Source organism: Maribacter sp. (assembly GCF_039974175.1).
Taxonomy (GTDB): domain Bacteria; phylum Bacteroidota; class Bacteroidia; order Flavobacteriales; family Flavobacteriaceae; genus Maribacter_C.
The window spans coordinates 634,385-865,070 of sequence record NZ_JBDWJN010000003.1 but is presented as its reverse complement, the minus strand read 5'-3'; the positions used below and the strand labels follow the sequence as shown (position 1 = coordinate 865,070).

General features: G+C 39.7%; 207 protein-coding genes (1 of these 207 only partly in view). 136 read left to right on the top strand and 71 right to left on the bottom strand.

All coding sequences use genetic code 11. The features are described from left to right. Positions 1–7: 7 nt before the first annotated feature. Positions 8–1,516 carry a glutamate--tRNA ligase gene (gltX, locus tag ABJN95_RS04885; protein WP_348368878.1) on the bottom strand — a complete coding sequence of 503 codons (1,509 nt, stop codon included), beginning with the start codon at positions 1,514–1,516 and terminating at the stop codon, positions 8–10. A gap of 64 nt (positions 1,517–1,580) precedes the next feature. Then, positions 1,581–2,630 carry an alkane 1-monooxygenase gene (locus ABJN95_RS04880; RefSeq protein WP_348368895.1) on the bottom strand — a complete coding sequence of 350 codons (1,050 nt, stop codon included), beginning with the start codon at positions 2,628–2,630 and terminating at the stop codon, positions 1,581–1,583. 51 nt (positions 2,631–2,681) lie between these two features. Here ABJN95_RS04880 and ABJN95_RS04875 point away from each other — a divergent pair, with 51 nt between their 5' ends. From ABJN95_RS04875 to ABJN95_RS04845, 7 genes are all read left to right on the top strand, one after another. Beyond that, on the top strand, positions 2,682–6,209 hold the full coding sequence (locus ABJN95_RS04875; RefSeq protein ID WP_348368877.1) for a hypothetical protein: 3,528 nt from the start codon (positions 2,682–2,684) through the stop codon (positions 6,207–6,209). Next, positions 6,202–6,624 carry an rRNA maturation RNase YbeY gene (gene ybeY, locus ABJN95_RS04870; RefSeq protein WP_348368876.1) on the top strand — a complete coding sequence of 141 codons (423 nt, stop codon included), beginning with the start codon at positions 6,202–6,204 and terminating at the stop codon, positions 6,622–6,624. The genes ABJN95_RS04875 and ybeY overlap by 8 nt, the downstream gene beginning before the upstream one ends. A 14-nt stretch (positions 6,625–6,638) precedes the next feature. Next, complete coding sequence (mnmG, locus tag ABJN95_RS04865; protein WP_348368875.1) at positions 6,639–8,507, top strand: tRNA uridine-5-carboxymethylaminomethyl(34) synthesis enzyme MnmG; 1,869 nt, start codon at positions 6,639–6,641, stop codon at positions 8,505–8,507. Continuing rightward, positions 8,504–8,980, top strand: coding sequence for a hypothetical protein (locus ABJN95_RS04860; RefSeq protein WP_348368874.1), 477 nt, complete (start codon positions 8,504–8,506; stop codon positions 8,978–8,980). The genes mnmG and ABJN95_RS04860 overlap by 4 nt, the downstream gene beginning before the upstream one ends. Before the next feature lie 98 nt (positions 8,981–9,078). Beyond that, positions 9,079–9,639, top strand: a complete 561-nt coding sequence (locus ABJN95_RS04855; RefSeq protein WP_348368873.1) for a hypothetical protein — start codon at positions 9,079–9,081, stop codon at positions 9,637–9,639. Further along, positions 9,617–10,444, top strand: a complete 828-nt coding sequence (locus ABJN95_RS04850) for a class I SAM-dependent methyltransferase (protein WP_348368872.1) — start codon at positions 9,617–9,619, stop codon at positions 10,442–10,444. Before ABJN95_RS04855 ends, ABJN95_RS04850 begins: the two co-directional genes overlap by 23 nt. 354 nt (positions 10,445–10,798) lie before the next feature. Beyond that, positions 10,799–11,308 (top strand): OmpH family outer membrane protein, encoded by a 510-nt coding sequence (locus tag ABJN95_RS04845; RefSeq protein WP_348368871.1) that lies wholly within the window; start codon positions 10,799–10,801, stop codon positions 11,306–11,308. Positions 11,309–11,421: 113 nt separating this feature from the next. Here the strand turns inward: ABJN95_RS04845 and ABJN95_RS04840 are convergent, their stop codons facing one another. Continuing rightward, entirely contained in the window at positions 11,422–11,820 is a 399-nt protein-coding gene (locus ABJN95_RS04840) for a DoxX family membrane protein (RefSeq protein ID WP_348368870.1), read from the bottom strand. Between the two features lie 15 nt (positions 11,821–11,835). After that, a complete protein-coding gene (locus ABJN95_RS04835) occupies positions 11,836–13,014 on the bottom strand; it encodes a DNA polymerase III subunit delta' (protein WP_348368869.1) in 1,179 nt (392 codons plus the stop codon). A 437-nt stretch (positions 13,015–13,451) separates the two neighbouring features. Here ABJN95_RS04835 and ABJN95_RS04830 point away from each other — a divergent pair, with 437 nt between their 5' ends. The 3 genes from ABJN95_RS04830 (at position 13,452) to ABJN95_RS04820 (ending at position 17,420) form a co-directional block, all read left to right on the top strand. Continuing rightward, positions 13,452–14,645, top strand: coding sequence for a phosphoglycerate kinase (locus ABJN95_RS04830; RefSeq protein ID WP_348368868.1), 1,194 nt, complete (start codon positions 13,452–13,454; stop codon positions 14,643–14,645). A 117-nt stretch (positions 14,646–14,762) separates the two neighbouring features. Next, entirely contained in the window at positions 14,763–16,418 is a 1,656-nt protein-coding gene (locus tag ABJN95_RS04825; protein ID WP_348368867.1) for a LysM peptidoglycan-binding domain-containing protein, read from the top strand. A 12-nt stretch (positions 16,419–16,430) separates the two neighbouring features. Continuing rightward, complete coding sequence (locus tag ABJN95_RS04820; RefSeq protein ID WP_348368866.1) at positions 16,431–17,420, top strand: DUF4837 family protein; 990 nt, start codon at positions 16,431–16,433, stop codon at positions 17,418–17,420. A 73-nt stretch (positions 17,421–17,493) separates the two neighbouring features. Here the strand turns inward: ABJN95_RS04820 and ABJN95_RS04815 are convergent, their stop codons facing one another. From ABJN95_RS04815 to ABJN95_RS04800, 4 genes are all read right to left on the bottom strand, one after another. Continuing rightward, positions 17,494–17,661: a DUF6747 family protein gene (locus ABJN95_RS04815; RefSeq protein ID WP_348368865.1), complete on the bottom strand. Its 168-nt coding sequence runs from the start codon at positions 17,659–17,661 to the stop codon at positions 17,494–17,496. Between the two features lie 329 nt (positions 17,662–17,990). Further along, positions 17,991–18,161 (bottom strand): DUF6747 family protein, encoded by a 171-nt coding sequence (locus ABJN95_RS04810; protein WP_317129239.1) that lies wholly within the window; start codon positions 18,159–18,161, stop codon positions 17,991–17,993. Positions 18,162–18,408: 247 nt separating this feature from the next. Continuing rightward, positions 18,409–20,910: an OmpA family protein gene (locus ABJN95_RS04805; RefSeq protein WP_348368864.1), complete on the bottom strand. Its 2,502-nt coding sequence runs from the start codon at positions 20,908–20,910 to the stop codon at positions 18,409–18,411. 590 nt (positions 20,911–21,500) lie between these two features. After that, positions 21,501–21,683: a twin-arginine translocase TatA/TatE family subunit gene (locus ABJN95_RS04800; RefSeq protein WP_348368863.1), complete on the bottom strand. Its 183-nt coding sequence runs from the start codon at positions 21,681–21,683 to the stop codon at positions 21,501–21,503. 201 nt (positions 21,684–21,884) lie between these two features. Here ABJN95_RS04800 and ABJN95_RS04795 point away from each other — a divergent pair, with 201 nt between their 5' ends. From ABJN95_RS04795 to purD, 30 genes are all read left to right on the top strand, one after another. After that, entirely contained in the window at positions 21,885–22,754 is an 870-nt protein-coding gene (locus ABJN95_RS04795; protein WP_348368862.1) for a M23 family metallopeptidase, read from the top strand. A 5-nt stretch (positions 22,755–22,759) separates the two neighbouring features. Beyond that, the gene (locus ABJN95_RS04790; RefSeq protein WP_348368861.1) at positions 22,760–24,271 is read left to right on the top strand and encodes a GH3 auxin-responsive promoter family protein; all 1,512 of its coding nucleotides are present in this window, start codon (positions 22,760–22,762) and stop codon (positions 24,269–24,271) included. Positions 24,272–24,313: 42 nt separating this feature from the next. After that, on the top strand, positions 24,314–25,999 hold the full coding sequence (locus tag ABJN95_RS04785; RefSeq protein WP_348368860.1) for a hypothetical protein: 1,686 nt from the start codon (positions 24,314–24,316) through the stop codon (positions 25,997–25,999). Positions 26,000–26,002: 3 nt separating this feature from the next. Beyond that, entirely contained in the window at positions 26,003–27,010 is a 1,008-nt protein-coding gene (locus ABJN95_RS04780; protein ID WP_348368859.1) for a hypothetical protein, read from the top strand. A 4-nt stretch (positions 27,011–27,014) separates the two neighbouring features. After that, positions 27,015–28,049, top strand: a complete 1,035-nt coding sequence (rfbB, locus tag ABJN95_RS04775; protein ID WP_348368858.1) for a dTDP-glucose 4,6-dehydratase — start codon at positions 27,015–27,017, stop codon at positions 28,047–28,049. 1 nt (position 28,050) lies between these two features. Beyond that, positions 28,051–28,905, top strand: coding sequence for a glucose-1-phosphate thymidylyltransferase RfbA (rfbA, locus tag ABJN95_RS04770; protein WP_348368857.1), 855 nt, complete (start codon positions 28,051–28,053; stop codon positions 28,903–28,905). Between the two features lie 12 nt (positions 28,906–28,917). After that, on the top strand, positions 28,918–29,463 hold the full coding sequence (rfbC, locus tag ABJN95_RS04765) for a dTDP-4-dehydrorhamnose 3,5-epimerase (RefSeq protein WP_348368856.1): 546 nt from the start codon (positions 28,918–28,920) through the stop codon (positions 29,461–29,463). After that, positions 29,460–30,254 (top strand): dTDP-4-dehydrorhamnose reductase, encoded by a 795-nt coding sequence (gene rfbD, locus ABJN95_RS04760; protein WP_348368855.1) that lies wholly within the window; start codon positions 29,460–29,462, stop codon positions 30,252–30,254. The genes rfbC and rfbD overlap by 4 nt, the downstream gene beginning before the upstream one ends. Positions 30,255–30,316: 62 nt before the next feature. After that, a complete protein-coding gene (locus ABJN95_RS04755; RefSeq protein ID WP_348368854.1) occupies positions 30,317–30,808 on the top strand; it encodes a hypothetical protein in 492 nt (163 codons plus the stop codon). Positions 30,809–30,857: 49 nt separating this feature from the next. Beyond that, positions 30,858–32,975: a bi-domain-containing oxidoreductase gene (locus tag ABJN95_RS04750; RefSeq protein ID WP_348368853.1), complete on the top strand. Its 2,118-nt coding sequence runs from the start codon at positions 30,858–30,860 to the stop codon at positions 32,973–32,975. A gap of 22 nt (positions 32,976–32,997) precedes the next feature. Then, positions 32,998–34,956 carry an alginate lyase family protein gene (locus ABJN95_RS04745; protein WP_348368852.1) on the top strand — a complete coding sequence of 653 codons (1,959 nt, stop codon included), beginning with the start codon at positions 32,998–33,000 and terminating at the stop codon, positions 34,954–34,956. Next, entirely contained in the window at positions 34,943–36,415 is a 1,473-nt protein-coding gene (locus tag ABJN95_RS04740) for a hypothetical protein (RefSeq protein WP_348368851.1), read from the top strand. Before ABJN95_RS04745 ends, ABJN95_RS04740 begins: the two co-directional genes overlap by 14 nt. Before the next feature lie 7 nt (positions 36,416–36,422). Continuing rightward, a complete protein-coding gene (locus ABJN95_RS04735) occupies positions 36,423–37,613 on the top strand; it encodes a fibronectin type III domain-containing protein (RefSeq protein WP_348368850.1) in 1,191 nt (396 codons plus the stop codon). 55 nt (positions 37,614–37,668) lie between these two features. Beyond that, positions 37,669–38,478, top strand: coding sequence for a class I SAM-dependent methyltransferase (locus ABJN95_RS04730; RefSeq protein WP_348368849.1), 810 nt, complete (start codon positions 37,669–37,671; stop codon positions 38,476–38,478). A gap of 67 nt (positions 38,479–38,545) precedes the next feature. Beyond that, on the top strand, positions 38,546–40,372 hold the full coding sequence (asnB, locus tag ABJN95_RS04725) for an asparagine synthase (glutamine-hydrolyzing) (protein WP_348368848.1): 1,827 nt from the start codon (positions 38,546–38,548) through the stop codon (positions 40,370–40,372). A 4-nt stretch (positions 40,373–40,376) separates the two neighbouring features. Then, positions 40,377–41,504, top strand: a complete 1,128-nt coding sequence (locus tag ABJN95_RS04720; protein ID WP_348368847.1) for a hypothetical protein — start codon at positions 40,377–40,379, stop codon at positions 41,502–41,504. Beyond that, the gene (locus ABJN95_RS04715) at positions 41,505–42,728 is read left to right on the top strand and encodes an O-antigen ligase family protein (RefSeq protein ID WP_348368846.1); all 1,224 of its coding nucleotides are present in this window, start codon (positions 41,505–41,507) and stop codon (positions 42,726–42,728) included. Beyond that, the gene (locus tag ABJN95_RS04710) at positions 42,729–44,093 is read left to right on the top strand and encodes a hypothetical protein (RefSeq protein WP_348368845.1); all 1,365 of its coding nucleotides are present in this window, start codon (positions 42,729–42,731) and stop codon (positions 44,091–44,093) included. 132 nt (positions 44,094–44,225) lie between these two features. Next, positions 44,226–46,823, top strand: a complete 2,598-nt coding sequence (locus ABJN95_RS04705) for a hypothetical protein (protein ID WP_348368844.1) — start codon at positions 44,226–44,228, stop codon at positions 46,821–46,823. Beyond that, entirely contained in the window at positions 46,820–47,542 is a 723-nt protein-coding gene (locus tag ABJN95_RS04700; RefSeq protein ID WP_348368843.1) for a polyphosphate polymerase domain-containing protein, read from the top strand. The genes ABJN95_RS04705 and ABJN95_RS04700 overlap by 4 nt, the downstream gene beginning before the upstream one ends. A 27-nt stretch (positions 47,543–47,569) precedes the next feature. Continuing rightward, the gene (locus ABJN95_RS04695; RefSeq protein WP_348368842.1) at positions 47,570–48,235 is read left to right on the top strand and encodes a DUF4956 domain-containing protein; all 666 of its coding nucleotides are present in this window, start codon (positions 47,570–47,572) and stop codon (positions 48,233–48,235) included. A gap of 7 nt (positions 48,236–48,242) precedes the next feature. Next, positions 48,243–49,511: a hypothetical protein gene (locus ABJN95_RS04690; protein ID WP_348368841.1), complete on the top strand. Its 1,269-nt coding sequence runs from the start codon at positions 48,243–48,245 to the stop codon at positions 49,509–49,511. Between the two features lie 2 nt (positions 49,512–49,513). Next, positions 49,514–50,119, top strand: a complete 606-nt coding sequence (locus tag ABJN95_RS04685; protein ID WP_348368840.1) for an inorganic diphosphatase — start codon at positions 49,514–49,516, stop codon at positions 50,117–50,119. Positions 50,120–50,254: 135 nt separating this feature from the next. Continuing rightward, positions 50,255–51,244: a metallophosphoesterase gene (locus ABJN95_RS04680; protein WP_348368839.1), complete on the top strand. Its 990-nt coding sequence runs from the start codon at positions 50,255–50,257 to the stop codon at positions 51,242–51,244. A gap of 115 nt (positions 51,245–51,359) precedes the next feature. Beyond that, entirely contained in the window at positions 51,360–53,480 is a 2,121-nt protein-coding gene (locus tag ABJN95_RS04675; RefSeq protein ID WP_348368838.1) for a bi-domain-containing oxidoreductase, read from the top strand. Positions 53,481–53,596: 116 nt separating this feature from the next. Next, positions 53,597–55,042 carry an alginate lyase family protein gene (locus ABJN95_RS04670; RefSeq protein ID WP_348368837.1) on the top strand — a complete coding sequence of 482 codons (1,446 nt, stop codon included), beginning with the start codon at positions 53,597–53,599 and terminating at the stop codon, positions 55,040–55,042. Next, complete coding sequence (locus ABJN95_RS04665; protein ID WP_348368836.1) at positions 55,039–56,250, top strand: glycosyltransferase family 4 protein; 1,212 nt, start codon at positions 55,039–55,041, stop codon at positions 56,248–56,250. The genes ABJN95_RS04670 and ABJN95_RS04665 overlap by 4 nt, the downstream gene beginning before the upstream one ends. 33 nt (positions 56,251–56,283) lie before the next feature. Next, positions 56,284–57,501, top strand: a complete 1,218-nt coding sequence (locus ABJN95_RS04660) for an MraY family glycosyltransferase (protein ID WP_348368835.1) — start codon at positions 56,284–56,286, stop codon at positions 57,499–57,501. Positions 57,502–57,635: 134 nt separating this feature from the next. Next, positions 57,636–58,622 (top strand): UDP-glucuronic acid decarboxylase family protein, encoded by a 987-nt coding sequence (locus ABJN95_RS04655; protein ID WP_348368834.1) that lies wholly within the window; start codon positions 57,636–57,638, stop codon positions 58,620–58,622. A 445-nt stretch (positions 58,623–59,067) separates the two neighbouring features. Next, positions 59,068–60,339 (top strand): phosphoribosylamine--glycine ligase, encoded by a 1,272-nt coding sequence (purD, locus tag ABJN95_RS04650; protein WP_348368833.1) that lies wholly within the window; start codon positions 59,068–59,070, stop codon positions 60,337–60,339. Between the two features lie 66 nt (positions 60,340–60,405). Here the strand turns inward: purD and ABJN95_RS04645 are convergent, their stop codons facing one another. After that, entirely contained in the window at positions 60,406–60,627 is a 222-nt protein-coding gene (locus ABJN95_RS04645) for a uracil phosphoribosyltransferase (protein ID WP_348368832.1), read from the bottom strand. A 133-nt stretch (positions 60,628–60,760) separates the two neighbouring features. Between ABJN95_RS04645 and ABJN95_RS04640 the strand changes: the two genes are divergently transcribed. The 3 genes from ABJN95_RS04640 to ABJN95_RS04630 are packed head-to-tail and all read left to right on the top strand — an operon-like array spanning position 60,761 to position 63,381. Then, positions 60,761–61,699, top strand: a complete 939-nt coding sequence (locus ABJN95_RS04640) for a DUF6427 family protein (protein WP_348368831.1) — start codon at positions 60,761–60,763, stop codon at positions 61,697–61,699. A gap of 24 nt (positions 61,700–61,723) precedes the next feature. Next, on the top strand, positions 61,724–62,326 hold the full coding sequence (locus tag ABJN95_RS04635; RefSeq protein WP_348368830.1) for a DUF4254 domain-containing protein: 603 nt from the start codon (positions 61,724–61,726) through the stop codon (positions 62,324–62,326). A gap of 11 nt (positions 62,327–62,337) precedes the next feature. Beyond that, on the top strand, positions 62,338–63,381 hold the full coding sequence (locus ABJN95_RS04630) for a glycosyltransferase family 9 protein (RefSeq protein ID WP_348368829.1): 1,044 nt from the start codon (positions 62,338–62,340) through the stop codon (positions 63,379–63,381). 8 nt (positions 63,382–63,389) lie between these two features. On the opposite strand, the gene ABJN95_RS04625 is transcribed toward ABJN95_RS04630, so the two are convergent. The 4 genes from ABJN95_RS04625 to ABJN95_RS04610 all read right to left on the bottom strand — a co-directional run bounded on the left by ABJN95_RS04625 (position 63,390) and on the right by ABJN95_RS04610 (position 66,548). Then, entirely contained in the window at positions 63,390–64,007 is a 618-nt protein-coding gene (locus ABJN95_RS04625; protein WP_348368828.1) for a TetR/AcrR family transcriptional regulator, read from the bottom strand. A 222-nt stretch (positions 64,008–64,229) separates the two neighbouring features. Then, positions 64,230–65,285 carry an arsenosugar biosynthesis radical SAM (seleno)protein ArsS gene (gene arsS / locus ABJN95_RS04620; RefSeq protein ID WP_348368827.1) on the bottom strand — a complete coding sequence of 352 codons (1,056 nt, stop codon included), beginning with the start codon at positions 65,283–65,285 and terminating at the stop codon, positions 64,230–64,232. Between the two features lie 84 nt (positions 65,286–65,369). Then, entirely contained in the window at positions 65,370–65,705 is a 336-nt protein-coding gene (locus ABJN95_RS04615; protein WP_348368826.1) for an arsenosugar biosynthesis-associated peroxidase-like protein, read from the bottom strand. 147 nt (positions 65,706–65,852) lie between these two features. Continuing rightward, positions 65,853–66,548: a DUF2064 domain-containing protein gene (locus ABJN95_RS04610; protein ID WP_348368825.1), complete on the bottom strand. Its 696-nt coding sequence runs from the start codon at positions 66,546–66,548 to the stop codon at positions 65,853–65,855. A 193-nt stretch (positions 66,549–66,741) separates the two neighbouring features. Between ABJN95_RS04610 and ABJN95_RS04605 the strand changes: the two genes are divergently transcribed. Beyond that, positions 66,742–67,512, top strand: a complete 771-nt coding sequence (locus ABJN95_RS04605; protein ID WP_348368824.1) for a patatin-like phospholipase family protein — start codon at positions 66,742–66,744, stop codon at positions 67,510–67,512. Between the two features lie 38 nt (positions 67,513–67,550). On the opposite strand, the gene ABJN95_RS04600 is transcribed toward ABJN95_RS04605, so the two are convergent. Next, the gene (locus ABJN95_RS04600) at positions 67,551–68,600 is read right to left on the bottom strand and encodes a ferredoxin--NADP reductase (protein WP_348368823.1); all 1,050 of its coding nucleotides are present in this window, start codon (positions 68,598–68,600) and stop codon (positions 67,551–67,553) included. A gap of 214 nt (positions 68,601–68,814) precedes the next feature. Here ABJN95_RS04600 and ABJN95_RS04595 point away from each other — a divergent pair, with 214 nt between their 5' ends. From ABJN95_RS04595 to ABJN95_RS04485, 23 genes are all read left to right on the top strand, one after another. Then, on the top strand, positions 68,815–69,162 hold the full coding sequence (locus ABJN95_RS04595) for a YciI family protein (protein ID WP_348368822.1): 348 nt from the start codon (positions 68,815–68,817) through the stop codon (positions 69,160–69,162). Positions 69,163–69,166: 4 nt separating this feature from the next. Then, positions 69,167–70,417 (top strand): sigma-70 family RNA polymerase sigma factor, encoded by a 1,251-nt coding sequence (locus ABJN95_RS04590; protein WP_348368821.1) that lies wholly within the window; start codon positions 69,167–69,169, stop codon positions 70,415–70,417. A 270-nt stretch (positions 70,418–70,687) separates the two neighbouring features. Next, entirely contained in the window at positions 70,688–73,243 is a 2,556-nt protein-coding gene (locus tag ABJN95_RS04585) for a hypothetical protein (protein ID WP_348368820.1), read from the top strand. A gap of 7 nt (positions 73,244–73,250) precedes the next feature. Next, positions 73,251–73,733 carry a polymer-forming cytoskeletal protein gene (locus ABJN95_RS04580; protein WP_348368819.1) on the top strand — a complete coding sequence of 161 codons (483 nt, stop codon included), beginning with the start codon at positions 73,251–73,253 and terminating at the stop codon, positions 73,731–73,733. A 149-nt stretch (positions 73,734–73,882) separates the two neighbouring features. Beyond that, entirely contained in the window at positions 73,883–74,098 is a 216-nt protein-coding gene (locus tag ABJN95_RS04575; RefSeq protein ID WP_348368818.1) for an AtpZ/AtpI family protein, read from the top strand. Between the two features lies 1 nt (position 74,099). Continuing rightward, positions 74,100–74,486 carry a hypothetical protein gene (locus ABJN95_RS04570; RefSeq protein WP_348368817.1) on the top strand — a complete coding sequence of 129 codons (387 nt, stop codon included), beginning with the start codon at positions 74,100–74,102 and terminating at the stop codon, positions 74,484–74,486. A gap of 138 nt (positions 74,487–74,624) precedes the next feature. Continuing rightward, positions 74,625–75,734 (top strand): F0F1 ATP synthase subunit A, encoded by a 1,110-nt coding sequence (atpB, locus tag ABJN95_RS04565; RefSeq protein WP_348368894.1) that lies wholly within the window; start codon positions 74,625–74,627, stop codon positions 75,732–75,734. 30 nt (positions 75,735–75,764) lie between these two features. Beyond that, positions 75,765–75,971, top strand: a complete 207-nt coding sequence (gene atpE / locus ABJN95_RS04560; RefSeq protein WP_348368816.1) for an ATP synthase F0 subunit C — start codon at positions 75,765–75,767, stop codon at positions 75,969–75,971. Between the two features lie 79 nt (positions 75,972–76,050). Beyond that, positions 76,051–76,551 carry a F0F1 ATP synthase subunit B gene (locus ABJN95_RS04555; RefSeq protein ID WP_348368815.1) on the top strand — a complete coding sequence of 167 codons (501 nt, stop codon included), beginning with the start codon at positions 76,051–76,053 and terminating at the stop codon, positions 76,549–76,551. A 6-nt stretch (positions 76,552–76,557) separates the two neighbouring features. Further along, positions 76,558–77,097, top strand: coding sequence for an ATP synthase F1 subunit delta (gene atpH / locus ABJN95_RS04550; RefSeq protein ID WP_348368814.1), 540 nt, complete (start codon positions 76,558–76,560; stop codon positions 77,095–77,097). Positions 77,098–77,191: 94 nt separating this feature from the next. Continuing rightward, the gene (gene atpA, locus ABJN95_RS04545) at positions 77,192–78,772 is read left to right on the top strand and encodes a F0F1 ATP synthase subunit alpha (RefSeq protein WP_348368813.1); all 1,581 of its coding nucleotides are present in this window, start codon (positions 77,192–77,194) and stop codon (positions 78,770–78,772) included. A gap of 24 nt (positions 78,773–78,796) precedes the next feature. Beyond that, positions 78,797–79,657: an ATP synthase F1 subunit gamma gene (gene atpG / locus ABJN95_RS04540; RefSeq protein WP_348368812.1), complete on the top strand. Its 861-nt coding sequence runs from the start codon at positions 78,797–78,799 to the stop codon at positions 79,655–79,657. A 141-nt stretch (positions 79,658–79,798) separates the two neighbouring features. Further along, positions 79,799–81,049, top strand: coding sequence for a TCR/Tet family MFS transporter (locus ABJN95_RS04535; RefSeq protein WP_348368811.1), 1,251 nt, complete (start codon positions 79,799–79,801; stop codon positions 81,047–81,049). A gap of 80 nt (positions 81,050–81,129) precedes the next feature. Further along, complete coding sequence (locus ABJN95_RS04530) at positions 81,130–81,969, top strand: alpha/beta hydrolase (RefSeq protein WP_348368810.1); 840 nt, start codon at positions 81,130–81,132, stop codon at positions 81,967–81,969. Between the two features lie 2 nt (positions 81,970–81,971). Then, positions 81,972–82,466: a sigma-70 family RNA polymerase sigma factor gene (locus ABJN95_RS04525; protein WP_348368809.1), complete on the top strand. Its 495-nt coding sequence runs from the start codon at positions 81,972–81,974 to the stop codon at positions 82,464–82,466. After that, positions 82,453–83,007, top strand: a complete 555-nt coding sequence (locus ABJN95_RS04520) for a hypothetical protein (RefSeq protein WP_348368808.1) — start codon at positions 82,453–82,455, stop codon at positions 83,005–83,007. The genes ABJN95_RS04525 and ABJN95_RS04520 overlap by 14 nt, the downstream gene beginning before the upstream one ends. Positions 83,008–83,058: 51 nt before the next feature. Beyond that, positions 83,059–83,559 (top strand): hypothetical protein, encoded by a 501-nt coding sequence (locus ABJN95_RS04515; protein WP_348368807.1) that lies wholly within the window; start codon positions 83,059–83,061, stop codon positions 83,557–83,559. A gap of 65 nt (positions 83,560–83,624) precedes the next feature. Continuing rightward, positions 83,625–85,109, top strand: coding sequence for a polysaccharide biosynthesis C-terminal domain-containing protein (locus tag ABJN95_RS04510; RefSeq protein ID WP_348368806.1), 1,485 nt, complete (start codon positions 83,625–83,627; stop codon positions 85,107–85,109). A 72-nt stretch (positions 85,110–85,181) separates the two neighbouring features. After that, positions 85,182–85,616 carry a dUTP diphosphatase gene (gene dut / locus ABJN95_RS04505; RefSeq protein ID WP_348368805.1) on the top strand — a complete coding sequence of 145 codons (435 nt, stop codon included), beginning with the start codon at positions 85,182–85,184 and terminating at the stop codon, positions 85,614–85,616. Between the two features lie 86 nt (positions 85,617–85,702). Then, complete coding sequence (locus tag ABJN95_RS04500) at positions 85,703–86,719, top strand: sugar phosphate nucleotidyltransferase (protein ID WP_348368804.1); 1,017 nt, start codon at positions 85,703–85,705, stop codon at positions 86,717–86,719. A 78-nt stretch (positions 86,720–86,797) separates the two neighbouring features. Further along, positions 86,798–87,745 (top strand): hypothetical protein, encoded by a 948-nt coding sequence (locus tag ABJN95_RS04495; protein WP_348368803.1) that lies wholly within the window; start codon positions 86,798–86,800, stop codon positions 87,743–87,745. Next, positions 87,746–88,543: a DUF4292 domain-containing protein gene (locus ABJN95_RS04490; protein WP_348368802.1), complete on the top strand. Its 798-nt coding sequence runs from the start codon at positions 87,746–87,748 to the stop codon at positions 88,541–88,543. Beyond that, positions 88,533–89,765: a peptidoglycan DD-metalloendopeptidase family protein gene (locus ABJN95_RS04485; protein ID WP_348368801.1), complete on the top strand. Its 1,233-nt coding sequence runs from the start codon at positions 88,533–88,535 to the stop codon at positions 89,763–89,765. The genes ABJN95_RS04490 and ABJN95_RS04485 overlap by 11 nt, the downstream gene beginning before the upstream one ends. Before the next feature lie 82 nt (positions 89,766–89,847). Here the strand turns inward: ABJN95_RS04485 and ABJN95_RS04480 are convergent, their stop codons facing one another. Next, positions 89,848–90,369 carry an acyl-CoA thioesterase gene (locus ABJN95_RS04480; RefSeq protein WP_348368800.1) on the bottom strand — a complete coding sequence of 174 codons (522 nt, stop codon included), beginning with the start codon at positions 90,367–90,369 and terminating at the stop codon, positions 89,848–89,850. 58 nt (positions 90,370–90,427) lie between these two features. After that, positions 90,428–91,396 (bottom strand): SPOR domain-containing protein, encoded by a 969-nt coding sequence (locus ABJN95_RS04475; RefSeq protein ID WP_348368799.1) that lies wholly within the window; start codon positions 91,394–91,396, stop codon positions 90,428–90,430. Between the two features lie 107 nt (positions 91,397–91,503). On the opposite strand from ABJN95_RS04475, the gene dprA reads away from it, so the two are divergent. Continuing rightward, entirely contained in the window at positions 91,504–92,607 is a 1,104-nt protein-coding gene (gene dprA / locus ABJN95_RS04470; protein ID WP_348368893.1) for a DNA-processing protein DprA, read from the top strand. 345 nt (positions 92,608–92,952) lie between these two features. Continuing rightward, complete coding sequence (locus ABJN95_RS04465; protein ID WP_348368798.1) at positions 92,953–93,711, top strand: FKBP-type peptidyl-prolyl cis-trans isomerase; 759 nt, start codon at positions 92,953–92,955, stop codon at positions 93,709–93,711. 5 nt (positions 93,712–93,716) lie between these two features. On the opposite strand, the gene trpS is transcribed toward ABJN95_RS04465, so the two are convergent. Beyond that, complete coding sequence (gene trpS, locus ABJN95_RS04460) at positions 93,717–94,685, bottom strand: tryptophan--tRNA ligase (protein ID WP_348368797.1); 969 nt, start codon at positions 94,683–94,685, stop codon at positions 93,717–93,719. Positions 94,686–94,750: 65 nt separating this feature from the next. On the opposite strand from trpS, the gene ABJN95_RS04455 reads away from it, so the two are divergent. Then, positions 94,751–95,488 carry a lysophospholipid acyltransferase family protein gene (locus tag ABJN95_RS04455; RefSeq protein ID WP_348368796.1) on the top strand — a complete coding sequence of 246 codons (738 nt, stop codon included), beginning with the start codon at positions 94,751–94,753 and terminating at the stop codon, positions 95,486–95,488. 147 nt (positions 95,489–95,635) lie between these two features. On the opposite strand, the gene ABJN95_RS04450 is transcribed toward ABJN95_RS04455, so the two are convergent. The 4 genes from ABJN95_RS04450 to recA form a co-directional block, all read right to left on the bottom strand. Then, positions 95,636–97,192 carry a hypothetical protein gene (locus ABJN95_RS04450; RefSeq protein ID WP_348368795.1) on the bottom strand — a complete coding sequence of 519 codons (1,557 nt, stop codon included), beginning with the start codon at positions 97,190–97,192 and terminating at the stop codon, positions 95,636–95,638. 37 nt (positions 97,193–97,229) lie between these two features. Further along, positions 97,230–97,796, bottom strand: a complete 567-nt coding sequence (locus ABJN95_RS04445; RefSeq protein WP_348368794.1) for a sigma-70 family RNA polymerase sigma factor — start codon at positions 97,794–97,796, stop codon at positions 97,230–97,232. Positions 97,797–97,825: 29 nt separating this feature from the next. Continuing rightward, positions 97,826–98,242 carry a hypothetical protein gene (locus tag ABJN95_RS04440; RefSeq protein ID WP_348368793.1) on the bottom strand — a complete coding sequence of 139 codons (417 nt, stop codon included), beginning with the start codon at positions 98,240–98,242 and terminating at the stop codon, positions 97,826–97,828. 85 nt (positions 98,243–98,327) lie between these two features. After that, positions 98,328–99,332 carry a recombinase RecA gene (gene recA / locus ABJN95_RS04435; protein ID WP_348368792.1) on the bottom strand — a complete coding sequence of 335 codons (1,005 nt, stop codon included), beginning with the start codon at positions 99,330–99,332 and terminating at the stop codon, positions 98,328–98,330. A gap of 477 nt (positions 99,333–99,809) precedes the next feature. On the opposite strand from recA, the gene ABJN95_RS04430 reads away from it, so the two are divergent. The 7 genes from ABJN95_RS04430 (at position 99,810) to ABJN95_RS04400 (ending at position 107,723) form a co-directional block, all read left to right on the top strand. Next, the gene (locus ABJN95_RS04430) at positions 99,810–100,841 is read left to right on the top strand and encodes a rhodanese-related sulfurtransferase (protein WP_348368791.1); all 1,032 of its coding nucleotides are present in this window, start codon (positions 99,810–99,812) and stop codon (positions 100,839–100,841) included. Positions 100,842–101,074: 233 nt separating this feature from the next. Then, positions 101,075–102,364: a regulatory iron-sulfur-containing complex subunit RicT gene (gene ricT / locus ABJN95_RS04425; protein WP_348368790.1), complete on the top strand. Its 1,290-nt coding sequence runs from the start codon at positions 101,075–101,077 to the stop codon at positions 102,362–102,364. Continuing rightward, positions 102,357–102,842 (top strand): gliding motility lipoprotein GldH, encoded by a 486-nt coding sequence (locus ABJN95_RS04420; protein WP_348368789.1) that lies wholly within the window; start codon positions 102,357–102,359, stop codon positions 102,840–102,842. The genes ricT and ABJN95_RS04420 overlap by 8 nt, the downstream gene beginning before the upstream one ends. Positions 102,843–102,846: 4 nt before the next feature. Then, on the top strand, positions 102,847–105,210 hold the full coding sequence (locus ABJN95_RS04415) for a transglycosylase domain-containing protein (protein WP_348368788.1): 2,364 nt from the start codon (positions 102,847–102,849) through the stop codon (positions 105,208–105,210). Between the two features lie 145 nt (positions 105,211–105,355). After that, positions 105,356–106,057, top strand: coding sequence for a CoA transferase subunit A (locus tag ABJN95_RS04410; protein WP_348368787.1), 702 nt, complete (start codon positions 105,356–105,358; stop codon positions 106,055–106,057). Next, entirely contained in the window at positions 106,057–106,710 is a 654-nt protein-coding gene (locus ABJN95_RS04405) for a CoA transferase subunit B (RefSeq protein ID WP_348368786.1), read from the top strand. Before ABJN95_RS04410 ends, ABJN95_RS04405 begins: the two co-directional genes overlap by 1 nt. Before the next feature lie 482 nt (positions 106,711–107,192). Continuing rightward, positions 107,193–107,723: a GNAT family N-acetyltransferase gene (locus ABJN95_RS04400; RefSeq protein ID WP_348368785.1), complete on the top strand. Its 531-nt coding sequence runs from the start codon at positions 107,193–107,195 to the stop codon at positions 107,721–107,723. A gap of 32 nt (positions 107,724–107,755) precedes the next feature. On the opposite strand, the gene ABJN95_RS04395 is transcribed toward ABJN95_RS04400, so the two are convergent. After that, positions 107,756–110,899 (bottom strand): Ig-like domain-containing protein, encoded by a 3,144-nt coding sequence (locus ABJN95_RS04395; protein ID WP_348368784.1) that lies wholly within the window; start codon positions 110,897–110,899, stop codon positions 107,756–107,758. A gap of 404 nt (positions 110,900–111,303) precedes the next feature. Continuing rightward, positions 111,304–112,026 (bottom strand): AraC family transcriptional regulator, encoded by a 723-nt coding sequence (locus ABJN95_RS04390; protein ID WP_348368783.1) that lies wholly within the window; start codon positions 112,024–112,026, stop codon positions 111,304–111,306. A gap of 523 nt (positions 112,027–112,549) precedes the next feature. Here ABJN95_RS04390 and ABJN95_RS04385 point away from each other — a divergent pair. Next, positions 112,550–113,698 (top strand): serine hydrolase, encoded by a 1,149-nt coding sequence (locus tag ABJN95_RS04385; RefSeq protein WP_348368782.1) that lies wholly within the window; start codon positions 112,550–112,552, stop codon positions 113,696–113,698. Here the strand turns inward: ABJN95_RS04385 and ABJN95_RS04380 are convergent. From ABJN95_RS04380 to ABJN95_RS04350, 7 genes are all read right to left on the bottom strand, one after another. Further along, positions 113,695–114,849 carry a methionine aminotransferase gene (locus ABJN95_RS04380; RefSeq protein WP_348368781.1) on the bottom strand — a complete coding sequence of 385 codons (1,155 nt, stop codon included), beginning with the start codon at positions 114,847–114,849 and terminating at the stop codon, positions 113,695–113,697. The two genes, ABJN95_RS04385 and ABJN95_RS04380, sit on opposite strands and share 4 nt — an antisense overlap. Positions 114,850–115,114: 265 nt before the next feature. Beyond that, positions 115,115–115,861 carry a succinate dehydrogenase/fumarate reductase iron-sulfur subunit gene (locus ABJN95_RS04375; RefSeq protein WP_348368780.1) on the bottom strand — a complete coding sequence of 249 codons (747 nt, stop codon included), beginning with the start codon at positions 115,859–115,861 and terminating at the stop codon, positions 115,115–115,117. A 6-nt stretch (positions 115,862–115,867) separates the two neighbouring features. Next, positions 115,868–117,871: a fumarate reductase/succinate dehydrogenase flavoprotein subunit gene (locus ABJN95_RS04370; protein WP_348368779.1), complete on the bottom strand. Its 2,004-nt coding sequence runs from the start codon at positions 117,869–117,871 to the stop codon at positions 115,868–115,870. A 2-nt stretch (positions 117,872–117,873) separates the two neighbouring features. Continuing rightward, positions 117,874–118,545 (bottom strand): succinate dehydrogenase cytochrome b subunit, encoded by a 672-nt coding sequence (locus tag ABJN95_RS04365; RefSeq protein ID WP_348368778.1) that lies wholly within the window; start codon positions 118,543–118,545, stop codon positions 117,874–117,876. Positions 118,546–118,786: 241 nt separating this feature from the next. Then, a complete protein-coding gene (locus ABJN95_RS04360; protein ID WP_348368777.1) occupies positions 118,787–119,503 on the bottom strand; it encodes a hypothetical protein in 717 nt (238 codons plus the stop codon). A gap of 69 nt (positions 119,504–119,572) precedes the next feature. Beyond that, complete coding sequence (locus ABJN95_RS04355) at positions 119,573–120,130, bottom strand: hypothetical protein (RefSeq protein WP_348368776.1); 558 nt, start codon at positions 120,128–120,130, stop codon at positions 119,573–119,575. Positions 120,131–120,537: 407 nt separating this feature from the next. Then, entirely contained in the window at positions 120,538–122,223 is a 1,686-nt protein-coding gene (locus tag ABJN95_RS04350; protein ID WP_348368775.1) for a helix-turn-helix domain-containing protein, read from the bottom strand. Between the two features lie 303 nt (positions 122,224–122,526). On the opposite strand from ABJN95_RS04350, the gene ABJN95_RS04345 reads away from it, so the two are divergent. Both ABJN95_RS04345 and ABJN95_RS04340 read left to right on the top strand, forming a co-directional pair. Beyond that, entirely contained in the window at positions 122,527–123,417 is an 891-nt protein-coding gene (locus ABJN95_RS04345; RefSeq protein ID WP_348368774.1) for a RimK family alpha-L-glutamate ligase, read from the top strand. After that, positions 123,383–124,363 carry a succinylglutamate desuccinylase/aspartoacylase family protein gene (locus ABJN95_RS04340; protein ID WP_348368773.1) on the top strand — a complete coding sequence of 327 codons (981 nt, stop codon included), beginning with the start codon at positions 123,383–123,385 and terminating at the stop codon, positions 124,361–124,363. The genes ABJN95_RS04345 and ABJN95_RS04340 overlap by 35 nt, the downstream gene beginning before the upstream one ends. A 296-nt stretch (positions 124,364–124,659) precedes the next feature. Here ABJN95_RS04340 and ABJN95_RS04335 read toward each other — a convergent pair whose 3' ends face one another. The 4 genes from ABJN95_RS04335 to ABJN95_RS04320 form a co-directional block, all read right to left on the bottom strand. Then, complete coding sequence (locus tag ABJN95_RS04335) at positions 124,660–125,085, bottom strand: hypothetical protein (protein WP_348368772.1); 426 nt, start codon at positions 125,083–125,085, stop codon at positions 124,660–124,662. Between the two features lie 79 nt (positions 125,086–125,164). Beyond that, on the bottom strand, positions 125,165–126,127 hold the full coding sequence (locus ABJN95_RS04330) for a ThuA domain-containing protein (RefSeq protein WP_348368771.1): 963 nt from the start codon (positions 126,125–126,127) through the stop codon (positions 125,165–125,167). Between the two features lie 50 nt (positions 126,128–126,177). Further along, complete coding sequence (locus tag ABJN95_RS04325) at positions 126,178–126,663, bottom strand: GyrI-like domain-containing protein (protein WP_348368770.1); 486 nt, start codon at positions 126,661–126,663, stop codon at positions 126,178–126,180. A 1-nt stretch (position 126,664) separates the two neighbouring features. Continuing rightward, positions 126,665–129,511 carry a glycosyl hydrolase gene (locus ABJN95_RS04320; RefSeq protein WP_348368892.1) on the bottom strand — a complete coding sequence of 949 codons (2,847 nt, stop codon included), beginning with the start codon at positions 129,509–129,511 and terminating at the stop codon, positions 126,665–126,667. Positions 129,512–129,719: 208 nt separating this feature from the next. Here ABJN95_RS04320 and ABJN95_RS04315 point away from each other — a divergent pair, with 208 nt between their 5' ends. Together ABJN95_RS04315 and ABJN95_RS04310 are read left to right on the top strand one after the other, a co-directional pair. Beyond that, a complete protein-coding gene (locus ABJN95_RS04315) occupies positions 129,720–130,043 on the top strand; it encodes a hypothetical protein (RefSeq protein ID WP_348368769.1) in 324 nt (107 codons plus the stop codon). Positions 130,044–130,167: 124 nt separating this feature from the next. Next, entirely contained in the window at positions 130,168–130,740 is a 573-nt protein-coding gene (locus ABJN95_RS04310) for a peptidylprolyl isomerase (RefSeq protein ID WP_348368768.1), read from the top strand. 111 nt (positions 130,741–130,851) lie between these two features. On the opposite strand, the gene ABJN95_RS04305 is transcribed toward ABJN95_RS04310, so the two are convergent. Beyond that, positions 130,852–134,013 carry a glycosyl hydrolase gene (locus ABJN95_RS04305; protein ID WP_348368767.1) on the bottom strand — a complete coding sequence of 1,054 codons (3,162 nt, stop codon included), beginning with the start codon at positions 134,011–134,013 and terminating at the stop codon, positions 130,852–130,854. A gap of 109 nt (positions 134,014–134,122) precedes the next feature. Between ABJN95_RS04305 and ABJN95_RS04300 the strand changes: the two genes are divergently transcribed. Then, positions 134,123–135,418, top strand: coding sequence for an aminopeptidase P family protein (locus tag ABJN95_RS04300; RefSeq protein WP_348368766.1), 1,296 nt, complete (start codon positions 134,123–134,125; stop codon positions 135,416–135,418). 20 nt (positions 135,419–135,438) lie between these two features. Here the strand turns inward: ABJN95_RS04300 and ABJN95_RS04295 are convergent, their stop codons facing one another. Together ABJN95_RS04295 and ABJN95_RS04290 are read right to left on the bottom strand one after the other, a co-directional pair. After that, positions 135,439–136,137, bottom strand: a complete 699-nt coding sequence (locus ABJN95_RS04295) for a response regulator transcription factor (protein ID WP_348368765.1) — start codon at positions 136,135–136,137, stop codon at positions 135,439–135,441. Then, positions 136,134–136,955 (bottom strand): sensor histidine kinase, encoded by an 822-nt coding sequence (locus tag ABJN95_RS04290; RefSeq protein ID WP_348368764.1) that lies wholly within the window; start codon positions 136,953–136,955, stop codon positions 136,134–136,136. Before ABJN95_RS04290 ends, ABJN95_RS04295 begins: the two co-directional genes overlap by 4 nt. 226 nt (positions 136,956–137,181) lie before the next feature. Between ABJN95_RS04290 and ABJN95_RS04285 the strand changes: the two genes are divergently transcribed. Continuing rightward, positions 137,182–138,354 (top strand): metallophosphoesterase, encoded by a 1,173-nt coding sequence (locus ABJN95_RS04285; RefSeq protein ID WP_348368763.1) that lies wholly within the window; start codon positions 137,182–137,184, stop codon positions 138,352–138,354. 69 nt (positions 138,355–138,423) lie between these two features. Here the strand turns inward: ABJN95_RS04285 and brnQ are convergent, their stop codons facing one another. After that, complete coding sequence (gene brnQ / locus ABJN95_RS04280) at positions 138,424–139,719, bottom strand: branched-chain amino acid transport system II carrier protein (RefSeq protein ID WP_348368762.1); 1,296 nt, start codon at positions 139,717–139,719, stop codon at positions 138,424–138,426. Positions 139,720–140,068: 349 nt separating this feature from the next. On the opposite strand from brnQ, the gene ABJN95_RS04275 reads away from it, so the two are divergent. After that, positions 140,069–140,287, top strand: coding sequence for a hypothetical protein (locus tag ABJN95_RS04275; protein ID WP_348368761.1), 219 nt, complete (start codon positions 140,069–140,071; stop codon positions 140,285–140,287). Positions 140,288–140,526: 239 nt separating this feature from the next. Here the strand turns inward: ABJN95_RS04275 and ABJN95_RS04270 are convergent, their stop codons facing one another. The 5 genes from ABJN95_RS04270 to thiL form a co-directional block, all read right to left on the bottom strand. Continuing rightward, positions 140,527–141,315, bottom strand: a complete 789-nt coding sequence (locus tag ABJN95_RS04270) for an alpha/beta hydrolase (protein WP_348368760.1) — start codon at positions 141,313–141,315, stop codon at positions 140,527–140,529. Between the two features lie 2 nt (positions 141,316–141,317). Next, positions 141,318–141,569 carry a hypothetical protein gene (locus ABJN95_RS04265; RefSeq protein WP_348368759.1) on the bottom strand — a complete coding sequence of 84 codons (252 nt, stop codon included), beginning with the start codon at positions 141,567–141,569 and terminating at the stop codon, positions 141,318–141,320. Further along, a complete protein-coding gene (locus ABJN95_RS04260; RefSeq protein WP_348368758.1) occupies positions 141,544–142,218 on the bottom strand; it encodes a hypothetical protein in 675 nt (224 codons plus the stop codon). The genes ABJN95_RS04265 and ABJN95_RS04260 overlap by 26 nt, the downstream gene beginning before the upstream one ends. Before the next feature lie 67 nt (positions 142,219–142,285). Continuing rightward, positions 142,286–143,410 (bottom strand): helix-turn-helix domain-containing protein, encoded by a 1,125-nt coding sequence (locus ABJN95_RS04255; protein ID WP_348368757.1) that lies wholly within the window; start codon positions 143,408–143,410, stop codon positions 142,286–142,288. Positions 143,411–143,466: 56 nt separating this feature from the next. Then, entirely contained in the window at positions 143,467–144,516 is a 1,050-nt protein-coding gene (gene thiL, locus ABJN95_RS04250) for a thiamine-phosphate kinase (protein WP_348368756.1), read from the bottom strand. 149 nt (positions 144,517–144,665) lie between these two features. On the opposite strand from thiL, the gene ABJN95_RS04245 reads away from it, so the two are divergent. From ABJN95_RS04245 to ABJN95_RS04160, 18 genes are all read left to right on the top strand, one after another. Beyond that, positions 144,666–145,904: a choice-of-anchor B family protein gene (locus ABJN95_RS04245; RefSeq protein WP_348368755.1), complete on the top strand. Its 1,239-nt coding sequence runs from the start codon at positions 144,666–144,668 to the stop codon at positions 145,902–145,904. 2 nt (positions 145,905–145,906) lie between these two features. Then, positions 145,907–147,253 carry a hypothetical protein gene (locus tag ABJN95_RS04240; protein WP_348368754.1) on the top strand — a complete coding sequence of 449 codons (1,347 nt, stop codon included), beginning with the start codon at positions 145,907–145,909 and terminating at the stop codon, positions 147,251–147,253. Positions 147,254–147,483: 230 nt separating this feature from the next. Then, positions 147,484–147,813 carry an iron-sulfur cluster assembly accessory protein gene (locus tag ABJN95_RS04235; RefSeq protein ID WP_348368753.1) on the top strand — a complete coding sequence of 110 codons (330 nt, stop codon included), beginning with the start codon at positions 147,484–147,486 and terminating at the stop codon, positions 147,811–147,813. 17 nt (positions 147,814–147,830) lie between these two features. Continuing rightward, complete coding sequence (gene sufB / locus ABJN95_RS04230) at positions 147,831–149,276, top strand: Fe-S cluster assembly protein SufB (RefSeq protein ID WP_348368752.1); 1,446 nt, start codon at positions 147,831–147,833, stop codon at positions 149,274–149,276. Positions 149,277–149,287: 11 nt separating this feature from the next. Next, on the top strand, positions 149,288–150,166 hold the full coding sequence (locus ABJN95_RS04225) for an N-acyl homoserine lactonase family protein (protein WP_348368751.1): 879 nt from the start codon (positions 149,288–149,290) through the stop codon (positions 150,164–150,166). Positions 150,167–150,171: 5 nt separating this feature from the next. Then, positions 150,172–150,924, top strand: coding sequence for a Fe-S cluster assembly ATPase SufC (gene sufC, locus ABJN95_RS04220; RefSeq protein ID WP_348368750.1), 753 nt, complete (start codon positions 150,172–150,174; stop codon positions 150,922–150,924). Positions 150,925–151,004: 80 nt separating this feature from the next. Beyond that, positions 151,005–152,321, top strand: coding sequence for a Fe-S cluster assembly protein SufD (gene sufD, locus ABJN95_RS04215; protein WP_348368749.1), 1,317 nt, complete (start codon positions 151,005–151,007; stop codon positions 152,319–152,321). Beyond that, positions 152,311–152,994 carry a porin family protein gene (locus ABJN95_RS04210; protein ID WP_348368748.1) on the top strand — a complete coding sequence of 228 codons (684 nt, stop codon included), beginning with the start codon at positions 152,311–152,313 and terminating at the stop codon, positions 152,992–152,994. Before sufD ends, ABJN95_RS04210 begins: the two co-directional genes overlap by 11 nt. A gap of 83 nt (positions 152,995–153,077) precedes the next feature. After that, on the top strand, positions 153,078–154,292 hold the full coding sequence (locus ABJN95_RS04205; protein ID WP_348368891.1) for a cysteine desulfurase: 1,215 nt from the start codon (positions 153,078–153,080) through the stop codon (positions 154,290–154,292). Positions 154,293–154,401: 109 nt separating this feature from the next. Further along, positions 154,402–154,824: a SufE family protein gene (locus ABJN95_RS04200; RefSeq protein ID WP_348368747.1), complete on the top strand. Its 423-nt coding sequence runs from the start codon at positions 154,402–154,404 to the stop codon at positions 154,822–154,824. A 7-nt stretch (positions 154,825–154,831) separates the two neighbouring features. Next, on the top strand, positions 154,832–155,161 hold the full coding sequence (locus tag ABJN95_RS04195) for a DUF59 domain-containing protein (protein WP_348368746.1): 330 nt from the start codon (positions 154,832–154,834) through the stop codon (positions 155,159–155,161). A 75-nt stretch (positions 155,162–155,236) separates the two neighbouring features. Next, positions 155,237–155,743 (top strand): DUF2480 family protein, encoded by a 507-nt coding sequence (locus ABJN95_RS04190; protein ID WP_348368745.1) that lies wholly within the window; start codon positions 155,237–155,239, stop codon positions 155,741–155,743. 78 nt (positions 155,744–155,821) lie between these two features. After that, positions 155,822–156,766 carry a DUF3078 domain-containing protein gene (locus ABJN95_RS04185; protein WP_348368744.1) on the top strand — a complete coding sequence of 315 codons (945 nt, stop codon included), beginning with the start codon at positions 155,822–155,824 and terminating at the stop codon, positions 156,764–156,766. Between the two features lie 873 nt (positions 156,767–157,639). Beyond that, positions 157,640–159,028 (top strand): HAMP domain-containing sensor histidine kinase, encoded by a 1,389-nt coding sequence (locus ABJN95_RS04180; protein WP_348368743.1) that lies wholly within the window; start codon positions 157,640–157,642, stop codon positions 159,026–159,028. A gap of 5 nt (positions 159,029–159,033) precedes the next feature. Then, on the top strand, positions 159,034–159,717 hold the full coding sequence (locus ABJN95_RS04175; protein WP_348368742.1) for a response regulator transcription factor: 684 nt from the start codon (positions 159,034–159,036) through the stop codon (positions 159,715–159,717). A 58-nt stretch (positions 159,718–159,775) separates the two neighbouring features. Continuing rightward, on the top strand, positions 159,776–160,990 hold the full coding sequence (locus tag ABJN95_RS04170) for a serine hydrolase domain-containing protein (RefSeq protein WP_348368741.1): 1,215 nt from the start codon (positions 159,776–159,778) through the stop codon (positions 160,988–160,990). A gap of 47 nt (positions 160,991–161,037) precedes the next feature. Then, the gene (locus ABJN95_RS04165; RefSeq protein ID WP_348368740.1) at positions 161,038–161,496 is read left to right on the top strand and encodes a hypothetical protein; all 459 of its coding nucleotides are present in this window, start codon (positions 161,038–161,040) and stop codon (positions 161,494–161,496) included. 11 nt (positions 161,497–161,507) lie between these two features. Further along, complete coding sequence (locus ABJN95_RS04160; protein ID WP_348368739.1) at positions 161,508–162,113, top strand: hypothetical protein; 606 nt, start codon at positions 161,508–161,510, stop codon at positions 162,111–162,113. Between the two features lie 390 nt (positions 162,114–162,503). Here the strand turns inward: ABJN95_RS04160 and hflX are convergent, their stop codons facing one another. Then, entirely contained in the window at positions 162,504–163,715 is a 1,212-nt protein-coding gene (hflX, locus tag ABJN95_RS04155) for a GTPase HflX (protein ID WP_348368738.1), read from the bottom strand. Between the two features lie 67 nt (positions 163,716–163,782). On the opposite strand from hflX, the gene ABJN95_RS04150 reads away from it, so the two are divergent. Then, entirely contained in the window at positions 163,783–164,757 is a 975-nt protein-coding gene (locus ABJN95_RS04150; protein WP_348368737.1) for an endonuclease/exonuclease/phosphatase family protein, read from the top strand. 16 nt (positions 164,758–164,773) lie between these two features. On the opposite strand, the gene ABJN95_RS04145 is transcribed toward ABJN95_RS04150, so the two are convergent. From ABJN95_RS04145 to hemA, 13 genes are all read right to left on the bottom strand, one after another. Continuing rightward, positions 164,774–165,235: an FKBP-type peptidyl-prolyl cis-trans isomerase gene (locus ABJN95_RS04145; RefSeq protein ID WP_348368736.1), complete on the bottom strand. Its 462-nt coding sequence runs from the start codon at positions 165,233–165,235 to the stop codon at positions 164,774–164,776. A gap of 54 nt (positions 165,236–165,289) precedes the next feature. Then, on the bottom strand, positions 165,290–166,003 hold the full coding sequence (locus ABJN95_RS04140) for a 3'-5' exonuclease (protein ID WP_348368735.1): 714 nt from the start codon (positions 166,001–166,003) through the stop codon (positions 165,290–165,292). A 241-nt stretch (positions 166,004–166,244) separates the two neighbouring features. Continuing rightward, positions 166,245–166,718, bottom strand: coding sequence for a methylated-DNA--[protein]-cysteine S-methyltransferase (locus ABJN95_RS04135; protein WP_348368734.1), 474 nt, complete (start codon positions 166,716–166,718; stop codon positions 166,245–166,247). Between the two features lie 4 nt (positions 166,719–166,722). Further along, positions 166,723–167,844, bottom strand: coding sequence for a hemolysin family protein (locus tag ABJN95_RS04130; protein ID WP_348368733.1), 1,122 nt, complete (start codon positions 167,842–167,844; stop codon positions 166,723–166,725). A 53-nt stretch (positions 167,845–167,897) separates the two neighbouring features. Then, on the bottom strand, positions 167,898–169,229 hold the full coding sequence (locus ABJN95_RS04125) for a serine hydrolase (RefSeq protein ID WP_348368732.1): 1,332 nt from the start codon (positions 169,227–169,229) through the stop codon (positions 167,898–167,900). 110 nt (positions 169,230–169,339) lie between these two features. Continuing rightward, positions 169,340–170,326: a porphobilinogen synthase gene (gene hemB, locus ABJN95_RS04120; protein WP_348368731.1), complete on the bottom strand. Its 987-nt coding sequence runs from the start codon at positions 170,324–170,326 to the stop codon at positions 169,340–169,342. Positions 170,327–170,380: 54 nt separating this feature from the next. Further along, positions 170,381–170,995: a hypothetical protein gene (locus ABJN95_RS04115; protein ID WP_348368730.1), complete on the bottom strand. Its 615-nt coding sequence runs from the start codon at positions 170,993–170,995 to the stop codon at positions 170,381–170,383. 9 nt (positions 170,996–171,004) lie between these two features. Further along, complete coding sequence (locus ABJN95_RS04110) at positions 171,005–171,955, bottom strand: DUF4421 family protein (RefSeq protein ID WP_348368729.1); 951 nt, start codon at positions 171,953–171,955, stop codon at positions 171,005–171,007. A gap of 74 nt (positions 171,956–172,029) precedes the next feature. Further along, a complete protein-coding gene (gene hemF / locus ABJN95_RS04105; RefSeq protein ID WP_348368728.1) occupies positions 172,030–172,932 on the bottom strand; it encodes an oxygen-dependent coproporphyrinogen oxidase in 903 nt (300 codons plus the stop codon). Then, positions 172,922–173,461: a GNAT family N-acetyltransferase gene (locus ABJN95_RS04100; protein ID WP_348368727.1), complete on the bottom strand. Its 540-nt coding sequence runs from the start codon at positions 173,459–173,461 to the stop codon at positions 172,922–172,924. The genes hemF and ABJN95_RS04100 overlap by 11 nt, the downstream gene beginning before the upstream one ends. 19 nt (positions 173,462–173,480) lie before the next feature. Next, positions 173,481–174,515 carry a uroporphyrinogen decarboxylase gene (gene hemE, locus ABJN95_RS04095; protein WP_348368726.1) on the bottom strand — a complete coding sequence of 345 codons (1,035 nt, stop codon included), beginning with the start codon at positions 174,513–174,515 and terminating at the stop codon, positions 173,481–173,483. 138 nt (positions 174,516–174,653) lie between these two features. Continuing rightward, on the bottom strand, positions 174,654–176,237 hold the full coding sequence (gene hemC / locus ABJN95_RS04090; protein WP_348368725.1) for a hydroxymethylbilane synthase: 1,584 nt from the start codon (positions 176,235–176,237) through the stop codon (positions 174,654–174,656). After that, entirely contained in the window at positions 176,234–177,493 is a 1,260-nt protein-coding gene (gene hemA, locus ABJN95_RS04085) for a glutamyl-tRNA reductase (protein WP_348368724.1), read from the bottom strand. Before hemA ends, hemC begins: the two co-directional genes overlap by 4 nt. A 203-nt stretch (positions 177,494–177,696) precedes the next feature. On the opposite strand from hemA, the gene ABJN95_RS04080 reads away from it, so the two are divergent. The 3 genes from ABJN95_RS04080 (at position 177,697) to ABJN95_RS04070 (ending at position 180,457) form a co-directional block, all read left to right on the top strand. Beyond that, positions 177,697–178,581 carry an AraC family transcriptional regulator gene (locus ABJN95_RS04080; protein ID WP_348368723.1) on the top strand — a complete coding sequence of 295 codons (885 nt, stop codon included), beginning with the start codon at positions 177,697–177,699 and terminating at the stop codon, positions 178,579–178,581. Between the two features lie 12 nt (positions 178,582–178,593). Beyond that, positions 178,594–178,968, top strand: a complete 375-nt coding sequence (locus ABJN95_RS04075) for a VOC family protein (protein ID WP_348368722.1) — start codon at positions 178,594–178,596, stop codon at positions 178,966–178,968. Between the two features lie 595 nt (positions 178,969–179,563). Next, complete coding sequence (locus ABJN95_RS04070; RefSeq protein WP_348368721.1) at positions 179,564–180,457, top strand: hypothetical protein; 894 nt, start codon at positions 179,564–179,566, stop codon at positions 180,455–180,457. Between the two features lie 26 nt (positions 180,458–180,483). Here ABJN95_RS04070 and ABJN95_RS04065 read toward each other — a convergent pair whose 3' ends face one another. Then, entirely contained in the window at positions 180,484–181,326 is an 843-nt protein-coding gene (locus ABJN95_RS04065; protein ID WP_348368720.1) for an N-acetylmuramoyl-L-alanine amidase-like domain-containing protein, read from the bottom strand. A gap of 226 nt (positions 181,327–181,552) precedes the next feature. On the opposite strand from ABJN95_RS04065, the gene ABJN95_RS04060 reads away from it, so the two are divergent. From ABJN95_RS04060 to ABJN95_RS04035, 6 genes are all read left to right on the top strand, one after another. Beyond that, positions 181,553–182,893 carry a microtubule-binding protein gene (locus ABJN95_RS04060; RefSeq protein ID WP_348368719.1) on the top strand — a complete coding sequence of 447 codons (1,341 nt, stop codon included), beginning with the start codon at positions 181,553–181,555 and terminating at the stop codon, positions 182,891–182,893. Between the two features lie 124 nt (positions 182,894–183,017). Next, complete coding sequence (locus tag ABJN95_RS04055) at positions 183,018–184,070, top strand: hypothetical protein (RefSeq protein WP_348368718.1); 1,053 nt, start codon at positions 183,018–183,020, stop codon at positions 184,068–184,070. Positions 184,071–184,075: 5 nt separating this feature from the next. Beyond that, the gene (locus ABJN95_RS04050; protein WP_348368717.1) at positions 184,076–186,037 is read left to right on the top strand and encodes an AAA family ATPase; all 1,962 of its coding nucleotides are present in this window, start codon (positions 184,076–184,078) and stop codon (positions 186,035–186,037) included. Continuing rightward, on the top strand, positions 186,037–187,287 hold the full coding sequence (locus ABJN95_RS04045; RefSeq protein WP_348368716.1) for a DUF6638 family protein: 1,251 nt from the start codon (positions 186,037–186,039) through the stop codon (positions 187,285–187,287). Before ABJN95_RS04050 ends, ABJN95_RS04045 begins: the two co-directional genes overlap by 1 nt. Then, on the top strand, positions 187,284–187,796 hold the full coding sequence (locus ABJN95_RS04040) for a hypothetical protein (protein WP_348368715.1): 513 nt from the start codon (positions 187,284–187,286) through the stop codon (positions 187,794–187,796). Before ABJN95_RS04045 ends, ABJN95_RS04040 begins: the two co-directional genes overlap by 4 nt. Positions 187,797–187,875: 79 nt before the next feature. Continuing rightward, positions 187,876–189,552 carry a hypothetical protein gene (locus ABJN95_RS04035; RefSeq protein ID WP_348368714.1) on the top strand — a complete coding sequence of 559 codons (1,677 nt, stop codon included), beginning with the start codon at positions 187,876–187,878 and terminating at the stop codon, positions 189,550–189,552. A gap of 75 nt (positions 189,553–189,627) precedes the next feature. Here ABJN95_RS04035 and ABJN95_RS04030 read toward each other — a convergent pair whose 3' ends face one another. Then, the gene (locus ABJN95_RS04030; protein ID WP_348368713.1) at positions 189,628–193,170 is read right to left on the bottom strand and encodes a TraB/GumN family protein; all 3,543 of its coding nucleotides are present in this window, start codon (positions 193,168–193,170) and stop codon (positions 189,628–189,630) included. Positions 193,171–193,580: 410 nt separating this feature from the next. Between ABJN95_RS04030 and hemH the strand changes: the two genes are divergently transcribed. Both hemH and ABJN95_RS04020 read left to right on the top strand, forming a co-directional pair. After that, complete coding sequence (gene hemH, locus ABJN95_RS04025; RefSeq protein WP_348368712.1) at positions 193,581–194,612, top strand: ferrochelatase; 1,032 nt, start codon at positions 193,581–193,583, stop codon at positions 194,610–194,612. Positions 194,613–194,688: 76 nt separating this feature from the next. Continuing rightward, positions 194,689–196,065, top strand: coding sequence for an MATE family efflux transporter (locus ABJN95_RS04020; RefSeq protein ID WP_348368711.1), 1,377 nt, complete (start codon positions 194,689–194,691; stop codon positions 196,063–196,065). 9 nt (positions 196,066–196,074) lie between these two features. On the opposite strand, the gene ABJN95_RS04015 is transcribed toward ABJN95_RS04020, so the two are convergent. The 4 genes from ABJN95_RS04015 to ABJN95_RS04000 form a co-directional block, all read right to left on the bottom strand. Then, complete coding sequence (locus ABJN95_RS04015; protein ID WP_348368710.1) at positions 196,075–196,506, bottom strand: nuclear transport factor 2 family protein; 432 nt, start codon at positions 196,504–196,506, stop codon at positions 196,075–196,077. Positions 196,507–196,522: 16 nt separating this feature from the next. Beyond that, positions 196,523–197,731, bottom strand: coding sequence for a PQQ-dependent sugar dehydrogenase (locus ABJN95_RS04010; protein ID WP_348368709.1), 1,209 nt, complete (start codon positions 197,729–197,731; stop codon positions 196,523–196,525). Between the two features lie 11 nt (positions 197,732–197,742). Then, on the bottom strand, positions 197,743–199,005 hold the full coding sequence (locus ABJN95_RS04005; protein WP_348368708.1) for a hypothetical protein: 1,263 nt from the start codon (positions 199,003–199,005) through the stop codon (positions 197,743–197,745). Between the two features lie 96 nt (positions 199,006–199,101). After that, positions 199,102–200,115 carry an AraC family transcriptional regulator gene (locus ABJN95_RS04000; protein WP_348368707.1) on the bottom strand — a complete coding sequence of 338 codons (1,014 nt, stop codon included), beginning with the start codon at positions 200,113–200,115 and terminating at the stop codon, positions 199,102–199,104. Between the two features lie 341 nt (positions 200,116–200,456). Here ABJN95_RS04000 and ABJN95_RS03995 point away from each other — a divergent pair, with 341 nt between their 5' ends. Beyond that, positions 200,457–202,136, top strand: a complete 1,680-nt coding sequence (locus ABJN95_RS03995; RefSeq protein ID WP_348368706.1) for a serine hydrolase domain-containing protein — start codon at positions 200,457–200,459, stop codon at positions 202,134–202,136. Here ABJN95_RS03995 and ABJN95_RS03990 read toward each other — a convergent pair. Next, positions 202,133–204,976, bottom strand: a complete 2,844-nt coding sequence (locus tag ABJN95_RS03990; protein WP_348368705.1) for an ATP-binding protein — start codon at positions 204,974–204,976, stop codon at positions 202,133–202,135. The genes ABJN95_RS03995 and ABJN95_RS03990 overlap by 4 nt on opposite strands. 238 nt (positions 204,977–205,214) lie before the next feature. Between ABJN95_RS03990 and ABJN95_RS03985 the strand changes: the two genes are divergently transcribed. Together ABJN95_RS03985 and ABJN95_RS03980 are read left to right on the top strand one after the other, a co-directional pair. Beyond that, entirely contained in the window at positions 205,215–205,760 is a 546-nt protein-coding gene (locus ABJN95_RS03985; RefSeq protein ID WP_348368704.1) for a cupin domain-containing protein, read from the top strand. A 34-nt stretch (positions 205,761–205,794) separates the two neighbouring features. Next, positions 205,795–206,301, top strand: coding sequence for a hypothetical protein (locus ABJN95_RS03980; RefSeq protein WP_348368703.1), 507 nt, complete (start codon positions 205,795–205,797; stop codon positions 206,299–206,301). A 229-nt stretch (positions 206,302–206,530) separates the two neighbouring features. Here the strand turns inward: ABJN95_RS03980 and ABJN95_RS03975 are convergent, their stop codons facing one another. Then, on the bottom strand, positions 206,531–207,142 hold the full coding sequence (locus ABJN95_RS03975; RefSeq protein ID WP_348368702.1) for a TetR/AcrR family transcriptional regulator: 612 nt from the start codon (positions 207,140–207,142) through the stop codon (positions 206,531–206,533). Positions 207,143–207,202: 60 nt separating this feature from the next. Between ABJN95_RS03975 and ABJN95_RS03970 the strand changes: the two genes are divergently transcribed. After that, positions 207,203–208,606, top strand: a complete 1,404-nt coding sequence (locus ABJN95_RS03970; RefSeq protein ID WP_348368701.1) for an amidohydrolase family protein — start codon at positions 207,203–207,205, stop codon at positions 208,604–208,606. Between the two features lie 328 nt (positions 208,607–208,934). On the opposite strand, the gene ABJN95_RS03965 is transcribed toward ABJN95_RS03970, so the two are convergent. Continuing rightward, on the bottom strand, positions 208,935–209,882 hold the full coding sequence (locus ABJN95_RS03965; RefSeq protein ID WP_348368700.1) for an aldo/keto reductase: 948 nt from the start codon (positions 209,880–209,882) through the stop codon (positions 208,935–208,937). A 185-nt stretch (positions 209,883–210,067) separates the two neighbouring features. Beyond that, a complete protein-coding gene (locus ABJN95_RS03960) occupies positions 210,068–210,484 on the bottom strand; it encodes a hypothetical protein (protein WP_348368699.1) in 417 nt (138 codons plus the stop codon). A gap of 225 nt (positions 210,485–210,709) precedes the next feature. Between ABJN95_RS03960 and ABJN95_RS03955 the strand changes: the two genes are divergently transcribed. Further along, positions 210,710–210,898, top strand: coding sequence for a hypothetical protein (locus tag ABJN95_RS03955; protein WP_348368698.1), 189 nt, complete (start codon positions 210,710–210,712; stop codon positions 210,896–210,898). Between the two features lie 245 nt (positions 210,899–211,143). Here ABJN95_RS03955 and ABJN95_RS03950 read toward each other — a convergent pair whose 3' ends face one another. The 4 genes from ABJN95_RS03950 to ABJN95_RS03935 all read right to left on the bottom strand — a co-directional run bounded on the left by ABJN95_RS03950 (position 211,144) and on the right by ABJN95_RS03935 (position 214,120). After that, complete coding sequence (locus tag ABJN95_RS03950; protein ID WP_348368697.1) at positions 211,144–211,749, bottom strand: hypothetical protein; 606 nt, start codon at positions 211,747–211,749, stop codon at positions 211,144–211,146. Positions 211,750–211,873: 124 nt separating this feature from the next. Beyond that, positions 211,874–212,557 (bottom strand): DsbA family oxidoreductase, encoded by a 684-nt coding sequence (locus tag ABJN95_RS03945; RefSeq protein WP_348368696.1) that lies wholly within the window; start codon positions 212,555–212,557, stop codon positions 211,874–211,876. 281 nt (positions 212,558–212,838) lie between these two features. Then, positions 212,839–213,750, bottom strand: a complete 912-nt coding sequence (locus tag ABJN95_RS03940; RefSeq protein ID WP_348368695.1) for a slipin family protein — start codon at positions 213,748–213,750, stop codon at positions 212,839–212,841. Position 213,751: 1 nt separating this feature from the next. Continuing rightward, the gene (locus tag ABJN95_RS03935) at positions 213,752–214,120 is read right to left on the bottom strand and encodes a GntR family transcriptional regulator (protein WP_348368694.1); all 369 of its coding nucleotides are present in this window, start codon (positions 214,118–214,120) and stop codon (positions 213,752–213,754) included. A gap of 250 nt (positions 214,121–214,370) precedes the next feature. Here ABJN95_RS03935 and ABJN95_RS03930 point away from each other — a divergent pair, with 250 nt between their 5' ends. The 16 genes from ABJN95_RS03930 to ABJN95_RS03855 form a co-directional block, all read left to right on the top strand. After that, positions 214,371–214,691 (top strand): hypothetical protein, encoded by a 321-nt coding sequence (locus tag ABJN95_RS03930; protein WP_348368693.1) that lies wholly within the window; start codon positions 214,371–214,373, stop codon positions 214,689–214,691. Positions 214,692–214,935: 244 nt separating this feature from the next. Next, complete coding sequence (locus ABJN95_RS03925; protein WP_348368692.1) at positions 214,936–215,751, top strand: polysaccharide deacetylase family protein; 816 nt, start codon at positions 214,936–214,938, stop codon at positions 215,749–215,751. Between the two features lie 11 nt (positions 215,752–215,762). Beyond that, positions 215,763–216,104 carry a hypothetical protein gene (locus ABJN95_RS03920; protein ID WP_348368691.1) on the top strand — a complete coding sequence of 114 codons (342 nt, stop codon included), beginning with the start codon at positions 215,763–215,765 and terminating at the stop codon, positions 216,102–216,104. A 7-nt stretch (positions 216,105–216,111) separates the two neighbouring features. Continuing rightward, positions 216,112–216,507 carry a hypothetical protein gene (locus ABJN95_RS03915; RefSeq protein ID WP_348368690.1) on the top strand — a complete coding sequence of 132 codons (396 nt, stop codon included), beginning with the start codon at positions 216,112–216,114 and terminating at the stop codon, positions 216,505–216,507. A gap of 7 nt (positions 216,508–216,514) precedes the next feature. Next, on the top strand, positions 216,515–216,961 hold the full coding sequence (locus ABJN95_RS03910; RefSeq protein WP_348368689.1) for a nuclear transport factor 2 family protein: 447 nt from the start codon (positions 216,515–216,517) through the stop codon (positions 216,959–216,961). Between the two features lie 506 nt (positions 216,962–217,467). Beyond that, positions 217,468–220,605 (top strand): glycosyl hydrolase, encoded by a 3,138-nt coding sequence (locus ABJN95_RS03905; protein WP_348368688.1) that lies wholly within the window; start codon positions 217,468–217,470, stop codon positions 220,603–220,605. 204 nt (positions 220,606–220,809) lie between these two features. Continuing rightward, positions 220,810–221,175, top strand: a complete 366-nt coding sequence (locus ABJN95_RS03900) for a DUF559 domain-containing protein (RefSeq protein WP_348368687.1) — start codon at positions 220,810–220,812, stop codon at positions 221,173–221,175. A 315-nt stretch (positions 221,176–221,490) separates the two neighbouring features. Continuing rightward, a complete protein-coding gene (locus tag ABJN95_RS03895) occupies positions 221,491–224,619 on the top strand; it encodes a glycosyl hydrolase (protein WP_348368686.1) in 3,129 nt (1,042 codons plus the stop codon). Positions 224,620–224,752: 133 nt separating this feature from the next. Then, positions 224,753–225,301 (top strand): CopD family protein, encoded by a 549-nt coding sequence (locus ABJN95_RS03890; protein WP_348368890.1) that lies wholly within the window; start codon positions 224,753–224,755, stop codon positions 225,299–225,301. A 198-nt stretch (positions 225,302–225,499) separates the two neighbouring features. After that, positions 225,500–226,924 carry an ATP-binding protein gene (locus tag ABJN95_RS03885; RefSeq protein ID WP_348368889.1) on the top strand — a complete coding sequence of 475 codons (1,425 nt, stop codon included), beginning with the start codon at positions 225,500–225,502 and terminating at the stop codon, positions 226,922–226,924. A gap of 1 nt (position 226,925) precedes the next feature. Beyond that, complete coding sequence (locus ABJN95_RS03880; RefSeq protein WP_348368685.1) at positions 226,926–227,843, top strand: PhzF family phenazine biosynthesis protein; 918 nt, start codon at positions 226,926–226,928, stop codon at positions 227,841–227,843. A gap of 99 nt (positions 227,844–227,942) precedes the next feature. Then, positions 227,943–228,515, top strand: coding sequence for a hypothetical protein (locus ABJN95_RS03875; protein WP_348368684.1), 573 nt, complete (start codon positions 227,943–227,945; stop codon positions 228,513–228,515). A gap of 50 nt (positions 228,516–228,565) precedes the next feature. Continuing rightward, the gene (locus ABJN95_RS03870; protein WP_348368683.1) at positions 228,566–228,976 is read left to right on the top strand and encodes an SRPBCC domain-containing protein; all 411 of its coding nucleotides are present in this window, start codon (positions 228,566–228,568) and stop codon (positions 228,974–228,976) included. Beyond that, positions 228,976–229,272, top strand: coding sequence for a metalloregulator ArsR/SmtB family transcription factor (locus ABJN95_RS03865; protein ID WP_348368682.1), 297 nt, complete (start codon positions 228,976–228,978; stop codon positions 229,270–229,272). Before ABJN95_RS03870 ends, ABJN95_RS03865 begins: the two co-directional genes overlap by 1 nt. A 25-nt stretch (positions 229,273–229,297) precedes the next feature. Beyond that, entirely contained in the window at positions 229,298–230,080 is a 783-nt protein-coding gene (locus tag ABJN95_RS03860) for an enoyl-CoA hydratase-related protein (protein WP_348368681.1), read from the top strand. Positions 230,081–230,101: 21 nt separating this feature from the next. Continuing rightward, positions 230,102–230,686, top strand: partial view of a hypothetical protein gene (locus ABJN95_RS03855; RefSeq protein WP_348368680.1) — the start only. It continues 1,047 nt past the right edge of the window; 585 of the gene's 1,632 nt are visible here — the first part of the coding sequence; the start codon lies at positions 230,102–230,104; its stop codon lies beyond the right edge, outside the window.

Here is a 230,686-nt window from a genome sequence, read left to right as displayed (position 1 = left end):
CCCTAATTTAGGCAAAATGGGCTATTGCACGTTGAATTCGATCGATACTTTCCTTCCTGCCGATCATCTCGAGAATATCAAAAATATGAGGACCTTTCATATCACCTACGATCACTAATCGAAGTGGGGGCATCACTTTTCCAAAAGACAGTTCTTTTTCGGAAATCCATGATTTTACTGAGGTTTCAACATTTTCAGATGAGAAATCCTGAACACCCTCAAGTACAGATACCAGTTGGTTCAAAATTTCAGCAGTATCTACCTTCCATTGCTTTTTAGAAGCCTTTTCATTGTATGAACTAGGAGCGATAAAGAAGTAATTGGCAAGTTCCCAAAAGTCGGAAACGAAAACAGCACGCTCTTTAACTAGAGAAACTATTCTTTCAATTGAACTTCGGTCAGCTTGATCAGAATCTAATACTTTTTCTCGTATAATAGGAAGGAAGAGGTCGGTCAATTCTGAAACGCTCCTTTCTTGCAAATAATGTTGATTATACCATTTGGTCTTGCCAGGATCAAATCGCGCACCCGACTTGTTTACCCTTTCTAGGTCAAAGGCCTCAACAAGTTCAGATAGACTAAAAATTTCTTGTTCCGTCCCTGGATTCCATCCAAGTAAGGCTAAGAAGTTGATAACAGCTTCTGGAAAATACCCTTCCTCGCGGTACCCTGTTGATTCTCCCCATGACAAAGGAAATACAGGAAAACCTAATTTCTCTCCGTCGCGCTTGCTAAGCTTTCCTTTGCCAACAGGTTTCATAATTAAAGGAAGGTGTGCAAATTCGGGAGCATCCCATCCGAAGGCATCATATAGTTGTTGATGAAGTGCCAAAGAGGGTAACCATTCTTCTCCGCGAATGACATGACTGATCTCCATTAAGTGATCATCGACGATATTCGCCAAGTGATAGGTTGGCATTCCGTCACTTTTAAAAAGGACTTTGTCGTCTAGAATATTGGTGTCAATATGTATTTCTCCACGTACGATGTCGGTCAACACCAATTTTTTGTCTTGTGGAGATTTGAAACGAACTACGTAGTCTTCTCCAGCGTCTAACTTGGCTTGTACCTCTTCTTTAGAAAGCGACAATGAATTTGTAAGCTTTAGTCGGTTGTGCCAATTATAAATGAAGGTCTTTCCCTTTGCCTCATGATCTTTTCGGTGAAAGTCTAGTTTTTCAGAAGTATCAAAAGCATAATAGGCCTTTCCATTAGTAAGGAGCTCATCGGCATATTGCTTATAGAGATGTTTGCGTTCGCTCTGTCTATATGGGCCATAACCACCATCTTTTCCCACACCTTCGTCAAAAGGAATTCCGCACCAATTCAAGGCATCGATGATATATTGCTCTGCGCCTTCCACATAGCGATTCTGATCGGTATCTTCAATTCTCAGCACAAAATCACCTCCGTGCTTTTTGGCAAATAGGTAGTTGAAGAGGGCCGTACGCACTCCCCCAATATGTAACGGACCAGTGGGGCTAGGGGCAAAACGAACACGGACTTTCTCACTCATAACTTCTCAATTTTGAGCTGCAAAGATAGGAAATCCGATAGCCTAAAAAATGTAGAAATTTGAATTAAGCCTTGAGGGGTTTCATTGCATCAGGAATTCTTGGGTTCATGATTTTAAACCAAAGCGGTGGAAGAAATGACATTACCATTGAAGTGGGATAGCCGAATGGCATTTGGGGCGAAATGTCATGATAGTCAAGAATCTGATATTTCTTAGAAGATTTATAATGATGGTCGCTATGGCGGGTCAATTCATAAAGTACTATTCGCCCCATAACATGATTGCTGTTCCAGGAATGCACTTCACGCACACGCTCATATCTTCCTGAAGGTAGTTTGGTGCGCATAAGTCCGTAGTGTTCAATATAGTTTACGGTTTCTAGCATTAGAAAACCTACAATGCCGCTTGAAACGGCAAATACCAATCCGATCTCGCCAAAGAAATACAGTATAATACTTATATAAAGAACTTGGAACAATGTATACCAGAGCATATCATTCTTCAAAGAGAAAAATCCCCGTTGCTGAGACGTTAAAAGCTTCAACTGCAGTTTCCAGGCACTAAAATATTGCCGAGTCACCGAGCTAAACCAGAAAGAATATACGGTTTGGTTATATTGTGCGGTGGCTGGGTCTTCCTTGGTCGCTGCATGGGCATGATGCCCGAAATTATGTTCAATATAAAAGTGCATATAGAAGGACGGTAAAAGCAATAATTTGCCTAAATGACGTTCATTGGTAGTTTGGCGATGACCCAATTCATGGGCCACATTAATGCCGTTAGTGCCAAGTACAATACCCATTGTCAAGACCAAACCAACGAGTTCGTAGGCAGCATAGCTTGTGCTGCTAATGTCCCAAAGTAAAAATATCAGAAGGCTGAATATAATGGGCGCATTCAGGTAAAGCATCCAATCGAAAAGCTTGCTCTTTCTCTTTTCTTCTCGTTCATCACCCTCGTAATTGGAAGGGTCATGCGGCAAAAGCAATTCCAAAATGGGAATTAATACAAAAGCGTAGAAGGGTGTAAAATAGCTAAAATAACCTTTAAAATAGATACTGATTACAGCAGAAATAGGCAAGGTCATGGCGGCAAGGTACTTTAGGTCTTTAATCATTTGTCTTTTATCTAATAAAGGATTGCAACAGGGTTTAACACGAATTTGATGTTTAAATTTGTGAGAACGAGTATCTTGGTACTAAATATAGTGAATTTGAATAGTTACAATAACATACTTGAAAAACTCAGCGATTTTTCTAAAAAGTTCTACACAAAGCTATTGCTCAAGGGGGTCTTGCTTTTTTTGGCGTTCGGCCTACTGTTCTTTTTTGCGACTTTAGGGGTTGAATACTTGTTATGGCTTAACCCTACAGGACGTTTGATTCTGCTGGTACTTTTTGTGGCTATTGAATTGTTTCTATTGTTCAAGTACATCTTGACTCCTCTCTTTTATCTATTTAAACTCAAAAAGGGTATCAGCAACAAACAGGCCTCGCTTTTGATTGGGAAGCATTTTCCAGATGTAGACGATAAGCTGTATAACTTGTTGGACCTGGTAGAGGACACCAATGAGTCAGAACTTTTGTTGGCCAGTATTGAACAGCGTTCAGAAACGTTAAAACCTATTCCTTTTGCGAAGGCAGTTGATTTAGGGGAGAATCTGAAATACGTAAAGTATTTGGCGATTCCGCTCTTGTTGTTCGGTTTGATTTGGTTGAGTGGTAATTTGAGTGATTTCTTTGGATCGTACAATCGCGTAGTAAATTATGATGTAGCCTATGAGCCACCGGCGCCCTTTTCGTTTCGCCTGCTGTCTAATGATTTGGAGGTGTTGGATTCGGAAACGTTTACGGTTCAGGTGACTACGGAAGGAGAAATTCGCCCAGACCAGGTTTTTATTTCGATAAATGGAAAGGACCTCTTATTACAACAGCAAAATGGCAACTATCAATATACGTTTACGCCCCCTTTGGTTTCAACGAACTTCTTTTTTAAGGCAAACGGTATATTTTCTAGAGAATACCAGCTTCATGCATTAAAAACACCTTCAATTCAAAATTTTGAACTGGTTTTGAACTATCCAAAGTATACAAACCGCAAGTTCGAAACATTAAAAAGCACCGGAAACGCTACGTTTCCGGAAGGAACAGAGGTTACTTGGCTAATAAGAGGCAAGAACACCGATAAAATTGAGCTAGTGACCAAAGATACCGCTATGGCATTTTCAAAAGACCTAGATGCATTTGAAATGTCGAGACAAGTGTTCTCCAGTTTAACCTATGAACTCAGTACCTCAAACGATAACATTTCAAATTACGAGAAGCTGGCGTATCGATTTGATGTCGTAAAGGATGCTTATCCGACCATAAAGGCAAAACGAGTTTTAGATTCTCTAAATCCGAACACCTCCTATTATATTGGTGAGGCTTCCGATGACTATAAGTTGAAACATATTCGTTTGGTCTGTTATCCTGATGAAGAGATTGACAACCAACAAATCTTAGATTTGGTAGAGCCAGAGTCTAATTTCAATCAATTCTATTATACATTTCCCTCCGGCCTTCGATTAGAAGCGGGCAAAAATTATAGTTTCTATTTTGAAGCTACCGACAATGACGGGGTTCACAATGGCAAGACTTCCAAAAGCCAGGTTTTCCGAACCGTTTTGCTCGATGAGAACCAATTAAAAAACAAGGCACTTGAATCGCAACAGTCGATCATCAACAATTTGGACAAATCGTTGGAGAAGTTCAAGGAACAAAAGGAAACCCTAAGAGAAATCAATCAAGATCAGAAAGAGAAAAAACAGCTCAATTTTAACGACCAAAACCAGGTCAAGGATTTCTTGAAAAAGCAGCAACAACAGGAACAGATGATGCAGAAGTTCAGCAAGCAGCTTAAAGATAACCTGAACAAAAGCGACAAAAAAGATGAGATGAATGAGTTGCTCAAGGAGCGCTTAGAGCGCCAAGAAATGCAGGCCAAAAAGAATGAAAAGTTGCTAGAAGAATTGAATAAGATTGCCGATAAAATAGACAAAGAGGAACTGTCTAAGCGTTTGGAAGAGTTGGGAAAGAAACAACAAAATAGCGAGCGAAGTTTGGAACAACTACTAGAGTTGACTAAGCGGTATTATGTGACCGAAAAGGCGGCGCAATTGGCGCATGAATTAGAAAAACTGGCTGAAAGGCAAGAATTGGAGTCTGAAAAAGACACTTTGAAGGGCAAGAGGGAGGAACAAGAAAGGCTCAACAAGGAGTTTGAAAATCTTGCGCAGGATATGAATGGGCTTAGGAAAGACAATCAAGATTTAAGGAAACCGTTGGATTTAAATTTAGAAAAGCAGAAGGAACAAGACGTGAAGAGTGACCAACAGCAAGCTTCAGAGGAACTTCAGAAAGAAGAAACCAAATTGCAAAATGGTCAGAAGAAGCAAGAAACGAGCAATAAGGCTGCTCAAAAGCAGAAATCCGCAGCGCAAAAAATGAAGGAGATGAGCGAGCAGTTGCAGCAGTCAGCAGCAGGTGGAGGAGGAGGTTCCTCCATTACAGAGGATGCGGAAATGCTACGCCAGATTTTAGACAACTTGGTGATCTTTTCCTTTAAGCAGGAAAGTTTGCATGAAGAGTTGGAAGATGTCGATGTAGATGCACCGCAGTTTTCCAGTGCTATTCGTCAGCAACAGGAGTTGCGCAAACTATTTGAACATGTTGATGATAGCCTGTTTTCACTTTCGCTTCGACGTGCTGAACTTGCAGAATTTGTCAATGAACAAATCACAGAGGTGTATTACAATACAGATAAAGCGCTTGAGGCTATTGCAGAAAGTCAAATATACCAAGGTGTATCTTATCAAAAGTATGTGCTTAATGCGGCTAATAGCCTGTCTGATTTTCTAGCCAATACCTTGGATAATATGCAGCAAAGTATGCAACCCGGACAGGGTCAAGGGGAAGGAGAAGGATTTCAGCTTCCTGATATAATTAAGCAACAGGGATCGCTGCAAGAAAAGATGCAAGGCCAAGGAAAATCTGGGAAAGGGCAGCCACAGAAGGGAGAAGGAAAAGGCCAGCAAGGTGAAGGTCAAGAAGGAGATGGAGATGGTGAATCTGGTGAAGGTGGTAAAAAAGGTAAGGGGAAGGAAGGCGATTCTGGTGAGGATGGCGAGGGAAATAGTGGAACTGGAAAGGGGAAAGGGAGTGAAAACGGAAAAAATGGTGAAGGTGGAGCGAGTGGTACAGATGGCAACGGAGAGGGCGGTGGACCAAGTGAGGAAGAACTTAAGGAAATATATGAGATTTATAAGGAACAACAAATGATTCGTTCCCGCTTGGAGAATCAGCTTCAAGACATGATTAATTCAAGTGATAGAAAGTTAGGACAGAAGCTACTGCGACAAATGGAAGATTTTGAAAATGAGTTGCTTGAGAATGGGTTTACGCAACGCGCCATGAATAAGATGAATACTATTCAGTACGAGCTCTTAAAATTGGAAAACGCGACGATGAAACAGGGGAAGAAACCAGAACGCGAGAGTATTACAAATAGAAACCGGTTCACCAACCCAATACTTACTAAGCCCTCGTTGTTAGAGGATTATCGAGATGAAATTGAAATTTTAAACAGACAAGCACTACCTTTGCGCCAAAATTACCAAAACAAGGTCAAAGAGTATTTCCAAAGTAATGATTAGTTTTAATTATGTATCTGATTATCAATTAGTTAATAGTGAGTCCTATGTAGATTGGCTTGCTAAGGTTGTGGCTTCAGAAGCTAAATTGTTGGGTGATATAGCCTATATCTTTTGTGATGATACGTATTTATTAAAAGTGAATCAGGAGTTCTTACAGCACGATACCTTTACAGATATTATTACGTTCGATTATAGCAATGGAAATACGATTGCAGGAGATATATTCATTTCTACGGATCGTGTAGATGAGAATGCCAAGCATTATAATGTTTCGTTTCATGAGGAATTGCTTAGGGTGATGGCTCATGGTATTCTGCATTTGGTTGGCTATGGAGATAAGGAGGAAGGAGAAGTAATAGTGATGCGCAGCAAGGAAGAAGAGAAGATGAAATTGTTCCACGTGGAACAAAAATAGCTTAGGTATACGATATGTTTGAGAAAGAATATGATGTCATAGTTGTTGGTGGCGGGCATGCCGGTGCAGAAGCTGCCGCTGCCGCTGCGAATATGGGTTCAAAAACCTTGTTGGTTACCATGAATTTGCAGACGATCGGTCAGATGTCGTGCAACCCTGCCATGGGAGGTATTGCTAAGGGACAAATTGTGCGGGAAATTGATGCGCTTGGTGGGTATAGTGGTATTGTTACAGACAAGTCTGCTATTCAGTTTAAGATGCTCAATAAATCAAAGGGTCCTGCGATGTGGAGCCCGCGTGCCCAAAATGACAGAATGCGCTTTGCGGAAGAATGGCGGCTCATGTTAGAGAATACGCCCAATTGTGATTTCTATCAAGAGATGGTTAATGGGCTGTTGGTTGAAAACGCAAAGGTGTGTGGGGTAAGAACTTCTTTGGGAATTGAAGTCCGAGGTAGGGCTGTCGTACTAACCAATGGTACTTTTCTAAACGGATTAATTCATATTGGGGAGAAACAATTTGGTGGTGGTAGGGCAGGTGAAAAAGCCGCTACTGGAATTACAGAACAGCTTTTGGAGTTTGGTTTTGAAAGTGGGCGTATGAAAACTGGAACACCGCCAAGAGTTGACGGTCGCTCTCTAGATTATTCCAAAATGATACTGCAGCCAGGGGATGAGAATCCAGAAAAATTCTCTTATACGAGTACTAGATCTTTAGAGTCGCAGCGAGATTGTCATATGACACATACTAGTCAATTGGTGCATGATTTGTTAAAGGAAGGCTTTGATCGTTCTCCAATGTTCAACGGAAGAATTAAAAGTATTGGACCAAGATATTGCCCATCAATAGAAGATAAAATAAATCGTTTTGCAGACAAGGATAGGCACCAGTTGTTTGTTGAGCCTGAGGGGTGGAATACGGTTGAGGTATACGTAAATGGCTTTTCTACCTCCTTGCCTGAGGATGTTCAGTTTAAGGCATTGCGCTCGGTTGTGGGGTTTGAACATGTTAAGTTTTTCAGACCGGGTTATGCTATAGAATACGACTATTTTCCACCAACACAATTAAAACATACGCTAGAGACGAAGCTTGTTGAAAACTTGTACTTCGCAGGGCAAATTAATGGAACTACGGGTTATGAGGAGGCCGCTTCTCAAGGGCTTATGGCTGGAGTAAATGCTCATCTTAAGCTTAACGAAAAGGAGGAGTTTATTCTAAAAAGAGATGAAGCCTATATCGGAGTTTTGATAGATGATTTGATCACAAAGGGCACAGAGGAACCTTACCGAATGTTTACTTCACGAGCGGAATATAGAACTTTGTTGCGACAAGATAATGCGGATTTGAGATTGACCCCAAAAGGCTATGAAATTGGTTTGGCTGGAAAGGAACGCCTAAGAAGAATGAAAGAAAAACAGCAAAAGTCTGACGCGTTTATAAGGTTTTTTCAAAAAACCAGTGTACTTCCGGAGGATATCAATCCAATTTTGGAGAGTGTTGATTCTGCTTTGGTAAAGCAATCGGATAAAATGGTAAAGGCATTTTCAAGACCAAAGGTTACCATGAAACACATGCTTCAATTGTCATCAGTTGCTACTTTCGTAAAGGAAAACGAGCTGGATAGGGAAGTGCTTGAGCAGACCGAAGTACAAGTAAAATACTCTGGTTATATTGCCAAAGAAAAGAATAATGCCGACAAACTTCATCGATTGGAAGATGTCAAAATCCCTGAAGGTTTTGACTATTCCAAATTAAAATCGCTATCGTACGAGGCGAGGGAAAAACTGAATGCGATCCGCCCAGTAACCATTGCCCAAGCTTCAAGAATTAGTGGTGTTTCTCCTTCCGATATTAGTGTACTTTTAGTCTTTATGGGAAGATGAAACAATCCATTTTTTTAAAGCAGGCCAAACCGCTGATAGCAACTATATTGGGTATCGCTTTTTTGGTTTTGATATTGTTTTTATTGTACGACGGAGTCGCTGAATATGGGCAAATTGTGACCATGCTAATGGCAAGCATACTGCTGTTGGGCTATTCTGTTTCTTTTGAAATAGACAGCAGGAGGAATCATAAAAAGCATTTTAAACTGTTTGGTTATACCCTTTTCAAAAAGCGGTTAACTTGTATTTCGCCTGATTATATTTCTGTTTTTTCGGCGGTATTCAAGAAGGATTCTGAATGGGGTCCGGTGGCCGCCATGGGAAGTCAAACGCGCAAGGGAACCTATGTTATTCGCTTCTTCAAGGGGAATGAGTATTTTACCATTTGGCAATGTGATTCATTACCTCTCGCCAATGCCAAAGCAAGTGCGTTGGGGCGGCTTTTAAATATAGAGGTTCGGCTTAGCGGCTAAAGATTGTTCCACGTGGAACAATCTTTAGTTTTTTCGAGTAAATAACCTTTTGGTTCAATTCTTGATGCGCTTTCCAGAGAACATCTAAGCCAACCAGAATGCGGCAATTCCTACTCTTATTAGCTATTCTTTTTTTGGTGCAATCCTGTTTTCCTTTACAGATAGCTCCTAAGATTGATGATTATAAAATCACCAAAGGCAAGAAGTTTAAACGCAATCTCTCGAAACGTCAAATGTTCATTTTTGAGGATGCCAAGGCAGCGGAACAGTTTTACAATTTTGTCAATCTTAAGTTTCAATTAGAGCACAGCAAGGTGTATGATGACGTTCCATTTGAGATTGATGCAAAGCAATATTTCTTCGCATGGTACGAGCTTGAAATTCCAGATAAATCAATCAATTTGCTGCCTGTATTTTTTGATCTTTTCCTAAATGTAGCCCTGGGCAATGAAGACATGGAATCTTATGTTTCAGATGATGACAATACGTATTCAAGAAAAGGAAATTGGTATTTGGCCTTGGAAGTTTATAGTGATTCTGAACCAGACTGTTTGGCAGAAACTTCACTTTCAAGAGAAGCTGTTTTAAAGTATCTTCGCGCTTTGAAGAAAGAATATCTGGCCACACACAATTACAATGAAACCGTTTTTAAAAACTAAGGATTTTTCTATTTCGCAAGAAGCGTTTGAACTGTTTTACGATGCCGATCTAGATATGCTTATCACCAAACCACAACCGAAAAATCTTGACCCATATTACGAAAGCGCAACCTATATTTCACATACCGACGCCAACACTACTTTTGTAGACAAAATATATCAGCGGGTAAAAAAATACAGCCTTTCTAGAAAGGTTAAGCTTATAGATTCGTATGCTTGGAAAAAGAAAACGCTCTTGGATGTTGGGGCCGGAACCGGAGATTTTCTTAAAACTGCAATACGAAATGGTTGGAGCGCTGATGGTATTGAGCCGAATCATCATGCAAGAGCAAGGGCGCTAGAAAAAGGCATTAGCCTGATCGATAGACTGGAGGCAGTTCCTGGTAAAAAATATAGTGTTATCACCCTGTGGCATGTATTAGAACACCTACCCGATTTGGAGAATCAAATCTTAAAACTGGTTTGGCATTTGGAAGATAAGGGTACTTTGCTAATTGCGGTACCTAATTTCAATTCCTATGATGCCAACTTTTATAAGGAATTTTGGGCGGCTTATGATGTACCTAGACATCTTTGGCATTTTTCTAGAACCTCAATAGCCAAACTTTTTCTAAAACACGGTTTAGAATTGATCAAAGTCAAACCAATGCTATTTGATTCTTTTTATGTTTCCTTGCTTTCGGAAAAATACAAGACTGGAAAACAGAATGTTTTCAAAGCCTTCGCTTTAGGATTATACTCTAACCTAGCCGCAATGCGCACCAAAGAGTACTCTTCTCATATTTACATACTCAAAAGGCTCTAAACTTAATTTAAGGCGATTTGCCGCCTTATCTCCATATGAGCAGTACTTGGCGCTACGAATTAAAAATTTCTGTAAAATCACTTGGTCTTAGAGCCTTATTTTTGATAGAGGTTTTCGATTTCAATACGGATTTTCAATCAATTTTGCTTATGGTCTGATGTAGTAGGTTTTTAAGTACAATTCAAAAGTTTGAAATTATTGGGCTGTTATTGATTTTGGTATTCGGAGAGTTTTTTAGAAAATTCAAAAAAGCTTTCCTATTTTTGCGCGTCTTTAAAAAGCAGCAAAATAGATTTTCGTAATTACTGAAACGAGTTCAGCACATTTTCGGAAATTAAAATAAATGTAGTTCTCATGAAAAAATTAGCAGTAGCACTAACAGGATTGATTTTACTAGTATCCTGTGACCAAGCAAAAATCGGTTATGTCGATAACGTAAAATTAATGGATGCCTATCAAGAAAAAATTGATGTAGAGGCTAAGTTTAAAACAAAAACCGATGCTTTGACCAAGAAGAGAGATAGCATTTCTCAAGCCTTTCAATTAGAAGCACAGGCTTTTCAAGCCAAAGCTCAAAAAATGTCGCAGAAAAAGGCACAAGAGGAATACGGACTTATGCAACAGAGAGGTCAGTTTATCGGGCAGCAACTGCAACAAGAAGAGCAGTCTTTAATAGCCGCGGGTCAGGTTGAAATGGACAGCGTGGTGAGCAAAGTGAAGAATGAAATCAAAGCCTATGGCGAAGCGAATAAGTTCACCTATATTTTAGGAGGTGGAGACGGAGGTAGTGTGCTCTATGGTCAAGAGGTTAACGACCTTACCGATGAAGTGGTAAAACTACTTAACGACAAGTACAAGCAGTAGTTTCAAAACACCATAATATTTGAATCCGTAGCCCAACTGGCTGCGGATTTTTTGTTTTAAAATAAATGTTTTGGTAGTGTTGACCGTTGTCTAGACGTCTTAAGATTTTAGGTTTATGGCTGTAATAAGAACACCAAAAAGATTGCGGGAATAAAGTACACCGCAATGGTCATAGCCCCGGCATAATCCTTGGCCATGCGTTGGCCGAACAAGAGCATCAGCAGTGAAATACATGAGAGTATTGCTCCGTACAAGGCCATGTTACTTTCGCCAGCTGTCGCCAATTGATATGTGCCGATTAAGCATAAGATACCCGCCACAACCTCAGCCACCAAAACAGTGCCTAACATCATAGGAACGATACCCCTCATAGGAGTATCTTTAAAATGACCTTTTAGCCAAGATAGGTTGCCATTCCAGTCTGTTAGTTTGTCAATACCACTTTGCAAAAATGTAATAACAAGAAACAGCAAAAGTAAAATTTCAGCGGAGTGTACTAGTATAGTTTTCATAAAGTGAAATTTAAGTTATTGTAATGTCTCCTTGGAGACTAAAGGGCTGGCTTTCCTATGTAGTAATCTAGTAAGCTTGATAGATAAATCAGTAAGAATTATTTTCGAATTACCATTGCGTTCGATGTGGTACATAGCATCTTCAAGCTCTTCAACAATACTTAAAATGTTGTTTTCATGTACAAATGGGGCAAATTTTTCAAGACTAAAGCCGTCAATATGAATCTGCATAAAGGCCAATTCTTTGACATTGAAATTGACCAATAACGCTTGTCGCATAACTGCTATGGAATAGTGTAGAAACTTCTTTTGGGTTTCTCTACCGGTTTTGGCAATTTCTTCGCTCCATAAAATCAATTCGTGAATGGCTGCCTTGTTTCCCTTAGCTTTGAACGCACTGCGAACCCATTGCACAAACCACTTTTCAAAGACCAAATCTTCCGAATCGTTGTTCATCAAGTCTAAGGCTTTGTTGAAATTTCCATTGGCTTCATGTGCCAAACGAAGGGCTTCTTCGCGAGCCAATCCCCTTGCTTCAAGGGCTTTTGCGATATCATTTTCGGCCAAAGGAGGAAAATGAAGAATTTGACATCTAGAACGTATGGTTTGGATGATTTGTTCCTCATCTTCGGCTATGAGTATAAAAACGGTCTTTTCTGGCGGTTCTTCAATAAGTTTCAACAATTTGTTGGCCGCCGAAGTATTCATTTTCTCCGCCATCCATATCAACATCACCTTATAACCACCTTCATATGATTTTAGCGCAAGTTTTTTTACTACATCTAGCGCTTCATCAACGCCGATTTGGCCTTGTTTCTTTTCAATGCCTATTAGGCGATACCAGTCAAAAAGATTTCCATAGGGCTGTTCTTTTAGAAATTGACGCCATTCTTCCATGTAATGATTACTCACCGCATGGCTTTTTATCTTGTTGGAATTTGAAACGGGAAACGCAAAATGCATATCAGGATGCGACAAGGAGTCAAACTTTAAATTACAAGCTTGATCGCCTCCTGAATTTTCTCCATTTTGATTTCCACAAACTATATACTGCATATAGGCGAGTGCCATTGGAAGTGTGCCAGATCCTTCTGGGCCGACGAACATTTGCGCATGCGGAATACGCCCAGCATCCGCACTCAAAGCCAAATGATTTTTGATGTGCGAGAGCCCTAATATGTCCTTAAACTGCATAGGTCAAATATAAGGGTTTTTGGGGTATAATTGACTTGCGCAAATTCGCCTAAGTAACCTGCTCTCGAAGCGGAAGAATAGCTCCACTTTTCTAGGGACAGTTGTGTAATTGAGTATGTCAAGCCTCTTTCTAGAGGAGTCAGGCGTGGGTTTTTTACGGAGAGCGCATTTGCCCAAAATTAGACCTAACAAAAAACAGACCCATCAGTCGGTAATTCGTTGTTTTTCTTTGAAAAATACTATAAACAATGGGTTTTGTGAATTTATATCGTAGAAGGAAATCTTATAGTTTCAAATTGCCATAGAATGTTAAATAAGCCAAAACCAACCGATGAGTCGGTTTTTATTGCAACAATTTCCAACGAACTTGTTTCAATAGACCTTTATCTAACGCACATAAATCTTTACATTTGCGAATCTCTAAAAAACGAACGATAATGAAGACGCTAGAAGATTTTAATTTTGAAAACAAAAAGGCATTGATACGGGTAGATTTTAATGTGCCTTTAGATGAAGATTTTAAGGTTACAGATACCAATAGAATTGAAGCCGCAAAACCTTCCATTATCAAAGTTTTGGAAGACGGTGGAAGCGCAGTTTTGATGAGTCATTTGGGAAGACCAAAAGGGCAGCGCAATCCTGATTTTTCTCTAGAGCATATTTGCCAAACCGTATCTGAGATTATAGGTGTGCAGCTAAAGTTTGTATCGGATTGTGTCGGTGATGTAGCCGAGCAGGCCGTAGCCGATTTACAGGCTGGAGAGGTTTTGCTTTTAGAGAATTTGAGATTCCATTCTTCTGAGACAAGTGGAGATGCCACTTTTGCCCAACAACTTTCAAAGTTAGGCGATATCTATATCAATGATGCTTTTGGTACTGCGCACAGGGCACACGCTTCAACAACCGTTGTTGCCCAGTATTTTGGACCAAACAAATGTTTTGGTTATTTATTGGCGAAAGAGATTGATGCCATTAAAAAAGTTATGCAAACAGGTGAAAAACCGGTTTTGGCAATTTTAGGGGGCGCCAAGGTTTCTTCGAAAATCACCATTATTGAAAATATTCTCGATAAAGTTGACCATTTGATTATTGGTGGAGGAATGACGTATACCTTCATAAAAGCTCAAGGGGGTAAGGTAGGCGATTCTATCTGTGAAGATGATAAGATGAATTTGGCTATGGATATTTTAAAGCAAGCTAAAGAAAAGGGAGTGCAAGTACATATTCCAGTCGATGTACTGGCTGCTGATGATTTTAGCAATGATGCCAATACGCAGATCGTAGATGTTGATAAAATACCCGACGGATGGCAAGGGCTTGATGCAGGGCCAAAAACGCTAGACAACTTTAAGGAAGTTATATTGCAAAGCAAAACTATCTTATGGAATGGCCCTATAGGTGTTTTTGAAATGGAAAACTTTGCAAAGGGAACAATTGCCCTTGGGAATTTTATTGACGAATCTACACAAAGCGGGGCATTTTCTTTGGTTGGAGGAGGAGACTCCGTAGCTGCAGTAAAGCAATTTGGTTTTCAAGATAAGGTAAGTTATGTATCTACAGGCGGCGGGGCGATGTTAGAGAGCTTGGAGGGAAAAACCTTGCCTGGAATCGCGGCAATAATAGAAGAATAAGGGCGTTATCGATAAACAGGCCTATGCCTATTTAAGTGGGTTTTAACGAACTAAAATTTTATTCTTTCGGAAAAAAATCGGATTTTCGTTAGCCCTCCATTAACGATAGAACTGTTTATGATAGCGAAAAGAACATCTTTTCTCCCATTTTTTGCTCTTCTGATTTTTACCTTTTCGGGTCTAGCTCAACAAAAAGATTCTATTTCCGAAAAGAAAGAGGTCAAGATTATTCAATCAAAAGACATTCCTATAGATACCACCGCTATGGATATGAAGGGTGTTGAGCAGATGGAACAAATGGAGGCTGGGTCACCTTTAAAAGATAATCCCTTAGTTCTAATCAAGGAAGGAGATCAAGGCGCATACAATCTACAAGACCATCCTGAAGCTGCCAAATATGATAGCCTATGGATGAAGGAGTTGCACGAAAGTGCCGCTTTGTTTGATGATATGTACAAAGAGGTTTCCACCCTAGACCCAGACAAGTCCTACAATGTAGAGCTGAATACCGATACGCTGAAAATGCGTTTGAAACTACTCAATCAGAAGACTCCTTTTAACGTCGTCTATAACCCATCTTTGGAAAATGTTATCAAATCTTTTTTGACCCGTAAGCGCGAATTAATGAATCGAATGCTGACGGTGAGCCAATTTTACTTTCCACTTTTTGAACAAGAATTTGATAATCACAACATCCCGGTTGAGATGAAATATTTGGCGATTGTCGAATCCGCTTTGAACCCCAAAGCACGATCTCGTGTTGGAGCAACCGGACTTTGGCAATTCATGTACGGTACAGGAAAAGAGCATGGTCTCGATGTGAATAGTTACGTTGATGAGCGAAGCGACCCAATAAAATCTACACGAGCGGCCTGTGAGTATCTGAATAGGGTTTATAAGATTTTCAATGATTGGGATTTGGCGCTAGCGGCGTATAATTCTGGTCCTGGTAACGTCAATAAGGCGATAAGGAGGTCAGGCGGATATAAAAACTATTGGAACATACGCAGAAATCTTCCACGAGAAACAGCGGGCTACGTTCCTGCGTTTTTGGCTACGATGTATTTATTCGAATATGCCGATGAACATGGCTTGCAAGGTAAAAAGGTGGAACGGCCTTATTTTGAAACTGATACCATTCACGTAAAGAATATTATAACTTTTGACCAGATTTCTGAATTGGTTGGCGTCAGTAAGGAAGAATTGGAAGTTTTGAACCCGTCTTACAAGCTCAAAGTTATTCCTTATGTAAAAGGAAAAAATTATGCGCTGAGGTTGCCTAGAAAAGATTTAGGCAAGTTCGTAAATAATGAAGCAGCGATATATGCCCATGTCGAAAAGGAAATGAAAAGTAAGGAGAGTCCCTTACCCGCATTGGTCAAGGCTGCCCAGCAAAATAGAGTACGGTATAGAGTTCGCAGTGGCGATTATCTTGGAAGAATCGCCGAACGCTATGGAGTACGCGTAAGTCAGATTAAAAACTGGAATGGACTTCGCAGTAATAATTTACGAATTGGGCAACGTTTGACTATTTATCCAAGAGGTTCGCGTGGCGTTGCAGTTGCACCGCAAAAAAAGACAGTAACAAAACAAGTTAGTTTAGCCAACGTGCCGGGAAGCAAAATACATGTGGTCAAAAGCGGAGACTCACTTTGGACGATATCTAGAAAATATCCTGGAATTAGTATCGAAAATTTACGACAATGGAACGGTATTAGTGGTAAAAACCTAAAACCGGGTATGAAGCTAAAATTATGCGACTGCTCCTCGTAATATTGCAACGATATGAACAACACACTTAGAATACTATTATTTCTCTCCTTTATTGGCCTTGTTTCATGCAACAATGGAAAATCACAAAATTATTTGCCGCGCTCTATCGGTCCCGTTAATCATGTTACCGTGGTGATGGACAATGAGCTTTGGAAGGGTCGGGTTGGTGATAAGGTTCGAGAACATTTTGCAGCGACCGCGGTGGGATTGACCTGGGAGGAATCGATATTAACGCTCAATCAAGTGCCCCCAAAAGTGTTTTCTGGTTCATTATTGAATACCAAGTCTATTCTTCTAGTGAAAAAAGACACCCTTGATGTGGCAGCGTTAAAACAAGATGTCTATGCTACCCCACAGCGAATGGCTGTATTTAAAGGTCAGACAGATGAAGAAATAATGGATGATATTGATGCTAAGGCAAATGAGATTATAGCTTCTTTCAAGGCGATGGAACTTAAAGAAACGCAAACGCGCTTACTGAAATCGTTAAACAAGGAAGGTGTCTTGGAAGAAAAGTTTAATATAACGATGAGCGTTCCCTCTATTTACAAAGTGGGTAGGCAAGAAGATACATTTGTCTGGATGGATCGGGAGATTCAAAAAGGTCATATGAACATTATTGCCTACGAGATGCCAGCGAATAGTTTTACGACAGATTCAACCTTGGTACGAGATATCGTTCAAATGCGTGATTCTATTGGAGCTTTGTTCATTCCTGGTCCTGATGTGCCCAATAAAAAAACACATATGCGCACCGAGCCGGCCTTTTCACCATCTATATTTCAAGCAGAAATCGCTGGCCGAAAAGCAATTGAAGTAAGGGGTATCTGGGATATTAAAAATTATCCTATGGCGGGGCCATTTATAACTTATATTATTGATGATGCAGTAAATAACCGCAAAATGGTAGTTGAGGGCTTCACTTTTGCCCCGGCTACGAATAAGCGCGATGATATGTTTCGCTTAGAGGCCATTATGAAAACCACACGCTTTATGAACTAATTAGAACTGCCGTATCGCTATAAAAAAACGCCCTCTTAAAGGGCGTTTTTCATTTATATAGTGTTCTCCGTTTTTAGAATGCGAAACCGGTAGAGAGTCTAAATACAAAGGCGTATACAGTTATGGCCCATAAGAAAAGGCAAATCCATGTAAAGGTCTTAAAATACTTTATTAAGAACTCCTTTGTCCAATCTCTAAATGCTTCGATGTAAATCTCTTTAACAAGTAATAGTTTCTTCATATTCATATGGGGGTTTAAAATTACCAATGGGCCAAAGGTCTATGTTTTCGCAAGCGCAGGGGGAATTTATTGGTTGTAATGACCTAAATTTCCGCTGAACAAATAGTTTATTGTAATTGTTCGATTAAAGGAAGTTTAAGGGGGGTAAACGGAAAGGTAAATGTATAGGAATAGGTTTACAAAATCTTATTTTTTGTACTTCAACCTTTTATAATTGTAGGAAGAATCATCGAGTCAACCGCTTGATGACTAGAACGACCCGTAGGTATCAGAAATAAAAAAAACGCCCTAAATAGGACGCTTTTAATAGTTAGGTTGGTTAATTTGTACTAGTCGAATGCAAACCCGGTAACGAGCCTGAAAACGAATGCATAAAGCACGATCAAGAAACTGGCAAAGCAGAACCAAGAAAAAGCTTTGAAATAAGATTTCACGAATTTAGTGCCTAGATTTCTAAAGGCCTCTAAATAAATTTCTTTGATGAGTAGGACGTTTTTCATGTATTTTAAGATTTGGGTTAAATATCGATTTGGTCTATATATAACTTCAAACCGTTGAATTCCGTATTTTATCAGATGTATTTTGTTGTGAACAGTATTCCTTATGTTGTGAAATCAGATATGGGACTCCAGGGAGCATTTAAATTCGTATGAGATTTGCTTCGAAATAGCAGTAGGAGTGTTCCCTATCATAAAAAAACCGTTGTCCTTTCGAGCAACGGTTTTTTTAGTTCTAAATAATTTTGTGCTAATTGCTTACGATAATAAACTCCGAACGCCTATTCAAGAAGTGTTGTTTCTCAGTGCAAGCCACGCTGCCATCACATTCATTTAGCAACCTTTCTTCACCATATCCAATGGCACTTGCAATTCGCTCAGGAGCGATACCCTGCGCTATAAGGTATTCACGGGTAGATTTTGCCCTTCTATCCGATAGGTACTTATTATACGCTTTCTTACCCCTAGAATCGGTGTGAGATTCTATTTTAATGACCATATTTGGATATTCGGTCATCACCTCCACCAATTTGTCAAGCTCTTCCGAGGCATCCTTACGTATATACGACTTGTCAAAGTCGAAATGAATCATATCGGTTTTCAACTTCTTAATACCATCTTCTACCGCAATCATCTCCTTCAATTTTCGCATAACAGCATCAACTTGTAGGGTATCGTTTTCAAGGGCGGTAACTTCCTGAATATTTTCGAAATAGGTATCATTCGTAGCCTTTATTGTATATTTTTTATCAGCCTCGAGGTCTTCAAATATGAAACTTCCATCGTCGTCGGCTACCATTTCCTTGAGTTTAATGCCGTTTTCGTCAAGTAATTCAACCAAAGTCTGAGGCATAACATCTCCGGTAATCAGCTCGGTGATCACACCGGCTATGGCATTAGAACTGGCAGGTACTTCCTCAACAACAAGACGTTTGAACGAGTAAATGTCGTCATCTCCTTTTCCGTTAGGTCTGTTAGAAGCGAAAAACCCTTGTTGATTTTCTTCATTAATGATATATGAAAAATCATCTTTGTTACTGTTCACAGGCCTACCAAGGTTTTTTGCTTTTTCAAAACCTTCCTCGGTATACGCTGCACCATAGATGTCGAGCCCACCCAAACCGGTATGTCCATCTGAAGAAAAATACAACTTCTTCTCATTGATAAAAGGAAACATTTCCTTGCGTTCAGTATTGATTTCAGGGCCTAAATTTCTTGGCTCGGAAAATGAGTTCGGGCCATTTACGTCTACAACGAAAATATCAGTTTGCCCTATACTACCTGGCATATCGGAAACAAAATACAACTGCTTACCATCTGGGCTTAAAGCCGGATGACCTGTAGAGTAGTTGTCACTATTGAATGGTACTTCCACCGCTTCTGTCCATTCACCATCTACTTTTTTAGACATGTAAATCTTCAAGTGGTTGATGCCATTTTTATCGCGCTTTAGCTTTTTACCATAATTGTTACGGGTAAAATACATCGTAGTATTATCTGGCGAAAAAGCAGCAGAAGCTTCGTGGTACTTGGTATTAATTTTTTTAGAGAACTTGATCGCGTCTTTAAGGTCTTGTGATTCTTCATTTATCTTGGCTACATAGAGATCAAGGTAGGGTTGGTTGTTCCATTTATACCGTCTGGTATTTAAAAATGAAGAATCTTTAGCGGAAGCGAACACCACCTCATTAGACTCAAGAAATATGGGTGAGAATTCTGAATATTCGGTATTGATGGCCAAATTCTTCAGCTCATAATCGCCTTCATTGTTCAAAATTTCATCCAAAACTACCTCGTTGGGGAGCGTAATTTTTTCATCTAGCCCAGCTGTCTCCCCATTTTTCATTTTCTTGTTATACAAGCGCATCAATCGCTTGGATCTAGCGTAATTTCCTGTACCCTTTAAAGAATGTGCATATTTGAAGACATTGTCTGCAGACATGTCTTTTCCGTATTTGTCATAGAGTACATTGTACCATTCATAGGCCTTCTCCATATTTGTGTTGAAGTAATATGAATCAGCTGTTTTTTGTATGATTTCATAGGAATAGTTAGCACCCCCTTGCGTCAAAGCCTCTTCGTACAGCTTAGCAGCTTCGGCGTACCACATTTTATCAAAATAGTAATCGGCGCGTTGAATAAGCTTACTTTTATTTGGAGTTTCCTTGATTTGCTGAGCTTGATCACTTAGGTGACTGGTCTCATTAAGCATCGTATAGGTAACTTCATTTACTGAAACGGCTTTGGAATCACTATTGCCGTTATTTTGATCGGAAAAAGAAGCTTCTTGTACTGGAAAACTGTTTTCTAGGCTTAGTATCCAAATGTCATCTTTATAAGCTCCGTCAAATTTACTAGCGACTGCATCCACAGCTTCTAAGCCAAAAGGGAAGTGCTGTAGGTAAACATAGTTTAGATTGTTTTCAGGGTTTAAGATAAAGCCCGCGTCAAACCCTTTTTTCTTTAGTTTCTTAACAGCTCTTTTCAGGTTTTTCCCCTCATTGAAAACACCGATGATGGCATAGTAGCCATCTTCTACACCCTGAAGACCTTCAAAAGAGCGATATGGAATATCATTCTTTTTGGCAGCCTCCTCAAAAGTTTCCGAGATGGAAATGACACCTGCAGGGTCTTCTTCCGAACTGCCGAAATCAATCGAACCTGTGGCTTGAGAGATAGCTGTCTCCTGAATATTTTGAGCACCTATCCCAAGGGACAGTAATAAAAGGCAGGTGGTAATTAGTTGTTTCATGATTTGGGGTATTAAAAAAATCTAGAGGACTTCAATCTCTTTTCTCGTGATATCCGCTAGTGTGGCAAGATGCGTATGTAAATTCCGCCAGTATAAATGCTTGGTTGTGGCAAAAATCTTGTTGTGCTTCATCTTGCGTTTTGTCGATAGTTGTACGCCCTACAAGGTATGTACAGAATCATACTGTTTGTATTTAACGCCCAATTCTAGAGTTTCGTATACCGTGTAATTTCTATTGTGGCCATGAACTTGGGCACATTTGATAGCAGTTTTGGGAAAATAGAGCGGCTTACCTAAAAATTAGGCTTCAAATCTAGGGTTTTGATACCCGGTAGCATGAGCCGTAAATACTATAAAACCTAGGTTTACCCCTATATTTGTGTAGAAAATATTGCTTGTCAAACAGAAAGGCTATACGTTGAGATGTCGTGTTGTCACTATTTTGCAGCAGTCACTTTGTTCTGCGAATTTGTTGTGAGCTCTAGTAAATATGTTGTCAAGAGGTAATTTTATAGCGTATAATCGTAAGGAAATGAAAAAGCCTTCAATAATCATTGAAGGCTTTTCTAATATAACATATTATAATTTTTCTACTCTTTGTTTTCCTCTAATTTCTCGTCGTCTTTAGAAGCATCTTTGAACTCTTTGATACCACTACCTAATCCACGCATAAGTTCAGGAATCTTTTTCCCTCCGAACAAAAGAAGTACAACCACGACCACTAAGATAATTTGAGGTGCACCAATGGCTAAAAATGTTTGTTGAGCTATCATAATTGAAAATTTAATGGATATCAAAGGTAGTAAAAAGTATTTAGTTTGTTGTTAATACTAACGTTTAGCAACGTATTTTAATTGTGATGACCAAAAGGAATATCTTACTCGTATGTAAAATGGAAGATTCTATTTTTTCGATGGGTATAAAATTTATGCGAACTCATGTGTAATTCATTTCTAAGTTTATCTTTGTAGGCTATGGCGAAGGGTGTAAAAAAAAGAAAGGAAATTAAAAGAAAGTTGCTTCATAAGTACCGCTTGGTCATTTTAAATGAAAGTACTTTTGAAGAAAAAATATCTTTTAAACTAAGTCGACTCAACGTTTTTGTCACGGGCTCACTCTGGATTATAGGCCTTATAGGGTTGACCACTTTACTTATTGCTTTCACTCCCCTACGCGAATATATACCAGGATATTCTTCTACCAAACTGAAAAAACAGGCAACAGACCTTACCTATCAGACCGATTCACTCGTTAGAGTATTAAATAATACCAATAGGTATTTAGATAACATCAGAATGGTACTAAAGGGCGACATAGAAAACAACGAGATCAATAGAGATTCGCTTTTGGAACAGTTTAAGTTAGACCCGTCTACTATAGACCTTACTCCAATAAGACAAGATTCCCTGCTGCGGGCTGAAGTTGCTTTAGAAGATAAATACAATCTCTTTGAAAGAAACACTACGAAAACCGAGATTGTTCTATTTCCACCCGTTGGTGGCACCGTAACCCAAAGCTACGATGCCAAAAAGAAACATTATGCAGTTGATGTGGTTGCGCCTCGTGAAACCCCGGTAAAGGCAACTGCAGATGGAATGGTCATTTTTGCGGAATGGACTGCAGATACAGGCCATGTAATAATTCTAGAACATAAAGATGGTCTTCTAAGTGTATATAAACACAACGGATCTCTTAACAAAAGTCAAGGAGATATTGTCAAGTCAGGCGAAGTTATCGCCTCTGTTGGAAATACGGGTAAACTGACCACTGGTCCTCATCTTCACTTTGAACTTTGGGACAAAGGCACCCCTTTGAATCCGCAAGATTTCATTGATTTCAAATAGCCAGTATGTCTTTAAAATCCATCGCAGCCAAGATTTTTGCTAGAGTCATCACCAAAAAAACCGAACGATGGGCACAGCATCCTATAGTAACCCAAGATCGAGTTTTTAAGCAGCTGATTGAAAAGGCCTCTGGCACCCAATTTGGAAAAGATCACAAATTTTCTGCAATCGACTCGCACGATGATTTCGTGAAAAATGTTCCCATTCGCGACTATGAGCAGCTAAAACCCTATGTTGAACAAATAGTCAAGGGGAAAAAGAATATACTTTGGCCTGGAAAACCTCTCTATTTTGCAAAAACGTCGGGCACCACATCTGGAGCAAAATATATTCCTATTACAAAGGAATCTATTAAACACCAGATTGAAGCCTCTCGGAACGCAATTTTGAATTATATCCACGAAACAGGGAACATTAGCTTTGTTAACGGGAAAATGATTTTTTTACAAGGAAGTCCTGTTATGCAGGAAAAGAACGGAATCAAATTGGGGCGTTTGTCGGGAATATCAGCACATTATGTTCCCAATTATCTTCAAAAAAACCGATTACCCAGTTGGAACACAAACTGCATTGAAGACTGGGAAACCAAGGTGAATGCCATTGTAGAGGAAACTATGAATGAAGATATGACGGTAATTGCTGGTATACCATCATGGGTGCAAATGTATTTTGAAAAGTTATATGACAAAGCCGAAAAGCCCATAGGTGAACTTTTTAAGAATTTTCAATTGTTTATTTATGGAGGTGTCAATTATGAACCTTACCGTTCAAAATTCGAAGATTTAATCGGCAGAAAGGTAGATAGCATTGAACTCTTTCCAGCAAGCGAGGGTTTTTTTGCCTATCAAGATTCTCAAAAGGAAAAGGGGATGCTTTTGCTTTTAAATTCTGGGATATTCTATGAATTTGTCAAGGCTGATGAATTTTTTGACCAAAACCGAAAGCGCATTACCTTAAAGGATGTTGAGTTACATGTAAACTACGTCATGATTATCTCAACGAATGCCGGCTTGTGGGGGTACAACCTAGGAGATACCATTCAGTTTATTTCTATTAAGCCCTATAAGGTGATCGTTTCCGGCAGAATAAAGCATTTCATTTCTGCCTTTGGCGAACATGTAATTGCCAAAGAAGTCGAGGAAGCAATGCAAGAAGCGATTTCACAAACTGACGCTCAAGTAAATGAATTTACGGTAGCGCCTCAGATAACGCCAGAAGGAGAACAGCTGCCTTTTCATGAATGGTTGGTTGAATTTGAAAAAGAGCCATCCGATGTGTCAAGATTTATAGAACTCCTTGATGCTTCTTTGCAACGACAAAACAGTTATTATTTTGATTTAATTGATGGCAAAATTCTCCAAACCTTAAAAGTAACCTCCATTAAAAAAGGGGGTTTTAAAGCCTATATGAAATCAATCGGAAAACTAGGGGGTCAAAACAAAGTACAAAGACTGGCCAATGACAGGAAAGTAGCTGATGTGCTTTCACTTCAAAAAGTTGGCCGTCAACAGGCTTGACAAAACCTGATTTTTATTCGTAATTTTGCATGAAATTCTTTCATGGGGAAAACAACCAATACCACACGCGCACAAGAATCGACCAATGCCATTGAGCGTTTGTATATCACCATGCGTCACCTATTTAACCGTGGTTTTTACAAACCAACGGGAGTTTCAGGAGAATCGCTTAAAAACGCACTCTTGCAACTGCGGCCTGAAATATATGGTACTGTAGCCGAGGAGAAGGCAGAATTCAACGGTCTTGTTTACGTTTTAGAGCGTTTGCCTGAGGGCATTGAGCAATGCCGGTTTATCAATCTTACTTCTGATGAAGGTTACGGAAAATCACATTTCAAACCTATCGTACCTCCTAAAAGAAGACGAAACTGCTATCGTATTGACGAGGAGCAGATGAACATAGAAATTACCAGAGGGCGCTCTGATATTTACGATATTCTTACGCACCTTACCTTCCTTTTTATCGAATCGGAAAAAATTTGTAAACGTGTTTTGATAGAAGACACCGATAAGACAATTCGCGACTGGACCAAACTAGAAGTGTCGGTTAAAAAGGAAGAGTTAAGTCAAGCAGAACGCGAAGTAGCCTTGATTCATACTGCCAATATTTTGGGTAGAAGCTTTGATGAAGTATTGTGGATTTACGAAAAGTTCTCCACAAAAGACAATCCTGAACGTTTTCTGAAAATCATTTGGTGGCTTGGTAAGCTGGCCATTGAAGAAGAAGTCACAGGAGAGAAAAGAGTCATAACCTTCAGCGCCCAACTGCGCGAACGTCTCGGGCATCATATTCATGGCGAACGGTGGGCCGATACGATCAAGGGAATTTTAAAGAAAAACGGACTTCTTGAACGGCCTATACATATCATTAGTGCTAATATGCATAGCGTAATGAATTCATTGTTCGCGAGAAAAGCACTGACAAAAGAGTTTCCAAATTCAGATTCCTTGGAAATCTATGAAGCACTTAGTTCTTCGGGTAACAAGGCTTTACGGACTAAGGTAGAAAACCTTGCCATGAAAAATGGGATGATATCCATTGATGATCTTTCGGGTACGAACATCGATGTTCAAATATTCGATATGGCCAAAATTGGAAAAGATGCTTGCTGTTATGAACTTGAAAAGGGACTCCCCGATACTAAAAAACCCGTTATCTTTGTGATGGATTATGCCTTTGGTGAACAGGCTTATGAAACTATCGATGAATTACTTAGGCCTTTTGGAGATCAGAAAAAGAACGCTACATATTTAAATATTGCTTCTGTTTCTATAATGGGAAAAGCCGGTATTTTGGAGGGAGGAAAGGGAGATTTAATGATTCCGTCAGCACATATTTTTGAGGGTACCGCCGACAACTATCCTTTTAAAAATGAACTATGCGCGGCTGATTTCGAAGGATACGGTTTACAGGTTTTCGAGGGAACCATGGTAACCGTTTTGGGAACTTCACTGCAGAATAGAGATATTTTGAAATTTTTCCACCAATCAACGTGGAATGTTATTGGATTGGAAATGGAAGGGGTTCATTATCAAAAAGCAATTCAATCGGCTTCTAAGATTCGAAAAAGTATTCGTGAAGACGTAAAAGTAAGATATGCCTATTACGCCTCTGATAACCCCTTGGAAACTGGAAGCACCTTGGCCTCAGGAGGTTTAGGCACTACCGGGGTAAAACCAACCTATCTAATAACGGATAAGATTCTAACGCAACTTTTCAATTCATAACACATGGCAGAACAATTACAACCCAATAATTCGAGTACTCCTGACGAGATTGATCTAAGTCAGTTGATGCAACTATTAAGAAAGGGATTCGATAATCTAGGTAATTTTTTGCTTCGGGTTTTCATCTATTTAAGGAAGAACATTTTAAAACTGATCGGCCTTGTAGTTTTGGGCTTGGCGATTAGTTTCGGACTTAGTCAAATCATTTCTAAAAAGTTGAAGACCGATGTTATTGTTCATCCAAACTTTGAGAGTAAAAACTACTTGTATGATGTTGTCGATGAATTAGCGGCCAATATAAAGGCAAGAAACGAAACCTTTTTCGAGTCCTTGGGGGTAGCAGTCAAAGATCTTGAAGGCTTTGCGGTTAAAGTTGAAGCTATTGAAGATGATGAAGTTATAACCGATGATGGTATGCTCAATGAAATGAGATACTTAGAAGTACTTGAAAATTTCAAAGATGAAAGTTTTGTAATCGATATTTTGCGTTCAGAACTCTCTGAAAAGAGCGTAATAGATTATAAAATCACCTTTACCTATAAGGATGCAGCAAAAGGACCCGTCGTAGTGGAGAAGCTGATGTCCTACATAAATACCAATAAGTATTTTGACGATTTAAAACAGGTTTATACTAACAATGCCAAATCTCGAATAGAAAAAAATACCCAACTCATTGCCCAGGTAGATGAACTAGTAGAGAATTATTCCAAAGCCCTGTTGGCCGAAAAGCAGAAGTCAGGTAGTGGAGTGGTATACATGGAAAAGGAAAATACATTAAATGTTCCTGCGCTGTTAACTATGAAAGATAGGCTTTTAAAAGAAATTGAAGTGAAAAAGCTCGAAGTGGCTCAGCAAACGGGAGTATTAACGATCTTAAATTTCGGAAAGACGCAAGAGGTTAGGAAATCATTTTTCAATCAAACATATTTCTTTATTCCAACCTTGCTGGTCGTTGGGTTTTTGTTACTGTCCTTTTTCCAATACTTGAATCGCAAGGCAAAAGAAATATAATAAGATGGGCATTGAAATCACAAATCAATGTGTTTTGGTGACCGGAGGCGCTGGCTTTATCGGCAGTAATTTCATCCCCTATTTCTTAGAAAAGAATCCGAATGTGCAAGTAGTCAATTTAGATAAGTTGACCTACGCGGGCAATCTTCAAAATCTGAATGAAATAGCTCAAAACAACCGATATCACTTTGCTGAAGGAGATATTTGTGATCGGGTTTTAGTTGAAGCACTATTTAAAAAATATCATATTGATGGGGTAATTCATTTTGCAGCTGAATCTCATGTTGATAATTCCATAGCCAGCCCTGATAACTTTATCAAAACCAATATTGAAGGAACTTTTGTGTTATTGGAGGCTGCAAAGAAGTCTTGGATGGAGTCACCAAATAACCCAAAACAAGGGTTCAAGAAGGCACGTTTTCATCATATATCAACAGATGAGGTATATGGTAGTTTAGGCAGTGAAGGGTTTTTTACAGAGCAAACGGCATATGCACCCAATAGTCCGTATAGCGCTTCAAAAGCTTCTTCTGATTTTTTGGTGCGCAGTTATTACCACACCTACGGCTTAAATGTGGTCACCAGCAACTGTTCGAATAATTACGGTCCAAAACAACACGATGAAAAGTTGATACCGACTATTATCAGAAAGGCATTGGATGCCCATCAGATTCCGATATACGGTGATGGTTCAAATGTGCGCGATTGGTTGTATGTTTTAGATCACTGCAGGGGAATTGAATTGGTTTTCGCAAATGGAAAAGTTGGCGAAACCTATGCTATTGGGGGTAACAACGAGCATAACAATCTGTTTATAGCCCAAAAAATATGTAGTTTGTTAGATCGCTTGCAGCCCAAGCAGACCGGTAGTTATTCCGAGCAAATTACCTTTGTGAACGATCGTCTTGGGCATGACTACCGCTACGCTATAGATGCTAGCAAAATTGAAAACGAACTCGGGTGGAAAGCCGATGAGAATTTTGATACCGGAATAGCGAAAACAATTGCTTGGTATATTCATAAATATCAAACAGCATAAAATGAAAGGAATCATATTGGCAGGAGGCTCAGGAACACGTTTGCACCCAATAACAATTGCGGTGAGCAAACAATTGATGCCGGTATATGATAAACCCATGATCTACTACCCATTGGCAACCTTGATGTCAGCAGGAATTCATGAAATCTTATTCATTACTACACCTCAAGATGCCCCCCTGTTTAAAAGCTTGCTGGGAGATGGCTCGCAGCTGGGTTGTAGTTTTCAGTTTGCTATTCAGGAAAAGCCAAATGGACTGGCGGAGGCTTTCATAATAGGAGAAGAATTTATTGGTAAAGATAAGGTCGCCCTTATTTTAGGAGATAATATTTTCTACGGGTCTGGATTGGCAAAACTGCTTCAGACCAACAATGATCCGGAGGGCGGAATCATCTATGGGTATCACGTTCAAGACCCTGAACGTTATGGGGTAGTTGAATTTGACACTAGTGGTACGGCCATCTCAATAGAAGAAAAACCTGAAAACCCAAAATCGAACTTTGCCGTTCCGGGCATTTATTTCTACGACAATTCTGTTGTCGATATTGCCAAAAAAATCAAACCCAGCAAACGTGGCGAATTAGAAATCACAGATGTGAATCGGGCTTATTTGGAAAAAGGCAACTTACAAGTAAGTATTTTGGATAGGGGAACTGCTTGGCTAGATACGGGTACATTTAGTTCCTTAATGCAGGCTTCTCAATTGGTAGAAGTTATTCAGGAAAGGCAAGGCCTTAAGGTTGGAGCTATTGAAGAAGTAGCGTATGCTATGGGCTATATTGATAAAGAACAGCTACATCGTTTGGCAAAACCCTTGTTAAAAAGCGGCTATGGCCAATACTTAATGCACCTTTAATACTACCTATTCGTGAATCGTATTGATACAAACATAAATGGCTGTTTTGTAGTAGAACCTCGAGTTTTTGAAGATGAAAGAGGACTTTTCTTTGAATCGTACAACCAAAGAAGATTTGAAGAAGTACTTGGAAAAAAAATTGATTTTGTGCAAGACAATCAATCCAATTCGAAAAAGGGAGTGCTTCGAGGGCTACACTTTCAGACAGGTGAACACGCGCAGTCAAAACTGGTACGGGTATTACTAGGCGAAGTATTAGACGTGGTGGTTGATCTTCGTCAAAATAGCAAGACGTTTGGCCAGCATTTCACAATCAAACTTTCCGGCGATAATAAAAAAATGCTTTTTATACCAAAAGGTATGGCGCATGGATTTTTAACACTTTCTAAGGAGGCAATATTTGCTTATAAATGTGATGACTACTACCACAAAGCGTCTGAAAATGGCGTTTTATACGATGACCAGACCTTGGGTATTGATTGGAAGTACCCCACCAATGAGATGATACTTTCACCGAAAGACATGCAACTTTCCACCTTTAAAGAGCTCTTTCCATGACTAAAATATTGGTAACAGGTTCAGAAGGTCAATTGGGAAAATGTATTCAGAAAATAGCAGGTAATTATCCAGATTTTGAATTTGTTTTTCATAGCTCAACTACCTTAGACATTACAAATCGTAAGAAAATTGCTGAAGTATTTTCAAGAGAACATTTCGATTATTGTATGAATTGCGCAGCATATACCAATGTTGAACAGGCGGAAAAAACACCAGAACCTGCTTTTGCAGTAAATGCCGAAGCAGTTTGCCATCTTGCGCAGGCTTGTTTAAAACACCAGGTAACCCTAGTTCACATTTCTACTGATTATGTGTTTGATGGAACGAAAGAAACGGCATATGCTACCTTCGATAAAGCGCACCCAATAAATGAATACGGAAAGTCTAAATTGGAAGGTGAAAAGTGCATCCAGAAAAATCTAATTGAATATTTCATTGTTCGTACCTCTTGGCTGTATTCAGAATTTGGCAAGAATTTTTATAAGACTATTCTAGAAAGGGCCCAAACGCAATCGGTTTTACAAATCACTGATGAACAAATAGGCTGCCCAACAAACGCTAATAACCTAGCAACCTATATTTTAAATTTGGTTGCCAATAACAACAGTGACTATGGCATTCATCACTTTACAGATGGCGAGGCGATGACTTGGTACGAATTCGCAAAAAAAATTCTTAAAGAAAACGGCTTACAAGATAAGGTTCGGCTTGACAGGGCTAAGAATTATCGTACTTTTGCGAGGAGACCGAAAAACAGTGTTTTAGAAACTATTTCCCCAAATAAAAACTAAATCTTTCAATAATTATCAGCTAGAATCAAGTGGATAAAAATACCATGCACTTAAAAAAAACAATGCTCATCTTACTTTTGATAGTTGCTTTTAGCTGTGGTGCTGAAAATTCAGAAAACTCCGCTTTGAAAGCGAAGATTCCCGAAATAGAAGATATCTCAAAGAAGCTCGATTATAAATTTACCAACGGGTTTTATTTTACCGAAAACATTAGGGTAGATAAAATAGGGGTGCTACAATTGGATGAAAACAGGTTTAAGATTTTCTACTTTTTAAGTGATCGAAAGAATTTGGAAGAGGTGCAGCTTTTGAATATTGCTTTTCGATTCTATCCGAAAGATCCCATGCAGTTTAAAACCACGGCAGATCAAAAGGCCAAAGCAAGAACCATTGCTGCAGAATGTAAGCTAAATAGAATGGGAGATGCCTTTGTGGTAAGTACAGACATATTTTTTATGCAGCCAAAAACATTCAAAGAAAGTAAAATTTATCTCTATGACCCAGACTCAGGGGTAGTCGGAAAAACAATGACTATTCTTGATTTGAAACTCTAGAAAAACCAAGGCTCTAATAACAAAGAATTACTAAAAGAAAAAGATAATAATGCTACAAGCAATCATAAAGAAAGGGAAGGTACTAGCAGAGGAAGTACCGTCTCCCATATTATCTGAAGGAGAAGTCTTAATTGCCGTCTCCTTTAGCTGTATATCAGCAGGTACTGAACTGAAAAGTGTTGGAAACAGCGGTGAAAATTTGCTGGTAAGGGCAATGAAGCAACCGGAAAACCTCAAGAAGGTCATTGATCTTGCCAAAGCCCAAGGCATAGCGAAAGCTTTTTCTAAAGTACAGCAAAAGGTAAAATACGGTACGCCAACCGGATATTCTAATGCGGGTGTGGTAATCGCCGTGGGTAGTGGAGTTAAGAATTTTCAAATTGGTGATAAGGTCGCTGCTGCTGGAGCAGGTATTGCCAACCATGCGGAGTACGCTGTAGTACCTCAAAATTTGGTAATGAAAGTTCCTGACGGGCTTGATTTACAGTTGGCTTCAACGGTAACCCTGGGTGGAATTGCCCTGCAGGGGGTGCGCAGGGCAGATTTGAGAATGGGTGAATACGGGGTAGTAATCGGAGCTGGAATATTAGGTTTGCTAACGGTACAATTCTTAAAAAATTCAGGCGTACGTACCATTGTAAGCGATATCAACGAAGAGCGTTTGAAAATAGCGAAAGAGCTTGGGGCCGATATGGTCATCAACCCTTCTAAAGCTGATTTGGTAAAAACGGTGTCTGATTTTACTGGTGGTTATGGAGCCGACGCAATTATTTTCACCGCGGCAACAGCAAGTAGTGAACCCTTATCAGATGCCTTTCAAGCCTGCAAGAAGAAAGGCCGTGTTATCCTTGTTGGGGTATCTGGAATGGAAATCAAACGTGCTGACATTTACCAGAAAGAACTCGATTTCAAAATATCTACTTCCTATGGTCCTGGGCGTTATGACCGTCAATATGAGGATTTGGGCAATGACTATCCGTACGCCTATGTTCGCTGGACCGAAAACAGAAACATGACGGAGTATCTAAGGTTACTTCAAGAAGGTAAAGTGAAGCTCGACCTACTCATAAACAAAGTCTACCCCATAGCGCAAGCTGAAGAGGCATATGCATCACTTCAGGGTCCTGAAAAGCCAATAATCGTTCTATTGAGCTACGAAACGAAGGCCGAAAACAAACCTGAATCAAAAGTTATGGTAAACGCTGCGTATAGCAGCAAGGATGTTTTGAATGTTGCCTTAGTAGGAGCTGGAAGTTTTGCAACCGCCATGCACTTACCCAACATGGAAAAGATGAAAGACAAGTACGCCCTGTATGCCGTGGTCAATAGAACGGGGCATAAAGGTAAATCTGTCGCCACACACTTCAATGCAAAATATGCCACTTCAAATATTGACGATGTATTAAGTGACCCTGAAGTTGATTTGGTTTTCATTACTACACAGCACAAAGACCATGCGGTCTTAGTACTTCAATCTTTACAAGCAGGCAAACATGTTTTTGTTGAAAAACCACTGGCAACCAACCAAGAAGATTTAGATAAGATAGTGGCCTTCTATAGCGATAGTCAAGAAGAGAAAAAACCCATTTTGTTAACCGGTTTTAACCGTAGGTTCAGTAAATATGCCCGCGAGATAAACGAACACACCAAAGACCGTATTAACCCACTATTTGTCAGCTATCGTATCAATGCAGGTTTCAAGGCTTCCGATGAAGGTATACATGATCATGGCGGCAGGGTTGTTGGAGAGGTATGCCATTTTATTGATTTGATTTCCTATTTAACGGGGGCATCAATTGCTTCGGTAAGTGTTGAAAAAATAAGTCCGGCTAACAATCAAATTCGCAAAGACGACAATGTGGCAATCGTTTTAAAATATAAAGACGGGTCGGTGGGTAACCTCCAATATTTTGCAACTGGAAATAAAGGGTATCAAAAGGAAAATTTAGAAGTTCATTTTGACGGAAAGACCATCGTAATGGACGATTTCAAGAAATTAACTGGCTATGGCGTTAAGCTGAAAGAAATGGTTGGGAAAATTCCTGAAAAGGGTCAGTATGAAGAATTGCTCTATATGCATGAGTCCATAACCCAGGGAAAATGGGCCATTGATTTGGAAGATATGATTCAGACCACTCAGGCAACATTTCTGATCCAGAACGACTAAATGAGTTCAAAAATTAAGTGGAGTGAATATTAAGACCATTTTATCTAAGCCGTTGCCTGTTGTTTGGTTTAGGTTGGTGCAGCTTGTCCGCTTAAAATTCTACCATAGCACAGCTTTTTGGAAGACCATTGAATTGAAGGTTTCCGGCAAAGTAAGCAGTTCTAAATCTACATGGAAGGAGAGGAGCTTATTATTTTGTAAGAAGTTCCAGAATTATGATGACGCTTTCCTAAAATCAATTCAAACACACATAAGACAGAATTCCGATAGGGTTTTACAAGGAGATATTTCCATTTTTGATGTGCCTTACCAATTTGATCAGCCCTTTAATTGGCATGCCGACTGGCGCATTAAGCACCAATGGAAGAACCGCTATTTCAAGGAGTATAGTTTCTACGAAACAGAAAAGCTATTGGAATACGATGTGAAATTTCCCTGGGAGTTTTCTAGGCTTAGCTTCTTGATTCCAATTGCTAGGCGCTATTTGCTTGATAATGAAACTGAACATCTCGAATATGTTCATGGTGTTTTGCAAGACTGGAAGCAAAAAAACCCAATAGCACATTCCATAAACTGGTACCCTATGGAGGTATCGGTTCGAAGTATTAATCTAATACAACTTCGAGAGCTTTTGCTTTTAAGGAGCACCACTGAAAAAACCCTGGACTTGCTTAATGAAATATTAATACTACACGGTATATTTTTGTGGCGCAATATTGAATATACCGATGTTCGAGGAAATCACTATGCGGCTAACCTCACGGCCTTGCTGCTTTTGGGAACTACGTTTAAAGGATTTTATAGTGAGGCAAAACAATGGCAAAAATATGCCCTGGCAAATATAGAACCAGAATTTCATTTGCAATTTATTGATGACGGGGTAAATTTTGAAAAATCTATAGCCTATCACCGATTGGTCGTTGAATTTTATTTCATCGGTTTTCTTACCATGCAGCGTTTGGGAATAGAAGTACAGCCCAAAACCAAAGAAGTATTCAAAGAATCATGTCTATTTATAAAAAGCGTTACAAAACCCAATTTCTTAACACCAATTATTGGCGATAATGATAGTGCCTCGGTATTTCAAAATGATGATTTGCCTTTGAATGATCATACGAACCTATTACAACTGAACAGTATTTTTCTTGATGTTCCAGTGCTGAATAGTGTTTCAAAGACCTTTGTTTCGGCTTTGGAAGTTTTTGGTTTGGAAAAGGTTCGCACTTTGAAACACAGCCTGAATCATAAAACGCAGTTGCTCTCCTATTCTAAAGGGGGCTTTGTTATTGTAAAGAATAACAGCAATTATTTTATTGCCGATATCGGCGAAGTAGGTATGAAAGGAAGAGGAGGTCACGGTCATAACGATTTGTATAGCTTTGAACTCATGCTTGAAGGATGCGACTTCATTGTCGATGCAGGCTGTTATACATATACTGGAGACTTAGTCTTAAAAAATCAAATGAAATCTTCAGCCTACCACAACATTTTGACGGTTGATGAAAAAGAAATTGCTCCCTTAATTGGTAACTGGGGTATTGCAGATATCGCGAAACCTTATGAGGTGTTGATCACGGAAGATGAAGAAAGTATTAATGTAAGTGGCAAGCATGATGGTTATAAGAGATTGCCAGATACTGTGGTGCACCAACGAACCTTCAAACTCCAAAAGCAGGCGTTTGAACTTTCTTGTTTTGATACGGTTTCATGTAGTTCATCACATCACATACAAAGGCATTTACATTTTTCTGAACATGTAGGGCTAGCGTTAAAGGAGAATGTGCTTTTGGCTTCGCTAGGAGCAGATACGTATACTATCATTTGCGATGAGCATTCTAAACCTAGATTAGGCACCTACTATTTAAGTTACAACTACGGCCACAAAATAACTTCGAAAAAGGTGATCTTTGAATCCAAGATAGAAGGCACAAGTGAACTTCACTTTAGCATAATTAAAGATACCAGCAATGAACAAAATTAGTTTAGATGTACTGTTTAGTTCCCTTTTTGCTGTTTTGGCAGTGCTTTTTAATTTTTGGTTAATTAAAGAGGCAGAATTTTATCTTTCCGCTGCCTTATTGGGTACGTTTATGTTGATTAGAAGGCTGGCACCTACCTTTTCCAATTTGAGCCAATTGGGTTGTTCACAAGCCCTTATTCGTTTTACAAGCTTACATAAAGAGGATACTGAAAAAATCAAAAGCTACTTCTTTTTATCCATTGCGCTTTGGGTGGCCAGTACATTGGTTTTATTGTTATTGTACACCTTCTTCAGCGAAACCATTGGCAAATTAATATTGCCTGAAGTGGCAGATAGAAACAGTTATCTGGCCTTGACTTTCGTCTATATTTCGGTTTTACATTTAAGTTATCTGATTCTACCTTACTTCCTGAATCTGAGGAAAATTTTAATATATAATATCATCAATATCATGAATGCCAGCTTGGTGATACTGGCTGTATTTTTACTGGTTGCCAATTCTGATAATTTGATTGAAGTCTTAAGGATATCGCTCTCCATATTGGCTGCGATGCAGTTGCTGATTTTGGGATATATTATTTTGAAATTGAAGTTGTACTACTTCCCAACTAGAAAAGTGCTCCGTAATGAAAGCAGCTCTTTTTTTAAATACGGGTTGCCAAGAGCGGCAATGACATTTTTAGAAATGTTTATGTTGACCGTAGGTTCTTTGCTAGTAAAGAAGGACTATGAGATCGTAGGTTCTTTTTTGATAGCAATTACCTTGGCAAGAGTAGTATTAATTATTCTTCAACCGATATCCTTATTGTCCTCCGTCATTGTAGGGCATAACAACGATACCGATAAGCCCAAGAAAACACTCAACCTGTTGTTTGGCGGCATCATATATTCGAGTGTACTGGTTATTATTCTTATGTATAATTGGATTGATGTATTGATTCGCTTTTGGCTGACGAAGGAAGAAACCATTGTCGATGTGGTTTTGGTCTTTAAAATTCTGGTTTTTGGTTTGGTTCCTTACTGTATTTTTCAAGGCTTAAAGGGCTATATTGAAATCAGGTTTTTCAAACCCTTGAATTTATTTTCGATTGCCATTGCTACGGTTGTTCATGTGCTTCTGTTTTTTGGGTTGATGCCGTTTTATGGCACCTTGCAGTCGCTTTCGCTTTCATTAATGATCGCTTTTATAGCAATGGGTTTGTGGTCTTATTTTTGGTGCCGTAAAGACCTTAATAATCAATCCTATTTCAGGTTTAGATACTTCTTTATTATTTCGCTCGTTCTTTTTAGTATAAACCATTTTATCAATTTACATTTCCCTGATATTTTTGGTTTGACCATTGCATTGTTACTCACAGTAGTTGGTTTTTTGGCTTTTGTACTTTTTGGTAAAATTGAATTTGTAAAAGATGTCTTAGGCACCTTCAATTTTAGATTTTTAGATCGTTTTATGAAGTAGGTTGACTATGAAAAGGTGTATCTTACTATTAATTTTATTGGCTTTTTCCTGCTCTAATGATAAAGAAGTTACGGAGAACAACCCATTAACTGCCGTTCGTTTGATTCCAGGAACTGGAGAAACAGGAGGTTGCTCAGGCGTCTTAGCCTATAGTGGATTTCAAGACTACATATGTATTGATTGGGAGGATGAAAACGAATTTGCAGAAAAGTATATCATTTACTATTCCGATGCCGAGGACGGTGAGTATTCGGAAATAGCAAGTACTACTGAAAAATCCTACCAGATACGAGGCTTACAATATGGCCAACCCTACTTCTTTTATGTGGTTCCGTTTAATTCAACATTTGGCAATGGCCCTCAGTCTGAAGTCTTTAAAACTTATATTTCTCAAAAAACGAACACCGATGAATTTTTAGAAATAAGTGATGGAAGAATTACTTCTTTTGATGTAAGTAGTACAAAAATATATGTGCTAACCAGCTTGGGTATAGAGAAGGTTTTAGAAATTTTTGACCTCACTACAGGTGCTGCAATTTCTACCTTTACAAATATGGCTTTTAATACTTCCAATCGAATACTTGTAAATTCGAACGAGGATATTTATTTGGTAGGCAATCTTGGAAAATCAATATCAAAATTCGACATCGCCTCTAACCAAGTGATAAATCAACTGACCAGTGAGGTCATTATTGACAATGTTGATATTAATAAATCGGAGAACCAAATATACCTTACCAAAGAAGATGGTACTGAAATCGAAGTATATGGTGCTAACTTTGAACCGGAATTTAAGGTCCCATTAAGTCAAGGTTATCAGGAAAGTAGAAAGTTTATAGTAGGAGATAATGGTAATATATATGTTTCCGTAGCGAAGGAGGGAACAAATTCAAGTGTTTTGGAAGTTATTACGAAAGAAGGTACGGTTTTGAATTCTATTACTTCCAATCCTTGGAGTATAAATGAATATCCAATTATAGATAGTTCAGGAAGTCTATATGCTGCGTTTTATAGCGGCCTTAACGATGAAGTTTTTTTATACATGTATCAATTGGCGAATGATATATGGGAGTTTTACACTAATTATGGCGATTTGCCGCTATCTGATTCCGTTTTTGAAATCGATGCGGGGGGCAATGTTTACAGAGCTAGAACCGACATAGGTATAACCATCGAAAGAATAGTGACCACGGATTAATTTCGAACACCTTAGAATTCAATAATAACAGCTAATTTTATAGGAAAACCTTAGTATGCGCGGTGAAACCAGCAATCTACATGCAAAAAAAAGATGGAACGAAAGAGCCGTAGGTTCGCAACGTTCATCTGCCACTAAGGGTAGTAAAGTCTATTTTGAAGATATCCGAAGCTACAGGTTTAGTTATGAAACTCCATTTTTGCCAAGGTTGTTACATCAAAATGTTGTGGGCAAAGAAATATTGGAAATAGGTGTTGGCCATGGTATTGACGCCATTGAAATGGTTCGCGGTGGGGCAAAATATACAGGTTTAGATATTACCGAGAACCACATTGAACTTACAAAGAAAAATTTTGCATTAAATCAACTGCCCTATGAGGAAATTATCAACGGAGATTTGCAAACCGTACCGGTAAAAAAGAAGTATGATATTGTTTATAGTTTTGGCGTATTGCATCATATTGCCCATGAGGATGCCTACCTTAAGACTATACGAAAAATAATTAAAGAGGACGGAGAATTGCGAATTGCAGTCTATTCCAAGCACAGTTTTTTTAACTACTATATGTATTTCACTTGGTTGGTCAAAAATCGATGTAAGGTAGCTTTCAACACTTGGCAGGGTTATGTCAGTGATGGCGCGAGTTTCGACTATCCGATAACGATTAAGGTGCGCTCTAAAAAGGAAATTTTAAAATTGTACACCGCTAGTGGTTTTAAGGTCAAAAACTATTACAAAAGAGGTTTTGTACGGAAATATATACCCTTGCTAGGGCGTTTTCTAAGACCCGATGGCAGGGCTTTAAATTTTTTAGGATCTGTCTTGGGGTGGTACCACATATTTATTTTTGAACCTAGTTCTTGATAAGATATCTTGAAATAGTAACTTTGTCGTGGTAAACCAACCCAACCATCCTTAGCCAAAATATCCTATGTGCGGAATTTCAGGAATCATTACGTATAAGAACATTACCTCATCTGACGAAGCCTCACTGATTGCCATGCGCAACGCTATTTTGCATAGGGGACCAGACTATCAAGGTGTTTGGAAAGATGAATCCGTAATTTTTGGACACAACCGACTTTCTATTATTGATTTATCTGATCAAGCAAACCAACCCATGGTTGCCGCAGATGAAGATGTCATTATTTGCTTTAACGGAGAAATTTACAATCATGCTGAAATAAAGGAGGATCTTGTGGGCTCGCAACAGTTTCGCACTGATCATTCCGATACCGAGGTAATTATCAATGCCTACAAAGAATGGGGCCTTGAAAAGGCCCTCTTAAAGTTCAAGGGTATGTTTGCCTTTGCCCTCTACGACATAAAAAAGCAAACTACCTATTTGGTGAGAGATCGAATGGGAAAGAAACCCTTATATTTTTCTCAGGTAAAGGAAAAACTGTATTTCTCTTCTGAGATAAAAGCACTTTTAGAATCGGAAGATATTGATAGAACAATTAATGAGGAAGCAATTTACCATTACTTGTCTTTTTTAACGGTAAATGCTCCAAGTACCTTCTATGCGAATATTTCGAAACTAGAGGCAGGTAGCTACTTAAAGGTTTCAAAAGAGGGGCTTAAAAAACATGTCTATTGGAACGTTGCAGATGCGATCAACACCAGATGTGAAGATAATTATGAAACTGCTTTGGAAACCATTAAGGAAAAACTGATGCTTTCCATGAAATACAGAAACGTGTCTGATGTACCAATAGCAGTAGCCTTAAGTGGCGGCGTGGATAGCTCTTTAAATCTTTTATACAGCTCAAAAGACAACCCGAATATCAATGCCATTAATCTGAAATATGAAACATCGCATGAGTTCAACGAATCAGAAAATGCGAGGCGCTTTTCCGAAGAATTAGGTGTTGATTATACCCAAATGGAAATCAATCAAGAAAAATTTGAGTCAGAGTTGTTAAGGCTTTGCGACGTTTTAAAAGATATGCCCTTTGGCGATCCGAACTCGGTATTGCTCTATTACATTTCAAAGCAAGCTCGAGATACAAAATCAAAGATTTTATTAGTCGGTGAAGGAGGTGATGAACTCGGTGGATATCCGGTGTATCAAAGTATGCTGAAAGAGTACCGCTTCATACAAAAAGTGCCGAATTTCCTTAGAAGCATGTTAAAGTATATTCCCCTAAAAAAGCGATTCGACTTCTTTTATAAGGGGAAGGTCGTTTCCCGTAGACAGGTTCATGGGTTTACTGAATTTGAAAAGAAAAAATTTTGGAAAGGAAAACCCTATAATTCCTATGCCGTTTTGCACCGGTTGATGCAAGAAGTGCAAGGGAATGATTTTTTAAGGAAAGTATTGAATGTGGAATATAAGCTGCGCTTGCCGGAGCTAATTTTGGCACGTGTTGATTACCCAACCATGGCAGCCAGCGTTGAGGCGCGGTCACCCTATATGGACTATCAGCTTATTGAGTACTGCGCTAGCCTACCCTATGAATTGAAAATGAAAAATGGAGCTAAGTCCATGATTAAAGATGTGGCAAGAACATACCTCCCTGATTATATAACCAATGGTAAAAAAGTGGGTTTTGGAATGCTGTTGCATCCTTTCTTGACTGAATCCTTACCAAAAATGTTTCGTGAAGAGGTGGTTGAGGTAGCTGATGCTCCGGTAAAAAAATACATTAAGGCGTCTTTTCTAAAAAAAATGATTGACTCTAAAGTTGACCCAAAAATAGGCTATCGGCTTTGGATAGTTTATTCATTGAACAAATGGTTGCTGAATCAGAAATAGAGCAATGAAGAAAAAAATTCTTTTTTTTATATCACATCAACCCAACCCTAGATTTGTCAAGCAAATCAATTTTCTAGCCAAAAACAATACGGTTTCACTAGCATATTTTCAACGTAAAACCTTAGCTGATTTGGATAGCTCCATAGATGCACGGGTAATTCGTCAAAATTTTGGGCCGATACCCAATGCTTCCAGTCCGGTAAAGCGAATTTGGACCTACCTAACAACTATTCGAAGCATAAAGAAACTCATCAGCACAAATTCCTTCGATGTGGTCTTGGTGAATAATCTAGATGTGCTTTTGCTGTATGTATTTTCGCGGTTCAAGTTCTTTGGAAAACGGGAGCGTGCGAAAGTAGCCATAGAGATTTCCGACCTTCGTGAATATGTTTTTGGCGCTAGTTTTATGGCAAAAAGATTGCGAGCTTTAGAAAAACGCCTCTATCGAAAACATATTGATAAGCTTATCGTTACCTCCGAAAAATACTACAGCTACCATTTTGAAAAATTCTTTTCCAAAGATGTTTTTATTTTGGAGAATAAACTGCTTTCACAAGAAATTAAAATCACTGATACGAATTTAGAAAGTGAAAAATCAGATAAAACAATCATTGGTATTGTAGGTTTATTACTTCGTAAAGATGAGTACGTCAAACTCTTTGAAACCTATAAGAATCATTCTGATGTTGAAATTCATATACACGGTAAAGGTCAGTATCAGCATGTTGTAGAAGACTATGCGGCAAGATACGAGAACATAAAATACTTCGGCCCGTATAATGCCTTTACCGATACACAACGAATTTACGCGTCTTTAGATATCATCTACCTGATTTATGATATTCACCAAGTATCCTTAAACAACCGTTTGGCATTGCCCAACAAGCTGTATGAATGCATGTATTATAAGGTTCCGTTATTGTGTAGTAAGAACACCTATTTGGAGGAAAAAGTGAAGGAATATGGTGTAGGCACTTCAATTGACTATAAAGTGGATGGGGAGATTGAAGACGGAGTTACTTTTCTTACGGACAATGCGGTTGCCATGAAAGCCCATTTTAAAACCTTGCCCAAAAACCTATATCTTGGAGATAACGATTATATTGAACTGGAATCTTTTTTAATTAATTAAATGAATATTGCTGGGCAGGTAGCGGCTAAACTCAAAAGTCTTGACGTAGTTTTTGTACTACTTTTAGGGGTGGTGGGCACGTTTGGAGTTGGTAAAGTGAATGCCCCTTTAATACTTATGCTATTCGCTGCCCAGTTGGTTATAGTAGTTAAAAACAAAAAAGCGAATTTTAAAACCGACACCTATTTTTGGATATTAATCTGCCTGTTTTCCTTGAACGTATTAGGGCTTTTGTATACAGATAATATTCCAAGAGGCTTTGATATGATGGGAAGACAGATTAGCTTTCTACTTTTCCCAGTTTTTTATAGCCTATATCGGGTTAAGAACATCAACCTGCTTTTTAAGGTTTTTTGCTCCGGTATTTTTTTGCTGATTCTACTATTTGAAATCGATGCACTCTACCGGTTCTTTTATAAAAGCGATACCTTTCCATTGTCGTTAGATCTCTTTTTATCTTATCGCTATACCGGAGCTGAACTCACCAAACTTATTGATATTCACAATGCTTATTTTGGCATGTTCATCTTAGTCTCTAACGTATTCATTTTAGATTATCTCCGCAAGGTTGCAAGTACACGTATTTTTGCACTTCTATTTCTAGTGATTTGCCTACAGTCATTGTTTCTACTGCAGATGGTTGCGAAAACCGCAATTATTTTAAATACAATCCTGGTACTAGGTTCTCTTATCTATATTTTAGTCAAACAGGGAAGAATTCGACTGCTACTTTTTACCGGAGTACTAATTGCCCTAATTACTATCTTCTCTTTTTCCTATTTGAAATTGCCGCTAGAACGCATAACCGAAAGATTTGAAGAATTGAATCAAGGGCAGGATACTAACCGCGAAACCCGTGTAAAACTTTGGAGTGCGGCTCTTCCTATTATAAAAAACAATCCTATAATAGGGGTAGGAACTGGAGACGTTGAAGACCAATTGCATTTAGCATACCTTGAAAACAATGTGGTTTCAAAAAGTAATGTACACAATCAGTATCTAGATTATTTGATGCGTTATGGTACCTTTGGCCTACTTTTATTTTTGACAGCGCTAGGGTACGCGTTATTTCATGCCATTAGAACAGGTAATTATATCTATTTTTGCTTCACATTGGTTATAGCTGGTTGTTGTTTTACGGAGAATATTTTTAGTCGTCAATGGGGAATCACTTTTTACGCCTGCTTCAACTATCTATTATATTTAAATGCCAAAAAAGAGTAAATGGCAATTACCTACGTCTTAGTAGCTATACTTCTGCTGCATCTATTTCTATTTCGAAAATTGATTTTCAAATGGAATGTTTTCGGCGTCTTTTTTATTGCGACACTTTTGTTCTCCATTACCGGTATATTGGCTTTCCCCTTCTTCAAGCCGCATTTTTTAAACAGCTTCTCATCTTTTAAGCTAGGTATGATCACAGATGGCCAAATCATAAAAACACAGCTCATAGCGGTCACGGGGTTTTTGTTAACACTTTATGCCTATATTTTTGGAGTCTCTTTCGTGTACAAAAGAATAAAGTGTATCAACCATTTCAGTATTCAAGGAGAAATCAAGGACAACCTTAGCAGAGCCAATTTCCGCCTAATGACTTTGGGAGTATGTCTGTTTATTTTGATTTATCTTTTTATAAAAAGAGATGTGTTATTGTTAGGCATATTTGAGGGGCTATTGGGCAGACAACCAGATGCAATTTTGCAATCAAGAGGGGCAATCACCTCTAGTTATCTGTATACCATAATCGTTTATAATATTTTACCCTTTTTGACCATTGTATCGCTATATCTATCCATAAAAAAGAAGACGCTGCTCAATAAAGTGTTGTTTCTAGGGTTATTTTCGCTTTCCTTTTTTCTCATTTTGTCATTATTTCAAAAAAGGCCCTTGATTATATTCTTGCTTTCGTTGTTTATCGCCGGATTTGTTTTCAGAGAAAACCTTTTTCCTAAAAAGAAAAAAATTAAGGCAAGGTCTAAAAATGGGAAGAAGCGGAAATATGTTGTTTACCTCAGTTTTCTATTTGCACTGCTTTTAGTGCTCTATTATTCAGCCACTACCTATGAGTTTAAAAGTGTTTTCGAGGCCGTAGGAAAATTATCTGAAATTGCACTTACCCGTGTATTTGGCAGATTGTCGGTTCCTGCGTTTTGCTATGTTCACTACTTTCCTGAAGTGAACAATTACTATGGTCTTACCAACATAGGTATGCTCAGTAAATTATTTCGTTTTGAACACTTTCCAGATACTCAGATGGTTTTTGAATATTTTCATACGGTAAAAAGATTGGAACACGGGTCTTTGGCAATCAATAGCGTTATGGGGTTTTATGGTGCTTTTGGTTATTTCGGACTCATTTTTGGAAATCTGTTTTTAGGACTATTACTTTCGCTCATTGATACCTTTCTAGATAAGCTCGAAAAAAACAATATCAATTTGATTTTTACTGTTTTTTGCTTTGTATTTGCCTACTATCTTTCACAGGCAAGTCTTCCGAGGGCTTTAATGGGGTATGGTTTTGTCTTCTTTCTGATGACTTGGTTCTTTCTACAAAAAGGATTTAAGATTAAACTTCGGAGATTGACATAAACGATATAGTATGTATAGCAGGCAACAGAGAAAATGAAAAACGCGTAAAACAATATTTTCGATAAATTTGCACGGCGAGAGATAAATGATCTTTGAAAACAATGGGGATGTATGTATCCCAACAGTATTAGAATGACTTCGAAAACAAAAAATAACACTACCATACTATTGCGTTTTGCGCTATGTCTTTTATTGATTGGTAGACTTGTTTCGGCAGACTACTTTCTTAGCAACGAAGATGGAGCTGCACCTCTAGATAGGGAAAATTTTAACGGTGCCTATGAGGAAATGCCGAGGGAATATATTGACTTCATTAATGAAAAACCCTTAGATAGCATTGTTGACCCCAATGAACAGCGGGCGTCAAAAAATAGGGTCTTAAAGTATGACGCTTACATGCAGCAAAATGCCTATTCTCGCGAACTGGTTGTTATTAAGAAATTAGAAGAAGGTGATACGACTCAGTTAAGATCAATTAGCTTTAATATATATCCCAAAGACAAAAGTATACTCCCAAACGGGCAGAAGTTCTTTAGACTTACTACCAATGCGGTTAATTACCGCTATAAGTCTCATAACTTCCGAGTTGCGAAACAGGTGCTTCCTAATATAGGTATCCATAAGATTGAACCCTATTCTAGATACTGGAAAACCACCATTAGCTATGTGGATGACACTGACCTGTTGGCATCCAATGGAGGTAAGGTTGTTGACAAATCTAAACTAACAGATATCTATAATTTTTTATTCGAAAAACAACTTGAACGGCGTGCAATTGGGTTTTTACCAGAATCTCAAAAAACCAAATTTTCTGCGCATCCAGATACTTCTGGTGTGTTTGTTAAGTACGCTACGGAGAATGATTTACAACTAATCAAAATACAAAATGACCTCCAATTCTGGAAAAAAGTAACACAAAACAAAGCGGCTGTAGCCCTGAATTATATCAATGGAGATCTTGCTCCGGCCGCTACAAAATTAGGTTCGTATTTGAAGGGAGAACTTCCGTTTTCAGCGGTTTTTGACGAAGAGAAAATAGCCTCGTATTACGCAATCTTAAATTTGTATGGCAATAGAACAGCTGGAGTGTTGTACTTACAATCCAACGAAGATACAGGGCTTCTGGAACCATTTTCAGTGTCTGAAGAATTGGGCACCTTGAATAATTATGTGCAAAATTTATCTATAGCCGAACCCTCTTTTTCAAAAATATATGCAGAGGAATTGGGTGCCATAGCAAGTTTAGCAGAAATACATGATTTGATTGATGATTCTGACGATGAAATTTGTGATAGGCTAAACGCCTTACATCGCCTGGCTCCGACCAAAATTTTTGACAAAGCACTATTTTATCATAACAAATTGATCATCGAAAAGACACTAAACCCTTCAACTTCTACCAAAATAGCTTTGATTGAGCATGACGAAAATCACATTAAGGTAGCGATAGAGAATCTGAGCAACTTTCCTATTGAAGTAGCGGAACTATCGTATAAAAAAAATAGGTTCGTTACCGGCCCGCGAGAGGAGCGCATGGTCATTATGCCCTTAGAAAAAAGAAGTGTCGCCTTCGATTTACCAGATAGCTACAACAATTTATTCGTACAAAAGAAAAAGAAAACTACCGGGTTCGTGTTTGAAAAGGACATTTTTAACTTATTTATCGGATATAGATTATTAGGAACTCCCAAAACAATATACAATACGATAACACCCTTTAAAGATTTGGATGAGCTGACCCAAGCCGATGATATGTTCCGTGCTGAAAGCAGTTTGTCTACCTTTGATTTTTTAACTGTCGATGAACTCAATAAAAGCATTAGGTTCGCTTCAGACTCCATTATATTGGAAGAACCTTTGGTACTTCCGGCAGGCTATGTTGTGCATGCTGATTCTGGATTACAAATTGACATTAAGACCGGAGGAAAAGTTATTTCCAAATCACCTTTGAACTTTGTGGGCTCAGCCGAAGAGCCGATTAAGATTTATTCTTCCGATGGCAATGGTCAGGGCGTATTTGTAGTTGGCGCCAAGGCATCCTCGAAATTAAAATATGTTGAATTTGATAGGCTTACCAACCCAACACATGGCCTATGGGATTTAACAGGAGCTGTGGTTTTTTATGAGAGTCCTGTAAATTTAGATTATGTAGTAATTGCCAATAATAGCTGTGAAGATGGCTTGAATATTATTCGCACGCATTTCGAAATGAAGAATACCACGTTCAAGAACACCCAGTCAGATGCTTTTGACGGCGACTTTGTACAAGGAACATTGACGAACTGTACTTTTGAAAATTTAGGAAACGATGCCATAGATGTTTCTGGATCCCTATTAGAAATGTATGGGGTGAAGATTACTAATGCAGGGGATAAAGCGTTAAGTGCCGGCGAGGACAGTCAGATGAAAGCTGAAAATATTCACATTGACCAATGTGAAATTGCCATTGCTGGGAAGGATTTATCTATAGTGAACATCAATAACGCTAGAATAACAAACTCCAAACTAGGCTTTACAGCTTTTCAGAAAAAACCAGAGTTCGGTGCCTCTGATATTGAGGCTAAAAATGTGGTAATGACGGGAGTCGAAACGCCTCACCTTATCGAAAATCGTTCCTCTTTGCTTTTGAACGGTGAACAAGCAGAAACGATTGACCAGGTGAAAGAGCAGATGTATGGTGTTGAATTCGGAGTGGATAGTAAAGAAACTCGAGTAAAAAAGAAACAATGATGGAACTGCAGTCAGATCACGTTTTGGAGATTGCCAACAACTTTCGGTACGAACGTAAATATATCGTTCCCAAGTCGATGCCAATACCCGAGTTGGTGGCTATTGTCAAGGCTAACCCGGCCTTTTTTAGAGAGGTTTTTTACGAACGGCAGGTAAATAATATTTATTTTGACACCAACGGGTACAAGTTCTATTTCGATAATGTAGATGGAGTCGCTGATCGCCAAAAAGTACGCATTCGATGGTATGGTGATACTTTGGGTACTATTCAAAGTCCGAAGTTGGAGATCAAGATCAAGAATGGCTTAGTGGGCGACAAGTGGACGTTTGACCTGAATTCGTTTACGCTAGACGCTGCGATTACGACTAAGGGTTTACAAAGCTTATTTGCCGACTCCAAGCTTCCAAGACCTATTTTTGAAATGGTTCGAGCTTTGAATCCAACGTTAGTAAATTCTTATACCAGGCGGTATTTTGTTTCTGCTGACCAGAGATTTCGAATTACCTTAGACTATGAGGTGTATTATAGAAACATAAGATCGCGCATGAACAATTTTAGCAAAATGCCGCAAGCAGACCCGTTCAATGTAGTCGAATTAAAATACAATTTAGAAAACGATCGCATAGCGAATAGCATATCTAATCAGTTTCCGTTTCGATTGAGTAAAAATTCGAAATATGTAAACGGAGTTAACCAGTTTCAAGCATTTCCTGAATAATTAACCAAGAACAACAACGCAACTATTATGAACCAATTTAACGATTTACTATCCCAATTCAATACCGAGAACATTTCTTTGGTCGACTTTCTCATCAATTTGTTATTGACACTTATTACCTCTTATACATTGAGTTTTGTCTATTCTCGCTTTGGCGCATCCTTATCAAACCGAAATAAGTTGGCGCAGACATTGGTTTTATTAAGTATTACTACGATGATCATCATAACCATCGTAAAATCATCATTGGCACTTTCCCTTGGGTTAGTTGGGGCATTGTCTATTGTGCGTTTCCGTACCGCTATTAAAGAACCAGAAGAATTGGCCTATTTCTTTATTGCTATTTCTATAGGACTTGGCTTTGGGGCGGACCAAAAGATCATTACCCTAGTTGGAGTATTGTTTGTGCTACTATTTGTTATACTAACTGGTGCTGCCAACAAGAAAAAGCATGCGCAACAGAATTTGATTTTATCCATTGTAGGCGGAAGTGAAAAAGTAGATGAAACCCTTGTTATTGCAACACTTCAAGATTTCTGTTCACAAGTTGATATAAAAAGAATTGACCAATCGAAGGAGATAGCCGAACTTTCTTTGAACGTAGAGTTTAATACGGTGGAAGACTTGATACAGGCAAAGGAAGCCTTGTCCAAACTTGGTGAAATGGAATTTAGCTTTATCGAAAGACACTAAAGAGCATATGCTTGTAAAGAAAAAAAAATCGAACGCCTACCTCATCGTAACTTTAGGGGGTTTTCTGCTATTGCTCATTTTGCTTTCCGTAAAAAATGGAAATTCCAAAACGGCGAAAGTAATACCTGAGATTTCACCAAAGACCAATTACAACTCCCTGCAGGTAATTCTTAGTGAAAAGAACTTTGGCACACTAAAGGCCAAGCGAGATGAGGCGATGCGTATTGGCGTTTTACAAACGTCTGATGATGATTATGTTCCCGCAACAATTCGGTATAACAAAGAAGATTATAAAGCCAGTCTGAGGTTAAAAGGAGATTGGACCGACCACCTCGAAGGGCTCAAATGGAGTTACCGCATCAAATTGAATGATGACCGAACCATTCAAGGAATGCGCAAATTTTCAGTGCATCACCCAGCTTCCCGTGGCTATTTGAATGAATGGCTATATCATAAGGCGATAAAACAAGAAGGACTTATAGGCTTGCGCTATGGTTTTTTAGAGGGGTTTCTGCAAGTGAAGGTGCAAAGTAAAGATACAGCACAAAGTAAAAACGTGGGAATTTATGCCATTGAAGAAACCTTTGACAAACGACTAATTGAAAACAATGGACGCAAAGTTGGCATCATTTTAAAACTGACCGAGGCCGATATGTGGCGTGAAAGTGCTAAGGTTTTTGAGATCAGTAAGCGCACAGGAACGAAAACCGATGGGAAATACAATCCACGGTATGGTAACAACAATGACATGACCATCACGGCCTATTCTTTAAGTACCATATTTGCCGATACCACCTTAACCAAACAATTTGTGCTGGCAAAAAACCTGCTAAACCGATATAAACGTGGAGAATTGCCTATTTCAAGCGTTTTTGACGTGGAGAAAACAGCAAAGTTTACGGCTATCACCAATCTATTCGGAGGCACCCATGGCTTGACCGCTCATAATCTACGATGGTTCTATAACCCTATTACTTCGCTTATCGAACCTATAGCATTTGATGGCAATTCTGGGTACAAACTTCCTGCCTATAAGCCCTACTGGAAATCTGAGAACGATACCGTTTTTAAGAAGGCCTTGATTCAGGCATTGGAAGAAGTAACCCAGCCGCAATACTTAGAAAATCTAGAGGCCACCTATAAAGAAGATCTAGACCGTTTGATTAAAGATCAAAAAGAAGAGTTCAAAGGAAAATCTATTTTGTCTTTAGATGTCTTAGCTGGAAACCAAGAAGTTCTTCGCGAAAAGCTTTCTAACCTGAAACAACCCGAATGATAATGACTAAGAATTGTGTCGTTTTTCTTTTCGTGGGTATCGTTTTTGGTTTGAACAGCTGTACTTCTAAGGTAGCGTATTACAAGCTCCCTAGCTTTGCAGAAAATGGGGCGGTAAATGCTGTCATAGAGATACCCGCTGGCACCAATACAAAGTATGAATATAACAACACTTCCAAAGAGTTCATCATCGATCAAGAAGCGGGTGTCGACCGCATTATTGATTTTCTCCCTTACCCAGCGAACTATGGTTTTATTCCTTCTACTATTTCCGATAAAAAAACCGGGGGAGACGGTGACGCCCTTGATATTTTGGTGCTTTCAGAAAGTGTAGACACAGGAACAGTTACCAAAGTTCTGCCCATTGCGGTGCTAAAATTGATCGATAAGGGGGAGCAAGATTTCAAGATTATTGCGGTGCCCTACGAAAATCAGCATAGAGTAGTCAAAGCTTCTACCCTTTCTGAACTAAAGAAGAACTATCCGAAAGTTGTGGAAATAATAGAATTGTGGTTTCTAAACTATAATAAAAAAGACAAAGCTGTTGTGGAAGGATGGGGTGATGAAGCAGAAGCCCTAGCGGAAATAAAAGACGCAGCTAAAAAATAACATTTTAACGCAGTGGCAATAGGTGTTTTTGTTTAGCTATCGTCGATTTCAACTGGACATTAGAAACTTAGAAATTTTGAGAGAGAATCGCTTTTTACGATTAAAGCCACTAGATTTGTAGAGCAACAAAAAACTATGGCCTTAAGAATCAAATTCTCCTACTGCGTCCCTGTATTCATAGCAATCATTTTAACTTCCTGCAGCTCTCATAAAACACTTCAAGCAGAATTGTCCTCGAACAAGACAGAACAAAAGCCATACGCCTTTTTTGTAGCTGGTCATGTTTATGGCTTTCCTGGGGAATCTAAGAATAATATTGGAGTTCACCCCCCATTCAAGAAAAGACTTGATCTTATTCGAAATAATTCACTAATAGAATTTGGCGTATTCACCGGAGACATTGTTGAGGATGGAACCAAAGAAACAGAATGGGATGAACTAGATGCAGACATTGCATACATAAATAAAAAGGTCTATTTCGCCCCGGGAAATCACGATATTGGCAATTCAAAAGGAAGAGCCATTTTTAAAAAAAGATATGGCAATTCTTATAGGAGTTTCGTGCATAAAAATGATTTAATTATCATTTTGGACCCAAATTTGGATAAATGGAATATTTCAGAGGATCAACTGAGTTGGTTAAAAAATGTTATTGAACGGAATGCGCATGAAGTGGATAATATTTTTGTCTTTTTTCATCAGTTACTATGGTGGACGAAAGACGGTGTTTTCAAAAACTACCCAATAAATTCCACTTCGGGCAGGGCAGAAAACGTCAATTTTTGGTCTGAAATATACCCACTATTTGAAAACACAAACAAACCAACCTTTATGTTTGCCGGAGATACAGGTGTTTATAAAAATGGAGTATTGTACTTCAAATTCTCCAAAAATATCAGCTTTATTGCTAGCGGTATGGGCGGTCGTAAGCAAGACAACTTTATTATAGCTAAAATAACTGAAAATAAATCTGTTGAATTCGAACTTGTTTCTTTGAATAGTGAAAGTTTAAACGCTCTTGGTAAGCTCGAACAAGTATCTCCTTGGGTATATTTCGATGTATTGAATTTTGATTTTAAAAGCTATAAATTGATTACGTGCAAAAAAGTAGGCGGATTTTTTTAAATAGTAGAACATTAATGCGTTTAGATATCCAAGACGGTTTTTTAGGGCTGAATTAGGTTACAGAACTTTATCACTTATCCATAAATTTGCATAATCTTATAACCGACAATACTTAATGAAACAAATCATCCAAGACCTTAAGAACGGAGAAACTATTTTAGAAGAAGTACCAGTGCCTATGGTAAAATCGGGCTGTGTACTCATTAAAACCTCTAGAACCTTGGTTTCACTAGGTACGGAGCGTATGTTGGTGGAGTTTGGCAAGGCCAATTTTATTCAAAAGGCCAAGCAACAACCCGACAAGGTAAAAATGGTATTGAACAAGGTGAAGACCGACGGTCTAAAACCCACTATGGATGCTGTACTAAATAAGCTCAACCAGCCACTACCTTTAGGCTACTGTAATGTTGGTGAGGTAGTGGGCGTGGGCAGAGGAGTTACCGAGTTTCAAGTGGGCGATCGTGTGGCGTCAAATGGCAATCATGCGGAATACGTAAATCTTCCAAAGAATTTGGTAGCGAAGATTCCAGATAATGTAAGCGACGAAGAAGCGGCATTTACCGTAATCGGTTCTATTGGTCTGCAAGGCATTCGATTGTTAAATCCAACTTTTGGAGAAACCATGGTCGTTGTTGGCCTGGGCCTTATTGGGTTGGTAACTGCTGAATTGCTGCTCGCGAATGGCTGCAATGTCATTGGCTTTGATTTTGACCCAGAGAAGGTACGTATTGCCAACGAAAAAGGCATTGTTGCCATCAACCCGGGCGAAGGTACCGACCAGGTAAAATTCGTGGAATCTTATACCAATGGAATTGGCGCAGATGGCGTAATCATTACGGCTTCCAACAAAAGTAATGAGATTATAGCCCAATCCGCTCAGATGTGTAGAAAGCGTGGCCGAGTGATTTTGGTAGGGGTTATCGGCTTGGATATCAGTCGGGCAGATTTCTACGAAAAAGAGATTTCTTTTCAGGTTTCCTGTTCCTACGGCCCTGGAAGATATGATGAAGAATACGAACAAAAGGGCAATGATTATCCGATTGGCTATGTTCGATGGACCGAAAAACGCAATTTCGAAGCCATTCTCAATGCGATTTCCAAAGGAACCTTAGACGTCAAACCGTTGATTACCGAGCGTATTCCGCTAAAAGATTTTGATAAAATCTATGGTGATATGGGCAATTCGAAGTCCATAGCCTCTATATTGGAATACGATCAAACCGAAACCCCGGTAAATACGGTAAGCATTGCCGAGAAGTCTTTTGAAGGCAAAAAAGGAGTTATTGGAATTGTCGGTTCAGGGAATTTCACGAGTTCCACCATACTTCCGAATTTAAAGAAGTTGAATGCCGATATCAAATACATTGCAAGCTCTGGCGGATTGTCTTCTACCATTATGGCGAAGCGGCATGCGATTGGCAATTCCACATCCAATTACAAAGAGATTTTAACCGACACGGATGTAGACTTGGTTTTTATAACCACCCAACACCATATGCACGCCCCTATGGTTTTGGAAAGCTTGCAAGCGGGTAAAAGTGTTTTTGTGGAAAAACCTTTGGCCTTGACGGAAACGGAATTAGAGGCTATAATCGCGGAATACAACAATCAAAATGTAAGCCTAAGCGTTGGTTTTAATAGACGTTTCGCTCCTTTGGCGAAAAATATGAAAAAGCTTTTGGGTAATGACAATACCCCCATAAACATTGTGGCTACAATGAACGCTGGCTTTATTCCTGCTGATGTTTGGGTGCACGATATGGAAGTCGGGGGTGGCCGAATCATCGGCGAAGCTTGCCACTATATTGATTTGTGTACCTATTTTGCTGGAAGTCGGGTAAAGGCAGTTTGTATGAATGCCATGGGCGTCAACCCAGAAGAGAATACAGACAATGCGAGTATTTTGTTGCAATATGAAAACGGTTCGAACGCCGTCATCAACTATTTTGCTAATGGTAGCAAGGCGTATTCCAAAGAACGGGTTGAAGTATATTCGCAAGAGCGCACTTTAGTGATGGACAATTGGCGGAAATTAAAGTCTTACGGATTTAAAGGGGGTGGAAATGCATCTTCAAAACAAGATAAAGGCCATTTCAATCAATTTCAAGAGCTGATTCAACAACAACAAAAAGGGGGCAGCTCTATAATCCCCTTTGATGAAATCGTAAATACGACCAAAGCATCTTTTGCGGCTATTGAATCGTTGAAACAAGGCAAATGGATTTCCGTAAACTAGGATTGTTATTCCATACCATAAAATACCTTCGATTCAGGCAGCTATATTACCGCGGGTACTATTTTCTTCGCAATCGGTTTTTTAAAAAACAGTACAGCAAAACTTTGACAAGTCAAATGGAACCGCTGACTTGGAAGGATTCTTTTTTATATACCGATAGTTATAAAAAAAATAGTAGCTTCAATTTTTTAAACCGCTCGCATAGCTTTAACGCTGATATAGATTGGAATTACAACGCTTTCGGCAAGCTTTGGACCTACAATCTTAACTACTTTGATTTTTTAAATCAACAAAATTGTTCAGCCGAGGAAGGATTAGCTCTACTTCAAGACTATATCGAGAAAGATGCTATTTTGAAAGATGGGAAAGAACCGTATCCCATTTCTTTAAGAGGCATCAACTGGGTCAAGTTCCTCTCCAAACATGCGATTTCAAATCAAGAGATTAACCAATTCCTGTACAATCACTACCAAACACTACTTCGCAATTTGGAGTATCACCTGCTTGGAAATCATCTTTTGGAAAATAGTTTCTCCTTGTTCTTCGGAGCCTACTATTTCAAAGACGAAACCCTGTATACCAAGGCAAAACATATTTTAAAGGAAGAACTGACCGAGCAACTACTGAAAGATGGAGCGCATTTTGAGCTTTCGCCCATGTATCATCAGATACTTTTACACCGTTTGTTGGACTGTATTAACCTTTTACAGCTAAATTCTTGGAAAGAAGACACACTTGGTCCGTTTTTGAAAGAAAAGGCCCTAAAAATGCTCTCTTGGCTTCAGGAGGTCACTTTTTCGAATGGCAATATTCCCATGGTCAATGATAGTGCCTACGGAATTGCCCCGACATCAAAACAATTGTTCGGGTATGCCACTGATCTTGGCTTAGTATGGCCCAAAGGAGCACTTTCTGATTCGGGTTACCGCAAATTCCAACAGGCCGACTATGAACTTTACGTGGATGTTGGCAATGTGGGTCCTACCTATCAACCTGGTCATGCCCATTCCGACACTTTCAATTGGGAGTTGTACGTAGCAGGGAAAGCTATTATCGTTGATACCGGAACCTCCACCTATGAAAAAAACGCCCTCCGACAAGCAGAACGCGCAACGGCATCCCACAATACCGTCAAAATTGGAAATCAAGAACAAACTCAGGTTTGGGGTGGGTTTCGCGTGGCCAAACGGGCAACGGTAAGCATATTAAGCGATACTGAAAACCAGGTAAAAGCGGAACATAACGGCTATAGACGTCTCGGAGCAAAGCATACGAGAAGTTTTACTGCAGATGCTTCTCAAATTGTAATCGAGGACGAACTAAACAAAGAACTCAAGCAAGAACAAGTAGCGTTTTTCCATTTTCACCCCTCCGTAAAACAAATCGAAGTTCACGATCACAGCCTTAGGCTCCCTGCAGAAAACATACAAATAAGCTTTGAAAATCCATTGAAGATAGAACTACTATATTATGAGTATGCTACTGGTTTCAATCAAAGAGAAAGATCTAGAAAAATCGCGGTATCTTTTCAAAAAACTCTAAAGACCCAAATAAACCTATGAAATTGCTGTTCTTAACCGACAACTTTCCACCTGAATTCAACGCTCCGGCTACGCGAACCTATGAGCATTGCCGAGAATGGGTAAAAGCTGGAGTTGAGGTTACGGTAATTACTTGTGCGCCTAATTTTCCTGAAGGAAAGGTATTTGAGGGGTATACAAATAAGTGGCGACAAACCGAAATAATCGACGGTATCAAAGTCGTTCGTGTTTGGACTTACATTGCTGCTAATAAAGGATTTCTAAAGCGCATAGTCGATTTTTTGAGCTTTATGGTAATGTCTTTTTGGGCAGGCCTTTTTATCAAAACAGATTTGATAGTTGCCACCTCGCCCCAGTTCTTTACGGCCATATCAGGCCGATGGCTCGCCTTTTGGAAACGAAAAAGATGGGTAATGGAAGTTCGTGATATTTGGCCCGAATCCATTAGGGCGGTGGGAGCAATGGATCGGAACTTGATCATTCGCTTTTTCGAGTTTCTCGAACTTCGTATGTATAAAAGTGCTTGGAAGATTGTTACGGTTACCGATTCTTTTAAAGAACAATTAATCAGTGAACGGGGCATCTCCGCAAACAAAATTGAAGTGGTCAAAAATGGCATTAATGCTGATATGTTTCGTCCTATGTCCAAGAATTTGGCCTTGCTGAAAGAACTCCAATTGGAAGATAAATTCATCATTGGTTATATCGGCACGCACGGAATGGCACACAAACTTGATTTTATTTTAAATGCCGCTGGAAAAATCGAAAATAAGCGTGTTCACTTTCTTTTTTTAGGTACAGGAGCCGAAAAGGAAAATCTTTTGAAACTCAAGCAAAAACTACGTTTAGCAAATGTGACCATGCTTCCGCCAGTGGCGAAGAATCGGGTTAAGGAGTATATTTCGATTTTAGACGTAGGTCTAGTTAACCTAAAAAAGTCCGATACGTTTAAGTCGGTATTGCCTTCAAAGATTTTTGAACTCTCAGGTATGCACAAGCCCATTTTAATCGGAGTTGAAGGCGAAGCACAGCAATTGGTAGAAGAATACGGTGTTGGCTTGGCTTTCGAACCAGAGAATGAACAAGATTTTATCACCAAGGTTGATTCTATAGTGACCAAGCACACTATTGCCGAAAGCCACTATGTAAAAATTCTTAAAGATTTTGATAGGAATACCTTAGCGGTTAAAATGCTGAGGTTTTTGAAGGATTCTAATCAAAATGGGTAAAGTTTTTCTACTTTTAGAGTCTCAATCTGTCAAGTGAACTTTCTAGAAACCGCCATATTACTATTTATAGGGTCTTTTCTCCTTATCTATTTGACCATTCCAAAGATTATCAAGGTTGTTGAATACAAGCGCCTGATGGATGATCCGAATCAACGCAGTTCGCATATAAGTAAAACGCCGACGCTCGGGGGTGTTTCTTTTTTTTACACCTTGATTTTCGCACTATTTTTTATAAAAAACTGGCCTAGTTTTGAAGAGTCGATTTATATCATTCCCGGCTTGACTATTTTATTCATAGTTGGTTTGAAAGATGACTTGGTGGTTATTTCTCCCGGTGCAAAGTTGATAACACAGGTATTTGCCATTGCTTTCATTCTGGCGAATCCGAGTTTTACCATAGATTCTTTAAATGGTTTCTTGAACATTAATGAAATTCCGCATTACCTCTACTTAGTTATTGCGGGTTTTATGATGTTGACGATTATCAATTCATATAACCTTATTGACGGTATTGACGGCTTGGCATCGGTTGTAGGCATTGTTATTATGGTGATCTACACCACCATCTTTTATATGACGCAAGAGTACTTTTTTGCCTTGCTAGCAATTACTGTAAACGCCAGTTTGATGGCGTTTTTGGGCTTTAATCTTTCTTCTGATAAAAAAATATTCATGGGTGATACTGGTTCATTAATGGTGGGTTTCATTATCAGTATTTTGACCCTGAAATTTTTGGCTCTAAACCCCAGTGATTATACTGAATTACCGTTCTTGCTAGAAAACGCACCCTTGATCGCGATATGTATATTGATAGTGCCTTTGTTTGATACCGCCCGTGTTTTCACTATTCGAATTGCTAATAAAAAGGGTCCGTTCTCTCCTGACCGTAATCATACGCATCATGTACTTATCGATTATTGGGGGCTATCGCACAAGCAGGCCAGCTTTATTATAGGCTGTTTTAATCTTCTTTTTGTAATGCTTTTCATTGTCTTGGGCAGTAAGGCCAGAAATTTAGGCATGGTGTTGATGTTGGTCTCTGTTGTCGTGTTCTTAGGATATATTTTCTTCAAGTACAACTACAGTTTTGCTACGCTGAAGCAGAAAATTATGCTCAGAAGAAAAGTAGACAAGATTACAGGCAAAAAGAGTGACTCAGCTAGGAATAACCATGCTAAAAACAATCAGTTGAACGGAAAATTAAAGGAGGAGGAGACTACTGTGAATTCTCCCGAAGAAAACGTGCAATAGAACGTATTTAAGGTACTTTCCCGTGGTATTCGTGTTGTTGGTCTAGAATAATTTTCCAAGCCTGGTATTAAAACTATTTTTGCACTTCAATTTTTGTGCTAAACTTACGTTAGAAAGACAAACAAACTAATTTCATGAAGCGAATTTTAATTACCGGAGCGGCAGGATTTCTTGGATCTCACTTATGCGACCGTTTTATCAAAGAAGGTTTCCATGTCATTGCGATGGATAATCTTATTACAGGAGACCTCAAGAATATTGAACATCTGTTTAAGCTTGAGAATTTTGAATACTACCACCATGACGTTACTAAATTTGTACATGTTCCTGGGAAGTTAGACTACATCCTACATTTCGCTTCACCTGCTAGTCCCATTGATTATTTGAAAATTCCTATTCAAACCCTTAAAGTTGGGGCTTTGGGAACGCATAACTTATTGGGCTTGGCGAAAGAAAAGAAGGCCAGGATCTTAATTGCGTCTACCTCTGAAATTTACGGTGACCCCTTGGTACATCCGCAAACCGAAGAGTATTACGGAAATGTAAATACAATTGGCCCTAGGGGCGTATATGATGAAGCCAAACGTTTTCAGGAGTCTATTACCATGGCATACAATCGGTTTCATGGTGTAGAAACCCGTATTGTTCGAATATTTAATACCTACGGACCTCGAATGCGCCTCAATGATGGGCGTGTAATTCCAGCATTTATGGGTCAGGCCCTAAGGGGTGAGGATCTTACGGTCTTCGGAGATGGTTCTCAAACACGTTCTTTCTGCTATGTGGATGATGAAATCGAAGGGATATACAGACTTCTAATGAGTGATTATGAGTTGCCTGTTAACATTGGTAACCCCCATGAAATAACGATCCGAGATTTTGCTGAAGAAATTATTAAGCTAACAGGAACTACTCAAAAGGTAATCTATAAAGATTTGCCCAAAGATGATCCTATGCAACGTCAGCCCGATATTACCAAGGCAAAAGAAATATTAGGTTGGGAACCAAAGGTGGGTCGTGAAGAAGGAATGCGAAAAACATTCGAATATTTCAAGACATTGTCACAAGATGAACTTGAAAAAACCGAGCATCGCGATTTTTCAGCTCGAAATAAAAAATAAAGAAAACTTGTTTATAGGTAAAAACCCTGTCGCATCGACAGGGTTTTTTTATTTGTATATCAAAAGTGGCGGCATTAACGCATAGCGAACCTACATTTTTCAAGGATAGAGAGTTATTAAAATTTCCGAGATAAATTCACCTATATTCAGGTTAAAACCGGTTAAAAAGGCAAGTTATTAATGCCTAAAAAATCGTATACGATTTTTTGAGAAGTCAATGGATACTCGTCTTGATCGACGACTAACAGACGCATTTCATCGATGAAATGCATTTTTTTGGATTTTTCTGCGTTTTTCTAGCGATAATTCGCCAATGTGGCACCAAATCTCCTTTCTGGCGTTTTGCCTCGAATACTTTTGCCCCATGGGGCATTATATTCTTTTAGGTCGCACTGTTCTTGCTATTGCCTAGAACATTGCTATTTTTGCTCAAAATGTAAAGCGAATGAATATTTTAATCCTCGGTTCAGGAGGCCGAGAACATACCCTAGCCTGGAAACTTGACCAAGATGAAAAGCCAAATACGTTATTTGTTGCCCCTGGAAACGCGGGTACGGCTAAAATCGCTAAAAATATACCGATTAGTGTAAATGATTTTGATGGTATTAAGAAATTGGTATTGTCGGAGGAGATAGAAATGGTAGTGGTAGGCCCTGAAGACCCTTTAGTCAATGGAGTACACGATTATTTCTTGGAAGATGCTGAATTAAAACATATTCCGGTTATTGGGCCTCAAAGGGCCGCAGCCGAATTGGAGGGAAGCAAAGAATTCGCTAAAAAATTTATGACACGTCACAAAATTCCAACAGCTGCTTATCAAAGTTTCACGGCAACGGAGTTGGAGCAAGGATATGCATTTCTAGAAAGTTTGCATGCGCCATATGTGCTAAAAGCCGATGGTTTGGCAGCGGGTAAAGGTGTTTTGATTTTGCAAGACCTAAATGAGGCCAAAAAAGAATTGCGAACTATGCTTGTCGATGCCAAGTTCGGAAATGCCAGTGCCACTGTTGTTATTGAAGAGTTTTTGGCGGGAATTGAATTGAGCGTTTTTGTGCTAACAGATGGCAAAGGGTATAAGGTGCTGCCTACCGCAAAAGACTACAAACGCATTGGAGAGGGTGACACAGGACTCAATACAGGCGGAATGGGCGCCATTTCCCCGCCTCCTTTTGTCGATCAAGAGTTTATGAATAAAATACATGAGCGCATCGTCATTCCGACCGTAGAGGGCCTTAAAAAGGATAATCTACCATACAAAGGGTTTATTTTCATTGGTTTAATCAAAGTAGGAGATGATCCTTTTGTCATCGAGTACAATGTAAGGCTTGGTGATCCAGAGACTGAAGTGGTGGTGCCACGAATTAAAAATGATTTGACAGCAGTTTTTCAGGCGGTGGCGAATCAAACCTTAGATGCTATACAGTTAGAACTAGACGAACGTACTGCAAGTACGGTGATGCTAGTCTCTGGAGGCTATCCAGAAGCTTATGAAAAGCATAAGACCTTGAGTGGCTACGATCAAATTGAAGACTCCTTGGTTTTTCATGCAGGAACCCAACTAAAAGACGGCGAAGTAGTCACTAATGGTGGTAGGGTTATGGCGATTACTTCTTTCGGCGATAATTTCAAGGAGGCATTACAAAAGTCTTACAAGAACATCGAAAAGGTGCACTTTGATAAAATGAACTATCGAAAAGATATTGGTTTCGATTTATAAAAACCCAATAAAATTAAGATTTGGCAAGCTTGAATTCCAATGTAGGATCGTCAAGCGCAAGCGAAATTAAAGATACGAATGAGAGCTAATACTCTTATCCTCTTCACCCTTGTCGTTGTACTTTTTGAGTTCTAGCATCCAGTAAACAAAGGCTACCATTCCAATTATAGACAATAGCCAATTTACGGTGTTAGAAGCCCACCAATTTTCCATAAAACGAAAGAAATCGTATGGTGCGAAAAGTACGTTTACAAATAAATCTTCTATCCCTCTAAAAAATGAAGTCATGTTAGCTATATTTACTCGATAATCGAGATTAGGTATTACGAGCTTTGCCTCGTATGATTAAAGTTGTTTCTTTTACCAACGCTTTTGGGGTTTGCCAACTAGCGTTTGCTGAGCAAAAATACAAAAACATCGGATGATTTCAAGCATTTTTGGAAAAACAAAACCCATCAACTTCATCATCGTATTGTCGTTTTTGTTCTTGACCTATTGGGTAGTCCATTTTTTTCTTTATGACAAGGCTTACGATACTTTTGAACTCGTGCTACAAGTGCTCTATTTCGGTGTTTTGGCTTTTAGCATTTTTGTGGTGGATTTTATCGTTAAAAGGAACAAGATTACTGCCGCGAATTCCTTTGCAATATTGTTCTATGCGTTGTTAATATTGGTTTTTCCTGAAACCTTGGCTGACAGCAACGCTATTTTTTGTAGTCTTTTCCTCTTGTTGGCAACACGACGATTAATAAGCATAAGATCCCTAAAGAATATTAAACTAAAAGTATTTGATGCCACCCTCTGGGTAATGGTTTCCAGTCTGTTTTATGAGTGGGCGGTTTTATATTTGATATTGGTATTTCTTGCGATTTATATCTACGAACCAAAGAATATTAGAAATTGGATGGTACCCTTCGCAGGTATATTTACTGTGTTTATGATTGCCTATTGCGTTTTAATTCTATCAAATCAACCAGAGTTTCTTGTCGATCATTACCAATTTCAGTTTGATTTTAATGTGACTTACTTTTCGAAATGGATAAACAGCACCAAGCTGGTGAGCTATGTGCTGCTAACTATTTTTGCCATCATATTTGCGTTTTTGAAATTGGGAAAGGCTGGCCTTGGCCAGATTGTGACTATGCGTCTCATCGGATTCTCGTTTGTATTGGGGCTTATTCTCAAAATACTTACATCTTCGGCCGATGCACATCCAATAATGGTGACCTTTTTTCCGGCCAGCATATTTATTTCGAATTATGTAGAGTCTATTAAAAAACCCAATATCAAGGAAGTCGTACTTATTGTTTCCATATTTGTGCCCTTGCTAATCTTACTTACTACTCTGGTTATTAAATAGTAACTTTGCCAAAATTTAATACAGATGTTCAGCGAATTTGCCTTTAAAATCTTTGATGAAAGTATAGCCACCTATCATATTGAAGACAATGTTTATCAGTCGTTTACAAACCCCTATCCAAAGGATGAGATAGCTCATTTACTGTATCGAAAAAATTGGATCGATACCGTACAATGGCATTATGAGGATATTATTCGTGATCCAAACATTGTTCCCGAAGCGGCTTTGACCCTTAAGCGTAAAATAGATGCGAGTAACCAAGACCGCACCGATCTGGTTGAGTACATTGACAGCTATTTCCTTAGCAAATACCAAACAGTGGCAATCAAAGATGACGCAACGATCAATACAGAGAGTCCGGCATGGGCTATCGATCGGCTTTCTATTTTAGCCTTAAAAATTTATCATATGAACGAGGAGGCTACAAGAACGGACGCGTCTTCAGAACATTTGGAAAAATGCCGTCAAAAACTACAGGTTTTATTGGAGCAGAAGAATGACTTATCAACAGCAATTGACCAGTTGTTAAGCGACATCGAAAGCGGTGATAAGTACATGAAAGTCTATAAACAGATGAAAATGTACAATGACGACGAGCTAAATCCAGTACTTCGTGGCCTGAAGTAAGCCCTTTATTTATGAGTTCACAAAAACATCTCTTGGTCATTCGATTGTCTGCCATGGGTGATGTTGCAATGACGGTGCATGTAATCTCCGCTTTGGTACACCAGCATCCAGACGTTCAAGTGACCATGCTCACTAGGCAATTTTTTAAGCCGCTGTTTTCACAATTGCCCAATGTCAAGGTGTATGTTGCTGATGTAAAGGGAAAACACAGTGGTGTATTCGGACTTTGGAAATTGTATAATGAGCTGAAAAATCTGCAGGTAGACGCTGTTGCCGATTTGCATCAGGTACTTCGCACTGCTATTTTAAAGCAATTCTTTAAGTTAGGCGGCTTTCGTTTTGCTCAAATCGACAAAGGGAGAAAGGAAAAGAAGGCTTTAACAGCTTCAATGAATAAGGTTTTCAAACCTTTGAAAAGCACGCACCGGCGGTATGCAGACGTTTTTGCGTTGCTTGGGTATCCCGTGAATCTTGAGAAGGCACCGTTGTTGTCTAGGCAGCCCTTATCTGAAAAAAGTAAGCAACTGTTGACCGCTACTGATAAAAAGCGAATCGGCATTGCTCCTTTTGCCGCTTTTGAAGGCAAGATGTATCCCTTAGATTTGATGGAGCAGCTAATTGCTCAATTAAGCAATAGTGCTACCTATGAAATTTTACTTTTTGGAGGAGGTGAAAAAGAACAAAAACAACTGGAGATCTGGGAAAAGCAATTTCCGAATACAGTTCAAACTATAGGAAAACTTACGTTTTCTGAAGAATTGAACCTTATTTCGCATATAGATTTGATGCTGGCTATGGACAGCGGAAATGCACATTTGGCGGCTCTTTTTGGGGTTCCTACGCTTACCCTATGGGGAAATACCCATCCGTATGCTGGGTTTTATCCGTTTGGGCAGGATATGGAGAACGCCTTATTGGCTGACAGAGAAAAATTCCCTTTTATTCCTACCTCGGTTTATGGTAATAAAATGCCCGCCGGATATTCTGAAGCGATGCGAACTATTCGCCCCCAAGTCATCCTTGACAAAATTCAAGAAATTGTAGAGAAAAAGTAACGATTCTTTTAGAACGAAGCTTGCTTTACTTCTATCGATTTGAAATATTGACGCAATTGCGACATAAATCGGTATTTTCTTGCACTCGGAGCGGTTTCTACCATTAGGGTACGAATTCCGATATAAGAACTCATTAAATAAACGGCAACCCCTTCTGCATCAACGTGTCGGTCGATATGGCCATTGAATTTTCCTCTTTGAATGGCAGAAACTAGCGTAACCTCCCAGATGCGTAGAATTTCGTTCAAATGTTGCATAATTTCAGGATTCCTGCCGTTGAATTCATTGATGAAGTTACTTAGTAAAAACCCGTAATCCATCTCATTATGAACAGCCGTCTCAAGGGCATCTTCAAAACAATTGATAATCAGATCCAAGGTATTCTCATGCCCTTCAATGGGCTCAATTAGTGAGCTATATACTTTGCGCACTAGAAGGTTTTGAATGATTTGAACAAAGAAATCTTCTTTTGATTCAAAGTGGTAGTAGAAAGCGCCCTTTGAAAGCGAAAGTTCTTTGAGTACATCATCAATACTGGTATTGTAATACCCATTTTTGTAAAAGAGTTCAAGACCAGTGACCTGCATACGGTTCATGGTGGTCATTCGTTTTAAAGATTTTTCCATTCGAGCTGGGTTTTTTAGTTAACCGACTAAAAGGTCTGTTTATAGAACTCCAAATCTTTCGTTTTGGTATATCATGAGAGATGATTTGCTCTAAAAACCCGTCAAAATCCTAAAAAAAGCAACATAGTCAACGAAATAATTACAGAAAAGACCAATTGGTTTGAAAAAGCTAGAAGCATTGCCAGCCAACATATCAAAAATACCTTCCAAAGTATCCATTTGTTACGTCACCACACCTTGACAACTACTTCCTGCCCCCGCTGTACAACCATAACAATGCTGCGAAATAATAATGTTTCTGTCATTTAACAAATCCTCATTGTAGTCTTTGATGTGTTTTACCTTACTGGCTACTTTCAAATCGAGCATTTGATTGAAGTCGCAATCGTAAATCCATCCATCCCAACTTATAGAGATGGTGTTGGTACACATCACGTTTTCCACTGCTGATGGGTTGTAGGCCTCTACCAACGAATACATGTAGTCTTCATAATTTTCGGAAGCGATCAAGTAGTCTAGAAAGCGCGCAATGGGCAAATTGGTGATGGCAAAGAGATTGTGAAACTGAATATCAAAGTCCTCCTTCAAAGCTTTTTTAAAATCGGCTTCCATGGCCATTTGATCACCCGGTAAATAGGCGCCTGAAGGGTTGTATACCAAATCTAGTCGTAAACCACTTTCAGGCATTCCGTAGCCTACAGCATTTAATTCTTGTAATGCCTTAATCGATTTATCGAAAACCCCATCGCCGCGTTGCTTATCTGTTTTTCCACGGGTATAATGAGGCATTGAGGAAATCACATGTACATTATGCTTCTTAAAGAAAGCAGGCAAATCGTAGTATTTCTTATTAGCACGAATGATCGTTAAATTCGAACGAACAATAAAGTCTTTGATTCCTGCCTTTGCCGCTTCTTCTACAAACCATCTGAAATCAGGGTTCATTTCAGGTGCGCCACCCGTGAGATCTAAGGTATGGGCACCCGTATTTCGAATAATGTCTAAACATTGTGACATGGTTTCACGTGTCATGATTTCCTTCCGATCAGGTCCAGCATCTACATGACAGTGCTCACAAACCTGATTGCACATATAACCAACATTGATCTGAAGTATTTCTAGTTTTTTCGGACGTAGCGGAAAATGTCCGATTTCATTGATTTTATCTTTAAAATAGGGTAGTTCACCTTCAGCGAAAATACCCCCATTTAAGACTTCGAGTTGCTTGTTGACCTGTGCCAACGCTTCCCCCTTAGCTTTTAATGATTTTGTAGCCATTTTTGTCTGTTTTCGGTTGGCAGTGACCCTAGGCGAATTGAGCGTACTTATTTTGCTTACTGCAACTGCTAACCGTTTACTATTTTACATACTTAATTTGTTGTACTTATTCATCATTTGAACACCATGTACCAAGGTTGCACCGCTTTCAATGGCGGCTCCGGCATGAACGGCTTCCATCATTTCCTCGCTAGTGATTCCTTTTTGTAGGCCGTCTTTGGTATAGGCGTCAATACAGTATGGACATTTAACAACATGGGCTACAGCCAATGCGATTAAAGATTTTTCACGCGCACTAAGCGCTCCCTCTTCGAATACCTTTCCGTAATAGTCAAAGAATTTGGTTCCAATTTCCTCGCTCCATTCTGTTATTTTACTGAATTTTCTGAGGTCCGCAGGGTTATAATATGAATCTGCCATGATTTGTTTTTTAAGAATTTGTCTGTTTTTGAAATAAGATTTTGATAGCGAATATGCACTGGTTCACCGCTAAAACGGTATCCAAGGCAAGGTCGCTTTTGAGTATAGCTAGTCAAAGAAAAACGTAGGACTAGAAATAGATTGTAGTTAGAAAGAAATTGCGGTAGGAGAACCTTTGTTATACCGAATACTGATGGCCAGAGGTTCGACTTTTTGCAAAGAAGAAAGGGGCTTATTTCCGGGCAAACCTACAGCCTCTAATAAGGCTTTGGTTAACTTTTTGGAAAATTGATAGGTATAAGAAAGAATTGATTTTACATCCGCCTGCGTATCGATATCGCATAAGGTTCGGAGTTTGAAAATTTTAGTACTTCCCTGTTTTAGAAGATGTACTAGTTGTTTTGACAAATAGCTGGTTTGCCAAGCCAATTGCAGGAAGGCCTCAGGTTCAAATTGCGATTTATGAAGTCCCATCAAATAAAAACCACCATCTGTTGACGGTCCTAAAACGAGTCTGTTGGCGCCTAGCTGTTTTGTCGCCTCCTTAATATGCGAGACTTTTAGCTGGGGTGTGTCGTTGCCAATAGTAATAATCTGCTCGTAGCCCTTATCAAAGATCGCTTTTATCGCATTGGTAAAACGTTCGCCAAAAGTAATTCCGAATTGTTCTTGCTCAGAAACATGAAAATAAGGAAGGGAGGTTTTGGCAACGGTAGAAAGCGTTTGATTTGTCAATGAATCAAACAAGTGAACGCCCTTATGTATCGATTTATGCCTGAGTTCTACGCTAGGAGAATTGGCAAAAACCAATATTGCTGTATGATGTTGCTTAGAATGAGGCATAGTAATTCTGTAGTGCAAATTTACGAAGAATTGCACGGGTCTTTCGTCGATGAAGTGTTAATTGAATTACACCTCCTGGTGCAAAAATATGTACAAATAGTATTTTATGAAGTGAAATAGTGTTCTTTAAAAGCAAATTTACTTTCATAAAAATAGGGAAACCCAGTATTTTTATAGTATGAAAATAGAGGAATTGAAGTCAAAATCAATTGGCTTGGTGCTATCTGGAGGTGGCGTAAGGGGAATGGCCCATATCGGACTAATTCAGGCTATGAATGAATTCGGAATTGCTGTAAATGTGGTGTCAGGAAGTAGCGTAGGTGCTTTGGTGGGAGCGCTCTATGCCAACGGGAACACCGTTGAAGATATGCTGGCTTTTTTTAAGGAAACCCCTTTGTTTAAGTACAACTTTCTAACCTTGGTGAAGTCAGGTTTTATCGATACTGACCGCTACGTTGCTATTTTCAAGGGATATTTTCCTGAAGATAGTTTTGATGCTTTGGAACGCGAGCTGCACGTGGTGGCTACAAATCTACAAAGAGCAGAACAGCGTTTTTTTTCAACTGGAGAGTTGATCCGTCCTTTGTTAGCGTCAGCCGCACTACCACCTTTGTTCAGTCCCTTAGAATTGGATGGCGAACTTTATGCTGACGGGGGTATTATGAACAACTTTCCCTTAGAACCTGTTCGAAATAAGACCGATTTTATTATCGGCAGTAACGTTTCTATTGTCAGTGACCTTCAGAAAACAGATTTGAAGAATTCTCTGCAATTGACAAGTAGAGTTACCGGATTGATGATATACGCTATCAATCAACAAAAGCTTGCCGCTTGTGATTTGATGTCGGCTCCCGAAGCGTTAGAAAACATAGGTGTTTTAGATAGAAAGGGAATTGAGAAGGCCTATAAAATTGGTTACGAGAACGCAACTAAAATGTTGGAGGAAGCCTTTGGCAAAATCTAAAATGTACCAGTGCTATATCTAAGAGTCTAACGACCTGTTCAGACATCATCATAATCTACTTTCAATGTAGGAGTCACTGCATGTGCCTGACAAGTTAGAATAAAACCTTCCTCGATTTCACCATCTGTTAAAATCTGATTTTTTACCATTTCGGCTTTTCCTTCGGTCACTCTAGCGATGCAACTACTACAAACCCCTCCCTGACAAGAATAAGGGGCGTCGATATTTTCCTTTAGCACAGCATCAAGAACAAGCATTTTTTTATCCATGACAAAGGCAAACTTTTCGTCGTCAACCGTTACTTCAATTTGTGTTTCACCATCAGTGGAAATTGGAAGCTCATCTTTAATTTCAGTGGTGGTAAAAAGCTCAAAATGAATCTTGTCTTTAGGAATTTCATTATCGGTTAGGGTATCGGTTACTTTATGTATCATCTCCTCGGGTCCGCAAAGATAGAAGGCATCAAAAACCGTATCGCTATGTTTGTTTTTTAATGCATAATTTACAGTTGAGGTATCAATACGCCCGAAAAGCGAGTCTTTCTCTTGTGTCTGGCTGTTGGTGAAATAAACAAAAAACCGATTGGTATAGTCTAGTTGAAGTTTTACTAAATCAGTATAGAACATGGTCTCTTCAAACGATTTGTTTCCGTAAACCAATATGAATTTATTGCCGGTATTGCTGGCTAGAACGGTTCTGGCGATACTCATTATGGGAGTGATGCCACTACCTGCTGCAAAGGCCGCTACATTTCTTATTTTATCCGAGGGTACAAAAGTAAACCGACCTTCCGGAGGCATTACTTCAAGGGCTTCCCCGGCTACCAATTTTGAGTTTGCGTAATCTGAAAACCCACCTCGGTCAACTTTCTTGACACCAATGGTAATTGTATCTCTTTTTGGCGATGAGCTAATCGAATATGCCCTTCGAAGCTCTTTTCCTTTAATTTCCTTTTTTATGGTAATATATTGACCTGCCTCGAAATCAAAGGTTTGAATTAGGTCTTTGGGTATGTCAAAAGTAATCGCAACAGAACTGGGGGTAAGTTTTTTAATATGCTTCACCGTGAGCGAATAAAAATCGGCCATGTTTTCTTTTTCAAAAATTAGAGTGCAAATTTAGGCATTGAAAGCACCATATAAAATTGGATAGCTAAAAAATAATTCCTTCTTTGTAGTCAAATACCCATCATAATGGCAGTTTTTGGGTTGGAAATAGAAAATATCAAAAAAAATGTCCGAAAACGCATTTCGCTCTCCGTCATAGGGGCAAACAGTTTTATTAACCTTTAAATAGTAAGAAATGAAAGATTTTATGATGATTTTTATCGGAGCCGATTATCAAGAATTGGGCTTGTCGCCAGAACAGATGCAAAACCGTATGGGCAAATGGTTCGGTTGGAACGAGAAAATGAGAGCTCAAGGCATTGTGAAAGGTGGCGATGCCTTGGTACCAGTGGTTAAACGAGTTTCTGGTCCCAGCCGAACTATTTCAGATGGTCCTTTTGTAGACAGCAAAGAACTTATAGGGGGGTACTATATTGTACAAGCAGAAAATGCCGAGGCCGTAGTCAAGATAGCGGAAGATTACCCTGACTATGACTTAGGAGGTACGGTTGAAATAAGAGAGGTAATGGTTTTTGACCAGTAGATTTATGGAAAACAAAATTGTCGACCATCTTTTCAGACATCATTATGGAAAGATGGTTGCTATTTTAACACGTTTCTTTGGGCTCTCGAATATCGAAACTATCGAAGACGCGGTTCAAGATACTTTTATAAAGGCAACTTTGCAGTGGCGTAAGCAATTGCCAGACAAGCCTGAAGCTTGGTTGACCAAAGTCGCCAAGAATCGTACAATTGACTTGCTGCGAAGTATTAAAGCAGAGAAAAATAGAATTGATAAAATTGCCACCGGCACTTCCGCTATCTTATTAAACGATTTATTTCTTGACCATGAAATTGAAGATAGCCAGCTCCGTATGATTTTTGTGGCTTGCCACCCTCGTTTAAAACCTAAAGAACAGATTGCTTTTGCGTTAAAGACCATTTCGGGTTTTAGTACTCGTGAAATTGCCGCTGCCCTATTGACTAAGGAAGATACAATTGCCAAAAGACTAAATCGTGCCAAGCAAATCATTGTCAAAAACAATATTCAATTTGATTTCCCCCCTCCAAATGAAGTGCAAGACAGACTTGCCCGTGTAATGGAGGTTGTCTATTTAACTTTTAACGAAGGGTTTCATTCAACAAATAAAGAGAAGCTCATCCGAGAAGATCTTTGTGGTGAAGCCATTCGCTTGTGCAAACTTCTGCTAAAAAAAGAAAAATTTCGCTCTGGTAGCGTTTATGCCCTATTTGCACTTCTGTGCTTTCATGCTTCACGCCTTGAAAGTAAGACCAATATGGCCAATGAGATCGTTGATATTCGAGAACAAGATCGTAGCAAATGGTATTTTCCTCTTATTCAAATGGGAAACGGAGCGATGAACAAGGCGATGGAATATGAAGATATTTCCATTTACCATTATGAAGCCGCAATTGCAGCCGAACACATAAAGGCAAAAACCTTTGTTGATACCAATTGGGAAAAAATCTTAAACTGGTATCTCGAGCTACAAATAGTAAAACCTTCGACCCTTAACCTATTGAATATAGCCATTGTCAATTTACAACTTCACAACTTTGATAGCGTGAAAGACATTTTAGATAAATTGCCTATTTCTGATCTCGAACAACGCGAGTACCTGTATTACGGTTGCTATGCCGAATATTTCGTCAAAAGGGGTGATGCTAGTCTAGCCATTTCCTATTTAGACAAAGCCATTTTAAAGACCTCAAATAGCTTGGAAAAGGCCTATTTGCAGAAAAAGAAGTTGTATTTGGAGATTCAAGCTCAAAACTAAGAGAACCAACCCGTTGGTTGGTTTACTACCTAAAAAGGAAAATCTAGCCGTGACTATCTCCGTTTTTTAGCCGAAAATAGTCTTTGAAGGGTATTGTTTAGGAGGCTTTTTCGATAAAATTCCTGTTTCACATACTAGTTAGTTTGTAAAAGAAGGATTGTAATTTTATTTTTCTCGATTTTACTTTACTTTTTTTAAAGCACTTTATCGATGAACCATATAATAAACTGGATGTTTTTCAGTTAAGTTTACATACGTACACAGACAATTTTGAAGCTTCAACACAAACTTATACTTTCGGCACTTTTGGGCAGCCTTGTTTTCAACGCATGTTCTACAAAAAAAGACGCTTTTATCAACCGCAATTGGCATGCGCTAAATACCAAGTATAACACCTTATATAATGGCAATATAGCCTTTGAATCAGGTCGCGAAGAGCTCAATGCCAATTACAAAGACGATTATTGGGAAATACTCCCCATTGAACGCCTTGAAGTCACTGACGAGATTAAGTTAGATTCAGAAGACAACAATCCCAATTTTATTATTGCAGAAGAAAAGGCAACTAAAGCCATACAAAAACATAGTATGGACATCAAGGATGAGGAACGCAATCCGCAAACAGATGAAGCTTTTTTGCTACTCGGAAAAGGTAGATACTTTGACCAACGTTATATTCCAGCCCTTGAAGCTTTCAATTATATCATCAAAAAGTATACCTATAGCGATAAGCTTAACGAAGCCCATATTTGGAGAGAGAAGGTCAATATACGCTTGGAAAATGAAGAATTAGCGCTTAAAAATCTAAAACGCCTTTTAAAGTACGAAGAACTTAAGGATCAAGAATATGCCGATGCACGAGCAATGATGGCACAAGCCTTTATCAATTTAAAAGCACCCGATACTGCTATTCAACAACTAAAGATTGCTTCCTATTATTCAAAGAAGAATGCTGAAAAAGGAAGGTACTACTATATCATAGGTCAACTTTACAATCAATTGGGTTACAAAGACAGTGCAAACTACGCCTTTGACAAGGTAATTGACTTGAATAGGAAATCGCCTCGCGTATACATGATCAATGCGGAGATTCAGAAAATCAGGAATATTGATATTACTGCTGAAAATCAGGAAGAAATTCTAGAATACTTAACAGATTTAGAAGAGAATCGCGAGAACCGGCCTTTTTTAGATAAAATTTACCGTCAGGTGGCAGAGTTCCATTTGGGCAACGCATCAGACAGTCTAGCAGTACGTTATTTTAATAAATCGTTAAGGGCAACCCAGAATGAACCAAAATTGAATGCTCTGAACTATGAGAATTTGGCGGAGTATAATTTTGATAAGAATGTATATAAGGTGGCGGGCGCATACTATGACAGCATGTTGACCAACCTTCCGGAGAACTCCAAAAAGTTTAGGGCTACCAAAAAGAAATTCGATAATCTTGAAGACGTTATAAAATATGAAGATATCGTTCAGTACAGTGATAGTGTGATTACCTTATATAATATGCCTGTGGATGATCAGCTAGCCTACTTTCAAGATTTTATCGATCAAATGAAAGAGGCCGAAGAAGAAGCCAAAAGGAAAGCAGAGGAAAAGATCACCGCAAGCTTTGCATCTTTTGGTGAGACCAAAGGAGGCAAGGAAAACCAAGGAAAGTTTTATTTCTATAATCTCACGAGTCTTGGATATGGCAAAAACGATTTTACCAACAAATGGGGAAATCGGGTTTTGGAAGATGACTGGCGTTGGAGCAACAAAACAAGAACCTTGCCTACAGAAGCAACAGGTGAAGGAATCGTTGTGAATGACAGTCTAAGCGCGGAGCCTACCGCTGACGAAAAATACGATGTGACGTTTTACATGGACCGTATTCCAAAAGATGAAGCCATAATCGATAGTTTGCACGGTGAACGAAATTTTGCCAACTACCAATTGGGACTTATTTATAAAGAGAAGTTCAAAGAAAATCTTTTGGCCGCTGGCAAGTTGGAAGATGTGCTGAAATCAAACCCTGAGGAGCGATTGATACTACCTTCTAAGTATAACTTGTATAAAATATACGAAGAAGAAGGGAGTCCTTTGGCAACAACTATGAAGGACAACATTCTAAAAAACCACGGTGATTCGCGCTACGCGGAAATCTTGTTGAATCCATCTGCAGTTTTAGCGGAAGGAGAAGATAGTGCCGATACCCGTTATGGCCTTCTTTTTGAAAAGTATAGAAATCAAGAATTCCTTACCGTAATCACGGGAGCCGAAGAGAACATTAATAGATTTACTGGTGATCCTATCGTTCCAAAGTTTGAAATGCTTAAAGCAAACGCTATAGGTAGGTTAAATGGTTTTGAACAATTTAAAGAAGCCCTGAATTATGTTGCATTGACATATCCGAACAATGCTGAAGGAAAGAAAGCGGAAGAAATGGTTGCCGAACAGTTGCCCAAGCTGGCGCCCAAAGAATTTACTTCTGAAGTGGCTTCTACAGGTTCTGGAAATTGGAAAGTAGTATTTCCCTTCAAGCGTAGTAAAAATACAGAAGCGTTAAAATTGAAGGAAATCCTTGAAAAATCAATAAAAGATTTGAAATATAGGAATGTAGTTTCAAAAGATATTTATACCTTGGAAGACCAATTTGTGATCGTACATGGCTTTAAATCAAAAGATAGGGCACTCGGTTACTCTGAATTAATTGAAAAGAATAAAGACTATAGAATTAAAAACCCCCGCTTTGTAATTTTATCGTCAAACTACAAAGTCGTACAAGTACATAAGAATTTACAAGCATATAAGAACTCACTTTTAACCCCAAAACCCTAAACGAACAATGTTTTCAGACAACAAAAAACCTAGAACTATGAACGAAATCGGCGGACAACCCAACAGAATTGAAAAGAATACTAAGATCAAAGGAGATATCGTTTCCGAAGCTGATTTTAGAATTGACGGAAAATTAGACGGCAACGTGAAGACCTCTGGTAAAGTGGTCATTGGCAAAGATGGATACATCCACGGAAAAGTAGAATGTGTAAATGCAGATATCGAAGGAAGTTTCAATGGTGAACTGTTGGTTTCTGATTTACTTTCTTTAAAATCTTCCGCTGTGATCGAAGGTACCGTGGCCGTAACAAAGCTGGCAGTGGAGCCAGGAGCAACTTTTAATGCCTCTTGTACCATGAAAGGCAAAGGTGGTGCCTCATTGAGCAGCAGCACCTCTTCAAGTGCTAGTACCACTGCAAAAACTGCTGCCACTGGCGGATTTAAATCCTCTTTAGGCAATAACGTAAACGGACCAGCAAAAGCTTCCTAAATAAAGCATTACTTTTGTTGAAGACATCAGGGTCGTTTTGGCTTTGTCTGACCAATAAATACGTATACTATAAAGTAATTGCCACGCTATGCAGTGTGGCAATTTTTATTTTGGGTAATTTTGCAGCTGTATTGTAATATGTTCTAAAAATGCCCAAACCCAAAAGTCAAGCGAAATATTGGTTAAGCCTTACCGGCATAGCCGTGCAAATGGGTGTTCTGATTTATTTGGGGGCATGGTTTGGAGGATGGTTAGATGAGAAATACCAAAAAGACAATAATATGTTTACCATAATTCTAACGCTAGTTGCCGTAGTAGTATCGATGTACTTGGTGATTCGACAAACTAAAAAATTAAACCCCTGATTTGGACAAGAGAATAACCACTTTCGCACTTCAACTAGTTGCCGTTCTAGCACTTTTGGCCATGCTTCACATGGCGTTTTTCTATGCACGTGCTCAAGCCATTCCTTTTGACTTGATTGCATTGGGTTATATAGTGAACTTCGCTATGGCTTTCGGTATTTATTATGGTATGCTCCAATTAGCCAAAAAGCAAAATAAGAATTTGGGGGTTGTTTTTTTACTGGGAAGCACCTTAAAATTCGCGGTCTACTTTCTTATTTTCAATCCGCTTTTTATGCAAGATGGCGCACTTTCAAAAGTAGAATTCTTCACCTTTTTTGCGCCTTATATTACGTGCCTAATTATAGAGACTTTGGCTCTCGTTAAGTTGCTCAAAGACATCGATTAAAAGCTTGTTTTAACAGGATGTCGAATGCTTAAAAATAAAAAGGAAAATGCTTTTTTCTTTTTGGGATATTACCGTACATTTGCACCGATTTTTAGGGAACCAAAAAACGGAGTTTTAAGACCGATATTTTTGAGCGTTATGCAAAAAACATTTTTGACCAAGTTTTTATTTGTTACAGCACTTTTTGTAAGCATTGCTGCTTTTGCGACTGAAGCGGAAAGTAATGAAGGAGGAGAAAAAGACCTAAAGGCTGAAATCACCGATTATATTGGTCATCACTTGAAAGACTCTCATGATTTTTCATTGTTTTCTATCCAGCAAAACGATGGAACAAAGAAGCACATAGGCTTCCCACTTCCAGTAATTCTTTGGGATGACGGATTAAAAGTTTTTTCCTCTTCTAAATTCCACCATGGCGAAACCGTTGCTGAGGTAGATGGACACTACTACAAACTGTATCACAGTAAAATATATAAGACTGATGCCGATGGAACCATCAACTATGATGAGAAGCATCATGCCACAAATGCCAAACCTTTAGATTTTTCCATCACCAAGGGTGTGGTAATGATTTTTATTACTGGTCTTTTAATGTTTTTGTTATTTCGAGGTTTGGCAAGGTCTTATGCCAAAAATGGAAGTATTCCTAAAGGAATAGGTCGTTTTTTCGAACCTATTGTGCTTTATATACGAGATGATATTGCAATTTCAAACATAGGTGAAAAGAGATATAAGAAATACATGCCTTTCTTGTTAACGGTGTTCTTCTTTATCTGGTTCTTGAATATGTTTGGTTTAACGCCATTAGGAGTTAACGTAACCGGCAACATTGCGGTCACCACCGCTTTAGCAATCGTTACTTTCTTGTTGACCAATTTAACAGGAACAAAAGATTATTGGAAACACTTATTCGATCCGTTAGGAGATTCAATGCCTTGGTATGGAAAGTTACCTTTGTATGTTATCCTAATTCCTATCGAGATATTGGGAATCTTTATCAAACCGTTTTCACTCTTGATTCGTTTGTACGCAAACATGCAAGCAGGGCATATCGTAGTAATGAGTTTGATAGGATTGATGTTTATTTTCAAAAGCTGGATCGGCAGCCCATTATCTTTCGGATTGGCATTTGCCATTTCGTTGATTGAAATTTTAGTAGCGCTTTTACAAGCCTATATTTTTACCATGCTTTCGGCATTGTATTTTGGTTTTGCATCAGAAGAGCACGACCATGCGGAAGCACATTAAATTGAATGTTTAATTTTTAATATATATGTTATGACAATTCCAAGAATTGTAGGTGCAGGATTAATTGTAATCGGTGTTGGTGTTGGTATCGGAAAGATCGGTGGCCAAGCTATGGAAGCGATTGCACGTCAGCCTGAAGCTTACGGAAAGATTCAAACAGCGATGTTGATTGCAGCAGCGCTTATTGAAGGTATCGGTTTTGCAGCCTTGTTCGCAACTGCTGAACTTGATGGTTAAAATTCTTAACAAACGGTTGTAACGGTTGGTTATGACCGTTTGTTACTATTAAAAATTCAACGAATATTAAGTAAGTGATATGGAACAGTTAATTGAAGATTTTTCGCTAGGATTGTTTTTTTGGCAGACCCTGTTGTTTATAGGGTTGGTATTGTTGCTTCGCAAGTTTGCATGGAAACCAATTCTCAATATGGTAAACGAGCGTGAAGAGGGTATAAAAAATGCCTTGGCTGCAGCAGAAGACGCAAAGAAGGAAATGCAGAATGTTACTGCCGACAGCGAGAAGTTGTTAAAAGAAGCTAGAGCCGAACGTGAAGCTATGCTGAAGGAAGCTCGTGAAATCAAAGATAAACTGATTGCTGATTCGAAAGAGCAGGCGAAAGTCGAAGGCGATAAAATGATCAAACAGGCACAAGCTGCTATTGAAAGTGAAAAGAAGGCGGCTGTAGCAGATATAAAAAGTCAGGTAGCCAACCTTTCCGTAGATATCGCCGAAAAAGTAATCAAGGAACAACTTTCCGATAAGAGCAAACAATTGAAATTGGTTGACGATTTATTGGGAGACATCAAATTGAACTAAGAGCCCATGAGCGATTCTAGAGCAGCATTGCGATACGCGAAAGCCATCCTTGATCTGGCAGTAGAGAACAAAGCCGAAGATGCCTTGGAAAAGGACATGCGGAATATCGTGGAAACCATTTCAAGCAGTGATGAGCTACGTGAAATGTTGGCTAGCCCTGTCATAAAAGGTACTGCCAAAAAAGAAGCTTTAGTAGCTATTTTTAAAGGTAGCAATAAAGTGACGGAAGGAGCAATCTCTATGTTGGTAGACAACAAACGGGTTTCCATGCTCAACGAAGTAGCTACAAAATATCTTATTCTTAATGAAAAGTTGAAGGGCAAAGATGTTGCCTTTGTAACGACAGCAGTTCCGTTAACAGCTGCATTGGAAAAGAAGGTTTTGTCAAAGGTAGCTGAGTTAACAGGAAACCAAGTATCTATAGAAAACAAAATTGACGAGAGCATTATTGGTGGTTTCGTTTTGCGCGTTGGCGATTTACAATATGATGCCAGCATCGCGAATAAATTGAGCAGTTTAAAAAGAGAATTTACAAGTAGTCTATAGTCTTTTGCTAAAGCATCGGACTATGTAATTTTTAATAAATAGGAAGACAAATAGGCGTCTAACGTCTAGCATCTAACATCTAACGTCTTAAAAAATGGCAGGAGTAAAAGCCGCTGAGGTATCAGCAATTTTAAAGAAACAGTTATCAGAATTCGAAGCTACGGCCTCTTTGGATGAAGTGGGAACCGTATTACAGGTTGGTGATGGTATCGCACGTGTATATGGACTATCAAATGCGGAATACGGAGAATTGGTAGAATTCGAAGGCGGACTTAAAGGTATCGTTTTGAACTTGGAAGAAGATAATGTTGGGGTTGTATTATTGAGCCCATCACGTGATGTGAAAGAAGGTTCAGTTGTAAAACGTACACAAACTATTGCTTCTATCAACGTAGGGGAAGGTATTGTCGGTCGAGTGGTAAACACCTTAGGTTTGCCTATCGATGGTAAAGGCCCTATCTCAGGGGAGACCTACGAAATGCCATTGGAGCGTAAAGCACCAGGGGTTATCTTTCGTGAGCCGGTTACCGAGCCCTTGCAAACGGGTATTAAATCTATTGATGCCATGATCCCTGTGGGTAGAGGGCAAAGAGAACTTGTTATTGGTGACCGTCAAACTGGTAAGACTACGGTTTGTATCGATACGATCTTGAATCAAAAGGAATTTTACGATGCGGGAGAGCCTGTATATTGTATTTATGTAGCTATCGGACAAAAGGCTTCGACGGTTGCTGGTATTGCTCAGACTTTGGAAGATAGAGGCGCTTTAGCGTATACCACGATTGTTGCCGCGAATGCATCTGATCCTGCTCCTATGCAGGTATATGCTCCTATGGCTGGAGCGGCGATTGGAGAATACTTTCGTGATTCAGGTCGTCCAGCATTGATTATATATGATGATTTGTCAAAACAAGCAGTTGCTTATCGTGAGGTATCTCTTTTATTAAGAAGACCTCCAGGACGTGAAGCCTATCCTGGTGACGTTTTTTACCTTCACTCTAGATTGTTAGAGCGTTCTGCAAAAATCATCAATGATGATGCGATTGCAAAAGATATGAACGATTTGCCAGATGCGTTGAAACCCATGGTAAAAGGTGGTGGTTCTTTAACGGCTTTGCCTATTATTGAAACTCAGGCTGGTGATGTTTCTGCTTATATTCCAACGAATGTAATCTCTATTACTGACGGGCAGATTTTCTTGGAGCAAGACTTATTCAACCAAGGGGTACGTCCTGCGATTAACGTAGGTATCTCGGTATCTCGTGTAGGAGGTAACGCTCAGATTAAATCGATGAAGAAAGTTGCAGGTACGTTGAAATTAGATCAAGCGCAGTTTAGAGAATTGGAGGCCTTTGCAAAATTCGGTTCCGATTTAGATGCGGCAACCTTAAACGTTATTGAAAAAGGACGTCGTAATGTTGAAATTTTAAAGCAAGCACAGAACGATCCTTATACGGTAGAAGATCAGGTAGCGATTATCTATGCAGGTTCAAAGAACTTATTAAGAGATGTTCCTGTTGAGAAGGTAAAAGAATTCGAGACCGATTATATCGAGTTCTTGAATGCCAAGCATAGAGATGTCTTGGATACCTTAAAATCTGGTAAATTGACCGACGAAGCAATTGATACTTTAATGACAGTTGCCAAAGATTTATCAGGAAAGTATAGAGCTTAATTATTGTTTTTATAAAAACACAAAATGGCGAATCTTAAAGAGATTAGAAATAGAATAGCGTCGGTTTCATCAACCATGCAGATTACCAGTGCTATGAAAATGGTGTCTGCTGCGAAGTTGAAGAAGGCACAAGATGCTATTACAGCCATGCGCCCGTATGCTGATAAGCTTACTGAACTTTTACAGAGTTTAAGTGCAAGTTTAGATGGTGATTCTGGAAGCAAGTTTTCCGATAACCGGGAGGTACTAAAGGTATTGGTTGTTGCCATTACTTCGAACAGGGGCCTTGCAGGGGCATTCAATTCGAATATCCTTAAACAATGTTCTGTTTTGATTGATGAAACCTATGCAGAAAAGCAAGTTGATTTCGTAGCCATTGGTAAAAAGGCCAATGATTATTTAAGCAAGAAGTCTACGGTTCTTGCGAATCACAGCGACATCTATGAGGATTTGACGTTCGACAAGGTTGCTGTCATTGCTGAAGACCTGATGGAGAAATTTACTTCTGGCGAATACGATAGAATAGACATTGTTTACAATAAGTTCAAGAATGCCGCAACGCAAATTGTGATGACCGAGCAGTTCTTGCCGATTGTTCCGATTGAAGGAGCAGAAGGTTCAAGCGGCGATTATATCTTTGAGCCATCGAAAGTAGAAATCGTGGAGCAACTGATTCCAAAGTCTCTAAAAACACAATTGTACAAAGGAGTTCGTGATTCGTTTGCAAGTGAGCATGGTGCACGTATGACCGCAATGCACAAAGCAACCGATAACGCAACAGAGCTTAGAGATCAACTGAAATTGACCTATAATAAGGCAAGACAAGCCGCCATTACCAATGAAATCTTAGAAATAGTTGGTGGTGCAGAAGCGCTGAACAACTAGTTTCGTGGCTATCCCGATAGCCATAAGGGAAAGCAGTCTTTTACTCAGAAATACCAACGAATAGTAAACCTCACATTCATGTGAGGTTTATTATTTTTGCCGCTCTTTTATTCAAATTTTTAACCGATTTTTGTCACTTCAATGCAGTCGAATAAAACCGCCTTACTTTTTATTTTTGTTACCGTCCTGGTTGATGTCATTGGCATCGGTATTATTATTCCTATAATTCCTGATTTAATCATGGAGTTGACCGGAGAAGGTACGGCCATGGCTGTCATTTACGGCATGTGGTTGACCACCGCTTTTGCAGGAATGCAATTCTTATTTTCACCCGTTTTGGGCGAGATTTCCGATAGATACGGAAGACGCCCTATACTGCTTATCGCTCTTTTAGGACTTAGTATTGATTATTTGATTCACGCCTGGGCACCAACTATTACGTTTTTATTTATGGGTCGGTTCCTTGCCGGAATCACTGGTGCAAGTTTTACAGTAGCATCCGCCTATATAGCCGATATCAGTACCAATGAAGAGAAGGCAAAAAACTTTGGATTGATTGGAGCTGCTTTTGGATTGGGATTTATTATCGGCCCGGGTATCGGTGGGTTTTTTGGGGAAATTGATATTCGCTTACCTTTCTACATCGCGGCAGGCTTGACCTTTGCCAACTTCGTTTTTGGCTACTTTTTCGTTCCTGAATCTTTAACTCCTGAGAATAGAAGGCCCATCAATGTTATGAAGATGATTCCCGGAGTTTCTTTGGTAAGTCTTCGAAACTATAAAGGGGTATTACTTTTAATTTCCGCCTTCTTTTTAGCGAATTTAGCCGGACAGGCATTACCATCAACCTGGTCTTACTACGGCATAGAGCGCTATGATTGGAGCCCTCAAGAAATAGGAGTTTCTTTGATGGTCGTAGGCTTGCTGGTGGCCATAGCCCAAGGCTTTTTAGTGGGCATCGTGGTTAAAAGAATTGGAAAGAAGAGAACGGTGATTACCGGTTTTCTGCTCTGGACTATTGGAATGTTTCTATTTTCGCAGGCCTCCGAACCCTGGATGTTATATGCCTTCTTGATTCCCTATGCTTTTGGTGGTGTCGCAGGCCCAACAATTCAAGGCGTAATCTCAAATCAGGTATCCGAAAAGGAACAAGGAAACCTTCAAGGAGCTATCACAGGTTTGGTTAGCGTAACGGCAATATTGGGCCAGTTGATTTTCTCTGCTGTATTTTACTATTTCATAAGGCCAGAAGGCAAGGTTTATTTCCCTGGCGCTCCATATGCTTTAGCTGCTATATTGTTGTTCGTAGCCCTTCTTTTGGCTATTCTAGCTATGAAAAGAATGGACCTGAAAGAAGATGTTGCGGTGGTTGAAGCGACGCACCCAGACTGACAGTTTTCAATTTTTTTGTTTTCAGATGTAACATTTTTTAGAAAGTGTATCTAAAGAGCGAATCATCTAATATTCAAATTATGAAAACCTTAAAAAAGATCACACTACTTTCATTTTTTATTGCTGCATTTACGGTTAAGTCGCAAACTCCATTTGAAGTAACGGTAACTGGAGAAGGTCAACCCATTTTATTATTTCCTGGTTTTACCTGTACAGCTGCGGTGTGGGAAGATACGGTTACTGAACTCGCAAAAAATTACGAATGTCATATTTTTACCTTTGCCGGATTTGGTGGTGTCACACCGGTTGAAAAACCATGGCTTCCCAAAATAAAGGAGGGAATAAGCAATTATGTTGAAGAGCAGAAGCTAAATTCTCCAATAGTAATAGGGCATAGTTTGGGAGGTGCCTTAGGGCTTTGGTTGGCGACTGATGAAAATCATACCTATTCCAAACTGATTATTGTTGACGCATTGCCTTCTACGGGCGCGTTGATGATGCCCAATTTTAAAAGTGAAAATATGGTCTATGACAACCCTTGGAACAAACAAATGCTGGAGATGGGCGAAGAAGCCTTTGAAAAAATGGCAACGCAAATGGCTTCCGGAATGACTTTAAATACAGAAAAGCGTGAACAGCTTAAAGATTGGATCATAGCATCAGATCGCAAAACCTATGTCTATGGGTATACTGATTTATTGAAACTAGATTTAAGGGAAGATATAGCGAAAATAAGGATACCTGTGACGGTTTTAGGAGCTACGCACCCCTATGGTATAGAAACCGCTAAAAAGACCTATCAAGAGCAGTACAAGAATCTAGAAAGTTATAAAATAGAGTTCGCTGAGGAGGCAGCGCATTTTATCATGTACGACCAGCCAGATTGGTTTTTGAACCAGATTTTGAATGCGCTAAAGTAAAAATGAAGGAAGCGTCCCATTTCGAGGAGATATACCAAGCCAATTATCTAAAAGTAATTCGCGTGTGTATGGGATATGTCAATGCAGATGAAGCCTTAGCAAAAGATCTCGCCCAGGAGGTCTTTATCAAGGTATGGGAGCATTTAGCATCTTTTCGAAAAGAGGCAAGTATTTCCACCTGGATATACCGAATTACCGTAAATACTTGTTTGTTAGAACTGCGAAAGAAAAAATACCTAAAGGGGGAGGAAACGTTTGAAAAGCTGGAAGTTGCTCAAGAGGAGCCCTATGCAGCTAAAGAACGTCAATTGAAAGATATGTACCAATGCATTAACAAACTCCCAAAAGATAGCAGAGGTATCATTTTGCTAGAGTTGGAAGGGGTACCCCAAAAAGAAATCGCTTCGGTTATGGGGCTATCGCATGAAGCCGTTCGTGTACGAATACATCGCATAAAGAATAGTTTAACAAAATGTGTACAAAATGACAGCGTTTGAAGATTTAAGATCCGAATGGGGAAACCAAGGGCAACCAGAAGTTCCCAAAGACGGAGCAAAACAGATTCTAAAAAAAATAACAGCAGTGCGAAAGAAACAGCGTATTACCAATTATGTTCTCGCTGTAACAGCTAGCGTTCTTATCGCATTTTTCTTTTATGTATCGGCCTACAAATATCAATCAGTCATGATCGGACTTTTACTGATGATAGGAGCCTTAGTGCTGCGTATAGGTTTGGAATTTTCGAATCTTCGAAACTTGAAAAATATGGATGTTTTGACAACGGCGGAAAAGTTTAAGCAACAAATGATTCGCTATTATAACGCAAGAACTAAAGTACACTTTATACTGACCCCAATAGCATTCTTAATTTATATCGTAGGTTTTGTTATGCTATTGCCAGCATTCAAAGATAATTTATCTGCTGGCTTTTACAATTACATTATTGTTTCCGCCATAGTAAGTCTTGGGGTACTGTGCCTTTTTATTGCAAGGGAGGTGAAGAAAGAATTGCAAGTATTAAAGGAATTGAAAGCTTAACAACTTCCTTGCAATTTCAAACGTATCTATAGCACACTAATAGATATGATTATGAAAAATACCTGCTATTTTATACTATTTTGTTTGTTTTTACTTAGCGGCTGTTCATCTCAAAAGAAACTAGAAACTAGCGTTCCCTTTACTTTAGGAGAGGTTTATGCCCAAAAATGGATGGTCGAGGATAATCTTAAAGAATCAGGTTATGATGTCGTCATTCCTATAATGAGTTTAGATGAAAATGAAGCCATTATACAAAACCTCTACCATAAGGGTAAGATGGTAGATCTTACCATTGAACTGCGAGAAACTGGCATGGTTGCCCTAGCGGAGTATAGTAAGGAAGATGAATTGAAAAAAGATATGCTGGTTCCAGTACCCATGGGTAAGAAGAAAAGCAAGGATTCAACAAAAATGGAGCTTTTCCCTTTTGAGCTTCAAGAGACCGAAGCCGTCTTAAGTTATCTTCAAAATGATAAAGTCAAGTATGTAAAGCTAGCTGGAATTCGACAAAATCCGGTTATGGTATATCCTAGCTTGAAGGCCAGAAAGTAAACTTTTTAGAAAGGTGTTCGAGATTGTTCTGAAATGTCTAATTTTGAGGCTTAACCTTCTCACTATTGAATCCGCTTAAAAAACTCTTTAAACAGACGGCCATTTATGGTTTGGCTACAGTCATCCCACGTTTGTTAAATGTTATTTTGGTGCCGGTCTATACCAGTGCGATGAAGCCTGAGTTTTATGGTGAATTATCCGTAATATTCTCATGGATCGCTATTTTAAACGTGTTACTGGCCTATGGTATGGAAACCGCTTTTTTTCGCTTCTTTAGTAAAGCTGATAAGAAAGAAACCGTTATTTCAACCTCCTTGATTTCAATTCTTGTTAGTAGCATTCTTTTTGTTGGGCTCGGATTCCTTTTTCAAAATAGTTTAGCGACTTTGTTGAATATTGACCCAAAATACATCACTTATGTGCTTTGTATTCTAGGGCTAGATGCTATGGTAATAATTCCTTTTGCCTGGTTGAGGGCAAACGAAAAACCGACAAGGTATTCAGTTATTAAAATTTTAAATGTTGTTATTAACCTTAGCTTAACCATCTTTTTTCTTATGGCATTGCCAAAAATGGTTTCGACTAATTCGCAAAGTTTCTTTGCAGGCTTATATCTACCAGATTTTCAAATATCCTATATTCTGATTGCGAATCTTGTCGCAAGTGGAATAACACTTCTTCTAATGGTGTCTTTATATAGGAAAAGTACATATACTTTTGATATAGCTCTATGGAAGACTATGCTCAAATATGCATCTCCCGTTTTAGTGGCCGGTGTTGCCTATACCATCAATGAAGTTTTCGGTCGCATCATGCTAGAAGATATGCTTACAGATATTTTTGATGCGGAATATGCGAAAAGCGAAGTCGGAAAGTATGCGGCCTGTATCAAGTTGGCGCTATTTATGAACTTATTTGCTACGGCATTCCGTATGGGGGTCGAACCTTTCTTTTTCAGCCACTCTGATAGTGAAAACCCTCAGAAAGCCTATGCGCAAATCACGAACTACTTCGTGATATTAGGAAGTGTTATAATGTTGAGCGTTGTAGTTTTTGCCGATATCCTCAAAATGATCTTTATTCCAAATCCTGAGTACTGGGAAGCCATGAATGTAGTCCCCTTAATTTTATTGGCAAGTTTCTTTTTGGGTATATATCATAATCTTTCGGTCTGGTATAAAGTGTCTGACAAGACTCGGTTCGGGGCATTCATTTCTATTATTGGAGCGGTTCTGACCATAGCTATAAATTATGTTTTTATCCCCAAAATAGGATATTTGGCCTCCGCCATAGCAACGCTATCAGCTTATGGTACCATGATGTTTCTATCCTATTACTTTGGTAGATCAAGATATCCCGTACCCTATAATTTTCGAAAGATTTTATTCTATATGGGTATTTCCATTCTCTTCTCGGTAATTGCCTTTTATGGCTTCGATAGAAGCCTATTTGCAGGAATTCCGCTACTCCTGATTTTTTTGGGAGTAGTCTATAAATTGGAAAATGATAAACTCAAACGAATATTTGTAAAAAAGAAAGCTGACATTTAGAAACAAGAGATCAATCTGACCACCCATCTCAGGCGATCATTTGTAAAACAAAAAACAATAAGCGTATCAACAATGACCATAAGAATCATTAACAAATCAGGGCATCAATTACCCCATTACGAAACCATGGCTTCTGCCGGAATGGACCTTAGGGCCAACCTCTCTGACGCGGTTACCTTAGAACCATTGGAAAGAAAAATCATCAAAACCGGACTCTTTATAGAGCTCCCCGTAGGCCTTGAAGCGCAGGTTCGACCTCGAAGTGGACTTGCCGCTAAAAAGGGAATTACGGTACTCAATGCCCCCGGTACGATCGATGCCGACTATCGCGGTGAAATAGGTGTTATTTTGGTGAATCTATCCAATGTAGCATTCACTATAGAAAATGGAGAGCGCATTGCACAATTGGTCATTGCGAAGCATGAACGTGCAGAATGGGTTGAAGTTCAAGAACTTTCCGAAACTTCAAGAGGAGCAGGAGGGTTTGGCAGTACGGGTGTAAAATAAGGGCGTATTTAAAATAATTCCATGCCATAGCAATTGACCCATAAATTCATCGTTACAATAGTACATTAACTAGTTTAAATTTTAATATGAAAATTATTGTTCCCATGGCAGGTCGCGGTTCAAGACTTCGCCCCCACTCCTTAACCGTTCCAAAACCTTTGATTCCAGTTGCTGGAAAACCTATTGTACATCGCTTGGTAAGTGATATTGCCAAGGTTTTAGGAGAGCCTATTGACGAGGTTGCTTTCGTTTTAGGTGACCCTGCATTTTTCGGAGATGATGTAGTTGAAAGTCTAAAAGAATTGGCAGCTGGTTTGGGGGCAAAGGCTTCTATTTACCGTCAAGACCAGCCTTTGGGTACAGGTCATGCGATTATGTGCGCCAAAGATTCTTTGAGTGGTCCAGCGGTAATCGCATATGCAGATACTTTGATTCGCGCAGACTTTGATTTAGATAAATCAGCAGATAGTGTGATTTGGGTAAAACAAGTTGACCAACCCGAAGCTTATGGGGTAGTAAAATTGAATGATAATCAAGAGATTGTAGAATTGGTTGAAAAGCCAGAGCAGTTTGTATCAGATTTGGCGGTAATTGGAATATATTATTTCAAGGATGTCGCACAATTGAAAGACGAATTGCAATTGGTTCTCGATAATAACATCATCAATGGAGGAGAGTATCAAATCAATGATGGCATCAAACAAATGATGGCCAAAGGCAAGAAATTTGTTCCGGGAAAAGTGAAGGAATGGATGGATTGTGGAAACAAAGCCGTAACTCTCGAAACCAATATGCGTATGTTAGGGTTTCTTGAAAAAGATGGAGAAGCTTTGATTTCAAATTCTGTTCGGCTAGATAATGCCAACATTATTGAACCCTGTTTCATAGGTGAAAACGTAGTCTTAAAAGATAGCACAATCGGACCTTTCGTTTCCGTCGGAAATAATACCACCATTGTAAACTCAACGGTTAAGAACAGTTTGATTCAAACCCATAGCAAAATATCAAACGCCAATTTAGACAATGCCATGATCGGTAATCATGTTGTTTTTGATGGTAATTTTGAGGCGATAAGTATCGGAGATTATTCAGTTCTGGAATAATTGTTGTACTATATTTTCCTCTTTTTGATGGCCTCTTGGTGACGATAAGAGCGCTTTCAAAATAAAATGTGATTCAAAATGAAGGAACTCCTTTCTTGTGTTTTACTTCTAATCGGCATTCTGTTATTGCCATGGGGGAGTTATGCCCAAGAAAAAGATCCTGAAATCGATATCGAAGATAGTGCCGAAGTGTTTCTCGAAGCATATTCAGACGATTTTGAGGAAGCTTTTTTTGAAGCTTTAAAACAAAAGGGAATCGAGAATTACGACCGGGCCATTAACCTCTTGTTGGAATGCAAAAGGTTGGATGCCGAGAACATTGTAGTCGACCACGAATTAGCAAAGGCCTATTTTGCGAATAAGAACTATAATTTGGCTCGTGATTATGGTGTGGCTGCCCTGAGTGCAGAACCTGAAAACCTGTGGTACCTAAACACCCTTGTCTCTATACTTGAAAAACAAGGAAGCACATTAGAAGCTTTAGAAATGGGCATGCTTTCCGATAATTTACAATTACAAGAGAATCTGGCACTCATTTACTACAAAAAGGAACAGTATGAAGCTGCTTTGACTATTTTGAAAAAACTCAAAAAAACTAACTTTTTAGATCATTTAGCCTCGAAAATCAATGATTCAATCAAAAAAAGAGATGAAAACAGGCAAAAAGTATCTTTTTCGGCTACGGTAACCAATAGTTCACCAGCAACATCTACCGTAGTTGGTTATCAGGGTCGAATACAAGGGCTAATCAGAACAAACAACTACATGATCTTGAAGCAGGTGGCAGCCGAGGCCTTGGAAAACTTTCCTTCACAGCCTTATTTTTATTATGCACAAGGCTATGCTTTTAATAAAACGGGGAAATACCGTGACGCGATTGAAGTTTTAGAGGCTTCTCTTGATTATTTGGTAGGTGATATTGCACTGTCAAATAAAATATACGAAGCGTTGGCAGAAGCTTATAATGGCATTAACAATTCCGTGAAGGCAAATATGTATCTTCGTAAGGTAAAACCCGGATTTTAAATGAATAAGTTGTTGCAAAACCTATCAAAGCTACTATGGGTTACCATTCTTTTAGTATCTGTGATCTCGTGTAAATCAAGTAAGGTACTAACCGGGGGCGAGGTCAATGAAAATCTTTCAGCAAAGACTATTATTCGAACTCATTATCAAAACGAAATCGATTTCAAAACCCTTAGGGCAAAGATGAAAATCGACTACTCTAATGGTGATGAAAGTCAGCGCGTTTCAGTAAGTATTCGCATGGAAAAAAATAAGGCAATATGGATTAGCGCTCCTTTAGGCATCGTTAAGGCTTATATTACTCCAAATAGAGTTTCCTTTTATAACAAACTAGAAAATAATTACTTCGATGGAGATTTCTCATACCTCAGCAATCTGCTAGGTACAGAACTCGATTTTCAGAAAGTGCAAAATTTACTTTTAGGTCAAGCTTTGCTTGATTTGACAGCAGATAAATATGATTTAGACGTGGCCGATAAGAATTACCAACTGAAACCGAGAAAGGCCGCAGAACTATTCAAAATATTGTTTCAAATTGAACCGAAGAACTTCAAGATTGCTACCCAACAATTGTCACAACCCTTGAAAAATCGGCTACTGGAAATCGACTACCGCGACTACCAAAAAATAAGCCAGTATGTATTGCCGAACCTTATTTTTATAACAGCCATTGACAAGAATGTGCGTAATACTATAGCGATAGAATATAGAAATATTGAATTTAACAACCCGATAAATTTTCCCTATAAAATCCCAAAGGGATATACAGAAATTGTTTTAACTAAAAATGATATCTAGGAAACTACACATCCTTCTTTTCATTCTACTCCTAGGGATTTTTGCCCCTCAAAGTTTAACTGCCCAAACCAGTGAACAAAAGGCGCTAGAAGCAAAACGAGAGCGCCTACAAACAGAAATTAGAGATATCAATCGTTTGCTGTTTGCTGAGAAGAAAGAACGGGGAACCGTTCTAGATCAAATGGAAGCATTAGACAAAAAAATCAACGTACGACAGCAACTGATTCGTGTTACTAATCAGCAATCCAACCTTTTGAATCGTCAGATCAATGCCAATATTAAGAAGATCACCAAACTGCGTGAGGACTTGAAAATTTTAAAAGAAGATTACGGGCTGATGATACAAAAATCCTATCAAAACAAATCACGGCAAAGTCGGCTAATGTTCTTATTGTCTTCGGAGAATTTCTTTCAAGCGTTTAAGCGCATTCAATATATGAAACAGTATACCGATTATCGACGGGAGCAAGGTGAAGCCATCGTCACCAAAACTGATGACTTAGCGCGGCTTAATAAAGATTTGAATGAGGAACGAAAGGTAAAAGAGATATTGATTGCGCAAAACAGAAAAGCAAAAAATCAACTTTTCAAGGAAATACAGACTCAAAAAGAACTTTTGGCGACCATACGACAGAATGAAAGCAAGTACACCGCTAGCATTAATGCGAAGCAAAAGGAGGCGCGGCAAATAGATAGGCAAATTGAGCGATTGATACGAAATGCGATCGCAGCGGCTAACAAAAAATCAGGAAGTACTGTATCGAATTCTAGTAAATTCGACCTAACCCCAGAAGCTACTTTGGTTGCGAATAGTTTTACGGCAAACAAAGGCAAATTAATTTGGCCGGTTGAAAAAGGGATTAAAAGTCAAGGTTTTGGTGAATATCGTGACCCTGTATATCCTGGTATTAAGCACCAAAGTAACGGTGTTATCATTGCCACAGATGAAGGTGCTATTGCTAGGGCTATTTTTGAAGGAGAGGTCATTGCAATTCTGGCGGTTCCGGGGGGGAAAAAAGGGGTCACCATCAAACACGGAAATTTTATTAGTACCTATTACAACCTATCTGACGTTTATGTACGAAAGGGCGATAAGGTGGTTATCAAGACCCAGTTGGGTAAAATTTATACCAATCGGTCTAATGGTCAGACACGCCTAAAATTCTACCTCTACGAAGATACTTCAAAGTTAAACCCAGAAGAGTGGGTATACCAATTGTAGGCCCTTAAGTGCAGAAAATTGATCTTGCTGTTAACTAAAAGTATTGAATTCATAAGATAGCCATAGGTTAGCTATTTGAGACTTAAGGGGTTTCTCCCATGAACAATGCCCGAAGTTCTGTAGCATCAGTCGGGTTCATTTTTCCGGCCAGAACCAAACTCAATTGCTTTCTTCGTAGCGCGGCATCATAGCGTTCTTTTTCTAGGTCTGTTTCTGGCTCCAATGGGGGTACCTGTGTAGGTTTTCCCGTTTCATCTAAGGCTACAAAGGTGTAGATGCCTTCATTGGCTTTGGAACGCTTACCGCTGAAACGATCTTCAATCCAGACGTCGATATAAACCTCCATAGAAGTGGAAAAGGCCCTTGAAACCGCAGCCTCTACCGTAACAACGCTCCCCAATGGAACGGCCTGAGTAAAGGCCACGTGATTGACTGAGGCCGTAACGGTCAATCGGTTACTATGCCTTCCCGCCGCTATGCTCGCTGCTCTATCCATACGAGCCAATAGCTCGCCTCCAAAAAGGTTTTTTAATATGTTGGTCTCACCAGGAAGTACGATATCAGTTAATATCGCAAGTGAATCTTTCGGTTTCTTAGCCTGCATACCTCAAATTTTCGGCAAAGATACGGCAGAATACTAGGGTGAAAAAAGGAGATTAGAATTATTTAACAGACAATAACCAAGCATCTTTGCTCTGAGAACGCTTTACAGCTTTTAAGGCCTTTAGTGCCTTGTCTACATCGGTATAACTTTCATAGTTGACCATGTGAAGCCCGTGTCTGTTTGTGCCAATATATGTTGAATTATAGCCCCGCCTTTTCAGCTGGCGAATCTTTTTGTTTGCGTTTTCACGAAAACGGAAAGCCCCTGCAACAATATGATGCGTGGGCAAATTTTTCTTCTTTATGATCTTGGCTTTAGGGGTAAGAACATCTAACGAGATAGCAGACAGCTCCAAAGGTTCGACATCAAAAAAGGTAGCTTCTTGAATGCGCTTGGTAACCTGTTCTTGCGCTTCTTCAATGGCTAATTGCTGATTCCCTAGGCCGTCATTGATAAATCGATATCCGGTCAACCCAAGAGAAATAGCCAACAAACCAACTGCCGCATATTTCAAATAAGGTCGTAACGAGCGAGTTTTTCTTTTTTCTGGCGTAAACACAAACGGAATCTTTTCTTCAATCGCTTCAACTTCCTCTTTTAATACTTCTCGATTTACAGGAACCGAAACAAAAGAAGACAAGCCAAAGGAAGAAGTTAAATAATTGATATTATGATGGGGTTGAAATCGAATTTTACCTGCATCATTCAGCTTTAACTCTCCAATGTTCTCCAATACTAACTTTTCTCCTTTTTGTAAGCGCGATTTCCATTCGGCAGTTGCATCGGTAACTTTGGCTAACATTTCTTCGTAGCTGGTTTTTTCAGCATCGGCCATATAAGATACAAGCAATCCATCATTGGTTACTACCTGTTCGTTGAATGAAATCGCTTTTGATGGAGGATAAAAGGCATTGGTGGTTTTATGAATGACTGCGGACTTCATCTGGGTCAAGAAAGCACCTAGGCCTGGTACCATGACGCAATTGTATCGATAAAGTAATTCTGAGATGTAGTGTTCCAATAGCATACTGTCGCAAATATTACAAAAAATATTAGCCCTTCAAAACCCCTTTCATAACTTTTTATTAACATTATAATTTCCGTATTTTGTGAATAACTATGGGCAGTTCACAAATAACTAGAGATGAATTCATTGCAATTCTCCGACTCCAAAATATTCCAAATATTGGCGATGTAATTGCCAAAAAATTAATTGGTTATTGTGGCAGCCCAGCAGCGGTTTTTGCCGATAAAAAACAGCGCCTGCTTAAAATTGAAGGTATCGGAACGCATACGATACAAGGGCTTCATGACAAAGAGCACCTTGAAGCGGCAGAAACTGAATACAATTTCGTCAAAACCAAGAATATTGGGTATTCCTATTATTTGGATGCAGATTACCCTTCGTATTTAAAACATTGCATCGACGGTCCTATTCTTTTGTTTAAGAGAGGAAATATAGATTTCAAAGCAAGAAAAATTATCAGTATTGTCGGAACACGAAACATCACGGCCTACGGAACCGCTTTCTGCGAACGGTTAATAGCAGATATTGCTCCATTGAATCCCATTATTGTCAGTGGTTTTGCCTACGGGGTAGATATCTGTGTTCAGAGAGCTGCCGTTAAGCACGGTCTGCAGACCATAGGGTGCCTAGCACATGGATTGAATCAAGTATACCCCAAGGTTCATGCGAAATATACTCCCGATATAGAGAAAAACGGGGGTTTCTTAACCGACTTCTGGAGCAACAGTAAGCCCGATAGAGAGAATTTTCTAAAAAGAAACCGAATTATTGCAGGAATGTCAGAAGCGACTATTGTAGTAGAGTCTGCTGAAAAAGGAGGAAGCCTAGTAACCGCTGATATTGCACATAGCTATAGTCGTGATGTTTTTGCAGTTCCTGGAAGAGTGGGTGACAAATACAGTTTAGGCTGTAACAATTTGATTAAACAACAAAAAGCCCATATGCTTACTTCTGCGGCTGATTTGGTATATATCTTAGGATGGGATATTGAAGAAAAAGAAAGCAAAACGGTTCAAAAGCAACTTTTCGTTGAACTTGAGACTATAGAGAAATCTATTTATTCCTATCTAGAGAAAGACGGCAAGCAATTGTTAGATAATATTGCACTCGCATGTCAGCTTCCTATTTTTAAAACTTCTTCTACACTACTAAATATGGAAATGAAGGGTGTTGTTCGACCGCTACCTGGTAAATTGTTTGAAGCTATATAGGGTTTATCCGAAAAGGAGTCTAAGAAGTGCATTGATAGCTTTAACTTGCCACGCTTTGTCCAGCCTAGCCACCCTTACAGGTATTTAAATGCTCTAGTTTCATATGAAATTAACAGACTTTTCCAAACCGCTTAGTCTGTTGGTTGAAAAAAGCCCATCGTAAAATCAATATCTAAAGCACTTCATCGATGAATTGCTTCCTGAAAACACAAGTCAAGAATTTCGGAGATAATTCTAATTCCGAAAAACAAACTGAGTAGTTCGTTCTATGCGCTGTCTGAAATTTCAATCAGGGCTTTTTAATATTTAGATTTTAACTACTTTCGCACTGAAAAAAACAATAAAATGAAGAATTCCATTGTAGTTTTTGCAGCTTTTTTAATCGGTTTTTCAACTTACGGACAGAAAAAGAAAGACTTGCTTAAAGAAGTGGCCCAATTGAAGGCCCAGGCAACTGAAATGCAGGCCAAATTGAGCGAAATGCAGAAGGCAAAAGAATTGAATTTGCAAGATAGTCTGCAAAGTTTTAGCTATGCATTTGGGGTTAGCGTTGGAAACAACTTAAAAACCGTTGGTTTCGACTCCTTAGCGTATGATGCATTCGCCATTGCTTTAGAAGATGTAATGAATGGAAGGGAAAAAATGGCTCTTGATGAGTGTCAGAGGCAGGTACAGACGACCATACAAATGCTTCAGGCCAGAGAAGCCAAGGCCCAAAGTGCCGAGGGCGAACGTTTTTTAGCGGCAAACAGAGAGCGTGCTGAAGTTGTTACCACCGAAAGTGGTTTGCAATATGAAATATTGGCCCAGGGTGATGGTGCCCTTCCGACCACAAAAGACAAGGTAAAGGTGCATTATTCAGGAATGCTAATAGATGGAAAAGTATTTGACAGTTCAATAGAACGAGGAGAACCAGTAGTGTTTGGAGTAACGCAGGTAATTAAGGGCTGGACGGAGGCCTTACAGCTGATGCCAGTTGGCTCTAAATGGAAGGTGTACATTCCTCAAAATCTGGCATATGGAGAAAGAGGCGCTGGAGGCGGGGCCATACCACCATATTCAGCTTTGATTTTTGAAATGGAGCTATTGGCTATTGAGCAATAACGAAATTAGTACCCAACTTTATTGCGCACCCTTTCTAGTACTTCGGCAGCAGTTTTCTTAGCTTTTTCTGCACCGAGATGTAGTGCCTCATCAACCTCATTGAGGTTGTTCATATAGTAGTCATACTTTTCTCGAGCCTCACCAAATTGTTCAAGAATTACCTCATAAAGCGCTTGTTTGGCATGCCCGTAACCGTAATTGCCTTGTCGGTAATTTGCACGCATTTTAGTAATTTGATCTTCCGAGGCCAGTATACTATATAGGGCAAAGGTAGTATCTGTATCTGGGTTTTTCGGATCTTCCATAGCAGTGCTGTCGGAGACAATGCCCATGAGTTGCTTCCGCAATTTCTTATCTGATTGAAAAAGGTTGATCAGATTTCCTTTGCTTTTGCTCATTTTTGCCCCATCGGTTCCGGGTATGTACATGGTTTCTTTTTGAACTTCAGCTTCCGGCAAAATGAAAGTCTCTCCCAATTGCGCATGAAAACGCGAGGCAACATCACGTGTCATCTCTAAATGCTGTAGTTGGTCTTTTCCGACTGGAACAATATTGGCGTCGTATAAAAGAATATCCGCCGCCATAAGCATAGGATAGCTGAAAAGGCCCGCATTGACATCTTCCAAACGATCGGCTTTGTCTTTAAAAGAATGCGCTAGTGTCAAACGCTGATACGGAAAAAAACAGCTCAAATACCACGCTAGCTCAGTTACCTGAGGCACGTCACTTTGACGGTAGAAAACGGTTTTATCGATATCGAGACCAAAGGCTAGCCAAGTAGCGGCTGTGGCGTAGGTATTGTGTCGGAGTTCTTCCCCATTTTTTATTTGGGTGAGTGAATGCATATCTGCAATAAAAAGATAGGATTCGTTTTTGGGATCTTGAGCCATTTGGATAGCGGGCATAATTGCTCCTAATATATTTCCCAAGTGTGGCACGCCCGTACTTTGTATGCCTGTTAAGATTCTTGCCATTGGTTTTGTCGTCAAAGAGGACAAAGGTAAAACAAATACCAAAAAATGGCGTTACTTTTGAAATCATGATTACTTTACTTAAAAACCTTGGCCATGTCTTATACCGCATTTGGTTTTATGTTTTAGTGGCGGTTCCCATTTTCCTTTTTTTTCCGTTTTTATTGATTGCTACACTTTCAGAAAAGTGGTATCCGCAGTTTTTTTGGTTAGCGAGAAATCTTTGGGCAGCACCAATTTTGTACGGTATGGGTTGCCCTCCAAAGATTGTAAGAGAACAAAAACTAGAAGCTGATAAAAGTTATATGCTAGTAGCTAACCATACGAGTATGTTAGATATTATGTTAATGCTAAGAGTCAGTAGGAATCCTTTCGTATTTGTTGGTAAGAAAGAGTTGTCGAAAATTCCCGTTTTCGGATTTTTCTACAAAAGAGTTTGTATAATGGTAGACCGAGATAATACAAGAAGTCGTACAGGGGTATATCGAAGAGCACAGCGAAGGTTAAACAAAGGGTTGAGTATCTGTATTTTTCCTGAAGGTGGCGTACCAGAAGAACATATTGTATTAGATTCTTTTAAAGATGGGGCCTTTAAAATGGCCATTGCACACAATATTCCTGTGGTTCCTATGACCTTTTACGATAGCAAGAATCGTTTTTCTTTTACTTTTTTGAGTGGTAGCCCTGGCAAGCTGCGAGCGAAAGTTCATAGTTTTTTTGAAACCGGACTTTTAGATGAAGACGACAAGGGAACGCTTCGCGAAGAAGTTAGGGAGGTTATCTTAAATGAATTAACAGAAAAATAAACGCCCTGAAATTTGTTACAGGGCGCTTAACACCATTGATTGAACAATGGATAACCAACCAACTTTGTTTGCTCTGAACTTGCTTCAGAGTCTAGATCGAATACCATTAGATTTAATAATTCGACAAGAATCTGAACCGCATTTAGATTAAAACTTAAAGCTTAAACCACTATAAACACCAACTGAAAAAGGATTAAATGTTCCATCAGTTTCCGAGAAGGTGTTGAGCTGATATTTAAAAACCGGTTCTATATTTAATTGTACTTTCGGAGTAAATTTGTAATTCACACCAAAGCCTACATTGGTGCTGAAATTTACAGCGTTCACATTGTTTGCCTCACCCATTTCAGTAGTTAGCTCCCCGGAGTTCAGTGAAATGGAATTGTCAACCAAGAACAAGGAACTTATGCCACCGATTAGATTGATGCCAAACCTATTGTCGACAAGGGCATAGTTTAATTCAACAGGCACTTCTAAGTACCCAAACTGTTGTTCCATAGTACCCTCTCGAGCCGCACTTGCCGCAGAAACTTCTGATGAAGTGTCAAGAAACGGATTTTGGTTTAGGGTTTCGATTCTTGAATTGACTTTGCTGCTGACCACTAAATTCTTTGAAGTCAGTGTATAATCAATATTGTCGATTTGACCACTCGTAGCATTTTCCAAAGAAGAAGAAAACGCGACGTCATTCGTACGATATCCGTAATCTACCTTATGTACGCCCGATCTAATGCTAAGTTTTTTGCTCACCTCATAGGCAACTGAAAGACCATAGCTGAGGTTTACATCTCCTGATTTGCTATTCGGCACGAAAATAGAATGTACTGGAGATCCTTCACCCATAGCGCTAAAATAAACAGGAGCTATACTTGGCCCTGCAGACCATTTGCTTCCAGAATTTTTAGCTACAACCTCTTCTTGCTGTTGCTCAGAGATCGCATCAAAAATGGACTTCTTTTTGTTCTCCTCAGGATTAGCTTCGGAAGTTTCTTTCTTATCTGCCATTGCAATCGTTTTTTCGCTAGAGGTATCTATCTCATCTACTATAGAATCATCTTTGGTATTCCCGTATGCCACAGGCAACTTGTTTTCCAATTCGGTACTTGAGGCATCTGATTCGGCAATCGCTTTTTCACCATCAAAACTATCAAGGTTTTTATGAGACGCTGTATGCTCATTTTTTTCAGTGGCTTTCTCAAATTCGGCAGGGTCTGAATTTGCAACTTGAACATCCAAAACATTTTGATTCTGAATCCGCTCCTTTTCAGATGACCCTTGACCCTTATCCGATGTCAAACCTTCTTTGAAATTGGTATTCGTATTGGCAACCCGATCGACCCGAGCTTCTTCTTGTTGGTCAGAAACTGTTTCCTGCGGACTAAGGACGATTTGATTTTCCTTGGAGTTTTGATTTTCGAATGTGTTATCTGTATTGTTTTCCTGGGTTGTGTTTTTCGTACTACTATTTACATCTGTTACGATTGGGGTATTTACAGCCTTATCGTCAAAAGGATTAATAAGCATTAGGGCTACAAGCAAAATGGCGGCCACCCCACCTAGTTTCCACCAAATAGGGATTAGCTTACGAGACTTTTTCTTTTTGTCTAACGAAGTTTCAATAGCCTGCCAGACCTTGTCATCGGGAATTTCCGAGAAGTCTTTTAGTTTCTCTTGAAACAGTTTGTCTAAATTCTTTTTAACCATTGTATTAGGTCTTTATTTTTGATGTTTTTTTCATTGATCAAATCAAATCTTTCACAAGAAATATGATAAGACCAATGATGGCTTTTGTTTGTTCGTTTTCGATTTTTTCCTTTAATATCATTCGCGCGCGCGCAAGATTTGACTTAGATGTTCCCGTTGATGTTCCTAATTGCTCACTGATTTCTTTGTGAGAATAACCATCTAGAACATACATATTAAAGGTTAATCGATATTTATTTGGTAGTTCTTGAATATACTGTAGAAGGGTCTGGAGATTGATATCTGCATATCCTGAGTCTACCTCAACATCTTCCTGGGTATTTTCAGTAACTACGTTTAAATGTTCTTCTTTCCTGTATTTCTGTAAAACGGTATTCACCGTAATACGTTTCATCCATCCTTCAAAAGACCCTTTGCCACTATATTGACCTATTTTGTCAAAAATGGTTATAAAACTGTCATGCAAGTTGTCTTCTGCCTCGGTTTTGTTCCGCGAGTACTTTAGGCTAATGCCAAACAATATAGGTGCATACTTTCTATAGAGCTTAGCTTGTGCCTTTCTATCCCCTTTCTTACAATGGTCTATGAGCTTATCTAGACTCAAAAGTTGTTGGTTAGGTTATGGTGAAAGTCTTATATGACAGGTACTTCCACCTCAAAATACTGTTGTTCGCCATTTGCGTTTTCACCCTGCCAGAAGCGAAAAACATAGGTTTGAAAATGCTGTACTTCAAAACCGAAGGTAGCGACGCCTTCCGTTTGAGTTTCATCACAGGTCTCTTGGTCTGTACGCTTGGTACCTATTACCACTACATTTCGAATGGTAACATCCTTGGGCGTAACGTCGAAACCACTAAAACTAGTACAAGCATCTGGTTTATTATACGTTACACGAATTTGATAGGTCTGATTCAAACTGAAAAATTCGGGCAAATCAGCACTCACAATTTGCAAGGGCACAAAATGAAAATTTGGCGCATCATCATTGATACAAGAATTCATCAGCAACACAGCCGCTGCAAATAAAAATCTGAAAAAGGACTTCTTCATCAGCAAATAATTGTGCTATTAAGATGTGCCTAACGCCCAATGGTTGCGTTTTAAGAAAGAAAAAGTGGAGGGGTGGGCCTTAAACTTATTTTAAGGCGTGAATAGCCTCTCGTATTTTAGCATCCAGTTCATCAAACAGTTCAGGATTGTCAAGTAATAACGATTTTACTGCATCACGCCCTTGCCCCAATTTAGTATCTCCATAACTAAACCAAGAACCGCTTTTCTTGATGATCTCGTATTCCACACCCAAGTCGATAATTTCCCCGGCTTTGGAAATTCCTTCGCCATACATAATATCGAACTCGGTGGTTCTAAAAGGGGGAGCTACCTTATTCTTAACCACTTTTACACGGGTTTTGTTACCTTGAACCCCACCGTCTGTATCTTTTATTTGAGTAGATCTTCTAATATCCAGACGAACCGACGCGTAGAATTTGAGTGCATTACCGCCAGTAGTTGTTTCTGGATTGCCGAACATCACCCCTATCTTTTCACGCAATTGATTGATAAAGATAACGGTACAATGTGTTTTGCTTATTGAACCGGTCAATTTTCGCAAAGCCTGCGACATTAAACGTGCATGGAGCCCCATTTTTGAATCTCCCATTTCACCTTCAATTTCACTTTTAGGTGTCAAAGCCGCAACGGAATCTATAACAACAATATCAATGGCTCCTGATCGAATTAAATTATCCGCGATTTCTAATCCTTGTTCCCCATTATCAGGTTGAGAAATAATTAGATTGTCGATGTCAACACCCAATTTTTCAGCATAAAATCGATCAAATGCGTGTTCCGCGTCAATAAAAGCAGCGATACCACCTTGTTTCTGAGCTTCAGCAATCGCATGCAAAGTCAATGTGGTCTTACCGGAAGATTCTGGACCGTAAATTTCGATAACTCTTCCTCGCGGATAGCCTCCTACGCCCAATGCGATATCCAAACCTAAAGAACCTGATGGAATGACCTCGACATCTTCAATCACACTATCTCCCATTTTCATGACAGCACCTTTTCCGTAGGTTTTGTCTAGTTTGTCAAGGGTTAATTTTAGGGCTTTTAGTTTGGCATCTTTCTCAGAACTCATAGTTTTCTCGTTTAATAAGGAAGGCTAAATTACCATTTCTTTTTGCATATCCCAATCAGTGACGCAACCTTTTTGTAAAAGCGACATCTATTTGGAAAAAGCTGCTATTTCTATTAAAGAATATCTATTGTTTTGAACGGCAATGGGCAATGGTGGCCACTTCCTTTTTGGTATTTTGAAGCTGCTATGAAGAAGAAAAAAATGGAACGGCCGTAAAAGAGTCTCGATATCTCGAGGCTCTTTTTTTTATCTTAACTATTGGTTTTCTTTCACTTCTTACCGCAAGGGACATTTAATTGCAAAAAATTCCGCTGCTAAGATCTTTTTTAGGTTTGGGGCATAGTATAATATTTCTCTTATGGCGCATTAGCCCCAAAACCTGATCGCTGTCCACCGTCAATTTCCAATTTATCCTTATTTTTGCCATCACGATAAACATCGGAGATACCATTCTTTAACTTAAACTATTCGTATAGCATGCAACTGTACAATACACTAAGTGCGAAGGAAAGAGCCGCGCTTATTAAAGAAGCTGGGCAAGAACGCCTTACGATCTCTTTCTACGCCTATGCACATATCGGTAACCCACCTATATTTAGAAATCACCTTTTTATTCATTGGAATGAGCTCGATGTATTGGGTCGCATCTATGTCGCGCATGAGGGAATAAATGCACAATTGTCCGTTCCAGCTGAAAATTTCGCGGCCTTTAAAGCGCATTTAGACAGCATTTCTTTTTTGGAAAATGTACGTCTGAACATTGCCATCGAACAAGATAATCTGTCTTTTCTAAAGTTGAAAGTAAAGGTGCGCAAGAAGATTGTCGCTGACGGCTTGAACGATGCTTCCTTCGACGTGACCAATAAAGGCATTCATGTTGGCGCTGAGCAATTCAATGAATTGATTGAAGATCCCGATACGGTTTTGGTTGATATGCGCAACCATTATGAAAGTGAAATAGGTCATTTTAAAAATGCGATTACACCCGATGTAGATACTTTTCGTGACTCCCTAGATATTATTGAAAAAGACTTGGCCGACCATAAGGAAGATAAAAAGTTGGTGATGTACTGTACTGGTGGAATTCGCTGTGAAAAAGCAAGTGCCTATTACAAACACAAAGGCTTCAAACAAGTCTATCAGCTTGAAGGGGGTATTATTGAATACGCGCGACAGGTAGAAAAGAAGAATTTGGAAAACAAATTTAAAGGCAAGAATTTTGTGTTTGACCACAGAAGGGGTGAACGTATTTCTAACGAGGTTATAGCCCAATGCCATCAATGTGGAAAGCCTTGTGACACTCATGAAAATTGTGCTAACGAAGCTTGTCATTTGCTATTCATTCAATGCGAGGAATGTGCTGAGAAAATGAACAATTGTTGTTCTTCAGAATGTAAAGAAATTCATAACCTGCCCTATCACGAGCAAAAGGCATTGCGAAAAGGTAAAGTAGTAAGCAACAAAATATTCAAAAAAGGAAGATCAGCGGTTTTGAAGTTTAAAAAGTAAACAGTATTCAGCTGCCGTTGGCATAAAAACTACTTGCCAAAAAAGAGAGGCTACTGTCATCTCTTATTTTCTTTAAATGCGAGTGCTATAAACCTGCTGAAGAAACTTGCTGCCATCCCAGTACTTTCTTCCCACCACAATTTGTACTATCTTTACTTTTAAGTTTAGTATGAACCTTTTTTGGTCGAATTTTTCCCCTGAAAAACAAAATTCACCAAACCAAGATATAAAATATGGGTTGTAGCAGTTGTTCGACCAGTACGAACGGGCAACCACGTGGATGCAAGAATAATGGCACTTGTGGTACGGATGGTTGTAATAAATTAACAGTTTTTGACTGGCTTTCCAATATGTCGCTACCAAATGGAGAGAAACCATTTGACTGTGTAGAAGTACGATTTAAAAATAGTAGAAAAGACTTTTTTAGAAATACTGAAAACCTTTCATTATCTATAGGTGATGTGATTGCCACACAGGCACAATCTGGGCATGATATCGGAATGGTTACCCTAACAGGAGAACTTGTAAAAGTTCAAATGAAACGCAAAAAAGTTGACTTCAACGATGCCGAAATCCATAAAGTTTATCGCAAGGCTTCTCAAAAAGATATAGACGTTTGGCAAAAATGTCGCGATCGTGAAGAGGAAATTAAAAAGCGCGCCCGAGAGATTGCCATTATTCTAAAGCTCCAAATGAAAATATCGGATGTTGAGTTTCAAGGAGATGGCTCAAAGGCAACCTTTTATTATACTGCGGAGGAACGCGTAGACTTTCGTCAGTTGATAAAGGATATGGCGAAAGCCTTTGGCATCCGTATAGAAATGCGCCAAATCGGCTACCGACAAGAAGCACAACGTTTGGGTGGTATTGGCTCCTGTGGAAGAGAACTATGCTGCTCTACTTGGCTCACCGATTTTAGATCGGTTAGTACGTCTGCAGCCCGTTATCAACAGTTGTCTCTCAATCCTCAAAAATTAGCAGGTCAATGTGGGAAACTCAAATGTTGTTTGAACTATGAGCTCGATGTGTATTTGGATGCTCTGAAAGATTTCCCTCCGCAAGATACCAAACTCTTTACCGAAAAGGGATTGGCTTTTTGTCAAAAAACGGATATTTTTAAGGAGAAACTTTGGTTTTCTTATAAGGAGGACCCCGCCAATTGGCATGTGCTTTCCCCCGAACAAGTAAAGGAGATTCAAGAAAAGAATAAGAAAAAAGAGAAGGTCACAAGTCTTGAGGAATACGCTATCGAAAACTTGGTGGAAATAGAAGAACGGGTAGTCTTTGAAAATGTGGTAGGCCAAGATAGTTTGACCCGTTTTGACAAGCCTAAACGGAGCAAGAACAATCGCAATCGCAATCGGAATAAAAAACGTAAGGCCGGAGATGGAGGAAATAACCAAAAGCAAGGCCAGAAACGAAATCGCAACAAGCGCAACCAAAGCTCAGGGAATAACAAAAACAACCAAAGAAATAGTAATAAAAATGCCAACCGTTCGAAAAGACGCCCTAAAAATGCCTAAGACTTTAGTTGTTTTTCTGCTTTTTGTTGGTTTGGCCTCCTGCGGAGATGGCCTTGTAAAATCAGAATTTCAGTCTACCGAGAACGGCATATGGTCAAAAGATAATAGCATTGAATTTACCTTTTCGGAAATGGATACGCTTCAAGATTATGATATGTTCATCAATGTCAGAAATGACAATTCCTTTCCATATAACAATCTTTTTTTAATAGCAAAACTTGAATTTCCCGATGGGGAAAGTGTTACTGATACGCTGGAGTATGAGATGGCTTTGCCAGATGGCACATGGTTGGGCAAAGGCTACGGTAGTATCAAAGAAAATAAATTATGGTATAAAGAAAACATCGTTTTTGCCTCTTCAGACGTATATACCTTACGTATTTCCCATGCCATGAGAAAGAATGGTGATGTAAACGGAGTGATAAATTTAGAGGGAATTACCGATGTGGGTTTCGAAATCATAAAAAACAATCAATAAGCATATGGCAAAGGCCGTAAAGAAAGCTACCCGAAAAACGAGCGAAAAAAATAAACCTTCCTATTTTAAGTTCATAAAATGGTTCTGGATTTTGTTTGGTATCGGAGCACTATCTGTTGCACTTTTATTTTTATCAGCATCATGGGGTTGGTTAGGACCTTTACCCAGCTATGAAGCACTAGAAAACCCGCAGACCAATCTAGCTTCACAAATTATCTCTTCTGATGACGAGCTATTAGGAAAGTTTTATTTAGATGATAATCGCACTGATGTTCCGTATGAAGCACTTCCACAGAACCTAGTTGATGCCTTAGTGGCCAGCGAAGATGTTCGCTTTTATGAACATTCGGGGATTGACTGGTTTGGAACACTACGAGCACTTTCTTACTTAGGGAAACGAGGTGGTGGAAGTACGATCACACAACAATTGGCCGGCCAAATTTATGTGGGTACTAAATCAAGAAAACCAATTCAAAGAATAATTCAAAAGGCTAAAGAATACGTAATATCTACGCAATTAGAACGTAGGTATACCAAAGAAGAAATCATCAAAATGTATCTTAATATTTACGATTTTGGTAACAATGCTGATGGTATTCGATCTGCGTCTCGAATATACTTCGGTAAAGAACCCAAACAATTGAAAGTTGAAGAATCAGCTATGCTGGTTGGGATGTTACAAAATTCGTCCTTGTTCAATCCGCTGCGACGCCTCGAAAGAACAGAGAAAAAAAGAAATCTCGTAATTGGCCAATTAGCGAAATACAACTACATAACACCAAAGGAAAAAGATTCGCTTCAGGCTTTAAAAATTAATTTGAATTATAACCCTGAATCGCATAGAGATGGCTTGGCTACCTATTTTAGAATGTACACCCAACGTTTTATGAACGACTGGATATCTAAAAACCCAAAACCGGCTTTGGAAGGCGAACGAGATCGGTGGAATCTTTACCTAGATGGCTTAAAAATATACACTACAATCGATTCTCGAATGCAAGCCAATGCAGAAGAAGCGGTTGCTATGCATATGGAGAAATTACAAGCGGAATTTTTTAACCAGAACACTCCAGAGCGTAATAGAACTGCTCCTTTTGTAGATTTGGAAAAGAGCGAGATTGATAAAATAATGGAGCGGGCTGTCAAAGCATCTGAGCGCTGGCGTAAAATGAAAGCTGCGGGGAAATCGGAAACAGAGATTCGCGAATCTTTTACCAAGAAAACAGAAATGACCGTTTTTGATTGGAATAGCGAAACTCGTGAAAAAGATACTATTCTTACCCCAATGGATTCCATTCGGTATTATAAAACTTTCTTACGTACTGCTATGATGTCAATGGAACCACAAACAGGTCATGTAAAAGCATGGGTCGGTGGGGTTGATTACAAACACTTTCAATATGACAATGTATTTCAGGGAACGCGACAAGCCGGTTCGACTTTTAAACCTTTTGTTTATGCCGCTGCCATTGACCAATTGCGTTTGTCACCTTGCGATACCTTGCCCGATACACAGTATTGTATTGAAGCGAACAAACATGGTAATCTTGAGCCTTGGTGCCCAGAGAATTCAAGTAATAAATATTCTGGTAAGGCGTATACCCTAAAGAATGCCTTGGCAAATTCTAAGAATACCATAACGGCACAATTAATTGACAAGGTGGGGCCAAAATCTGTGGTCTCCATTGCAAGTAATGCAGGAATTAAACGTGATATACTCGAAGTGCCTTCAATTGCATTAGGAACCGTCGATATGAATGTTTATGACATGGTAGGTGCCTATGGCATGTTTGCAAATCAAGGGGTATATGTAAAGCCGGTTATGGTCACCCGTATCGAAGATAAAAACGGCACCGTTCTTTATGAATATGTACCAGAGACCAAAGATGTGTTAAGTAAAGAAGTGAGCTATGCTATGGTTGATTTGATGAAAGGGGTTACTGAAGGCGGATCGGGTACCAGACTTAGACATAACTACCAAAAAAACACCACGGTTTATAAAGAAATTATTACGGGATACCCATATGAGTTAACTAATCCAATTGCAGGAAAGACAGGAACTACTCAAAATCAAAGTGATGGTTGGTTTATGGGGATGGTTCCAAATTTGGTTACTGGCGTTTGGGTAGGGGGTGAGGAACGGTCCGTACACTTTAAAAGTATTACATATGGTCAAGGAGCTGCTATGGCATTACCGATTTGGGGTATTTATATGAAGAAAAACTATGAGAACAAAGATCTAGGTATTTCAGAAGGTGCTTTTCCAAAACCTTCAGGAATGTCGATCAACCTTGATTGTGATAAGATTAAAGAAGATGCTAAGAAGAATGCCGACCCCGATGATGATTTGGATGATATCAGCTTTTAATAGGGGTTAAACTTCCCCTTGAAACCTTAAAAACACCCTGAACTTTATTTAGAATGTTCAGGGTGTTTTTGTTGATATCAATCGAATTAAAAGCTGTAAATTAGTGTACTATATAAGATAGAATTTTGATTTAATAGGTGCACCAATGATTCGAAAGAAAGTAGCCAATGTAAAAGAGGCTTTACAAGGAGTTGCCAACGGAATGACTTTTATGCTTGGAGGTTTTGGCTTGTGTGGTATTCCAGAAAATGCGATAGCCGAGCTTGTTGAAATGGGCGTCAAAGACATTAGTTGTATTTCCAATAATGCAGGTGTCGATGATTTCGGTCTCGGACTACTACTTCAGAAAAGGCAAATCAAAAAAATGATATCGTCATATGTTGGAGAGAATGACGAGTTCGAACGCCAAATGTTGAGCGGTGAGTTAGAGGTTGAACTTACGCCTCAAGGTACCTTAGCTGAAAAGTGTAGGGCGGCTCAGGCTGGTTTTCCTGCTTTTTATACTCCTGCCGGATACGGTACAGAGGTTGCCGAAGGAAAGGAAACACGTGAGTTTAACGGCAAAATGTATGTATTGGAAACTGCCTATAAGGCGGACTTTTCTTTTGTTAAAGCATGGAAAGGAGATGAAGCCGGCAATCTTATCTTTAAGGGAACCGCACGCAATTTCAACCCGTGTATGTGTGGCGCTGCAAAGATAACGGTGGCAGAGGTAGAAGAATTGGTTCCTGCTGGTACATTGAACCCCAATGAAATTCATGTGCCTGGCATATTTGTGCAACGAATTTTTCAAGGAGAACACTATGAGAAGCGAATCGAGCAACGTACGGTAAGACAAAGAGACTAATGTTAGATAAGAACGGAATAGCAAAACGAATTGCGAAAGAAGTAAAAAACGGCTACTATGTCAACCTAGGTATAGGCATACCAACGCTAGTTGCCAATTTTGTACGTGATGATATTGAAGTTGAATTCCAAAGTGAAAATGGGGTACTGGGCATGGGCCCTTTTCCCTTCGAAGGAGATGAAGATGCAGATATAATTAATGCAGGAAAACAAACCATTACGACACTACCCGGAGCTTCTTTTTTTGATTCCGCAACCAGTTTCGGAATGATTCGGGGTCAGCATGTTGATCTTACAATTTTGGGAGCTATGGAGGTCGCCGAGAACGGCGATATCGCCAATTGGAAGATTCCTGGTAAGATGGTTAAAGGTATGGGAGGGGCGATGGATTTGGTAGCATCTGCAGAAAATATTATTGTGGCCATGATGCATACCAATCGAGCTGGTGCATCCAAGTTGCTTAAAAAATGTTCTTTGCCTTTAACAGGAGTGGGTTGTGTTAAGAAAATTGTTACAAATCTGGCAGTTTTAGAAGTCACCCCTGACGGATTTCGATTGTTAGAACGCGCTCCTGGGGTTAGCGTGGAAGATATTCAGAACGCCACTGAAGGTAAGTTGATTATCGACAGTGCTATTCCAGAAATGCAGTTATAATACGATATTGCGCTTGCAGTTAATCGAATAAATCCGCACTTGATGTTATTCACAACATTTTAGAGACACTTTACAACAATAGTTTCGCCTTATTTGCGTTTCATACTACCTTTAACTCGTATTCAAGCAATGAATGTGTCCGCAAATCACTCATCTGAAAAGATGATTAATTTTTAAACCTACAACTATGGAAGCCCAAATGAATGTACCTACGCAAAAAGAAATTCAAGTGTATAAAAATGATTTTTTTAGTGGCATTATTATGTTAACACGCAAACTATTTATGTTATAGGTTCTAAACCCAAAGATTTTTAAAAGAGCAGCTTCCCCAAAGGCTGCTTTTTTTTATGGTCATTACTTTTAAGACCGAAATCACTGCTTCGAATCTCAATGCATTCTCAATGGGCATAGACCAAGTCACTTTCTAACTTGTATTATAATGACAAAGCCTTTACATTTAAAGCGTATTGAGAATAATTGATATGCATCTTCGCTTCCAAAAATGTACGCTTTCCGATATAGACCAATTGGTAGAAATTTCACGAACAACTTTTGTCAATTCCTTTGAAAAGGATAATGACCCAGAAGACTTTAAAAATTATATCGATGCAGCTTTTGCAAAAGATACTATTGCCCATCAACTCAAGAATGTTCATTCAGTATTTTATTTTGTTTTTATCGATGAGCTACTCGTTGGGTATTTCAAGTTGAACATAAACGACGCACAGACCGATATTAAATCTGAAGAATCTATGGAATTGGAACGCATTTATGTCCGCCAAGACTTTCAAGGTCGGCAAATAGGAAAACAGATGTTGCTCGAAGCTGTTGCCTTAGCAAGGCAACTGAACAAAACCTATCTGTGGTTGGGTGTTTGGGAAAAGAATACAGCTGCGATTCGATTCTACCAGAAACACGGTTTTATAAAGTTTGGAACGCACCCATACTATATTGGCAAAGACGAACAAACCGACTGGCTATTGCGGTTTGAATTAAAAAAGCCTCTTCAGTGATGAAGAGGCTTACTATTTTTTAAGAAATTCGACTATTCTTTAACAAGTTTCAAATACTCATTGTTTCCGACTATAGAGGAAAGCCTAATAATATAAACACCTTTCTCAATATCTGCGGTCAAAATAGGCAACTCTATCTGATTTGGGTGGATATTGCCCTTTTTAATCAATGAACCGTTGATACTGTAAAGCTGAAATTCTGTATACAGAGATTTCTCTGGCAATAGAATGCTCGTTTGAGAAATACTGGGATTTCGCGACAGCCGAGCGGTTTCTATAGGTGGTTGTTCATGATTCTCGATACCTGTTGTATTTACAACTAGGGAGGTTCCTTGAATTTTTTGTGCTATCAGGTTATCAAATAGAGAATAACCTGTATTGCTGCTTCCCACATTTGGGTACAGCCAGATACGCAGTTGGGAGGTTCCGCTAGGTATGGTGATCTCTTCTGAATGTGAGGTCCACCCCTGATTTTGGGGATAGGGGTGGTTAATCAGATACGGGTCACCTGGTACGTTGGTGGCCACTATAAACCTAGGGTTTCCATTATCACCGTTAGCGTCTAGGCTAAAAAGTATTTTATCTCCTGCACTTAGGTTGTTGCTGGCCAGGTCAATGGTTTTTTGAAATCTCGCCCAATCATCACCTGTTTCGTTTTTTTGCACTTTAAGTGCGCAATCTGACCCATTAGTGTTGTTGGAGATTCCTTCGATGGTTTTGGATCCGTTCCATGAGAGCGTTGACCACTGTGAGAGGCTGATCGAAGTGTCTTCGTTAGGCAGGTCGTCAAGGCAACTTGGGGTTACGGAAATACTGCTAGTATCGATAAACCCACCATCATTTGTTGTTGCAGTGATTGTGGAGTTTCCGGCTGCGATGGCGGTTACGATTCCACTTGCATCGACTGCTGCGATGTTGTTGTCACTACTAGACCAGGTCACTGTCTGGTCAGTGGCGTTCGCTGGCAATATCGAAAAAATTATGTTTTCCGTTTCACCCACTTCGAGTGTAGCACTCTCTGGGGTTAGCGAGATACTTTCCACGTCTACGATTGTTTTATTTATTCTAAGTTCCGTAATGCTGTTCCATAGATTACCTTGTGAGTTTCCATGTCCGAGATATCGAATATACCGCGCTGTCTGCATTGGAAAGTTGAAATCCTCAAGGGAAAGTGAGGAGCCCCCACTTTGTACCCCTGTTAGTATGTTGACCCAGGTTGTGGTATCATCGGATATTTGAATATCGAAAGTACTTATTCTTTGGTCTCCGACATAAAAAGCGATTTGCACTTGATTGAACTGCATTGAACTACCTAGGTCGAATTGTGCCCATTCACCATCACCCTCAGCGCTCCATCTGGTGTTTAGGTCGTTGTCCATCAGGTTACATGGTACGTTGCCGTCGTGCTGGCTGACTAAGATTTCTGTTGGTGCAATACCACTTGGCGGATTTGGGTTATTACAGATGAAAGTATTGTTACTTTGAGTATCTTGATATGCTCCCAACGAGCTACCGGCAGCACGGTAAGGCGTAACAATTCCTAGGCCTTCTAATGGACTTCCCGCTTGCAATCTTAGATCAAAAGCCCCTTCATTCGCGTATAGGGGTGAATATGTGGAGATATTATTAGCCGTACTACCTTCCGAAGTAGGGCTAAAACTTCCTGAAAAATTAGTTGTTTCAAAATTGAAATCGGTAGGGTATTTGACGCCGTTAAAAAATTGATTGGTAGGAGTCGGGATACCATCAATTATGCAATTTGTAAAATTCCAATTATTAGTGGCACGTCTTGGGACAGCAAAATATTTAAAATTGTAAAAAGTACAATTCCAGAAATATACGTCGTTCGATGGCCATGCCAATGGGTGTCCTCCTGGAGCGTTGCCAAATTCTAAAAGTTGATGGTCACTTTGAGTCATTATAAATGAACAGTTGTCAAAATCAGCTCTACGGGTTCCCGTTTCTTCGGCACTACCATTATATACTATCTCATCCGTTCCATAGGTGGTAACACCACAATTAGTAAATTCTATATTTCTGAATTCGTTGTCTTTGGATGCATTGGTAAGTAATGCCCCAGATTTGCGGAAATAGTCGTTCCTTGTTCCGTTGTTGGTAATACTAAAGAATCCCGGGATAGCACTAATAGTACCGTCCCTAAAAATGTTGTCGTAAGTCTCAGGACTTTGTAATTCAATCCTAGCTCCAATCATTTCGAAATTATAAACATCGTTGTTAAAACAATGGTACTGGGTAAACGGCGATTTTTCGAAAAGTGCGCTGTTATTTGGGTTTGTGCTTGAATTAATGGGTTTTAGCGTAAAACCGTGCTCGCTTTTATTATCTGAATTAGGTGTTTCTATCTTAAAATCATAAAATTGATTGTTTTGATTTCCATTTCCTAAGAGCACGGGGTAGTCCGTATCGTTGTGACTATTGCCTCCGGTTATTACAAAGAAGTTCCTAATTGTCCCATTACGAGAATATCGAAACGAAATGTTTTCAGCCCCTGCATCTGAAACCGTGATATAGCTATATTCAAAATCCGTGGCATTGATACTAAGGAATCCTCGACCCGAATACCCGTTAAAATCTCCATTCGGTATAGATGTGTTATGATTTCCAGCTTCTACAGACAATACGTTCGAAACTTTGACACCTACAACTGGATTTACATTTTCCATAGTACCTCCTTGTACTTTTAGACCAACTTCAAAATATTTGAATTGAAAATTGCTGATTGAAACGTAATCTCCTTGAATTTCTATTCCAATTCCGGTCCCTACATTATTTGTTCTACTATCTACTAATGTTGGACCTTCAGTTGCATTAACGCCATAAGGATAGCTCGTATCAAAAGTGCTACCCCTTAAGCTCGCTGAAGGAGTTATGTCACCCGGAACGTTTTTATAACCTATAATTTGTATTCTGGAAGAAGAAGTGCCATTGTCATCTACAACTAGGTTTTTCTCACCATAATTTCCAGCTTTTACATAAACAATATCACCAGCGGTCAAAGTCTGTATAAACTCAATGTTTTTGGCAGTCGCCTCACTTAGCCCATCATTCGACGAACTGCCGCTTGTAGTAATGTAGTATTGTTGTCCAAACAGTGGTGAGGATGTAAACAAAAATAGGTTTAAAAGACATATTGAATAAAAGTAAATTTTTATCATGATTATAAGTTTTGATTGTTAAATATGTAAGAAAGATATGAATTTTTTGAAGTAAAAGTAAAGGTAATTTTTAGCATCACTCACTACCTACGAATGTTTGAAATAGTTTTAATACGTAGTAATATCTTAGCGAAATTTTCCTTTTCCGATTTAGAAAAAGATAGACTTAAGAATGATTCTTGGTTTTATAAAGTTTGGAACGCACCCATACTATATTGCAAAGACGAACAAACCGACTGGCTATTGCGGTTTGAATTAAAAAAGCCTCTTCAGTGATGAAGAGGCTTATAATGGTTAGTGTAAAAGTACTAAAATTGCGTCAAGGTGCTTAAAGAGTCTTTCCTAAAAAGTGTTGCAAAAGTACTCAGCTAGAGCCGTTTAAAGGTTCTGTATTTATAGGAAGTCTAAGATACAGGACGTATTTCTTGACTTTTAATGTATGCCGATGGTGTTTGCCCTGTAAACTTTTTAAAGGCCGTATAGAAGTTCGATTTGGATTTAAAACCGCATTCCAGCCCAATTGACTCAATAGTATAGTTTTCAAATTGATTTTCTATCAACATCTTCTTTGAAGCTTCTATTCTCAACTTATTGATATAATCATTGAAACTTTGGTCGCTATTTGAATTGATCAATTGAGATAAGTATCCTGGACTAATACCAAATTTTTCAGCTATTTCGGAGAGATTTAGGTTTCTATCTAAATAGCGGCGCTCATCGATGATATAAACATGTATTTTTTGATAGGTATTTACCCCATTTTTGGAAACGGAATTCGACGGACTTCTGAGCTCGCCCCGCTGGGTAGATCTATAGACGCCCACATAACCCACATAATAGCCTACAAATGATACCAGCAGAAAAATGGTGTAGACCAACCATGTGTGATCTATGTTAAATTGAATCAACGAAATGGTGGTGGAAAGCCCCACTGTAATGATCACAATAAAAAATACCACGATGGTCGTATACCACTTTTGCTCTCCATATTTTTTTTTCGCTTCCTTTTTACTTAATTCTGCATTGTTTTGAAGCATTTTATAAATTAGATACAGTACGACACCATTAAACAAGAAAGAGGCAAAATTGGTGTATAACAAGACGCCTGGGACGTAGTAATCAGGCATTGCGGAAATTGACATTTTGCCATAATTGTAAAAGAAATGTACAAGGTGTAATACGGCAACAATAATAAATGGTATCAGTAAGCAGCTTTGCGTGAACACTCTTGCTTTTTTTCTAATAACGATCTCGTGAACATGCAAAAAGAACATCGGCATTATCAACCATTGAAAAGGAGGATACAGTTTCCTAATCACACTACTTTCCGACAAAAACCCCATATCGATTAGAATATGCTGTATGTTGCTCAACGCTATAAAAACTACCAATAGCCCTAGAAAAATATTGCTTCTAAGCCTAAATTTTTTTCTAAAAAATATGATGAACGCGAAAACCAGCCCTTGAATAGAACCAAGAATGATGAGCAGTTGAAAAATATTTAGGTCAAAGGTGATCAATGGAACTTAAAATTTGTTTGGTAAGCAACCCTCCGCGTTTAATTTCTCGAACACCGAAGACTGAATAATGGTCTGGTTTTAGATTCTAAATATATAATATAACTTTAGCTAACCTAAAATATATACAAAAATGACTTATAAAATAGTTTTATTGTTGTGTTGCGTAAATTTTGCTGCAGCTCAAACCAAGTACTACTTCCCAGAACCTAATGCAATATGGCAAGAAAAACTTCCTGAAGACTTCAAGATAAATACAGAGGGAATTCAAGAAGCGGTTGGCTTTGCAGAAGAAAATGAATATTCGGGTTCACGCGATTTGCGTATTGCTATTTTAAAAGGCTTTGAACGAGAGCCCTTTCATGAAATTCTCGGCCCTACTAAAAAGCGTGGCGGTCCGGCGGGAATGATTTTGAAGAACGGCTATATTATTGCCCAATGGGGTGACACAAAACGTGTTGACATGACCTTTAGTGTTACCAAAAGCTTTTTGTCTACCATGGCCGGTTTAGCAGAAGACAAGGGTCTTATCGCCAGTACAAATGATAAGGCTATTGATTATCTATGGGATGGTACTTTTGATGGAGCACACAATTCAAAAATCACCTGGGAGCATCTATTGCAACAAAATTCAGCCTGGTCTGGAACATTGTGGGGAGGCAAAGATTGGGCAGACAGACCTCCTCGCGAAGGCGGAATTGACGATTGGAAATTGGAAAAGCCCAAAGAGCCTGGTACTGTCATGGAATACAATGACGTTCGCGTAAATGTACTGGCATATTCACTTACTCATGTTTGGCGCAAACCAATGCCTTTAGTGCTCAAGGAATATGTGATGGATAAAATAGGAGCTTCCACAACCTGGCGCTGGCACGGCTATGAAAACGCCTGGACAGAGATAGATGGTCTCCAAATGAAATCGGTAACTGGTGGCGGACATTCTGGTGCTGGACTTTTCATTAGTGCCGAAGACATGGCGCGCTTCGGATTACTTTTCTTAAGCAACGGCAAATGGAAAGACCACCAAATTATAAGCGAAAGCTGGATTAAAAAAGCGATTACACCTTCAAAACCTAATGTGAACTACGGTTATATGTGGTGGCTCAATAAAAAAGGGAACCGCCATTGGGAAGGCCTGTCGGAGAACATCTATTACGCTGCAGGCTTTGGAGGTAACTTTATCGTAATTGATAAAGAAAATGATCTGGTCGTGGTAACACGCTGGCTAGAACCCAGTAAAATTGGCACATTTATGAAGTTAGTGAATGAAACGCTGAATTAAATTTTACTTAGAATTTCTGTTGCTTTTTCTAAGGTCTCATTCTTTTTTGCGAAACAAAAGCGCAACATTTTGTAGTCAAGTTGATCTTCATTGAAAACAGAAATGGGAATACTTGCCACCCCATATTCTATGGTTAGCCTTTTGGCAAGATCCACATCGTTCTCATCGGTAATCTTTGAATAATCGAGGAGTTGAAAATAGGTTCCTTGGGAGGGTGTAAAGGAGAATCGAGAATCTTTGACTCCATCAAGAAATAAGTCACGTTTTTTTTGAAAAAAGGCGTTTAACGCCAAGTATTTATCTGGAATTTTGAGGTATTCCGTCAAGGCTCTTTGCATAGGATGGCTTACGCTGAATACGTTAAATTCGTGTATTTTTTGAATTTCTTGCATCAATTCCTGAGGGGCAACACAATATCCCATTTTCCAGCCCGTGGTGTGAAATGTTTTTCCGAAAGAGGCACAAATAATACTTCTAGCGCGCAATTCATGGTATCTCGCCACACTCTCATGCTCCAATCCATCGAAAACAATATGTTCATAAGCTTCATCACTCAGCAAAATAATATCTGTGTCGCGAAGAGCGTTTTGCAATGCATGCATGTCTCCCTTAGAAAAAACAGTACCACTTGGATTGTGGGGCGAATTGATAATAACCATACGTGTTCTGGGCGTTATCTTGCTTCGGAAAGCCGCCCAATCAATTTGAAAGTCTTTATTTTTTAATTGTACAAAGACAGGAACCCCCCCATTGGCTAAAATCGCGGGTTCATAGCAGTCATATGCTGGTTTAAATACGATCACCTCGTCTCCCTCGCGTACAAACGCACTAACAGAAGAGTAAATGGCTTCCGTAGCGCCTGAGGTAACGGTAATCTCAGATTCAGGGTGGTACGAGGCCCCATAGAGCGATTCGATTTTTTGTGCAATAGCTTCCCTAAATGAATAGGTACCCGCCATGGGTGCATATTGATTATGTCCTTTTAGCATTGCCTCCGCAACCAAGTCTACCAGCATAGGATCCGTATCGAAATCGGGAAATCCTTGAGAGATATTGATAGCCTTATGTTTAGCCGCTAAGCTGCTCATTATGGTAAATATAGAAGTGGGCAGGTCGGGTAATTTAGACCGAAAGTTGTTTGTTAATGCCATTTGTACGATTGTAACATATCAAAAGTAAACAATTTGAACCTTTACCGACGGGACTTAAAGATAAGATGGTTGTTTAAAAAGCAGTACATCAGAGGCGCTAAGAAAACAAAATAACTGCCTCTTCGCAAGGTTTTTAAAAGGTTAGCTGTTTTGCTAGTGTTCTTATACGTTTTTAACAGGCCTTCTTTTTAGACGTATTCAAAACACAAAAATCCCAAACTCCGCTATCAGAATTTGGGATTTGTTATTTGCAATTTATATACTGTTATCCTTTCAAACTCGCACCGTAATACTCCCGATTCATACGTGCAATATTTTCAAGTGAAATTCCCTTAGGACATTCTACTTCGCATGCTCCCGTATTGGTACAGTTTCCAAAACCTTCCAAATCCATTTGCCGAACCATATTTTGTACCCGTTCTGTGGCTTCTACTTGCCCTTGGGGCAGTAATGCATATTGAGACACCTTTGCCGATGTAAAGAGCATAGCACTAGCATTTTTACAGGCTGCAACGCAGGCTCCACATCCGATACAGGTAGCTGCATCCATGGCTTCGTCAGCAGCATGTTTATCTATAGGAATGGCATTAGCATCTTGGGTGTTACCAGACGTATTTACGGAAATATAACCGCCGGCTTGTTGAATACGATCGAAAGCTCCTCTGTCTATCATTAAATCCTTAATCACTGGAAATGCCTTCGCACGAAAGGGCTCAATTACTATCGTATCTCCATCATTGAACTTGCGCATGTGCAATTGACAAGTGGTAACAAAGCGGTCAGGGCCATGAGGTTCTCCATTTATCATCAATGAACACGATCCGCAAATACCTTCACGGCAGTCATGATCAAAAACTACAGGTTCATCACCCTTGTTGATCAACTGCTCGTTGAGAATGTCAAGCATCTCCAAAAAAGACATGTCGCCTTCCACTCCTTTCAAAGTGTAATCGACCATTTGCCCTTTACTTTCGGCATCTTTTTGACGCCATATTTTTAGATTTAACTTCATAGCATTTTATTTGTAAGAACGTGTCTTCAATTCAATATTATCATAAACCAACTCTTCTTTGTGAAGAACAGCATCTTTAGGCTCACCTTTGTATTCCCAGGCAGAAACAAATTTGAAATTCTCATCATCTCGCATGGCCTCTCCTTCGGGAGTTTGATATTCTTCCCTAAAATGCCCTCCACAAGACTCATTTCTCGTAAGTGCATCTTTGGCAAACAATTCGCCTAGTTCTAGAAAATCTGCTACACGACCTGCTTTCTCAAGCTCTGGGTTCATACTATCAGTAGTACCCGGAATATTGACATTTTCCCAGAAATCAGCGCGTAAAGCCGAAATCTCATCGATAGCTTCTTGAAGTTCTTTGGCATTTCTACTCATGCCACATTTGTTCCACATTATTTTACCAAGCTTTTTATGGTAGTAATCTACCGAATTTATACCGTTAGCCTCCATAAGTTTAGCCATACGATCTCTGACTTCTTTTTCCGCTGCTTCAAATTCTGGTGTGTCTGTCGCGATGGTTCCTGTTCGTATATCATCAGACAGGTAATCTCCTATGGTATAGGGGAGAACAAAATATCCATCCGCCAAACCTTGCATCAGCGCAGAAGCTCCTAAGCGGTTGGCACCATGATCACTGAAGTTGGCTTCCCCGGCAGAATAACATCCAGGTATGGTAGTCTGCAAATTATAATCAACCCAAAGTCCGCCCATGGTGTAATGCACCGCGGGATAAATCATCATTGGCGTTTTGTACGGATTCTCATCTACAATCTTTTCGTACATCTGGAAGAGGTTACCGTATTTGGCCTCAATAACTTCTTCACCCAGTGTCCTAATCACTTTATCATCGGCATTTTTCATTCCGGAAGTCAAGGCTTTTTCTTTTCCATAACGCATGATAGCTGCAGCGAAATCTAAGTAAACGGCCTCGCCTGTTTTATTAACACCGAAACCTGCATCACAACGTTCTTTTGCTGCTCTTGAAGCCACATCTCTTGGAACTAAATTTCCAAAGGCAGGATATCTTCTTTCCAAGTAATAATCTCGTTCTCCTTCGCCCAACTGAGTAGGTTTCAATTTTCCTTCACGTATAGCTTGGGCATCTTCCAAACGTTTGGGTACCCAGATACGACCATCGTTTCGCAAAGATTCTGACATCAACGTCAACTTCGATTGATGGTCTCCAGAAACCGGAATACAGGTAGGGTGAATTTGTGTATAACACGGATTGGCAAAGAACGCCCCTCTTCGATGAGCGCGCCAAGCTGCCATTACATTACTTCCCATAGCATTGGTTGATAGAAAGAATACGTTTCCGTAGCCCCCTGTAGCCAAAACAACCGCGTGAGCCGAATGGCGTTCAATTGCTCCAGTTACCAAATTACGAGCGATAATACCTCTTGCCTTTCCATCAACCTTTACCAAATCCATCATTTCATGACGATTGAAGGGCTGTATTTTACCTCTGTTGATTTGGCGGTTCATAGCGGAATAAGCACCTAACAACAATTGTTGCCCCGTTTGACCCTTTGCGTAGAACGTTCTAGAAACCAAAACACCGCCGAAAGACCGGTTATCTAAAAGACCGCCATATTCTCGGGCAAATGGAACCCCTTGGGCGACGCATTGGTCAATAATATTACCCGACACTTCTGCCAAGCGATATACGTTTGCCTCACGTGAGCGATAATCACCTCCTTTGACCGTATCATAGAATAGGCGATAATTGCTATCACCATCTCCCTGATAGTTTTTTGCAGCATTGATTCCACCTTGTGCTGCAATGGAATGTGCACGTCTTGGTGAATCTTGATAACAGAAGGTCTTCACATTATAGCCCAATTCTGCCAAAGTGGCTGCTGCAGCCCCACCGGCTAAACCAGTGCCTACAACGATAATATCAATGTTTCGCTTGTTGGCTGGGTTGACTAAGTCAATATGATTTTTATGATTGGTCCACTTGTCGGCCAATGGCCCCGCTGGAACTTTTGAATCCAATATGCCCATACTTAATGTGTTATTGGGTTAAGGTGATGATATATGGCGATAATTATAAATCCTAGGGGGATTGCAATTGCATATATCTTGGTAAATGTTTTAATAGCTGCAGAATATTTGTTGTTTACACCCATAGTCTGAAAGGAGGAAGCAAAACCATGTAGTAAGTGTAAGGCTAACAACACAAAGGAGATGATGTACAAAACGGTTCTCCAAATAGGCTCGAATTTATGCACCGTCTCTTCGTGGTATCTCGTAGCATCTTCAGGATTGCTTTCGATATACTTATACGCCATTTCAGGCAACCAAAAATCATAGAAATGAAGTCCGAGAAAAGCCAAGACAACCGCTCCTGATATGATCATATTTCTAGAAATCCAAGAGGCATTCGCACTACCTTTAAAGCTTGCGTACTTAACGGCGCCTCTCGCAGCCCGATTTTGAAGTTCAAGTACAAAGCCCATCACAAAGTGAACGATGACCCCAGCAATCAAAATAGGTTGAAGAAGATATTGCACTAGCGGATTGTAACCCATAAAATGGGACCACGAATTAAAAGTCTCGGGAGCGATAACGGAGGTTACATTTATTACAAAATGCTGGCCTAAAAAGAAAACTAGAAAAAGACCCGATAAGGCCATGACTACTTTTCGGGCAAGTGAAGATTTTATCAATGCACTCATTAGTTGTTTATTTAGCATTACAAAAATACTGTAGAACCGAGTTATTAACAAACTTTGAAGGGCTTTAGTATGTTATTTGGAAGGAATTTAAGCAAACGATTGGGTTTGTTGAATCAATTCATGAATAGCGATAAAATTGGAGATTAAGGTTTAAACAAAAAGCTCCTGATAACTCAGGAGCTTTTATACATTTGGGACAAAAGATAAAGCTGGAGCGAAAGACTAATTTTATGATTTCAGCTTATTCAGGAATATTAAAATGCGCTATGATTTCCTTATAACTCATTTTCGTATAGTCTAAGGCGCTAGTCTTAGATCCAATGTTGCCAGGGCCATTGGAAGCAGGCACTCCTCCAGGGATAAGCACATAACGATATTCTCCGAAAACGGTTCCGCCAATATTGGAGCCATCGCCCGACATAACACGAATTTGTAGTAATCCGACATTTTCAACTCGGTGATAATAAGACTCGTTAACAGTAGGGATATATACTGGCAGAGGTAGTACATCTGGATCGCCAGTGGTCTTACCATAAGCCAAAATAACGCCCTTATCAATGATCTCTTGAGTCAATTTCGGCGCATCTATGTCAAAATCTTGAACGTTATCGGCAATATTTGCTGGAAAACCAGAATCTATCCAATCTGAATAGATGACATTCGCTGTGCCCGTATCACCCTGCTCACCTTGAGGCCCTGAGTCTCCCTGCGGCCCTGCCGGTCCTTGCTCCCCTTGCGGTCCCGCTGGTCCTTGTGCACCCTGTTCGCCTTGAGGGCCAGGAACGCCCAAAGCTTCACCATCTTGACCCGCTGGTCCTTCAGGTCCGGGGATACCTTGTTCGCCCATAGGGCCTTGTGGACCAATAGGCCCTTCAACTCCATCGTCTGTGCAAGCTATAAAAAGACTTGCAATCATAACGATACTCATTAAACGATTTGTAAAGTTCATTGTTTTCATTGTACTCTGTTTTAAAAATTAAATATTGTGTAAATCCGAATGAATCGGATTTTCCTTAGGATGCGTTGACTAATAATCTCTAATTCTAGTATTGTGTGCACCAAAAACCACCGATAGGTCTTTGGTAATATTGTTTGACCTTCCAGATTCACCTCCATAATCTTCTAAAGTGAACCTGAAAGTCCCATCGGAGACCACATCTCCCTGAGTAGTAAAGGTGCCAGTGATAATACTTCCTGATAGAGGATCGTTTGGCTGGCCGTGCCATTCTAGGGAGGTCGAACCCGTCAATTCTGAAAAGTTCCATTCACCGTGTAATTCAGGGTCAACCTCCATGCTGCCAGAGTGAACAGTATACCAGCCCATATAATCCATACCGCCTTCATCGTTACCGTAAAATGTGAATTGGTAGGTTACCCCTATTTTTAACATTAAGGTGATGTTATTGAAATTGGTATTTTGGGTGAAGGTGTGGTCAAATCCATCGCCGATAAGCCTGAAGGAGAACGTAGGTGGGTCAGAATCTTCAGGAGGTACCTCAACTACGCAGCTCTGTAACGCAACCATTAAAAATGCCAGAAATGGCATAGCAACAATTCTTTTGATCGTACTTCTTCTAGTTTTCATTATGCTATCTTTTAAATATTAATCGATACAAACCTAGAAGCGATTTGACTGTAGGCTGTCCTGAATATTTAAGAATGAAAGAATCAGGACGTAATTTAAACCACTGATTTACAGATATATATGCACTTTTTTTGTTGTTTGTAATAGAATGTCAACCGTACATCATTGATTTATTACCATACATACAAAACCGCTCTTAGTAGCGTATTATGAATACGTTTTTAACAAAGTCGAAAGTCGTAGTTGGTTTACCCTAGGGCAAAAAATTTCTCCCTTGCTGACGATTAGAGGATGCTACCCCTTGTAGTTCGACGAAAGTAAAATGCAATCTTTGGGGCTATAAGAACACCAGCTACAGAATACTTTTCCATTAGCCGATCTTTTCGCCTTGTCAATCAGAGAAGAAATCAAGAGACCAATCGACGCTTCTCGCGATATTGAGATGGCGTAAGGCCTGTATGTTTTTTAAAGGAAGAATAGAAAGCCGATTTAGAGTTGAAACCCGCCTCAAGGCCAATGGCGACGTTTGTATAGCTCGCAAAATCCGAATTTAAGAGCATGTACTCTGCATCTCGAATTCGATATGAATTGATAAAGTCGGAGAAGTTATTTTTACTTAATTTGTTTACCAATTGTGATAGATATGGGCCACTAATATTTAGTTGCTCAGCAATCATAGTGAGACTTAATTCTGGGTTTTGATAAATCTTTTCGTTTTCTAGTAAAAGGCATAACTGTTTGTAGTAGGCATTGTCATCAGTTATTACCGCAGCCGATTTCTTTGACAACAACGCTAGTTTTGTAGCCGTCAACTTTGCAATAAGTTGAAAAAGGAAAAGATGACGTTCTTGAAAAAATCCTTTTACGGAATGTTCAGAATCTAACACGCCAAAAATTTTGTCTTCATAAATAATAGGCACGGCCAATTCTGATTTGCGGGGCCGGTCGTCTTCAATGTAGCGCGGGTCTTTGGAAAGGTCTTTAACTAGTACTGACTTTCTGGTTTGGGCGACTGTGCCCACGATTCCCTTTCCAATCGGAATTTCAATAGGACTAAGTATTTTACGCTCTCCTAGATTTTTGTTACCGTAGGCCGCTTTTTGAATCAGTGTATTGCTTTCTGAATCTAAGGTATAGACAACGCAATCTTCTAAGTTCAATTTAGAGATACAGTTACCCACAACGTCCCATAAAATGTCTTTGGTATTGTTTTTATCAAATAGCGAGGTGGCGAAATACCCCAGAATAGCTGTGGTTTCAAATTGACTTCCCTCGATAGCCTCTAATTCATAAGCCGTGAAGACTGAGCCCAAACCCTTTAGGCCAAACTCATGTGAAAGCTTGCCTAATGATGCTCTTGCGATATTTTTAGTTTTATTGACTTTCCGTAAATGCTCGGTTCCTAAGAAACAAAAGCAATAATAAAAGCTAATGAACAATAACCATAATGGGTAATAAGCTTCGTGTCCCATGGCGTTTTCTTCAATTCGCAGATAAAGAATCGTGCCTACCCAAAGCAAACATAAAACTACCAGAACGGCATAAATGCTTTTGAGCCATATGGTCTTCTTCATCACTATTTGATAAGGTAGGTTTCCAAAACTTCTTTCATAAACATGAATAGTCCTATAATTCCATATACCTAGTACCAATGAAAAACTAACCGCAAGATTCTCGTCTAGTTCATTGCCTATATAAGTGACTATCTGTTTTGATAGCACAACATAGTCTAGCAGCATATTTACCTTGAAAAAGGTATATAGCAGAAAAAAAATCACAAAAGGAAGTAACAGAATTAAACGATATTTTTTAAAAACACCCATTCGTCCCAAATAAGAAAATGTAAAGGCGGTAAACAAGACAGGACTTAAAAATTGAAATGGAATATAGAGTAGCAATAACCAGGGATGGTTATTTGTTAATCCTATGTCAATTAGAATTACTTGAATGATAACCAAGTTGGCCAAAATAGTAAACCACCTTAAATACACCATGGTTCGATTGTATTCAAACCAAACCAGTTTAAAAATTGAAATTAATATTACAAAGGTGGAGGAAGCCAGGATCAAAATATTAAAAAAATTCCAGCTCATGCGATATCACTATTTAGGCTATTTCCTGCTATCAAAATTAAACCTGATGGCATTTGAACTATTGGTCATATGTAACAAAGTATACAAGAAACGTAACGACTTTTTGTAATTTAACACTGAATATAAAACATTGATAATTAGAGTTTTATGTATTATAAGCAAGAATTGATGTATGCTTCCACTTATTTCTTGTATAATCGGGGAGAACAGTGCCTAGTGTCAATTTTTTTATGAAGCATTGTTGTTATCCCATTTTTTGACCGATATTTAGATACGATTTCAACAGCCAAGCAAACACTAGCCATGAATATTGGACTTTTATCGGTCAGCATGAACGTCTATTCTACCAAAAGAATAGCCGAAGAAGCCGATAAACTAGGGCATTATATTGAGCGGGTAGACCACACCAAGTGCTCTGTGAAGTTGGGTAAGGGGAAACCTCAAATTTTTCTAGGAGACGAGGAGATTACCAATGAATTTGACGCGATTATTCCAAGAATCGGTGCCAAGGTTTCAAGGCACGGAGCGGCCATCGTAAAACAGTTTGAGATGAATGGTGTTTTTAGTACTGCGCGTTCGTTGAGTATTATAAGGGCTCGAAATAAAGTACGTACCCTTCAGATTATGGCCCGTAAGGGAATTCCGATTCCTGAGACACTATTCTCTATCAACCCTGACAATATAAAAGAGCAAATTAAGCTACTTGGGGGAGCTCCCGTTATCATCAAACTTCAGGAAGGAACTCAGGGTTTAGGAGTAATTTTGGCGGAGACCAAGAAATCGGCGAAATCTATCATCGATACGTTCTATAAAATGGATACCAGTATTCTTATTCAGAAATATATTGAGGAAAGCAACGGAGAGGATATCCGTATTTTCGTTGTTGGCAATAAGATAGTTGCAAGCATGAAGCGTACCAGTGAGGTAGGCGAGTTTCGCTCGAATGTACATCGCGGAGGTGCCACTGAGAAGGTAAAGCTATCGGCCAAAGAAAAGTTTATGGCACTCAACGCTGCAAAACATATCGGTCTTGGCGTTGCAGGCGTGGATTTGATTCGATCAAAAAAGGGACCTTTGTTAATTGAGGTAAATGCTTCTCCTGGTTTGCAAGGAATAGAAGCGGCGACAGGAGTCAATATTGCTAAAGAAATCATATTATATGTTGAGCGAAATGGACGTCGTAGAAGAAAATAAAGACATTATAATCGGGGGGCAAACCGTTTCTCCAGGAGAAGAGAAACTTGTTAAGATAAGTATTGATCGCCTGCCTACCGGAACGCTCATAGATATTCCTGTATACGTCTTTAATGCGAAGCAACCCGGCCCGACGATTCTTGTGCAGGCGGGGTTACATGGTGATGAAATCAATGGTATAGAGATTGTACGCCGTATGTTGGCTGAAAAACGCTTTAAGGTCAAAAAGGGGGCGGTAATCGCGGTGCCTATTCTAAATATTTTTGGTTTTATACACTTTTCGAGAGATGTACCCGATGGCAAAGATGTAAATCGAAGTTTTCCGGGTACCAAGAAAGGCTCTATGGCCAGCCGTATCGCTTATCACTATGTAAGTGAGATCATGCATCAAATTGATTATGGTATTGATTTACATACGGGAGGTGGCCAAAGAAATAACTTCCCTCAAATACGATATACGGCTGAAGATTCGCAAAGTGGGAGGTTGGCCGAAATCTTTAATGCACCCATGTCCTTTGCCTCGAAATTGATTAAAGGCTCTTTTCGAAATGCGGCTTATCGAATGCAAAAGCCTACCGTTGTATTTGAAGCTGGTGAAAGTATGCGCTTTGATGACTTCGCTATTACCGAGGGTATGCAAGGCATTCTGAATGTGCTAAAACACCTCGGAATGACTTCCGATAATACCTCAACGTCTGTGGATACACGCAAAACAATTCATTTGAATGGCAGAAGATGGTTGAGAGCTCCAACCGCTGGGATGTTTATTCCAGAGGTAGTCAATGGAGGTGAAATTAAAAAAGGTCAGGAAATGGGCATGATAACCGATACTTATGCAAAACACACCAAACGGATTAAGGCGCCTTTTGATGGCTATGTGATTTGCATCAATCATCAAGCCGTTGTTAATCAAGGTGAAGCCCTTTTTCATGTTGGAATGCCATGAAATGTACCTAAATACCTAAGTTCTGACCAAATAAAATCCGATAAACTGCACACGGTATTTAACCCATAACAAACCGTTTAGTTTGTAATAGTGTATTTGGTCGACCAAGTATTCGCATTTCAGTGTTTCAACGAGAAGTTTTGGCTTGAATTCGAGAAAGGCTGATCTTTTAAGGACCATTTTGCACACAAAACCGACCGGCTGGTCGAAAGAAGTATTTCGTCGAATTGGGTATGCTAAAAACAAGTTGATTACCTTTTCTCAGTAAAATAGTAGGGTTTTACAAAGAACTTGGGTTAGACCAAGGTTGATTCTTGCTTGATTCTCTCAAGACTCCATGCTATGGCTTCTTCTAAATCAGTAAATTTTCTAATAGAGTTTCGAAAAAACAGTCTTTCTAGAAATAGGCTTACTACATTTCCTTTTGTATACCCAACCACCGAATAGAAATGAAGTTGATGTCTGTTTTTATAAAATTTAACCCAATCAGTAGGAACCACATAGTAGCTATTGATGCGATTGGAGATATACGCTATGGGAGTATCTTCTCCCATAACTTCATGTGCTGCTTTCACCGCTTTTTCAGCCATTTTCCATCCGAAAATCACGCCTTCTTTCATTTCGGAGATTACAAGCCCGTCAAAAAAATAGAAAATACCGAAGTCGTACTCGCGAACCTGTCTGATATTTTTGAAAAAATCAATATTTTTTACACTTTTCATGGTTAAAAAAGAGTGGTTAGTGGGGTGCAAATATATAAATAGTTGATAAAGTCGCTAATTTAAGGGTATTAACCTTGAGTCATTTACGAGAACTAGTAGTGTTTACCTTCGGAAAGTTTTGTGGAATGGGTTGCGTCACTTTGCCAGTAGCCGCCCACTCGGTTCCGCGTAGCATGGTGGTTATAAAGCCAACACATGCTACAGAATAGTCGGCATGTCCCATGATATTGTGGAAAATACGGCCCTTTCCATAGGATAGTGTCATCAAGGCCGGTTCATGACGCCCTGTACCTTTGTTGTTTGGGTCGGCATAGGCCGTGGCCAATATTTCCATCTGCTCTGCCGGGCCGCGTAAGCTATTATACAATTCGTCTTTAGCATGCATCCAAATTTCGGGCATGCCCTTGGTTATGGGGTGTTCAGAATTGCGAACCTGAACTTGATATTCACTTTCTGGCCCGTGAGCTCCTCCTTTTCCAGGAGAGTTATCTCGTATCAATTCTCCTTCGTCGTTATAATATACATAAGGGCCATCTTTTTCGGTTCGGTCACCCCAGCCGCCAAGTCCGATCATTTTATTGTAAGCCTCCCATTTCGGGAAAGAGTTGTCCGCAGCATGAAAGACTACTAAGCCCCCTCCGTTTTCCATGTAGGTTTCAAACGCTTTTTGAGTGGCGTCGGGCCAATCGGCAGCATTCCATCCGAAGTTAGAGATTACGACATCGTATTTGGAGAAATCTGGACTGAAATCAGGGTCGGGGGTAGGTTTTTCGGTAGTAATGGTCGCGGACAAGCCTTCAACCGGAAATTCCGATATGTATGCTTCCCCTTTCCAAGTATAGCCAGAACGCTGAACATCAACTACAAACAATTCGGTTTCCTCAAGATACTCCTTAAGCATGACTGTGATCTTTGGCCAATGCTCATGGTTGTTTTGTCCGTCTACGATTAGCGTTTTGATTTTTGCCCGCTCTTGCGCATGCAACGGATAGAAAACCCCCGAAAAATGAATGATAAATAGAAAAATTAGTAAACGTTTCATAGCGCGAAATTTTTGAATTTAAAAGTAGTGTTTATAGCAGATACTACCAACTAAGCTTTTTTGCGAATGGGAATCCATACTTCTTCCTCCGAATCAAGGCTATTGTTTTTATATTGCTCACCTAAGAGCTCAAAGTGGGGTCTATGATCTAATTCGTAGGCCGAATGAGGGAGCCATTGACTAAAAATATAGTGCATGGTCTTTGGAAATTCACTAGCCGAACCTTTGTGAAGAAAAACCGCGTAAAGCCCAGATTCAATGGTCAAGGAAGAAAAACCGATTGGTATATTAAACAAATTGACTACTTCAACAGCGGCCCATTTGGTGAATTTGGTCTCTGTGGTGAAGTTTTTGAAATAATGCAGATCGTCATATAGTTGTATGGAATATAATTCTGTTCCAATGGCATTTTTAACCAATGCTTTTTCTGTTTTAAAGTCTTTCCATAACTGAGAAGTTTTGTTGTCTGACAAAGACATTCTGACTGATTTGCCTACCAAGGTCTTCTTGGGTAATTCTTCTATTCTTGTTTGCACTTTATTCTATTTCGAATTCAACCTTATCCTTTGTCAAACTTCCTTCAATTTCAATGAAGTAATTCCCCTTCGGCAAATAGGTTTTTCCATTTTTTGCTTCTTTAAGCTCTGTTTTATGCTTTTTTAAATAGGCAGATATGCCCGCTTTACTAAAGGCTAAATCATAAGAGAGTACATTTAATCCTTTGCCCGCATCAATTTGGGTCTTACTTACCACGATGCCATCATCTGTTTTTATTCGAGCAGAAATAGCACTGGGCTTGCCGCAATAGAAAGTCAAATCTAATCCGGGTGTTTGCGGCTTTCGCCAACTGCTAAACGAATTACCCCAACGCGCAGAATGCTTGATATTTTTTAATTTAAAGGCATACAAATCCTTGCTCAATATTTCTGGGGTCAATTGTTGCAATGTTGAAATATCTGCCTTGTAGATACTACGGCCATGGGTGCCCACTAAAAGATGTTTGGCTTCGGGTTGAATTACTAAGTCATGTACTGCTACATTAGGCATTCCGTTTTGAAAGGATTCCCAAGATTGGCCCCCATTAAAGGAAACATAGAGCCCATTATCCGTTCCAACGAATAGCAGGTTTTCATTTTCCGGGTCTTCCAAAATCACATTGACGGCTGAGGTAGGAATGTTCGCTGCTATACTTTTCCAAGTTTTTCCATAGTCTTCGCTGCGGTAGACATATGGGGTAAAATCATCCCATCGATAGCCGTTTAGACAAGCATAGACACGCTGTTTTTTATGTTTAGATGCTGCAACGCGACTCACCCACATATCTTTTGGTAGTGTATTAGATACGCTTGACCAACTACCTCCTCCATTTTGCGAAACTTGAATTAAACCATCATCGCTACCGGTGTAGAGCAAACCAAATTTAAAGGGAGATTCGGATACTGTTGTCAAAGTACCGTAGGCTACATTACCTTTTTTACCACCTTGAGTTAAATCATCAGAGATGGCTTCCCAGTCATCACCCTTATTTAATGAACGATGCAATTTATTTCCCCCCATATACAAGATATCTTGATTGTGGGGAGAAAGTAGAATTGGGGTTTGCCAATTGAAACGATAAGGTGCTTCTCCCAATTCATGCTTGGGCTGAATATACGTACGGGCCTTACTTTCTTTGTTGATTCGGAAGTAATTTCCAAATTGAAATCCGGTATATACTATGTTATGATTTCGGCTATCAATCTGTACCTGCATACCATCACCGCCCATAATCGACTCCCAAGGATTTTGGCCCGTTTGGTGCCAACGAGTATTGGTGGCAGCATTGTGAGGGCCCATCCAAACACCATTATCTTGAAGCCCTCCATACACATGATAGGGCTCCTGGTTATCAACATTGATGGCATAAAATTGCCCGACCGCAGTAGTGTTCAACTTTGTCCAATTTGCTCCGTCATCGTAACTCATGTTGAGTCCGCCATCATTACCATTCAACAAATGACCGGGTCTTTTTGGGTTTACCCATAAGGCTTGGTGATCAGCATGTACATTGTCGCCGTTGATCGACGTATAGGTTTTCCCCCCATCTTCCGATTTTATAATAGGTACACCCTCCAAGTAGATTTTATTCATGTTGGTAGCATCAACACGTATTTCTCCAAAGTAGTAACCGTAGCTGTAATAGAGGTCATCAATGTAGTTTTCATTCCTTTTTTTCCAAGTCTCACCCCCATCAGTACTGCGATAAACTTCTGCGCCAACAACCGGTGTATCGAACAAGGCGGAATTTGCATTCTCCAAGTATTTGGCAAGATCTGTAGGTTGCACCGAACCACTGCGTACCATTTGTTTAACGTTTTCTGCTCTATATTTCTCCTGAAAATTATTATTCTTCAAAAATATGTTGAGCTTTTTGTCTTCCAGTTTTAGAAAGTTAGCGGGAGACATGTTTCTGAAATCGTCTTTTGTCAAGCCTTTAGACTTTTTCTTTTCTCCTGATTTCTCACGTCGGAATTGGCTATCATGCACAGCATAAACAGTATCGTCATCAAAAACCGCCAACCCTATTCGGCCTACGCCCTCACCTGTTGGAAAGCCACTTTTAGGAGTTGAAACTTTGATCCAACTAGCGCCTCCGTCGATGCTTTTGTAAACGCCAGAACCATTACCATTGCCCGTAAAGTTCCATGCCTTGCGCTCTTTTTGCCAAGCAGATGCATACATAATATTGAAATTGGTAGGAGCGTGAGCCACATCAATAATTCCTGTTGCATTATTTATATACAGTGTTTTTTGCCATGTTGTTCCACCATCCGAAGTCTTATAAACACCACGTGTTTCATTGGGGGAATACAAATGCCCGGTTACGCCAACAACTACTTCGTTAGGGTTTTTAGGATTGATAACAATTCGCCCAATATGATGTGAATCGGTCAAACCAACATTTTGCCATGTTTGCCCTTTATCAGTTGATTTTAGCATTCCGATACCTGCATAAGAAGAACGTGAAGCATTGTTCTCGCCTGTACCTACCCAAATTGTTCCGCTCTTCCAATCGACGGCTATATCACCCACATTTTGTGTTTCAGAAGTATCTAGAACCGGAGTAAAAGAGGTGCCATTGTTATTGGTATACCATACCCCTCCAGAGGCATAACCCACGTAAAATTCTATTGGGTTTGCAGCATTGACATCTACATCGACAACACGACCGCTCATAATGGTAGGGCCAATATTTTTTAAGGGAATGTTACGCACCAGTGAACTAGACTGCATTCGTTCTTTCTGTTGAAGGGCGGTTTCAACCTGCTGTGCAGTGGTAGCGGTTATTTGAGCAATACTTAAAGCAGTATAGAAAAACAGTGAAGTGAGTAAAAGATATCGCATAGTTTTCATGTAATTGGTCTTTGGAAAGTTAGTGAAACTTGCTAAGAAACCTTTAGATTAGGGCAATTTATGAAAGACAGCAATTTTATATAATTGCTATTTTTTGGACACTAAAACTCTAGTGTTGACAATTTAAGCGTGTCAAAATTGCTATTCTCCTTAAAATTGTGTTAATTTATTAATACATAATCAACTAAACTATTTTAAAATGGAAGAGTATTTACCGTTAATCATTCAACTAGTTACGGGTGCCGTTGGAGGTAACGTAGCTGGTAAATTGTTAAAAAATTTATCGTTAGGAACTGTTGGAAACACTATAGCCGGCCTGGTAGGTGGTGGTGTTGGAGGTCAGCTTCTTGGAATGTTGGGCTTAGGTGCCGGAGCGGCAACAGGTACCGATATGTCTGGAGCGGCAGAAGCTGCTGGTGGCATGGATATGTCGAGCATTCTCGGTAGTGTCGCAGGAGGCGGTGTAGGTGGTGGCGTCATCATGGCCATAATCGGAGCTGTCAAAAATGCGATGTCAAAATAAATATACTGGCCGATAGGTCGGTGAAAAAAAGTAATAATCAACCCGCCCAGTTTCTCGAAACGGGTGGGTTTTTTAGTGTCGTTTATGCAAGGCATTAAATTTGAGAATTCTTAAATGTGACACCATGAACTATTTCTTATCGATCCTAGCGGTTTTCATTTTTGCAGGATGTAGTGTACAAAAGCCGTATGAAATAGGACAAATTAAAACCCCTAAAGGTGAAATTTTAGTTTGGTTGTATGATGAAACACCTAAACACAAAGCAAGTTTCATGCAATTGGCAAAGGATGGCTATTGGGATTCACTTAGCTTCAATCGCGTTATACCAGGTTTTGTAGCTCAAGGAGGATGTCCAGATACGCCAGAAGGGTTTAAGGATTCCGAATATTTGTTGGAGCCTGAATTCAACGATAGTTTGTTACACGACTATGGTGCGCTTGGAGCGGGTAGGGATAACAACCCCGATAAACGCTCAGCGAGATGCCAGTTTTATATCGTTCAGAACAAAGATGGCGAACACCGTTTAGATGGTGATTATACGGTCTTCGGCAAGGTGATTAAAGGCATGGATATCGTCGACGCCATAGTCGACGTTGCACGAGACTCGATAAATCGGCCACTGACCCCCATTTCCCTTGATGTTAATATCATCTCGATACATAAGAAGGAGTTAATAAAACTTAACAAAACTAAATAAGCTAAAATTTCAAGTTGATAATAGTGATTGGTGCTTTTGGATCCAGCGCGATTGAGATCTCTTTACCATACTTAAGGAAATGATACATGACCCTCATAACTGAATTTTGACTTAAGACTTTATGTTCTCTCCCCCTTGAATTTGCAATTCACTTTTTTTGATTTGACGGTTTAATTTTGGAATAGCAACGTTTATTAATTTTTCAAAATTTTGGTTGGCATTTTCCAAGCGTTTATTGAAAATACTATAGACTTCACGCTGTTGATTGGTTGGTTTAAAATCTGCACCAAAAGCTCCAATATCGCTCGCAAGTGCACTAAGTCTACCATACAGTCGCATAGGTGAACGGAAGGCATCTTCGCGTGCTCCTGTTAGCTGAATATCATATAAGGTGCCGGCAATAGCCTGTGCAGACGTAAAAAGTGCTCTTGCTTTTTTTCTATCTGACACAGTCTTTAACTTCGGAATCACTTCCTGCAATTCACTTTTGATATCCTCAACACTATTTATCATTGTGACCGCGATGTTAATAGCATCACGAAGTTCTAATGAAAAGCTTACTTGCTCCTTGATTTCGGCCATAGAACTTTCAGTAGAAGGGTCTTTTAAAACCTTAAGCTCACGAACGTATTCCTCCTCTCCAATAATCAATTTTACTTTATAACTATCAGGTACTACTTTTGGGCCGAACTGCCCGCGCATAAGATCTAAATCCCACGTCACCAAGGGTCGCCAGCCTTCCCCGTTCAATTGTACCCATGGTCTGCCGGTTGGCGTGGTTTTTAATTTGGGTTTGTAGGTAGGCTCATAGCGGAGGTCCCACATCACACGATGTATTCCCTGAGATTGCTTTCCAGCTAAGGTGCGTACAATTTCATTCGTACCTTTTATGATTTGAATTTCGACTTTTTGATTCGTACTATCATTTAGAAAATAATTGATTTCAGCACCATAGGCAGGATTCTTTCCTGAATTCATACTCGGGCCATCAGTCTTGATGCTTTGCAAATTTTGAAAACGATATGCCGGTCTCAAACTAAAGAGATGTGCTTTTTTACCTTGAGCGTCGAGATCGAACTCCCTGATTGGAGAAATATTATCAAGAATATAGTAGCCCCTGCCATAGGTACCCACTACCAAATCATCAAACCGTTCCTGAATTTCCAGCCAATAGACTGGAGCAGGCGGTAGATTGTTTTTTAAACGCATCCAACTTTCACCATCGTCATAGGAGATGTACATCCCATTATCGACGCCTAAGTAGAGCATCCCTTCCCGTTTTGGATCTTCTTTGATGACATGCGCAAAACTGTGCACCGATTTTGGAATAGTAGTACTAATGCGCTTCCAAGTTTGTCCGTAATCTTCGGTCTTATACACATAAGGGTCAAAATCGCCCATTTGATGCAAGTCGACAGTAATGTAAACAGCACCTTTTTTGTATCTAGAAGATTCAATATTGGCAATAGTTCCCCATTTCGGCAACTTGGGGATATTCAATGTAACGTTTGTCCAGTGTTCACCACCGTCTTTGGTCAGGTGTACTTGACCGTCGTTACTGCCCGTCCAAATAAGACCGGGCTCTAATTCTGATTCTACAATACTGAATAAGGTTGCTCCATCAAAAGTCATTAAATTGTCGATTGCGATACCCCCAGAACTTTGTTGATGCGATTTATCGTTCAAGGTCAAATCATGACTCACCACCTGCCAGCTTTGACCGTCATCGTCACTTTTATGAACGAATTGGCTGCCGACATAAACCCGATGCTGGGTATGAGGAGAAAATGCCATGGGAAAATTCCAATGCCAACGGTATTTCATATCAGCTGGTGCCCACCCATATCCTGCTTCTGGCCAAACCCGAACGTCTCTGGCGTGGCCGGTTTTTGTATTATAACGCTGCAGTCCGCCGTCATAACAACCAGACCAAACGATGTTGTTGTCAAATGGGTCAGGCTGGGCAAAACCGCTTTCGCAACCCCCAACACCTTTCCATAAACCGACCGGTATATAACCTTGGCGACTATTACTTGGACCTTTATACGAATAGCCGTCTTGTCGATTGCCATAGACATTGTACGGAATTTGGTCGTCAACTGAAACATGGTACATCTGTGCAATAGGTAGCACGATTCGGTTAAAAGTTTCCCCATGGTTCAAACTCATACTTGCACAACCATCATGAGCTACCATAATTCGATCAGCATTGCTTGGATCAACCCAGATATCGTGATTGTCTCCTCCGGCTTTGTAGCCCGAGTCTATAGTCTTTCCCCCATCTTTAGAAACACTGAATTTGACACTGGCAAAATAGAGTTCGTCAGGGTCAGAAGTTGAAACGGCCATTCGGGTATAATAGGGTGCACGTTCTGCAATGTCATGATTTCTTGTTTGCAGTGTCCAAGTTTCACCAAAATCTTCAGAGCGATATAAAGCCGGACTGTCAATTTCAAAAAGTGCATAGATGATATCGGGTTCTGAATGTGCAATCGCAACGGCAGTTTTTCCTACCGGATTGTTGGCTCCGCCGGGAAGTCCTTTCTTCGATAGCGCTTCCCAAGTATTCCCTCCGTCCACAGTACGGTAAACCCCACCACCGGCACCTCCACTTCTCAAGCCCCAAGTATTGATATGAATAGACCACATTCCTACTAAAAGACGGTCAGGATTTTTAGGGTCAAGGGCTAGTTCGGCCGCACCCGTATTTTCATCGACAAAGAGTATTTGTTTCCAAGTTTTGCCACCGTCGTTGGTTTTATAAACCCCGCGTTCTTTTTGAGGCCCATAAGTATGCCCCAAAGCTGCCACATAAACAATGTCAGGGTTGGTAGGATGCACTACGATTCGACCGATACGCCCCGTCTTTTCAAGCCCCATGTTTTTCCAAGTCTTTCCTGCGTCTTCTGATTTATAAATTCCATCACCCATGGCGTGCGCAGGTCGAATTACAAATGTTTCGCCTGTGCCTGCCCAAACGATATCGGGTTGGGTAGGTGTTATCGCAATAGCTCCGATCGATGATACATTCTGTTCATCAAAAATAGGCTTCCAATTCAGCCCCCCATCCGCGGTTTTCCATAATCCTCCGGAAGCTGCTCCGATATAATTAATCATTGGATTTCCCGGAACACCCGCAATGGCGATAGCTCGATTGCCTTCAGGACCTATGAAACGGAATTTTAGATTTTCGAATACCGTAGCATCAGACTGGGCGAAAATGACGAACGGAATTAAAAAGAGAAATGTGATACTGCGAAGTTTGGTTGGCATAACGTCTTGGTTGATTATTTGAATAGCTTTTAAATTTACAAAAATGTTCGGCCATATGGCTCTAGATACTATTCGTAATTCTTACATTTAGACAACAAAAGACATACCGATGAAGTACGATCAAATTTCTAATGCGCTCTTTAGAAAGAACCGTAAAAAGTTTATGGCCAAAATGCGGCCGAAAAGTATTGCGATTTTTAATTCTAATGACATATATCCAATAAGTGCAGACAGTACCATGCCTTTTGAACAGCATCGCGATATTTTTTATCTGAGTGGAGCGGATCAGGAGGAAACGATACTAGTTATGTTTCCTGATGCGATGGAAATGAAACATAGGGAAGTACTTTTTGTAAGGGAAACCAATGAGCATATCGCTATTTGGGAAGGCGAAAAGCTGACCAAGGAAAAAGCGACTGAAGTATCAGGTATACAAACCATTTATTGGCTTTCCGATTTTGACAAAGTCTTCTTTGATTTGATGACGGAAGCTGATACGGTTTACTTCAATACCAATGAGCATTATCGCCAGGCAGTGGAATTACAGACGCGCGAAGATCGTTTTATTCTAGAGTGCAAACGAAAGTATCCGGCGCATGGGGTAGCGAAGAGTTTTCCAATACTTCAGGAAATTCGTGGCGTCAAAGAACCTGAGGAAATTGCATTGATGCAAACGGCTTGTGATATTACAGAAAAAGGTTTCCGTAGATTGTTAGGCTTTATAAAACCGGGCGTTTGGGAATATGAAATAGAAGCCGAATTGGCCCATGAGTTTTTGAGAAATCGCTCGAAAGGATTTGCCTATGCACCAATTATTGCTTCCGGAAATAATGCTAACGTACTTCACTATTTAGAGAACAATAAGCAATGCAAAGATGGAGAACTAATTTTGATGGATGTCGCTGCTGAGTATGCGAATTACTCTAGCGATTTAACCAGAACCATTCCTGTAAACGGAAAATTTACAGCAAGGCAAGCAGCGGTTTACAATGCCGTGCTTAACGTAAAAAATGAAGCTACAAAAATGTTGCTCCCCGGAACACTTTGGGCAGAATACCACAAAGAGTGTGGTAAAGTAATGACTTCCGAACTATTGGGTTTGGGATTGTTAGACAAAGCTGATGTGCAAAATGAAGACAAAGATTGGCCAGCGTATAAAAAGTACTTTATGCATGGCACAAGCCACCATATCGGGTTGAATACTCATGACTATGGTGCACTAAAAACGCCGATGCAGGCCAATATGGTTTTTACCGTTGAGCCCGGAATTTATATTCCTGAAGAAAAAATGGGCGTGCGAATTGAAGACGACGTGGTAATTCAAGAAAAAGGAGAGCCGTTTAATTTGATGGCGAATATTCCGATTGAGGTCGAAGAGATTGAGGAGTTGATGGCAGCTAAGTAAAGTGTAATCAACCGATAGCGCTATCCTAATAGTTTTGCAATATTCATCTTATATACCTTGCCAATAGGAATAACAGCGTCTGTAACAAAAATCCGATTCCCTTCAATACTCTTGATGTGCTTGGGCGCAACGGCAAATGACTTGTGCACTTGGAGTAACCCTTCGACTTCTAATTTGGAGAGTAAATCTGAAAACTTTTCGCGAACGGTAATAATTCCCTCAGAAGTACATACTTTGGAATAGTTTCCTGCCGCCTCTAAGTACCTAATGGAACCCAAATCGATTTGAACCGATTTTTTATTTTCCCTTAGGAAAATGGTTCTAGGAGAGGGGTTAATTTCCTTTATCTCAGGAGTCGGTGATTTTTGTTCCGAACCTACAGCCTTATGAACGGCTTTAAGAAAACGTTCAAAACCAAAAGGTTTTAACAGATAGTCTGCGATATTTAGTTCGTAGCCTTCGAGGGCATGTTCTTGATAGGCGGTAGTTACAATAACCTTAGGGGGGTTAGCAAGTGTTTTTAAAAACTCAAAACCTTTTAATTTGGGCATGTTGAGGTCTAGAAAAATCAAATCGACCTCGTTGGTATTTAAATATTCGAAAGCCTCTAAGGCGTCATAACAATCTTTGAGCAGCTGCATATTCGGCAATAGGTCACAGTACCCCTTAATAATATCATGGGCAATATGTTCGTCATCAACAATCAGGTAGCGAATCATAGTGGTTTTAAAGATAATTGGGCCTTATAAATAGTGGCTTCTTTTATTAAGGATAACGTATGAGTATCAGGATATGCCAATGCTAACCTTTTTTTTAGATTTATCAGACCTATTCCGGTTTCTGCGGATACTTCTGAGGCATCAAAATTGTTCGCTACCGTAAAATTAATCTTCTTTTCATTGGCAACTATAGCTATACGAACAAAGGCATTTTCCCTTAAATTTTCAACCCCATGTTTAAAGGCATTTTCTAAAAGTAAGATAAAAAGTAAGGGCAATATTCTCAGACCTTCATGCTGAATAGTTTCTTTGAACTCTATATCAATGGTTTTGTGATAGCGCATTTTATGTAGGGCAATATAATTTTTGAGATAAGCTACCTCTTCTTCGAGCGTTACTTGTTGTCGTTCTCCTTGGTAAATACTGTAGCGCATCATATCTGAAAGTTTCAAAATGAGGTCTTGTGCCTTTTGTGGATTCTTTCCAACCAAACCATAGAGGTTATTCAAGGTGTTGAAAAAGAAATGTGGACTTACTTGACTTTGCAAGTGTAGCAACTCATTTTTTGCGGTTTCATTCCTTAAGTTCAAAACAGATTTCAATTGGTTAATTACCCAAATAATTCCGAGAACCAGTAATATTCCATAATACGACATTACCATAACGGCCACCGCCGATGGATAGTCAGCAAGAAATACGACGGAGTCCTTACCTAATATGATAAACTCGTAGGCGAGAACCGCTAATGGGATAGCGATTGTCAACATCACAATTGTTTTAGCCCAAAGCCAGCTGTTCAGTTTTAAGATGGAAATCATAGCACAAAAGTAAAAGATTCATTAGGCTGTGGAAGTAAATGTGATGAACATACCGCTTACTGGGTTGTAAAGAACCTAGTTGGTGATAAAATCACTTGGTCGCTCTCAACAGCTTAGTTATATGAAGCGACGCTGTGTTTGTCACATTTCTTTTGAAGCAATGTGTCACAAGAATAAGTTTGCCTTGTCAATCAAAAGTCGAATATCAATTATAAAATTTGTCAAAATGAAGAAAAAGGTGCTACGCTATTTAAAACATGTTATTATTACTTTAACAGTACTCGCAATTATTGCCATATCATTTGGTCTTTATCATGGCGCTAGCGCAAGCTATGCCCATAACCCATCAAGATTAGCATTTGATGGTGAAGGACCATATGTTTTTTATAAAAATGACACTGTAGTAGATGTCAATTATATTAGAGGAAATAAAGAAGAGGGTTTTTATTTAGATCAAACCGAATATACGACCCATGCATCGATTGCCGCAAAATGTTTTTTTGCACTAGATTCAACGCGTTTTGATTTTGTTATCAAGTCTAATTTTAAAACTCCAAAAACAAGCTATAATGACAAAAATAAAATATTGGCAGTCTCTGATATCGAAAGTGGCTATAAAGCTTTTCGAGATTTTTTAATCAACAACCAGGTTATCGACCGAAATCTGAATTGGACTTTTGACCAAGGCCATTTGGTTTTGGTGGGTGATTTTGTAGATAGAGGCTTCTCTACAACACAAGTGATCTGGTTTATTTACAAATTGGAGCAAGAGGCTCAAAACCATGGTGGACAGGTTCATTTTATAATAGGGAATCATGAGCTAAAAAACATGTATGGTGACCACCAAGCAGCATCTCTTAAATACACGTTTGTGGCATCAATTTTAGGGAAAACACAATCCAATTTATATGACTCCAATTCCTTATTGGGGAAATGGTTGTCTAGTAAAAATGCGATAGAATCTATTAACGGAACTCTTTTTGCACATGGAGGTCTGCATCCCGATGTTTCAAATATTGACATGTCTCTAGAGGAGATAAATGGCCTTATTCGAAGCAACTACTACACGGCGCCTTATCCAAAACCGAATGAGAGTGACAGTGATTTGCTGCTATCATCGAAAACGGGAATTTGCTGGTATCGGGGTTACTTCAAAGATGATTTAACGCAAGAAGAGATCGACAAACCACTTCTGAAGTTTAAAGCCAAAGCCATAGTAGTAGGTCATACTGTTCAATCAAAAATTAAGAGTTTCTACAACGGTAAAGTAATAGGAATTGATGTTAGGCACCCAAAAGACTATCATAAAAATTGGCCAAATAAAAAATCGGAAGGATTGTTAATACAAGGGGGTAACTATTTTAGAGTTTTTAACGATGGATCGCAGGAAGCATTATAACGAAGAAGTATGCTATAGTCAAAATATTGACTTACATCTGGGTCGAATTCAAAAACCCGAGCAATGAAATTATGCCATACTTTTTTCTCTCGTTAGCAAATTGGTTACTACAAAAATCATCAATGCTGGTAACACCCATCCCATGCTAAACTGGTTTAGCGGAATGAACTCTTGTACTCTAGCAATGGCTTCACCCATACCAACACTAGCTAAAAAATCAGGAATACTAAATAAAATGGTAGTAACAACCACTGCTTTAAAAACCGTAGGTGTAGCAAATCTTTCAGGAACAACATTCAATAAAATCAATACAATGGTAATCGGATAGATAATCATCAGCGCTGGAATTGCGATTATGATGATCGAATGAAAATCAAGTTGGCCTACCAAAACACCCATCGTACAGGCTAAGAAACCGGTAACACGATACGCTCTTTGAGAATTTTTAAACAATCCTTTAAAATAGTCTGCAGTACCAGTGACAATACCAACAGCTGTGGTAAAACACGCCAGGGCAATTAAAATGCTAAGCACTTTATTTCCAAAAGCACCAAGGGAAGCCAAGCTAATTCCTCTAAGTAGATTTGCTCGTTGCATATCACTACTAAGTGCGTTGTCGATTGCTATATCAGCTCCGAAAAAGGAACCCACGGAAATCAATCCGGCATAAATTAATAATAAACCCAACCCGGCAATGAATCCTGATTTTCTAATGATATCCTTTTTTGCCTCGAAAGAAACGTGGCCTCTTAAATTCAACGAAATGATAATGACAGCTCCAACTACAACTGCACCTATAGCATCGAAGGTTTGATAGCCTTCAAGAATACCGCTAACAACAGGGGTACTAAAATTTGAAGGATTCATTAAGCCATCTGAGGAAAATAAGCCGATTCCGATGACGGCGGTAAGCATCAAAACAATAATAGGAGTCAAAAACTTTCCGATAAAACCTAGAATTTTGGACCGATTCAAAACGAATACCAATACCAAGGCAAAATAAATGCTACTGGTTAATAAGGGACTAGTGCCAAATGCCGGATACACTGCAATTTCATGTGTTGCAGATGCCGTTCGCGGAGAAGGTATGGTAATGGAGATAAGGTAAACGATAATGCAATACACCGTACTAAAGATGGGCGATACCTTTTTGCCAAAATCATACATGGTGCCTTGTAGTCTCGCGTGGGCCAATATACCTAAGATCGGAATGATCACTGCCGTAATCATGAATCCAAAGGTCACCCATTCCCAATCTTCTCCTGCATTATACCCTAAGAGGGGAGGTAATAATAAATTGCCCGCTCCAAAAAAAAGTGAGAAAAGGGCGAAAGCTGTAACAAAGGTTTCTTTGGTATTGTTCATAAACCTAAAAATTGGTTGGAAAGATAGCAAAATACTTTTCACCGGGTTTTACTTATTTATGATCTAAAATTTCTTGCCAACTTCAAACATGATTTTAAAAGTAGTTGATAGTGAAGGTGTTACTTCAACCTTGCAAAAAGATGCTCTTTGACAGGTAAAAATATCCGTTTATCGAAAAAAATGTAGTTCATCGAAAATACCGTCTGAATCGACTAACACGTCCAATAAAAAATAAGAAGCCTACGTTCTCTACATCTAAGTGTTTTTAAGGAGCACTTTGAAGTGACCCAAAATTTATCAAAACGTTTCGTTGTCCCAAACTCTGAAACCGTTTCTTAAACCTACAAGCATGAAAAAAGTATTTTGTAACCTTTTCGGACATCACTACTCCGTATCAAAGAAAGTTACGCTGCACATCAAAGAGTACAAATGTATTCACTGTGGTAAAGAAGTTACTACCGACGTCAGCGGCAATTTATCAACCTTAACACCTGAATTGCAGGATATCAATAAAACTTTAGAAACCATATATCAAAAAAGACATAGAGCAGCTGAACAAGCTGCATAATGCTGCCCCGAAGTATTGGGATGTCGGCATCTACTATGCTGTGGCAAACGAATTCTAAACTCAAACGCGTTTCGAATTCAACGTTTATTCCCGGAAATTAAGTTAGCTCCACTACTCTTGCCTGTCGTTCGCCCCACAACAGTTAGAAAGGATTGCGCTTAATCTTCTGGGAATTTTTTTTTGAAACCAAAAGTATTTCCAGTCCTGATACAAATCAGATCAGGCGCTTCTACACTATTTTATTGAGTGCCTCGCTCGAAATTTAGAATCATTCTATCAGTCATCTCTTCCAATTCCAAGTCGGGAAGGTCATGACCCATATTATTAATCCATAAACTATCAGCTTGGGCCATGGCGCGAACCATTTTTTTGCCGTGCGAAATGGGCATTACCGGGTCTACTTCTCCATGAATAACCAAAGTTGGAATAGGAAGCTGGCTAAGCGCTTCATATCGAGATTTTGAATTTAGAATTGCCACATAATGGTGCCGTGCCGAAATTAATTTGTAACCATCTCGCTCTTTCAGATTATAGAGTGAAGTTTCGGCCATAGTTCTCGTATCTATTTCACCGGTAGCTTCACCCATCAATATGCGTTTCTGAATGATTTGGCGTTTGATCTGTCCTTTTTTGCCTCCGAAAAAGCCATGTTTCAAAATGGCGCTAATCATTTTTGGAACAATTTTATTCGACATCGGAGGAAGTTCTGAATCCATAACATGGGCAGATGACATAATAGATGTTAAACTAGCTGTTCGCTCTGGGTTTTCAATGGCCACGATTTGCGCAATCATTCCGCCCATAGAAACCCCTATCACATGAGCTTTTTTAACGTCTAGGGTGTCTAATATTGCAACAACGTCATCTGCCATGTCGTTTAACGAATAGGCCTTTTTCTTTTTCCATTTTTCCTTAGACGTTGATAAGCCAGTGCCTCGATGATCATAACGAATAACTTGGTATCCACGATCAACAAGATGGGCAATGAAATTGGGCGGCCAACTTAAGGCATCATTTCCATTCCCCATAATTAGTATAACAGCTCCTTTTCTAACACCTTTTGTTGTATGCTTTCAAACCAAATGCTATGGCCTTGAGCAGTAGCAAACCCCGTTTCTCCTTTAATAATTTCAGTAAAAGGTGTCTTTACCACCTGGGTGATAATTTGTTTTTCTTCTTTAGATAGTTTGGGTATAGACGCACAGGCATTACATATCAAACTTGCCAACAATGGCAAGAAAGAAAGAGCAATGATTTTAAGCGCTTTTTTTGAGACTAGCATTTTTTCTACGGCGATTTTTTCTGTAAAAATACACGATAAAACTTATTGCCAACAAGGTGCCGAATATCGATGGGAGAAATTGACTATAAGGGTGGTATTGGGGAAATACGGTGCCGACAAAGGCAGATAAAAGCGCAGTGAAAGCGGCCACCATTTTATATATATGTTCGTATAGCCAAAGTTTTCTATATCTGCTTTTTGGAATAAGATAGCGTAAAAAGTCGTAGGTCACCAATAGGAACAAGGTTCCCAGAGTGCTATAAATTATAACAGGCGCCCAAAACATGCCAATCGTTTTGAAATAATAAAGAAAATAAATTCCTGATGCTACAGCCAATAAGGCCACAAGAATATCTAGAAGTTTTGGGGTATTGGATTTTAATTTCAAAATTCGATATCCTGAAAAAGCTTCATAGCCACTTAACAGGGTTATTACCAATAGAAAAGTATTGACCTTAAAAACAAAAACCCCTATTAATCCGGTAGCTATGACAAACGCTACTAAAAATAGGAATATTTGCCCACTCCTGTTATGTGTTTTCCCGCCTTTCCGAGCCGCCATGGCAACAACCCCCATAATCAATGCCAGAGATCCTGCAATCACGTGAACTATTATATTAATTTGATGTGCTACTGTATAATCACTCATAATTTTTGAATATGAGCAAATGTCTATAAGAGAATTGTTTCATGCGACCCAGCCAATCGGCTGAATCCTATTTTAGAAGATTTTTTTTGAATTCTGATGGCGATACCCCTGCGTACTTTTTAAAATATCGATTAAAAGAAGATTTTGATTTGAACCCACAATCAAAAGCGATTCCAAGAATAGATAACTGGTCAAATTCTGAGGAGCTTAACCTTACTTTTACCTCTTTCACCCGGTATTGGTTTACAAAATCATAGAAGTTCATTTTGAAATGTTGATTTATAAGTTGTGAAAGTTGCGCTTGCTGTAGCTTGCATGTTTCAGAGAGCGTTTTTAAGTTTAAGTTTTCATTCAAATAAGGCCTTTCCGTTTCCATAAATTTTGAAAGCTGTTGAGCCAAATCTTCGATCTTATTTTGATCCAATCCAGACTTTGAATACGATGCCTTAGCAGTACGCCTTTTTGAAACGGGAAGCTCCGTATTTGAAAAAATAGCCGTTTGTCGAAAACCATAAAACCCGAACGCAAGAAGCATTATACTCAAAAGAATACCCACCGAAGCAAAAGCATTTTTTAGAGACAACAAATCGAAATGGATGGCTCCGAAAATTAAGAAAGAGGCCAATAGAAATAGCATGAGATAAGAATAGACCACATAATTCAACCATCTTAGACTAATGTTTTCATCAAAAGAAAAAAGATTTGCAATCCTCCCCATATGTTTTCTCAAGAGAGCTAAATCCCAAAAGGAATAAAGAAGACCTGAAATTGCCAACGGTATGGCATAGTATTCTGTAAGAATACCGGCTTGTCTTGAAAAACCAAGAAATCCGTTCATGGCTTTTATTTCTACACCCACCATTTCCTTAAAAGCAAAAAACAGAAATACATATATTGGATATATGCTTAAATGGATCACCGCTGTCTTCAAAGAAAACCCATAACCTGTGATGGTTTGAATGTATAGAAATAGAAGAGGAGCACCAAGCAGTGGAAGTGCGAAAGCGAGAATTGCCCAAATGCCTGATAATTCAAAATGATAAATATTAACCAAGTAAAAGGTAATTTGAAGTAGGGTAGTAGCAATCCATGATAAAAATAAATAGTCTTCCCGTTTTTTCTGCCGTTTAAAAGACAAGAGCATCAACATAAAAACTCCTATTCCTAGACCGGCATTCAAAAAAAACTCCATAAAATTGCTTGAAACTTATTAGTACAAGCTAATCAATTCTGAGAAAATCAAAGCGCTTATTCTGATTCAAAAGAATTCCAACCCTGTGCTGATAAGGGTATTTTGGTATTTGCCCTAGTGATCAAATGCGCTCCCTCCTCAGCTCCGGTCATATGACCGATAACCGATAAATTTGGGTTCCCTTTAATCTTGTCGAAATCAGATTGCGCAAGGGTAAACAATAATTCATAATCCTCACCTCCACTCAAGGCGACCATGGTACTGTCTATATTAAATTCTTCACAGGCAGAAATAACAGTGGGATCTAAAGGAATCTTATCTTCGTACAAATTGCAGCCTACCTTACTGTTTTGGCATAGGTGTAAGATTTCAGACGATAGGCCATCGCTGATATCGATCATTGAAGTCGGCTGAACTCCAAGTACTTTTAACAAGCCTGAAATATCTTTTCTAGCTTCGGGTTTTAGTTGGCGTTCTACAATATAAGAGTAGGGTTCTAGATCGGGCTGACTGTTGGGGTTGACTTTAAATACTTCCTTTTCACGTTCCAATACTTGAAGGCCCATATAGGCCCCTCCCAAATCTCCCGTAACTACCAACAAATCATTTGGTTTTGCACCCTTTCGGTATACAATATTTTCTTCATTGGTCTCTCCAATAGCCGTAATGCTAATTAGTAATCCGGTGGTTGATGAGCTTGTATCGCCTCCTACCAGATCAACTTTAAACTTTTTGCAGGCTAGGGCAATTCCCGAGTACAATTCTTCAAGTGCCTCCAATGGGAAACGGTTCGACACCGCTATTGAAACCGTAATTTGAGTGGCCGTGGCATTCATAGCATAGATATCTGAAAGGTTGACCATAACTGCCTTGTAACCCAAATGTTTTAAGGGTACATAGCTAAGATCAAAGTGAACACCTTCTATGAGCAAGTCTGTTGAAAGCACTGTTTTTTTATTCTTGAAATCAAGAACAGCCGCATCATCACCAATACCTTGTATCGTAGATTCTTGTTGTATTGGAAAATCTTTGGTCAAATGGTCAATAAGACCGAATTCGCCTAATTTTTCTAAGGAAGTGCGTTGCCTATTTTTATCTTCTAGCATGGTGCAAAAGTAGAAGTATTACCGCAAGCCGCAATAAATATTCGATCTTTTGTAGGGTAATCAGAGGTTAAACTGTTGTATTAACAAGTAGGGGTAACAAGGCCAAAACATGATATGCTTTATCTTTACTAGATTAAATAAAAATTGCAATGAAAAACGCTATTTTCTTAGGAATAACCCTGCTACTGTTTTTTGGATGTTCAAGTGACGATAGTCCCGATAGTACAGATACAAATAATTTTGGCAACGATACCAATGTCCTTATGACGGTAACGCCTTGTAATAATGGATTAGCAGGGGTTTACCCCTGTAGTGGATATGATTTCGTCGGCCGCATTCCAGTAGCAGATTTTGAAGGGCAATCTGCCAATGATATTTGGGGTTGGACCGATACTAGCACGGGTAAGGAGTATGCCATTATGGGTCTCGATAACGGTACTGTTTTTGTAGATATTTCAGACGAAGAGAATTTGGTTTATTTAGGGAAACTACCCTCTGCAGGCGAACCTATTTCATGGCGCGACCTAAAGGTGTATAAAGATCACGCTTTTATTGTGTCTGAAGCTCCAGGTCATGGGATGCAGGTTTTTGACCTGACCAAATTGCGTAATGTGAGCAATCCTCCAGCAACTTTTGAGGCTGACACCCGGTATACCGGTATTGGAAATGCACACAATATCGTCATTAATGAAGATACCGGCTTTGCATATGCAGTGGGCACAGCGCGTCGAGATGCTTTTAACGGGGGAGCACATTTCATAAACATACAAGACCCTAAAAACCCAACCGCTGCTGGAGGTTATGGCCTAAACGGGTACTCACATGATGCTCAGGTAATAACGTACAATGGTCCTGACGAAGAATATACGGGCAGGGAGATTTATATCGGGGCCAATGAAGACGTGGTAATTATAGCAGATGTAACTGATAAAGAAAATCCGCAAAATATTTCTAGCGTAACCTATCCCAATATTGAATACACGCACCAGGGTTGGTTTACCGATGATCAGCGCTATTTTTTACTAGGAGATGAGTTAGACGAGGTAGAGCGAGGTTTCCAATCGCGAACCTTGATCTTCGATTTTACTGACTTGGACAATCCTGTGCTACATGATACCTATTTGGGCCCAACAAGTGCCATTGACCACAATGGTTATGTAAAGGGTGATGCATATTTCTTAGCCAATTATACCGCAGGAGTACGTGTTCTAGATATTTCTGGCATTGCGAACAAGTCGATTTCTGAATCTGGGTTCTTTGATACCTTTCCTTCTAGTGATAATGCCCAATTTTCAGGAGTTTGGAGTGTTTATCCTTACTTCGAAAGTGGCAAAATCGTTGTAAGTGACATCAATTCGGGTTTGTTCATTATTAGAAAATCGAATTAAGATTGAGGAAGTTTCTTTACATACTTAGCTTGTTGTTTGCTTTTGGATGTACTAAAGACACCGAGCTTATAAATAGCAGTGAGATTCCTAAAACTTCGTTTATAGGTGAGGTAGCTTGGTTGAAGAGTTTTGGTGGCTCAGAAGATGATACCGCCAGGGCTGTCATTGCAACCACTGATGGTGGGTACGCTGTCTTTGGTTTTTCAAATAGCACAGATGGTGATTTGAACGCGAAAAATTTAGCGGTTAATGACTATTGGTTACTCAAAATTGATGCAGAAGGAACATTGCAATGGAGTAAAACTTACGGTGGAAGCAAAGATGACCGAGGGCAGAGCCTAGTACAAACCCAAGATGGTGGATACGCTTTAACAGGATACGCCATGAGTAGTGATGGCGACGGCAGTGTGAACAAAGGGTTTCATGATAATTGGATTCTAAAGTTAGATGCAACTGGAACTATTGAATGGGAAAAAAGTTTCGGATTTTCAGGGCATGATCATTCGTATGACCTTTTGGAAACAGAAAATGGAGGATTATTTTTCGTAGGGTTTTTAGATATTACTTCGGCCAGAGCAGATGGCAATACTGAAAAAACGAATTCGGCAGTTAGACATGGGGTGGGAGAGTTTTGGGGTACAAAAATAGACGCCAAAGCCAATGTCGAGTGGCGAGGGTATTTCGGAGGCACCAATAATGATCGTGCACACGCTGTAGTGCGAGCGGACGACGGCGGTTACGTAATGGCAGGCTTTACAGAGAGCAATGATTTCGATATCGCGAATTCAAGAGGCAGTTATGATTTCTGGGTAGTTAAAGTTGATGATAAGGGCAACCTGGTTTGGGAAGGTTCTTTCGGGGGAACCGGAATTGAAAGAGCTCAAGACATTGCTAAAACAAAAGATGGCGGTTACGTAATTACAGGAAATACGTTTAGTAATGACACCGATGTTTCCAGCAACAATGGAGAATCTGATATTTGGTTGCTTAAGATTGATGCGAACGGAACTAAGGTTTGGGATAGAAGTTATGGCGGTTCACAGTTTGAAGACGGTCAAAGCGTTTCGTTGAGCAAAGATGGGGGTTTTATTATAGTTGGGAATTCTAAAAGTATTGACATTGACTTGAATGCCAATGCTGGTGAAAATGACATCTGGCTTGTGAAAACAGATGCCAATGGTAATATGGAATGGCAAAAAACCTTTGGCGGTGCCGGACTTGACTTTGGGTATGACGCCCTGGAGACCGAAGATGGGGGCATCGTTTTAGTTGGAGAAATGTCAAGTGAAGATTTTCCAAATCTGCAAAACAAAGGAAAATCAGATGCGGTGATCATCAAACTTAAATAGCAAAGGTATAGCTAAGTGACTATCCTAAAGCATAACCCAGGCAAAGTCGTGGATCTTCTTCCCAATTTGAAAAAAATAACTTCGCTTCGCTGCATTTTCTACCATAGAAAACCCCTATTTCAACATACGTTATAATAATGTTAGGAACTCTTGTAAAAAGAGACTTATGCCCTATATTTGTAAACTATTTAGAATCATACCAAATAAATTTGGTAGTAAGCAAGAAGATTATGATTCAAGTATCGGAAACTGCAAAGCAAAAAGTCATCAACCTGATGAATGAGGAAGGTTTTGATGCCGCTAAAGACTATGTTCGCGTCGGTGTCAAAAGCGGCGGCTGCAGTGGGTTGTCTTATGAGTTGGACTTTGATAGCAAGATGGGCGAAACGGATAAGGTCTTTGAAGATAATGATGTGCGAATCATCGTAGATAAGAAAAGCTTTTTGTACCTGGTAGGCACCGTCTTAGAGTATTCTGGCGGCCTTAATGGTAAGGGGTTTGTATTCAACAACCCAAATGCGCAACGAACCTGTGGTTGTGGCGAGAGTTTTTCACTATAACTTAGACATACTAGAGCATGGCATATACTGAAGAGGAGTTAAAGAAAGAATTGGAAACCAAAGAATATGAATATGGTTTCTATACAGATATTGAGTCCGATACTTTCCCAAAAGGATTGAATGAAGAGATTGTTCGTGCAATTTCTAAAAAGAAGAATGAGCCCGAGTGGATGACAGCCTGGCGCTTGGAAGCTTTTCGTATCTGGGAAAAAATGGAGGAACCTGAATGGGCAAATGTTCATTATGAGAAGCCTGATTTTCAGGCCATCAGTTACTATTCGGCTCCAAAAGCTGCTGACCCCAATAAGTCGTTAGACGATGTGGATCCTGATTTATTGGAAATGTATCGAAAATTGGGCATTTCGGTTGATGAACAAAAGAAATTACAAAATGTGGCTGTTGATATTGTGGTCGATTCCGTTTCTGTTGCCACAACCTTTAAAAAGACCTTAGCAGAAAAGGGAATTATCTTTATGCCCATCTCGGAAGCTATCCAAGAACATCCAGAACTGGTAAAAAAATATATGGGCACGGTTGTGCCGAAAACAGATAACTTTTATGCTGCATTGAACTCGGCGGTCTTTACTGATGGGTCATTCTGTTATATTCCCAAAGGAGTAAAATGCCCCATGGAATTGTCTACCTATTTTAGAATTAACGAAGGCGGCACTGGACAGTTTGAGCGTACGTTGGTAATTGCCGATGAGAGTAGCTATGTGAGTTATTTAGAAGGTTGTACGGCACCATCACGAGACGAAAACCAATTGCATGCTGCGGTAGTGGAACTCATTGCTCTAGATGATGCCGAAATAAAATACTCAACGGTACAAAATTGGTATCCTGGTAATAGCGAAGGCAAAGGCGGGGTTTACAACTTTGTGACCAAAAGAGGTTTGTGTGAAACGAATTCGAAGATATCATGGACACAGGTAGAAACGGGTTCTGCGGTTACCTGGAAATATCCTTCCTGTGTACTCAAAGGAAATAACTCCGTGGGAGAATTCTATTCCATTGCCGTAACCAACAATTTTCAACAAGCGGATACGGGTACCAAAATGATTCATTTAGGAAAGAATACAAAAAGCACCATTATTTCGAAGGGTATTTCTGCAGGAAAATCACAAAATAGTTATCGAGGATTGGTGCAAATTGGTTCAAGGGCAGAAAATGCCCGAAACTTTTCACAATGTGATTCCTTACTGATGGGAAATGAATGTGGAGCGCATACTTTTCCGTATATCGAAGCAAAGAATAAAACCGCCCAAATTGAGCATGAGGCAACCACAAGTAAGATTGGGGAAGACCAAATTTTCTATTGCAATCAAAGGGGCATTGATACCGAAAAGGCGATTGCTTTAATTGTAAATGGTTTCAGCAAGGAAGTACTAAATAAACTGCCTATGGAATTTGCAGTAGAAGCACAAAAGCTTTTGGAAATAAGCCTGGAAGGTTCTGTAGGATAAGAAACACGAAAATGAAAAAACGAATTGCAGTATTAGCTATACTTACAGTTGTTTTCTCCTGTAAAGAAATAAAGAAAGAAGTTCCAGAGGCCGCTACGGAGTCTGAAAAAATACAGAAACCAGAGGTTAAACTTTATACCTTCGATGGAGGCACTGTAATGGTTAACAATCTAGAATTGTTTTCACAAGACACCACCTATCATGGCCAGACAAAAGAGTTTGCTGATGCCTTTTATGTTGTGAGTCATCCTAATGGAAACTTAATGTGGGATGCCGGGCTACCAGAAGGGCTCATCGCGATGAATGAACCATTAACTTCAGGTGATGGCAATTTTACAGTTTCAAGAAAAGATTCTGTGGTGAATCAATTGAAATCAATAGGTATGGATATTGATGACATCAATTATATTGCGCTTTCACATACACATTTTGATCATAGCGGCCATGCCAACACCTTTAAGAATTCTACCTGGTTGGTACAAGAAGCGGAACATAGTTTCATTACAAGCGAAGAATCGCAAAAAACAAACGCAGATAATTACAACGCCATAAAAGAACTTACGAAGACTCAAAAGTTAAACGGCGATTTTGATGTTTTTAGTGATGGTAGCGTAATCATCAAATCAATGCCGGGTCATACACCCGGCCATCAAGTTTTGTATCTCGACCTGGCTGAACACGGACCGACTTTATTAACAGGAGACTTGTACCATTTATACGAAAACAGAGCATACAAAAGAGTTCCGATTTTTAATTTCGATGTAAACCAAACCCTCGAGAGTATGGATGCATTTGAGGCTTTTGCCAAAGAAAAGAACGCAAAGGTTTATTTGCAACACCAAAAAGAAGATTTCAATAAAATGCCTAAGGCACCCGAATATTTAAAGTAAAAAATATGCTTAAGATAAATGATTTACACGCTAGTGTAGAGGATAAGGAAATATTAAATGGGATCAACCTTGAAGTAAATGCAGGGGAAGTTCATGCCATCATGGGGCCAAACGGTTCGGGCAAAAGTACCTTGGCAGCTGTAATTGCAGGGAAGGAAGAATTCGAAGTAACCCAAGGGAGTGTAGTTCTCGATGGAGAAGATTTGGAAGATGATGCTCCCGAAGAACGTGCCCACAAGGGTGTTTTTCTTTCATTTCAATATCCAGTAGAGATACCAGGCGTATCGGTTACGAACTTTATGAAGACGGCTATAAACGAGTCGCGCAAGGCAAAAGGCTTAGATGACATGCCGGCAAATCAGATGTTGAAGCTCATTCGTGAGAAGGCTGAAATGTTAGAGATAGACCGTAAGTTTTTGTCTCGCTCTCTGAACGAGGGATTTTCTGGTGGTGAGAAGAAGCGAAACGAAATCTTTCAAATGGCGATGTTAGAACCCAAATTGGCCATCTTAGACGAAACCGATTCTGGTTTGGATATCGATGCCCTTCGTATTGTTGCCAATGGAGTTAACAAATTAAAAAGCAAAGACAATGCGGTTATTGTAATTACACATTATCAGCGTTTGTTAGAGTACATCGTTCCCGATTTTGTACATGTATTGCACAACGGCAAGATTGTAAAATCTGGAGGCAAAGAATTGGCTTTAGAACTTGAAGCAAAAGGGTACGATTGGATTAAACAAGAAGCCACTGTTTAAAAAAAGTAGGTAGTAGCGGTTAGCAGTAAACAAAATTACTTCCTGCCAACGGTCACTGCAATGTGATAGACTTAGAAAATATGGATTTAAAAGGTAAACTAGTTTCCTCCTTTATGGCATTCGAGAATAACGTTGACATTGACCATCCGGTGCACGATGTACGTATTGAGGCTATGAAGAATTTTGAAGAGAAAGGCTTTCCTTCTAGAAAAGAAGAAGCTTGGAAGTATACATCATTGAATAATCTTCAGAAGATTGATTTCAGCATTTTCCCAAAACGAGACAATGCCCTTGATTATAAAGATGTCAAGAAGTACTTTATTCACGACATCGATACCTATAAAATCGTATTTATTGACGGAATATATAGTTCAAACCTTTCCGAAACTACCCACGATGGGGTAGATATCTGTTTGATGAGTTCGGCTTTGACTAAGCCCATGTACAAGGCGGTAATTGATGTTTATTTTAATAAGGTCGCGTCTAAGGAAGAGTCGCTAACCACACTAAACACTGCTTTTAGCAGAGAGGGGGCTTATATTTACATTCCTAAAAATAAAATGCCTAAGAAGCCCGTAGAGATCGTTCATTTTGCCACCGGAAATGAGGCTTCTTTGATGCTACAGCCAAGAAATTTGATTATTGTAGAAGAAAATGCCGAGCTACAAGTTATCGAACGTCATCAAAGTTTAACCTCTAACGAAGTGTTGACCAACTCTGTAACCGAAATTTTTGCGGCCAAAAGCGCTATTGTAGATTATTACAAGGTGCAGAATGATGCTGCAACGGCTTCGCTAGTCGACAACACCTATATCAACCAGAAGAGTAAAAGTTTTGTCAACGTACATACCTTTTCTTTCGGCGGAAAGTTAACACGTAATAATCTAAATTTCTATCAGCATGGTGAGTATATGGACTCTACAATGAAGGGAGTAACCATTTTAGGAGAAAAGCAGCATGTTGATCATCATACCTTAGTGCATCATATAGAACCTAACTGTGAAAGCCACCAAGATTACAAAGGTATTTACGGTGAGAACTCAACTGGTGTTTTCAATGGTAAAATCATCGTAGATAAAATCGCTCAGAAAACCAACGCGTTTCAACAGAACAACAACATCTTAATAAGCGATAAGGCGACTATAAATACGAAACCACAGCTAGAGATTTTTGCAGACGATGTGAAGTGTTCTCACGGTTGCACCATTGGCCAGTTGGATGAGGACGCCATGTTCTACCTCCAATCTCGCGGAATTCCTGAAAAAGAGGCACGGGCCTTACTAATGTACGCTTTTGCAAATAACGTTTTGGAGAGTGTTCGTATTCCTGAACTTAAGGCAAGAATCAACAAATTAATTGCCAAGAAATTGGGCGTTAATCTAGGTTTTGACCTGTAAGCACAAGACGATACCATGTCTTTTTTTTAAAGGGCTTTTCTTAAGCGGGTTTCTTTTTGTTCTTTCTCCAATGTCAGTAGGGGCTCAAGAACCCAGGCTTGGAGTAAAAGGAGGTCTCACTTATGCCACTATAGCAGGCGATTTAACGGAAGGTATTAACCCAAGATTGTCAGGGCATTTGGGTGTTTTTGTAAACTTCGAGTTTTCCGACAAGTTTGCCATACAACCCGAGTTGCTCTATTCTTCTCAGGGTTTTCGTTTTAATACAGATTTGGTTTTTATACAAACTGCCAATCCCCAAATAAACGAACCAGATTTTACCACTGCAGTTCAATTCAACTATGTGTCGATACCCCTTATCGCTCAATTTGAGCTGAGTGATCGCATTGCGATCGAGTTCGGACCCCAGTTTGCCTTTTTGTTGAATCAAGTAACTAAAATCAAAGATTTTGACGGACTTGACACCCAAAATTTAAATGAGCGAGAATCGGTATCTGGTAACTTTCAATTAGATTATGGTGCTGCCGTTGGCATTTTGGTTCACATCAATGATAGGTTTTCAGTTTCTCCTAGATTTTACCTAGGTCTTCGCAACCGTTTAAATGGTGCGATCGGAAATATTCAGAATTACAATGCTGCACTACAACTTTCTGCCAACTATAGCTTTCTATAATCACAAAAACACTTGTATTTCGAACTAGATATCTCCGTTTTTTTAGGGTATAGTGGGTATCTTTGTAAATCAATGCTATGGCTATGTTTGATGTAAATAAAATCCGTAAAGATTTCCCCATACTAGACCGTGAGGTTAATGGAAAACCGCTGGTTTATCTTGATAATGCCGCCACTTCACAGACCCCACAACAGGTAATCGATGTTATAGTTGATTACTATCAAAACTACAATGCGAACATTCATAGAGGGGTTCATGCGCTGTCACAAGAAGCTACTGATAAATATGAGCAGGCAAGGATCAAAATCCAGAAACATTTCAACGCAGCCAAGATCCATGAAATCATTTTTACTTCGGGTACAACCCACAGTATAAATATCGTGGCCAACGGATTTTCATCCCTTATTAAAAAAGGCGACGAGATATTAGTTTCCGCCTTGGAACATCACTCTAATATCGTACCATGGCAAATGCTTTGTGAGCGTACCGGAGGGGTTTTGAAAGTGATTCCCATGAGTCAAAAGGGAGAACTATTGATGGATGTATTTGATGAACTTCTTTCTGAAAGAACCAAATTGGTTTTTTGCAATCATATTTCCAACGCCCTAGGAACCATCAATCCCATAGAAGAAATTATAGATAAAGCACATCAAGTAGGTGCCGCGGTATTAATTGATGGGGCACAGGCCGCGCCTCATATTGTTGCAGACATGCAGGCCCTTGATGTTGATTTTTATACGATTTCTGCACATAAGATTTGTGGGCCAACCGGTGTCGGTATGCTTTATGGCAAAGAGGAATGGTTGAATCAACTCCCCCCATATCAAGGCGGTGGTGAAATGATTGCCGAAGTTACCTTTGAAAAAACCACCTATGCCGATTTGCCGCACAAATTTGAGGCAGGTACTCCCAATATCTGCGGAGGTATTGCTTTTGGGGCCGCCCTAGATTATATGAATGCTATTGGATTCGATGCCATTGCAAAATATGAGCACGAGCTTTTAGAATATGCCACCCGTAAACTACTCGAAATTGAAGGATTAAATATTTATGGTACGGCCAAAAACAAGACCTCTGTGATATCTTTTAATATCGAAGGAATTCATCCGTACGATATAGGTTCTATTCTTGACAAACTCGGTATCGCAGTAAGAACCGGTCACCATTGTGCACAGCCTATAATGGATTTCTTTAAAATTCCTGGCACGGTGCGTGCAAGCTTTTGCTTTTATAATACAAAAGAAGAAGTTGATGTTTTGGTAGATGGAGTTAATAGAGCTAAGAATATGCTGCTTTAGTAAAGATGTTATCCTTGTCTTAAACAATTGAAAACCAAAGTTACTTGTCGTATTTTTGTAAAGATGTTGACCGATCCAAGATGAATCTGAATACTAACCTAGATTAAGAATGCAAATACAAGAAATTCAAGAAGAAATCGTAGATGAGTTTTCAATGTTTGACGATTGGATGCAACGCTACGAGTACATGATAGAATTGGGCAAATCACTCCCGCTTATTGACGGGCAATACAAGACCGATGATAACATAATAAAGGGATGTCAAAGCAAGGTTTGGGTTCATGCGGAGTTAAAGGAGGATAAATTGGTTTTTACCGCCGACAGTGATGCCATAATTACCAAAGGGATTATTGCGATATTGATCAGAGCGTTTAGCAACCAAAGGCCAGCGGATATTATTGAGGCAAATACTGATTTTATTGATGAAATTGGATTGAAAGAACATTTATCACCAACCCGGGCCAACGGATTGGTCAGTATGATAAAACAATTGAAATTGTACGCTGTGGCCTACCAGACACAGCTAAATTAAGAGCGTTATGAGCGAAGAGACAACAATAGACACCCAGGAACTTGGAGAGAAAATAGTAAACGTTTTAAAAACCATTTATGACCCAGAGATACCAGTCGATATCTACGAATTGGGTTTGATATACGATGTGTTGGTCAATGAGGAAAATGATGTTAAGATACTGATGACACTTACGTCTCCTAACTGTCCTGTTGCCGAAACACTTCCGGTGGAAGTCGAAGAGAAGGTGAAATCATTGAATATGGTAAAAGATGCAGAGGTCGAAATTACTTTTGATCCACCCTGGACACAAGACCTTATGAGTGAAGAGGCCAAGTTAGAATTGGGGTTACTGTAAATTAATTAATTATCAGGTCGCGCTCTTCTACTGTCGCTCAAGACAAGCAAGGGCTAGACCCTTTTGATAAGTACTATGCCTGATGAAATTGTAAATAGAGTTGCCCAAAGCCAACTGCTTACATTTGACCTTGAGGATTATTATCTTGAAGGCCGACGCGTTGTTTTAGACATTAAAGACTGGTTGCACGAGGGTTTTATCTTAAGAGAGAAAGAATTCAGAAATCATGTTTCCAAGCACAATTGGGAGCAATACAAAGATAGTTTTGTTGCGCTTAACTGTTCTACAGAGGCCATTGTTCCGGGATGGGCAAATATGCTAATAGCCTCTAAGCTGCAACCCTTTGCTAAAAAGGTGGTTGTAGGCGATCTGGAGCAATTGGAAACTGCAATCTATCAAGCGACAATTGAAGACCTTGATGTCAGCCCTTATCAAGACAAACCGGTCATCATAAAAGGGTGTACAAATAAGCCCGTACCACCCAACGCCTACCTTTGGATTACTGCAAAAATACAGACGGTCGCCAAGAGCGTTATGTACGGTGAGGCCTGCTCTTCGGTGCCTTTGTATAAGAAGAAATAATGCGAGATATATTCGTGTTTTCTTGACATTTCTTACCTTTGCCCCACAAAATTCCCTTAAACACTAAACATTAACATTATGAGAAAATCACTTTTTGCTGCTACAGCATTGTTCGTATGTGCGTTCACTTTTGCACAAACCGATACGCAAACTGCAGATGAGTTAAAGGCGCAATTGGGTCCTAAAAAAGATTCTATTGCGGCTATTCAAGGAAGGCTTGACGCTATTCAGGCTGAAATCGATGCCCTCCCCGGCTGGAGAAAAGGAATGTTCGGAACGATAGGAGCAAATTTAGCGGGTTCTAAAAATTGGTATTCGCAAGGAACTCCCAACAATTCTTCAGGAAATATAGGGGTTACACTGAACGGTTTTGCCAACCTAAAACAAGAAAAGTACTTCTGGAATAACGCTGCAAATATCAATTTGCAATGGGTGAAGTTAGATAATAAAGATATTGATACTGATGATGATAGTTTCAATGGTACAACCGATGTATTTAATATCACTTCGCTTTTTGGGTATAATCTAAGTAAAAAATTTGCGGCTTCTGCCTTAGCGGAATATCGTACTTCTATTATTAACAACTTTAATGACCCCGGTTATCTTGATTTTGGTGTAGGGGTTACTTGGTTGCCGGTACAAGATATGGTGGTTGTGATCCACCCATTAAACTACAACTTTGTATTTTCTAGTGAAGACTCGGTATTTGAGTCTTCTACAGGAGCCAAGATCGTGGTAGACTATACCAGACAAATAGGAGCAGTTAACTTCAAAACCAACTTCTCTACTTTTCAGAGTTACAAGAGTGGCGATTTATCTAACTGGACATGGATAAACTCTTTTGGTTACACCTTGTGGAAAGGAATCGGATTAGGGTTTGAATTCGGTTTAAGAAATAACAAACAAGAGGCGTTGGCGAATGCCCTTGGTTTGACACCAACCCCTACTCCAACACCAACATTTGACAATGTTGACAACCCTGTACAGAGTTATTGGTTGTTTGGATTGAACTACTCGCTTTAATAGCACTTACCTATATAAAAGTAAACGCCCTGACATTGTCAGGGCGTTTTTAGTTAAGTAGGATTCGTTAAATTTGGTTGTTACAGTCAATAAAATCAAATTTTCAGGTCAAGCCTAGACTTGGGTACAATCCAAATACTTAAAATTTTCGGTTAAGATTAGTTTCATTGGGACATAACACTAAATCTCAAATACATGACCAATGTAAATGTAGCATGCAATATCCCTAAATTTTTGTTGTGAACGATTCGATATCTGTTGTGAACTAAGTTAAAATGTATGGTCTTATCGATGAACTGCACACTTTTTTATTGCTATTATTCATAACAGTTTGGCATCATAAAAAAACCCCAACTTACGTCAGGGTATTTTTTACAAAGTAGGTATTAGTAAAATTTGAGTTCCGATTCTTAATCGGTTTAAACTTTTTTGGTCAAGTATCGATTTGGGGAAAGATACTTTCAAAAATTCAGTTAAGTTCAAGATTCGATTTGGGGTCAATACTATCACTTAATAACAATGTAAAGATATCGCAGTTTCTCAATCTTACTAAATTATTGTTGTGAACCCATCCTAAAATGTTGTGTGTCGGATGAACGGCTTTTCTCGCTCGATAAACAGTAAGGGTGAAGTCGCATAATGAGGTCAATTATGTTCTTTGCTTTATTGTAAAAAAGCATGAAGGGCTTCTTTTTATACGTTAATGGCTTGTTTTTTACTGTTAAATACGCCGTTAACGAATCATTGAAAACCTCCTATAAATAGGCGCTCAACACAAATTTAACGTTAATGGTGGGTTAACGGTAGCTCCATTTTATGCAAAACCTAGTGTTTATTCTACTTTTGAAATGTTGGGACGTTTAAAAACCAAACATGAAGAAAAAAATAAACATACTTATCATTACTGCGGTAATAACACTTATGGCGTTAACGGGAATCCAAACCTATCTTATTTACAACACCTATGAGCTAAAGAAAAAAGCGTTTTTAAACGAAACTAAGAACGCTGTAGGTAGATTGGATGATGAAGCGGAATTAGTCGTAGAAACGGCCGAACTTTGGGGGCAACAATTTGCAGAACTTCTTTGGGAATATCGATTTGAAGATTTAGCAAAGGAAGAATTTCTTGACATATTAAGACAGGATAAAGATTCATTGTCGAAGGTCTTTAATAAGCTGTATCAAGCTGAGTTGAAAAAGTCAAACTTAGGGTATGAGATGCAATTTAAAAAGAGTATTTATTCCATTACCATTGTTGATTCTATTGCCAATGATACCGTATATGCATTCAATGAAGAAAATCCCATCTTTGTACTTGGTGAGAATTTTGATGAAGATGAAGGGTATAATATTAGTCAGGCGAGATGGCAAACTGATTATTCACAAATTGATGATCAGGGTATAGAAAGAACATTCGAGTTTCGGGTCATGACCAGAGATCGAATGAGTATTTCAGAATGGAAACGCATTTTACTTGGTCGAATGGCAGGGGTATTGACAGGATCAATTTTGCTGCTACTTTTTGTGGTTGGCCTATTCTACTATTCCATAAAAAACCTCATCAAACAGAAAAAAGTTGCTGATGTAAAAACTGATTTCATCAATAACATTACCCATGAGCTAAAAACACCCCTGGCTACCTTAAGTCTTGCCTCTAAGAGCTTAAAACAAAGAGAGATATTAGATTCTCCCAAAGCATTTGATATTACGCTTGGCATACTAGATCGTCAAAATACCAGATTGCAAAAACTTATCGATCAGGTTATGACCAATAGCTTAGGATCTGAAGAATTGGTATTGAATAAAGAGCAAGTAATCGACAACGCCTATTTTAAGAACATCATTGACGATTTTTCGCTTTCAGTACAAAGTCAAGACCTAAGTATTCAAAGGCAAATTGAACCCAAGGAGGTAATGTTGCGAATAGATACTTTTTTGTTTACCACGGCCTTGTTCAACATTCTCGAAAACGCTGTTAAATATGGAAAGGAAACAATTGAGATAAGAATTACGACCCGATTAACCAACAATCACTACGAAATTGAAATATTCGATAATGGAATTGGAATTTCGCAAAAAGACCAAATAGCCATTTTTGAGAAGTTCTATAGAGTGGTCTCTGGAAATGTTCATAATGTTAAAGGACTAGGCCTTGGGTTGTATTATACCAAGCAAGTTGTAGACGCTCATGACGGAAGCATTGGGCTAGAAAGCGAGGTAAACAAAGGCACAACGTTTAAAATTACCATACCTGTAAATTAAGATTTATGGCACGCGTACTATTAGCAGAAGATGATTTTGATTTTGGAAGTATTCTAAAACAGTATTTGGAAATACATGAGTATCAGGTCACATGGGCAAAAGATGGCAAGGAAGCATGGGATTGTTTTGCGAAGAGTGACTTTGACATTTGTGTGTTTGATGTGATGATGCCAAAAATGGATGGTTTCACCTTGGCCGAAAAAGTGGTTGCTTTAAATCCTGAGGTGCCATTTGTGTTTCTAACGGCCAAGAAGTTGAAAGAGGATAGAATCACTGGCTTGAAACTAGGGGCTGATGACTATATCGTCAAACCCTTTGAAGCTGATATTTTGGTATTGCGATTAAAAAATATCTTGAAACGCACACAGCGAATTCAGGCTCGAAAGGAAGCCTTGAGCAAAATTGGAAAATACGAATTCGATTCTATTAATCATAAATTGTTGTTGGGTGGGCAAGAGCAACGGTTGACCGAAAAAGAGACGGTTTTGATACAGTATTTATACCAAAATAAAAACACAATGATTAAGCGCGAAGACCTCCTCAAAGACGTTTGGGGCAACGACGACTTTTTCTCAGGAAGAAGTATGGACGTATTCATTAGCCGACTTCGGAAATACTTTAAACAAGATGCCACTATTGCTATTGAAAGTGTTCGAGGTGTTGGATTAACATTTAAAATTAATCAATAAAGGGAGTTTATCTCATCAATACATACTGAACGTGCTTCAGTGTCAAAAAACGAAAAACATGAAAAATAGTACAATCACTTTGTTACTGCTAATCACGGTGGCACTTAATGTAAAGGCCCAAAAAGCTGAAGAAAAACTACATCAAAAACTAGATAGCATAGTTAAGCAAGGCGGACTTGTCGGATTTGGTGTATCAGTTTTTTCCACTGATGATATCTTATACCAAAAAGGCTATGGGTACGCAGACAAGGAAAATGATAAACCTTATACAATCAATACCATTCAGAACATTGGTTCAATTTCAAAAACTTTTATCGGAGTGTCTTTGATGAAGGCTGTAGAACTTGGTCTATTTTCGATAGATACGCCTATTAATGATATTTTACCATTTCAAGTAGTTCATGCAAAGCATCCAGAAAAACAGATAACTATTGCCCATTTAGCTACACATACGTCTGGGATATATGATACTGACAAAGCCTATGATATGAGCTATGTGTTGGAAAACCCAGAGGAGGTCGAACCCGATATATATGACAGGAATACTGCAAAATACATGCACGAATTAATCAAGAATAAACCTATGGCACTTGGGGCTTTTCTAAAAGCGTATTTTACCTCAGAAGGAAGTATGTATAAAAAGAAAAACTTCTTAAAGACCGCCCCGGGGGAAAAGTACAATTATTCTAATATGGGAGCTGCTTTGGCCGCGTATTGTATTGAAGTAGCCTCACAAAAATCTTTTCCTGAGTTTACACAGGAACACATTTTTAGCAAAATTGGCATTAAAAATATGGGGTGGTCTTATGATTCAATCGATGAAGAAAATCATGCAAAGACGTATTCCGACAATGGCATAGCATTACCTAAGTATTCATTGAACAGCTATCCTGATGGAGGATTGCGTACAAGTGTTTTCGGGCTTACGAAGTACGCACAAGAAATGATAAACTGCTATTATGGTAAAGGAATGGTTCTAACAAAGGAACAATGCGAAGAAATGATGCGGGCACATTTAACAAAAGAACACTATCGTACAAAGCAAGAAGTAAAAAGCAACTACGGCTACTTTTGGGAGCGCAATAGAAACAACATAATCGGACATAATGGAGGAGACCCTGGCATTGTGACGCTCATGTACTACTACGAAGACATTAAACTAGGAGCCATTTTCTTTACGAATTCCAATGCGCTTGATAACCCTATAGCATCACAGTTGATTCAAGAAAGTTGGAATGCCATTCGAGTATATCAAAAGGAGAAAGCGCAATAAGCCTACAGTCAGTCAGAGATATCAAAATAATCTAAAAAACGAAAAACATGAAAAATTTAAAAATCACATTATGCATGGTAGTATTAGCCGTTCTAGGCGTATCTGCCCAGAAAACAAAGAATAATACCTTTCATTTAAGTCCCGAAATGGTAAAGATCTACGACTTTGAAACTTCTACTAAAGGAGTGCACTATGAGTATCAGTTTGAAGATGACTACACTGTCAAGTTGACCAATAAAGCCTATAAAATAAGCTTGTTTTTTGAAGATGGTCAGATTGAAGCTGTTCAAAAAGCAGTTTCTAAAGTTTTAGATGACAACAGAACTTCATCTGGATTCAAAACGATGGTTTGGAAAAAAACAGCCCATGATGGTAAACCAACGTATAAAGTTGAACTTAAAAATAATAAACTTCGAATAGAACTTACCCGTAAAAATTCAGATGAAACGGTCTATAAGACCCTGAGTACTCTCGGGCAAGAATTCATCAAAGCTATAAACAGTTAACAACAGAAATCATGAGAACTTTAGTATATATATTATTAAGCGTGTTAGTAGGCATTTTTAATACTTTCGCGCAAGAGGAGGCCAGCTCTAAAGAGACAGATAATGAGATATCATTTTCATTCGACGGAGACATTTCTTTTTCTGGAGCTGAAAACATGTATTTCTCCACAAGTGATTCTGATGATACTTTTAAGGTTAGGGCAAAGTTTCCTGAGCGTAAAACCGTGAAAATAAGAAAGTATTTGAAAGAAGAATTAGGAGATCGGAACATGAAAATTTCCGGCAGCAAACAGCTTTGGAAAATAGAATATAACGGTGACACTGCTTATGAAATTAAGGTAGATGATGGCAGTCTAAGAATCTTTGTAGATAAGGTACTGGTCTCTTCTTCCATGTTCAACAAGTTGAAAACGATTACTAAAAATATTAAGAACTATACTTCAGGAAAATCTGAGGAGAAACGCGAGGAGGAGCGACTAAAACGAGATGAGGAACGTCTGGAAAGGGAAGCTGAACAACTCATGCGAGATGCGGAACGAAAAATGCGCGAGGCAGAACGCCTGCAAAGAGAAGCAGAACGATTAAAAAACGAGGCTGCAAGAAAGACTGATCAATAAGATAAAAAAGCCCTCCGATTTGGAGGACATTTTTATCAAAGTAGGTTTGGTTAATTGGGTTTGGTATGCTAAATATTTATAGGCTTCAAGTATTGATTTGGGATCGATACGTTTGATTTTCAGTTAAGTTCAAGATTCGATTTGGGATCAATGCTATCACTTAATTACAATGTAAATGTATATCAGCTTTACGATTTCTCGAAATTATTGTTGTGAAGTAGGCTTAGCATGTTGTGAAAAATATAAGAGGTTTTATTTCTTCGACGAAATGCACAATAAGATGCTATGATCTACATGGTATTCGCACTTGTTAGATTCGATCTACTTTTTGTCTATTTACAAAAAGATATTGCGAAATGCATAAGCTCAAGTACTTGGGTTCGCGCCCAACTAATACTCGTCTAAATGTTCAGGGTATAGAAAGTTATTGTAAGGAAAGCGGGTTACATGGATATCACGCACTTCCTTATAGACTTTTTTTCTAAACTCGTCTAGGTTCTCTCTGTTTAAAGCAGAAATAAAAAGAGCACGATTACCAACTTTTTGCATCCAGGTTTTTTTCCATTCTTCGATTGTGAAATGTTTAGCGATCTTCTCGGTAACCAGATCATCTTCATCGATAGTCTCATGTTCATACTGATCGATCTTGTTAAAGACCATGATTATTTTCTTATCGGCACTTTTAATCTCTGCCAAAATCTTGTTTACCGATTCAATGTGCTCTTCGAATTGTGGATGAGAGATATCTACAACATGTAATAAGAGGTCAGCTTCACGCACTTCGTCTAAGGTGCTTTTGAAACTCTCAACGAGTTGGGTAGGAAGTTTGCGAATAAACCCTACGGTATCACTTAGCAAAAAAGGAAGGTTACCCAATACAACTTTTCGAACGGTGGTGTCTAAAGTAGCGAAAAGCTTATTTTCGGCAAAGACCTTGCTTTTACTGATGACGTTCATTAAGGTTGATTTTCCCACATTGGTATACCCTACCAGTGCAACACGTACCAAAGCACCACGATTACCACGTTGGGTTTCCATCTGGCGATCTATTTTGGTCAATTTCTTTTTCAAAAGCGAAATGCGATCACGAACGATACGCCTATCGGTTTCAATTTCAGTTTCACCAGGGCCGCGCATACCGATACCCCCTTTTTGACGTTCTAGGTGTGTCCAAAGTCCGGTTAGTCTTGGAAGTAGATATTCATATTGGGCCAATTCGACCTGCGTTCGTGCATAGCTTGTTTGAGCACGCTGTGCGAAAATATCGAGAATGAGGCTAGTACGATCAATAATTTTACATCGCAATTGCTTTTCTATATTGCGTTGCTGTGCCGGACTTAATTCATCATCAAAAATAACTGAACCGATTTCGTTTGCTTCAACATAGGCCTCCACTTCTAGCATTTTACCGCTCCCTATTAAAGTTTTAGGGTTGGGCACATCCATTCGTTGTACAAAGCGCTTGAGTACTTCCCCTCCCGCCGTGTAGGTTAAAAATTCAAGCTCGTCTAAATACTCGTTTACCTTTTCCTCATTCTGCTCGCGGTTCATAATACCGATAAGAACCGCTCTTTCATAATCTATGGACTTCTTTTCAAGCATAAACCTAATTTAAAGTGCAAATCTAGGTAACGATTTTTGTAAATTTGACTCCCCAACAAGAAAAACCATGATTTTCTCATTTTTAAAGAAGAAAAAGGGAAAGGACATTTTTACGATAGGCTTTTACAATCTAGAAAATTTGTTCGATACCGAGGACGATCCTGATACTTTGGATGACGAATTCACACCTAAGGGTTTTAAAAAATGGTCAATGAGGCGTTACAAGCGCAAGTTGTATAAATTAGCTAAGACCATTTCAGAAATCGGAGATAAAACTACCAAAAACCCACCAGTAATACTGGGTATTGCGGAGGTAGAGAATGAGCGGGTTGTTCAAGATTTAATTAATGCAGAACCCCTTCGCAATATCGATTATTCCTATGTTCATTACGATTCGCCAGATGAGCGAGGTATCGATACGGCACTGATTTACCGAAAATCAATTTTTGAAGTATTGTATTCAGAACCCATCACTTTGATGATTTTTGAAAAAGACGGTAGACGCGATACCACACGTGATATTCTTTATGTAAAAGGGAAATTAAATAATGAGGAGGTTCACATTTTTGTCAATCATTGGCCTTCCCGTAGAGATGGTAACGACGAAACAAGCTATAAACGCCTGAAGGCTGCTGAAACTATTAAAGAATATATGGCCCATATTGATGAAAAAATTGAAAACCCCAATTACATTGTAATGGGCGATTTTAACGATGGCCCAAATTCAGAAAGTATTCAATCGCTTATGCAGTCGAAGCATTTATATAATCCGATGGAAAAACTACTTAATCCTGAACGGGGAAGTGCTAATTACCGGAAAACCTGGATGCTGTTTGACCAAATTTTGGTTTCTCACAATTTATTGAATTACGAAAAAGGGACTCACAGTTTTGCCCATGCGAATATCTTTGACGAAGCTTTCTTAACCGAGTTTAAAGGAAAATACAAGGGCACCCCCTATAGAACCTATGCAGGAAGAAAATACATCGGGGGTTATAGTGACCACTTTCCTGTTTATATACAATTGAAGTATAACGGCTAGTAGTTTGAAGAAAGGATCAGTTGTTCACTGAGAGCAATTTCACTTCGAATATAAGTACTGAACCGCCCGGAATTCCTCTTTTATCAAAACTACCGTATCCCAAATGAGCGGGTACTAGAAGTAAGCCGTTACCACCTACTTTAAAATAGGGGATGCCTTCTGTCCAACCATTTATGACCTGTTGCAGGCCAAAAGAAATACCCTGCGCATCGCTTTCGTCAAATACCGATCCATCTAAAAAGTATCCTTTATAAGCGACGGTAACATTTGAGGCAGCTGACGGCTGCGCTCCTGTACCTGTATCATCGATAATATAATACAAACCAGAATCACTTCTTTGTGCAACTAATTTATTGTCAGTGATGTATTTGGAAATTTCTTCTTCGTTTTGTGCCTTGAAGTCTATTTTCTCAGCTTTCTTATCACCATTACATGAAACGAAAAGAAACAATAATGCGACAAAAGGGAAATACTTCATATTGGGGGCGTTTTCAGATGTCAAATATATAAAACCGCTAAACTTTGCTGCTGTTTAGACCTTCTTTATTTCTGTAAGATCTAGTAATTCTTCTCCACGTAATCTTAAAAGTACCTGAGCTGTGGTTATTACGTCTTTTTCACAGTAGGTGATAATACGGTCAATATCATTTTCCTCATAGTATACGTGTCGAACTTGACTACCATCAATATCATCTTTAGGCGATGGAATACCCAATATGTTTGCCAATAGTTTAAGGGAAGTGAAATGTTTATAATCCCCAAATTTCCATAGTTCCATAGTATCTAGATGCGGAATCTCCCATGGTTTTTTACCAAAGAGATTTAACTTGTAAGGCAGTTCTAGTTTATGTATGATCATTCGTCTAGCGATATAAGGGAAATCAAATTCTTTAGCATTGTGACCACATAACAAGTGTTTACTTGTGCTAAAATGAGTATTTAGAAGATTTTTGAACTCCTGTAGTAGTTGTTTCTCATCGCCATGAAAGGTAGTGGTTCTAAATGTGCGTATAGTTCCTTTAAAATTGAAATAACCCACTGAAATACAGATAATTTTTCCGAATTCGGCCCAAATTCCTGCGCGTTCGTAAAATTCTTCGGGTGTAAATTCATCTTTGCGCTGGTATTTCGATTTCTGATCCCAAAGGGCTTGTTTTTCAACATCGAGTTCGGCAAAAGACGCTGTTTCAGGTACTGTTTCTATATCGAGAAAAAGAATATGTGCTAAATTGACTTTATGTAACATCTACTGCTAATTGGATATACAATTTTTGTGGAAAACAAGATACAAAATTTGAGATTTGAGTCTCGACGAATTACCTATTTCCCAAAAGAATAGAACCGACTTGTGAGTCGGTTTAGGCTTAGAAAAGCAGAGGTAATTATTTCAATAACCTATAAGTCAAAAGGTTTTATCGATTAAATGCAGCGAAATCAAAATCTAATTCCATCCAGTTTATGCACACAGACCAAGCAGTCTTTAAAATTCAAAATAGCGTTTGCTGTTTTACAGGATTTTCGTGATCCAACAACCACTTTTTTCGATGTAATCCTCCTGCATAACCAGTTAAGGATCCATCGCTTCCAATTACACGATGACAGGGGACAATAATCCACAAAGGGTTCTTTCCATTTGCGGCCGCCACGGCCCGAATGGCTTTTACATCGCCCAGTTTTTTGGAAAGTTCTAAGTACGACAGGGTTTTTCCATAGGGAATATGGAGTAGTTGCTCCCAAACGCCTTTTTGAAAAGGGGTGCCCTGTGGATTTAATTGAAGATCGAATTTTTTACGTTCTCCTGCAAAATATTGCTGTAACTGGCAGGCCGCCTCTTCAAGCACAATAGGAATCACGGATGTAAGATGCTTTTCAGTGTTCAATACCGATACTACAGATAGCCCATCTTGGGTGCCTTCTAATTTTGCCGTTCCCAGAGGAGTCGATATATAGGCGGTTTCCATGGTATCATTCTTCTTTGGTTTCGTTATCTAGAAGTCCTGATTTTTTCGCTCTGATTTCCCAATTCTTTCGAGCTAACTCTTGCAAATCAGCCACATTATCACTTTCGTCCATTATTTCTAAGCCTAATAGCGTCTCAATAATGTCTTCCATGGTAACTAGGCCACTCACAGAACCGTATTCATCAACAACAAGCGCAATATGGATTCTTCTTCGAATGAGGGTGTCAAAAAGTACCGGAATTGGCGTATTGCGCTTTGTAATCAAGATTTCTCGGCGAATCTCAGCTAAAGGTATTTCGCCATTACCATTGACCATTTCCTCAAGCACATTGTTTTTAAGCACAAAACCTGTTATATGATCTTCTTTTTGACTATACACCGGAATCCTCGAAAAGCGGAGTTTAGGATTCTCATTGAAGAACTCCTGTACGGTTTGGTCTTCAGAAGCTATCTTTACCACGGCCCGGGGGGTCATAACATCTTTTACCAATACTTCATCAAATTGCAATAGATTCTTGATTATTGTAGATTCAGATTTTTCGAAAACACCGTCCTCATGTGCAATATCAGCCATAGCCGTAAAATCTTCCCTACTAAGCGCACTGCCATGATGCCCTTTTCCACCAACCAATTTTGTAAACAGTTGTAGTACCCAAAGCAAACCGGTATATTTTAACGCCAAGACCATAATGCGTAAGGTTTTTGCGGTAAAATTTGACAGTTGCTTCCAGTAAGTGGCTCCAATTGTTTTGGGTATAATCTCGGAGGCAACCAAAATCAAGATAGTCATTATCGTAGATACGACACCGACCATCAAATCTTCAGTAAACTCGATGCCAAGAAAAGACCGTGTTGTAGTACCATACAGCTGGGCATAGGCCGCTTTCGCTTGCACACCTACCAAAATAGCACCGACAGTATGCGCTATGGTATTGAGTGTTAGAATGGCAATTAGTGGTTTATCGACATCCTTTTTAAGTTCTTCCAAAGTTGTCGCATAGACTTTTCCTTCCTTTTTCTTGACGTTAATAAAGGTAGGATTTACGCTCAAAAGGACAGCTTCCAAAATAGAGCAGAGAAAAGAGAAGAAAATGGAAATTACAGCGTAAAAAATCAGCAAGCCCATGTAGTCTGGTTTTAAAATGCGAAGATACCAATTAAATCAGTATATAAACCTGTTCAATCTATGGGCAAGGATGCTTGGTAAAACACCTGTTGCACGGCTTCCCGTATTTTAAGTTTGTACAAATTGCGATGATCTCTAGTAGGGTTTACGCGATTGGAAAGAAAAATATATACTAATTGGTTTTCTGGATCGGCCCAAACGAATGTACCCGTAAAACCAGAGTGTCCAAAACTTTCTGCACTTACTTCTGGTGCAGGATAGGCCTCAGAAAAAGCAAGTGCGCTATTATCTAAAGAAGGCTTGTCAAAGCCCAGTCCTCTGCGATTTTCGTTGTCGGGATATTGCACCTTTACAAATTCCCTTAGGGTGGCTTCGGAAATATATCTTTTGCCATTGTAGTTGCCATATTGCATATACATTTGCATGAGTTTGGCCAAGTCGGTGGCTGTAGCAAATAACCCGGCATTACCAGAAACCCCACCTAATAAAGAGGCATTTTCATCGTGCACCCAGGCTCGTGTAAGTGTATGGCGGAATAGGGTGTCCTCCTCGGTGGGTACGATTTGGTTGATGTATCCTTTTGTTTTAGGTCGAAACCCCATGGTAGTGGCTCCAAGTGGCCGATAGAAAGTACGCTCAAGGTAGTTTTCATACGATTGACCCGTTAATTGTTCGATCAGTTTCGGGAAAATCAGAAAAGTTAAGCCAGAATATGTATACTTCTTTTCTTCTGATACTTTCGACCGATTGATGATTCGGTACATTTTTCGATTGAAGTTGTTTTTGATATATAATTCGTCATAGGCTTGCTTTTCATATCCTCGTTTCGGCCCCCTTCTTACAAAACGTTTTTTGATACCCCCATTCTTTTTAAGCACGGTATTCAGAAAAACGATATACGGTGTCAATCCTGCTTGATGGGCTAGAATTTCCCTAAGCGTTAGTGCTTTCTTGTCCGATACTTTAATCCAAGGCTTCCAATAGGTGCTAAACGGTTTGTCTAAATCAAGTTTTCCTTCATCCACCAATTTCATAAGAGCGGGCAAAGGGCCGGTAATTTTAGTAACCGATGCCAAATCGTAAATATCATCTAAAGCGACCCGTTGAATACTATCATAGGTATGAAAACCGTAGGCCTTATGGAAAATAATTTTTGAGTCCTTAGCGACCAAAATTTGTGCTCCGGGGAAAGCCTCCATAATTATTCCTTTTGTAATAATGGAATCCACTTTGGCGTGGATATAGGTAGAATCTAAATGTACTTCAGAGGGGTTGGCATGAGTGAGTACGTTGAGGTCAGAAATGAGCATTTTTGGCCCAGTGGCCTCCTGTGCAAAGCCCATAACACACAATAAACCAAATAGTATAAAAAATGGTTTTCTCATTTTTGAGAGTTTTATAGTAACCCTTTATCGCCCGAAGCGATCGAGAGCTCAGATAGACAATTTTGGTGACCAATGGTTTGTCGAGTACTTTAGAAATGAACAAAAGCAGCTTACATCAACCGAATGGCATCTTTTGCAAAGTAACTAGCAATGATGTTGGCTCCTGCTCTTTTGATCGCAATCAATTGCTCCATCATAACCGCATCATGGTCTAGCCATCCTTTTTCGGCGGCCGCTTTTAACATGGCATATTCTCCACTAACCTGATATACGGCAACTGGAACATCAACTTCATTTCTGATTTCTCGAACGATATCTAGATAGGCTAATCCCGGTTTTACCATTACGATATCAGCGCCTTCATCGATATCAGCTTGGGTTTCGGCGATGGCTTCGAAACGATTGGCAGAATCCATTTGATAAGTTTTTTTGTCTTTGGGCACATTTTTCATAGCAACCGGTGCGGAATCTAAAGCGTCGCGAAAAGGGCCATAAAAGGCACTAGCATATTTGGCACTATAGCTCATAATACCGGTGTTTATATGGCCTTCATCTTCCAAGGCCTCTCGAATGGTCAGTATACGCCCATCCATCATATCACTAGGCGCTACGAAATCTGCTCCAGCATCGGCATGGCTAACACTCATTTCGGCAAGAATTTCCGAAGTCTCATCATTTAATACCTGCCCGTCTTGAACAATACCATCATGACCTAAGGAAGAAAACGGGTCTAATGCAACATCAGTCATGACCAACATATCTGGGCAAGCACTTTTAACCGTTTTGATGGCCAATTGCATCAAACCGTTAGGGTTAAGCGCTTCCGTACCCTTATTATCCTTTAAATTATCAGGCACTTTTACAAAAAGAAGCACTGCGCAAAGCCCCATATTCCACAGTTCTTTTACCTCTTTCTCAAGATGATCTAAACTCATACGATAATAGTTGGGCATAGAAGCTATCTCTTCCTTTACATCATTGCCTTCAACAATGAAAAGTGGAACTAGAAAATCACTAGGCGTAATAATAGTTTCTCGTACCAAATGTCGAATAGCATCATTGGTTCTCAAGCGTCTATTTCTTCGGAGTGGATACATCTTTGGAATTTAAATTCAAAGTTAATTAATATTCGGATGAAGCAGGTATCAAGCTCATTCGATTGCTTTATTCATCTGTTCTTTACAATCAATAATTTCAAGTAGGTCTTCCTTCAAGCCATAGTCCGCCCATAGTTCGAGATCCTTTTTAATCGACAGCGGATTTTGATCAGCATCAATATAGGTTCGTATAGACGCTACCGTTGACAAATCTATGGCATCTATTTTTAGGATGGAATTTTTGCCAGGAATGGTATACTGCCCTTCGTAATCATAGCAAAACACTAAAACTCGATCTCCGATGGCTACATTGCTTTCATGGAAACAATCTGTAATAAAGAATTTTTGCCCGGCATAACTATTCTCACCCAGATCTTTGATTTTGTAGACCTTATCCAATTCAACTACCCCCTCTTGCGACGTATATAAAGGCCCAGGATCATCGGTAGGCTCATTTAGTGCTCTCAGTGTTCCTTCGAATACCAATGAGAGTTCATCGCCACAAGCCCCAATAAAGGGCCCTGATTTTGGCCACCAGTAAGTGTACCCGACATGCAAAGTATCTTGGGTGAAAACCACCTCAATATCACTTTTTGTTTTTTTGGTATTGCAAGCAGCCAAACACATTTGAACAAGCAAAATTAGATGAAGAATGTTTTTTCGGTACATTTCCTAGAATTAATCTAATCCAAATTTACGATTTACTTTTGCCGCTTTGTCTATCCATTTTTTGGGAGCTTTAAACCGATAGCCTAAATAGATCTCGGCAAAGGTAATGTCATCTTGAAGGATAGTATTTGGGTTTGCATCATACTCTACAAATTGAAAACTTACATTTAAGCCTGTAAAGAAATGCTCTGAGTTGTAACCTATAGCTGTTCGTAGCATGGTTTGAAACAAAAAAGCAGAATTATTATTTTCCGATGATTTTGTAAAGTTAACTCCAAACCCTGCGGTTATACCTGCGGCAAGTATGATATGTTTTTTGACTACCCAGTTATAATAGTACCCTGGCCCGAGTGCAAGGTTAATGGCCTGGTTTCCCGTGAAGAGGCCGGTATTTTGAAGATTAAACCTTGTGTAGTACATCGACAAACTTGGAATAAAGCTACCGGCACTTTTTTTCTGCCATTCGTTTTGAAAACCAATGGCTCTGAAAGAGAATTTGTCGTTAAAGATATAGCTTGTTGTGCCGCCTATTTTCAATGTTCTAGCCTCTGGGAAGGATAAAAAGTCAATCTCTTCAAGATTCCCCAAAAAAAATCCCTTTTGCTTGTAGAAATCTAAGGTTTGCATCCACTTGCCCATAAACATTCTAAAGTTTAAGGTGAAAAGTTTTGAACCCTTGTTATCTTGATTCTCGGAAAAGAAATTAGGGGCATAACCTAGATCTAATTCCACTGATCTAAACAGAAATGATATTCCAAGATAGGTTTTATCATTTGGAACAAGGGAAGTTATTTCGTTGGTTTCAGTGTTGGTAAAGACAAAACTATTGGAAGTATTTTGAACCCCAAGACGAACGGTTACTTTCTCGGGAAATTTTCGAACATATGCCGAATCTTGTTGAGCAAAACCTGCCAAGGAATACAACAAAATTATAGTAGTTATACCTGTTTTTGACTTCAATAGCGTGCCTGTTAATCTGTAGATAGCGATGCGTTATAGGTTTTAATTCTGCCAATTGGTTTTGACAAGTGCAATTAAACCCATTCTCTAGGGTTTTTCAATACCTCCAATAGCTTAGCCTCCTCACTTCCCTTTTTTGGCTGATGATCATATTGCCATTGTACATGTGGGGGCAGACTCATCAGAATACTTTCGATACGCCCATTGGTCTTCAGGCCGAATAAAGTGCCCTTATCATGAACCAAATTGAACTCTACATATCGTCCTCTTCGAATTTCCTGCCAATCACGCTGAAGCCGAGTAAATTCAATATCTTTACGTTTTATAACGATGGGTACATAAGCTTCTAAAAAGCTATCACCCACTTCGGTGACAAAGGCATACCAATCTTGCATTTGCATCTCATCAGTAGTTTTGCAATAGTCAAAAAATAGTCCGCCTAAACCTCGAGCTTCATTGCGATGTGAGTTCCAAAAATAGTCATCACACCGCTTTTTATATTTCGAATGAAATTCACCATGGTGTGCATCACAGGCTCTTTTACAAACAGCATGAAAATGAATAGCATCTTCGTCAAAGAGATAGTAAGGTGTTAAATCTTGACCACCTCCAAACCATTGATCGACAATATTTCCATTTTTGTTATACATTTCAAAATAGCGCCAATTTGCATGTACCGTCGGAACCATTGGGTTAGTCGGATGCAACACCAAACTCAATCCGCAGGCAAAAAAATCGGTATCTTCAACACCAAAATAGGCTTGCATGCTTTTGGGAAGGGCGCCATGAACTCTTGAAATATTGACGCCTCCTTTTTCAAAAACCGCTCCCTTTTCAATAACACGAGTTCTTCCTCCACCTCCTTCGGGTCGCTCCCATATATCTTCTTTGAACTTGGCTTTGCCGTCAACTTCTTCGAGTTTTGAAGTAATGGTGTTTTGAAGATCTTGAATATATGCGTAGAATTTATCCTTCATAATTCAATTCATAAAGTTCCATATCTAGCGGTGCTTCCCCTGGGGGAGTATGTGCCTGAGCCAACACCTTTTTCCAAATATACCCACATTTTTGTGCAACTCGAATACTACCGAGATTGCTTTTATGCACAATGATTTGAAGGGTTTTCAACTCCAGATCTTCCAAGGCCCAGGTAGAAATCGCTTTTATTGTTTGGCTCATATAGCCCTTTCCTTCTACTTGGTAGCCAATGCAATACGCAAGTTCGCCTTGCTTCTTTGTCCAATCAAGATTTTTAAGATAGACCAAGCCGATTAGGGTATGATTTTCTTTTTCCTTTAAAACAAATAGGAATTCTTCTTTAGCTTCAAACGCTTTAACTTTTCGTGCAACAAAGTAGGTAGATAGATCGGGAGTAAGATTTTGTTCTAATGTTTTCGGAAAGAATCGCTGTAAACGTTCTTCATTTATCGTACAAAAATCACAGATACGCCAGGCATACTTTTCATGTATGGCATCTAGATAATAAGTTTCAAATTCTATAAACACAAGTGGCTCTTTTGGTCTTCTATACGAGAGTCTTATACTCCTTTACGGCATCGATAAAGGCTTTTGCATTATCAACGGGCACATTGGGTAAAATACCATGACCTAAATTTACAATGTATTTATCCTTGCCAAATTCGTTGATCATTTGGCGTACCATTTTCTTAATGTCAGAAGGTGGAGAAAGTAAACGAGCTGGGTCAAAATTACCCTGAAGCGTAATGTTTCCTCCGGTTAGGTAGCGCGCATTTCTTGCGGAGCAAGTCCAATCGACACCTAGGGCAGAAGCACCCGATTTTGCCATTTCACCCAAGGCGAACCAGCACCCTTTTCCGAAAACTATTACTGGGCTTATATTCTTCAAAGCGTCAATAATCTGCTGAATGTATTGCCATGAAAATTCTTGATAATCTACGGGAGAAAGCATGCCTCCCCAAGAGTCAAAAACCTGAACAGCATTTACGCCGGCCTTCACTTTTGCTTTTAAATAGGCAATGGTAGTATCGGTTATCTTCTGTAACAATTCATGGGCTACGAGAGGTTGGGTAAAACAAAGTTCTTTGGCTTTGTCAAAGGTTTTGCTGCCTTGACCTTGAACACAATAGCAAAGAATCGTCCACGGAGAACCTGCAAAACCGATTAATGGCACCTCATTGTTTAACTTTTCTTTGGTGGCTTTGATAGCATCCATTACGTATCCTAGCGTATCATTGACGTCAGGTATGATTACCGAATCCAAATCTTGTCGCGACCGAATGGGGTTAGGCAGATAGGGCCCAAAATCAGGTTTCATCTCAACCTCAATGTTCATTGCTTGCGGAATCACCAAAATATCTGAAAATAAAATCGCCGCATCCATACCATATCTTCGGATGGGCTGTACCGTGATTTCGGAAGCCAATTCGGGAGTTTGACATCGGGTAAAGAAATCATACTTGGCTTTGATCTCCATAAATTCCGGGAGATATCGCCCCGCTTGTCGCATCATCCAAACTGGAGGTCTTTCAACGGTTTCGCCCTTTAGGGCTTTTAGGAATAGGTCGTTTTTTAAACTCATACTTAATTTTAGTTCGTCATTGTAAGGAGCTTGTCGCGATCTGGCTATCTGTTTTAATCTTGTTCAGAGCTTCAACAGATCGTTTCGCCGCATGCGCTCTCTTGCAGAAGTACAACCTCCACGCAAAGACGCTTTTATTTAACTCTTGTTATTCTCATTCACCAACTCAATCACACTTTCGACCGTCGGAATCTTGGCCACACGAACATCAGTAAAATGTTTCCTAGCCTCGGATGCTGTTGTTTCTCCAATACAATAGGCTGTTCTTTTATCTGCGGTATTTTTTGATAAAAAGCTCGCTACTCCTGAAGGACTGAATAGTAGAACCCGCTTTACGCCATCTGGTACTTTTATCGCAGCCTGCTTCGTTTTATAGGCTATGACTTCGTTGACTTGAATATTGTTTTCCGCTAAGATATTGGGCAACTCGTCCAAACGGATATTGCTACAAAAATAAGTGACTTCTGTTCCATCCATAAATTCCACAAGATGTTCAGCCAGAGCTTTTGCATTAGGCGCAGCGTGGGCCACTTTTCCAATTCGAGACTCAATCAGTTTTTTTGTACGACGACCTATACAGTAAATATTTTTAAACTTTAGCGTAGTGGTATCAACACTATCAGTGAGTGCTTCAACGGCATTCTTGCTAGTGATAATAACGTTTTGAACATCTTTCTTTAAAGATGCTACCGGCAGACGGTTGGAATAGATTTGAACGAAATCATCGGAATCAACTTTCATTCTTTTATCGAACAATTGACGTTGCTCGGAAGTCAATTTTTTAGTGGAAAAAACGGTTGCTCGACGTTCTAACGCTACCAATTCGTTCATCAAGCGTTTACCGCCACGAGCCAGAATACTATTTGCACAATCGCGGCCCAAATGTTCATGCTCTCCCAAGCTTGCGCTTACCTCGGCTTCCAATTTTTTAGAACCGTCAACAGTCAATAAAATGCCTTTCAAAACAACTTTATCATCATTGTTGATGTAGCAAAGACCTCCAATTGGAGCTGTACAACCTCCCTCTAACAATCTCAAAAATTCACGTTCTTGTGTGACACAGATTTCCGTTCTTTCGTGATTCAACTCAGCACAAATCTCCCGTATTTCTTCATCAGCTTCCATGGCGACAACCATGATAGCTCCCTGTGCGGGTGCGGGAACCATCCAGGTTAATCCGATGGTATCTTCGGGTTCTACTCCAATACGTTCCAATCCTGCAGCAGCGAAGATCGCACCATTCCAGGTGTTATTTTTTAACTTTTCAAGTCTACTATTTACATTTCCTCGCAGATCGACAACAGTATGCGTTGGATAGCGATTCAACCACTGTGCTTTTCTACGAAGGCTTCCGGTGGCGATAATGCCATCTGGTTGGGCAAGAAATTCCTGATTGTCTTTATACGCAAGAATATCCATGAAGTTGGCGCGCTCTAAAACCGCTGCTTGAACAATTCCTTTAGGTAAAGCGGTTGGTACATCCTTCATAGAGTGAACGGCAATATCGATATCGCCGTTGAGCATAGCAAGATCTAAGGTCTTGGTAAAAATGCCGGTGATGCCTAACTCGTATAGTGGTTTGTCAAGAAAGATATCGCCAGTAGACTTTACCGGAACGAGCTTCGTTTGATGACCCCGGGCTTCGAGCATATCTTTAACGGTATTTGCCTGCCATAGTGCTAATTCACTATCGCGGGTACCGATGCGTATCACCTTGCTCATTGCAGGCTGTCAATTTCGAGTTGGAAAACTTCTTTGATCAGTGCGAGACTAGTATCTGAATCTACAGCATCGTCTTTGAGGTGGTTGGCGAACTGCTTGGTAATCTTCTGAATAATACGATTTGAAATAAGGTCTGCCTGTTCTTCGTTAAAATCTACTTGCTTTTTAGATTGGTAGTCCATCTCTTCCTCCTTCATCGTTTTTAGTTTTTGCTTCAAGGCCTTAATTACAGGAGCAAACTTACGGGTTTCCAACCATTGAATAAAGTCACTTTTTATTTCCTCAATGATGGCTTCGGCGTGTGGAATAAACTGTTTGCGACGCTCTAAAGTCTCATCAGTCATTTGTGAAAGATGATCCAAATGTATCGTTGTAACATTATCTAAATCTATGACGTTGTCTGCAACATTTTTGGGTATCGATAAATCAAGTATCAGTAGTGGTTTCTTCGTATAAATAAGTTCTTTCGAGATCGTAGGTGAATGTGCTCCTGTGGCAACCACCAGAACATCTGCCTTCCTAATTTCGGTCTGTAAATCGCCAAAGTCTTTTACCGTAAGATTGAACTTTCCCGCGATTTTTTCCGCTTTGTCTCTAGTGCGGTTAATCAACGTTATGTGCGGGTTTTTTGTATGTTTTATAAGGTTTTCACAGGTATTTCTTCCTATTTTTCCAGTGCCAAAAAGGAGGATATTTTTATGTGATATCTCTGGAACGTTCTTAAGTATGAATTGTACAGAAGCGAAAGCTACTGATGTAGCCCCAGAAGAAATTTCGGTTTCGTTTTTAATACGTTTGCTCGCTTGAATGACCGAATTGCACAAACGCTCAATAAACGGATTCGCGATACCCGCTTTTTTAGAACGATTAAAACTCTGTTTTAGCTGACTGACAATTTCGAAATCTCCGAGTATCTGACTGTCGAGTCCGGTACCTACTTTAAACAAATGACCGATAGCATCATTGTTCTTGTACACATAGGCCACCTCTTGAAATTCTTCAACAGTACCCTGGGTATGCTGACAAAGTAGTTTAATCAATTGAAAGGGATGTTGCGCAAAACCGTGCAACTCAGTTCGATTGCAGGTAGAAGTTGCTAAAAGTCCGTCTATACCCTGTTCTTTAGCGTCTTCCAGAAGCGAACTCATCTGGGCGGCTTCCATACTGAAACGACCGCGGAGTTCAGCATCTGCCTTTTTGTAGTTAAGGCCTATGGTGTAAAAAGAATTGTGTCTTGAAATGTGATAATCCTTCATGCAGTTTACGCGAACGACAGCAAAAATAAGTTCATGAAGGTTAAAAAAGTAACGCTAGCGGAACAATTAATGTCGATAAGGGTATTTTTAGACGTATTTTGATGTATTTCCGTCGAATAGCACTATTTTTATACGGTTATCGGATGATTGACTTCATTTTATTTAGAACGTTTCTAAATAAAATGAATTAAATATATGTTCTTATGGAGGTAAAAAATGTCGCTGAAGGTTCATTCCATGAAGTTTTAATTGAAGATGGGTTTTATGTGCTTAAAATTCAGAACGATACTGCTCGTATTCAGAAGGTTAGTCGTGAAATAGATAGTTCGTTTATTCAGTTTCATTTCTGTTTGAAGGGCAACGCCAAATTCGTTTTTAATCAGGGTCGTTATGCCTTGGAAGTTTCTGAAGAAAATTCGCTTTTGCTCTACAATACCCAAATGGATTTGCCCCTGAACTTAGAACTCAATGCAAATTCTTGGCTTGTTTCTGTAGTAATGACCATTCGAAAATTTCATTCTCTTTTTTCCAAAGAAGCGAACTACATTCCTTTTTTAAGTGAAGAGAATAGAGATAAAAAATACTATACCCAAGAGGGTGTGAGCCCAGCAATTGCTGTAGTGCTAAGTCAAATAATGAACTACAACTTACATCCATCTATAAAGGAATTATATATTAAGGGAAAGGTGTATGAACTGATTTCACTGTATTTTAACAAAGGTACGGATGCAGATATAGAACAATGCCCATTTTTGGTAGATGAGGATAATGTTAGGCGTATCCGACAAGCGAAGGAAATTATGATCTCACGAATGGCCGAACCTCCAACCCTGGCTGAATTATCGGATGAGATCGGACTTTCGCTAAAAAAACTGAAAGAAGGCTTCAAACAGGTATATGGCGATTCGGTTTTCAGTTTTCTCTTTGATTACAAGATGGAATACGCTCGAAAAATGTTGGAAACGGGCCAACACAATGTCAATGAGGTTGGACTAAAAGTAGGTTATAGCACTGCAAGTCATTTTATAGCTGCCTTTAAAAAGAGATATGGCACAACGCCAAAGAAGTATTTGATGAGTTTGGCTTAACAATTCGAAAATATGAATCTGAATCAAGTTACAGTGCCGTCAATTGATGTGGGTAAGGCCATTCTTTTCTACGAAAAGCTAGGGCTTCATTTAATAGTGAAGTCGCTGCCGCATTATGCGCGTTTTGAATGCCCCAATGGCGATGCAACCTTCTCTATTCATCGGGTTGAAGCCTTACCGAAAGGGAACGGTGCGAATGTATATTTCGAATGTTCCGATTTAGACGGTCATGTAAAAAATTTGCTAGAAAAGGGGATCGTAGTTGATGAACTTCCGAATGATAAACCATGGCTTTGGAGAGAAGCGCGCTTGCTTGATTTGGATAACAATCAAATCATTTTGTTTTATGGCGGAAAAAATAGAAAGAACCCACCTTGGCGCCTATAATACTATAAGGGCCGCGCTATCATACTAGCTGTATTCTTCTTAAGTACGCAGCAATAGGAAGCTCAGAAACTTCTACCTTATTTGAGCCCATCGAAGTATGTGATCAATGCATCTGGCCCTCTTTCTCAGATGTGATAATTCCACTGCCTTTAAAATATAGCCATCGAAAAAGTGCAACTCCAGAAAAAGCACATCATTTCCGAGGATGTTACATTTCTTGGATAGATTGTTACATGTTGAATATTCCTTTAGATCGAATGAATATACTTTTGGTAACAGAACTTTAAAAAATGGGGGCATAAAGCTAAAACAGTGAAAACTTCCTATAGGTATTTTTTTTGGGCACCGCTTCTTACAAAAGCGTGAATTTTTGAAATACTATTAAACTGGATAATGAGAAACATAAAGAAACAACATGCACAATAGCACACCTTATAAGATTCTTAGGCTGCCATAGAAGCGCTTCTTTAGGGTCAATTTGGTTCTTATCATAAATCCTTAAGTATTGAAACCTTGAGATACAATGAAGGTTTTAGTCCTGATTTTTTGCAAAGGCCAAAACGAAATTAAGAACACATTTTAAAAACATAGAATAATGAAAACCAAAGTAATATTAATTGTAATGACCGTTTCGGCCAGCTTGTGCTGTATGGCCCAGAGCGATGAAGAGAAAAAAGCACTAAAGATGATGGACAGTATGATGGGAACCTTGCCTGATGATCAAAAGGCATTTATGCAACAGATAATGCAAATGGGGGAGGAAGCCGAAGTAAAGCGCAAAAAGGATAAAGAACAAGAAAATAGTGCACGTGAAAAACAAGCCAAAATTGACGCAAAAAAAGGTGAAATGGAGTTCTATTGGCGCAATAAAATCGCTAGCAATACACAGGGAAAATTTGAGAATTGGACCCATGGAACTGCGGAAATTAAAGTTAGGTTTTACGACTATAAGACAAAAAGTGAAACCTACTTAAATATGGGTGCAATTTCTTCGAATGGGCAAATTTCGTTGCAATTTCCCAGTTTAGATTACAGCAAATGGCAGACCGTACCCATCACAAAACCATTTGGTGAAGGAGACCTTATGATTTCAAGTTCCTTAGACCTAGACTTTTCGAATAAAGATGTTCGCTATTTTTCAACCCAACATAATTTGGGGGTTTACAAAGGTGATACCTACTTAGGTTTCTTACATCTTGGCAATACTATAAAACCTGTTGTCAACCTCAACTCACCCTGTTGTTTCTATAAAGCAGGTGATGGCTACGCCGCCCACTGGGTTTTTATGAGCGAAGCCAATTCCATTTCAGGCACTCATGGCGGAGCGACAAATATTGTTCATGATTTACAGTTTCGAAAAGGTTGGAATTTGATTATGATTCAGGTAGAAGGCATCACGAAAGAAGATAGCTCATGGAAAAACAAGTACTACAAAGCGACCACCAAACTACCAGCAGATGCGAAATATTACTTTCATTCAAATCAATAAAAATTAGTGATGCAATGGGTATAAACCTATAGGGGCCGAGCGATCAAAATTCCTGTATTCTTCTTTATCTTCTTTAAATACTCCGCAAGAGGAAGTTCAGAAACTTCTACCTTCTTTGAACCCGTAGAGGCGTGCAATAAATGAATACGGCCGTCTTTTTCACGGGTTGCGATTCCGGTATGCGTCACATCGAGTCCGTTAATTGAAGTGGCCAAAGCAATGATATCTCCGGTCTGAATTAAATGTTCGTTCGCTTCGATCTGGTCTTGAGGAAGGTAGCAAAAACTTTCTTTGGCCAATTCTCTTTCGGTGGCAAGAATCTTTTCAAAGTTAGCGTCATCTTTTAGAAAAGGATATAATTCACGATGCGTTCCCATAAAATTGATGTCTTTGTTGACTGCAATTCCACCCACTTCCGCTGTGATGTCTTTCAGTAAACCCTTTTGCTGGTTATTGCGAATCCATTCTGTAAAATAATGTAGTCTAGAGCCGTATCCATCGAGTATTCCATCTTTATACCGAATGGTTTTTAAGGTATCGGTAAAGCTATCAAAATCAGCTTTCCCATCTCTTAAAAGCAAACTAAACGCAAGTACATTTTCGACATAGGTCGTACAATCTAATCCTTGTAAATTAATGACCAATGATTCTTTTTCACCGATCTCCAAAGTTTTGGCAACATAAGGAATTCCCATAAAAGTCTTTCCAACTGCAACCAGGGTTACTCCGAAATCGCGCTCTAATAGGCCATCGATTTCAACGATTTTATTTTCAAAGGCTTTTTTGTCAGCAGGGGAGCAAGTGATTTGCTGGGCAAAAGAGACTTGGGCGGTCAAAAAAAGAATTACGAACAAATGCAGCGTCTTCATAGGGTTGCGATATACTTCTCAAAAATACGCAATAATTGCACCATATTTAATGGCCTATGAGTTCTTAAATCGTCTCATTCAGCAATCGAATTTTAATTCTGTTCGTAACAAATCTGAATTTCATGCTACATATAATTTGCACACTTCATCAATAGTGCTTTTCCAGCTCGGTTTTTTTACCGAAATTGAAACTTCGAATTTTATAAACCTAAAAACACAATATAGAATGGCCGACGATTTTGATTTATTAGAAACTGATTCCACTTCAAAACAAGAAAAAGTAGATGTCAATTGGGGCAAAGCTGTGGACCAAATGAAGTCCAAACTTGCACAAGAGGATGATCCTGAAGTGCGTCAAAAAATATTGAATGCCACCCTTGATGATGTGGTGGGGATGGCCGAAAAAGATAGAAAGTCTTTACTAGAAGCTATCAAAGACCTGACAGATTACCAAGATGAAGTAGGTATTATTTTCGAAAAATTCTCAACGCTAAATGCGGCAGAGCAAAAAGTTATCGACGATGCGCAAAAAGCATTAGAACGTGCCAAAGTGGCCTTGGAAGATGCTGAAAATGTTAAAGACAATTGGTGGAACAACCTCTGGGGTAGAAAATCAAAAATAAAAAAACGTCAAGCAGAATTGGATGCTGCGCAAAAGACCAGAGATGGAGCCGACTTGAAAGCAAAGCAAATGTTCCAAGAACGTATCGAATCTGCAGATGTACAAACCTTGCTAAATGAACTTTCTTACAAGAGTCAAGCTGCCGTGGGGCGTTTGAAAAATAGGGAGAGTGAAATCAAAGAAGTGGAAGACAAACTTCAGGTTGCCATTGTTGAAGCAAGTAAGAACCACACTAAGGCGCTAGAAAAGAAAAAGGAAACTGAAGATAAGCTCGAAGAGCAATACGCCCTTCTAAAACAAGCCCGCCAGGCCTTAGATGAAATTTCCGATAAGCAATCTGCTGCCTATTCTGAAGCTATAGGTAAGGTGACCACCATCGAGCAGAAAGTGGAAGAGTTAGAAGGTTTGAAAAATGCCTATACGACCCTTGCAGCCAGTAAAGACAGTTTCGTTCACAAGCATAACTTGACCATTAAAGTGTTGACTTCATTGCGTAGCAATTTGCAAACACATCGAGCGAAATTGAAAAGTGATACTGACGAGCGATTGAAATATTATGATGGCTATGTAGTGGCTTTAAAGGCGCGTACAGACCAGGAATTTGCGGCAATTTTAGAACATTTAGGAGTCAAAACCGATGAGCATATTGGGCAGACTCTGGCTTCAATGCATACGGCAAGTGCCAAAGCACGTCAAGAAATGATGGATAACATTCCGGTGCACGAAAAAGTGATGCAAGGAGTATACTCTAGTTATGCAGAAGCACTACAGGAAATTCGAGTGAAGGATTCCGAGATTCAAAAGAACTTCGCCGATCGATATGGTATCGATATGAAGGAGATATTTGAAGAGTACTACGCTAATGATGGTGATACGCCTTCGAATGATGGCGATGATGACGCACCCGCTGCAGCACCTGCTGCTGAAGATGATTTGTTAAGTTAAGATCAACTTTTTAGTATTTTTTACTGTCAGTTCGAGCGGAGTCGAGAATAACTAGCTCTCGACTCTGCTCGAGAAGGCAACCTTCTATTTGATTCCCATATTTTAGTAAAATCAGACTTAGTTCATGGCCATAAACCAAATTGTTACACCTTTAGATAGTGCCGTTCTTGAAACCAAAGAACAGTACAAAATCTATTTTAAGATAGTGGCCCATGCGTTTAGCGAATTGGTAAACAGTATTGAGAAGGAAAATATTTGTACAGACGCTGAAGCGACTTTTGTAAAGCAATATTGCGAATTGTTGAGCTATTCGTTGGAAGCCTTCCGAATAAAATATCTTTTTGATGATGACGAAAAAATGCGGGTAGATTTAACTGAATCTGGTTTTCCAAATTATCTAGAATTTCGATATCTGTATAATGACTTGGAGTTGCAACAAGAGCATGTGAGTAAACTTCCTGAAGTAGCTCAGTTGAAATCTGAATTTCTTGAAACCCTATTGAAGGAAAAGCAACCTATAAATGACCGAAGGCTACACCAGGCCGCATCGGTAATCTATTATTCGTCAGTAGAAAAGCAGTTTATTTACAGACGTTTTGTGCAAGGCAAAATATTGCCAGTAATGGGCCTAGATGCCGCGCATATGGTGAGCTGGTCTTTTTACGACGTTACCTCCAACCGACCCTTTATATGCTTTATGTATTTTGATTTGCACAAGGAAAAAGTAGAAGAGGTAAAAGAAGAGATATATTCGGTGCTCGAGAATACTGCAGACCGCAATATGGATATCGATATGATGGCCTACGCTATTGATAAAAAGTTGCCCTATGTATTTCCAAAACGGATTAAAAAGATGGATCTGGGCCCTTTACATAGTGTTTTCGCCAAGGATGAATTGGATATTACCCATGTAATTCTAAAAGCGATTGTAGAGAAAACCTTTGACCTTTCTGCCTATGCGATTTCCCTTCATATTAGCGAGGTGGTTTCTACCGCTGAGTTCAAGGAAGGCAGTTTTTTCAATAAGCAGGTTTTACAAGTTTGGGAAAAGTCAAAGCCGAAGAACTATTTGTTTTGTCCACACCGGGTTATGCAAGCTATGTATGACAATATACCCGAAACTATTAACGCATTAACTGGAAATCCGATAGAGATTCCTAGTATCAAATTAGACTAATACCTATGGAACATAATAGCACATTTCCCATACAAAACTCGGAACTGAATGCGCTTCGTGACGAGGCTACCTCTTACTTAAAGGGCGTACAGTGGGAACAAGGCGGAAAAGCCAAAAGTCGCAATAAAAACAAAAAAGACGAGTCTATTTTGTTGTACTTGTCAAAGGCAACGGGCAATGCGGCTAATGAGGTCATTTCGGTTTCGAAAACAATTTTATCTTTAAAAAAGCGATTGCTTCCTGATTCTGTCGCCATTCCCCTGCATTTAAATAGAGCTTTGTATGCCTTACAAGAGGGCTTGACCTTGGGCATTTGGTTGCGAGACAGTTATGCTGATGCCTCGGGTCTGTCGACCTTAAATGAGCGCAAGTCTACCTTAGATGTGGGTCAGCGTCGCGAATACGATTCCAAACAGCAGACGGCCACGGCTTTTATGTTACACGGAATTGCCTGTCGTGTTTTATTCGATTTAAAACCAGTTGCTTCCGATGATTTGAGTGTGATGAAGAACAAGTTTGCTGGCATTCCTGAACTTTCAGTGCTTTCACCTTTAAAAGGAATTTCATGTATGTTGTTCTACTATGACAAATATATGAGTCATCCAGAAATAATAACTTCAGATGAAGAGGTAACCAATTTCACGGTGGTTTTCTTTGAAGCACTTATTTCAGAGATTCAACAACGTCTCAGTACTTTTGAATATACCGAAACCATTGAAGATCGTACATACAAACTTGAAAAAAGCGAGTTCGCGATTTCCGGATGGGAGAATGTCTTTGAAGGAACCGCAGTAAGCGTTGAGTTCAATAAAATTCGTTTTGAGGAAATTGTGGGTAACCGCGATGCCAAACATTTCGCCCGCCGTTTGACCGAACGGATGATGAGCTACGACTTTACGGCCAAAAAGAATCCCTTTCAAGAGTTAGGTGGATTCATGCCTGTTTTTATGGGCTATGGAATTCCTGGAACGGGTAAAAGTATGTTGATTGCGGCCATAGCCACCAAACTGAAAGAGCAGTGCGACGTCTTAGAGATTCCGTTTCTCTTCCATCCCATGCCTGACACCCTAATATCTACTTTTCAAGGCGGTTCTGCAGAGAAAATGGTGCAATGGATGAAGCCTTTACAAGACCCAAACAAATTGATTTTCGCACCTATTGATGATGCCGAAAATAATTTACAAGAACGAACCGCTCAAGGGGTTTCCGCTGGGGTAAAGGAAGTCATCGGGGTTTTTCTCAGATATACCGAAGGAGCGTATGCCATCAACTATGGCAACAGTTCAATCGGGCTGTTTACCAACCTTCCTGAAATGTTAGATAAGGCGGTGATATCAAGAGTTCAAGGGCGTTTTAAGATTGATGGAGCGCGAACCATACCAGATTTTATCGACCAAGACTACATCTGGTGGAGCAAGTTTGAAAAGACGATGCCAGATTTTGTAAATATGAAAAATCCTGAGAAATACGAATTTTTAAGTGAACAAGGGCTGGCTAAGAATTTAAGTGAGATTTTAAGCCAATCGGAAAAACCTACAGAAGCTAGGGTTTTGGAAATTTATGATCAGGTAGCAGCGAAGCACAAAACTGAAGAGCATATGTTCTTTGCAGCATTGTACAAGAACATTCAAAAATCGTTTCCATTTTTCTCTTCGAGGGATATCCGAAATATTCAAAGTGCCATCTCCCTGCGTTTAACCGATTTCGATCTTCCCGAAGATTGGTTCAATGATCCGAACTTATATTTTAAGAAGGACTATGAAACCAAGTTCGGAATGCTGAAAGAATTGATGAAAGCCAATATGAAGGGTCTCGATTTCTCGGATATCCGCAGACAAGAAACAGTTCGCTATCTAGATAACGTAGCAACTATTGCAGACACCGATTTTAAACGAAAAGTAGATGGTCGTGTGCACGATTTGAATGTGCAATTGGAGGCCAACAAAATATTTGAGAAAGGTAAATAATGGAAAAACTAAGGGCAGCGGGTTTATTCGGTGGTGCTTTGACGACCCTTTCGGGTTCGTTGGCAAAGCGTTATAATGAATGTCTTGGTATGCTTGGGGTAACCCCTACGAAACTCAAAACCTTTTCCATTGACGGCATGGGGTGGAGTCCGGAAGTTGCCGTGGAGAAGAAAGAGAACTATTATTTAAACACTGGAGAGGCCAATGTGAATGCCATCATCATCTCACCACAGCAGAAGGGCAAACCGGTACATATGCCTTCGCATAGTTTTGATCGCGATGTAATGGAAGCCGTTTTCGCAGCCTATGATCGCGAGATTCGTGATATTACTAAAGATTCTGCCTTGGTGCTTCATCTAGATCAAAAAGTAGATGCTTTTTTTGAACCGTTCGATTTATTGCGCTATGACAAAATAGAAGTCACTTTTGCACTTTTGAACGACTTGGATAAAAAGCAAATGGAGCAACAGGCTTTTATCAATTTCTTTAATAGAGATAATAATTTTATTGACCGTGATGTGCACCATCATTTATTGAATTCAGCAAAGGAATACGGCGATTTACGAGGGAGAAAATTAAAATTAGACCCCATACAACTCAAGGTAAGCTCCTTTTATACAAGGGCCTTTGGCGGTGTTTTTGTATTGAAGAACTTTGTGAAGAAAATACTGGTTTTTGAAGATGAAAAAATGTTTAAGAGGGCCATCAATGATTCAGCGCATGAGGTTATGCTATTTCATAAAGACCACGATGAATTGATTGATGCATTGGTTAGCAATTTGATTCTTCGAAAAGATTTTAAGGGGGCCATGCGCACGCCAAGGTACAATCGTATAAAAAAGCATGTCTTTGTTGAGGAAACAAAAAAAACAGACCACCCCCTAAGTGAGATTTTAGACAGTCATTTTCTTTTCAAAAAATACCTGAATAAGTTACCGATTGAAGTACAAAAAAAAATATCTGGAGTAGAATTGTATTACCAGCGGCTGATTGTAGACAAGAATCTAAAATTGCAGGAGTATGTAGATGCACATTTTATAAAGGTTTTGCATGAGCCGCATCCGTCTTTAAAAGAAGAAGAGGAAGAGCTGGCTTGGAAGCTATTATCGAAAATAGTACCCAAAGACCCGGTGCACTTATATTGGTATGATAAAGAACAGTTTTATAACTTTTATGATAGCTGGAAGCCTGATTATCAAGATTGGGTAATAGATAAGATATTGGAAAACAACCAAAAACATGGCCTATGACACTAGAAATAATTGTATTCATCGGAGCTATCCTTTTCGGAATAGTTTGGTATTGGAGAGAGTCTAAAAGCAACAAGATCTATCGCTTGGCGAATAGAATCACGCATGCCAAAGATTTGCAAATGAAATCGGATAATCGAAAGGGATTTATTCACGAACAGCCCTTTTTACTCCGTTTGGTATGGATTACGCTATTGTTTGCTGTTGGCGCGGGCATCGTCACTTTTGTTACGCCCATTAATGTGTTTTTTATTCAGTATTTCGCCTCCGCAATAGTAGGAACCTTGATTGGAAGTTATATCGCTTCTGCAGTGCTCTTTACTAGAGCAAGTACCAGTAAAGAGAACTTGGAAAAGGTATTTGACAAGGGTAAGGAGTTTGTCGAAGATTTAGTAGAGGGCGAAGAAGAAGAAGTCGAAGAAGCCAAAGCACAAAAAACTACCGAACCAGAACCTGAGGTTAAGAAGTCTGCGAGAGACCGGTTTAAGGATAAGGGGATGATTAAGTAGTGATCGAAAGCCAAAAAATAAGGTGATTACCATGTCGCATAAAGCTCTTGGAAATGACACCTGACAAAACAAAGACATCATGATAAAAGCATACTACAGTAAAGGGAAAAGGCAAAAACGTATCGTCATTATCGCTGGTATTGTATTAGCCGTGTTGCTGTTCTTTCTCCGAGATGACTACCAGCCCGCATTACTATTTTTAAGAAAATACATCTTTATTATTCTCTTGGGAATGGGTTTTCTATGGTTCACGCTGACCAAGTTTAGAAGTGCAGCAAGTACGGGAAAACGCCTCTTGATTCTAGTGGGGATAGTGGCTTTCTTTGCTACACTTTGGTTCTTCGGGTGGAAGCTGAATCTGTATAACTACATGCAGACCTATAATGTATACAACAACCTGAATTTAGAGGAATTGAATGAGTTACCCTTGACCCAAAACGAGCGGATTCAACCTTTTAACAACATCGTAACCATGGCTTACGAATCAGTAGGAGAGACACAAGAGGTTTCATTGCCCCAACTGGTCAGGGTAGACAGTACCAATCAATGGACCATGGCCGTACAGCCTGCCAAAGAATATACCTGGCAACGCATGAATGACGATACCGAGGAGATTTTTATGGTGGAAAGTACCTCGCCTTTTCCTCGTTTTTCAAACGAGAACCGCGTACCAGTTACCTTTTCGATTGGCGAATCATTGGCTTTTAGTCGCAATACCTACAATGCCGTAGTACAGCGTTTCAATTTTTTTCAATTGTTTACCATGGAACCCAGCGATGTGTTCTATATGAAAAATGACGAAGGTGAGTGGGTGCAAGTCGTGAATTTGATCAAGTGGAAAGGTTTTCTCTTTCCCTATCCGACCTACGGCGGGGTGATGGTAGTTGATTCAGGAGAACATGATTTCAATGATTATTTGGAACGCGTAACCATTGGAAAGGGCACTTATATCGCTCCTGATGAAATCAAAAATTACCCCTATTTGACCGGACAGAATACAGTAGCGGAACGTATTTCGCAATTGCAAGCCCAATCGCTTCAATTCTTGGGCGGATTCACCGATCCACTGCCCTGGAATATGAAGACAGCCGTAAAAATTCCAGAATTGCCCGAAGATCAAAATCAACAGCCTTACGTAACCGACTTTGATTTCGACGGTATGAAAACCGAAGCCGTTGACGGACTCTATCATTGGTTCGGATTGGAGCCCATCGGTGATGAAAGAACCAGTTTGGCCTTTAGTGTCATGATTCCTGCAGACGGCACCCAGAAGTTGTATTATTATGACCATGCCGCTAAAAAGGAAGGGTATGCAGGAGTATCCGCTATGCCTTTAAAAGTAATTGAATCAAAAAAGGAATACGATTGGTCCGTCAATAAACCTGTGGAATTTCGCCCATTCATAAAACACATTGCTGGGAAGAAACGCATGTTTGTTCTAGGAACAGTTGCAGCTATAAAAGATGAAGGCAAACAATTCGACGGGGCTGCAACCCCAGATTTGGCTTTGGTCGATGCGGAGTACCGCGATGTGATTTGGATCGATGCCAAACACCCTTCTAAATGGACAACAACCATCTTAGACCAATTGGGAGAAACCTGGAAAGCTTCTGAAAATCTTACAGATGAACAACTCTATCCCAACAAACAAGATTTTGACATAAAGCAACTTCCAACTTTAGATTCCATTCCCGCTATGGCAATTGACTCCATGGCGATGAAAGGGGTTGAGGTGTTGCAAGATAGTTTGAACTAGGTAAAATAGTTGGTTCCAACGCATGGTATAGGCAACCTCTTAGACCTTGACGCTCTGTCATTTCGAGCCGCTAGTCTAATACCCATGAAACCCATAAGAACCGTATCCATTCGGGCGATATACGATAGCGCGTTTACGGTCTTTTAATAAAAAGGCTTCGGTAACGTATTCAAGTACCTCTTCATCTGTATCGGTATCTTCAATACGAAGATCATCACTTTTATAGAAGGGTTTTGTACTTAAGGGTTTGCTATTGTCGAAAACAACCAAGTGCATTTTGAAATTTTTGTCGTAATCGTCGGAACTCTTTGTTTTAAAATAGTATCCTGTATAGGCTTTGTCTCGATATTGTAGAGACCGTTTCTCTATAAATAATATGGAATCTTTTTTGGAGTCAAAACGTTTAAAATTAAATAGGTTGGCTTCAGCCAAGGAACGTTCGTTTCTGTATTTATTTGGAAATAGACTAAGCTTAGCTGCAGCTTTCAATTTATTGAAGAGTAGTGCGCGACTATTGACATCAGCAGCCAAAGAATCAAACATACCCCATGGAATTCTTAATTCATCTTTGGCCAGTAAGGCTGCATAGGTAGTTCGTACTTTGGGATCTTTTACCAAAAGCAAACGATTAAAGAATTGTTTGACATCTTTTTCCTTTAAAAAAGGGTATAGTAACACCGCATAGTCCTCCAAAACCTTTGTGCTACCTGCAGAGGCTGATTTAGGGGGAGGCTGAGGATTGTATTGGTCTCGTTGGCCATACAACATTGTCGTTTGACCCAACTGTCGTTTCAACTGTATTTTGGCATCGTTTAAAATCTGTTTTCTGTACTTCTTATAGCTTTTAGGTTTTAGCAAGCCTTCGGCTTTTAAATTGGCAAGCATGGCAAAAATTGGGGACTTATATTCGGCGATGGCGCTATAATCTAAAATCTCTGGATATAGTTTTTTGGCCATAGGAAGGCTGTCCATATACGGTTTGAAGATTTTATAGATCTCAAATTTGTTGGAAACCAAAGGCAAATCCTTTGACATTAATTCCAACAAAAGGTCTACAGATTCCTCATCCGCCTTTTTAGTAATAGCTGTTAGTATTTTCGTTTGAGCGTTGGAGTTGTTATACGATTTGGCATAGAATTCCTTGAAAAACGAGTTTACCTGAGGGTCATCCAATGCCGCCAGTTTTTGAATGAGGTAGGATTGAATGTATTTTTTATCCTCTGGAAAATCGAATTCTGAGATATAGTATTTTAAAGAATCAATATGTTTTTTCTGAAACTTGATAAACGAATAGCCATCGGAAACAATACTATCGTTTTTTCGGAGGGCTTTGAAAAAGCTCGTTGTTTTATCAATCAAAATAGACTTACCCACAAGGGTGTCAAAAGGCGAAAAGTTTTGAAAAAAGTCGGTTACAAAACGACTCGGTCTATCAATAGTATCCACTTTTGCCTTCACTTCGTATAGGAGTCCGTTTTTTACGATATTTTTAATCAGTATGCCTCGGGTACTGGCAGTATCCGTTAAGGTAAGGTTGAGTTCGTAGGTTCCTTTTGAAAGCAAACTGTCATTTTCACTATGTATTTTAAAGCGTTTGTTGGCATATATTTTTTTGCGTAGCGCCCAGACTGAATCGATATGATCAAACATCAAGAAATCATGCGATTTGTTCAGTTCGACGGTTATCGCCTCGTTGTTTTTATTCTGATATACACTTTTCTTTTTGTAAGCACTATAGGGTTTTGGCTTATGCTCTCCGTTGTAGTAATTGCGACTGTTCTCAACGAACTTGACCGGTTTTACCGATGTTATGGTATTGAACAACATAGCAGTATCTCGTACTTTTTTAAAGGCATCTCTATAAACGGCTTCTTTGAGCTTAAAAGATGCGAAAAAATCGATCGCCTGCTGCTCATTTTTAGTGACAATTCCCAATAGGTAGTAATCTCCGCGCTTAAACGTGGTTTTTAAATGTAGGCTTGTATTTTTCACCTTGCTTATTTGCGCTTTGGAAGTCAAAGAATTTCCTTGGCAAGCCTTGTATTCGGGTTTCAATTTCAAATCTTGGTAAAACCGTTTTTGAATCTGTTTTAGCTCAAAAGTATCCTCTTCAATAAAATTGAAATCGTTCAGGGTGACCTTTCGTAAAAAGTAATAATCGTTGGTTAAAGAGTCGTAGGCTTGTAACAAACGTTGTCCTTTTCGGTGACGGTTGGTAAAATTGTAGAGCGGTGGCATTTCCACTTCAAAATCGTTATAACCAGATGAGATTTTGGCCACTTTTTTATCCAATTTTTTGAATTGGATACTATTGAAAATGGTATCGGAATATTGTGTCACATAATCACCCTTCCCTCCCATTTTGAAAACGAGAATCTCTAATGGGGTTACATAGATATGATACCGTTGGTGGTCGCCATTTTTTAGTTGATTTCGAATATCCAAGCCTTCAAAACCATTGCGTGTAATTCTTGTTTTTGCTATGATCTTTCCAGGAATATTTTCGAACAAAAGCTTGTCTAAATCATCCAAGGTATAGCTATTGTCCTTTTTTAAATAAGAAAAGGTATTGATGCGATTCAACATCACAAAACTCCCATTGGCTAAATCGGGGGAGATGTATGTGGTGTTGACGAATTCGGAAATAGGGTACAGTTTGTTCGGCAGATCAATGCTGAAGAAATCGTCATCGGGGCGAACCGTACTATAGGTATTTGCCAATAAGGTATCTTCTATTTTTTCCTTTAAAACCCTTCCTTTTGATGTAGATCGTGATGTCAACGGCCTGACCGTATACCCCATATCACGAAGCATTGCGATTACACCCTCCTGACCAGGTAAATGGGCCGCACCGATGCCGGAGAAGACTTTAGCCGTTCGCATAACAGAATCTAATTTCGTGGCCATATTCCGGTTACGAATGGTCAGCATATTTTTACGATAGTGGTCGGTATACATGGCCCTATCGATAGAATCGAGCATGTTAATATCGCGATTGCGATATGCATCTTGTAGCAGGGTCATGGGGTCAGATTCTTGCATCTTTTTCTGCAGCCACTCATCTGGTTTTTTCTTCATGGCGTTTAAGCTTGCCCTTCCGACAAGAGCTGATGATTCTTCGAGATCTTCGAGTGCGATTACTTTTTTACCGAATTTCTTTCCCGCCTGGTAAATGAACATATCCAAATAGGTTTCCTCTTCAAAATTTTGAGAGTACTCGTTGGTACGGTATAGAATACTGTTGACCCTACGATCTTCAAAGGCGAGGTACGCTCCGATTTCTTCTTTCTTTGGATTTTTAATGGCAAACGGATAGGTATAAAAGCCCTTGGCCATAAATCCGTTGGATTGCCCATATCCCATGGCGCTGGTATTGATGTCATTATCGAGCCAGGTATCGGGATCGGATTCTAAAGCAACCACTTCGCTCTTTTCTAAAGCCTGATAAAAAACATCATCTAAACGAAAAGCGATTCGCTTGCTTACGTGCATGGTTCCGTAGAGATAAGAGGTTTGTTCAAGGCCGTTTCCTGAAATTTCCCAAAGGAGACTATTTTTTTCTTGGCCGAAGACCGCTATGAAGCATAAAGAAAAGAGTATGGTAAAAAAGTTCCGCATTGACAGTATTTTGGCCTAGTGCTTTTCACAAATGTAATACAGGAAGAACCTTGGTTTATCCCTATAAACTGTGAAAATTTAGTTGTGGTTCTTGATATAACGGGCATTTTGGGGGTGTATTTTGTGGATTGGCCTAATTTTTAGCTTGTATTCATCTCAGATTGACATCGCCTATACCACCATTGAAAAACAAATGGATGCTTTTGAGTGTAGAATGGGGTCCATGGCTTATTTTTGTCTTCTCTTTGAACTGTCATTTCGAGCGGAGTCGAGAACCTAGAAACATGCCTCTCGACTCCGCTCGATGTGACAGTAGAAGGGGTGATTGTTAGAAAGACAGTAAAAAGATTCCGGCCGGTGTTTATCCATAGCGTAGACGAAGGGCGAGAATGACAATAAATCGTTTAGTGATGAAGGGAGTTTTATTGGTAAATCTGGGTTCTCCAGATAGTCCTACCGCCAAGGATGTAAAACCGTATTTAGATGAGTTTCTGATGGATGAGCGCGTCATTGATGTAAATCCCGTATTGCGCAATCTGCTTGTGCGGGGCATCATTTTACAAACCCGTCCAAAAAAATCAGCCAAGGCCTATGCCAAGATTTGGTGGGAAGAGGGCTCACCCTTGATCGTGCTTTCTGAACGTTTTGCGGCAAAGGTACGCCAACAAACTACTATGCCTGTGGCTTTGGGCATGCGTTATGGCAGTATGTCAATCAAGAATGCCTTGCAGGAACTAAATGACAAAGGGGTTGATGAGGTACTTTTGGTGCCCCTATATCCGCACTACGCCATGTCTTCGTATGAAACAGTGGTTGTGAAAACCATGGAAAACAAAGAGGAGTTCTTTCCTGAAATGAAAATTACGACCATGCCCGCATTTTATAAGAGTCCGGAGTATATCAAGGTCCTTTCGGAAAGTATTGCAGCGGGATTAGAGGATTTCGATTACGACCATATTTTGTTTTCCTATCACGGAATTCCCGAGCGGCATATCCGCAAAAGCGATCCGACCAAATTCCATTGTAAGATTGATGGAAGCTGTTGTAACACCAATTCGGTAGCCCATAACACCTGCTATCGTCATCAGTGTTTTGAAACCACCAAAATGGTAGTTGAACATCTAAATCTGCCCCAAGACAAGGTCAGCAATTCGTTTCAATCGCGATTGCCGAACGATCCTTGGTTAAAACCCTATACCGATTTCGAATTCGAACGTTTTCCAAAAGAAGGCAAAAAGAAATTGGCCGTCGTAACCGCTGCTTTTGTTTCAGATTGTTTAGAAACACTAGAGGAAATTGCCATGGAAGGCAAAGAACAATTCGAAGAAGCAGGCGGTGAGCGTTACAAGCACATACCCTGTCTGAACGATAACGACGGCTGGGTAGCCGTCATGGCAAAATGGGTTAATGAATGGCAGGCTGAAAACGTATTGCCGGTCTAGGCTTTGCACCTTGCACCAAGCGCTAATCGCTTAGCGCTGTGCGTGTAGCGAAAAGCGTTCAGCCAACAAGCGAAACATGGCAAAAATTACCTCAGAAGAACTCGGAACGCTCCCTATTAGCAAACTGCTGATCAAACAATCAGTGCCCGCATCCATTGGTATTTTGGTGATGTCACTGAATGTATTGGTCGATTCTATCTTTGTGGGAAATTGGATAGGACCTTTGGCCATTGCAGCGATTAGCGTTGTGCTTCCCGTTACCTTTTTTGTTGCCGCTTTGGGGATGGCCATTGGCGTTGGTGGGGCAAGCATAATTTCCCGAGCTTTAGGAGCCGATCAAATCGAAAAGGCCAAGCAGACGTTTGGAAACCAAATTACCTTGACCGTTTTGGTGACTTTAAGTATGGTTGTGGTGGGCTTGGTATTTACTGATCATCTTATTCTTGCTTTTGGCGGAAAGGGAGCCATTTTTGACTTTGCCAAACCCTTTTATACGGTTGTTTTTTATGGGGTGCCTTTTTTAGCATTGACTATGATGGGCAACATTGTCATTCGATCTGAAGGAAAACCAAAGTACGCAATGATTGCCATGATTATTCCATCGGTATCGAATCTTACGCTAGACTATCTTTTTATTTACCTTTTCGATTGGGGCATGGAAGGCGCGGCTTGGGCAACAACTTTTTCGTATTTCCTATCATTTGTTTATCTGGTCTATATTTTTCGATCTAACCGATCAGAACTGATGATTGGAAGTGCTCACTTCAGGTTAAAATCTTCCATTCTAAAAGAGATTAGTTCCTTGGGCTCGGTTACCTTGGCAAGACAGGCCATGGTTAGTCTGGTGGTTTTGCTTTTGAATAATATCTTATTCGATTTAGGCGGAGAAGCACTAGTCGCTGTATATGCGATAATCGGGCGCATGCTGATGTTCGCTCTTTTCCCGGTCTACGGCATCGCCCAAGGTTTTCTGCCGATTGCAGGGTTCAACTATGGCGCCCAAAAATACGCCCGTGTCAAAGAAAGTATTTATACTGCCATTACGTATGCCTCGGTCTTAGGAACTTTGGTCTATCTCGGACTCTTTCTATTTCCGGTTGAAGTTGCTTCTTTGTTTTTGAGTTCAAAAGAAGGCTTGCCTGCGAATGAAATTGCAATCAATGCCTATGTTTTGGAGCATATCGCTACCGCAATGCGGTGGGTCTTTGCTGCAACACCAGTTATTGCTCTTCCGCTCATGGGGGGAGCTTATTTTCAAGCCATCGGCAAGGCAGTTCCGGCCATGCTGTTAACGCTTTCAAGACAAGGCTTTTTCTTTATTCCCCTTGTATTTATACTTCCGCAATTCTATGGAGAAATTGGTGTTTGGACCTCCTTTGCCATTGCTGACGTCTTAGCAACGCTGGTTACTTGGTGGTATTTGAGAAAGGAAATACGAAAAACCTTATCCTAAATACTACACTTATTCATTTGGCATCAAAGTCGCCGCCTTGCTAATGATCTTCCAGCTACCTTCCAGTTTTTTAAGGATGAACAGATCTATAAATATCATTTTGCCCATGTCGATACTGATTTCGACTTTAGCCATGGCGATATCATTAGCCCGGTCGACGGATAAAATTGTTCCGACTCGGCCATTAAATTTCCCTTTTTCTCTTTTTCTGAAAAGTTCAGCATATGCATGCGGGGAAAGGAGGTAAATAGGTTCGTCTTTGTGATATAAAAACATACGCGCATCCTCATAAAAAGGAGCTACAATTTTCTCAGGGTCGCTATACGAGCTACCGTCGATATAACTTTGTAGCGATTCTCGAATCGCCTTCTCTTCGGTTTGAGCGACTGCAGTTAGTTGAACAAGGAGTAAAAGGGAAGTTAAAAAAAGGGTCTTCATCATAATGTGTTTTAAGTTCTTATTCTGGTTTAATACGAATGATTTTTCCGTTTGTACGATCGTTGAGATCTTCGGTAAGGATGTACAGTTTTCCATCGGGACTCATAGCTGCTTTGCGCGAACGTTCACGATCGTCAACGAATAGTTCCTCCATACTTTTTACGGTTTCTCCTTCGATACGCATACGCCAAAGGCTTCCACGTGAGAGTCCAGGCACTATCAAATTATTTTTCCAATTAGGAAATGCATCACCCGTATAAAATGTGAGTCCGGTAGGCGCTACTGTTTGCAGCCAGTACCAAATGGGGTCTGTGAAAGTTGTGCCTTCTAGGGTTGGGGGTTGGTATGTTGTACTACGATATCCCCCGGAGGTTTTGATCGGCCAACCGTAGTTAGCACCCGCTTGAAGCAAATTGATTTCATCACCCTGCATCGTACCGTGTTCGCTAAACCAAATTTTTCCAGTGGTAGGTTCTACCGTTATACCTTGGGCTGCTCGAATACCCAGCCCATATAAACCTGGAATGGCTTCTGGGCCAAAATCAGGGTTATCTTCAGGAATGCTTCCATCCGAATTGATTCGATAAATCTTGCCCCTTCTATCGGTTAGGTCTTGTGCAATTGGTAATTCGGGTTCGTTGATTTCATTAAAAATCCGTTCCCCTACGGTGACGTACAATTTTCCATCCGCACCAAAAGTCATTCCTCCCCCAAAATGAAAGAGACCATGGGAATAGGGTAAAGCCAATAGCAGCTGTTTGACATTGACCAAAGAATCATTTTGCAATTGTGCGCTGATTACTTTAGTGGTCGAACCACCTTCTCCTTTCGCGGTATATGAAATATACAGCTGCTGGTTTGTAGCATATTCAGGGTCGGTAAGAACTTCAAGTATACCTGCATTATAGGTCACTTTCGTACCGTCAGTCAATCCATTAGGAAATGTTCCAAAAGGGTAATCTGCTTTCTTATAGGTGAGACTATCCGTTTTGTCTTCTGGAAAACCTTTGACGACATGCTTTTCTTTGGTATTCAAATTGATACGTAGCAGGTCACCGTCTTTTTCGGAAAGCAATACTTCGGTCTCCGATAAGAAGGCCATACTCCAAGGCCGTGCCAATCCATCTATTACGGTTTCTTTTACTGGATTCGCGTAGGAGGGGGTTGCTACTTTCTGGTCGGTCTTGCAGGCCGAGAGTATGATAAGCGCAAGCACTATTTTTTTCATAAGGTGGTGTTTTAGTTATTGTAATTCAAGCGCGCTTCTTTTTCAACCGCCGGAATGACAATCAGGTCATATCGTTTTATCAAATCTTGTATCGGTTCATCTAAAAGATACTTCAAGGGCGTGTAATGCGAATGTTGAATCATTTTCCGTAGGTCGATGACCGTCCATTCGTCTTTTTTGGCCGCTTGCATCAGGGAGGCAAAGCGATGCGTCATGGTATTTTCTTCATTCATCAAATCTTGAACTTCTCCGTTTTTCAACTGATACCGCGGCACTATTCCGATATGTAGCGAAGTGCTTCCATTGTATTCGGCGATTTCACTTAGGGTATTCCCAACACCATAGAAGGCATAGGGCTGAAATCCGCGGGAGAGGAAGTTCATATCCCATTTGACAAGGAGTTTATCCTGATGAATATCGAAGTCAACTCGTTCCAATTCTTGTCGTAGCAATCGCTTTTCTTCATCCACCCGCCATTTATTTTTTTCAAAAAATTGCTTTCGTGCGTAAAACCGGCAGTTTTTAATGCTATTGTGGAAGGCTGCTACTATGGCACTATTTTCAGTGGATTTTTCACTGACTCCTTTGAGAAAGTTTTGAATGGATTTCGAATTCGCTACCGCCTCAGCAAATAACAGTAAATCTCCGTTTCTTTTGGCATATAATTTTTTAAGCCTGCTTTTGCAATCCTCGTATAAGGAGCGCTGTTTTTCCTGTAGTTCTTGGGGTAGTTTTTCATATAGCTGGTCGATCAACCAGGGTAAATTGTTCCATGACTCGTTTCCAAATCCTATAATGTTCCATTCTAGCGCTCCCGCTTTTTGAACGAATTGGGCATCGGCAACGGATTTCATATCGGGCATAGGAAGTATGGTCTTTTCGTTTTCCAAAAAGGCGTAGGTGTTATTCCAATTGTAGAGTTTCGCAACTACTGTGGTTGGTTCTTTTGTTATCGAACCTAGAATACGGGCCGAAGGCACGCCAATGCCTAAGGCCATGGTTTTGTATTCGGCACGATCTAATAGAGGTAACAAGGCGGCGGTAAATTCTGAACTACTTTTAGATTCAGGGTAATCTCCCAGCAAGGTAAATTGTGCTTTGGCGATTACTTTTTTCAAAAAATCCGCTCCCGCACCAACCAATTGTTCATGAGTGATATCGAAGTGATAGGTAATAGGCTTAAGCGATTGAAGCGAAAGGGAATCTTGTCCCATACCCCAACCTGAAACTCCCAAAAAGCAAATCAGAAAAAAAGACTTTTGCATTGAACTCATAGCATCGCTAATTTGAGTCAAAACTAGGGGAGACCTTGCTAAAATTCTTTAAAAATCATGATTCTTAAAACGAAAAATAATCGATGTATCTCAAAATTATCGTTCAGCTAGGCGAAATTTATTCCGGTATTGTGAAGGGGTCAATTGGGTGGCGGACTTAAAAGCTAGATTGAAGGAAGTCACATTGCCAAAGCCACAATCATAGGCCACTGTTGCAATTTTTTCTTGCGCGTATGAGGGGTCGACCAAAAGGTCTTTGGCTTTCGCGATACGATAGCGGTTGACAAATTCAGAAAAATTCTGTTTTTCATTTTCATTGATGACTTGTGATAGCTCTCGCGCTGGTATGCCTAATTTTTGTGCTACTTGCGCCATATTCAATTCGCTATCTAGGTAAAGGGTTTCGGTTTCAAATAGCTTCCTGATTTCTTGCATATGCTTTTTGGATGTTGCCGCATCTACTGAAGAATTCTTATATTTTTCTAGGGCAAAAACCGGTTGTTTCAAGAGGATAAAAGAGAAGGCATAGAGTAAGCACGAAAAGAAAATCGCACCTCCAATATAAAAAGGAATCAATCCCAAAAGATTCCCCATATAAAATATCCAGATTAAAGCCACGCCAATGACCAAATTGCGATACCAGACCCAAACCGACTTCTTAACCTGCACCTTATATTTTATCAACAAACTGATGGTCAATGTCAAGTAAACCGCCAAATGCGAAAAGGCAAGCAAATAACTCGCATTCGGAAATGCGCCATAACCATTGGGGATGTAGTTGCAAAAGCCAACGAAAAGAACATACGGTAGCAGATGCCAGTAGTTGCGATTAGAAAACCCCTTTTCTTTTCCTAAGAGTAAGCGGCCGTAAAACCAAAGAAACGGCCCCGCCATCATCACCCCCGATATGCCCAAATTGCGCTGCCAAGGCTCTAAATCAAGATAGACATTTAGAATCGACTTTCCGATTCGAATGGTAAGCCCAAGCAATACAAAAGCCAGAAATAGATTTGCCTTCCGATTGCCTTTTTTCAGTGTAAGCAGATACACACACAGAAAAACCGCTTGCGCAATACCCAACGAACTTAAGACCAAAACGATTGAATCCATAGCGATTCTTTTATCGCTTTAAAGGTATCAAAATCATTCAATTACTTGTTAAATAGTTTCTAGGTCCTCCCCTTGGCAAGGGAGAACAATAAACCATCAATTTTTAGAACTAGAAAATTCTATTGTCACCTTGAGCGGAGTCGGGAGCTTAGGAACTTATGCGCTTATCGCTTCGCGCTATAGGCAAATCACTAAAGTGCGCTCAGCGTGTAGCGTGAAGCGATGCGCGAAAAAAGAAGTCCCAGTCTATAATTCCACATCGAATTCCCAAACCCGAGAATGGTTGCCATCAATTATTTTAATATCTTCCACCAAGTTTCCCCTCCTAAAACCAAAATTCAATGCGCATACGTACTAAATCGCTAGTTGTTATAGCGGCTATTTTCTTCTTGGCTACGTTAACAATGAGTTGTCAGGTTTCAGAAACTACTTCGAACCTTGAAGAATCTATCGACAAAATTTTCAAAGATTTTGATAACATTCAAAAACCTGGCGCTGCCGTAGCCGTGGTACAAAATGGCGAAATCGTTTTTAAAAAGGGCTATGGAAGTGCTAATTTAGAATATGACATTCCCGTGACTCCTGAAACGATTTTTCATGTGGCTTCGGTATCCAAACAGTTTACGGTCTTCGCCTTATTGCTCCTTGCTGAGGAAGGAAAACTTTCTCTCGATGACCCCATTCAAAAGCATATTGCCGAAGTGCCCGATTTCGGACAAGAGATAACGCTTCGACATTTGGCTACACATACTAGTGGTATGCGTGATCAGTGGGACCTGTTGAATCTAGCCGGCTGGCGCTGGGATGATGTCATCACCAAGGAGCATGTCTTGAAAATAGTATCTAAACAAAAGGAGTTGAATTTTACACCAGGCGAACAATACATGTACTGTAATACCGGCTTTACCCTTTTGGCTGAGGTAGTGGCCCGTGTTTCGGGGAAAACCTTTGCCGATTTTACCCGAACAAGAATATTTACGCCCTTAAAGATGACCAATTCGCAATTTTATGATGATCATCAGCGGATTGTAAAAAACAGGGCCTATTCTTACTACCCGGCTGGTTTTGGGTTTCAAAAAAGCGTGTTGAGTTATGCGAATGTCGGAGCAACTAGCTTATTTACGACAGTGGAGGACTTAAGTCTTTGGGCGATGAATTTCAAGGATCTAAAAGTGGGCAGTAAAGCCCTTGTTGATCAAATGAACACTTTGGCTGTGTTGAACAATGGAGAAACTTTTGGGGGTGCTTACGGACAATTCGTAGGGCCTTATAAAGGCTTACAACAAATTCAGCACAGTGGTGGTGATGCTGGTTATCGTTCGCACTTGGTGCGTTTTCCAGAGCAGGACTTTGCCGTATCGGTGGTTTCCAATAATGGCGCATCAAACCCCAGTAGGTTGGCTTTGCAAGTAGCAGATATCTATTTAAAGGATGAATTTAAGGCGGAACCCGCGAGTGCTAAGAAAAAACAAAAAACAATACGCCTTACTGAAAACGAACTCAAAGCTTTTGAAGGCTATTATTGGGATGCCAAAGACCTCTATTCAAGAAAGATTCATTTAAAATCGGGTAGTTTACAGTACGATCGTGGTAATGGTAACGTAACCGAATTAGTACCAATCGACAAGAACAGATTCAAAATGCTCAACATACCTACCGACGTTACCGTCACATTTGCTTCAGAAGAAGGACAAGATCGTATGATCGTATCTGAAGGAGAGACCATTCTAGGAACTTTAGACGAATACACCCCCGTAAAAGCTTCAACGGTAGATATGAAGTCTTATATAGGCAGTTACAGCAGCGAAGAGTTGAGTACTACCTATACCATCATAACAAAAGACGGTAAACTGATAGCAACCCACCCAAGAAGTTCTGACATTCCCCTAAGCTTTGTCAAAACAGATGTTTTTAATGCTGGGGGCAATACCATTCAATTCACAAAAAACGAAGCAGGTACTATGTCAGGTTTGGAAGTCTCTACGGGAAGAGTAAAAAACCTAAAGTTCAGTAAAGATTAAATTTTACTAGGTAATACACCAAATTTGGCCTTAAAGCTTTTAGTGAAATAAGACATATTTGAGTAGCCTACAGAATAGGCAATTTCAGAAACCGAACCCACTTTTTGAGTGAGCATGTTTTTGGCTTTGTTCAAGCGAATTTCATTCACCAATTGCCCGGTACTTTTATTGGTCAGCGCCTTTAATTTACGGTGTAATTGTGCCCTACTAAACCCTACATTTGATGCTATATCTTCAACGGAAAGCAGCTCATTATCGATATTTTCTTTGATATAAGAAATCACTTTTTGCAAGAATGTATCATCAACTGAGCTAAGGTTCAAATCTTGTACTGCGCTTAAATCCATCGACTTAAAATGATCCCATATCTTTTTTCTGGCCTTTATTAAATTTTGGGCGCGGAGTAATAATTCATTGGCATCAAACGGTTTGGTTAAATAGGCGTCTGCACCCTGCGTAAGCCCGGCCATTTTATTTGATTGACCCGCTTTTGCGGTTAACATCATTATGGGCACATGACTTGTCTTCACATTGTTTTTGAGGGCATTACAAAGTTCATAACCGTCTTTTTTGGGCATCATCACGTCGCTGATGACCAAATCAGGAATATGTTCAAAAGCCATACGCTCTCCTTGTAGCCCGTCGTTTGCCTTAATTACTTTGTATTTAGTTGCTAAGATTTCGGAAATAAAATCGTGTAAATCTTCATTATCTTCTACCAATAACACCACCTCTTCATGATTTTTAAGGTCTTGGTTTTCTTCCTTAGGAGTTTCATTCAAGATTTTAGTTGGTAGCTCAGAGGTTACACTCCAGTTAACATCTTTGTCAATGGTTATCATCTCCGGTAGTTTTTCTAGACAAACCGGCAACCTAACTTTAAAAGTAGTACCCCTACCTTTTTCACTATGCACATTTATTTGTCCGTTTTGTAAGGATACCAATTCTTTGGTTAGTGCTAAACCTATACCTGACCCTTTGTCTTCATTGCCTTCAACTTGGTAAAAACGATCAAAAATTTTATTGATCTCTTCTTGTCGAATGCCGTTTCCTGTATCACTTATTTCAACCCATAAGAATTGCTCGCTAAGGTTGGCATTTACACTAACGGTACCCCCTTCTGGTGTATATTTAAAGGCATTGGATAAGAGGTTGTTTAATATTTTTTCTAGTTTGTCTTTGTCGTAATAGGCATCATCAGATTTTCCAGAAAAATGTGTATTCAAACTTATATTCTTTCGTTCCGCCCAACTTTCAAACGAAAAAACATGCGACCGAAGAAATGGTATTAGGCCGCCTTGGCTAAGTCTGAGATGCAGGTTGCCACTTTCTATTTTAGATAGGTCGAGCAGTTGATTTACTAACATTTGCAATCGTATCGTATTCTTTTTGATAAGTCCAAATGTTTTTTCAGTAAGCTGAATAGATTGTTCGTTGCCGCTCTTGCTAAGCTTCTCTGCCTGCTCCAACGGCCCTTTGATTAAGGCTAGTGGTGTTCTGAATTCATGACTAATGTTGGCAAAAAAACGGGTTTTTACCTCGTCTAAATCTTTCATGCGTTGTATTTCTGCCAACGAGCGTTCTGCTTGTATTTTTTTAATTTGGTTTTGTTCGGTAATCTTCCGGCTTCGATACGATATACCGAAAGAGTAGATGACAATCTGTAAAAACATGCCCGTAGAATAGGGGTCTATACCAAAGGGGGGTCGTATTACGGCCATTGACCATAGGGTACCGATGATAAAGAATATACTCGCAATCATTGACCCTATGCCAAAGTAGCGTGCAAAAAGATCTTGCTTAAGGAGTAATACAATAGACAGCAAAAGGCTTCCGATGGCATACATATTTAGAAGAACATAATGCCAATTATGGGGCGCAGTGAAGTAGGTTTCAGGCTTAAAAATAATGACGTAGAAGGCCGTAATCACGATTTCAATCAAGATAAAAAAGGCCAAACCTTTAATGAGTTTGTCGAGCACAGGAAACTTTTGTTTTGACCCGACGAACGAACGCCCAAAAAACCAAAAAATAAAGAATTGACCGTTGGCGGCAAATATCCACAACGGATATCTTATGGAACCAAGGGCTCCTATCACTAATCCAATGGTCATCGACTGCGTTACCATACAGAACAACAACCAGAGGGAAAACCAGAAATAGATGCGTTCTCTCAAATAAATGAATTGCAACAAAAAATAGAGAAACACAATAAAGGTAACCCCGAACATAAAGGCATTGAATGTTCTGTGGTATTGATACGGTTCATGGTAAAAGGCTTGTTCCGGACTTCGGGCACTCAAATGAAAATAGGCCGGATAACCAAAGCTATTACCCTGGGCTTTAATAATGAAGGTAACGGTGGTATTGGCAGGGAGAGCCCCTAGGTCAATACTGTTCAGTACCCAGTGGTCAGTAGTAGCGCGTTCTTTCTTAGCGTAATCTACCCCTGTTTTTTGATGAAACAATAAATCCCCATTCACATACCCGTACACATCAATTTTACCATTGCTTTTCGTCCACGCTGGAGGGCCAATCATAATATCTTCAAAATGAAGGGTCCAGCCGGGCACGGCATCTAGCACTTTTAACTGCAGTTTTCCCCAATAGGTGAGATTCGTTTGTAGCATTTTAGGCAGCTGGTCTCCTCGGGTGTAGGTAAGCATATGGTCTTTTAGTAAAAACTCTGGTGATACTAAGCCTGTACTATCTGCATATACCTGTAGCGCTGCGTCTAGGTCATGCACCGGATATTTAGGATCTAACTCATAGATGTTTTGTCCTGAAAGCGCATTTAGAACAAAGAGGTAAAGAAGAATGCTGAGTGTTACTTGTTTCATGGGTTGGCTTCAAAAAGGTACTGAAATTATTATGTAGTAGCAATTCGCTGCTAAGTTCTAAGGTATAAGGTTTACCGTGTAACAGTCATGTTTCATCAAATAACACTTTTGTTTCATTGGCTGTCAATTGAAACAAATCAGTCAAAATCTGAAACAGAATTACCAAAGAAGGCAGCTGGGCTAAAATAGATTTGCCCTATTAACATACAAGAAATAACAACAACTAAAATCGTTTGTAATGAATAGAAAAAGATTTTTAAAACAATTGGGAGGCACCAGTGCTTTGGCGCTAATCCCTATGAGTTCTGCAAAGGCCTTTTTTAAAGAGAACACTTTTTTAAAAGGCAATAGCAAGGAAAAGATTGTTAAAGCAGATGAGGGCACCCAATTGCATGTTTTAGGCAATCCACAATGGCATAAGGTAGTCGGCACCGATACCGGGAATCAAGTTTTTGAATGGATTGATGATTTAAAACCCGGCTCGGGCATACCACCGCACATTCACAGTAAGGAGGATGAAATTTTTAGAGTGCTGCAAGGGCAAGTAGAACTTATGGTCGATGGGAAGTCTACGGTATTAACTGAGGGCGATATGGCCTTTGCGCCCAAAAATTTGGTGCACTCTTGGAAAGTAGTGGGCGATGAAAACGCCAAGATGTGGGTCAGTGCTTTTCCATCGGGCATGGAACATATGTTTCAAGAGCTACACGCTATGCCGGCGGGGCCACCAGACTTTAAAAAGATAGCTGCCATCTGCGAAACTTACGGAATTCAATTTGTTTAACTGATTAAAAAAGTAGTATTAAAACCTGTCAATTATGAAAAAAAGAAAACCGTTTTTACAACAACTATGTATGGTCCTACCCCTCTTAATTTTAGGGTGGTCTTGCAGCGATGATGATGAGGTGACCATGACGGCATGGGAACTAGAAGTAAACCAATTAATCGCTGCCACTGCCAAATATGCCGATGTTGCTGTTGCTACTGGCGAAGGCTTTTTTGATGCTTCTGGTTTTGTTCCCGATATGGGCCACCATTACGTATTGCCTGCTAGAATGGATAATACCTTCGAGTTAGAAAAACCTGAAATTATCTTATACGCCCCAGATGCTAATGGCAATATGGAGTTTGTAGCGGTAGAATATGCCACGCCCATTGCAGATTTAGATAACCCGGGCACACCCCCAGAAGGATTTACGGGTGATACTGATGAATGGGAAATCAACACCCACTTAAGTCAATGGCAATTGCATGTGTGGATCGTTAAAGAAAACCCCAACGGTATTTTCGCACCTACTAATCCAACTGTTGGAGATGGCAATTAAGTATAGTTTTTTGAATTAGTTTTTAAAAACGCTCAGTGTTGCCTTGGGCGTTTTTTTATGCTCCCCTCTTTACTCTAGCAATGACAACGCTGCGAGAGCATTGGGTGAGTTGCAGCGCTGGCATAGCATTTAGGGGTAGTAAGTAGCGGTTGTCCTAGGAAGAAGAAAGACTAAACTTGCCAACAAAAGTTTTTATAAGTTTCAACGGCCAAATTGGAATAATTAGGGTTTAAATAAAGGATAAAATCTCCTCCCATTTTTTCATTTCATCATTTTTTAGGTAGGGAAGCCAGGTTCTAAATAAGAATTGTGCGTAGTATTCTGAAATGTTCTGTTCTTCATCCATGTATTCCTTAGCGCCCAACCAAGAGGTAATGGTAAAAATAAACTGCTCTGATAAAAAGTGAATCTGACTTTCACTAATATCTTCTCTGAAGATACCTTCATCTCTATACAGCGCAATAATCTGCAAAATCTGCTTTTGTTTTAAAGCGAATAATTCCAATGTCTTTTTTTTGATAACGGGTAGTCTACGCCACACCACCTCATTGTCTTTGAACAAAAAACGATATCGTAGCATGATTTTAAAATTGTCTCTCATAGATCCTATGACATCCTCTTTCTTAAAACTAGCGCTTTTAAAACGTTCTGCATTTTGCACCTCTTTGAGAAACTGATGGAACAAGGCTGCGATAACTGCATTTCTATTCGGATAGTGGTAATGCAAATTACCTTGGCTAATGCCCATTAATTTGGCGATATGCCGTGTAGTGATATTCTCTACACCGTCGCTATTGAATAGTTGCAATGCACTATCTAAAATCCTTTCCTTAGTAGACATTAGTTCATTTGAGCTAAATTGTTATATTTGTGAAGTAAAATTAGGTTAAATGAACTAATCATGAAAATTTTCTACAGCCTCTATCTTATCTTATTGTCAATCATAATCTCCGGTTGTAAGGATTATTACACCAAACAACTTATAGTTGAAAGCGACATACAGCACCCCATCATTTTTAAGAATGTGAATATTTTTAATGGAAAGGATAGCTTGTTGTTACTAGATAAAGATGTTGTTGTTGACAAGGGTGTAGTCAAAACAATTACCGAAAATTTTATAGTTGCAAATGACGATGAATATCATATTATTAATGGTAAGGGCAAAACGATCATGCCAGGTATGATAGATGCTCATGTACACCTATCGGGTAGCGGTGCTGTTCCCTGGAAGAATGTAAAGACCAACGAGGCTTACAATTTAGAGGCCTATTTACATTCAGGAATTACCACGGTTTACGATTTGGGTGGTATGGCCTCTGACATTAAGGATCTATCGAGAAAAGTTGAGCATAGAAAAATCATAGGCCCAACAGTGTATCATACGCATATTCCCATAACAGTGAAAAATGGCCATCCTATTCCGTTGACCAAAGAAGTATTGAAATGGCCTTTGCGTTCTTTTGTCAATACGCTTGCCCCTACTATCGAGAAAGTTGAAGATGTTGAAGAAACCATTACCAAGTACCTAAAGAATAATGTCGATTACGTTAAAATAATCTACGATCAGATTCCTCCAGGCGCTCCAGAAATGACCTTTGAAGTCTTAAAAGCCTTAATTGATGAGGTTCATGAGAAGGGTTATAAAGTATTCGTACATATTGGCAGTCCTCAAAATGCAGTAGATGCCGTAAATGCAGGTGCCGATATATTGGCACACGGTATATGGAGAGGTAAATTAACCGCTGAAGAGGCAAATACAATTGCCCAATCAAAAGTTCCAGTAATTTATACCCTTGCAGCATTTATCAATGTAAATGCGATTAACAAGGGGCAATTTTACCCAAAGAGTAGAGATACTTTAGTAGTCCCAAAAATCATTCTTGATCCGGTGATGGGTAAAAATGGATTAGATGTTGAAAGTCAAGAGGCCATGAACGCTTTTTTTGATGATGTAACGGATAAAAATGAATACTTGCTACACAACTTCAAGTTGCTTAAAGAACGAAATGTTCAGATGATTTTAGGAACAGACAGTTCTTTGCCGGGCACCTATGCAGGAAGCACTTATTTGCAAGAAATAGACGCACTAAAGGCATACGGCCTCAGTAATTTCGATATTCTTGCTGGGGGCACTTATCACGCCTCAAGGTTATTTTTAGAGGACCCCGATTTCGGTTCTATAGAACCAGGTAAAAAAGCGAACCTCTTACTTATAGATGGAAATCCTCTGGAAAATATAGGCTTGATTAAATCACCAGTAACTATTGTTATGAATGGAATAATCATCGAAAAACTTGATGACTGAAGACGAACTCCTTAGAGCGCTTCGGACTAATAAAGCATAAAATCTTTACGCCGCAAGTAAAAGTGTATGTCAAAAATCAAATGAAGCTCCCCTCTTTTATCAAGGAGTGACTACGCTGTGAGAGCAGTGGGCGAGTTGCAGCGCTGGCATAGTATTTATTGGTAGAAAGGAGTGATTGCCCTAGGAAGAAGATCAAACCCACCCCTACTGTCATCTCGAGCGGAGTCGAGAGCCTAGAAACACGCATCTCGACAGCGTATATCCTGCAGGTAGTCAAAAGCCTCGATATGACATACCAGAGAATTGACTTTATCCAGAACACACCGAACTACAGCCTTTCCAAATACGCCGCCATTTTCTCCCGACCATTGGCATCGGGGAGGGCGCCATAACCAGCACCCATATTATCGATAAGGTGTTTAACTTTCGAAGTACCTGGAATCACGCAGGTTACATTCGTGTTGGAAAGAATAAATTTTAAGAAATACTGCCCCCAGCTTTCAATACCATAGGCTGTTGCCCAATCTGGCAATGCTTTTCCCTTAACTTTTCTAAATAAATTTCCACTATCATAAGGTTGATTGATAAGTACAGCCGTTTTATTTTTTTGACAGGTTTCAAAAAGCGATTTCTCGGCATTGCGAGAGCGTATCGAATAATTGAACTGCACAAAATCAGGCTGGTCCGATTTGATGATGGACTCTAATGTGCGGTGTGCAGAATCAACATAATGCGTCAAACCCCAGTAGCGTATTTTACCTTCTTCTTTCCAAGCACGTAGCGTTTTTACATGGGTTTCCCAATCCACGAGATTATGAATTTGCATCAAATCCATAGTGTTGCGTTGCATCTTTTTAAAGGAGGCATTCATCTGATCGATACCCGCTTGTCTGCCCGAGGTCCATACCTTGGTGGCATAGAAAAATTTGCTTTGACTCTCGAGTTGTGCCGTAACACGGCCCACAACGGCCTTAGAAGAACCATACATCGGAGAGGAATCAATTACAGTACCGCCTAATTTATACATCTCGGCCAGCACCTGTTTTCGTTGCTCCAATTCCGCTTGCGAATTTCCCACATCAAATGTCTGCCAAGTACCCAAACCAACCATAGGTAATTTTTCTCCCGAACTAGCAATCACCCGCTGCCCCATAGTGTCCTCTTTTGATTTTACACTTGCACTTGAACTTGAAAGTGAGAACAGTGAAGGTGCTGCAGCCAAGCCCAAGCCTGCAAGTCCGTAACGTTTTAATAGGGCTCTTCTAGAATAGTTCAAAACTGCTGATGTAAAGGTTGATAGGTTTTAAATTAACCTTTTTAGCTGAAAGATGCTGTTAAGAGTTTGTGAAAGGGTGTTTCGAAAGCCACCAATACTGTCACCTCGAGCGGAGTCGAGAGCCTAGGAACACGCATCTCGACTCCGCTCGATGTGACAGGCCTAGATTTATTTTCCATCAACCATCAAAGCACCGCCAACAACAAATACCCCAAAAGCACCGCCCGAGTCGTCCAGCAAAGGGTGCGAATCCAATTGGTACGGATTAACTTGTTCATCAGCTCATGTGTTGGCGTTTTTACCAATTGCAAATGGGTAGGTACTTGAAAAACGAAGGTGCTGCCCCAGGTAAGTGTCAATAGGATCATATTCACTAAAAACAACATACTATAATCAGTATATAAGAACCAAATACCGCTACAAAGTTCGATGGTCATCACGGGTACCGTAATCCATCCCGTGGTATAATTCTTTTTCTGATAGGCAGGAAAATCAGCGGCAGCAATTTCTTTAAACAATGGATAATGCACCAGCTGCACAAACCAGCAAAGCCCGCACATAAAAAGCGTGGTAAAAACGTGTAGGAGTAGTATGGGGTTCATGATATAAAGATACTATCAAAAACTAAATTTGAATCTTTTAGGGTCCTCCCTTTTTTACTTTCTATTGGTCTCGGCTGACTCGCATGCATCTTCATATAGCTGCTCACAAAATAGTATTGAAAGCGAAATTGATTGTTAAGAATGCAGTCACACAAAAAATGATGTTTTTCAAATAAAACCATGGAATTCTCCGTTTAAGTTAATAACGAACCAATTTATATACATATGAAAAAATTAGCATTTATTTCCGGAGCCGTATTTTCGTCTTTAACCATTTTAGGTAATCTTTTTAAAATCTTACAGTGGGAGCTTGGTCCACTAACCAGTGGTTTATTTTTCGTCATTGGCCTTCTAGGCTTGGCCCTAATTTTTATACCTTCTTTTGCGGTGTATCATTATAACAGCAGCTCTTAACAGTTACTTTTAGGAGTTTGTCTTTTTTCGATCCAACAATTGAACTATACTGTCATCTCGAGCCTTTCGATGTAGTTTAAGGGCTCAAGAAAGGCTGCGTCGAAGGACTAGGAACACAAATTTAACGGTCCCTGTACTGTCACCTCGAGCGGAGTCGAGAGCCTAGGAACACAAACGCTTATCGCCGCACGCTATACGCCAAGCGCAAAAACGCGTGAAGCGCACAGCGTATAGCGAAAAGCGATTCACAACGTCAACCTCGGGTCATCGTCATAAGCCGAATCAATATGAACCAGTCGATCAAGTAGCAAGGTAAACAGCTGAAATAAGAGTTTTAGTGTTTCCTTATTTTTCAAGGTGCCCATACACTCAAAATACAATACGTTCACCCCTTCAGGGTATGTTTTACCAAACCAACCTTCATCTTTTTTGATTTCAACATTTGATTTGGGCACCATTTCAAAGAGAGCTTTTAACTTATAGTCGTTTAGGAGTTGCCTTATTTTCTGTGGATTATTCCCTTGAATAACAAAACCCTCATTAAAACGAGGGTCTCGAACGTCAATATCTTGCATGCCAAAAAACTTGCCGATTTTGGTAAAAAACCCCTCGCGGTAAATTTTAAATTGTAGACCATCTTTATTTATAAAGGGTACTCGCAATCGTGTATAGGTGCTACTAGTTTTACCATGACTTCGGGTAAACGTATCTAAGAGCAATTCCCATTCTTTATGGGCATAGCGCAAATCGTCTTTTTTCCAAAAGCCATTATCAATAAATTCACCGCCAATATCATCGGCGATTTGTTGCCATATTTCATCTTTAGAAGGACCGAAAAGAGAGTGTGCCATGATTTTTTTTGTGATATCAGATAGTAAGTTCTGGTTTGTTTTACAGCGCTAAAGGTATCAAATATGCGTTTAGCGCCCCACGCCGATCGCAAATCGCGTGCAGCGTATAGCGAAAAATCATCAACTAACACCCTTCAGTGCCGCAACTATCACCTTCACCAACAACCTGCATAGGCGAAACCCTAGCAAACGCCTCCAAAAACACCTCCACCGGCTGCGCGCTAGAAATACCATATTGGTCATTGATAATAAAAAAGGGGACACCCGTTACCCCACCTTGTTGGTAATGCGCAATCTCTTGTTTTACCGCATAGGCAATGCTATCATCATTGAGAATACGCGTCGTCTTTTCAGCTGCCCAGTTGAATTCTTGCATGACTTTGATAAGCACTTCGGTATCATTCAAATGCAGATTTTCATCAAAATAGGCTTTTAAAAAGCGCTCTTTCAGTTGGTCTTTAAAACCTTCGGCTCCTGCTACGTGTAGCAATTGATGTAAGGGCAAGGTATTTACGGCCAACCATTTGTCACCAAAATTAAAGGTGATGCCTTCTTCGGCGCCTACTTGTGTCAAACGATCAGTCATGGCTTGGGTACGTTCGAGGTCTCCAAATTTGTTGGTGAGGTAGGTATCACGGTCATAACCGGTTTGGGGTATGGTAGGGTCTAACTGAAAGGGGTGCCAAGTCACTTCAACCGGGGCACCTTTCCATTGTTCTAAGGCACTTTCTAGTCTGCGTTTACCGACATAGCACCAAGGGCAGGCGACATCGGATACTACGGCTACTTTTATGGGTTGTTTTTGCATAGCATGCGCGTTTATGAGTTATGGGGAGTTGGTCGTTGAAAGTTAGGGAAACCTACAAGAGCTAAGGCTTTACGTAAAGCGGATTTCGTAAGGAGTTTTTTGCTAAGTTATGAAGGGTTGGAAGAAGTTCTTAAACTTCTTCCAAGTGGCCAAATGTAAATAGCGTAAATAAAGAACTATTTGAATACATTTCCTGTTGATAGCGATTGCGTATCCGAGGTGTTTCAATATAGCGAGCAATAATAATTCTTATCATTGCTACTATAATCCGATCCAAAAGATTACTCTGCTGAATCCACCATCCTATTTTTAGGTTCTTCTAGTTCGTTCGCTTTCGCCAAGGAAACCAGACCGCCCGTGGCTCCCAGATTCATTGAATCCAATGCAGAACTTGGCACAATCACCATCGACCCTTTTTCCTTTAAACCTTCAAAAAGCATATTCATTCCTCTAAGGTGTAAGGCAACGGGGTTCTTCTTATACTGTTCGCTCGCTTCTGAAAACTTGTGTGCTATTTCCGTTTCGGCTGTTCCTAGAATTACTCTTGCCCTACGTTCTCTTTCCGCCTGAGCTTCTTTACTCATGGCATCGGCCAAGCCCTGAGGTATAATAATATCTTTTATGCCAACCGTCTGGCAAGTAATTCCCCAGGGATTCGTGTTTTCATCTAGTACCTTTTGTAAATCCTCCGCTATCTTATCCCTTTCTTGAAGAATATCGGCCAATTCATGTTTTCCTATAATATCTCTTAACCCGGTCTGGGCAATATAAAAAATTGCCACCTCATATTCTTGTACTTCAAGGGCGGCTTTTTCAACATCCCAAACGGTCCAATAGACGACTGCATCAACATTGACAGGAACCGTGTCTTTTGTTAGTGTTTGTTCAGCTTTAAAATCAGTAACTCGAACGCGTTGGTCAATATATTTATCAATTTGATCCAAAATAGGAATAATGAAAAATATTCCAGGACCCTTGAGCCCTTGGAATTTCCCCATCCTTAAAACAACGGCCTTTTCCCATTGATCCGCAATATGAATTGACCTAGCAATAAAAAGCGAAACTAATAGCAGAAATGCCAGTAGTTGCGGACCAATTAGGTCAAAATAATAAAGTGCAATAGATATTGCGGATGTTGTAATCATTACCGTAGCAGATATTGGATTCCACATTTTTTTTGTAATTGCCTTCATTTTATTTTTGTTTTTGAAGTTGATTAATAATCTCATTTATCGAAAATCCATAACTAAATGCGATGGAAGAAAACTCATTGCATATCTCCTGTAATTTATGCTTCTTCTCCTTGTCTGAAATATGAATCTTAATTTCATTTATGAACGTACCAGTGCCCTGCTGAGTCTCTAAAATATTTTGGATTTCTAATTCCTTGTAGGCCTTAGCGACGGTATTTAAATTAACCTTTAAATCTACCGCCAATGCCCTTACGGTTGGTAATTGCTCACCTGTTTTCAGATTTCCTGAGGCCATGCCAAATTTAATTTGATCAATGATCTGTCGATAAAATGGGGTGCCCGTTTTAGGGTCTAATCTAAAATGAATCATTATACTATTATATTATTGTACTATAAGTATAGTACAAAGATACAATAAATTTTTTATTTAGCAATATTGGTCACAGGTCGTAGGTGTGAAACACGGATTTAGATTGCAATTCAAACTCAATTCCGTACTTCTTTAAAGAAGCTCAAGGCTATTAGATTTGTTGAATTACCAATCAAATAATTTCAACCCCTAAGAGCCGTAAGATTCACTATCTTTAAATTACTTATAGTTCAAATAAACGATTTAATACATGGGATTTAAAGTGTCCAAAGAAACTCCTCCAATGGAACGAGAATTAATATATCTGCTTGTTGACCTTTGTGTCAAATGGGGATTTTGTATCGCTCCAGAAAAATTTGAGGAAATTTCAAAGATGCGCTATTATCATGCTGATAATTTTGCAATGGATGTTGTTGAAGCAGAAGGAATGGATAGCTATTCTCGATGGACAAATAAAATAGCGGATAGATTTAAAGAAAGGTTCGGAACTGAAGAAATTGACTCTTCAATTTTTGTAGACAGAATAAGAGGACTAAAAGAAGATTGGTCTAATGGATTTTTAAGAGGTTAAATAAACGCTACGTGAAATACCAAAAAACAATATTAAATCGCCTCGCACTAATGCTACTAATTGTATGTGTATTGTTTTTTATCGGCCTATACCTTTTAACGGGCTCTGGTCCTTGGGATGTATTTGTTTATATATCCGTTCTGCTTGCAATCTTAGGAATATTTATATTAGATTTAGTAATACAGTTTGTAAAAGATTTAATCAAGAACTAACTATAGTCAAAGTGCGAATAAAAGATGCGATAATGAACCTAAAACTTATTTTCTTACTTCTGACGCTGACCACTTTTGTTGCATGCGCTCAAAATGATGAGGAATTTATATGGCCGAATGGCGCTAAGGCAGCGATATGCCTAACCTATGATGACGGTCTTTCTAGCCATGTGAACACAGTCGGACCTATCTTAAAGAAATACAACTTTAAAGCATCGTTTTATCCGACATTAAATTCTAGTTCCTTAAGCGAAGAAACTGAAAAATGGAGAAACCTTGTACAAGAGGGGAATGAACTAGGGAACCATATGGCTTATCATCCATGCCAAAAGTCGTTGGAGCCTTGGGTAGAGAATTTTTACGATTTGGATACCTACACAAAGAAGCAGCTCGAAAACGAAATACAGCTTTCAAATAATTTCCTTTCAGCCCTTGGCGTTGAAAAAAGTAGGACTTTTGCTTATCCATGTGCGCATGAATTCGCTGGGGGCGAAAGTTACAAACCATATATATCTGAGAACTTCTCAGCGGCAAGATCCAGTTCGGAGGAACAAGTTGAACTGGTTGAACCCTCCTCAGTTGATTTATATAGTGTGATTTCATGGGCACCAAATAATAGTACTTCTAAAGATTTAATTGAATATATCGATACGATTATAGAAAAGGAAACCTTATCAACCTTGACATTTCACGGCATCGGTGCGGAGCACATGCGTGTTTCAAAGAAAGATCACGAAGAATTGCTTGAATATTTGAACAGCAATCGAGATAAAATCTGGGTAGCTACCTTTAAGGAGGCTACGGACCATCTAATCAAGATGAGAACCAAAATAACAAAGTCTAGATAAAGGATTATAAGTTGAGTTATTTCTGGAAGACTTTTGAGGATGAAACAACTGTAGGAACTATTGGGTCCGAAGGCGGAAAAATAATAAAGGACGAAGAGAATACGTTTGGCGCTCGAGTTACTTTAGAAGGAAAAGGAGATGTCGCTCCTTCGTCAATAACCATTGGCATTTACGGTTTAATGTTTCATACTGATTTTTTCGATTCGGTGGAACAAGCTATGTTGAGTTTTGACCAATTTAAAATTAGAATCGATAAACTTATAACTCATAATTTAGTTGGCGATCATGAAAAAGGAGAAGATTGGAGTAAAAAGCAAGAAAGGCTAATAGCTGAAATCGTATCGGAAATTTAAATAAGGTATGAAAAATTCTGATGTGAAATATGTATCTAATTGGAAGTATAGTCCAATGGCGTATTGGGTTCACATCGAGACAGGTTCTAAGCCCTGGAGATTATCAGACGAATTTGATCCAACAGCTCCAAAACGATTTGGAGACTTAGGTTACCTACAATTAACAATTGAATTTAATGGGCATTCATTTATATTTACTAGTGAGGAACAACTAAAAGTTTTCATCGAAATTATGGGAAGAAAACTTTTGCCTAGTTCACTAGAGCTTTCTGGCAAGAGAATAGGACTAGAAGGACCAAATAGCCATTGGTTAAGTAGATTGCCAGCTAAAACCAAAGCCTGGAGTTATCGTGAAAAGCTAGTGGCGTATTGTAGCAAGATTGATTTTCCAAAGTATAAATAAGCGATAAATGAAAAGCACGAATTTAGTAGTAATAATTTCCATAGCGCTATTCCCTATATTGGCAATTTCGCAAGGGATGTCCAAATCAGATAGAGCCCGAAATATTGTGAAAGCGGTAAATCAGAAAAATGCCAAGCTCTACGTTGAGAACTTCAGCGATGATGTCAAGGTTTACATGTATGGAGAAGATGGAAAATTTGAACTGAGGGTCGATGGAATAGAGGCCCTATATAAAAACCGGAAGGAACATTTGGAGAGGCATACGGATGTTCGAAACGAAATACAACACCTGGCAGAAATAGATAACAGGCTTATCATGCATGATATAGTTTGGCTTACCCCAAATAGAAAGGAAGGAAGTTCTGTCGTAGAGATTTTCACATTCGATGAAACCGGGAAGATTGACCGAGTCGATGTAATACAACAAAAAAATCTATTCAGTCAAGAAGAGTAGTGTAACAAAGTTCAAATAAAGGATGACATTAATTCTAAATAAAAGTAATTTAGAAATTATTAGACTTTATATAAGTAGCTTAGTCTGTATGTTTTGCTATTTCGTAATGGCACAAACGTCATCTAATTACTCGCTGAAAAATGGGGTTAGGCACCCATAGCGAGTTTACCATACTTTTTTTGCTGAATTAATCCAAGATGGATTTTTGGCCGTTGGAATCTGCTTATTTTTAATGCTGACCTTTCTCTTAATCAAAGAGATTATTAAAAACGATTAAACAAATTAAAACAAACTATATCAAAGCCTTACCTTATTTTAAAAGATCAAATAAACGCTTGTTAAAGCAACAAAACTCTTTACAATTCGCGCCTTTAGTAATGCGTTTACCTAACCATATATAGGGTGCATATTTATCGCCCACTTATCCCCAAAAATCCTTCCAACCATCATTTTTTTAAGAACCCCCATTTCACTACTTTTAGTCAGACTAATTAATCCACTTGAAAATGAAACTTCGATACAACCTTCTAGGGCTGTTTATTGCTGCCCTTTTCCTACTACCCTTTACTTCTGAAGCCCAAAGAAGAAAAAAAACAACCCCAGTTAAAACTGCATTTGCTGAAGAACTCTATTCCAGTATGGAGTACCGTTCTATTGGTCCACATCGGGGTGGGCGCTCCGCTGCCGTCACCGGCGTACCCGGTGAACCCAATCTCTTTTATATGGGTGCCACAGGCGGTGGTGTCTGGAAAACCCTTGATGGTGGCCGTACTTGGGAGAATATTTCCGATGGCTATTTTGGTGGTAGTATCGGCGCCGTAGAAGTTGCGAAAAGTGATAAGAATGTCATTTATGTAGGCGGGGGTGAAAAAACCCTTCGTGGTAATGTATCCTCAGGCTACGGCATCTGGAAAACCGAAAACGGAGGCAAAACATGGACCTCCGCAGGACTCAAAAATAGTCGCCATGTACCACGAATCCGCATTCACCCTACCAATGCCGATATTGTGTATGCGGCCGTACTCGGTAATATTTACAAGCCTACCCAAGACCGCGGTATCTATAAAAGTACCGATGGCGGAAAGACCTGGAGCAAGAAATTATTTGTCAATGACCAATCGGGTTTTGTCGACCTTACCTTAGACCCCAACAACCCCCGTATTTTATATGCTTCTTCATGGCGCGCGCAACGTACGCCCTATAGTTTGAGTAGTGGTGGTGATGGTTCTGCCTTATGGAAGAGTACCGATAGCGGTGAAACCTGGACCGAGATTTCAAAGCATGAAGGCTTCCCGCAAGATACCTTGGGTATTATCGGCGTCACGGTTTCCCCGAAAAATTCGGAGCGGGTTTGGGCCTTGGTCGAAAACAAGAAAAAAGGAGGTTTGTACCGTTCTGAAGATGGTGGCAAGAAATGGACACAGGTGAACAGCGAACGAAAACTACGCCAACGTGCGTGGTACTATACCCGCTTGTATGCTGATACCGAAGATGAAAATACGGTCTATGTAATGAACGTGCGCTACCACCGTTCGAAAGATGGCGGAAAGACCTTTAATACCTTCAACGCGCCCCATGGCGACCACCACGATTTGTGGATTGCCCCTGAAGATGCGAAGCGTATGATTATCGGTGATGATGGTGGCGCTCAGATTACCTATGATGCCGGCGAGACTTGGAGCACTTATTACAACCAACCCACGGCACAGTATTATCGGGTGACGACTGATAATTCGCATCCGTATCGTATTTATGTGGCGCAGCAAGACAATTCCACCTTGCGCGTAAAGCACCGTAGCGACGGAGGCAGTATTAGCGAAAACGATTGGGAGGTAACCGCAGGTGGTGAGTCCGCCCATATCGCCGTCGATCCTTTGGATAATGATATTGTCTACGGAGGTTCTTACGGTGGATTCCTGACGCGGGTAAACCACAAAACAGGAACCGTTAGAGGCATCAATGTTTGGCCTGATAACCCGATGGGATATGGGGCAGAGGGCATGAAATATCGTTTTCAATGGAATTTCCCTATTCTATTCTCAAAGCACGATCCGAAGAAATTATACACTTTTTCGCAGCATGTGCATATGAGTACGAACGAAGGGCAAAGTTGGGATATCCTTTCAGATGATTTAACTCGCAATGACCCCACTAAATTGGTTTCCAGTGGGGGACCGATTACACAGGATAACACGGGAGTGGAATACTACTGTACCATTTTCGCAGCCAATGAGAGTCCCTTAAAAGAGGGCTTATTATGGGTAGGAAGTGATGACGGATTGATTCATGTGTCTCAAGATGGAGGTGCCAATTGGGAGAATGTTACCCCTGCGGGAATGCCCGAATGGAATATGATCAACAGCATCGAACCCTCCGCTTTTGACGAAGGAACATGCTACGTTGCCGGAACGCGCTACAAGCTGGGAGATTTTAGACCCTACCTTTACAAAACAACCGACTACGGGAAGTCTTGGACGAAAATAACGAACGGTATAAACAACGAACATTTTACCCGCGTCCTTCGTGAAGACCCAAAAAGAAAAGGCTTACTCTACGCAGGTACCGAAACCGGAATGTATATTTCTTTCGACGATGGTGCGAATTGGAATCCCTTCCAAATGAACCTTCCCATAGTTCCGATTACCGATTTGGCCATCAAAGACAACAACTTAATTGTAGCTACCCAAGGGAGAAGCCTATGGATTCTAGATGACCTCACCGTTCTCCATCAATTGGATGCCGGCAAGAAAAATATGGCCTCCATTTTATACCAACCCAAAGACAGTTACCGCACCGGAGGGCGAGCGAGCGAGGAACCTTCTAAGACAGAGGGAATGAATCATCCGAACGGAGTAGTATCGCATTTCTATTTGAAGAATTTAGCCGATGACGATAAGGTTGCCATCACCTATACCACCATGGCTGGAGATACCTTAGCGTCCTTTAGTAATTCGGCCAAGGATAAAGACAAAAAGCTCAAAGTCAAAAAAGGAGGCAATACCCACGTATGGAATACGCGAGGAGAAAAAGCAGAAACCCTAAAAGGCATGATTTTCTGGGCAGCCGGCTTCAACGGACCAAAAGCAGTCCCTGGAAGTTATAAAGTCCATCTGAATGTCAACGGCGATAGCCAAAGTCAAGATTTTAATATCGTCCCCGACCCAAGAGCAGAGGTAACGGTAGCCGATATGCAAAAGCAGCATGATTTTATTTCGGCCGTCAACGCCACGATAAATATGGCTCACGGTTCCATAAAGAAAATCAGGGGCGTTAACAAACAGCTGGATGCGTTCACTGAGCAATACAAAGACAACGAAGCCACTAAGGAATTGGTAGAAAAAGCCAAAACCATGAAAGAAAGTTTCGAAGGCATCGAAAAAGCCTTGTACCAAACGCAAAACAGAAGCAATCAAGACCCCTTGAACTTCCCCATCCGTTTGACGAACAAATTGGCTCACTTGAATCGCTTGGTAGGCATCGGTGATTTCCCACCCACCGACCAAGACGTAGCCGTTCAAAAAGAACTAACAGGAAAAATCGAAACTCAATTAAAGGCCTTTGACGCCATGGTAGATTCTGAAATGAAGGAGTTTAATGCGGCCTTTAACGAGCTGAAATTGAATTATTTGTTTGTGGAGGAGTAGCGTGTTGTTGGGTGCTCGGTGTTTGATGTAAGGTGAAAAAAAGTAAGTAGGTCTACGTCCTCCCCTTTTTTCAAGGGGAGGTGCCCGCAGGGCGGAGGGGTCCTGGTGAAGCTATCTAGAAAGCCGAATCATTCAAGTTCCTAGTCCCAACTCCTCCGGCTGTCGCCACCTCCCCTTGGCAGGGGAGGACCTAAAAGATTGACAATGCAGGAAAAACTAAACAATCATAAATATTTAAAAGAATATAGAAAGAAACTACGGAAAAATCCAACGAAGGCTGAATCTCAATTATGGAAAGCGCTTAAAAAGAGTCAACTTGAGGGAACAAAGTTTAGACGTCAACATAGTATTGGAAACTACATTGTTGATTTTTATAGTGTTAAGGAAAAACTGATAGTAGAGTTAGACGGACAAGTGCATGACAATTTTATAAATGAAGAATACGATAGAAAACGAACCGAATATCTTGAAAGTTTAGGTTTTACAGTGATACGTTTCGAGAACTATTTGGTCTTTGAACAATTAGCTATGGTTCTAGAAGCCATAAAAGCAGAGTTTAAAGAAAATTAAATGGTCCTCCCCTGCCAAGGAGAGGTGCCCGCAGGGCGGAGGGGTTCTGATGAAGTTTGGCAGGAAGTAGAACTAAGAACTCCTCATGCATTATAATAAGTGGAGGGGTTTGGTGAAGTAGGCAAGAAGCCTAATAAAAGAACTAGTTATATTGGAAAATTAGAGGTGCCCGCAGGGCGGAGGGGTTTGGTGAGGCTATCTAGAAAGCTGAATCATTCAAGTTCCTAACCCCAACCCCTCCGGCTGTCGCCACCTCCCCTTGGCAGGGGAGGACCCAGAAAATGAATCCTTGTATTAAGTAACATAAAACCCAAAATGAAAAACAACTTACAACTTCTATTGCTAGTCCTCCTAACCACAACAATAACGTTCGCTCAAACGGCTGAAGACTATTTCAAACCTTTAAAATTTCGAAATATTGGGCCCTTCAGGGGAGGGCGTTCTGTATCCGCTAGCGGGGTAGTAGGCGACCCGATGACTTATTATATGGGTACTACTGGCGGCGGACTATGGAAAACCGAAGATGCGGGTCAACGCTGGAATAATATCTCAGACGGCTATTTCGAAATGGGCTCTGTAGGCGCTGTTGCGGTTTCAACCTACAATACGAATATCGTGTATGTAGGCATGGGCGAACATGCACCGCGTGGGGTGATGACTTCCTATGGCGATGGGGTTTACAAATCTACTGATGCCGGAAAGACTTGGAAGCATATGGGCTTGGCAGCGACCCAACATATTTCACGGATCATCATTCATCCAACCAATCCTGATATTGTGTATGTAGCGGCGCAAGGGCAATTGTATGGCCCGAATAAGGAGCGTGGCATATATAAATCTACCGATGGGGGAAAGACTTGGAAGAATACGCTGTTCGTCAATGAACTAACTGGTTGTTCTGAACTTTCGATGGATGCGAACTACCCCGAAATCATGTATGCCGCCATGTGGGAACACCAACGCAAACCGAATATGGTGGTCAGTGGAGGTGCTGGCAGCGGACTCTATAAATCAACCGATGCTGGCGAAACGTGGACGGAAATGACCGAAGGGCTTCCAGAGGAAAAAGGAAAGATGGCTATTTCTGTAAGTCCCGCGAATTCGAATAAGGTATATGCCTTGATTGAAAGTGATTCGAATCAAGATAAAGGCGGACTCTTTGTATCTAATGATGCAGGAAAAACATGGAGCATGGCGAGCGGAGATAACCGCTTGGTGCAACGCGCTTGGTATTATATTGAGGTTTTTACAGATCCACAAGATGAAGATATCGTGTATGTCTTAAGCGCCCCAGCGCTACGCTCCTTAGACGGGGGTAAGAATTGGGAACGTATTCGAGGCACCCACGGCGATTTTCACGATTTATGGATCAACCCGAAGAACTCCTTAAATTTTGTCATCGCAAATGACGGTGGAGCGGCAGTGACCTTTGACTTTGGTAAAACCTTTTCGTCGCAGGTAAACATGCCTACCGGGCAGTTTTATCGTATCAATACGGATAATCTCTTTCCCTATAACATCTACGCTGGCCAACAAGATTATTCTTCAGCCATGATCGCTAACATGTCTGTAGGGAGAGGGGGTATTACGATGTCTGATTTTAGTCCGTCTGCGGGTGGTGAAAGTGCTTTTTTGGCCTTTGACCCCGATAATCCGAGGTATGTGATGGGTGGCAGTTATTTAGGAACCATCAATGTTTTGGATATGGAGTCGAAAGCATCGACACAAGTGATGGCTGCGCCTATTCAATACTTGGGAAGGGAAGCGCGAAACATGAGATATTTGTATAACTGGAATGCCCCTACCTTACGCTCGCAACATGAGGAAAATACTTTTTATCACGGAGCACAATTGCTTTTGCGAACGCGTGATATGGGCGTTACTTGGGAAGAAATGTCTCCCGATTTAACCCGTGATATTGATGCCAAACAAGGCAATGGCGGTGGCCCGTATACGAACGAAGCCGTAGGTGCGGAGAACTATGGTACCCTGGCCTATGTATTGGAATCCCCTCACGAAGCAGGAATTTTTTATACCGGCAGTGATGACGGCTATGTGCATATCACCAAAGATAATGGCGAAAGCTGGCAAAATATCACCCCTAAAAATTTAGGTGAGTCGTTGGTGAATGCTATTGAAGTTTCTCCCCATGATAAGGCAACGGTGTATATCGCTACGACCAAATACAAATTCAATGATCATACACCGGCAATCTATAAGAGTTCGGACTACGGAAAAACATGGGCAAGTATAAATACGGGAATTCCCTACGGGGCATTTACGAGAGTAGTTCGCGAAGACCCGGTGCGCAAAAACTTGTTGTATGCCGGAACCGAAAAAGGGCTGTACCTCTCTTGGAACGGTGGCAAAAGTTGGAAGCCTTTTCAATTGAATTTACCAAAAACGCCGATTACCGATATTAAAATCCACGAGGGCGATCTAATCGTGGCCACCTCTGGAAGGGCGTTTTGGATCTTAGATGATCTTGCTGTGTTAAGTCAATATGAAGCCACTCAAAAAGGCATGAAATTATACCGGCCTAATGACGCCCTGAACGGTTCATGGTACGGGCCGATGAACGGAAACACCGAAAATTTTAAGGGAATGAGCACTTTGTCGGGCGTAAACCCCGCAAATGGCATGGTCATTTATTATGAACTCCCGAAATTGAATGATTCTATAGCCGTCACTATGGATATTTTGGATGCTGCTGGGAATACGATTCGTAGTTTTTCGTCAGAAAAAGACAAGAATTACAAACCACATAATGGGGGAGGTCCAAGGAGGGCTCCGGTTTTAGCTAAGAAAGAAGGGTTGAACCGTTTCGTTTGGGATATGAAAACACCCATTTTAAAGGGTATACCGAATACCTATATCGAGTCTCGTTTTGCCGGGCATGTGGTACCTCCTGGAAAGTATAGCATCAGATTGAAGGCAGGCGACCAAGCGACTACTACAGAAGGTAACATCAAGGCTATGCCAACCTATGGTACCACTACGGAGCAATATGCAGAATACCATGCCTTCATGAACGATATGGAGGGTCGATTGAATGAAATGCATAGCACGGTAAATGCATTATATAAAGCACAGGGCCAAATTAAAGAAGTGTTGAAAGAGATTAAAGATGAGGCCGTAAAAATGGAAGGAGAAAAGCTCGTGGCAGCTTTAGATACTTGGGACAAAGACATGATACAGCGCAAGTCAAAGGCCTATGATGACGTAGAGAATTTCCCGAATAAATTTACAGCTGAATACTTGTTTTTGATTGACGCTAGCAATAGTACTATTCCAAGGGTGAATCAGCCTTCAAAGGATAGAAAGGCAGAACTCGATGCACAATGGAGCACTTTAAAAACGAAGGCCGATGCTTTTATGAAAACTTCCATCCCTGATTTCAATAAAAAACTGTGGGATGCTGGAATTGGGGCGATACGCTTGTAAGGAATTAGGATATAGGAGCTAGGAATGAGTATTTTTGTAATTCTCTGTCACTTTGGGCGGAGTCGAGAAGCCAAGGAACACAGGTCTCGACTCCGCTCGACCTGACCGTACAGATTTAGCAAAAGAATTTGAATTGGAATACTACAACTACATAAAAGCCCTACACCTCATCTTTGTGGTGACCTGGTTCGCAGGCTTGTTCTATATTCCACGATTGTTTATATACCACATCGAGGCGGCTGAAAGACCATCTCCAGAAAAGGAGGTGCTAACCAAACAACTAAAGTTGATGACCAAAAGACTTTGGTATATTATCACCTGGCCCTCCGCCATTCTGTGCACTTTTTTTGCTATTTGGTTATTGGTCTTAATGCCCGGTTGGTTACAACAACCGTGGATGCATGTAAAACTTGCTTTTGTATTGCTGCTGTTTTTCTACCATGTACGGAACCATTTGATTTTCAAACAACTACAAAATGATAAAATAAAATATACCTCTCGGTATATGCGAATTTGGAATGAAGTTGCCACCCTCGTGCTCTTCGCCGTGGTATTCTTAGTGGTGCTTAAAAGCGCCATTAATTGGATTTTTGGTGTCGTCAGTATCCTTGTTCTCGGCATTTTTTTGATGTTTGGAATACGACTCTACAAGCGTATTCGCGATAAGAACCCCGAAGCTTGATAAGTTCAAGTTCAAGTGCAAGTGCAAGTGCAAGCGCAAGTGCAAGCGCAAGTTCAAATAGCGTTTTAAGTTACTTTTTGATCTTTAAACTTGCACTTGCACTTGCACTTAAAATTGGTGTGATATTTGCTACCTTTGAGTTCAAACGCCAAGCAGTTGTTTAGAAAATTTTCACTTCGGACCCGTATTTTTGTCACCATGATCGTATTGGTCGTGATTTCTTCCGTTTTGATTGCTGGGGTTGCCTTTTACCAATACAAAGAACAAACGAAAGACTATCACGAAGTGCGCTTGGGTAAAAAGGAAGAGCAGGTACGACAGAGTGTAAACTTTACGCTCAAGAAAACAACTTATCCGCAGACTACCGAGTATCTCGGACTTATCTTCAAAGACGATATATACCAGATTTCTGATGTTTTGTCCGCTCCCTTTAATATTTATGATTTGGAGGGGCAATTGATCAAGAGTTCTCGACCAAAATTTGAAATCGAAACCACCTCAAATTGTTTAGATGCCGAGGTTTTGAACAATTTGGGCTCTAGCGCCGAAAAACGCTATGTAGAACGAAATACGGCAGCGGGAGACCAATATCAAGCTTCCTATACCTATATCAATGATAAACGGTTTAAACCTATTGGCATACTGAATCTGCCCTACTACGAAGACAACAGCTTTTATGACAAAGAACTCAAGGAGTTCTTAATTCGTTTGGGAAGTGTTTGTTTGTTGCTGCTTTTTTTAGCGATTGGCTTGGCCTATTTTATTTCAAAATACATTACAAGGTCATTGCAAACGGTTTCCGATATGATGCACAAAACCGATTTGACCAAACGCAACGAAAAGATATTCATTGAAGACCCCAGCTCTGAAATCGGAAAACTGGTGGAGTCGTATAACGGCATGATCGATGAATTGGAGCAGAGTGCGGCAAAACTCGCCCGTAGCGAGCGTGAACAGGCTTGGCGTGAAATGGCCAAACAGGTGGCGCATGAAATTAAGAATCCGTTGACTCCTATGCGGCTGAGTGTACAGAGTTTTGAGCGTAAGTTCAATCCCAAAGACCCCGATGTGGAAGCCAAGGTGGCGGAGTATTCCAAAACCCTGATTCAGCAGATCGATACCATGAGCAATATCGCTTCTGCCTTTTCGAATTTTGCGGAAATGCCTGCGCAGCAAAATGAAACCTTGAATGTGGTCAAAATCGTAAAACTGGCCCTCGACATTTTTACCGAAGACTATATTCACTTTATTTCTGATGAAGAGGCGATTATCGCCAAACTAGATCGTACACAACTAATTCGAGTGGTTACGAATCTGGTTAAAAATGCCATTCAGGCGGTGCCCGAAGTAACATCGCCTCGTATTTTAGTTTCGGTTACCAGCGAAGATGAATACGTAAAGCTCGCCGTTGCCGATAATGGTATTGGTATTCAAGACGAGTTTACCGAAAAGATATTTGAACCCAAGTTTACCACGAAATCGAGTGGTATGGGACTTGGTCTGGGGATGGTAAAAAACATTGTAGAAACTTATAAGGGCACGATTGACTTTAGTTCCCAACCGGAAAAGGGTACGGTGTTTACTGTTCGCTTTCCGAAAGAAAATCTAGCCGCAACCGCCTAATATGTCTGAAATCAAATTTTATATCCTCGATGTTTTTGCACGTGAAAAGTATGCCGGAAATCAACTGGCCGTTTTCGTAGATCTGGAAAAGCAACTATCACCCGAGCAAATGCTGCAAATGACCCGCGAAATCAATTTCGCTGAAAGCACTTTTATTACAAGCATTGAAGCCGACGGAAGTTTCGTCGTCCGTATTTTTACGACAGAATACGAAGTGCCTTTTGCCGGGCATCCTACCCTTGGTACGGCCTACATCTTGGCGAAACATTTCAGTGAAAAGCCGGTAAAAGAAATCGTTTTAAGGCTCAAAAAAGGAGATATTCCAGTGCAGATTGACAATCCACAAGACCTAAATGCAAGTCGTTTTACGATGCAGCAGGTGCAGCCTGAATTTGGGCCCCTATTTGACGCCAAAACAGTGTCAGAAGCGTTTGATATTCCTTTGGCTTCTTTTGACGCTTCAATGCCCATACAAGACGTAAACACGGGGCTGCCATACCTGATAATTTTCTTGAAAGATTTAGAAAGTATAGGAAAACTCAAATTGAATGCCGACAAAGTGGAGCAATTTTTAAGGCAAGAAAAACTATTCAAAAGCAACAACCCAAGAGGCTTGACAACGAACTTATTTTTTGTTACCAGGGAGACAGTCGAGGAGGAGCATAGCTATCATACGCGTATGCTCGTTTTGGAAGATGAGTCTATTTGGGAAGATGCCGCCACCGGGAGTGCTAATGGCTGCTTTTTAGCCTATTTACTAAAGCATGATAAGCCCACTCAATCTGCTATAGTGGAACAAGGATTCGAAATGGGACGTAAGTCCATTTTGCATTTGAATGGAACGCGTAATGAATACGAATACATACTTAAAGTTGGCGGCCAGGTCGTTCCCGTAAGTGAGGGAATGTGGATGATCTAATCTAATTTTTTTAAAATTTATTTGCGTAACCAAAAAGTTACATATATATTTGTAACCGAAAAGTTACATAAATGAAAGTTTAATTAAAATGCAAGCGTTATGAAAGCAAAACAAATTTTAAAAGGAGCACTTATGGCAACACTCACCATTTTTTTATGGAATTCCACCGAATGGTTTAACCCTTTGATGAAATCACCCTATAAACAGGTAAAAAACCCAATACAGTACAATAGCTTTATGGAAGAACAGATGCCCGAGGATGGTATATATGCCTGGCATGCGAACTTTGCCCAGGAAAGTGGCATCACAGGCGCTAGCAATGTTTTCTATTTCACGGCTAAAGCTGACGAAGCGTATTATAATCCTGAAAAGTTTATCACAATCGAGTTGGTCACCCAGTTTTGCATTTGGTCTTTAATAAGTTATTTACTTCTTATCCTTGGAAAGAAAACCTACCTAAGACAAATCAGACTGACTATGGTTTTAGGATTGATTACAATTTTTAGTTTTCTTGTGCCCATGTGGAATTGGTGGGCGTTTTCTAGCGAGTTTATAGTATTGAGAGGATTTCAAATGCTCTTCGGATGGTTCTTGGCTGGTACGGTTTTGTACTTTGTGCTGTGGCCAAAAAAAGCACAAACCCAAACAGCTCGCATGCCGATTAACATTTGAGCAAGAATTTGTAAATATGTTTAGACGAAACCAAAACAAAATATACTTTTATGAAAGATAAAATCAAACTAGAACGCATCTATGACTGTCAGATTGATCGCGTTTGGAATGCCCTAACCGACGCTGAGGCCATGAGCCAATGGTTGATGCCTTGTGATATCGTACCTATCGTTGGACACAAATTTCAATTTCGAACAGAGCCACAGCTTGGTTTCGATGGTATCGTTAATTGTGAAATAGTAGAAGTCGTACCAAAAGAAAAGTTGGCATTTACCTGGTGCAATGGAAAAATGAATACCGAAGTTTCTTTTCAGTTAGAACCTATAGGTAATACCACGAAACTACATCTTGAACATAGTGGTTTCTCTGGCATCTTTGAGCGTATCTTTGTAAGACAGTTATTAAGTAATGGCTGGAAGAAAAAGATTTTGAAACAATTGGAAGCTTATTTGGAGAAATAATGGATGTATTTAAAGCAATTTCTGATCCAACAAGGAGGGCCATCATTGATTTAGTGGCAAAAGAGCCCATAAATATCAACGCGATCGCAGACAATTTTGATATGAGTAGACCTGCAGTCTCTAAACACATCAAGGTGTTAAGCGATACCGGGCTGGTTGGTGCACATCAGCAGGGTAGAGATCGATTCTTGTACTTACAACTGAATGCTTTGAAAGAAGTGCAGTTGTGGTTGAAAAAGTATGAGTATTTTTGGAATGACAGGCTAGATAATCTAGATGATTTTTTAAAGAACTAGCCCAAGAATCAATAATTTTTAACCAATGAGCTACAACAACATTATCGTAGAAACTGCTTTTCCCATAACAACCATCACCATCAATCGCCCCAACAAGCTTAATGCCTTGAATAAAGACACCATTCAAGAATTGCATGAGGCTTTTAAAGCCTTGAACAAGGACAAGAACATCAAAACCATTATCATCACCGGAAGCGGTGAAAAAGCTTTCGTGGCCGGGGCCGACATTTCCGAATTTGCCAACTTCTCGGTAAAAGAAGGCGGCAAATTGGCGGCAAAAGGGCAAAAGCTATTGTTCGATTATGTAGAAAATCTATCCACCCCAGTAATCGCAGCAGTCAATGGTTTTGCCTTGGGTGGCGGCCTTGAGCTTGCGATGGCCTGTCATTTTAGGGTGGCGAGTGAGAATGCCCGTATGGGCCTACCTGAGGTGTCTTTGGGGGTTATTCCCGGCTATGGAGGTACACAACGTTTACCACAATTGGTGGGTAAGGGCATCGCTATGGAAATGATTATGACCGCCGGAATGATCGATGCAAATCGCGCCCTCGAAACCGGACTCGTAAATCATGTCGTTTCTCAAGAAGAGCTGTTGGATTTTTGCAAAAAACTGGGAAGCAGAATATCGAATAATTCACCTGTAGGGATTAGTCATGCAATAAAAGCGGTAAATGCTGGTTTTAAACATGATAGTAACGGATATGCTTCCGAAATCAAAGCATTTGGTGAATGCTTTGGAACAGCTGATTTCGAAGAAGGAACAACCGCCTTTTTAGAAAAGCGAAAAGCTGATTTTCCGGGCAAATAGCATATCCCAAAACACCTACTTATGAAAGCCATATTCCAAAGGGCAACTACCAAATTTCAATATTTGGCATTTGCTATACCGCGTTACCAGAAAAGTCTGGTCATACTGCTTTTTCTTCTTGCATTATCTTTTGTAAAAGCTCAGGAAATACCTGTAAATTATAGTCTTGGAGAAAATTATTCCGATAGGTATAAATATTCCACAGTGCTTAGTATCGATGCCGACAATGCCGATAAAACGGTTATTGTTCGTACCTACTATGGGGGTATGCCATTACGCCCTAAAGGACATTTTATTGAGCTTTATGACGCCGATTTGAATCTGGTGGAAGACTACAATAATAAGTACCCTGGTCAGTATATGGTAGATGGTTTTATCAAGAACGGACAGTTGTATTTACTAGAACTAAAGTATGACGATACCAAATTTGCCTATCAATATGTGGTGCATCATAGTCCGATCGGGGAATTTAATTTTACAGAGAAGGTGTTGCTATCGATTCCCTCAAAAGAGGTTATTAACCCATTAGCGGTAAACAAGTACAATAGAAAATTTGGGAACGGATTTTCCACTGCAGTACATTTCAACAAAGAAAAAACGGCTTTC

What these genes read in the sequence shown, in the direction of transcription:
- gltX (WP_348368878.1), bottom strand. Translation starts at nt 1,516, where the DNA reads ATGAGTGAGAAAGTCCGTGTTCGTTTTGCCCCTAGCCCCACTGGTCCG.
- ABJN95_RS04875 (WP_348368877.1), top strand. Translation starts at nt 2,682, where the DNA reads ATGTTTAAATTTGTGAGAACGAGTATCTTGGTACTAAATATAGTGAAT.
- ybeY (WP_348368876.1), top strand. Translation starts at nt 6,202, where the DNA reads ATGATTAGTTTTAATTATGTATCTGATTATCAATTAGTTAATAGTGAG.
- mnmG (WP_348368875.1), top strand. Translation starts at nt 6,639, where the DNA reads ATGTTTGAGAAAGAATATGATGTCATAGTTGTTGGTGGCGGGCATGCC.
- ABJN95_RS04860 (WP_348368874.1), top strand. Translation starts at nt 8,504, where the DNA reads ATGAAACAATCCATTTTTTTAAAGCAGGCCAAACCGCTGATAGCAACT.
- ABJN95_RS04855 (WP_348368873.1), top strand. Translation starts at nt 9,079, where the DNA reads ATGCGGCAATTCCTACTCTTATTAGCTATTCTTTTTTTGGTGCAATCC.
- ABJN95_RS04850 (WP_348368872.1), top strand. Translation starts at nt 9,617, where the DNA reads ATGAAACCGTTTTTAAAAACTAAGGATTTTTCTATTTCGCAAGAAGCG.
- ABJN95_RS04845 (WP_348368871.1), top strand. Translation starts at nt 10,799, where the DNA reads ATGAAAAAATTAGCAGTAGCACTAACAGGATTGATTTTACTAGTATCC.
- ABJN95_RS04840 (WP_348368870.1), bottom strand. Translation starts at nt 11,820, where the DNA reads ATGAAAACTATACTAGTACACTCCGCTGAAATTTTACTTTTGCTGTTT.
- ABJN95_RS04835 (WP_348368869.1), bottom strand. Translation starts at nt 13,014, where the DNA reads ATGCAGTTTAAGGACATATTAGGGCTCTCGCACATCAAAAATCATTTG.
- ABJN95_RS04830 (WP_348368868.1), top strand. Translation starts at nt 13,452, where the DNA reads ATGAAGACGCTAGAAGATTTTAATTTTGAAAACAAAAAGGCATTGATA.
- ABJN95_RS04825 (WP_348368867.1), top strand. Translation starts at nt 14,763, where the DNA reads ATGATAGCGAAAAGAACATCTTTTCTCCCATTTTTTGCTCTTCTGATT.
- ABJN95_RS04820 (WP_348368866.1), top strand. Translation starts at nt 16,431, where the DNA reads ATGAACAACACACTTAGAATACTATTATTTCTCTCCTTTATTGGCCTT.
- ABJN95_RS04815 (WP_348368865.1), bottom strand. Translation starts at nt 17,661, where the DNA reads ATGAAGAAACTATTACTTGTTAAAGAGATTTACATCGAAGCATTTAGA.
- ABJN95_RS04810 (WP_317129239.1), bottom strand. Translation starts at nt 18,161, where the DNA reads ATGAAAAACGTCCTACTCATCAAAGAAATTTATTTAGAGGCCTTTAGA.
- ABJN95_RS04805 (WP_348368864.1), bottom strand. Translation starts at nt 20,910, where the DNA reads ATGAAACAACTAATTACCACCTGCCTTTTATTACTGTCCCTTGGGATA.
- ABJN95_RS04800 (WP_348368863.1), bottom strand. Translation starts at nt 21,683, where the DNA reads ATGATAGCTCAACAAACATTTTTAGCCATTGGTGCACCTCAAATTATC.
- ABJN95_RS04795 (WP_348368862.1), top strand. Translation starts at nt 21,885, where the DNA reads ATGGCGAAGGGTGTAAAAAAAAGAAAGGAAATTAAAAGAAAGTTGCTT.
- ABJN95_RS04790 (WP_348368861.1), top strand. Translation starts at nt 22,760, where the DNA reads ATGTCTTTAAAATCCATCGCAGCCAAGATTTTTGCTAGAGTCATCACC.
- ABJN95_RS04785 (WP_348368860.1), top strand. Translation starts at nt 24,314, where the DNA reads ATGGGGAAAACAACCAATACCACACGCGCACAAGAATCGACCAATGCC.
- ABJN95_RS04780 (WP_348368859.1), top strand. Translation starts at nt 26,003, where the DNA reads ATGGCAGAACAATTACAACCCAATAATTCGAGTACTCCTGACGAGATT.
- rfbB (WP_348368858.1), top strand. Translation starts at nt 27,015, where the DNA reads ATGGGCATTGAAATCACAAATCAATGTGTTTTGGTGACCGGAGGCGCT.
- rfbA (WP_348368857.1), top strand. Translation starts at nt 28,051, where the DNA reads ATGAAAGGAATCATATTGGCAGGAGGCTCAGGAACACGTTTGCACCCA.
- rfbD (WP_348368855.1), top strand. Translation starts at nt 29,460, where the DNA reads ATGACTAAAATATTGGTAACAGGTTCAGAAGGTCAATTGGGAAAATGT.
- ABJN95_RS04755 (WP_348368854.1), top strand. Translation starts at nt 30,317, where the DNA reads ATGCTCATCTTACTTTTGATAGTTGCTTTTAGCTGTGGTGCTGAAAAT.
- ABJN95_RS04750 (WP_348368853.1), top strand. Translation starts at nt 30,858, where the DNA reads ATGCTACAAGCAATCATAAAGAAAGGGAAGGTACTAGCAGAGGAAGTA.
- ABJN95_RS04740 (WP_348368851.1), top strand. Translation starts at nt 34,943, where the DNA reads ATGAACAAAATTAGTTTAGATGTACTGTTTAGTTCCCTTTTTGCTGTT.
- ABJN95_RS04735 (WP_348368850.1), top strand. Translation starts at nt 36,423, where the DNA reads ATGAAAAGGTGTATCTTACTATTAATTTTATTGGCTTTTTCCTGCTCT.
- ABJN95_RS04730 (WP_348368849.1), top strand. Translation starts at nt 37,669, where the DNA reads ATGCGCGGTGAAACCAGCAATCTACATGCAAAAAAAAGATGGAACGAA.
- asnB (WP_348368848.1), top strand. Translation starts at nt 38,546, where the DNA reads ATGTGCGGAATTTCAGGAATCATTACGTATAAGAACATTACCTCATCT.
- ABJN95_RS04720 (WP_348368847.1), top strand. Translation starts at nt 40,377, where the DNA reads ATGAAGAAAAAAATTCTTTTTTTTATATCACATCAACCCAACCCTAGA.
- ABJN95_RS04715 (WP_348368846.1), top strand. Translation starts at nt 41,505, where the DNA reads ATGAATATTGCTGGGCAGGTAGCGGCTAAACTCAAAAGTCTTGACGTA.
- ABJN95_RS04710 (WP_348368845.1), top strand. Translation starts at nt 42,729, where the DNA reads ATGGCAATTACCTACGTCTTAGTAGCTATACTTCTGCTGCATCTATTT.
- ABJN95_RS04705 (WP_348368844.1), top strand. Translation starts at nt 44,226, where the DNA reads ATGACTTCGAAAACAAAAAATAACACTACCATACTATTGCGTTTTGCG.
- ABJN95_RS04700 (WP_348368843.1), top strand. Translation starts at nt 46,820, where the DNA reads ATGATGGAACTGCAGTCAGATCACGTTTTGGAGATTGCCAACAACTTT.
- ABJN95_RS04695 (WP_348368842.1), top strand. Translation starts at nt 47,570, where the DNA reads ATGAACCAATTTAACGATTTACTATCCCAATTCAATACCGAGAACATT.
- ABJN95_RS04690 (WP_348368841.1), top strand. Translation starts at nt 48,243, where the DNA reads ATGCTTGTAAAGAAAAAAAAATCGAACGCCTACCTCATCGTAACTTTA.
- ABJN95_RS04685 (WP_348368840.1), top strand. Translation starts at nt 49,514, where the DNA reads ATGACTAAGAATTGTGTCGTTTTTCTTTTCGTGGGTATCGTTTTTGGT.
- ABJN95_RS04680 (WP_348368839.1), top strand. Translation starts at nt 50,255, where the DNA reads ATGGCCTTAAGAATCAAATTCTCCTACTGCGTCCCTGTATTCATAGCA.
- ABJN95_RS04675 (WP_348368838.1), top strand. Translation starts at nt 51,360, where the DNA reads ATGAAACAAATCATCCAAGACCTTAAGAACGGAGAAACTATTTTAGAA.
- ABJN95_RS04670 (WP_348368837.1), top strand. Translation starts at nt 53,597, where the DNA reads ATGGAACCGCTGACTTGGAAGGATTCTTTTTTATATACCGATAGTTAT.
- ABJN95_RS04665 (WP_348368836.1), top strand. Translation starts at nt 55,039, where the DNA reads ATGAAATTGCTGTTCTTAACCGACAACTTTCCACCTGAATTCAACGCT.
- ABJN95_RS04655 (WP_348368834.1), top strand. Translation starts at nt 57,636, where the DNA reads ATGAAGCGAATTTTAATTACCGGAGCGGCAGGATTTCTTGGATCTCAC.
- purD (WP_348368833.1), top strand. Translation starts at nt 59,068, where the DNA reads ATGAATATTTTAATCCTCGGTTCAGGAGGCCGAGAACATACCCTAGCC.
- ABJN95_RS04645 (WP_348368832.1), bottom strand. Translation starts at nt 60,627, where the DNA reads ATGACTTCATTTTTTAGAGGGATAGAAGATTTATTTGTAAACGTACTT.
- ABJN95_RS04640 (WP_348368831.1), top strand. Translation starts at nt 60,761, where the DNA reads ATGATTTCAAGCATTTTTGGAAAAACAAAACCCATCAACTTCATCATC.
- ABJN95_RS04635 (WP_348368830.1), top strand. Translation starts at nt 61,724, where the DNA reads ATGTTCAGCGAATTTGCCTTTAAAATCTTTGATGAAAGTATAGCCACC.
- ABJN95_RS04630 (WP_348368829.1), top strand. Translation starts at nt 62,338, where the DNA reads ATGAGTTCACAAAAACATCTCTTGGTCATTCGATTGTCTGCCATGGGT.
- ABJN95_RS04625 (WP_348368828.1), bottom strand. Translation starts at nt 64,007, where the DNA reads ATGGAAAAATCTTTAAAACGAATGACCACCATGAACCGTATGCAGGTC.
- arsS (WP_348368827.1), bottom strand. Translation starts at nt 65,285, where the DNA reads ATGGCTACAAAATCATTAAAAGCTAAGGGGGAAGCGTTGGCACAGGTC.
- ABJN95_RS04615 (WP_348368826.1), bottom strand. Translation starts at nt 65,705, where the DNA reads ATGGCAGATTCATATTATAACCCTGCGGACCTCAGAAAATTCAGTAAA.
- ABJN95_RS04610 (WP_348368825.1), bottom strand. Translation starts at nt 66,548, where the DNA reads ATGCCTCATTCTAAGCAACATCATACAGCAATATTGGTTTTTGCCAAT.
- ABJN95_RS04600 (WP_348368823.1), bottom strand. Translation starts at nt 68,600, where the DNA reads ATGGCCGATTTTTATTCGCTCACGGTGAAGCATATTAAAAAACTTACC.
- ABJN95_RS04595 (WP_348368822.1), top strand. Translation starts at nt 68,815, where the DNA reads ATGAAAGATTTTATGATGATTTTTATCGGAGCCGATTATCAAGAATTG.
- ABJN95_RS04590 (WP_348368821.1), top strand. Translation starts at nt 69,167, where the DNA reads ATGGAAAACAAAATTGTCGACCATCTTTTCAGACATCATTATGGAAAG.
- ABJN95_RS04580 (WP_348368819.1), top strand. Translation starts at nt 73,251, where the DNA reads ATGTTTTCAGACAACAAAAAACCTAGAACTATGAACGAAATCGGCGGA.
- ABJN95_RS04575 (WP_348368818.1), top strand. Translation starts at nt 73,883, where the DNA reads ATGCCCAAACCCAAAAGTCAAGCGAAATATTGGTTAAGCCTTACCGGC.
- atpB (WP_348368894.1), top strand. Translation starts at nt 74,625, where the DNA reads ATGCAAAAAACATTTTTGACCAAGTTTTTATTTGTTACAGCACTTTTT.
- atpE (WP_348368816.1), top strand. Translation starts at nt 75,765, where the DNA reads ATGACAATTCCAAGAATTGTAGGTGCAGGATTAATTGTAATCGGTGTT.
- ABJN95_RS04555 (WP_348368815.1), top strand. Translation starts at nt 76,051, where the DNA reads ATGGAACAGTTAATTGAAGATTTTTCGCTAGGATTGTTTTTTTGGCAG.
- atpH (WP_348368814.1), top strand. Translation starts at nt 76,558, where the DNA reads ATGAGCGATTCTAGAGCAGCATTGCGATACGCGAAAGCCATCCTTGAT.
- atpA (WP_348368813.1), top strand. Translation starts at nt 77,192, where the DNA reads ATGGCAGGAGTAAAAGCCGCTGAGGTATCAGCAATTTTAAAGAAACAG.
- atpG (WP_348368812.1), top strand. Translation starts at nt 78,797, where the DNA reads ATGGCGAATCTTAAAGAGATTAGAAATAGAATAGCGTCGGTTTCATCA.
- ABJN95_RS04535 (WP_348368811.1), top strand. Translation starts at nt 79,799, where the DNA reads ATGCAGTCGAATAAAACCGCCTTACTTTTTATTTTTGTTACCGTCCTG.
- ABJN95_RS04530 (WP_348368810.1), top strand. Translation starts at nt 81,130, where the DNA reads ATGAAAACCTTAAAAAAGATCACACTACTTTCATTTTTTATTGCTGCA.
- ABJN95_RS04525 (WP_348368809.1), top strand. Translation starts at nt 81,972, where the DNA reads ATGAAGGAAGCGTCCCATTTCGAGGAGATATACCAAGCCAATTATCTA.
- ABJN95_RS04520 (WP_348368808.1), top strand. Translation starts at nt 82,453, where the DNA reads ATGACAGCGTTTGAAGATTTAAGATCCGAATGGGGAAACCAAGGGCAA.
- ABJN95_RS04515 (WP_348368807.1), top strand. Translation starts at nt 83,059, where the DNA reads ATGAAAAATACCTGCTATTTTATACTATTTTGTTTGTTTTTACTTAGC.
- dut (WP_348368805.1), top strand. Translation starts at nt 85,182, where the DNA reads ATGACCATAAGAATCATTAACAAATCAGGGCATCAATTACCCCATTAC.
- ABJN95_RS04500 (WP_348368804.1), top strand. Translation starts at nt 85,703, where the DNA reads ATGAAAATTATTGTTCCCATGGCAGGTCGCGGTTCAAGACTTCGCCCC.
- ABJN95_RS04495 (WP_348368803.1), top strand. Translation starts at nt 86,798, where the DNA reads ATGAAGGAACTCCTTTCTTGTGTTTTACTTCTAATCGGCATTCTGTTA.
- ABJN95_RS04490 (WP_348368802.1), top strand. Translation starts at nt 87,746, where the DNA reads ATGAATAAGTTGTTGCAAAACCTATCAAAGCTACTATGGGTTACCATT.
- ABJN95_RS04485 (WP_348368801.1), top strand. Translation starts at nt 88,533, where the DNA reads ATGATATCTAGGAAACTACACATCCTTCTTTTCATTCTACTCCTAGGG.
- ABJN95_RS04480 (WP_348368800.1), bottom strand. Translation starts at nt 90,369, where the DNA reads ATGCAGGCTAAGAAACCGAAAGATTCACTTGCGATATTAACTGATATC.
- ABJN95_RS04475 (WP_348368799.1), bottom strand. Translation starts at nt 91,396, where the DNA reads ATGCTATTGGAACACTACATCTCAGAATTACTTTATCGATACAATTGC.
- ABJN95_RS04465 (WP_348368798.1), top strand. Translation starts at nt 92,953, where the DNA reads ATGAAGAATTCCATTGTAGTTTTTGCAGCTTTTTTAATCGGTTTTTCA.
- trpS (WP_348368797.1), bottom strand. Translation starts at nt 94,685, where the DNA reads ATGGCAAGAATCTTAACAGGCATACAAAGTACGGGCGTGCCACACTTG.
- ABJN95_RS04455 (WP_348368796.1), top strand. Translation starts at nt 94,751, where the DNA reads ATGATTACTTTACTTAAAAACCTTGGCCATGTCTTATACCGCATTTGG.
- ABJN95_RS04450 (WP_348368795.1), bottom strand. Translation starts at nt 97,192, where the DNA reads ATGGTTAAAAAGAATTTAGACAAACTGTTTCAAGAGAAACTAAAAGAC.
- ABJN95_RS04440 (WP_348368793.1), bottom strand. Translation starts at nt 98,242, where the DNA reads ATGAAGAAGTCCTTTTTCAGATTTTTATTTGCAGCGGCTGTGTTGCTG.
- recA (WP_348368792.1), bottom strand. Translation starts at nt 99,332, where the DNA reads ATGAGTTCTGAGAAAGATGCCAAACTAAAAGCCCTAAAATTAACCCTT.
- ABJN95_RS04430 (WP_348368791.1), top strand. Translation starts at nt 99,810, where the DNA reads ATGCAACTGTACAATACACTAAGTGCGAAGGAAAGAGCCGCGCTTATT.
- ricT (WP_348368790.1), top strand. Translation starts at nt 101,075, where the DNA reads ATGGGTTGTAGCAGTTGTTCGACCAGTACGAACGGGCAACCACGTGGA.
- ABJN95_RS04420 (WP_348368789.1), top strand. Translation starts at nt 102,357, where the DNA reads ATGCCTAAGACTTTAGTTGTTTTTCTGCTTTTTGTTGGTTTGGCCTCC.
- ABJN95_RS04415 (WP_348368788.1), top strand. Translation starts at nt 102,847, where the DNA reads ATGGCAAAGGCCGTAAAGAAAGCTACCCGAAAAACGAGCGAAAAAAAT.
- ABJN95_RS04410 (WP_348368787.1), top strand. Translation starts at nt 105,356, where the DNA reads ATGATTCGAAAGAAAGTAGCCAATGTAAAAGAGGCTTTACAAGGAGTT.
- ABJN95_RS04405 (WP_348368786.1), top strand. Translation starts at nt 106,057, where the DNA reads ATGTTAGATAAGAACGGAATAGCAAAACGAATTGCGAAAGAAGTAAAA.
- ABJN95_RS04400 (WP_348368785.1), top strand. Translation starts at nt 107,193, where the DNA reads ATGCATCTTCGCTTCCAAAAATGTACGCTTTCCGATATAGACCAATTG.
- ABJN95_RS04395 (WP_348368784.1), bottom strand. Translation starts at nt 110,899, where the DNA reads ATGATAAAAATTTACTTTTATTCAATATGTCTTTTAAACCTATTTTTG.
- ABJN95_RS04390 (WP_348368783.1), bottom strand. Translation starts at nt 112,026, where the DNA reads ATGCCTGATTACTACGTCCCAGGCGTCTTGTTATACACCAATTTTGCC.
- ABJN95_RS04385 (WP_348368782.1), top strand. Translation starts at nt 112,550, where the DNA reads ATGACTTATAAAATAGTTTTATTGTTGTGTTGCGTAAATTTTGCTGCA.
- ABJN95_RS04380 (WP_348368781.1), bottom strand. Translation starts at nt 114,849, where the DNA reads ATGGCATTAACAAACAACTTTCGGTCTAAATTACCCGACCTGCCCACT.
- ABJN95_RS04375 (WP_348368780.1), bottom strand. Translation starts at nt 115,861, where the DNA reads ATGAAGTTAAATCTAAAAATATGGCGTCAAAAAGATGCCGAAAGTAAA.
- ABJN95_RS04370 (WP_348368779.1), bottom strand. Translation starts at nt 117,871, where the DNA reads ATGGGCATATTGGATTCAAAAGTTCCAGCGGGGCCATTGGCCGACAAG.
- ABJN95_RS04365 (WP_348368778.1), bottom strand. Translation starts at nt 118,545, where the DNA reads ATGAGTGCATTGATAAAATCTTCACTTGCCCGAAAAGTAGTCATGGCC.
- ABJN95_RS04360 (WP_348368777.1), bottom strand. Translation starts at nt 119,503, where the DNA reads ATGAAAACAATGAACTTTACAAATCGTTTAATGAGTATCGTTATGATT.
- ABJN95_RS04355 (WP_348368776.1), bottom strand. Translation starts at nt 120,130, where the DNA reads ATGAAAACTAGAAGAAGTACGATCAAAAGAATTGTTGCTATGCCATTT.
- ABJN95_RS04350 (WP_348368775.1), bottom strand. Translation starts at nt 122,223, where the DNA reads ATGAGCTGGAATTTTTTTAATATTTTGATCCTGGCTTCCTCCACCTTT.
- ABJN95_RS04345 (WP_348368774.1), top strand. Translation starts at nt 122,527, where the DNA reads ATGAATATTGGACTTTTATCGGTCAGCATGAACGTCTATTCTACCAAA.
- ABJN95_RS04340 (WP_348368773.1), top strand. Translation starts at nt 123,383, where the DNA reads ATGTTGAGCGAAATGGACGTCGTAGAAGAAAATAAAGACATTATAATC.
- ABJN95_RS04335 (WP_348368772.1), bottom strand. Translation starts at nt 125,085, where the DNA reads ATGAAAAGTGTAAAAAATATTGATTTTTTCAAAAATATCAGACAGGTT.
- ABJN95_RS04330 (WP_348368771.1), bottom strand. Translation starts at nt 126,127, where the DNA reads ATGAAACGTTTACTAATTTTTCTATTTATCATTCATTTTTCGGGGGTT.
- ABJN95_RS04320 (WP_348368892.1), bottom strand. Translation starts at nt 129,511, where the DNA reads ATGCGATATCTTTTACTCACTTCACTGTTTTTCTATACTGCTTTAAGT.
- ABJN95_RS04315 (WP_348368769.1), top strand. Translation starts at nt 129,720, where the DNA reads ATGGAAGAGTATTTACCGTTAATCATTCAACTAGTTACGGGTGCCGTT.
- ABJN95_RS04310 (WP_348368768.1), top strand. Translation starts at nt 130,168, where the DNA reads ATGAACTATTTCTTATCGATCCTAGCGGTTTTCATTTTTGCAGGATGT.
- ABJN95_RS04305 (WP_348368767.1), bottom strand. Translation starts at nt 134,013, where the DNA reads ATGCCAACCAAACTTCGCAGTATCACATTTCTCTTTTTAATTCCGTTC.
- ABJN95_RS04300 (WP_348368766.1), top strand. Translation starts at nt 134,123, where the DNA reads ATGAAGTACGATCAAATTTCTAATGCGCTCTTTAGAAAGAACCGTAAA.
- ABJN95_RS04295 (WP_348368765.1), bottom strand. Translation starts at nt 136,137, where the DNA reads ATGATTCGCTACCTGATTGTTGATGACGAACATATTGCCCATGATATT.
- ABJN95_RS04290 (WP_348368764.1), bottom strand. Translation starts at nt 136,955, where the DNA reads ATGATTTCCATCTTAAAACTGAACAGCTGGCTTTGGGCTAAAACAATT.
- ABJN95_RS04285 (WP_348368763.1), top strand. Translation starts at nt 137,182, where the DNA reads ATGAAGAAAAAGGTGCTACGCTATTTAAAACATGTTATTATTACTTTA.
- brnQ (WP_348368762.1), bottom strand. Translation starts at nt 139,719, where the DNA reads ATGAACAATACCAAAGAAACCTTTGTTACAGCTTTCGCCCTTTTCTCA.
- ABJN95_RS04275 (WP_348368761.1), top strand. Translation starts at nt 140,069, where the DNA reads ATGAAAAAAGTATTTTGTAACCTTTTCGGACATCACTACTCCGTATCA.
- ABJN95_RS04270 (WP_348368760.1), bottom strand. Translation starts at nt 141,315, where the DNA reads ATGGGGAATGGAAATGATGCCTTAAGTTGGCCGCCCAATTTCATTGCC.
- ABJN95_RS04265 (WP_348368759.1), bottom strand. Translation starts at nt 141,569, where the DNA reads ATGCTAGTCTCAAAAAAAGCGCTTAAAATCATTGCTCTTTCTTTCTTG.
- ABJN95_RS04260 (WP_348368758.1), bottom strand. Translation starts at nt 142,218, where the DNA reads ATGAGTGATTATACAGTAGCACATCAAATTAATATAATAGTTCACGTG.
- ABJN95_RS04255 (WP_348368757.1), bottom strand. Translation starts at nt 143,410, where the DNA reads ATGGAGTTTTTTTTGAATGCCGGTCTAGGAATAGGAGTTTTTATGTTG.
- thiL (WP_348368756.1), bottom strand. Translation starts at nt 144,516, where the DNA reads ATGCTAGAAGATAAAAATAGGCAACGCACTTCCTTAGAAAAATTAGGC.
- ABJN95_RS04245 (WP_348368755.1), top strand. Translation starts at nt 144,666, where the DNA reads ATGAAAAACGCTATTTTCTTAGGAATAACCCTGCTACTGTTTTTTGGA.
- ABJN95_RS04235 (WP_348368753.1), top strand. Translation starts at nt 147,484, where the DNA reads ATGATTCAAGTATCGGAAACTGCAAAGCAAAAAGTCATCAACCTGATG.
- sufB (WP_348368752.1), top strand. Translation starts at nt 147,831, where the DNA reads ATGGCATATACTGAAGAGGAGTTAAAGAAAGAATTGGAAACCAAAGAA.
- ABJN95_RS04225 (WP_348368751.1), top strand. Translation starts at nt 149,288, where the DNA reads ATGAAAAAACGAATTGCAGTATTAGCTATACTTACAGTTGTTTTCTCC.
- sufC (WP_348368750.1), top strand. Translation starts at nt 150,172, where the DNA reads ATGCTTAAGATAAATGATTTACACGCTAGTGTAGAGGATAAGGAAATA.
- sufD (WP_348368749.1), top strand. Translation starts at nt 151,005, where the DNA reads ATGGATTTAAAAGGTAAACTAGTTTCCTCCTTTATGGCATTCGAGAAT.
- ABJN95_RS04205 (WP_348368891.1), top strand. Translation starts at nt 153,078, where the DNA reads ATGTTTGATGTAAATAAAATCCGTAAAGATTTCCCCATACTAGACCGT.
- ABJN95_RS04200 (WP_348368747.1), top strand. Translation starts at nt 154,402, where the DNA reads ATGCAAATACAAGAAATTCAAGAAGAAATCGTAGATGAGTTTTCAATG.
- ABJN95_RS04195 (WP_348368746.1), top strand. Translation starts at nt 154,832, where the DNA reads ATGAGCGAAGAGACAACAATAGACACCCAGGAACTTGGAGAGAAAATA.
- ABJN95_RS04190 (WP_348368745.1), top strand. Translation starts at nt 155,237, where the DNA reads ATGCCTGATGAAATTGTAAATAGAGTTGCCCAAAGCCAACTGCTTACA.
- ABJN95_RS04185 (WP_348368744.1), top strand. Translation starts at nt 155,822, where the DNA reads ATGAGAAAATCACTTTTTGCTGCTACAGCATTGTTCGTATGTGCGTTC.
- ABJN95_RS04180 (WP_348368743.1), top strand. Translation starts at nt 157,640, where the DNA reads ATGAAGAAAAAAATAAACATACTTATCATTACTGCGGTAATAACACTT.
- ABJN95_RS04175 (WP_348368742.1), top strand. Translation starts at nt 159,034, where the DNA reads ATGGCACGCGTACTATTAGCAGAAGATGATTTTGATTTTGGAAGTATT.
- ABJN95_RS04170 (WP_348368741.1), top strand. Translation starts at nt 159,776, where the DNA reads ATGAAAAATAGTACAATCACTTTGTTACTGCTAATCACGGTGGCACTT.
- ABJN95_RS04165 (WP_348368740.1), top strand. Translation starts at nt 161,038, where the DNA reads ATGAAAAATTTAAAAATCACATTATGCATGGTAGTATTAGCCGTTCTA.
- ABJN95_RS04160 (WP_348368739.1), top strand. Translation starts at nt 161,508, where the DNA reads ATGAGAACTTTAGTATATATATTATTAAGCGTGTTAGTAGGCATTTTT.
- hflX (WP_348368738.1), bottom strand. Translation starts at nt 163,715, where the DNA reads ATGCTTGAAAAGAAGTCCATAGATTATGAAAGAGCGGTTCTTATCGGT.
- ABJN95_RS04150 (WP_348368737.1), top strand. Translation starts at nt 163,783, where the DNA reads ATGATTTTCTCATTTTTAAAGAAGAAAAAGGGAAAGGACATTTTTACG.
- ABJN95_RS04145 (WP_348368736.1), bottom strand. Translation starts at nt 165,235, where the DNA reads ATGAAGTATTTCCCTTTTGTCGCATTATTGTTTCTTTTCGTTTCATGT.
- ABJN95_RS04140 (WP_348368735.1), bottom strand. Translation starts at nt 166,003, where the DNA reads ATGTTACATAAAGTCAATTTAGCACATATTCTTTTTCTCGATATAGAA.
- ABJN95_RS04135 (WP_348368734.1), bottom strand. Translation starts at nt 166,718, where the DNA reads ATGGAAACCGCCTATATATCGACTCCTCTGGGAACGGCAAAATTAGAA.
- ABJN95_RS04130 (WP_348368733.1), bottom strand. Translation starts at nt 167,844, where the DNA reads ATGGGCTTGCTGATTTTTTACGCTGTAATTTCCATTTTCTTCTCTTTT.
- ABJN95_RS04125 (WP_348368732.1), bottom strand. Translation starts at nt 169,229, where the DNA reads ATGAGAAAACCATTTTTTATACTATTTGGTTTATTGTGTGTTATGGGC.
- hemB (WP_348368731.1), bottom strand. Translation starts at nt 170,326, where the DNA reads ATGTATCCACTCCGAAGAAATAGACGCTTGAGAACCAATGATGCTATT.
- ABJN95_RS04115 (WP_348368730.1), bottom strand. Translation starts at nt 170,995, where the DNA reads ATGTACCGAAAAAACATTCTTCATCTAATTTTGCTTGTTCAAATGTGT.
- hemF (WP_348368728.1), bottom strand. Translation starts at nt 172,932, where the DNA reads ATGAAGGATAAATTCTACGCATATATTCAAGATCTTCAAAACACCATT.
- hemE (WP_348368726.1), bottom strand. Translation starts at nt 174,515, where the DNA reads ATGAGTTTAAAAAACGACCTATTCCTAAAAGCCCTAAAGGGCGAAACC.
- hemC (WP_348368725.1), bottom strand. Translation starts at nt 176,237, where the DNA reads ATGAGCAAGGTGATACGCATCGGTACCCGCGATAGTGAATTAGCACTA.
- hemA (WP_348368724.1), bottom strand. Translation starts at nt 177,493, where the DNA reads ATGAAGGATTATCACATTTCAAGACACAATTCTTTTTACACCATAGGC.
- ABJN95_RS04080 (WP_348368723.1), top strand. Translation starts at nt 177,697, where the DNA reads ATGGAGGTAAAAAATGTCGCTGAAGGTTCATTCCATGAAGTTTTAATT.
- ABJN95_RS04075 (WP_348368722.1), top strand. Translation starts at nt 178,594, where the DNA reads ATGAATCTGAATCAAGTTACAGTGCCGTCAATTGATGTGGGTAAGGCC.
- ABJN95_RS04070 (WP_348368721.1), top strand. Translation starts at nt 179,564, where the DNA reads ATGAAAACCAAAGTAATATTAATTGTAATGACCGTTTCGGCCAGCTTG.
- ABJN95_RS04065 (WP_348368720.1), bottom strand. Translation starts at nt 181,326, where the DNA reads ATGAAGACGCTGCATTTGTTCGTAATTCTTTTTTTGACCGCCCAAGTC.
- ABJN95_RS04060 (WP_348368719.1), top strand. Translation starts at nt 181,553, where the DNA reads ATGGCCGACGATTTTGATTTATTAGAAACTGATTCCACTTCAAAACAA.
- ABJN95_RS04055 (WP_348368718.1), top strand. Translation starts at nt 183,018, where the DNA reads ATGGCCATAAACCAAATTGTTACACCTTTAGATAGTGCCGTTCTTGAA.
- ABJN95_RS04050 (WP_348368717.1), top strand. Translation starts at nt 184,076, where the DNA reads ATGGAACATAATAGCACATTTCCCATACAAAACTCGGAACTGAATGCG.
- ABJN95_RS04045 (WP_348368716.1), top strand. Translation starts at nt 186,037, where the DNA reads ATGGAAAAACTAAGGGCAGCGGGTTTATTCGGTGGTGCTTTGACGACC.
- ABJN95_RS04040 (WP_348368715.1), top strand. Translation starts at nt 187,284, where the DNA reads ATGACACTAGAAATAATTGTATTCATCGGAGCTATCCTTTTCGGAATA.
- ABJN95_RS04035 (WP_348368714.1), top strand. Translation starts at nt 187,876, where the DNA reads ATGATAAAAGCATACTACAGTAAAGGGAAAAGGCAAAAACGTATCGTC.
- ABJN95_RS04030 (WP_348368713.1), bottom strand. Translation starts at nt 193,170, where the DNA reads ATGCGGAACTTTTTTACCATACTCTTTTCTTTATGCTTCATAGCGGTC.
- hemH (WP_348368712.1), top strand. Translation starts at nt 193,581, where the DNA reads ATGAAGGGAGTTTTATTGGTAAATCTGGGTTCTCCAGATAGTCCTACC.
- ABJN95_RS04020 (WP_348368711.1), top strand. Translation starts at nt 194,689, where the DNA reads ATGGCAAAAATTACCTCAGAAGAACTCGGAACGCTCCCTATTAGCAAA.
- ABJN95_RS04015 (WP_348368710.1), bottom strand. Translation starts at nt 196,506, where the DNA reads ATGATGAAGACCCTTTTTTTAACTTCCCTTTTACTCCTTGTTCAACTA.
- ABJN95_RS04010 (WP_348368709.1), bottom strand. Translation starts at nt 197,731, where the DNA reads ATGAAAAAAATAGTGCTTGCGCTTATCATACTCTCGGCCTGCAAGACC.
- ABJN95_RS04005 (WP_348368708.1), bottom strand. Translation starts at nt 199,005, where the DNA reads ATGAGTTCAATGCAAAAGTCTTTTTTTCTGATTTGCTTTTTGGGAGTT.
- ABJN95_RS04000 (WP_348368707.1), bottom strand. Translation starts at nt 200,115, where the DNA reads ATGGATTCAATCGTTTTGGTCTTAAGTTCGTTGGGTATTGCGCAAGCG.
- ABJN95_RS03995 (WP_348368706.1), top strand. Translation starts at nt 200,457, where the DNA reads ATGCGCATACGTACTAAATCGCTAGTTGTTATAGCGGCTATTTTCTTC.
- ABJN95_RS03990 (WP_348368705.1), bottom strand. Translation starts at nt 204,976, where the DNA reads ATGAAACAAGTAACACTCAGCATTCTTCTTTACCTCTTTGTTCTAAAT.
- ABJN95_RS03985 (WP_348368704.1), top strand. Translation starts at nt 205,215, where the DNA reads ATGAATAGAAAAAGATTTTTAAAACAATTGGGAGGCACCAGTGCTTTG.
- ABJN95_RS03980 (WP_348368703.1), top strand. Translation starts at nt 205,795, where the DNA reads ATGAAAAAAAGAAAACCGTTTTTACAACAACTATGTATGGTCCTACCC.
- ABJN95_RS03975 (WP_348368702.1), bottom strand. Translation starts at nt 207,142, where the DNA reads ATGTCTACTAAGGAAAGGATTTTAGATAGTGCATTGCAACTATTCAAT.
- ABJN95_RS03970 (WP_348368701.1), top strand. Translation starts at nt 207,203, where the DNA reads ATGAAAATTTTCTACAGCCTCTATCTTATCTTATTGTCAATCATAATC.
- ABJN95_RS03960 (WP_348368699.1), bottom strand. Translation starts at nt 210,484, where the DNA reads ATGAACCCCATACTACTCCTACACGTTTTTACCACGCTTTTTATGTGC.
- ABJN95_RS03955 (WP_348368698.1), top strand. Translation starts at nt 210,710, where the DNA reads ATGAAAAAATTAGCATTTATTTCCGGAGCCGTATTTTCGTCTTTAACC.
- ABJN95_RS03950 (WP_348368697.1), bottom strand. Translation starts at nt 211,749, where the DNA reads ATGGCACACTCTCTTTTCGGTCCTTCTAAAGATGAAATATGGCAACAA.
- ABJN95_RS03945 (WP_348368696.1), bottom strand. Translation starts at nt 212,557, where the DNA reads ATGCAAAAACAACCCATAAAAGTAGCCGTAGTATCCGATGTCGCCTGC.
- ABJN95_RS03940 (WP_348368695.1), bottom strand. Translation starts at nt 213,750, where the DNA reads ATGAAGGCAATTACAAAAAAAATGTGGAATCCAATATCTGCTACGGTA.
- ABJN95_RS03935 (WP_348368694.1), bottom strand. Translation starts at nt 214,120, where the DNA reads ATGATTCATTTTAGATTAGACCCTAAAACGGGCACCCCATTTTATCGA.
- ABJN95_RS03930 (WP_348368693.1), top strand. Translation starts at nt 214,371, where the DNA reads ATGGGATTTAAAGTGTCCAAAGAAACTCCTCCAATGGAACGAGAATTA.
- ABJN95_RS03925 (WP_348368692.1), top strand. Translation starts at nt 214,936, where the DNA reads ATGAACCTAAAACTTATTTTCTTACTTCTGACGCTGACCACTTTTGTT.
- ABJN95_RS03915 (WP_348368690.1), top strand. Translation starts at nt 216,112, where the DNA reads ATGAAAAATTCTGATGTGAAATATGTATCTAATTGGAAGTATAGTCCA.
- ABJN95_RS03910 (WP_348368689.1), top strand. Translation starts at nt 216,515, where the DNA reads ATGAAAAGCACGAATTTAGTAGTAATAATTTCCATAGCGCTATTCCCT.
- ABJN95_RS03905 (WP_348368688.1), top strand. Translation starts at nt 217,468, where the DNA reads ATGAAACTTCGATACAACCTTCTAGGGCTGTTTATTGCTGCCCTTTTC.
- ABJN95_RS03900 (WP_348368687.1), top strand. Translation starts at nt 220,810, where the DNA reads ATGCAGGAAAAACTAAACAATCATAAATATTTAAAAGAATATAGAAAG.
- ABJN95_RS03895 (WP_348368686.1), top strand. Translation starts at nt 221,491, where the DNA reads ATGAAAAACAACTTACAACTTCTATTGCTAGTCCTCCTAACCACAACA.
- ABJN95_RS03885 (WP_348368889.1), top strand. Translation starts at nt 225,500, where the DNA reads ATGATCGTATTGGTCGTGATTTCTTCCGTTTTGATTGCTGGGGTTGCC.
- ABJN95_RS03880 (WP_348368685.1), top strand. Translation starts at nt 226,926, where the DNA reads ATGTCTGAAATCAAATTTTATATCCTCGATGTTTTTGCACGTGAAAAG.
- ABJN95_RS03875 (WP_348368684.1), top strand. Translation starts at nt 227,943, where the DNA reads ATGAAAGCAAAACAAATTTTAAAAGGAGCACTTATGGCAACACTCACC.
- ABJN95_RS03870 (WP_348368683.1), top strand. Translation starts at nt 228,566, where the DNA reads ATGAAAGATAAAATCAAACTAGAACGCATCTATGACTGTCAGATTGAT.
- ABJN95_RS03865 (WP_348368682.1), top strand. Translation starts at nt 228,976, where the DNA reads ATGGATGTATTTAAAGCAATTTCTGATCCAACAAGGAGGGCCATCATT.
- ABJN95_RS03860 (WP_348368681.1), top strand. Translation starts at nt 229,298, where the DNA reads ATGAGCTACAACAACATTATCGTAGAAACTGCTTTTCCCATAACAACC.